This window comes from Pseudomonas sp. SWRI18 (assembly GCF_014268345.1).
Taxonomy (GTDB): Bacteria; Pseudomonadota; Gammaproteobacteria; order Pseudomonadales; family Pseudomonadaceae; genus Aquipseudomonas; species Aquipseudomonas cedrina.
Genome location: NZ_JACCQQ010000001.1, coordinates 341392 through 562779 on the forward strand (window position 1 = coordinate 341392; position 221388 = coordinate 562779).

The 221388-nt window shown below is 61.5% G+C and carries 213 protein-coding genes, 1 other RNA gene, 1 pseudogene and 1 riboswitch (2 of these 216 cut by a window edge); of the genes and pseudogenes, 127 read left to right on the forward strand and 88 right to left on the reverse strand.

Annotated features, from left to right (window positions below):
• From H0Z09_RS01530 to H0Z09_RS01545, 4 genes are all read left to right on the forward strand, one after another.
• A protein-coding gene (locus tag H0Z09_RS01530) for a uroporphyrinogen-III C-methyltransferase (protein ID WP_186686451.1) crosses the window boundary here: on the forward strand, positions 1-46 show its 3' portion. Its footprint begins 1076 nt before the window's first position; the window shows 46 of its 1122 coding nt (coding positions 1077-1122); the start codon falls outside the window, past its left edge; the stop codon is at positions 44-46.
• A gap of 5 nt (positions 47-51) precedes the next feature.
• A complete protein-coding gene (locus H0Z09_RS01535; protein WP_186686453.1) occupies positions 52-1293 on the forward strand; it encodes a heme biosynthesis protein HemY in 1242 nt (413 codons plus the stop codon).
• A gap of 237 nt (positions 1294-1530) precedes the next feature.
• The gene (locus H0Z09_RS01540; protein ID WP_186686455.1) at positions 1531-2052 is read left to right on the forward strand and encodes a disulfide bond formation protein B; all 522 of its coding nucleotides are present in this window, start codon (positions 1531-1533) and stop codon (positions 2050-2052) included.
• 209 nt (positions 2053-2261) lie between these two features.
• A complete protein-coding gene (locus H0Z09_RS01545) occupies positions 2262-2720 on the forward strand; it encodes an Rsd/AlgQ family anti-sigma factor (protein ID WP_076951995.1) in 459 nt (152 codons plus the stop codon).
• Between the two features lie 52 nt (positions 2721-2772).
• On the opposite strand, the gene H0Z09_RS01550 is transcribed toward H0Z09_RS01545, so the two are convergent.
• Positions 2773-3450: an FKBP-type peptidyl-prolyl cis-trans isomerase gene (locus H0Z09_RS01550; RefSeq protein ID WP_186686459.1), complete on the reverse strand. Its 678-nt coding sequence runs from the start codon at positions 3448-3450 to the stop codon at positions 2773-2775.
• Positions 3451-3642: 192 nt separating this feature from the next.
• Here H0Z09_RS01550 and H0Z09_RS01555 point away from each other — a divergent pair, with 192 nt between their 5' ends.
• Positions 3643-4692, forward strand: a complete 1050-nt coding sequence (locus tag H0Z09_RS01555) for an AlgP family protein (protein WP_186686462.1) — start codon at positions 3643-3645, stop codon at positions 4690-4692.
• On the opposite strand, the gene H0Z09_RS01560 is transcribed toward H0Z09_RS01555, so the two are convergent.
• Positions 4689-5156 (reverse strand): TIGR02444 family protein, encoded by a 468-nt coding sequence (locus tag H0Z09_RS01560; RefSeq protein WP_186686465.1) that lies wholly within the window; start codon positions 5154-5156, stop codon positions 4689-4691. The two genes, H0Z09_RS01555 and H0Z09_RS01560, sit on opposite strands and share 4 nt — an antisense overlap.
• Positions 5157-5206: 50 nt before the next feature.
• Here H0Z09_RS01560 and H0Z09_RS01565 point away from each other — a divergent pair, with 50 nt between their 5' ends.
• The 3 genes from H0Z09_RS01565 (at position 5207) to H0Z09_RS01575 (ending at position 8410) form a co-directional block, all read left to right on the forward strand.
• A complete protein-coding gene (locus tag H0Z09_RS01565) occupies positions 5207-7117 on the forward strand; it encodes an ATP-binding cassette domain-containing protein (RefSeq protein ID WP_076951991.1) in 1911 nt (636 codons plus the stop codon).
• On the forward strand, positions 7117-7689 hold the full coding sequence (locus H0Z09_RS01570) for a mechanosensitive ion channel family protein (protein WP_076951990.1): 573 nt from the start codon (positions 7117-7119) through the stop codon (positions 7687-7689). The genes H0Z09_RS01565 and H0Z09_RS01570 overlap by 1 nt, the downstream gene beginning before the upstream one ends.
• Positions 7690-7777: 88 nt before the next feature.
• Complete coding sequence (locus H0Z09_RS01575) at positions 7778-8410, forward strand: LysE family transporter (RefSeq protein ID WP_076951989.1); 633 nt, start codon at positions 7778-7780, stop codon at positions 8408-8410.
• Positions 8411-8547: 137 nt separating this feature from the next.
• Here the strand turns inward: H0Z09_RS01575 and H0Z09_RS01580 are convergent, their stop codons facing one another.
• The 4 genes from H0Z09_RS01580 to H0Z09_RS01595 are packed head-to-tail and all read right to left on the reverse strand — an operon-like array spanning position 8548 to position 11691.
• On the reverse strand, positions 8548-9288 hold the full coding sequence (locus H0Z09_RS01580; protein ID WP_186686468.1) for a penicillin-binding protein activator LpoB: 741 nt from the start codon (positions 9286-9288) through the stop codon (positions 8548-8550).
• Positions 9289-9291: 3 nt separating this feature from the next.
• On the reverse strand, positions 9292-9879 hold the full coding sequence (gene lpoB / locus H0Z09_RS01585) for a penicillin-binding protein activator LpoB (RefSeq protein ID WP_076951987.1): 588 nt from the start codon (positions 9877-9879) through the stop codon (positions 9292-9294).
• A 35-nt stretch (positions 9880-9914) separates the two neighbouring features.
• On the reverse strand, positions 9915-10286 hold the full coding sequence (locus H0Z09_RS01590) for a YcfL family protein (RefSeq protein ID WP_008439304.1): 372 nt from the start codon (positions 10284-10286) through the stop codon (positions 9915-9917).
• Positions 10287-10296: 10 nt separating this feature from the next.
• Positions 10297-11691, reverse strand: coding sequence for a hypothetical protein (locus H0Z09_RS01595; protein WP_186686982.1), 1395 nt, complete (start codon positions 11689-11691; stop codon positions 10297-10299).
• Positions 11692-11944: 253 nt separating this feature from the next.
• On the opposite strand from H0Z09_RS01595, the gene H0Z09_RS01600 reads away from it, so the two are divergent.
• Together H0Z09_RS01600 and H0Z09_RS01605 are read left to right on the forward strand one after the other, a co-directional pair.
• Positions 11945-13840 carry an FTR1 family protein gene (locus tag H0Z09_RS01600; RefSeq protein WP_186686471.1) on the forward strand — a complete coding sequence of 632 codons (1896 nt, stop codon included), beginning with the start codon at positions 11945-11947 and terminating at the stop codon, positions 13838-13840.
• Between the two features lie 32 nt (positions 13841-13872).
• Complete coding sequence (locus H0Z09_RS01605; RefSeq protein WP_186686474.1) at positions 13873-14328, forward strand: YaiI/YqxD family protein; 456 nt, start codon at positions 13873-13875, stop codon at positions 14326-14328.
• A gap of 81 nt (positions 14329-14409) precedes the next feature.
• Here H0Z09_RS01605 and elbB read toward each other — a convergent pair whose 3' ends face one another.
• Positions 14410-15075, reverse strand: a complete 666-nt coding sequence (gene elbB / locus H0Z09_RS01610; RefSeq protein WP_186686477.1) for an isoprenoid biosynthesis glyoxalase ElbB — start codon at positions 15073-15075, stop codon at positions 14410-14412.
• A 218-nt stretch (positions 15076-15293) separates the two neighbouring features.
• Here elbB and H0Z09_RS27245 point away from each other — a divergent pair.
• Positions 15294-15656: pseudogene (locus H0Z09_RS27245) on the forward strand (hypothetical protein); the annotation flags it as partial.
• On the opposite strand, the gene H0Z09_RS01615 reads toward H0Z09_RS27245, so the two are convergent.
• On the reverse strand, positions 15556-16191 hold the full coding sequence (locus H0Z09_RS01615; RefSeq protein ID WP_076951983.1) for a DedA family protein: 636 nt from the start codon (positions 16189-16191) through the stop codon (positions 15556-15558). The pseudogene H0Z09_RS27245 and the gene H0Z09_RS01615 sit on opposite strands and share 101 nt — an antisense overlap.
• Positions 16192-16398: 207 nt before the next feature.
• Between H0Z09_RS01615 and hemB the strand changes: the two genes are divergently transcribed.
• Together hemB and ppk1 are read left to right on the forward strand one after the other, a co-directional pair.
• Positions 16399-17412, forward strand: a complete 1014-nt coding sequence (gene hemB, locus H0Z09_RS01620) for a porphobilinogen synthase (RefSeq protein WP_186686480.1) — start codon at positions 16399-16401, stop codon at positions 17410-17412.
• 18 nt (positions 17413-17430) lie between these two features.
• Positions 17431-19653: a polyphosphate kinase 1 gene (ppk1, locus tag H0Z09_RS01625; protein WP_186686493.1), complete on the forward strand. Its 2223-nt coding sequence runs from the start codon at positions 17431-17433 to the stop codon at positions 19651-19653.
• A 218-nt stretch (positions 19654-19871) separates the two neighbouring features.
• Here the strand turns inward: ppk1 and ppx are convergent, their stop codons facing one another.
• Positions 19872-21374 carry an exopolyphosphatase gene (ppx, locus tag H0Z09_RS01630; protein ID WP_076951980.1) on the reverse strand — a complete coding sequence of 501 codons (1503 nt, stop codon included), beginning with the start codon at positions 21372-21374 and terminating at the stop codon, positions 19872-19874.
• 486 nt (positions 21375-21860) lie between these two features.
• Here ppx and H0Z09_RS01635 point away from each other — a divergent pair, with 486 nt between their 5' ends.
• The 4 genes from H0Z09_RS01635 to H0Z09_RS01650 all read left to right on the forward strand — a co-directional run bounded on the left by H0Z09_RS01635 (position 21861) and on the right by H0Z09_RS01650 (position 26388).
• A complete protein-coding gene (locus H0Z09_RS01635; protein WP_238340179.1) occupies positions 21861-22502 on the forward strand; it encodes a DUF1120 domain-containing protein in 642 nt (213 codons plus the stop codon).
• A gap of 137 nt (positions 22503-22639) precedes the next feature.
• Positions 22640-23332, forward strand: a complete 693-nt coding sequence (locus H0Z09_RS01640; RefSeq protein WP_186686499.1) for a fimbria/pilus chaperone family protein — start codon at positions 22640-22642, stop codon at positions 23330-23332.
• 7 nt (positions 23333-23339) lie between these two features.
• A complete protein-coding gene (locus H0Z09_RS01645; RefSeq protein WP_238340180.1) occupies positions 23340-25850 on the forward strand; it encodes a fimbria/pilus outer membrane usher protein in 2511 nt (836 codons plus the stop codon).
• A 4-nt stretch (positions 25851-25854) separates the two neighbouring features.
• On the forward strand, positions 25855-26388 hold the full coding sequence (locus H0Z09_RS01650) for a hypothetical protein (RefSeq protein WP_186686995.1): 534 nt from the start codon (positions 25855-25857) through the stop codon (positions 26386-26388).
• On the opposite strand, the gene H0Z09_RS01655 is transcribed toward H0Z09_RS01650, so the two are convergent.
• From H0Z09_RS01655 to H0Z09_RS01670, 4 genes are read right to left on the reverse strand one after another with little or no spacing between them, the layout of a single operon-like run.
• Entirely contained in the window at positions 26369-27106 is a 738-nt protein-coding gene (locus tag H0Z09_RS01655) for an amino acid ABC transporter ATP-binding protein (RefSeq protein ID WP_076951978.1), read from the reverse strand. The genes H0Z09_RS01650 and H0Z09_RS01655 overlap by 20 nt on opposite strands.
• A complete protein-coding gene (locus H0Z09_RS01660; RefSeq protein ID WP_186686502.1) occupies positions 27093-27743 on the reverse strand; it encodes an amino acid ABC transporter permease in 651 nt (216 codons plus the stop codon). Before H0Z09_RS01660 ends, H0Z09_RS01655 begins: the two co-directional genes overlap by 14 nt.
• On the reverse strand, positions 27743-28408 hold the full coding sequence (locus tag H0Z09_RS01665; RefSeq protein ID WP_076951976.1) for an amino acid ABC transporter permease: 666 nt from the start codon (positions 28406-28408) through the stop codon (positions 27743-27745). The genes H0Z09_RS01660 and H0Z09_RS01665 overlap by 1 nt, the downstream gene beginning before the upstream one ends.
• 18 nt (positions 28409-28426) lie before the next feature.
• Positions 28427-29212 (reverse strand): transporter substrate-binding domain-containing protein, encoded by a 786-nt coding sequence (locus H0Z09_RS01670; protein ID WP_186686505.1) that lies wholly within the window; start codon positions 29210-29212, stop codon positions 28427-28429.
• A gap of 264 nt (positions 29213-29476) precedes the next feature.
• Between H0Z09_RS01670 and H0Z09_RS01675 the strand changes: the two genes are divergently transcribed.
• The 6 genes from H0Z09_RS01675 to H0Z09_RS01700 all read left to right on the forward strand — a co-directional run bounded on the left by H0Z09_RS01675 (position 29477) and on the right by H0Z09_RS01700 (position 35665).
• Positions 29477-30172 carry an FCD domain-containing protein gene (locus tag H0Z09_RS01675; protein WP_076951974.1) on the forward strand — a complete coding sequence of 232 codons (696 nt, stop codon included), beginning with the start codon at positions 29477-29479 and terminating at the stop codon, positions 30170-30172.
• A 121-nt stretch (positions 30173-30293) separates the two neighbouring features.
• Positions 30294-30623 carry a thioredoxin TrxA gene (trxA, locus tag H0Z09_RS01680; RefSeq protein ID WP_003213989.1) on the forward strand — a complete coding sequence of 110 codons (330 nt, stop codon included), beginning with the start codon at positions 30294-30296 and terminating at the stop codon, positions 30621-30623.
• 233 nt (positions 30624-30856) lie between these two features.
• Positions 30857-32116 (forward strand): transcription termination factor Rho, encoded by a 1260-nt coding sequence (gene rho / locus H0Z09_RS01685; protein ID WP_003176825.1) that lies wholly within the window; start codon positions 30857-30859, stop codon positions 32114-32116.
• A 157-nt stretch (positions 32117-32273) separates the two neighbouring features.
• On the forward strand, positions 32274-33740 hold the full coding sequence (gene ubiD / locus H0Z09_RS01690) for a 4-hydroxy-3-polyprenylbenzoate decarboxylase (protein WP_186686508.1): 1467 nt from the start codon (positions 32274-32276) through the stop codon (positions 33738-33740).
• Positions 33740-34708 (forward strand): CDP-6-deoxy-delta-3,4-glucoseen reductase, encoded by a 969-nt coding sequence (locus tag H0Z09_RS01695; protein WP_076951972.1) that lies wholly within the window; start codon positions 33740-33742, stop codon positions 34706-34708. Before ubiD ends, H0Z09_RS01695 begins: the two co-directional genes overlap by 1 nt.
• Positions 34709-34999: 291 nt before the next feature.
• A complete protein-coding gene (locus tag H0Z09_RS01700) occupies positions 35000-35665 on the forward strand; it encodes a gamma-glutamylcyclotransferase (protein ID WP_186686522.1) in 666 nt (221 codons plus the stop codon).
• Here the strand turns inward: H0Z09_RS01700 and glpT are convergent.
• Both glpT and H0Z09_RS01710 read right to left on the reverse strand, forming a co-directional pair.
• Entirely contained in the window at positions 35649-36986 is a 1338-nt protein-coding gene (gene glpT, locus H0Z09_RS01705) for a glycerol-3-phosphate transporter (RefSeq protein ID WP_186686524.1), read from the reverse strand. The two genes, H0Z09_RS01700 and glpT, sit on opposite strands and share 17 nt — an antisense overlap.
• Positions 36987-37276: 290 nt before the next feature.
• Complete coding sequence (locus H0Z09_RS01710; RefSeq protein WP_186686527.1) at positions 37277-38254, reverse strand: NADPH:quinone oxidoreductase family protein; 978 nt, start codon at positions 38252-38254, stop codon at positions 37277-37279.
• 150 nt (positions 38255-38404) lie between these two features.
• Between H0Z09_RS01710 and H0Z09_RS01715 the strand changes: the two genes are divergently transcribed.
• Entirely contained in the window at positions 38405-38812 is a 408-nt protein-coding gene (locus tag H0Z09_RS01715; RefSeq protein WP_076951968.1) for a flagellar basal body-associated protein FliL, read from the forward strand.
• A 4-nt stretch (positions 38813-38816) separates the two neighbouring features.
• On the opposite strand, the gene H0Z09_RS01720 is transcribed toward H0Z09_RS01715, so the two are convergent.
• On the reverse strand, positions 38817-39266 hold the full coding sequence (locus H0Z09_RS01720; protein WP_186686539.1) for an EVE domain-containing protein: 450 nt from the start codon (positions 39264-39266) through the stop codon (positions 38817-38819).
• 195 nt (positions 39267-39461) lie between these two features.
• On the opposite strand from H0Z09_RS01720, the gene H0Z09_RS01725 reads away from it, so the two are divergent.
• Positions 39462-39608, forward strand: coding sequence for a hypothetical protein (locus H0Z09_RS01725; RefSeq protein WP_005792392.1), 147 nt, complete (start codon positions 39462-39464; stop codon positions 39606-39608).
• Positions 39609-39615: 7 nt separating this feature from the next.
• On the opposite strand, the gene H0Z09_RS01730 is transcribed toward H0Z09_RS01725, so the two are convergent.
• From H0Z09_RS01730 to H0Z09_RS01745, 4 genes are all read right to left on the reverse strand, one after another.
• Entirely contained in the window at positions 39616-40245 is a 630-nt protein-coding gene (locus H0Z09_RS01730) for a 5-formyltetrahydrofolate cyclo-ligase (protein ID WP_186686542.1), read from the reverse strand.
• Between the two features lie 57 nt (positions 40246-40302).
• A non-coding RNA gene (gene ssrS / locus H0Z09_RS01735) (6S RNA) lies at positions 40303-40481 on the reverse strand.
• Between the two features lie 30 nt (positions 40482-40511).
• Positions 40512-40829, reverse strand: a complete 318-nt coding sequence (locus H0Z09_RS01740) for a cell division protein ZapA (protein WP_186686545.1) — start codon at positions 40827-40829, stop codon at positions 40512-40514.
• Complete coding sequence (locus tag H0Z09_RS01745) at positions 40826-41035, reverse strand: TIGR02449 family protein (RefSeq protein ID WP_007982902.1); 210 nt, start codon at positions 41033-41035, stop codon at positions 40826-40828. The genes H0Z09_RS01740 and H0Z09_RS01745 overlap by 4 nt, the downstream gene beginning before the upstream one ends.
• Before the next feature lie 138 nt (positions 41036-41173).
• Here H0Z09_RS01745 and H0Z09_RS01750 point away from each other — a divergent pair, with 138 nt between their 5' ends.
• The 9 genes from H0Z09_RS01750 (at position 41174) to gcvH (ending at position 50642) form a co-directional block, all read left to right on the forward strand.
• Positions 41174-41731, forward strand: coding sequence for a YecA family protein (locus tag H0Z09_RS01750; RefSeq protein ID WP_076951965.1), 558 nt, complete (start codon positions 41174-41176; stop codon positions 41729-41731).
• Between the two features lie 20 nt (positions 41732-41751).
• Positions 41752-43074 (forward strand): Xaa-Pro aminopeptidase, encoded by a 1323-nt coding sequence (gene pepP, locus H0Z09_RS01755; protein WP_186686548.1) that lies wholly within the window; start codon positions 41752-41754, stop codon positions 43072-43074.
• Positions 43071-44258: a 2-octaprenyl-6-methoxyphenyl hydroxylase gene (gene ubiH / locus H0Z09_RS01760; RefSeq protein ID WP_186686551.1), complete on the forward strand. Its 1188-nt coding sequence runs from the start codon at positions 43071-43073 to the stop codon at positions 44256-44258. Before pepP ends, ubiH begins: the two co-directional genes overlap by 4 nt.
• On the forward strand, positions 44251-44736 hold the full coding sequence (locus H0Z09_RS01765; RefSeq protein ID WP_186686555.1) for a DUF4442 domain-containing protein: 486 nt from the start codon (positions 44251-44253) through the stop codon (positions 44734-44736). The genes ubiH and H0Z09_RS01765 overlap by 8 nt, the downstream gene beginning before the upstream one ends.
• Before the next feature lie 10 nt (positions 44737-44746).
• A complete protein-coding gene (locus tag H0Z09_RS01770) occupies positions 44747-45964 on the forward strand; it encodes a 2-octaprenyl-3-methyl-6-methoxy-1,4-benzoquinol hydroxylase (protein WP_186686997.1) in 1218 nt (405 codons plus the stop codon).
• A 221-nt stretch (positions 45965-46185) separates the two neighbouring features.
• Positions 46186-47190, forward strand: a complete 1005-nt coding sequence (locus H0Z09_RS01775) for an extracellular solute-binding protein (protein WP_186686558.1) — start codon at positions 46186-46188, stop codon at positions 47188-47190.
• Between the two features lie 164 nt (positions 47191-47354).
• Positions 47355-48971 (forward strand): iron ABC transporter permease, encoded by a 1617-nt coding sequence (locus tag H0Z09_RS01780; protein WP_186686561.1) that lies wholly within the window; start codon positions 47355-47357, stop codon positions 48969-48971.
• Positions 48972-49125: 154 nt separating this feature from the next.
• A complete protein-coding gene (gene gcvT, locus H0Z09_RS01785) occupies positions 49126-50208 on the forward strand; it encodes a glycine cleavage system aminomethyltransferase GcvT (protein WP_186686564.1) in 1083 nt (360 codons plus the stop codon).
• A gap of 50 nt (positions 50209-50258) precedes the next feature.
• A complete protein-coding gene (gcvH, locus tag H0Z09_RS01790) occupies positions 50259-50642 on the forward strand; it encodes a glycine cleavage system protein GcvH (RefSeq protein WP_076951957.1) in 384 nt (127 codons plus the stop codon).
• A gap of 126 nt (positions 50643-50768) precedes the next feature.
• Here gcvH and H0Z09_RS01795 read toward each other — a convergent pair whose 3' ends face one another.
• The 7 genes from H0Z09_RS01795 to H0Z09_RS01825 all read right to left on the reverse strand — a co-directional run bounded on the left by H0Z09_RS01795 (position 50769) and on the right by H0Z09_RS01825 (position 57768).
• Positions 50769-51911: a DegT/DnrJ/EryC1/StrS aminotransferase family protein gene (locus H0Z09_RS01795; protein ID WP_186686999.1), complete on the reverse strand. Its 1143-nt coding sequence runs from the start codon at positions 51909-51911 to the stop codon at positions 50769-50771.
• A 136-nt stretch (positions 51912-52047) separates the two neighbouring features.
• Entirely contained in the window at positions 52048-52455 is a 408-nt protein-coding gene (locus H0Z09_RS01800; protein WP_238340181.1) for a hypothetical protein, read from the reverse strand.
• Between the two features lie 186 nt (positions 52456-52641).
• Positions 52642-52956 (reverse strand): DUF2388 domain-containing protein, encoded by a 315-nt coding sequence (locus tag H0Z09_RS01805; RefSeq protein WP_003176799.1) that lies wholly within the window; start codon positions 52954-52956, stop codon positions 52642-52644.
• Between the two features lie 69 nt (positions 52957-53025).
• Positions 53026-53472, reverse strand: coding sequence for an NfeD family protein (locus H0Z09_RS01810; protein ID WP_186686566.1), 447 nt, complete (start codon positions 53470-53472; stop codon positions 53026-53028).
• Positions 53473-53482: 10 nt separating this feature from the next.
• Positions 53483-54403: an SPFH domain-containing protein gene (locus H0Z09_RS01815; RefSeq protein WP_046381704.1), complete on the reverse strand. Its 921-nt coding sequence runs from the start codon at positions 54401-54403 to the stop codon at positions 53483-53485.
• A 77-nt stretch (positions 54404-54480) separates the two neighbouring features.
• On the reverse strand, positions 54481-56160 hold the full coding sequence (locus tag H0Z09_RS01820; RefSeq protein WP_186686568.1) for a GspE/PulE family protein: 1680 nt from the start codon (positions 56158-56160) through the stop codon (positions 54481-54483).
• Between the two features lie 240 nt (positions 56161-56400).
• Positions 56401-57768, reverse strand: a complete 1368-nt coding sequence (locus H0Z09_RS01825) for a CYTH domain-containing protein (RefSeq protein WP_186686569.1) — start codon at positions 57766-57768, stop codon at positions 56401-56403.
• Between the two features lie 158 nt (positions 57769-57926).
• Here H0Z09_RS01825 and argE point away from each other — a divergent pair, with 158 nt between their 5' ends.
• The 10 genes from argE (at position 57927) to H0Z09_RS01875 (ending at position 68496) form a co-directional block, all read left to right on the forward strand.
• Complete coding sequence (gene argE, locus H0Z09_RS01830) at positions 57927-59075, forward strand: acetylornithine deacetylase (RefSeq protein WP_186686570.1); 1149 nt, start codon at positions 57927-57929, stop codon at positions 59073-59075.
• Between the two features lie 135 nt (positions 59076-59210).
• Positions 59211-60509: an amino-acid N-acetyltransferase gene (gene argA / locus H0Z09_RS01835; protein ID WP_186686571.1), complete on the forward strand. Its 1299-nt coding sequence runs from the start codon at positions 59211-59213 to the stop codon at positions 60507-60509.
• Between the two features lie 667 nt (positions 60510-61176).
• Positions 61177-62583 (forward strand): OprD family porin, encoded by a 1407-nt coding sequence (locus H0Z09_RS01840; protein WP_186686572.1) that lies wholly within the window; start codon positions 61177-61179, stop codon positions 62581-62583.
• A gap of 288 nt (positions 62584-62871) precedes the next feature.
• On the forward strand, positions 62872-63510 hold the full coding sequence (locus H0Z09_RS01845; RefSeq protein ID WP_186686583.1) for a peroxiredoxin: 639 nt from the start codon (positions 62872-62874) through the stop codon (positions 63508-63510).
• A gap of 317 nt (positions 63511-63827) precedes the next feature.
• A complete protein-coding gene (gene ssuE, locus H0Z09_RS01850) occupies positions 63828-64421 on the forward strand; it encodes an NADPH-dependent FMN reductase (protein ID WP_186686586.1) in 594 nt (197 codons plus the stop codon).
• Positions 64422-64518: 97 nt separating this feature from the next.
• Complete coding sequence (locus H0Z09_RS01855) at positions 64519-65487, forward strand: sulfonate ABC transporter substrate-binding protein (protein ID WP_186686588.1); 969 nt, start codon at positions 64519-64521, stop codon at positions 65485-65487.
• A 25-nt stretch (positions 65488-65512) separates the two neighbouring features.
• Positions 65513-66661, forward strand: coding sequence for an FMNH2-dependent alkanesulfonate monooxygenase (gene ssuD / locus H0Z09_RS01860; RefSeq protein WP_076951945.1), 1149 nt, complete (start codon positions 65513-65515; stop codon positions 66659-66661).
• A gap of 9 nt (positions 66662-66670) precedes the next feature.
• Positions 66671-67459 carry an aliphatic sulfonate ABC transporter permease SsuC gene (gene ssuC, locus H0Z09_RS01865; RefSeq protein WP_186686590.1) on the forward strand — a complete coding sequence of 263 codons (789 nt, stop codon included), beginning with the start codon at positions 66671-66673 and terminating at the stop codon, positions 67457-67459.
• Complete coding sequence (gene ssuB, locus H0Z09_RS01870; protein WP_186686591.1) at positions 67456-68262, forward strand: aliphatic sulfonates ABC transporter ATP-binding protein; 807 nt, start codon at positions 67456-67458, stop codon at positions 68260-68262. The genes ssuC and ssuB overlap by 4 nt, the downstream gene beginning before the upstream one ends.
• A gap of 18 nt (positions 68263-68280) precedes the next feature.
• Entirely contained in the window at positions 68281-68496 is a 216-nt protein-coding gene (locus H0Z09_RS01875; RefSeq protein ID WP_003213899.1) for a TOBE domain-containing protein, read from the forward strand.
• 129 nt (positions 68497-68625) lie between these two features.
• Here H0Z09_RS01875 and H0Z09_RS01880 read toward each other — a convergent pair whose 3' ends face one another.
• Both H0Z09_RS01880 and H0Z09_RS01885 read right to left on the reverse strand, forming a co-directional pair.
• On the reverse strand, positions 68626-69252 hold the full coding sequence (locus H0Z09_RS01880; RefSeq protein ID WP_186686593.1) for a TetR/AcrR family transcriptional regulator: 627 nt from the start codon (positions 69250-69252) through the stop codon (positions 68626-68628).
• Between the two features lie 219 nt (positions 69253-69471).
• Positions 69472-70848, reverse strand: coding sequence for a glutamine synthetase family protein (locus H0Z09_RS01885; RefSeq protein ID WP_003176781.1), 1377 nt, complete (start codon positions 70846-70848; stop codon positions 69472-69474).
• Between the two features lie 597 nt (positions 70849-71445).
• On the opposite strand from H0Z09_RS01885, the gene H0Z09_RS01890 reads away from it, so the two are divergent.
• From H0Z09_RS01890 to H0Z09_RS01920, 7 genes are all read left to right on the forward strand, one after another.
• Positions 71446-72804, forward strand: a complete 1359-nt coding sequence (locus H0Z09_RS01890) for a glutamine synthetase family protein (protein ID WP_076951940.1) — start codon at positions 71446-71448, stop codon at positions 72802-72804.
• A 58-nt stretch (positions 72805-72862) separates the two neighbouring features.
• Positions 72863-74227, forward strand: a complete 1365-nt coding sequence (locus H0Z09_RS01895) for an aspartate aminotransferase family protein (protein WP_186686595.1) — start codon at positions 72863-72865, stop codon at positions 74225-74227.
• Positions 74228-74312: 85 nt separating this feature from the next.
• Positions 74313-75407, forward strand: coding sequence for a polyamine ABC transporter substrate-binding protein (locus tag H0Z09_RS01900; protein ID WP_186687000.1), 1095 nt, complete (start codon positions 74313-74315; stop codon positions 75405-75407).
• A gap of 242 nt (positions 75408-75649) precedes the next feature.
• Positions 75650-76744, forward strand: coding sequence for a polyamine ABC transporter substrate-binding protein (locus tag H0Z09_RS01905; RefSeq protein WP_186686597.1), 1095 nt, complete (start codon positions 75650-75652; stop codon positions 76742-76744).
• A gap of 62 nt (positions 76745-76806) precedes the next feature.
• Positions 76807-77949 carry a polyamine ABC transporter ATP-binding protein gene (potA, locus tag H0Z09_RS01910; RefSeq protein ID WP_003176776.1) on the forward strand — a complete coding sequence of 381 codons (1143 nt, stop codon included), beginning with the start codon at positions 76807-76809 and terminating at the stop codon, positions 77947-77949.
• Positions 77946-78866 carry an ABC transporter permease subunit gene (locus H0Z09_RS01915; protein ID WP_076951936.1) on the forward strand — a complete coding sequence of 307 codons (921 nt, stop codon included), beginning with the start codon at positions 77946-77948 and terminating at the stop codon, positions 78864-78866. Before potA ends, H0Z09_RS01915 begins: the two co-directional genes overlap by 4 nt.
• Entirely contained in the window at positions 78863-79747 is an 885-nt protein-coding gene (locus tag H0Z09_RS01920; protein WP_057723417.1) for an ABC transporter permease subunit, read from the forward strand. Before H0Z09_RS01915 ends, H0Z09_RS01920 begins: the two co-directional genes overlap by 4 nt.
• A gap of 132 nt (positions 79748-79879) precedes the next feature.
• Here the strand turns inward: H0Z09_RS01920 and H0Z09_RS01925 are convergent, their stop codons facing one another.
• The gene (locus H0Z09_RS01925; protein ID WP_186686600.1) at positions 79880-80521 is read right to left on the reverse strand and encodes an HD domain-containing protein; all 642 of its coding nucleotides are present in this window, start codon (positions 80519-80521) and stop codon (positions 79880-79882) included.
• Positions 80522-80767: 246 nt separating this feature from the next.
• On the opposite strand from H0Z09_RS01925, the gene H0Z09_RS01930 reads away from it, so the two are divergent.
• Positions 80768-81733, forward strand: a complete 966-nt coding sequence (locus H0Z09_RS01930; protein WP_186686603.1) for a GlxA family transcriptional regulator — start codon at positions 80768-80770, stop codon at positions 81731-81733.
• Here H0Z09_RS01930 and H0Z09_RS01935 read toward each other — a convergent pair.
• Positions 81711-82064 carry a carboxymuconolactone decarboxylase family protein gene (locus H0Z09_RS01935; protein ID WP_186686606.1) on the reverse strand — a complete coding sequence of 118 codons (354 nt, stop codon included), beginning with the start codon at positions 82062-82064 and terminating at the stop codon, positions 81711-81713. The two genes, H0Z09_RS01930 and H0Z09_RS01935, sit on opposite strands and share 23 nt — an antisense overlap.
• A gap of 101 nt (positions 82065-82165) precedes the next feature.
• On the opposite strand from H0Z09_RS01935, the gene H0Z09_RS01940 reads away from it, so the two are divergent.
• Entirely contained in the window at positions 82166-83068 is a 903-nt protein-coding gene (locus tag H0Z09_RS01940; RefSeq protein ID WP_186686609.1) for an AraC family transcriptional regulator, read from the forward strand.
• Between the two features lie 132 nt (positions 83069-83200).
• Here the strand turns inward: H0Z09_RS01940 and H0Z09_RS01945 are convergent, their stop codons facing one another.
• Positions 83201-85555: a penicillin acylase family protein gene (locus H0Z09_RS01945; RefSeq protein ID WP_186686612.1), complete on the reverse strand. Its 2355-nt coding sequence runs from the start codon at positions 85553-85555 to the stop codon at positions 83201-83203.
• A 30-nt stretch (positions 85556-85585) separates the two neighbouring features.
• On the reverse strand, positions 85586-86161 hold the full coding sequence (locus H0Z09_RS01950) for a DUF6436 domain-containing protein (protein WP_186686614.1): 576 nt from the start codon (positions 86159-86161) through the stop codon (positions 85586-85588).
• Positions 86162-86260: 99 nt separating this feature from the next.
• On the opposite strand from H0Z09_RS01950, the gene H0Z09_RS01955 reads away from it, so the two are divergent.
• Entirely contained in the window at positions 86261-87202 is a 942-nt protein-coding gene (locus tag H0Z09_RS01955) for an alpha/beta hydrolase (RefSeq protein ID WP_186686616.1), read from the forward strand.
• Positions 87203-87287: 85 nt separating this feature from the next.
• Here the strand turns inward: H0Z09_RS01955 and H0Z09_RS01960 are convergent, their stop codons facing one another.
• The gene (locus H0Z09_RS01960; protein ID WP_186686618.1) at positions 87288-88040 is read right to left on the reverse strand and encodes a DUF2059 domain-containing protein; all 753 of its coding nucleotides are present in this window, start codon (positions 88038-88040) and stop codon (positions 87288-87290) included.
• A 131-nt stretch (positions 88041-88171) separates the two neighbouring features.
• On the opposite strand from H0Z09_RS01960, the gene H0Z09_RS01965 reads away from it, so the two are divergent.
• Positions 88172-88804, forward strand: a complete 633-nt coding sequence (locus tag H0Z09_RS01965) for a 2OG-Fe(II) oxygenase (protein ID WP_186687001.1) — start codon at positions 88172-88174, stop codon at positions 88802-88804.
• Between the two features lie 41 nt (positions 88805-88845).
• On the opposite strand, the gene H0Z09_RS01970 is transcribed toward H0Z09_RS01965, so the two are convergent.
• The gene (locus H0Z09_RS01970; protein ID WP_186686620.1) at positions 88846-89340 is read right to left on the reverse strand and encodes a transporter substrate-binding domain-containing protein; all 495 of its coding nucleotides are present in this window, start codon (positions 89338-89340) and stop codon (positions 88846-88848) included.
• A 134-nt stretch (positions 89341-89474) separates the two neighbouring features.
• On the opposite strand from H0Z09_RS01970, the gene H0Z09_RS01975 reads away from it, so the two are divergent.
• Positions 89475-89915, forward strand: coding sequence for a DUF4399 domain-containing protein (locus H0Z09_RS01975; protein WP_186686622.1), 441 nt, complete (start codon positions 89475-89477; stop codon positions 89913-89915).
• A 68-nt stretch (positions 89916-89983) separates the two neighbouring features.
• Here the strand turns inward: H0Z09_RS01975 and serA are convergent, their stop codons facing one another.
• Positions 89984-91213, reverse strand: coding sequence for a phosphoglycerate dehydrogenase (gene serA, locus H0Z09_RS01980; RefSeq protein WP_076951925.1), 1230 nt, complete (start codon positions 91211-91213; stop codon positions 89984-89986).
• 205 nt (positions 91214-91418) lie between these two features.
• Between serA and H0Z09_RS01985 the strand changes: the two genes are divergently transcribed.
• The 4 genes from H0Z09_RS01985 (at position 91419) to H0Z09_RS02000 (ending at position 95687) form a co-directional block, all read left to right on the forward strand.
• Positions 91419-92813, forward strand: coding sequence for an FAD-binding oxidoreductase (locus H0Z09_RS01985; protein WP_186686624.1), 1395 nt, complete (start codon positions 91419-91421; stop codon positions 92811-92813).
• A gap of 22 nt (positions 92814-92835) precedes the next feature.
• On the forward strand, positions 92836-93507 hold the full coding sequence (locus H0Z09_RS01990) for a fumarylacetoacetate hydrolase family protein (RefSeq protein WP_186686627.1): 672 nt from the start codon (positions 92836-92838) through the stop codon (positions 93505-93507).
• 218 nt (positions 93508-93725) lie between these two features.
• The gene (locus H0Z09_RS01995; RefSeq protein ID WP_186686630.1) at positions 93726-94652 is read left to right on the forward strand and encodes an SdiA-regulated domain-containing protein; all 927 of its coding nucleotides are present in this window, start codon (positions 93726-93728) and stop codon (positions 94650-94652) included.
• A 120-nt stretch (positions 94653-94772) separates the two neighbouring features.
• Positions 94773-95687, forward strand: a complete 915-nt coding sequence (locus tag H0Z09_RS02000; RefSeq protein ID WP_186686633.1) for an SdiA-regulated domain-containing protein — start codon at positions 94773-94775, stop codon at positions 95685-95687.
• 123 nt (positions 95688-95810) lie between these two features.
• Here H0Z09_RS02000 and rpiA read toward each other — a convergent pair whose 3' ends face one another.
• Complete coding sequence (rpiA, locus tag H0Z09_RS02005) at positions 95811-96482, reverse strand: ribose-5-phosphate isomerase RpiA (RefSeq protein WP_186686648.1); 672 nt, start codon at positions 96480-96482, stop codon at positions 95811-95813.
• Between the two features lie 138 nt (positions 96483-96620).
• On the opposite strand from rpiA, the gene ilvA reads away from it, so the two are divergent.
• The 4 genes from ilvA to H0Z09_RS02025 are packed head-to-tail and all read left to right on the forward strand — an operon-like array spanning position 96621 to position 100314.
• On the forward strand, positions 96621-98135 hold the full coding sequence (gene ilvA, locus H0Z09_RS02010) for a threonine ammonia-lyase, biosynthetic (protein WP_186686651.1): 1515 nt from the start codon (positions 96621-96623) through the stop codon (positions 98133-98135).
• Positions 98136-98176: 41 nt separating this feature from the next.
• Positions 98177-98590 (forward strand): DUF2269 family protein, encoded by a 414-nt coding sequence (locus H0Z09_RS02015; RefSeq protein ID WP_186686654.1) that lies wholly within the window; start codon positions 98177-98179, stop codon positions 98588-98590.
• A 9-nt stretch (positions 98591-98599) separates the two neighbouring features.
• Positions 98600-99850: an SDR family oxidoreductase gene (locus H0Z09_RS02020; RefSeq protein ID WP_186686657.1), complete on the forward strand. Its 1251-nt coding sequence runs from the start codon at positions 98600-98602 to the stop codon at positions 99848-99850.
• Positions 99847-100314 carry a DUF2269 domain-containing protein gene (locus tag H0Z09_RS02025; protein ID WP_076951916.1) on the forward strand — a complete coding sequence of 156 codons (468 nt, stop codon included), beginning with the start codon at positions 99847-99849 and terminating at the stop codon, positions 100312-100314. Before H0Z09_RS02020 ends, H0Z09_RS02025 begins: the two co-directional genes overlap by 4 nt.
• Before the next feature lie 112 nt (positions 100315-100426).
• Here H0Z09_RS02025 and H0Z09_RS02030 read toward each other — a convergent pair whose 3' ends face one another.
• A complete protein-coding gene (locus H0Z09_RS02030) occupies positions 100427-101083 on the reverse strand; it encodes an HAD family hydrolase (protein WP_186686660.1) in 657 nt (218 codons plus the stop codon).
• Between the two features lie 143 nt (positions 101084-101226).
• On the opposite strand from H0Z09_RS02030, the gene H0Z09_RS02035 reads away from it, so the two are divergent.
• Positions 101227-101706 (forward strand): RNA pyrophosphohydrolase, encoded by a 480-nt coding sequence (locus tag H0Z09_RS02035; RefSeq protein ID WP_003176750.1) that lies wholly within the window; start codon positions 101227-101229, stop codon positions 101704-101706.
• 22 nt (positions 101707-101728) lie between these two features.
• Positions 101729-104008: a phosphoenolpyruvate--protein phosphotransferase gene (gene ptsP / locus H0Z09_RS02040; RefSeq protein ID WP_076951914.1), complete on the forward strand. Its 2280-nt coding sequence runs from the start codon at positions 101729-101731 to the stop codon at positions 104006-104008.
• A 147-nt stretch (positions 104009-104155) separates the two neighbouring features.
• Here ptsP and H0Z09_RS02045 read toward each other — a convergent pair whose 3' ends face one another.
• A complete protein-coding gene (locus H0Z09_RS02045; protein ID WP_186686670.1) occupies positions 104156-104902 on the reverse strand; it encodes an NRDE family protein in 747 nt (248 codons plus the stop codon).
• A 120-nt stretch (positions 104903-105022) separates the two neighbouring features.
• On the opposite strand from H0Z09_RS02045, the gene H0Z09_RS02050 reads away from it, so the two are divergent.
• From H0Z09_RS02050 to H0Z09_RS02060, 3 genes are all read left to right on the forward strand, one after another.
• A complete protein-coding gene (locus H0Z09_RS02050) occupies positions 105023-105805 on the forward strand; it encodes a sulfite exporter TauE/SafE family protein (RefSeq protein ID WP_186686671.1) in 783 nt (260 codons plus the stop codon).
• 77 nt (positions 105806-105882) lie between these two features.
• The gene (gene lgt / locus H0Z09_RS02055) at positions 105883-106695 is read left to right on the forward strand and encodes a prolipoprotein diacylglyceryl transferase (RefSeq protein ID WP_186686673.1); all 813 of its coding nucleotides are present in this window, start codon (positions 105883-105885) and stop codon (positions 106693-106695) included.
• 57 nt (positions 106696-106752) lie between these two features.
• The gene (locus H0Z09_RS02060; RefSeq protein ID WP_015886389.1) at positions 106753-107586 is read left to right on the forward strand and encodes a thymidylate synthase; all 834 of its coding nucleotides are present in this window, start codon (positions 106753-106755) and stop codon (positions 107584-107586) included.
• Positions 107587-107740: 154 nt separating this feature from the next.
• Here the strand turns inward: H0Z09_RS02060 and cadR are convergent, their stop codons facing one another.
• The gene (gene cadR / locus H0Z09_RS02065; protein WP_186686677.1) at positions 107741-108181 is read right to left on the reverse strand and encodes a Cd(II)/Pb(II)-responsive transcriptional regulator; all 441 of its coding nucleotides are present in this window, start codon (positions 108179-108181) and stop codon (positions 107741-107743) included.
• Positions 108182-108266: 85 nt separating this feature from the next.
• Here cadR and H0Z09_RS02070 point away from each other — a divergent pair, with 85 nt between their 5' ends.
• From H0Z09_RS02070 to H0Z09_RS02100, 7 genes are all read left to right on the forward strand, one after another.
• Positions 108267-110507, forward strand: coding sequence for a heavy metal translocating P-type ATPase (locus tag H0Z09_RS02070; RefSeq protein WP_186686680.1), 2241 nt, complete (start codon positions 108267-108269; stop codon positions 110505-110507).
• A gap of 16 nt (positions 110508-110523) precedes the next feature.
• The gene (locus H0Z09_RS02075; RefSeq protein WP_076951906.1) at positions 110524-111387 is read left to right on the forward strand and encodes a LysR family transcriptional regulator; all 864 of its coding nucleotides are present in this window, start codon (positions 110524-110526) and stop codon (positions 111385-111387) included.
• A gap of 245 nt (positions 111388-111632) precedes the next feature.
• The gene (locus H0Z09_RS02080) at positions 111633-112697 is read left to right on the forward strand and encodes a putative 2-aminoethylphosphonate ABC transporter ATP-binding protein (protein WP_186686681.1); all 1065 of its coding nucleotides are present in this window, start codon (positions 111633-111635) and stop codon (positions 112695-112697) included.
• 1 nt (position 112698) lies between these two features.
• The gene (locus H0Z09_RS02085) at positions 112699-114411 is read left to right on the forward strand and encodes a putative 2-aminoethylphosphonate ABC transporter permease subunit (RefSeq protein WP_186686682.1); all 1713 of its coding nucleotides are present in this window, start codon (positions 112699-112701) and stop codon (positions 114409-114411) included.
• Positions 114412-114432: 21 nt separating this feature from the next.
• Positions 114433-115455: a putative 2-aminoethylphosphonate ABC transporter substrate-binding protein gene (locus H0Z09_RS02090; RefSeq protein WP_186686683.1), complete on the forward strand. Its 1023-nt coding sequence runs from the start codon at positions 114433-114435 to the stop codon at positions 115453-115455.
• 119 nt (positions 115456-115574) lie between these two features.
• Positions 115575-116708, forward strand: a complete 1134-nt coding sequence (locus H0Z09_RS02095) for a TIGR03364 family FAD-dependent oxidoreductase (RefSeq protein ID WP_186686684.1) — start codon at positions 115575-115577, stop codon at positions 116706-116708.
• Entirely contained in the window at positions 116708-117262 is a 555-nt protein-coding gene (locus tag H0Z09_RS02100; RefSeq protein ID WP_186687002.1) for a phosphonate degradation HD-domain oxygenase, read from the forward strand. Before H0Z09_RS02095 ends, H0Z09_RS02100 begins: the two co-directional genes overlap by 1 nt.
• On the opposite strand, the gene H0Z09_RS02105 is transcribed toward H0Z09_RS02100, so the two are convergent.
• A complete protein-coding gene (locus tag H0Z09_RS02105; protein WP_186686685.1) occupies positions 117259-118626 on the reverse strand; it encodes a GTPase/DUF3482 domain-containing protein in 1368 nt (455 codons plus the stop codon). The two genes, H0Z09_RS02100 and H0Z09_RS02105, sit on opposite strands and share 4 nt — an antisense overlap.
• On the reverse strand, positions 118619-119998 hold the full coding sequence (locus tag H0Z09_RS02110; protein ID WP_186686686.1) for a DUF2868 domain-containing protein: 1380 nt from the start codon (positions 119996-119998) through the stop codon (positions 118619-118621). The genes H0Z09_RS02105 and H0Z09_RS02110 overlap by 8 nt, the downstream gene beginning before the upstream one ends.
• Positions 119999-120067: 69 nt before the next feature.
• On the opposite strand from H0Z09_RS02110, the gene H0Z09_RS02115 reads away from it, so the two are divergent.
• Entirely contained in the window at positions 120068-120580 is a 513-nt protein-coding gene (locus H0Z09_RS02115; protein WP_186686689.1) for a dihydrofolate reductase, read from the forward strand.
• Between the two features lie 147 nt (positions 120581-120727).
• On the opposite strand, the gene H0Z09_RS02120 is transcribed toward H0Z09_RS02115, so the two are convergent.
• Positions 120728-122119, reverse strand: a complete 1392-nt coding sequence (locus H0Z09_RS02120) for an L-cystine transporter (RefSeq protein WP_186686692.1) — start codon at positions 122117-122119, stop codon at positions 120728-120730.
• Positions 122120-122360: 241 nt separating this feature from the next.
• On the opposite strand from H0Z09_RS02120, the gene H0Z09_RS02125 reads away from it, so the two are divergent.
• From H0Z09_RS02125 to H0Z09_RS02140, 4 genes are all read left to right on the forward strand, one after another.
• Positions 122361-123419, forward strand: a complete 1059-nt coding sequence (locus H0Z09_RS02125) for a haloacid dehalogenase-like hydrolase (RefSeq protein WP_238340183.1) — start codon at positions 122361-122363, stop codon at positions 123417-123419.
• Positions 123420-123623: 204 nt separating this feature from the next.
• On the forward strand, positions 123624-124157 hold the full coding sequence (locus H0Z09_RS02130; RefSeq protein WP_186686695.1) for a sigma-70 family RNA polymerase sigma factor: 534 nt from the start codon (positions 123624-123626) through the stop codon (positions 124155-124157).
• Positions 124154-125101 carry a FecR family protein gene (locus H0Z09_RS02135; RefSeq protein ID WP_186686698.1) on the forward strand — a complete coding sequence of 316 codons (948 nt, stop codon included), beginning with the start codon at positions 124154-124156 and terminating at the stop codon, positions 125099-125101. Before H0Z09_RS02130 ends, H0Z09_RS02135 begins: the two co-directional genes overlap by 4 nt.
• Before the next feature lie 132 nt (positions 125102-125233).
• Positions 125234-127681 (forward strand): TonB-dependent receptor, encoded by a 2448-nt coding sequence (locus H0Z09_RS02140; RefSeq protein WP_186686700.1) that lies wholly within the window; start codon positions 125234-125236, stop codon positions 127679-127681.
• Between the two features lie 181 nt (positions 127682-127862).
• On the opposite strand, the gene ilvD is transcribed toward H0Z09_RS02140, so the two are convergent.
• The 3 genes from ilvD to H0Z09_RS02155 form a co-directional block, all read right to left on the reverse strand.
• Positions 127863-129704, reverse strand: coding sequence for a dihydroxy-acid dehydratase (gene ilvD, locus H0Z09_RS02145; RefSeq protein WP_057723488.1), 1842 nt, complete (start codon positions 129702-129704; stop codon positions 127863-127865).
• Between the two features lie 226 nt (positions 129705-129930).
• Positions 129931-131121, reverse strand: a complete 1191-nt coding sequence (locus tag H0Z09_RS02150; RefSeq protein WP_124434379.1) for an MFS transporter — start codon at positions 131119-131121, stop codon at positions 129931-129933.
• 125 nt (positions 131122-131246) lie between these two features.
• Positions 131247-132443, reverse strand: coding sequence for a class I SAM-dependent rRNA methyltransferase (locus H0Z09_RS02155; protein WP_015886370.1), 1197 nt, complete (start codon positions 132441-132443; stop codon positions 131247-131249).
• 295 nt (positions 132444-132738) lie between these two features.
• Between H0Z09_RS02155 and H0Z09_RS02160 the strand changes: the two genes are divergently transcribed.
• Together H0Z09_RS02160 and mutM are read left to right on the forward strand one after the other, a co-directional pair.
• The gene (locus H0Z09_RS02160; RefSeq protein WP_186687005.1) at positions 132739-133551 is read left to right on the forward strand and encodes an HDOD domain-containing protein; all 813 of its coding nucleotides are present in this window, start codon (positions 132739-132741) and stop codon (positions 133549-133551) included.
• Between the two features lie 22 nt (positions 133552-133573).
• Positions 133574-134386, forward strand: coding sequence for a bifunctional DNA-formamidopyrimidine glycosylase/DNA-(apurinic or apyrimidinic site) lyase (mutM, locus tag H0Z09_RS02165; protein ID WP_169376099.1), 813 nt, complete (start codon positions 133574-133576; stop codon positions 134384-134386).
• Between the two features lie 134 nt (positions 134387-134520).
• Here the strand turns inward: mutM and H0Z09_RS02170 are convergent, their stop codons facing one another.
• The 5 genes from H0Z09_RS02170 to H0Z09_RS02190 form a co-directional block, all read right to left on the reverse strand.
• Positions 134521-134772 carry a YfhL family 4Fe-4S dicluster ferredoxin gene (locus tag H0Z09_RS02170; RefSeq protein WP_057723493.1) on the reverse strand — a complete coding sequence of 84 codons (252 nt, stop codon included), beginning with the start codon at positions 134770-134772 and terminating at the stop codon, positions 134521-134523.
• A gap of 102 nt (positions 134773-134874) precedes the next feature.
• The gene (coaD, locus tag H0Z09_RS02175) at positions 134875-135354 is read right to left on the reverse strand and encodes a pantetheine-phosphate adenylyltransferase (RefSeq protein WP_049711086.1); all 480 of its coding nucleotides are present in this window, start codon (positions 135352-135354) and stop codon (positions 134875-134877) included.
• A gap of 103 nt (positions 135355-135457) precedes the next feature.
• Positions 135458-137053 (reverse strand): GMC family oxidoreductase, encoded by a 1596-nt coding sequence (locus H0Z09_RS02180; protein WP_186686702.1) that lies wholly within the window; start codon positions 137051-137053, stop codon positions 135458-135460.
• Positions 137054-137112: 59 nt separating this feature from the next.
• Positions 137113-137658, reverse strand: coding sequence for a twin-arginine translocation pathway signal protein (locus H0Z09_RS02185; RefSeq protein WP_186686704.1), 546 nt, complete (start codon positions 137656-137658; stop codon positions 137113-137115).
• Between the two features lie 27 nt (positions 137659-137685).
• Positions 137686-139113: a coniferyl aldehyde dehydrogenase gene (locus H0Z09_RS02190; protein ID WP_186686706.1), complete on the reverse strand. Its 1428-nt coding sequence runs from the start codon at positions 139111-139113 to the stop codon at positions 137686-137688.
• Between the two features lie 146 nt (positions 139114-139259).
• On the opposite strand from H0Z09_RS02190, the gene H0Z09_RS02195 reads away from it, so the two are divergent.
• Both H0Z09_RS02195 and H0Z09_RS02200 read left to right on the forward strand, forming a co-directional pair.
• Positions 139260-139931, forward strand: coding sequence for a TetR/AcrR family transcriptional regulator (locus H0Z09_RS02195; RefSeq protein WP_186686710.1), 672 nt, complete (start codon positions 139260-139262; stop codon positions 139929-139931).
• 33 nt (positions 139932-139964) lie between these two features.
• Complete coding sequence (locus H0Z09_RS02200) at positions 139965-140819, forward strand: sulfurtransferase (RefSeq protein ID WP_186686713.1); 855 nt, start codon at positions 139965-139967, stop codon at positions 140817-140819.
• Between the two features lie 117 nt (positions 140820-140936).
• On the opposite strand, the gene H0Z09_RS02205 is transcribed toward H0Z09_RS02200, so the two are convergent.
• The 4 genes from H0Z09_RS02205 to H0Z09_RS02220 all read right to left on the reverse strand — a co-directional run bounded on the left by H0Z09_RS02205 (position 140937) and on the right by H0Z09_RS02220 (position 145573).
• The gene (locus H0Z09_RS02205) at positions 140937-141932 is read right to left on the reverse strand and encodes a hydrolase (RefSeq protein WP_186686716.1); all 996 of its coding nucleotides are present in this window, start codon (positions 141930-141932) and stop codon (positions 140937-140939) included.
• A gap of 194 nt (positions 141933-142126) precedes the next feature.
• Positions 142127-142735 carry a 16S rRNA (guanine(966)-N(2))-methyltransferase RsmD gene (gene rsmD / locus H0Z09_RS02210; RefSeq protein ID WP_076953130.1) on the reverse strand — a complete coding sequence of 203 codons (609 nt, stop codon included), beginning with the start codon at positions 142733-142735 and terminating at the stop codon, positions 142127-142129.
• On the reverse strand, positions 142735-144225 hold the full coding sequence (locus H0Z09_RS02215) for a pitrilysin family protein (RefSeq protein ID WP_186686719.1): 1491 nt from the start codon (positions 144223-144225) through the stop codon (positions 142735-142737). Before H0Z09_RS02215 ends, rsmD begins: the two co-directional genes overlap by 1 nt.
• Positions 144218-145573 (reverse strand): pitrilysin family protein, encoded by a 1356-nt coding sequence (locus H0Z09_RS02220; protein ID WP_186686722.1) that lies wholly within the window; start codon positions 145571-145573, stop codon positions 144218-144220. Before H0Z09_RS02220 ends, H0Z09_RS02215 begins: the two co-directional genes overlap by 8 nt.
• A gap of 231 nt (positions 145574-145804) precedes the next feature.
• On the opposite strand from H0Z09_RS02220, the gene ftsY reads away from it, so the two are divergent.
• The 4 genes from ftsY to rpoH all read left to right on the forward strand — a co-directional run bounded on the left by ftsY (position 145805) and on the right by rpoH (position 149849).
• Positions 145805-147175, forward strand: coding sequence for a signal recognition particle-docking protein FtsY (ftsY, locus tag H0Z09_RS02225; protein WP_186686736.1), 1371 nt, complete (start codon positions 145805-145807; stop codon positions 147173-147175).
• Entirely contained in the window at positions 147172-147843 is a 672-nt protein-coding gene (gene ftsE, locus H0Z09_RS02230; RefSeq protein ID WP_003213784.1) for a cell division ATP-binding protein FtsE, read from the forward strand. Before ftsY ends, ftsE begins: the two co-directional genes overlap by 4 nt.
• Positions 147840-148865 (forward strand): permease-like cell division protein FtsX, encoded by a 1026-nt coding sequence (gene ftsX / locus H0Z09_RS02235; protein WP_186686742.1) that lies wholly within the window; start codon positions 147840-147842, stop codon positions 148863-148865. Before ftsE ends, ftsX begins: the two co-directional genes overlap by 4 nt.
• 129 nt (positions 148866-148994) lie before the next feature.
• Complete coding sequence (rpoH, locus tag H0Z09_RS02240; protein WP_003176698.1) at positions 148995-149849, forward strand: RNA polymerase sigma factor RpoH; 855 nt, start codon at positions 148995-148997, stop codon at positions 149847-149849.
• A 109-nt stretch (positions 149850-149958) separates the two neighbouring features.
• On the opposite strand, the gene mtgA is transcribed toward rpoH, so the two are convergent.
• Entirely contained in the window at positions 149959-150681 is a 723-nt protein-coding gene (gene mtgA, locus H0Z09_RS02245) for a monofunctional biosynthetic peptidoglycan transglycosylase (RefSeq protein ID WP_186686744.1), read from the reverse strand.
• 74 nt (positions 150682-150755) lie between these two features.
• Between mtgA and H0Z09_RS02250 the strand changes: the two genes are divergently transcribed.
• The 4 genes from H0Z09_RS02250 to trmB all read left to right on the forward strand — a co-directional run bounded on the left by H0Z09_RS02250 (position 150756) and on the right by trmB (position 152983).
• Complete coding sequence (locus H0Z09_RS02250; protein ID WP_186686746.1) at positions 150756-151133, forward strand: DUF423 domain-containing protein; 378 nt, start codon at positions 150756-150758, stop codon at positions 151131-151133.
• 71 nt (positions 151134-151204) lie between these two features.
• Positions 151205-151405: a sulfur carrier protein ThiS gene (gene thiS, locus H0Z09_RS02255; RefSeq protein WP_104505352.1), complete on the forward strand. Its 201-nt coding sequence runs from the start codon at positions 151205-151207 to the stop codon at positions 151403-151405.
• Between the two features lie 48 nt (positions 151406-151453).
• Positions 151454-152248 carry a thiazole synthase gene (locus H0Z09_RS02260; RefSeq protein ID WP_003234615.1) on the forward strand — a complete coding sequence of 265 codons (795 nt, stop codon included), beginning with the start codon at positions 151454-151456 and terminating at the stop codon, positions 152246-152248.
• Positions 152249-152257: 9 nt separating this feature from the next.
• Complete coding sequence (gene trmB / locus H0Z09_RS02265) at positions 152258-152983, forward strand: tRNA (guanosine(46)-N7)-methyltransferase TrmB (protein WP_186686749.1); 726 nt, start codon at positions 152258-152260, stop codon at positions 152981-152983.
• 144 nt (positions 152984-153127) lie between these two features.
• Here trmB and H0Z09_RS02270 read toward each other — a convergent pair whose 3' ends face one another.
• From H0Z09_RS02270 to H0Z09_RS02310, 9 genes are all read right to left on the reverse strand, one after another.
• Positions 153128-153451: a DUF3392 domain-containing protein gene (locus H0Z09_RS02270; RefSeq protein ID WP_003176691.1), complete on the reverse strand. Its 324-nt coding sequence runs from the start codon at positions 153449-153451 to the stop codon at positions 153128-153130.
• Positions 153452-153470: 19 nt separating this feature from the next.
• A complete protein-coding gene (gene hemW, locus H0Z09_RS02275; protein WP_238340184.1) occupies positions 153471-154673 on the reverse strand; it encodes a radical SAM family heme chaperone HemW in 1203 nt (400 codons plus the stop codon).
• On the reverse strand, positions 154670-155263 hold the full coding sequence (rdgB, locus tag H0Z09_RS02280; protein WP_186686766.1) for an RdgB/HAM1 family non-canonical purine NTP pyrophosphatase: 594 nt from the start codon (positions 155261-155263) through the stop codon (positions 154670-154672). The genes hemW and rdgB overlap by 4 nt, the downstream gene beginning before the upstream one ends.
• Positions 155260-155697 carry a DUF4426 domain-containing protein gene (locus tag H0Z09_RS02285; protein WP_076953141.1) on the reverse strand — a complete coding sequence of 146 codons (438 nt, stop codon included), beginning with the start codon at positions 155695-155697 and terminating at the stop codon, positions 155260-155262. The genes rdgB and H0Z09_RS02285 overlap by 4 nt, the downstream gene beginning before the upstream one ends.
• A gap of 21 nt (positions 155698-155718) precedes the next feature.
• Positions 155719-156339 carry a methionine biosynthesis protein MetW gene (metW, locus tag H0Z09_RS02290; protein WP_017735309.1) on the reverse strand — a complete coding sequence of 207 codons (621 nt, stop codon included), beginning with the start codon at positions 156337-156339 and terminating at the stop codon, positions 155719-155721.
• 7 nt (positions 156340-156346) lie between these two features.
• A complete protein-coding gene (locus H0Z09_RS02295; protein WP_076953143.1) occupies positions 156347-157486 on the reverse strand; it encodes a homoserine O-acetyltransferase in 1140 nt (379 codons plus the stop codon).
• 201 nt (positions 157487-157687) lie between these two features.
• Complete coding sequence (locus H0Z09_RS02300; RefSeq protein WP_186686769.1) at positions 157688-158278, reverse strand: YggT family protein; 591 nt, start codon at positions 158276-158278, stop codon at positions 157688-157690.
• Positions 158279-158287: 9 nt separating this feature from the next.
• Complete coding sequence (gene proC / locus H0Z09_RS02305; RefSeq protein WP_186686772.1) at positions 158288-159106, reverse strand: pyrroline-5-carboxylate reductase; 819 nt, start codon at positions 159104-159106, stop codon at positions 158288-158290.
• Between the two features lie 34 nt (positions 159107-159140).
• The gene (locus tag H0Z09_RS02310; protein WP_186686774.1) at positions 159141-159827 is read right to left on the reverse strand and encodes a YggS family pyridoxal phosphate-dependent enzyme; all 687 of its coding nucleotides are present in this window, start codon (positions 159825-159827) and stop codon (positions 159141-159143) included.
• Between the two features lie 57 nt (positions 159828-159884).
• Between H0Z09_RS02310 and H0Z09_RS02315 the strand changes: the two genes are divergently transcribed.
• Positions 159885-160919 carry a type IV pilus twitching motility protein PilT gene (locus tag H0Z09_RS02315; RefSeq protein ID WP_186686776.1) on the forward strand — a complete coding sequence of 345 codons (1035 nt, stop codon included), beginning with the start codon at positions 159885-159887 and terminating at the stop codon, positions 160917-160919.
• A 144-nt stretch (positions 160920-161063) separates the two neighbouring features.
• On the opposite strand, the gene H0Z09_RS02320 is transcribed toward H0Z09_RS02315, so the two are convergent.
• Entirely contained in the window at positions 161064-161702 is a 639-nt protein-coding gene (locus tag H0Z09_RS02320) for a C40 family peptidase (RefSeq protein ID WP_186686778.1), read from the reverse strand.
• A gap of 268 nt (positions 161703-161970) precedes the next feature.
• Here H0Z09_RS02320 and H0Z09_RS02325 point away from each other — a divergent pair, with 268 nt between their 5' ends.
• Positions 161971-162381 (forward strand): TM2 domain-containing protein, encoded by a 411-nt coding sequence (locus tag H0Z09_RS02325; protein WP_186687016.1) that lies wholly within the window; start codon positions 161971-161973, stop codon positions 162379-162381.
• A 143-nt stretch (positions 162382-162524) separates the two neighbouring features.
• Here the strand turns inward: H0Z09_RS02325 and H0Z09_RS02330 are convergent, their stop codons facing one another.
• From H0Z09_RS02330 to gshB, 7 genes are all read right to left on the reverse strand, one after another.
• Positions 162525-163796, reverse strand: a complete 1272-nt coding sequence (locus H0Z09_RS02330; RefSeq protein WP_186686780.1) for a dihydroorotase — start codon at positions 163794-163796, stop codon at positions 162525-162527.
• Positions 163793-164797, reverse strand: coding sequence for an aspartate carbamoyltransferase catalytic subunit (locus H0Z09_RS02335; RefSeq protein WP_186686783.1), 1005 nt, complete (start codon positions 164795-164797; stop codon positions 163793-163795). The genes H0Z09_RS02330 and H0Z09_RS02335 overlap by 4 nt, the downstream gene beginning before the upstream one ends.
• A gap of 24 nt (positions 164798-164821) precedes the next feature.
• Positions 164822-165328, reverse strand: coding sequence for a bifunctional pyr operon transcriptional regulator/uracil phosphoribosyltransferase PyrR (gene pyrR / locus H0Z09_RS02340; protein ID WP_186686784.1), 507 nt, complete (start codon positions 165326-165328; stop codon positions 164822-164824).
• A gap of 130 nt (positions 165329-165458) precedes the next feature.
• Entirely contained in the window at positions 165459-165896 is a 438-nt protein-coding gene (gene ruvX, locus H0Z09_RS02345; RefSeq protein WP_003176676.1) for a Holliday junction resolvase RuvX, read from the reverse strand.
• Positions 165896-166465 carry a YqgE/AlgH family protein gene (locus tag H0Z09_RS02350; RefSeq protein ID WP_076953153.1) on the reverse strand — a complete coding sequence of 190 codons (570 nt, stop codon included), beginning with the start codon at positions 166463-166465 and terminating at the stop codon, positions 165896-165898. Before H0Z09_RS02350 ends, ruvX begins: the two co-directional genes overlap by 1 nt.
• A 67-nt stretch (positions 166466-166532) precedes the next feature.
• Positions 166533-167438 (reverse strand): energy transducer TonB, encoded by a 906-nt coding sequence (locus H0Z09_RS02355; protein WP_186686786.1) that lies wholly within the window; start codon positions 167436-167438, stop codon positions 166533-166535.
• A gap of 77 nt (positions 167439-167515) precedes the next feature.
• A complete protein-coding gene (gene gshB / locus H0Z09_RS02360; protein WP_186686787.1) occupies positions 167516-168469 on the reverse strand; it encodes a glutathione synthase in 954 nt (317 codons plus the stop codon).
• A gap of 241 nt (positions 168470-168710) precedes the next feature.
• Here gshB and pilG point away from each other — a divergent pair, with 241 nt between their 5' ends.
• From pilG to madM, 17 genes are all read left to right on the forward strand, one after another.
• Complete coding sequence (gene pilG, locus H0Z09_RS02365; protein ID WP_010564379.1) at positions 168711-169118, forward strand: twitching motility response regulator PilG; 408 nt, start codon at positions 168711-168713, stop codon at positions 169116-169118.
• A gap of 45 nt (positions 169119-169163) precedes the next feature.
• A complete protein-coding gene (gene pilH, locus H0Z09_RS02370; RefSeq protein ID WP_076953156.1) occupies positions 169164-169529 on the forward strand; it encodes a twitching motility response regulator PilH in 366 nt (121 codons plus the stop codon).
• A gap of 12 nt (positions 169530-169541) precedes the next feature.
• Positions 169542-170066, forward strand: coding sequence for a chemotaxis protein CheW (locus H0Z09_RS02375; RefSeq protein WP_186686790.1), 525 nt, complete (start codon positions 169542-169544; stop codon positions 170064-170066).
• The gene (locus H0Z09_RS02380) at positions 170063-172114 is read left to right on the forward strand and encodes a methyl-accepting chemotaxis protein (protein ID WP_186686793.1); all 2052 of its coding nucleotides are present in this window, start codon (positions 170063-170065) and stop codon (positions 172112-172114) included. Before H0Z09_RS02375 ends, H0Z09_RS02380 begins: the two co-directional genes overlap by 4 nt.
• A gap of 177 nt (positions 172115-172291) precedes the next feature.
• On the forward strand, positions 172292-178111 hold the full coding sequence (locus H0Z09_RS02385; protein WP_186686805.1) for an Hpt domain-containing protein: 5820 nt from the start codon (positions 172292-172294) through the stop codon (positions 178109-178111).
• The gene (locus H0Z09_RS02390) at positions 178104-178559 is read left to right on the forward strand and encodes a chemotaxis protein CheW (RefSeq protein WP_186686807.1); all 456 of its coding nucleotides are present in this window, start codon (positions 178104-178106) and stop codon (positions 178557-178559) included. Before H0Z09_RS02385 ends, H0Z09_RS02390 begins: the two co-directional genes overlap by 8 nt.
• Before the next feature lie 867 nt (positions 178560-179426).
• Positions 179427-179681 carry a DUF6124 family protein gene (locus H0Z09_RS02395; protein ID WP_186686809.1) on the forward strand — a complete coding sequence of 85 codons (255 nt, stop codon included), beginning with the start codon at positions 179427-179429 and terminating at the stop codon, positions 179679-179681.
• Positions 179682-180017: 336 nt separating this feature from the next.
• The gene (locus H0Z09_RS02400) at positions 180018-180740 is read left to right on the forward strand and encodes a hypothetical protein (RefSeq protein WP_186686812.1); all 723 of its coding nucleotides are present in this window, start codon (positions 180018-180020) and stop codon (positions 180738-180740) included.
• Positions 180741-180862: 122 nt separating this feature from the next.
• Positions 180863-182533: a malonate decarboxylase subunit alpha gene (gene mdcA / locus H0Z09_RS02405; RefSeq protein WP_186686815.1), complete on the forward strand. Its 1671-nt coding sequence runs from the start codon at positions 180863-180865 to the stop codon at positions 182531-182533.
• Positions 182534-183367: a triphosphoribosyl-dephospho-CoA synthase gene (locus tag H0Z09_RS02410; RefSeq protein WP_186686818.1), complete on the forward strand. Its 834-nt coding sequence runs from the start codon at positions 182534-182536 to the stop codon at positions 183365-183367.
• The gene (locus tag H0Z09_RS02415) at positions 183367-183666 is read left to right on the forward strand and encodes a malonate decarboxylase subunit delta (protein ID WP_076953165.1); all 300 of its coding nucleotides are present in this window, start codon (positions 183367-183369) and stop codon (positions 183664-183666) included. The genes H0Z09_RS02410 and H0Z09_RS02415 overlap by 1 nt, the downstream gene beginning before the upstream one ends.
• Positions 183659-184501, forward strand: coding sequence for a biotin-independent malonate decarboxylase subunit beta (locus tag H0Z09_RS02420; RefSeq protein ID WP_186686829.1), 843 nt, complete (start codon positions 183659-183661; stop codon positions 184499-184501). Before H0Z09_RS02415 ends, H0Z09_RS02420 begins: the two co-directional genes overlap by 8 nt.
• Positions 184498-185268: a biotin-independent malonate decarboxylase subunit gamma gene (gene mdcE / locus H0Z09_RS02425; protein WP_186686846.1), complete on the forward strand. Its 771-nt coding sequence runs from the start codon at positions 184498-184500 to the stop codon at positions 185266-185268. Before H0Z09_RS02420 ends, mdcE begins: the two co-directional genes overlap by 4 nt.
• Complete coding sequence (locus tag H0Z09_RS02430; protein ID WP_186686849.1) at positions 185262-185849, forward strand: malonate decarboxylase holo-ACP synthase; 588 nt, start codon at positions 185262-185264, stop codon at positions 185847-185849. Before mdcE ends, H0Z09_RS02430 begins: the two co-directional genes overlap by 7 nt.
• A complete protein-coding gene (mdcH, locus tag H0Z09_RS02435) occupies positions 185846-186745 on the forward strand; it encodes a malonate decarboxylase subunit epsilon (protein ID WP_186686851.1) in 900 nt (299 codons plus the stop codon). Before H0Z09_RS02430 ends, mdcH begins: the two co-directional genes overlap by 4 nt.
• Positions 186746-186812: 67 nt before the next feature.
• Positions 186813-187205, forward strand: a complete 393-nt coding sequence (madL, locus tag H0Z09_RS02440) for a malonate transporter subunit MadL (RefSeq protein ID WP_186686853.1) — start codon at positions 186813-186815, stop codon at positions 187203-187205.
• Positions 187206-187210: 5 nt separating this feature from the next.
• Positions 187211-187975 carry a malonate transporter subunit MadM gene (madM, locus tag H0Z09_RS02445; RefSeq protein ID WP_186686854.1) on the forward strand — a complete coding sequence of 255 codons (765 nt, stop codon included), beginning with the start codon at positions 187211-187213 and terminating at the stop codon, positions 187973-187975.
• Positions 187976-188020: 45 nt separating this feature from the next.
• Here madM and H0Z09_RS02450 read toward each other — a convergent pair whose 3' ends face one another.
• The gene (locus tag H0Z09_RS02450; protein WP_186686860.1) at positions 188021-188941 is read right to left on the reverse strand and encodes a LysR substrate-binding domain-containing protein; all 921 of its coding nucleotides are present in this window, start codon (positions 188939-188941) and stop codon (positions 188021-188023) included.
• Positions 188942-189086: 145 nt separating this feature from the next.
• On the opposite strand from H0Z09_RS02450, the gene H0Z09_RS02455 reads away from it, so the two are divergent.
• Positions 189087-189704 carry a hemolysin III family protein gene (locus H0Z09_RS02455; RefSeq protein ID WP_186686863.1) on the forward strand — a complete coding sequence of 206 codons (618 nt, stop codon included), beginning with the start codon at positions 189087-189089 and terminating at the stop codon, positions 189702-189704.
• Here the strand turns inward: H0Z09_RS02455 and H0Z09_RS02460 are convergent.
• Positions 189692-190615, reverse strand: a complete 924-nt coding sequence (locus tag H0Z09_RS02460; protein ID WP_186686877.1) for a LysR family transcriptional regulator — start codon at positions 190613-190615, stop codon at positions 189692-189694. The two genes, H0Z09_RS02455 and H0Z09_RS02460, sit on opposite strands and share 13 nt — an antisense overlap.
• Positions 190616-190718: 103 nt before the next feature.
• On the opposite strand from H0Z09_RS02460, the gene H0Z09_RS02465 reads away from it, so the two are divergent.
• From H0Z09_RS02465 to H0Z09_RS02480, 4 genes are all read left to right on the forward strand, one after another.
• Positions 190719-191957: a D-amino acid dehydrogenase gene (locus H0Z09_RS02465; protein WP_186687019.1), complete on the forward strand. Its 1239-nt coding sequence runs from the start codon at positions 190719-190721 to the stop codon at positions 191955-191957.
• Positions 191958-192088: 131 nt separating this feature from the next.
• Entirely contained in the window at positions 192089-193327 is a 1239-nt protein-coding gene (locus tag H0Z09_RS02470) for a D-amino acid dehydrogenase (RefSeq protein ID WP_186686879.1), read from the forward strand.
• 9 nt (positions 193328-193336) lie between these two features.
• Positions 193337-193687: a RidA family protein gene (locus H0Z09_RS02475; protein WP_186686881.1), complete on the forward strand. Its 351-nt coding sequence runs from the start codon at positions 193337-193339 to the stop codon at positions 193685-193687.
• 24 nt (positions 193688-193711) lie between these two features.
• On the forward strand, positions 193712-194614 hold the full coding sequence (locus H0Z09_RS02480) for a transporter substrate-binding domain-containing protein (protein WP_186686883.1): 903 nt from the start codon (positions 193712-193714) through the stop codon (positions 194612-194614).
• Positions 194615-194744: 130 nt separating this feature from the next.
• Here H0Z09_RS02480 and H0Z09_RS02485 read toward each other — a convergent pair whose 3' ends face one another.
• Both H0Z09_RS02485 and H0Z09_RS02490 read right to left on the reverse strand, forming a co-directional pair.
• On the reverse strand, positions 194745-195464 hold the full coding sequence (locus tag H0Z09_RS02485) for a 16S rRNA (uracil(1498)-N(3))-methyltransferase (RefSeq protein ID WP_186686885.1): 720 nt from the start codon (positions 195462-195464) through the stop codon (positions 194745-194747).
• Positions 195465-195614: 150 nt separating this feature from the next.
• A complete protein-coding gene (locus H0Z09_RS02490) occupies positions 195615-197021 on the reverse strand; it encodes an adenosylmethionine--8-amino-7-oxononanoate transaminase (RefSeq protein ID WP_186686888.1) in 1407 nt (468 codons plus the stop codon).
• Between the two features lie 274 nt (positions 197022-197295).
• Between H0Z09_RS02490 and H0Z09_RS02495 the strand changes: the two genes are divergently transcribed.
• Entirely contained in the window at positions 197296-197847 is a 552-nt protein-coding gene (locus H0Z09_RS02495) for a cytochrome b (RefSeq protein ID WP_186686893.1), read from the forward strand.
• Positions 197848-197879: 32 nt separating this feature from the next.
• The gene (locus H0Z09_RS02500; RefSeq protein ID WP_169377472.1) at positions 197880-198458 is read left to right on the forward strand and encodes a YceI family protein; all 579 of its coding nucleotides are present in this window, start codon (positions 197880-197882) and stop codon (positions 198456-198458) included.
• A 117-nt stretch (positions 198459-198575) separates the two neighbouring features.
• Here the strand turns inward: H0Z09_RS02500 and H0Z09_RS02505 are convergent, their stop codons facing one another.
• The 5 genes from H0Z09_RS02505 to ahcY form a co-directional block, all read right to left on the reverse strand.
• Positions 198576-200456, reverse strand: coding sequence for a DEAD/DEAH box helicase (locus tag H0Z09_RS02505; protein WP_076953181.1), 1881 nt, complete (start codon positions 200454-200456; stop codon positions 198576-198578).
• Between the two features lie 221 nt (positions 200457-200677).
• Positions 200678-201469, reverse strand: coding sequence for a transporter substrate-binding domain-containing protein (locus H0Z09_RS02510; protein WP_186686894.1), 792 nt, complete (start codon positions 201467-201469; stop codon positions 200678-200680).
• 63 nt (positions 201470-201532) lie between these two features.
• Positions 201533-202615 carry a hypothetical protein gene (locus H0Z09_RS02515; protein WP_186686896.1) on the reverse strand — a complete coding sequence of 361 codons (1083 nt, stop codon included), beginning with the start codon at positions 202613-202615 and terminating at the stop codon, positions 201533-201535.
• 80 nt (positions 202616-202695) lie between these two features.
• A complete protein-coding gene (gene metF, locus H0Z09_RS02520) occupies positions 202696-203541 on the reverse strand; it encodes a methylenetetrahydrofolate reductase [NAD(P)H] (protein ID WP_186686908.1) in 846 nt (281 codons plus the stop codon).
• Between the two features lie 176 nt (positions 203542-203717).
• The gene (gene ahcY, locus H0Z09_RS02525) at positions 203718-205127 is read right to left on the reverse strand and encodes an adenosylhomocysteinase (protein ID WP_076953185.1); all 1410 of its coding nucleotides are present in this window, start codon (positions 205125-205127) and stop codon (positions 203718-203720) included.
• A gap of 21 nt (positions 205128-205148) precedes the next feature.
• Positions 205149-205256, reverse strand: a riboswitch (S-adenosyl-L-homocysteine riboswitch).
• 198 nt (positions 205257-205454) lie between these two features.
• On the opposite strand from ahcY, the gene H0Z09_RS02530 reads away from it, so the two are divergent.
• The 3 genes from H0Z09_RS02530 (at position 205455) to H0Z09_RS02540 (ending at position 208849) form a co-directional block, all read left to right on the forward strand.
• The gene (locus H0Z09_RS02530; protein ID WP_025857673.1) at positions 205455-205859 is read left to right on the forward strand and encodes a hotdog domain-containing protein; all 405 of its coding nucleotides are present in this window, start codon (positions 205455-205457) and stop codon (positions 205857-205859) included.
• A gap of 99 nt (positions 205860-205958) precedes the next feature.
• Complete coding sequence (locus H0Z09_RS02535; RefSeq protein WP_186686921.1) at positions 205959-207890, forward strand: patatin-like phospholipase family protein; 1932 nt, start codon at positions 205959-205961, stop codon at positions 207888-207890.
• A gap of 71 nt (positions 207891-207961) precedes the next feature.
• On the forward strand, positions 207962-208849 hold the full coding sequence (locus H0Z09_RS02540) for a formate/nitrite transporter family protein (RefSeq protein WP_076953364.1): 888 nt from the start codon (positions 207962-207964) through the stop codon (positions 208847-208849).
• On the opposite strand, the gene H0Z09_RS02545 is transcribed toward H0Z09_RS02540, so the two are convergent.
• The gene (locus H0Z09_RS02545; protein ID WP_186686923.1) at positions 208843-210102 is read right to left on the reverse strand and encodes a sodium:proton antiporter; all 1260 of its coding nucleotides are present in this window, start codon (positions 210100-210102) and stop codon (positions 208843-208845) included. The two genes, H0Z09_RS02540 and H0Z09_RS02545, sit on opposite strands and share 7 nt — an antisense overlap.
• Positions 210103-210296: 194 nt before the next feature.
• Here H0Z09_RS02545 and H0Z09_RS02550 point away from each other — a divergent pair, with 194 nt between their 5' ends.
• On the forward strand, positions 210297-210683 hold the full coding sequence (locus tag H0Z09_RS02550) for an MAPEG family protein (RefSeq protein ID WP_186686925.1): 387 nt from the start codon (positions 210297-210299) through the stop codon (positions 210681-210683).
• Positions 210684-211012: 329 nt separating this feature from the next.
• Here the strand turns inward: H0Z09_RS02550 and H0Z09_RS02555 are convergent, their stop codons facing one another.
• Positions 211013-212197 (reverse strand): MltA domain-containing protein, encoded by a 1185-nt coding sequence (locus H0Z09_RS02555; protein ID WP_186686928.1) that lies wholly within the window; start codon positions 212195-212197, stop codon positions 211013-211015.
• Between the two features lie 128 nt (positions 212198-212325).
• Here H0Z09_RS02555 and H0Z09_RS02560 point away from each other — a divergent pair, with 128 nt between their 5' ends.
• The gene (locus tag H0Z09_RS02560; RefSeq protein WP_186686930.1) at positions 212326-212775 is read left to right on the forward strand and encodes a cytochrome c; all 450 of its coding nucleotides are present in this window, start codon (positions 212326-212328) and stop codon (positions 212773-212775) included.
• 6 nt (positions 212776-212781) lie between these two features.
• On the opposite strand, the gene H0Z09_RS02565 is transcribed toward H0Z09_RS02560, so the two are convergent.
• From H0Z09_RS02565 to H0Z09_RS02580, 4 genes are all read right to left on the reverse strand, one after another.
• Positions 212782-213177 carry a DUF1090 domain-containing protein gene (locus tag H0Z09_RS02565; RefSeq protein ID WP_186686933.1) on the reverse strand — a complete coding sequence of 132 codons (396 nt, stop codon included), beginning with the start codon at positions 213175-213177 and terminating at the stop codon, positions 212782-212784.
• A gap of 39 nt (positions 213178-213216) precedes the next feature.
• Positions 213217-214881, reverse strand: a complete 1665-nt coding sequence (gene ligB, locus H0Z09_RS02570; protein WP_186686936.1) for an NAD-dependent DNA ligase LigB — start codon at positions 214879-214881, stop codon at positions 213217-213219.
• Between the two features lie 100 nt (positions 214882-214981).
• Complete coding sequence (gene metK / locus H0Z09_RS02575; RefSeq protein WP_076953194.1) at positions 214982-216172, reverse strand: methionine adenosyltransferase; 1191 nt, start codon at positions 216170-216172, stop codon at positions 214982-214984.
• 18 nt (positions 216173-216190) lie between these two features.
• Complete coding sequence (locus H0Z09_RS02580; protein WP_186686947.1) at positions 216191-217186, reverse strand: metalloregulator ArsR/SmtB family transcription factor; 996 nt, start codon at positions 217184-217186, stop codon at positions 216191-216193.
• Positions 217187-217444: 258 nt separating this feature from the next.
• Between H0Z09_RS02580 and tkt the strand changes: the two genes are divergently transcribed.
• The 3 genes from tkt to H0Z09_RS02595 form a co-directional block, all read left to right on the forward strand.
• Positions 217445-219442, forward strand: a complete 1998-nt coding sequence (tkt, locus tag H0Z09_RS02585; protein ID WP_186686949.1) for a transketolase — start codon at positions 217445-217447, stop codon at positions 219440-219442.
• Positions 219443-219615: 173 nt separating this feature from the next.
• Positions 219616-220671: an erythrose-4-phosphate dehydrogenase gene (gene epd, locus H0Z09_RS02590; protein ID WP_186686951.1), complete on the forward strand. Its 1056-nt coding sequence runs from the start codon at positions 219616-219618 to the stop codon at positions 220669-220671.
• 17 nt (positions 220672-220688) lie between these two features.
• Positions 220689-221388: the 5' portion of a phosphoglycerate kinase gene (locus tag H0Z09_RS02595; protein WP_186686954.1), read on the forward strand. It continues 464 nt past the right edge of the window; only the first 700 of its 1164 coding nucleotides appear in the window; its start codon is at positions 220689-220691; its stop codon lies beyond the right edge, outside the window.

Consider the following 221388-nt stretch of genomic DNA (forward strand, 5'->3'; position numbering starts at 1 on the left):
CAAGGCGGCAGCGACGCCGGCGGCTCCATCGGCGAAGCAGGAGTAGAGCCGATGAAACGTTTCTATGTGATCCTGGTGCTGGCGATTGCCATCGCGCTGGCGCTGGCGGTGGGCATTTCGAAACACACCGGCTACGTGCTGATTACCTACCCTCATGTGCTGCATTACGAGTCGAGCCTGTGGGCGACCTTGGTGGCGGTGGTTGCCATTGGTTTGGCGATCTACCTGCTCCGCGTGCTGTTGAGCCTGGTCACCACCTCCGGTGGCGTGGTCAACCCCTGGTCGCGGCGCAACCGCAGCCGCCGCGTGCAGATCGCCATTGAGCAAGGCCAGATGGACCTCGCCGAGGGCCGTTGGGCCAGCGCTGAACGTCACCTGCACCGCGCCGCCGAAGCCGAGCGCCAGCCTTTGCTGTACTACCTCGGCGCGGCCCGTGCCGCAAATGAACAAGGGCGTTACGAAGAGTCCGACGGTTTGCTGGAGCGCGCGCTTGAGCGTCAGCCTCAGGCCGAGCTCGCGGTTGCCTTGAGCCATGCGCAGCTGCAACTGGACCGTGGCGACACGGACGGTGCGTTGACCACGCTGCAGGCGATGCACGAACGTCATCCCCATAACGCCCAGCTCTTGCGTCAATTGCAGCGCCTGCATCAGCAGCGGGGCGATTGGTCGTCGGTGATCCGCCTGTTGCCCGAACTGCGCAAGGACAAAGTGCTGCCAGCCAGTGAATTGGCCGAGCTTGAGCGCCGCGCCTGGGGTGAGAACCTGAGTCTGGCGGCCCGGCGCGAAGAGGAGGGTGAGGCCGGTTTGCAGTCCCTTGAGCGGGCCTGGCAGCAACTGACTTCCGCCCAGCGCCAGGAGCCGCAACTGGTTCTGGCGTACGCCGAGCAATTGCGCCAACTGGGTGCCGATGCGAAGGCCGAGGAAGCGCTGCGTGGCGCCATCAAGCGCGGCTACGACAGCCACCTGATCCGGCTGTACGGCCTTTTGCGCGGCAGTGACCCGGCCCGGCAATTGAAGTTTGCCGAAGGCTGGCTCAAGGACCATCCAAGTGATGCCAGCCTGCTGCTGACGCTGGGCCGCCTGTGCCTGCAAAACAGCCTGTGGGGCAAGGCGCGCGACTACCTGGAAAGCAGCCTTCAAGTACAACGCAATCCCGAGGCCTGTGCCGAGCTGGCGCGTTTGTTGGCCCAGCTGGGTGACACCGAACGCAGTAACCAGTTGTTCCAGGAAGGCCTGGGATTGCTGGATAACCGACTGCTGGCGTCGCCGTTGCCGGTACCGGCTCGAGCCTGATGTAGGCAAGTTGGCGAGGGTCGGTTCAGATATATCTGGCAGCCGACCCCGCATTAGGCCCTCAAAGCCGGGAGTTGAGCGATTGTAGGCAAAGTCTGACGCTCAGTTTTCCAAGGTCTTCCATCTTCTGGCGGAAAGTCCGTACCTTCTCGCGGAATTGTCTGCTCTGGCACGTATTGAAAGGGGTCAGGCCTTTCCTCTACCGTAGCGACCTATCTTTCGCGATGCGGATAAAGCATGTCTTTGGCCCCTTCACGCTCCTTGTTTTTCCTTGCGTTCCTGGCGGGTGCGCTGACATTGGGCGCGTCCTTTTACCTCGAGTTCGGCGTGTCGTTGCGGCCGTGTTTCCTTTGCCAGATGCAGCGGGGGTTCCTGGCCGCTGTCACCTTGATCAATCTGGTTGCCGCCCTCCATGATCCCAAGCGTGTGGCTCTGCACTTATACGGGCTGGCCAGCATCGGCTTCGCATTGCTCGGCGCCCTGACAGCCGTGCGCCAGGTGCTGCTACAAAATGCCGCGCCGGACCAGGCCGCCGATTGCTGGCCCAGCCTGCATTACATGATTGAAAACTTGTCGTTCTGGCAGGCCCTGCAATTGACCGTCAAAGGCACTGTCGATTGCGTGGAAACCAACTGGACGCTGTTTGACCTGAGCCCTCCCGAGTGGAGCCTGTTGTTCTTCGTCGGGATGTTGATAGTGGGCGTGATGCAGTTTTCACCGCTGTTTCTGCGCCAGCCTTCGCGCCCCGCGAGGCAGTGAACCCCGTGTTCAGTTTGCAGGGCGGGATTAAACACTTGTATGAACTTTGTGTCCTGCGTACCTTGAAGCCATAGGCATGCGGGCATAATCTGGCCCGCATGCGTTATTGAAACCATTTGTCAGATGCGGCCCTGTCCGGCTGCGGCTTTACCTTGAAGTGTTGCGCGGGCACCAGGCGGCAGCGCCCCCTATAGGGAAGAGAGATCATCATGCTGGAAAGTTGTCAGAATGCTCAGGAACGCTGGGGTGGGGTGCACAAGCTGATCGATAGCTGGCTGAAGGCGCGTCACGAACTGGTTCGGGCCTTTGATGCTCTCGGCGCCAAGCCAGAGGCACTGGCTGAGAATCGTGAGTCGTTACAGGATTTCTGCGGCGTATTGGTTGACTACGTGTCCGCCGGTCATTTTGGCGTCTACGAGCAACTGACCAAAGAGGCACAGGCCTTCGACGATCAGCGTGGCTTGGAATTGGCCGAGACGATTTACCCGCGTATCGACGTTATCACCGAGAAGCTGTTGGCGTTCACCGACCTGTGTGATGCCGGGAAATGTGTTGCAGAAAAATTCAAAGAGTTGGGCGCATTGCTGCACGAGCGTTTCGAACTGGAAGACTGCTTGATCGAAGTGCTGCACAACGCTCACAAGGAAGAGTCCGCGACCCAGGCTTGATCCTAGGTGACGTCACAAAAAAACGGTGCGCATGGCGCGCCGTTTTTTATGGTCAGTGGCGGATGCCGAGCAATTCGATCTCAAATACCAACGGTGTGTAGGGCGGGATCAACTCGCCGGCACCGTCGGTGCCATAAGCCTGGGCCGATGGAATCACCAGGCGCCATTTTGCACCGACCGGCATCTGTAGCAGCGCACTGCTCCAACCGCTGATCACGCTGTCCAGACGAAACCATTGGGGCTGCGCGCTCTGGTCAAATACCGTCCCATCGGGCAGCCGGCCCACATATTTCACTTGAACCTGGTCGCTGGCCTTCGGTTTTTCACCGGTGCCGGGAGTGAGTTCGGTGAGCAGAATCCCGTCCGCCAGTTCACGTACGCCCTTCGCGGCTTTTTCCTTGCTCAGGAACAGTTGTTCGGCCGCCAGCGCTTTTTCGCTTTGGGGGGCCTGTGTGTCGGCTTCGTTTCGTGCTTCATGCTGGGCAAGAATCTGCTCGATGCGTGCATTGTCCAAGGCCAGCGGTTTGCCCTGATAGGCTTGCTTGAGGCCGTCGATCAAGGCCTGGATCTGCAAGTCGGGCACTTCCTGGCGCAGGCGTTCACCGAGGCTGGCACCCAGGCTGTAGGCTAGGTCGTGCTGGTTCTGATCAACGTTTTTTGCAGACGATCCATCACTTGCATCGGCTATCGAAATCGCCAAGCCAAGTACAAGAAAAACGTAACGCGACATGGGTTTGCTCCCGCCGAAAGTGGGACGGATTATGCCAGTGTGAAAGGCTAAAAAGTGCCGCGTATTTTCGTTATATCCATAAGAATTTTCGCCGGCTGCAACGCAAGCCAAACGATACTGTCAACATGCCCTAGCGGCGGTAAGAGCAGAGGGCTAGTATGAGCCGCACCCACGTCAGCCAGGAGGTAAACCATGTCGGCCAAACAGAAGCCTGTTAATACCCCGTTGCACTTACTCCAACAACTTTCGGGCAGCCTGCTCGAACATCTGGAAAGCGCTTGTTCCCAAGCCTTGGCCGATGCAGAAAAACTGCTCGCCAAGCTGGAAAAACAACGCGGTAAAGCGCAAGAAAAGCTGCACAAATCGCGCACCAAACTGCAAGACGCCGCCACTGCCGGCAAGGCCAAGGCTCAAGCCAAAGCCAAGGACGCTGTCAAAGAACTCGAAGACCTGCTGGACGCCCTCAAGGATCGCCAGGCTGAAACCCGCGCCTACATTTCCCAACTCAAGAAAGACGCCCAGGAAAGCCTGAAATTGGCCCAGGGCATTGGCCGCGTTAAGGAAGCCGTAGCTAAGGCGCTGAGCACTCGTACGCCTGCCAAGGTTGTTGCAGAGAAGGCGCCTGCCAAAGCGGCCGCAAAACCTGTGGCCAAGCCAGTCGCTAAATCCCCTGCCGCGAAACTGGCTGCCAAGCCAGCGGTTAAAACTGCTGCCGCGAAGCCAGCCGCCAAGCCAGTTGCCAAAACCGCTGCTGCGAAACCGGCCGCCAAGTCAGTTGCTAAAACTGCTGCCGCGAAACCAGCCGCCAAGCCAGTTGCTAAAACTGCTGCCGCGAAACCAGCCATCAAGCCAGCGGCTAAAACTGCTGCCGCGAAACCGGCCGCCAAGCCAGCTGCTAAAACTGTTGCCGCGAAACCGGCCGCCAAGCCAGCTGCCAAAACCGCTGCTGCGAAACCGGCTGCCAAGCCAGCCGCTAAAACTCCTGCCGCGAAACCAGCCGCTAAGCCAGTTGCCAAACCTGCTGCCGCGAAACCAGCCGCCAAGCCAGCTGCCAAACCTGCTGCCGCGAAACCGGCCGCCAAGCCAGTTGCCAAACCTGCTGCTGCGAAGCCAACCGCCAAACCAGCCGCAGCCAAGCCGACGCCTGCTGTCGCTCCGGTAGCGTCCACCGCTCCAACTACACCGGCCAGCAGCACGCCTGCACCGGCAGCGCCAAGCGCCACCCCAACCAGCGCTTCCTAAGCGCTGGTGGCCGCGACGCGCAGCGCTTGCAGCGCGTCGTGGTCAAGGTTGGCGGCATCCTCAGCCGCCAGTCCTTCCAGCCACCGTTGCTGAGCCATTGCATCACCCGTCGGCCATAAGTGCGCCAGTGCTTCCAGGCGCGTCAGCAGCTGCCGTTCGGCATCCAGCTCCAGGGTCTTGACCCGCTCGCGTAATCCCGCCAGATTTTCATCGTGCTGCGCCGTTTCGCGCCACTGCCTGCGCACCTGTCGTAATGGCTCGATTACCTGCGCTTGCCAAGGTCCGGCGGTCTGTTTCAGCGCCTGTATACGCTCGGCGGTCACGGCAACAGCGCGTTGCTCCAACCACGCGCCGCAGAGCAACAGGCACACATCCGCACCTTGCTCCTGCAAACGCAGGCACGCCGCTTCGACGCCCGGGTGGGCGTAAGTCGAGAGGGAAAAGCTCCACAGGTCAGCGCACATATTCACACCCAAGCCAGCGGGCAACGAAGCTGGTAGACTCCGCCGCCATTATGATCCGACTTCAAAGCCTAACATTACAGCGTGGCCCGCAACGTCTTCTCGAAGACGCCGAGCTGACCCTGCACGCCGGTCACAAAGCCGGCCTGATCGGTGCCAATGGCGCCGGCAAATCCACATTGTTCGCCCTGTTGCTCGGTGAGCTGACCCCGGACTCTGGGGACTGCCTGCTGCCGGCCGACTGGCGCATCGCCCATATGCGCCAGGAGATCGACACCCTGGACCGCATTGCGATCGACTACGTGCTCGATGGCGACCTGCGCCTGCGCCAGGTGCAACACGACCTGGCCGAAGCCGAGAAAGCCCAGGACGGCGCCGCCCAGGCGCGCCTGCATTCGGAACTCGACAGCGCCGACGGCTACACCGCCGATGCCCGCGCCCGCAAGATGCTGGCCGGTCTTGGCTTTACCAACGAACAGATGGATCGCCCGGTCGCCGACTTCTCCGGTGGCTGGCGCATGCGCCTGAACCTGGCCCAGGCGCTGATGTGCCCGTCGGACCTGCTGCTGCTCGACGAACCAACCAACCACTTGGACCTCGATGCGATCCTGTGGCTGGAGGACTTCCTCAAGAACTACCAGGGTACCTTGCTGCTGATTTCCCACGACCGGGACTTCCTCGACGCCGTGGTCGACAACATCGCCCACGTCGAACAGAAGAAAATCACCCTCTACCGGGGCGGCTACACCGCGTTCGAACGCGCCCGTGCCGAGCGCCTGGCCCAGCAACAGCAGGCGTTCGAGAAGCAACAGGCGCAGCGTGCGCACATGGAAAGCTACATTGCCCGGTTCAAGGCCCAGGCCACCAAGGCCCGTCAGGCGCAGAGCCGAATCAAGGCCTTGGAGCGCATGGAAGAACTCTCGGCGGCCCACGTCGATTCGCCGTTCGACTTTGTTTTTCGCGAGTCGGTGAAGATCTCCAGCCCGTTGCTGGATCTCTCTGACGCACGCCTGGGTTATGGCGATAAAACCATCCTCGAAAAAGTGAAGCTGCAGCTCACGCCGGGCGCGCGCATCGGTTTGCTCGGGCCTAACGGCGCGGGCAAATCGACGCTGATCAAAAACCTGTCGGGTGAGCTGCAACCGTTGGCCGGCCGCCTGACGCGCGGCGAGAACCTGGTGGTGGGCTACTTCGCCCAGCATCAGTTGGACTCGCTCGACGCCAAGGCCAGCCCGTTGCTGCACCTGCAGCGCCTGGCACCGACCGAGCGCGAGCAGCCCCTGCGCGACTTTCTTGGAGGTTTCGACTTCCGTGGCGCGCGTATCGATGAGCCGGTGCTGAACTTCTCCGGCGGCGAAAAAGCCCGCCTGGCGTTGGCGTTGATCGCCTGGGACCGCCCGAACCTGCTGCTGCTCGATGAACCGACCAACCACCTGGACCTGGAAATGCGCCTGGCGCTGACCATGGCCCTGCAGGAGTTCAGCGGTGCGGTGCTGGTGGTGTCTCACGATCGTCACTTGCTCAAGAGCACCACCGATAATTTCCTGCTGGTGGCGGACGGCAAAGTCGAAGAGTTCGACGGCGATCTGGACGATTACGCACGCTGGCTGACGGATTACCGCCTACGCAACGCGCCGGCCAGCAACACCCCGGTCAACCCGGACAAAACCGACAAGAAAGCCCAGCGTCAGGCCGCCGCTGCACTGCGTCAGCAGTTGGCGCCGCACAAGCGTGAAGCGGACAAATTGGAAGCCGAGCTGGGCAAGGTGCATGAGCGCCTGGCCAGTATCGAAGCCAGCCTGGGCGACAGCGCCGTCTACGAAGCCGCCCGCAAGGACGAATTGCGCGACTTGCTGGCTGAGCAAGCCAGGCTCAAGGTGCGTGAGGGGCAATTGGAGGAAACCTGGATGGAAGCCCTCGAACTGCTCGAATCCTTGCAAGCGGAGCTGGAGGCGCTGTCTTGATGGAAGCGTTGCAGTTGGCGTTACCGGCACAGTGGGTCGAACCCGTATGGATCGGCGTGCAAATTCTGTTGATCCTGCTGGCCGGTTACCTCGCCCAGCGTTTTGTCGGCAAAGGCCTGACTCGCCTGGGTGAGCGCTATCCGTTCCCTCCGCAGCTGCTGATGCCGCTGCGCGGTGGCTTGCGCTGGTTGATCATGGGCAGTGCGCTGATCTTCGTCTTGGGCCGGCTGGGCGTTTCCGCGACGGTGTTGTGGACGGCATTGTCGGGGTTCGTGGCGGTCGCCGCCGTGGCGTTTTTCGCCATGTGGTCGGTGCTGTCGAACCTGTTGTGCGCAATCCTGATCTTTACGGTCGGGCCGTTTCGCCTCGGTGACATCGTCGAGCTGGTGGATACTGTCGATAAGCCAGGTGTGAAGGGGCGGGTCGTGGCGATCAACCTGCTCTACACCACGCTGGTCGAAGTGGCGGAAGCCGGCACCGACAGTGCGATGGTGCAAGTGCCCAACAGCCTGTTCTTTCAGCGCTCGGTGCGACGTTGGCCCGGCACCCACGTGTTCCCGGGTGACCGCTAGTATTCACATCTTGTAAAAAACTATAGCCAGTATTTGGTCGGCGGAGTTAGCTTAAGGCACAACAGCAAACTCCCGATTGAGGTGTGTAATGGCACTCGACACGTGGCTGGCCTTTTTCCTGGCCAGTTGGATCATCTCCCTTTCCCCCGGCGCCGGCGCCATCGCCTCGATGTCCAGCGGCCTGCAATACGGTTTCCTGCGCGGTTACTGGAACGCCATTGGCCTGCAGCTGGGCCTGGCGATGCAGATTGCGGTCGTTGCTTTCGGCTTGGGTGCAATCCTGGCGACGTCGTCCACTGCCTTCTATGCGATCAAATGGTTTGGCGTGGCGTACCTGGTTTACCTGGCCATCAAGCAGTGGCGCGCCTTGCCCATGGACATGACCGACGACGCTGCCGTGCGCCCGATTGGCAAGCCGATCGCCATGATGTTCCGGGGCTTTTTGGTCAACGCCAGCAACCCCAAGGCGCTGGTGTTCATGCTGGCGGTGTTGCCGCAGTTCGTGAACCCGCAGGCGCCGTTGCTGAGCCAGTACCTGATCATCGGTGCGACGATGATCAGCGTCGATATGGTGGTGATGGCGGGGTATACGGGGCTGGCGTCGAAGGTATTGCGCCTGCTGCGTACGCCTAAACAGCAGAAACGCATGAACCGTACGTTTGCCGGGTTGTTCGTGGGGGCGGCGGGGTTTCTTGCCAGCTTGCATCGCGCAACGGCATAACTGACAAAACCGCATCAAAGTGTGGGAGCTGGCTTGCCTGCGATGCAGGCACCTCGGTGTTTCTGAAACACCGTGGTGCCTGCATCGCAGGCAAGCCAGCTCCCACATTTGTTTTGTGGTGCTTGTGCAATAGCGGTTCAGCGCAAGATTTTCGGCGCTTCATCCCTTGGCAGGTTATTGCGCAACGGCGGCTGGCCCGGGTCTTGATACTCGCCGCCCAACTGCTCGGCCAACTGCCGCGCCACATCCTCACCCAGGGCTTTCGACACTTCCTTCACCACACGCGGCCGGTTCAGGCTCACGCGCACGTCACGGCTGTTCACCAGCTTGGTGTCCTGGCCTTCACCCATGGCGGTAAACGCCGAGGTGATCTCATAGGTGCGCGTATTGATCAGGCTGAAATCCGCCACCAGCGTCAGGCCCAGCACTGCCGAGTAGCTGTTGGTGTGGTCCAGGGCGTTGATGTCCTGGGTAAAGTCGATGTCTGACAGCGTGCCGAACAGCACATAGTCCGCCCCCTTGAAGTTGCCGGCCTTGATGCGCTTGATGACGTCGTAGACATCACCTTTGGCATCGGCGGTATAGGGCGTGCCTTGCACCAGCTGGAACTGGCGGGACTTGAGGATCTCGCCCTTGATATCACCGCTGAATTTACGCAGCTCGGTCTGTTCGATGTAGCTGTTACGGCTTTCGTACTCGCTGTAGGTCGACGCGCCGCTGGCGTGGTAGCCGCTTGCCTGGAAGTTATTGCTGGCCGAAACCTGGTGGATGTATTCCTCGACCCGTGCCTCGTAGGCCAGGTCGGTCACCGCGATCTTCGGGGCGGCCGAGGCGCCGAAGGCGCACAGCAGGCCGATCATGCCGATCCATGCACGCATTGTTCAGCGCTCCGTGGTCTTGCGGATTTCTTTTTCGTCCATCCATTCCGCCAGGCCGCTCTCGACGTCGATCAACTGCAGGCTGAATTTGTAGAACACGTCCTTGTAGTCCGAGCTGCGCTTGACGATGGAGCTGATGGAGCCTTCCAGGCGGTACTTGGCGGCGACCATGTTGCCGGTCTTGCTGACAGTGGACTTCTTGTAGAGCCCGCTCTGGTTCTGCAACTTGAGTTGGTCGACCTGGCTCTGCATGTCGGTGTTATCACTGGCGAAGCGTGCGGTACCCGTTTTCATAAGCTGGGTCTTGATCGATGTAGTGATCTCGCGGGTATCGATGTACTCGCTGGTCTTGTTCTTCACGTCATACACCTGCACCACCGGGCGGCCTTGCAGGATGCCGGACTGGGCCAGGGAGCGGGTCATGCTTTCGGCGATCATTTGCAGGTCGGTGGAGCCGAACTCGTTGGTGACCAGTTCCACAGCCTTGGTATCGCCGTAGCTGATGTTCTTGCCACCCAGGACCGGGGAGGTATTGGCGCAGCCGCTGGCCAGGACGACCACGGCGGCAAGGATCGTGAAGCGTGCAAACATGGGGAATTCTCTCAGCAGCAATAAGGAGGGACGGTTCAAGGGGTTTTCACTTCAAGACGGAAGTCGGCTGCCTGCGGCAGATTGGCAATCGCCGGCAGGAAGGTCGCCTGGTTGGCGTACAGGTTCAGCACTTTCCAGGTTTCTTCGTCGCCCACCGGAAAGCCGTCGGCACCCAGCCACGCAAAGCGGTAATACATCATCTGGTTGCTGCTGGTGATATTGCTCAACTGCACTTTGGCGGTCAGAAAGCCGTTTTCGCGCGCAACGCGGATGGCACCGACGGCGATGCCCTTGAACTTGCCCATCACCACGATTTTGCTCGCGGCGCTGCCGGGCTCCGGCGGCGGCGGGGTGGCGCAGCCGGCGAGCAGGACCAGCGCCAGGGCGCCGAGGATGAAATGACGCATAGCGTGCTCCTTAAGGTTGTTTGAGGGCGATGGCCTGGGTGGTTGTGCTCGGCACCACATGGGCGGCCAGGCCACCGGCGAATACCTGGTTGCCGACCACGCGCAGTGTAATGACTTGGTAGCGCTGGTCCGCCTTGACCGTGACCAGCGTGCCGCCGAAGGCGTTGGGCAGGCTGACCTGATGCTCGCCGTGCTTGAGGCGCAGGCGGGCCACTTGGGTCATGTCCGGCAGGGTGCGCCAGGTGCGGGTGTCGGCGCCTTCGGTGACGGCCGACGCGATACCCAGCACCAGGCCTGCCATGGGGTTGGTCTTGTTCAGGTTGTTCTGCGCCACGCCACGGGTAACCGCACGCACGGTCGTGCGCAGGATGATGCCCGGCATGTCATCGCGCAGGGCGCGGCGGGACATGGCCGTGGTGCTGTTGAGTGCGGTGAGGTTCTGTTGCTGGCCGTCGACACCGATCTGGGCAAAGGTCGCGGTAGAGGTATCGGCCTTGATCACCGGGAACGACAGCGGGGTAATTACCAGGTTGCCGTTGATCGGGATCGGCAGCGGCAGGCGAATCGAGTCGCGGGCTGGAGCCAGGCCGCTCTGCACTACGATCAGCACGTCGGTTTCGTCGGCACCGACCTTGGATTTGTCCAGGTTCAGCAGGGCCTGTTCCAGCAACGGGGTGTTGGGGCGCAACTCGGCAGCCTTGCGGTAGCCGGGTGCCGCAAGGTCTTTTTCGCCCAGGGCTTCGTAGACGAAACCGGCCAGGTAATGGCTGAACGCACTCTGGTAGCTGTTTTTCAGGCCGACCACTTCCGGCGCGTCCAGCGCTTGCACCGGGTAGCCGCGCAGGTCTTTCAGCTGGGTGGTCACGCCTTCGCGCTGGGCTTCATCTTCGCGCTTGAGGTATTCCTTGTCCCGCAGGTCGGCGATCACGGCTTCGCGCTCATGGGTCTTCTTGATTTCGGTGCGTGCGCCGTCGAAGTCGTTCAGGGCGAGCAGGTTGAGGGCCATCTGCGTGGTCAGCATGACTTTTTCGTAGTCGTAACCTTCGTAGCGGCGCACTTTGTCGTTGGTCAGGAAGCTGCCGAACTGGGCCAGGTACCTGGCGCTGTCGAACTTGACCGACTCTTCCCACTTGTAGACTTGCAGGTCAGCGCTGCGCCAGGCGGTCTGGCTGCCGGTCAAATCGCCCTTGGCACGCAGCAACTCGCCCTTTTCGAAAAAATAAAGCAGGTCCTTGTCGTCGCCGGTGTTGTTCTTTTCCAGTAGCGTCAGTGCGGCGTCGACATTGCCGGTGGCCAATTGCTGGTTGGTCGCCTGCAGTTCGGTGTCATAGCTGCGAAACATCGAACAGCCGGATAACAAGGTAATCGCCACAAGCGCAAGCGAAGGTAGGGCGCGAAATGCCATGCAGATGTCTTCCCTGAAAGTATCAATCATCGGAATTCCTTATAAAAACCAGGAATCTAATTCCCTTTTGCACTAACAGGGCGCGGCATTATAAGCACCATTAATGGCAAAACAGTGGCTTTTTGCAGCTTGAATTTACAAAGATGCCACCATCCCGCTCTTGAAAGTGCCTGCCTCAAATCACTTACGCCTTGAGTCAAACCCCTTAAGGTTTGACAATGTGTTACTTCGTATTTCCATTTGAGATTCGTTCATGATCGCCCCTTTCCGTTTTCTCGCCGGGCTGCTGCTGCCGGCGTTGATGTCGTGCAGCTTCAACCTGTCCGCCGCGACTGCCGAGGGCGCCCAACAAGCCTTGCATCTGCTGGATTACATTGGCGCTGACTATCCACAGACGGTGGAGGCGGGCAAGGTTATCGACGAATCCGAATACCGCGAACAGCTAGAGTTTCTCGGAGTGTTGCAGGGGCTGGTGGCAGAACTGCCACAGCGCCCGGAGCGCGCGGCCTTGACCAAAGGCGTCGATGAACTGTCAGCAGCTGTAACTGCGCATCAGAACGGCGCGGCGGTCGCTCGCCAAGCCCGTCAACTGGGTGCCCAACTGGCAGTGGCCTATGAGGTTAGCCAGGCCCCGGCGATCACGCCTGATCCAACGCGCGGCGCACCGCTCTACGCCCAGCACTGCTCGGTTTGCCACGGAGCATCGGGCGCGGGTGACGGCCCGGCCAGCGTTGGCATGACGCCAGCACCCGCCAACCTGCGCGACGCCGGGCGCCTGGACCGTCTGAGCCTCTACGCGATCTACAACACCCTTGGCCTGGGCGTCGAAGGCACCGATATGCCGTCCTTCGCCGACCAGCTCGACGACCGCCAACGCTGGGACCTGGCCACCTACATCGCCGGCTTCACCGCCGACCCGGCCGCCGCCCACAGCGAGCAGCCGTTCAATCTGGCCGAGCTGGCCCGCCAGACGCCTGATGAAGTGCTGGCCGCAAATGGCCCGGCTGCCGCGGCGACGTTCCGCGCCCAGCGCGCGCAACCGCCGCAGGTCAAGCGTGGCCCGGCGCAGTTGCTCGACTACACCGCCACCACACTGGACAAGAGCCTGGCCGCGTTCGAGAAGGGTGATCACGAACAGGCCTACGACCTGTCGGTGGCTGCCTACCTGGAAGGCTTCGAACTGGTGGAAAGCTCACTGGATAACGTCGACGCCAACGTGCGCAAGGACACTGAGAAGGCGCTGATGGCTTATCGACAGTCGTTGCAGGACGGTTTGCCGGTCGAGCAGGTGCAGCAACGCCTGGACGTGGCCAAGGGCAAGCTCAGCGAGTCCGCCGGCTTGCTGGGCAGCGACGGCCTGAGCTGGTCGTTGAGCTACATCTCCGGGTTGTTGATCCTGCTGCGTGAAGGTCTGGAAGCGATTCTTGTGTTGGCCGCGATCCTCGCGTTCCTACGCAACACCGGCCAGCAATCGGCGGTACGCAGCGTCAACGTGGGGTGGGGCCTGGCGCTGTTGGCCGGCCTGGCGACCTGGGCGTTGGCCGCGTATGTGATTGACGTAAGCGGCGCCCAGCGTGAGTTGCTTGAAGGCTGCACGGCACTGTTCGCCAGCGTGATGGTGCTGTGGCTTGGCGTATGGATGCACGACCGACGCCACGCAGCCGCCTGGCAGGATTACATCAAGAGCAGCCTGGTGGGCGGCGGCGGGCGTTTCGGCTTTGCGATGCTGGCGTTCTTCTCGGTCTATCGCGAGCTGTTTGAGGTGATCCTGTTCTACGAAACCCTGTGGCTGCAAGCCGGCCCGGCCGGGCACAACGCGGTACTGGCGGGTGGCGCCACGGCGCTGGTGCTGCTGGTGGGCCTGGCGTGGGTGATCCTGCGCGGTTCGGCGAAGCTGCCGTTGGCGCTGTTTTTCGGGATCAACGCGGCACTGCTGTGTGCGCTGTCAGTGGTATTTGCCGGGCATGGCGTGAAGGCATTGCAGGAAGCGGGCATCTTCGGCACGCGGCCGGTGGCCTTCTTTGACTTCGACTGGCTGGGCATCCACGCCGATGCGTACTCCTTGAGTGCGCAAGCGGTGGCGATCCTGGCGATTGTGGTGCTGTATGGCCGTAGTCGGTTGGCCGAGAAACGCCGCGCTGTTGCCTGAGCGTGTGGGAGCGGGCTTATGGAGAGCTGAAAATGCGCGTGTGGATCGATGCAGACGCCTGCCCGCGGGCGGCCAAGGACCAGGTGGTGAAGTTTGCCCTCAAGCGCCAGTTCGAAGTGGTGCTGGTGGCCGGGCAAAGCCAGATCAAGCCGAGTTTTTCGTGTGTGAAGCTGATCGTGGTGCCGAGCGGCCCGGATGCGGCGGATGATTACCTGGTGGAGCACGCAGTGCCCGGCGAGCTGGTGATCTGCAGCGATGTGCCCCTGGCCGACCGTTTGGTGAAAAAGGGCGTCACGGCGCTTGACCCGCGCGGCAAAGAGTTCAGCCCGGCGAACATGAGTGAACGGCTGGCGGTGCGTAACCTGTTTACTGACCTGCGTGAGCAAGGCCAGATGGGCGGCGGGCCACCGCCCCATGGTGAGAAGGACAAGCAGGCGTTTGCCAACGCGTTGGACCGCATTCTCACTCGATTGATACGCCAGGGCTGAACGGGGGCGGCTTCGCCACCCAACGCGGGCGGTGCGACGATTCGACAAGCCCGCTCGCCACAACAAGCCCGTTCATCACGATCAGTCGTTTTCGTGGGTCAGCTCCAACACGCGGTCCACCAGCTTGTTGATCCCCGAGGCGACCTCGCTGATGTTCTTGCCGAGCATGTAGGCCGGTGTGCTCACCAGTTTGCGTGCCTTGTCTTCGACGATATCTTCCACCGTGCATTCCTGATGGGTCGCGCCCATCTTGTCCAGCGCGGCCGCGGTGTCGGCACAGTTGCCGATGGTGCAGGTCACGCCCGGGCCATAGATCTTCGCCGCCAGGGCCGGTGAGATGCAGATCAGCCCCACGGGCTTGCCCGCTTCGGCAAAGGCCTCGGCCAGCGCCAAAACCTGTGGGTTGACGCTGCAGCCGGCGCCCTCCACGGCAAAGGTCGACAGGTTCTTGGCCGCGCCAAACCCGCCTGGCACGATCAGCGCATCGAATTGCATGACGTCGGCCTCAGCGATGTCCTGCACCGCGCCTCGGGCGATCCGCGCCGACTCCACCAGTACATTGCGCGACTCGGGCATTTCTTCGCCGGTGAGGTGGTTGATCACGTGCAGTTGCGCGATGTCCGGGGCAAAGCATTGAACCTGAGCGCCGCGCTGGTCCAGGCGCAGCAGGGTGATCACGCTTTCGTGGATCTCTGCGCCGTCGTACACGCCACAGCCGGAAAGGATCACTGCAATCTTTTTGCTCATGGGCATTTCTCCTGGAGTCTTGGCGTTAAATGTCTACTAATTTGTCATCTGTTGCCAATGGGAACTCGCGTCACTGCACCTACTCTTGATGTAACAAAAATAGACCGGACCAGACCCTGGACTTTGTGCCTTACGCGGTCATCGCCTTGATCATGGTGGAACCGCTTGCCGACCGCTGTGGCGGCGAGCGCAACTGCCGGGGGGCCGATACCATCCACCTCTACATGGATCGCAACTACGGCGGGGTGTTCATTCTTTGGGGCCGGTGGTCAGGCACCTACCAGGAGGGGGACGACAGCTAGCCGGTGATTTTCGGCACAGGTCTACGTCGCCTTGCAGTTCGCGGCGTATGTGGCTTTGGCAGTTATTTGATGAATGTTGGCGAAGGTCTGCCCACGGCAGCGATGGTCCTGGGCTGGCCAGGCTTGCTGACGTGCAGTCTGCTCAGCGTGATCGGCCTCTACGGCTGCAGTGGCCGATTTACTCGACTGGCGTCTTGGGTGCTTCGATCCGGGCGGGCTCGGCGGCAAGCCGGGCCTTTTCATCAGCACAGGCCTGGCGAGCGATACGAGCGTTCTTGAAGCGACGGCGCAGCCAGAGGCCAAGGCCCAGCAGCAGCAACGCGCCCAATACCCATAGCTCATATTTCTTCACGCTACCCAGCATGCCCTCCAGCACCGCGCCAAAGTGATAGGCCGCTGCGCCCAACGCCGCCGCCCAGATTGCGGCACCAATACCGTTAAGGATCAGGTAGCGCAACGGTGGGTAACCGGAAAGACCAATCGCCACCGGCATGACCGTGCGCAGCCCGTAGACGAAGCGGAAGCTCAGCACCCAGATATCCGGGTGCTTGCGGATGTGCTCCAGCGCCTTGTCGCCCATCAACTGCCAGCGCGGCTTGCGCGCCAACAGTTTGCGGCCGTGCTTGCGGCCCATGTAATACCAAAGCTGATCGCCGGCGTAGCTGCCGAAAAAGGCAACGACCACCACCAGGTTGATATCCATGTATCCACGGAACGCCAGGAAGCCTGCGAGGACCAGAATGGTCTCGCCTTCAAAGAAGGTGCCCAGGAAGAGGGCAAAGTAGCCGAAGTCATGCAGAAATTGTTGAAGCATGGTCTGGGTGCTGGCGAAATGAACGCGCAGCCTACGCCTTCACGAAGATTCATGAAAGTATCGAGATGTGTCACGAAGTGAACAATTCCTACGTAGAAGGCGAATGCGACTACAGGTCGCATCCTTAAGCACAACTGTCATACCTTCGTCATAATGGCCGCTTATAACTGCAACGCTCGCCCGTATGCCCGGGCTCAGGAGTCTGTCGTGAGCTTTACCCCTGCCAACCGGCTGTACCCCGCTACTCGCCTGCGTCGCAACCGTCGTGATGATTTTTCTCGCCGCCTGGTGCGTGAAAATGTACTGACGGTGAACGATCTGATCCTGCCGGTCTTTGTGCTGGACGGTGAGAACCGTCGGGAAGCGGTGGCTTCGATGCCGGGTGTGGAGCGCTTGAGCATTGATCTGCTGCTTGAAGAAGCAGCCGGTTGGGTTGAATTGGGGATTCCGGCATTGGCGCTGTTTCCGGTCACGCCGCCTGAACTCAAGTCCCTGGACGCTGCGCAGGCCTGGAACCCGGAAGGGATCGCCCAGCGCGCCACGCGTGCGCTGCGCGAGCGGTTTCCACAGTTGGGCGTGATCACGGACGTGGCGTTGGACCCGTTCACCACCCACGGCCAGGATGGCATTCTGGACGAGGGCGGCTATGTTCAAAATGACATCACCGTCGATGCGTTGGTCAAGCAAGCCCTGTCCCACGCGGAGGCCGGCGCCCAGGTGGTTGCACCTTCGGACATGATGGACGGCCGCATCCAGGCGATCCGCGAGGCCCTGGAGCTGGCCGGCCACGTCAATGTGCGGATCATGGCCTATTCGGCCAAGTACGCCAGCGCGTATTACGGCCCGTTCCGCGATGCGGTGGGCTCGGCCCTCAACCTGGGCAAGGCCGACAAGGCTTCGTACCAGATGGACCCGGCCAATAGCCATGAAGCCCTGCACGAAGTGGCGGCCGACCTGGCCGAAGGCGCCGACATGGTCATGGTCAAGCCGGGAATGCCGTACCTGGACATCCTTTATCGGGTCAAAGAAACATTCAAAGTGCCAACATTCGTCTATCAGGTCAGTGGCGAATACGCGATGCACATGGCTGCAATACAGAACGGATGGCTGAGTGAAGGGGTGATCCTTGAATCCCTGACAGCCTTTAAACGCGCCGGGGCTGATGGCATCCTGACCTATTTCGCCGCCCGCGCCGCCCAATTGCTTAGAGAGCAACCATAGCCCTCACAGGAACATTCCATGAATACCGAAGGACTCACAGACATTGCCGTAAAAGACGCTCACCCGGTGGTTGAACAAGCCACCGAGACGCCGCCGGAGCATGAGCCCGCCGCGCCTGCCGTGCTGGTCGAGCCGCCCGTGCCGGCCCCGGTGGTCACCGTGACCAACCTGGATGACAGCAGCCTGTACATCCACCGCGAGCTGTCACAACTGCAATTCAACATCCGCGTGCTCGAGCAGGCGCTGGATGAGTCCTATCCGTTGCTGGAGCGGCTGAAATTCCTGCTGATCTTCTCCAGCAACCTGGACGAGTTCTTCGAGATCCGCGTCGCCGGCCTCAAGAAGCAAATCACCTTCGCCCGCGAACAAGCCGGCGCCGACGGCCTGCAGCCGCACCAGGCCCTGGCGCGCATCAGCGAGTTGGTGCACGGCCATGTGGACCGCCAATACGCGATCCTCAACGACATCCTGTTGCCGGAACTTGAGAAACATCAGGTCCGCTTCATTCGTCGCCGCCACTGGACCACCAAGATCAAAACCTGGGTGCGTCGCTATTTCCGTGACGAGATTTCACCGATCATCACCCCGATCGGCCTCGACCCGACGCACCCGTTCCCGTTGCTGGTGAACAAGAGCCTCAACTTCATCGTCGAGCTGGAAGGTATCGACGCCTTTGGCCGCGACTCTGGCCTGGCGATCATCCCGGCGCCGCGCCTGTTGCCACGGATCATCAAGGTACCGGAAGAGGTAGGGGGCGCTGGCGATAACTATGTATTCCTGTCGTCGATGATCCACGCGCACGCCGATGACCTGTTCCAGGGCATGAAGGTAAAAGGCTGCTACCAGTTCCGCCTGACCCGTAACGCTGACCTGGCGCTGGATTCCGAAGACGTCGAAGACTTGGCCCGAGCCCTGCGCGGCGAGCTGTTCTCGCGGCGCTACGGTGATGCGGTGCGCCTGGAGGTCGCCGACACCTGTCCGAAACACCTGTCGGACTACCTGCTCAAGCAGTTCAACCTGGCCGAATCCGAGCTTTATCAGGTCAACGGTCCGGTGAACCTGACGCGCCTGTTCAGCATCACCGGCCTGGACAGCCACCCGGAGCTGCAATACACGCCGTTCACCCCGCAGATCCCGAAACTGCTGCAAAACAGCGAGAACATTTTCAGTGTGGTGAGCAAGCAGGACATCCTGCTGCTGCACCCGTTCGAGTCCTTCACCCCGGTGGTCGACTTGCTGCGCCAGGCCGCCAAGGACCCGCATGTACTGGCCGTGCGCCAGACCCTGTACCGTTCCGGCGCCAACTCGGAAATTGTTGATGCGCTGGTGGACGCCGCGCGCAACGGCAAGGAAGTCACCGCGGTGATCGAATTGCGTGCGCGGTTCGACGAAGAGTCCAACCTGCAACTGGCCAGCCGCCTGCAAGCGGCCGGTGCGGTGGTGATCTACGGCGTGGTCGGCTTCAAGACCCACGCCAAGATGATGCTGATCCTGCGCCGTGAAGCCGGTGAGATCGTGCGTTACGCGCACTTGGGCACCGGCAACTACCACGCCGGCAACGCCAAGCTCTACACCGACTACAGCCTGCTGACCTCCGACGACGCGCTGTGCGAAGACGTCGGCAAGTTGTTCAGCCAGTTGATCGGCATGGGCAAGACCTTGCGCATGAAAAAACTGCTGCACGCGCCGTTCACGCTCAAGAAGGGCATGCTCGACATGATTGCCCGCGAGACCCAGTTCGCGCTTGAAGGCAAACCGGCGCACATCATCGCCAAGTTCAACTCGCTGACCGATCCGAAGATCATCCGCGCGCTGTACAAGGCCAGCCAGTCCGGCGTGCGGATCGACCTGGTGGTACGCGGCATGTGCTGCCTGCGTCCGGGCATTGTCGGAGTGTCGCACAACATTCATGTGCGCTCGATCATCGGTCGCTTCCTGGAACACACGCGAGTGTTCTACTTCCTCAACGGCGGCGAGGAGCAGATGTTCCTTTCCAGTGCCGACTGGATGGAGCGTAACCTCGATAAGCGCGTCGAAACGTGCTTCCCGGTAGAAGGCAAGAAGCTGATCATGCGGGTCAAGAAGGAGCTGGAAAGCTACCTCACCGACAACACCCACAGCTGGAGCCTGCAATCGGACGGCCGCTATATTCGCAACACGCCGACCGGCAACCAGAACCCGCGCAGTGCGCAGGCGACGTTGTTGGAGAAATTGGGCAGCCCGATTCTGACGGTGAATTGAGGCTGAAACCGGCGCAAAAAAACGGCCCTCTCAAGGGCCGTTTTTATTTGTTTGGGGGCGAAATCGTTTCTGTAGGAGCGAGCTTGCTCGCGAAGAACTCACAGGTACCGCGTTTATCCAGGATGTACGGGTTATTGTTGACGTTTTTCGCGAGCAAGCTCGCTCCTACAGGAGGCAGCATTAAGGCAAGCCCCCCACATTTGTTTTTCGGTGTTCTCCTAGTGCAGGTTCAGGCTGAACCCTACCCGCGTCAGCCATTCCGCTTCCTGGGCAAAGTCCGCCTGGGTCAGTTGGTTCTCATCCAGCCACCCGTTCGGGAACACCACGTCCAGGCTGTCGCCGTCGGCACGCAGGGCCACCTGAGGCATTTCCTGCGTGCCACGGATATGGTGGAACAGGATTGCAAAGCGCAGCAGCACGCACAGGCGAATCAGCTTGATGCCGTCGTCGCCGAACTCGGCGAATTTGTCCTTGGGGATGTTACGACGATGGCCACGCACCAGCAGGGCGAGCATTTGCTGGTCTTCCCGGGAGAAGCCCGCCAGGTCCGAGTGCTCGATCAGGTACGCGCCGTGCTTGTGGTAATGGTAGTGAGCGATGTCCAGGCCCACTTCATGCACCTTGGCGGCCCAGCCCAGCAGTTCGCGCCATACGCCGTCTTGCAGGTCCCAGTCTTCGGCCACTTGGTCGAAGGCATGCAGGGCTTTGCGCTCCACGCGAGCGGCTTGTTCCTGGTCGACGTGATAGCGCTCCATCAGCGAGGTCAGCGTGCGCTCGCGCACATCTTCGTGATGATGACGGCCCAGCAGGTCGTAGAGCACGCCTTCGCGTAGCGCGCCGTCACAGTGGTCCATGCGCTGCAGTTCGAGGGCGTCGAAGATCGCTTCGAGAATCGCCAGGCCGGCCGGGAAGATGGTGCGACGGTCGGGCTTGATGCCGTCGAAGTCGATTTTCTCGGCATCCCCCAGCTTGAACAGCTTGCGCTTGAGCCACGCCAAGCCTTCGGCATTCACCTCGCCGGTGCCGTGGCCGCCGGCTTTCAAGGCCAGGCCGATGGCACGGATGGTGCCGGACGAGCCGATGGCTTCATCCCAGGTCAGGCGGTGCAGGGCGTGCTCGATGCTCATGATCTCCAGCCGCGCTGCCGTGTAGGCCTGGGCGTAGCGCGCCGGGGTGATCTTGCCATCCTTGAAATAGCGTTGGGTGTAGCTGACGCAACCCATCTGCAGGCTTTCGCGCAGCAGCGGTTCGAAGCGCTGGCCAATGATGAATTCGGTACTGCCGCCGCCGATGTCGGCGACCAGGCGCTTGCCGGGGGTATCGGCCAGGGTATGGGACACGCCGAGGTAGATCAGCCGAGCTTCTTCACGGCCGGAGATGACTTCTACCGGGTGCCCAAGGATCTCTTCGGCGCGGCGGATGAATTCGCCACGGTTACGGGCCTCACGCAACGCATTGGTGCCGACGATTCGCACGGCGCCCAAGGGCATGCCGTTGATCAACTGGGCAAACCGCTTGAGGCAATCGAGGCCGCGCTGCATGGACTCTTCGTTGAGTTTGCGCTCGTCGTCGATGCCGGCGGCCAGTTGTACTTTTTCGCCGAGCCGCTCAAGGATGCGGATTTCGCCGTTCTGGGCCTTGGCCACGACCATGTGAAAGCTGTTGGAGCCCAGGTCGATGGCGGCGATCAGGGACAGATTCTTGGCTTGGGATTGCGGCATGGTAAGGGGGTCTCGGTCGATAACCCAGCCATCGTGCCACGATCGACCTGTGGTGCCAACGCGTACTGCTTGGGTAATTTGCCCATGGGGGGCTGTGAGTAATTCTTGTGGGAAATGTAAGGGGTCGCTCCAAGCTTTCTGCGAACGAGGTTTTGTAGTTGTAGGCGCTATTAACCTCTTACTGTAATTATGCCGCTTGTGACTTTGCCTACAAGGACGCGGGTAATAACTTGTTGGCTTCATACTTGGGCCTACCCAATGAGGAGGCTTGGCTCACTTATAATTTTTACGGCTCCCACAATTCCTATCGTGTTCTCTGATTCTTTAATCAGGTACCAAAGCGACAGACTGTCACTCGGCAATTTTGCCGTGGTGTTATTTATTTATGGTCGATTGTTACAAGGAAGAATAATTGATGGGTGATGGAGGCCCGGCCATCGTAAAAACACCTCCATTCCAGATGACAGGTTAAACATGAAGAAAAATATGCTTGGTTTGACAATAGGTACTTTTTGTCTGGTAGCGAGTATCGGTGCTCATGCAACAACGGCCGCCGAGCTGATTGTACGCGGGACTATCAAGCCGCTGGCTTGCAACCTGAGCCTCGCCGGTGGTGGCATCGTCGATTACCAGGTCATTCCCTCCGGTAGTTTGTCTGCAACGCAGTTCAATCCTCTCGCGCCGAAATCCGTGAGCCTGTCCGTCAGTTGCGGCCAAACACCCGCGAAGTTCGGCCTGGCGCTGACTGATCTGCAATCGGGCAGCAAGGTTCCGGGGATTCTCGGTGCCGGGTTCACCGAAGCGCAGAACTACGGGCTGGGCGCTGTCAGCGGCAAGCGTACCGGCGGCTACTCGGTTACCCTCAAGGATCTGCGCTCATCCACCGGGAACCTTAGCCCGCTCATGCGTGTGGGCACCACCGGCTCCTGGCAGTCCAGCGACGGCAAGGTCGCTCAAAAGCCTAGCCAGTACTCGTGGCGCAACGGAGCCAGCCTGGTCCCCGCGTCCATCACCCAACTCAATGGCACGCTTGAAGTGAAAGCCGTTATCAACCGCACTCAGGACCTGGACCTGACCCGCGATGTAACGCTGGATGGTCGCGCCACGCTGGAATTGACTTACATCTAAATACGTCATCAACAGCCGACATTAATGCAAAGGCAGCTTCACGTCTCTGTTTGGTGCCGGCTGTTTTACGTGGGTGTTTTTTAATTGTGGGCTTTATAGCTGTGGGTAAACTCGTGAATGGTCTATCAACAAGAGTGATGTCGTTGCTGCGATTCATAAGTTTGTGTTTTTGCTTGTGTGGTATCGCAGTAGCCGACGGCATGCAGCCTGAAACAACAGTCGTGATTCTGAATGAAGAAGACGGCGAGGCAACGCTTAATATTAAAAATACCGACCCTGGGCCGGCGTTGCTTCATTCGGTCATAGAAAACATACCGGAGGACCAGGAACCCTTATTGATCGTCACGCCGCCTATTACCCGGGTCGAAGCGGGCGACACCCAACTTGTGCGTTTCATCAGCACGCTGAAGGCCCCGCTCAAGACCCAGCGCCTGAAGCGGGTCTCCTTTGAAGGCATCCCCCAGGCGCGCACGCCCGGCGGTGCGACCATTGGTATCACCCTGCGGCAGAACCTGCCGTTGATCCTGCATCCCAAAGGGTTGCCCAGGCACGACGCGCCCTGGCAGTTGCTGACATGGACGCGTGAAGGGGGGCAATTAAAGGTTCACAACGGAAGCGCCTACGTCGTGCGCATGTCGCTGGAAGTGCAACTGCATCCGCAGGCACAGGCGGGGACGTTGCCGCGCACCTACATCCTGCCGGGCGAAGTGCTGACGGTCGCGTCGGCCGGCTCAACGGCGGGCGTGGTTGCGGTGGAGTTCCAACCGGCCACGGTCTATGGGTTCACGGTGGACAGCTACCGCGCGCCTGTTGTGGCTGGCGTGGATTGACTGACCTATGAAAAAGATCAGGCATCCAAATCGCGCGGCCAGTAATGGCTTGCAGGCGCGCTCCAAGGTCCTGCTGGGTCTCGCGACGCTGTGTGGCTTGCCAGGTTCCAGCGCGGCTGTGGGCCTGGGGGAAGGCTTTGACCTGGCCGCGTTGACATCGCTGGGCATTGATCCCCAGGTGTCCGAGTACTTTCGCAGCGCGGCACGCTTTCGCGAAGGCGTGCATGTGGTCGGGCTACGCGTCAATGGCACACCGCTGGGGTTGGTTGACGCACGCTTCGATTACCAGGGCCAGCTGTGCTTCACCCCGGCATTGCTGGCCAAGGCCGGTCTGGTCACGCCGTCCAAGGTGCTGCGCGAAGGCATCAACCCCGACCAGACCTGCCATGATTTCGTTGGGCAATACCCGGCGACCATGGTGCGCCTGCGCCCCAGCAGTGATGAGGTGACCCTGGTGGTGCCAACCCAGTCGCTGCGTACGCCGGAGTGGGAGGCCGGGAATTTTTCCCAGGGCGGCGCGGCGGCTATTTTCAATTACACCGTGTTGGGTTACGACACCCATTCGCGAAGTGGGCCGAGTCGCTTTGTATCGGCCTATACCGAGGCTGGGTTCAACCTGGGTAACTGGATTGTCCGCAGCCGTCAGTTCTATGTTTCCGACAATGGCCGGGCGCGGACCGAGCAGGTGGATGCCTACGCCCAGCGTGATATTGCAGCGTTACAGTCGACCTTCCAAGCGGGGCAGATTTCCAGTAACAACCCGATATTTGGTGGCGTACAGCTGACCGGCTTGCAGTTCTTCCCGGATGGCCAGCAGCGCGGGGGAGCGGGCAGCAGTGAGGTGGTGGTTGAAGGCCTGGCCCAAAGCCAGTCACGGGTCGAAGTGCGCCAGTCGGGCGCGTTGATCCATTCCACGCTGGTACCCGAAGGGCCGTTCAGGCTGACCGGTCTGCCGTTGCTCAACAGCACCAGTGACCTGGATGTGAGCGTGATTGACGTGCGGGGCGCCAAGCGCAGCTTCGTCGTGCCCGCTGCGTCTTTTCGCGGCGGGGTCCCCGTAACGCCGGGCTACTACTTCTCTCTCGGTAAGGTGCGCGAAACGTCCATCGACAGCCGGGAACCGGACTCGCCCGTGGTCGCGATGGGCAGTGGAACCTGGGGGCTGGGACAGCGCTCATCGGTGGGTTTCGGTTTGCTCAGTACCGACGAGTACCAATCGGCAGGCGGTACCCTGAGCAGCGTGTTTTTTCATCAGGTAACGGTGGACTTACGCCATAACCTGTCCCGTGATGGGCTCGACGGAGTAGAGGGCGCGCGCAGCACGCTGTCTCTGGGCAGCCCGTTGTTCGCCAACCTCGACATGAACCTGAGTGCCTCGACACAGAACAAAGGCTATCGGGAAGTGCTGGACGCAGGCCAGGCCTCACGGGGATACGACCTCGATGCGCGTTTCAAGCGCCAGTACACGGCGGGGCTGAATTGGGCGGATCCGTTCATGGGGGGCTTTTCCCTCAGTTTCACCCGTAGTTCGCAATTTGACGGGCGATCCACCGATCACCTCTTTGCGTCATGGAACAAATCGTTCAATGGCGTTGACGTGGCGTTGATCGCAGACGCACAGGTCGGTGGGTCCAGGCCTCGACGCCTGGACCGAACAGCGGGAGGGCGCCGCGATGAAAGGCTGGACGAAGACACCTCCGTCAGGCTGCAGGTCACCCTGCCCCTGGGCGGTGATCGCCGCGTGAGCAGCTACGTCAGTCGCCGAGGCGATCGCCTGGATGCCGGCACGGCCCTCAGCGAGCGGGTCAACGACTATGTGGACTATGAAGTCGGCGTTGATCGAGACGTGAACGAGCGCGAACAGCGCGTGCGCGGCCGCGTAGACCTGTTGCCGCTGTATACCCGCGTCAGCCTGGGCGTCAGCCGTGATCCCTCGAACACCCACTATTCCGGTCAGTTGCAAGGCGGCATCGTGGCCCATGAGCATGGGGTGACGTTCTCGCCGTACGCGGTGCAGGACACCTTCGGCATTGTCTCGGTGGGCGATATCGGCGGGGCGAAGGTTTCGACGCCTCAAGGGCCGGTATGGACCGACTTCAGCGGCCAGGCGGTCATTCCCGGACTGCAGGCCTACGGCAACAACCATTTGCAAGTACAGACCCAGTCGCTGCCCAAACGCGTCGACCTGAAGAACGGCACCCAGGTGCTCGCAGCCGGCCGTGGTTCAGTCAACATCCTGGACTTTGATGTGGTGAAAGTTCGGCGCCTGTTGCTTGAAGCCCAGGACGAACAGGGCCGTCCCTTGCCTCAAGGGGCCGCGGTGTTTGGCCAGGACAACAACTTTGTGACCAGCGTGGTAGGCGAAGGCATGATTTTCCTCAGCAACATCGATGGGCAGCAAACCCTGAGGGTTTCATTGCCGGACTCGGCGTCCTGCCTGCTGCACATCAACCCTGAGCAAGAGCCTGACGATGATCAACTTTACGAAACCGCACCGGTGGTATGCCATGCTCGCTGAGCGGATGAGCGGCCCGCTTGTCTGCGGCCTGTGCCTGGTGTGGGTTGCCCTCATGGCAAGCCAGGTGCGTGCCGATGACTGCCGGATGACCCTGAGCGAGCCGAGGGTCGACTACGGGGTGATTCGTCCCACGCAAGCGTCAGCCGGAAGGGATGCCGTGCGACTCGATACGCAGCGTACGCTGCACTTGAGTGTGCTTTGCGCAAACCCCGCCGCGATGGCGCTGCGCTTCAGCGGTGCAGCGGCCGATGCGCAAGGCTTTCAATTCGGGCGTCAAGGGCGTTTCACCTTGAGCCTGAAGCAGGCTCAGGTGGATGGCCGGCCGGTCACCTGGCAGCCCGACGAAGCTGCCGGCGGGCGGCTGCTCCCCGGTCGTGCGTTGTATGCGAGCGTAGCCGGTGTCCCCGTCACGGGCCTTCGGTTGACCGCCCAGGTGGAGATCGACGTTCAACTGCCGGCCGACGCCCTTGCGGTGCGCCGAGAGACGCTGCTGGAAGGGCACGGCCGGTTTGAGCTGGTCAGTCCGGCTGTTCCGTAGAACCAATGAAATTGGCCAGTTCGGCGGTTTGCGGGTGCGCGAACAGGCGTTTCGGGTCGCCCACTTCATGCACCTTGCCCTGGTGCATGAACACCAGTTTATCGCCGACTTCCCTGGCAAAGCGCATCTCGTGGGTCACCATGATCAGGGTCATACCGTCCCGGGCCAGCTGGCGCACCACGCTGAGCACTTCATTGACCAGTTCCGGGTCGAGGGCCGAGGTGATTTCATCGCACAGCAGCACCTTGGGTGACATCGCCAGGGCCCGGGCAATCGCCACACGTTGCTGTTGGCCGCCGGATAAGCGATCGGGAAAGGCGTCGAACTTTTCCCCCAGCCCGACGCGCTCCAGCATTTGTCTGGCCAATTGGGCGGCCTTGGCCTTGGGCACTTTCTGTACCACCTGCGGCGCGAGCATGACGTTTTCACCCACGGTCAAGTGGGGGAACAGGTTGAATTGCTGGAACACCATGCCGACTTTCTGTCGCAGGCTGCGCAGGTCGGCGCGGGCGGCGTCGAGGTACTCGCCATCGACTTCGATCACGCCGTCGTTGATGGATTCCAAGCCGTTTAGGGTCCGCAGCAACGTGGATTTGCCCGAGCCGCTGCGGCCAATGATCGCCACCACCTGGCCTTCTTCAACCGTCAGGTCGATGCCCTTGAGCACGTGGTGATCGCCGTAATACTTATGCAGGGCGGAAATTCTAAGCAGAGGCATGCAGTCTCCTTTCCAGGTAGCGCGCGCTGAGGGACAGGGGGTAGCAGAGCAAAAAGTAACCAAGCGCCACCAGGCCGTAGACCATGAAGGGTTCGAACGTCGCGTTGGCGAGCATGCCGCCGGTCTTGGTCAGTTCGGTAAAGCCGATGATCGAAGTCACGGCGGTGCCTTTGACTACTTGCACCGAGAACCCCACAGTCGGCGCCACGGCTATTCGCAGGGCCTGGGGCAGGATCACGTAGCGCAGTTGTTCAAGGGGGTTCAGCGCCAGGCTGGCGGAGGCTTCCCATTGCCCATGGGCGATGGAGTCAACGCAGCCGCGCCAGATTTCAGCGAGGTAGGCGCTGGTAAACAGGGTCAGGGCGATCGCCGCTGCCAGCCACGGCGAGATATCCACACCCAGCAGGGCAACGCCGAAGAACACCAGGAACAGCTGCATCAGTAGCGGCGTGCCCTGGAACAGTTCGATATAAGTACGCGCAACGTTGCGTGGGAAGGTCTTGCTACTGATGCGCAGGACCATCACCAGCAAACCGATCAGGCCCCCGCCGACAAACGCCACCAGCGACAGCAGCAGCGTCCATTGCAGGCCCGTGAGCAGGTTGCGCACGATGTCCCAGAAAGAGAAATCACTCATCAGCTGTTCCTCATCACAAACCGCCGACCGATCCAATTGAGCAATTGGCGAATCATCAGCGCCATGCACAGGTACACCAGGGTGGTCAGGGCGTAGGTCTCGAATGCGCGGAAGTTGCGCGACTGAATGAAGTTGGCGGCAAAGCTCAGCTCTTCGGTGGCGATCTGCGAACACACCGCCGAACCGAGCATCACGATGATGATCTGGCTGCTCAGCGCCGGCCATACCTTGCCCAGTGCTGGCAGCAGCACCACGTGCCGGAACGCTTCGAAGCGCGTCATCGCCAGCGCGGCGGCGGCTTCCAATTGCCCTTTGGGGATAGCCTGGATGCCGGCGCGGATGATCTCGGTGGAATAGGCACCCAGGTTGATCACCATCGCCAGTACGGCGGCTTGCCACTCGGTGATCTTCAGCCCCAGGGACGGCAGGCCGAAAAAGATGAAAAACAACTGCACCAGGAACGGCGTGTTGCGGATCAACTCGACATACACACCGAAGAACCAGGCGAACGGCTGGATCTTCCACGCCCGCACCACGGCGCCGACGGTACCCAGGGCCACGCCGAGGATGGCGCCGATGGCCGTCAGCTCAAGGGTGAACAGCGCGCCGCGCAACAGCAGGTCGGTATTGGCCAGCACCGGCACAAAGTCAAATTGATACGCCATGAGTCAGGCTCCGTCGCTTCAGAGGTCTGCGGGCAGCGGCTCTTTGAGCCATTGCATAGCGTTCTTTTCCAGGCTGCCGTCGGCCTTGGCCGCGACCAGGATCTGGTTGACCTTTTCCAGCAGTGCCGGCTCGTTCTTGTTCACGCCCACGTACACCGGCGAGTCCTTGAGCTTCACTTTCAGTGCCGGCACGCGCTTGGGGTTGCGTTCGCTGATCGCCACCATCACCACGTTGCCGCTGGCGATGAGGTCGACCTGGCCGGCCAGGTAGGCGGCGATGGTCGAGTTGTTGTCTTCGAAGCGTTTGATTGTGGCTTCCTTGGGCGCCACGGCGGTCAGCTCGATGTCTTCGATGGCGCCACGGGTCACGCTGATGGTCTTGCCCTTGAGGTCGTCGAGGGTGGCGATGGCGGCATCAGGCGGGCCGAAAACGGCCAGGTAGAACGGCGCATAAGCCTTGGAGAAGTCGATGACCTTTTCCCGCTCTGGGTTCTTGCCCAGGCTGGAGATCACCAGGTCGACCTTGCCGGTGGTGAGGAACGGGATGCGGTTGGTGCTGTTGACCGGGGTCAGTTCCAACTTGACCTTGAGCTGGTCGGCCAGCAGCTTGGCGGTGTCGATGTCCAGGCCGCGCGGCTTCATGTCGGGGCCGACCGAGCCGAACGGCGGAAAATCCTGAGGCACGGCGACCTTGAGGGTGCCACGCGCGACGATGTCATCCAGACCGTTGGCCTGGGTGGGTGCCTGGCTCAGCATCAGGCTGGCAAACAAGGCTGTGAGCAGGGCGCTGTAGCGCTTGGTCATGGCAACTCTCCGAAAAGGGCGAAGGAATTTTCTGAATGGGGTTATTGCCGTGATTGCACAGCCCATGCCATCACTCCTGGGAACGTCTGCAGGCCAGGCATTCAGTGGGTCGTGGTGGTCTTACTGGTCTGAACAGTAGCGATTCTTTTCGCACCCTTTTCGAGCACCCTGAAAACCACGCGAGCCCCTTTGGGGCGTGGCTTGCCGCGGGCCGAGAATAGCTTTACAACTAGCCGTTCAGTTGACTGCAACCTTGAGTTTTTTATGAATTCCATCGCCCAAGCCGTACCGGAAGCGGCCTTGCAGGCCATCCGTAAACTGATCAAGCAGCAAGGCTTCGGGCCGGGCGATGCGTTGCCGTCCCAGCGCGATCTGGCGGTGCAGTTAGGCGTGAGCCGGGCGTCGTTGCGCGAAGCGTTGTCGTCCCTGAGTGCGCTGGGCGTGGTCAGTGTGCAGCCGGGCAAGGGCGTGTTCGTGCAGGCCGCCGAGGAATCGCCGGGATTTGTCTGGCCCTTCGCGGCGCAGGCCACGCCGCTGGATATCTTCCAGTTGCGTTATGCCCTCGAGGGGTTTGCCGCGGGGTTGGCGGCGGTGACGCTGAGCATCGATGAGCTGGACCGCCTGGAAGATAACGTCGAGGCCATGCGCAAAATGCTCAAGGCCGGCGACTTCGAAGCGGCGGCGCGGCTGGACTTCGAATTCCACCAGCGCATCCTCCTGGCCAGCGGCAACCAGGCGATGGTCAGTATTCTGAGCGCGAGTGCCGAGGTATTCCTGGAGAGCCAGAAACTACCGTTCATCCGGCCGGAGCGGGCCATGGAAACCTGGCAGGAGCATCGCAGAATCCTGCGCGCCCTGGCCCGGCGCGCGAGTGCGACGGCGCAGAAAACCATGCAGGAACATGTACGTAATGCAGCATTGCGTACCGGTATCGCGTTTGTGACTCCCGTGTCGCCCTGAGTCGGGCCATACCCTGACTCATGCACCGCCATAGCAAGACTCAATCAGAGGCGGCTTCCTGAACGGGGGAAGGGCGGCTATGATGGGTCACGTTTTTTTTGCTTACAATCCGGAGACATCCATGAGCAACGATCTTATCAAGCACGTCACCGACGCGACCTTTGAGGCCGAAGTACTCAAGGCTCAAGGCCCGGTGCTGGTTGACTACTGGGCTGAATGGTGCGGCCCTTGCAAAATGATCGCTCCAGTCCTGGACGACATTGCAACCACCTACGAAGGCAAGCTGACCATTGCCAAGCTGAACATCGACGACAACCAGGAAACCCCTGCCAAACACGGCGTGCGTGGTATTCCAACGCTGATGCTGTTCAAGAACGGCAACGTCGAAGCCACTAAAGTGGGCGCGCTGTCGAAGTCTCAGTTGCAAGCTTTCCTCGACGCCAACATCTAAGCGTCGTGAAAAAGGCCCCGCAAATCGCGGGGCTTTTTCGTTAAACAGGGCTAGACGCTCCGAAACTCAGGTGGTACATTCGGCCCCGCACTGGTTTCTCCATTGCCCCCTGCAAGCCGTCGCCGACGCATTCCTTTTCGATAGTACGCGATCCTGTCGCCTTCTCTGCGGCGCGGCCTCATTAAGCCAAAAGCTTAATTTCCCCCCTCCATAAATGATTACGTCATTCCTATATGAATCTGACTGAACTCAAGCAAAAGCCGATTACCGACCTGCTCCAGCTGGCCGAAGAAATGGGCATAGAAAATATGGCCCGTTCGCGCAAGCAGGACGTGATTTTCTCCCTGCTCAAGAAGCACGCGAAAAGCGGCGAGGAAATCTCCGGTGATGGCGTGCTGGAGATTCTCCAGGACGGCTTCGGCTTCCTCCGCTCCGCAGACGCCTCCTATCTTGCCGGCCCAGACGATATCTATGTCTCGCCGAGCCAGATCCGTCGCTTCAACTTGCGCACCGGTGACACTATCGTTGGCAAGATCCGTCCACCGAAGGAAGGCGAGCGTTATTTCGCCCTGCTCAAGGTCGATACGATCAACTTCGATCGTCCCGAGAACGCGAAAAACAAGATTCTCTTCGAGAACCTGACGCCGCTGTTCCCGACCGTGCGCATGAAGATGGAAGCCGGCAACGGTTCCACCGAAGACTTGACCGGTCGTGTGATCGACCTGTGCGCTCCGATCGGCAAGGGCCAGCGTGGCCTGATCGTCGCACCGCCGAAAGCCGGTAAAACGATCATGCTGCAGAACATTGCAGCCAACATCGCGCGTAACAATCCTGAAGTTCACCTGATCGTGCTGCTGATCGACGAGCGTCCGGAAGAAGTGACCGAAATGCAGCGCACCGTGCGCGGCGAAGTGGTTGCCTCGACGTTCGATGAGCCGCCAACCCGCCACGTGCAGGTTGCCGAAATGGTGATCGAGAAGGCCAAGCGCCTGGTCGAACACAAGAAGGACGTGGTGATCCTGCTCGACTCCATCACCCGTCTGGCGCGTGCCTACAACACCGTGATCCCGAGCTCCGGCAAGGTATTGACCGGTGGTGTCGATGCCCACGCCCTGGAGAAGCCGAAGCGTTTCTTCGGCGCCGCGCGCAACATCGAAGAAGGCGGCTCGCTGACCATCATCGCCACCGCGCTGGTTGAAACCGGCTCGAAGATGGACGAAGTGATCTACGAAGAGTTCAAGGGTACCGGCAACATGGAACTGCCCCTGGACCGTCGCATCGCGGAAAAACGCGTGTTCCCGGCGATCAACATCAACCGTTCCGGCACCCGCCGCGAAGAGTTGCTGACCGCCGACGACGAACTGCAGCGCATGTGGATCCTGCGCAAGCTGCTGCACCCGATGGATGAAGTCGCTGCCATCGAGTTCCTGATCGACAAGCTGAAAACCACCAAGACCAACGACGAGTTCTTCTTGTCGATGAAACGTAAGTAATACGACGTTTCAGGTCCGAAAGAATGGCGCCCCCAGGGGCGCCATTTTTTTTGCGTCGGTTTTTTAAGCGTTCTGCGTACCCAAATGCATCGCGACAGGCTGCCAGTCGCGGTCATAGCAGGTAGGATGTACGTCTATTTTACGGGTGGCATGGTTAATGAAATTCAAGGATCTTCGGGATTTCGTGCAGCAACTTGAGCAGCGCGGAGAGTTGAAACGTATCCAGATGCCGATCTCGCCGGTGCTGGAAATGACTGAGATTTGCGACCGCACCCTGCGCAACAAGGGCCCGGCGCTGCTGTTCGAAAACCCGACCGGCTATGACATTCCGGTGCTCGGTAACCTGTTCGGCACCCCCGATCGGGTCGCCTTTGGCATGGGCGCCGAGTCGGTCAGCGAGCTGCGCGAGATCGGCAAGCTGCTGGCCTTCCTCAAGGAGCCCGAGCCGCCCAAGGGGCTCAAGGATGCCTGGTCGAAGCTGCCGATCTTCCGCAAGATCATTGCCATGGCCCCCAAAGTGGTCAAGGATGCGGCGTGCCAGGAAGTGGTCATCGAAGGCGATGACGTCGACCTGGCCATGCTGCCGGTGCAGACCTGCTGGCCCGGCGACGTCGGCCCGCTGATCACCTGGGGCCTGACGGTCACCAAGGGTCCGAACAAGGACCGCCAGAACCTCGGTATCTACCGCCAGCAAGTGATCGGCCGCAACAAGGTGATCATGCGCTGGCTGAGCCACCGTGGCGGCGCGCTGGACTACCGTGAGTGGTGCGAAAAACACCCCGGCAAGCCGTTCCCGGTTTCCGTGGCCCTGGGCGCCGACCCGGCCACCATCCTCGGCGCTGTCACGCCGGTGCCGGACAGCTTGTCCGAATACGCCTTCGCCGGGCTGCTGCGCGGTAACCGCACCGAGCTGGTGAAGTGCCGTGGCAACGAACTGCAGGTGCCGGCCACCGCCGAAATCATCCTTGAAGGAGTGATTCATCCCGGCGAAATGGCTGATGAAGGCCCGTACGGTGACCACACCGGTTACTACAACGAAGTCGACAGCTTCCCGGTGTTCACCGTCGAGCGCATCACCCACCGGATCAAGCCGATTTATCACAGCACTTACACCGGCCGGCCGCCGGATGAGCCCGCCATTCTCGGCGTGGCGCTCAACGAAGTGTTCGTGCCGATCCTGCAGAAGCAATTCCCGGAGATCACCGACTTCTACCTGCCGCCGGAAGGCTGTTCGTACCGCATGGCCATCGTCACCATGAAGAAGTCGTACCCAGGCCACGCCAAGCGGGTAATGCTCGGCGTGTGGTCGTTTTTGCGACAGTTCATGTACACCAAATTCGTTATTGTCACCGACGATGACATCAATGCCCGCGACTGGAACGACGTGATCTGGGCCATCACCACGCGCATGGACCCCAAGCGCGACACGGTGATGATCGATAACACGCCGATCGACTACCTCGACTTCGCCTCGCCGGTGTCGGGCCTGGGTTCGAAGATGGGCCTGGACGCCACACACAAATGGCCGGGTGAAACCACCCGTGAATGGGGCCGGGTGATCGTCAAGGATGAAGCCGTCACCGCCCGTGTCGATGCGATCTGGAAAGAATTGGGAATAGATTGATGCGTGTAACCCTGCAACCTTCCGGCGCCGTGCTGGAGCTGGTCCCCGGCGAGCGAATCCTCGAAGGCGCGCGTCGCCTTGGCTACGAATGCCCCCAGGCCTGTCGCAACGGCGTGTGCCACGTATGCGCCGCGCTGCTGGTGGAAGGGCGGGTGCGGCAAGGCGGTGAAGTGCGTGATCATGGCGAGTTCTACACCTGTATCGCCGAGCCGCTGGAAGACTGCATTGTGTTGTGGGATGGCGTGCTGGCGCCGGGAGAATTGCCGTTGCGCAAGCTGGCGTGCCAATTGAGTGAATGCGTGGAAGTGGGTGGCGATGTGTGGCGCGTGCGCCTGCTGGCGCCAGCGGGCAAGGCGGTGCGTTACCACGCCGGGCAATACCTGATGATCGAGCGGGAGAATGGCGAGAAATCGGCATTCTCCCTGGCGTCGGCGCCTCACGCCGGGCGCGAGTTGGAGCTGCACGTGCTGGTGCGCGAAGACAGTGCGCGCACTTTGCTGGAGCAACTGCAACGCAACCGGATGGCCCGCGTCGAGCTGCCGTTCGGCGACACCCACCTGGCCGAATTGCCGGATGGGCCGTTGGTGCTGATCGCCGCCGGTACGGGCATGGCGCAGATGCACAGCCTGATCGAGCATTGCCGTGCCAGCGGCTTCAAACACCCCGTGCACTTGTACTGGGGCGTGCGTCGCCCGGATGATTTCTACCAGATCGAACACTGGGACCAGTGGCTGCAATTGCCCAACCTGTTTCTGCACAAAGTCGTCAGCGATGTGTGTGGCTGGGAAGGGCGCTGCGGGTTGCTGCATGAAGCGGTGTGCGAAGACATCGCCGACCTCAAGTCGGTGCATGTCTATGCCAGCGGTTCGCCGGCAATGATCTACGGCACCCTGGACGCCCTGGTCGACGCCGGCATGGATGCGCACCAGATGCGTGCGGATGTGTTCGCCTACGCCCCCAGACCCTGACTCGACCGCATAAATAACGGGTCTACGCCGATCAAACTGTGGGAGCGGGCTTGCTCGCGAAAGCGGTGTATCAGTACCAGATATACTGACTGACCCACCGCTTTCGCGAGCAAGCCCGCTCCCACATTGGGATCTGCGCCTGGCTTATATCCGGCCTTATTCGCTTACGGTATTTAGCCCTTCAGCCAAATGTCCTTAAGCTATATCTGAAATGGCCAGCTTATTGCTGCTGGTTTGACGACGATAAAGTTGCTGACAGTTGGTAACACAGGAGGCGCACCGTTTTTTGCCATGACCGCCATTGAAACCGATCTTCTGCAATTGGCTTACCCTCCGCGCCTCGATCTGGGGCCGCAACTCACGCACGAACAATTGATGAGCTCGATGCAGGCCACCATGGCTCGGCATAAGGGTGGTCCGGTCTGGCTATTTGCGTATGGTTCACTGATCTGGCGCCCCGAATGTTCGTCAGCCGAGCGGGTGCGGGCGCGGGTTCATGGCTATCACCGGGGGCTTTACCTGTGGTCCCATGAACATCGGGGCACGCCGGAAATTCCGGGTCTGGTTTTCGGCCTGGATCGCGGCGGCTCTTGCAGCGGGTTTGCCTACCGGTTGCCTGAAGACCAGTTGGAAGCGTCGCTTTACGCGTTGTGGCAGCGTGAGATGCCGTATCCGTCCTACCGGCCGCACTGGCTCAGTTGCCGTCTGGAAGATGGCACTACGGTGCAGGCGTTGGGGTTTGTATTGGAGCGGCACCTGCCCAGCTACGCCGGTAACTTGCCCGACATCGTGCTCAACCACGTGTTGCAAAGTGCTTGCGGGCGTTACGGCACTACCCGCGATTATGTCGAGCAGACCGTCAACGCCCTGCGTAGCCACGCCATGCCAGATAAAAACCTGGAGGCGCGGCTCAAGCGTTGTGCAAAGGGTTGCGCAGGGGTTAACGCGCTGAGCTGACGCTGTTGGTGTGCCACAGCGTTGGGATCAGGAAAGCGATTGCCAGTACGCACGCACCAATCAGCAGCACAAAACCGCCGTCCCAGCCGAAATGGTCCACGGTGTAGCCCATGGCCGCGCTGGCTGCCACAGAGCCACCCAGATAACCGAACAGACCGGTGAAGCCCGCAGCAGTGCCGGCGGCTTTCTTCGGTGCCAATTCCAGCGCCTGCAGGCCAATCAGCATCACCGGGCCGTAGATCAGGAAACCGATGGAAACCAGCGCGATCATGTCGACCATCGGGTTGCCCGGCGGATTGAGCCAGTACACCAGCGTCGCCACGGTCACCAGGGCCATGAACACGATGCCTGTGAGGCCACGGTTGCCACGGAAGATCTTGTCCGACATCCAGCCGCACAGCAGCGTGCCCGGGATACCTGCCCATTCATAAAAGAAGTAAGCCCAGGACGACTTGTCGACCGTGAAATGCTTGGCTTCTTTCAAGTAGGTCGGTGCCCAGTCCAGCACGCCGTAGCGCAGCAGGTAGACGAACACGTTGGCGAAAGCGATGTACCACAGCATTTTGTTGTGCAGCACGTATTTGACGAAGATTTCCTTGGCGCTGAATTCGTCTTCGTGGCTGGCGTCGTAGCCTTCGGGGTAATCGTTCTTGTACTTCTCGATCGGCGGCAGGCCGACCGATTGCGGGGTATCGCGCATGGTGATGAAGGCAAACGCCGCCACTGCCAACGCCACCGTGGCCGGCACGTAGAACGCTGCATGCCAGTCGTTGAACCAGGCCATGCCCAGCAGGAATAGCGGGCCGATCAGGCCGCCGCCGACGTTGTGCGCCACGTTCCACACCGACACCACGCCGCCGCGTTCTTTCTGCGACCACCAGTGCACCATGGTCCGCCCGCTCGGCGGCCAGCCCATGCCTTGGGCCCAGCCGTTGATGAACAGCAAAATGAACATCATGGTCACGCTGGACGTCGCCCAAGGTGCGAAACCGAAAATGAACATCACCCCGGCGGACACCAGCAGGCCGAAGGGCAGGAAGTAGCGTGGGTTGGAGCGGTCGGACACCAGGCCCATGAGGAACTTGGACAGGCCGTAGGCAATCGCGATGGCCGACATCGCCAGACCCAGTTGGCCGCGGGTGTACCCCTCGTCGATCAGGTAAGGCATGGCCAGGGAAAAGTTCTTGCGCAGCAGGTAGTACCCGGCGTAACCGAAGAAGATACCGGCGAAGATCTGCCAGCGCAGGCGTCGGTAGGTGCTGTCTATTTTTTCTTCAGGCAGGGGCGCCTGGTGGGCGGCAGGACGAAAGAAAGCAAACATTCAAGAGCTCCAGATTTCTTGTTTTGACTGCGGATGCGAATGTTACAGTTTCGTTACCGAAAATAGCATCGCCTCTTATCTGCAAACACAGGAAATGAGCGCAATTGCATGTTCTTTAATGAACATGTCGCGGATAGATAGGTGCTGGTCGTTATTAAGTTTCTCAGGATGCTGGAGATCCAAATGTGGGAGCGGGCTTGCTCGCGAATGCGGAGTGTCAGCCAATACATAGGTAACTGATCCACCGCTTTCGCGAGCAAGCCCGCTCCCACAGGTGATTGCATTCCAAGTCAGCGGATTTGGACGACAACCTTACCGACAGCCTTGCGCTGGCCGAGGTCATTGATCGCCTGGGCGGCCTGTTCCAGCGGATACACCTGAGACACCAGCGGCTTGAGCCTGCCGTCACCGTACCAGGTGAATAACTGCTGAAAATTCGCCGCATTGTCCTGCGGCTGCCGCTGGGCAAACGATCCCCAGAATACCCCAACCACCGCCGCGCCCTTGAGCAGCGCCAGGTTCACCGGCAGCTCGGGAATGCGCCCGCTGGCGAACCCCACCACCAGCAGGCGTCCGTTCCAGGCGATGGCGCGCACGGCCTGGTCAAACAGGTCGCCGCCCACCGGGTCATAGATTACATCGGCACCGTTGCCGTCGGTGAGGCGCTTGATCTCGTCTTTCAGGTTGGCTTCGCTGTAGTTAATCAGCTCATCCGCGCCGGCGGCCTTGGCCACTGCAAGCTTGTCGGCACTGCTGGCGGCGGCAATCACCCGCGCGCCCATGGCTTTGCCGATTTCCACCGCGGCCAGGCCCACGCCACCGGAGGCGCCGAGTACCAGCAGGGTTTCGCCGGGCTGCAGGTTGGCTCGCTGTCTCAGCGCGTGCATGGACGTGCCGTAGGTCATGCTGAATGCGGCAGCGGTATTGAAGTCCATGCTCGGCGGGATCGGCAGCACGTTGTAGCCCGGCACCGCCACCTGCTCGGCAAAGCTGCCCCAACCGGTCAGTGCCATGACCCGGTCACCGACTTTCAGGTGGCTGACCTTCTCACCCACTTCACTGACCACGCCTGCCGCTTCGCCACCCGGTGAAAACGGGAAGGGCGGCTTGAACTGATACTTGCCCTCGATAATCAAGGTGTCCGGGAAGTTGACGCCGGCGGCATGCACGTCCAGCAGGATCTCGTTCTTCTTGATCGTAGGGCTCGCGATCTCTTCCAGCACCAGGGTTTCGGCGGGGCCGAAGGCTTTGCACAGCACAGCTTTCATCGGACTATTCCTTTTGGCGTCGTGGCCGATAAGTGTAGGAGGGTCCGCTCGTGGGTCAACGAGCATGCCCAGGCCTGATAAGCCGCCATAAGCTTGTACTCAGCCTTGCTAGCGTTATGCTACCTGGCAACCGAATGTGAGGAATGAACTGTGAAAGCGTGGATCCTGTTGATGCTGGCCCTGACCTTGCCGATGGCGGCCCAGGCCGAAGAAGCCAAAGAGGGCGAGGCGCCGAAGGTCAGCTATATCAGCCTGAGCCCGCCGTTCGTGGGTAACTATGGCCTCGATGGCACGGCAAAACTAAAGGTATTCAAGGCCGACATCGCCCTGCGCGTGACCGGCACCGAAGCGGCCGCCGCGGTCAAGGCCAACGACGCGTTGATCCGTAACCAGTTGGTTGCGCTGTTCACCCAGCAGACCAGCGAGGCGATGAGCACTGTGGAAGGCAAAGAGAAACTGCGCCAGGAAGCACTTAAGCAGACTCAGCAAGTGATGAATGATGAGACTGGCAAGCCGGTGGTGGAAGATTTGTTGTTCAACAACCTGATCATTCAGTAGCAATTCAGCGTAGCGCCATCACCGCAGCCCATTGCTCGGCGGTGACCGGCATAACCGACAGCCGGCTGCCTTTTTGCACCAGAGGCATCTCGGCGAGCGCGGTTTGCTGCTTCAGGTAGCCCAGGTCCAGCACCTTGGGAAAGGTCTGGACATGCGCGACGTTGATCGCGCTCCACGGATTCTTTTCCGGCGTGGCCTTGGCATCGAAGTAATGGCTGTGCGGTTCCAGGGCGGTGGGATCCGGATAGGCCGCCTCGATGATTTTGCCGATGCCGGCAATACCTGGCTCGGGGCAACTGGAGTGGTAGAAGAAAAATTCGTCCCCCACCGCCATGGTCCGTAGGAAATTGCGCGCCTGATAGTTGCGCACCCCGTCCCAGCGGGCTTCGCCGAGCTTTTCCAGGTCGTTGATCGAGAGCTCGTCGGGCTCGGATTTCATCAGCCAGTAGGCCATTTTCGGGCTCCTGAAAAAGGCAGTGGGCAAGTTGTCGGGCAATATGATGACAAACCGACAGTCGGTTGGCGCCAAGGTTTGCGTGTTGGTTCACGTTACCGCAGAATGCCGGCTTTTAAAGCTTGACGCAGCTGCAACGGACTACATTGGAACGTTGTTGTCATCGTGTACGAGGTGCCTGAAGGGGGGCAGTCGATGCAACGTAAACCGGATTTACTATGGATTTTGGTTATTTTGTTTGGTCTGGGCGTCGTGACCACCGGGTATGCGCAAAGCTTGTGGTCCAATAAGGCCGATGCGCCTGTAGAACTGTCACCCGTGCAACAGCAATTCAAGCGCTGACACGGCTTCAAGGCGCCGCTGATTCCAGCGGCGTTTCTGCGATATACCACTGCTTATCCGTGACGGTGCCAGCCAGCGGCACATCCCAACTTGCCTGCACCAGTCGCTCGACCTTCTGGCATTCATGGGCCAGGCCCAGCAGCGTCGGCTTGCGCCAGCTCCGGCGGCGCGCCAGGTAAGCCAGGCTGCGATCGTAAAACCCGCCACCCATGCCCAGCCGTCCACCGGCATCGTCGAACCCCACCAATGGCAGCAGCACCAGGTCCAGCGCCCACACCTTGCGTTGGCGGCTGATATTCACCCGAGGTTCCAGAATGCGAAAGCGGTTGGGCAGCAGCTTTTCCCCAGGCCTTACGCGTTGGAACACCATCTTGGTCCGTGGCCAGGCGCTGAGTACCGGCAGGTAGGTGGCCTTGCCACGACGCTGGGCGGCGCGCAGCAGCAGGCGCGGATCGATTTCACCGTCCGTCGGCAGATACAAGGAAATATGTTTGGCCCGGCGAAACAGCGGGTGCTGTGCCAGTTGCCGATACAGGCCTTGGGCGGCCTTGCGTTGCTCGCTCGGCGTGAGGGCGCGGCGGGCGTTGCGCAACATGCGTCGAAGTTGCGGACGAGAAAGCGGCGCAGGTTCGGTCATGGTTTTCGGCTCATAAAACAATGCCAGTCCGAGGACTGGCATTGAGTTTGGGAATTCAGGCTCCCCGACAGAACCGCTGTCGACTTAGCCCTTGAACCCGAAAGTTCAAGGTGGAAGAAGCAGTAGGCTTTAAGGCTTTCCGTCTAGCGGACATGCACACCAGCCCAACGTGCAACTTCCAGGGTAGTGCGAATCGGCTCCGGGACATCGCCGACTGGCAAGCACGCCAGGGAGTGAGGCGAGTATACCTTAAACAGTCGCGGCAATCAGCCCTTGGGTGCGTCCGAATCGCTGGAAAGCACCAGATCAACCCGCTCGAGCAGGTCACGCACTTGCTCACGCGTCGAGCCGCTGGCCTGCGCGTCAGGGCGTTCCTGCTTATGCAGAAGGTCGTGGGTAATATTCAGTGCGGCCATCACGGCGATGCGGTCGGCGCCGATTACTTTGCCGCTGCTGCGGATTTCACGCATCTTGCCATCCAGGTAGCGGGCGGCGCTCACCAGGTTGCTGCGCTCCTCCTGGGGGCAGATGATCGAATATTCTTTATCGAGGATCTGCACGGTGACGCTATTGCTTGAACTCATGAGTCTTGCTCCAGGGCCTTCAGGCGCGAAATCATCGATTCGACCTTACGCCGGGCGATTTCGTTTTTTTCAATGAGGTGAGCGCGTTCCTCGCGCCAGGTCTTTTCCTGAGCTAATAGGAGTCCGTTTTGACTCTTTAGTTGCTCGACGCGGGTAATTAGCAATTCGAGTCTGGCCATCAGCGCTTGCAGGTCGGTGTCTTCCATTGGGTTCCACTGGATTTGTCTGATGAATGGCAACTGCAGGATAAACGATCTGACGCCCTTGATAGTCTTGGTACGTCTGCCGGTGCTAGGATACAGCGCTCCATTCTAGACATTGCGCCGTCTGGCGCCTAGCTCACCATGCCTATTCAGAACTCCCCGTACGACGCTTTTTCCAAACTGCTGAGCACCAGCGGCCACCCCTGCTCGCCTGCCGAACTGCACGGCGTGTTGCTGGGCCGCAGCTGCACCGGCGTTGGCTTTGATGCCGACAATTGGCTGGCCGACGTGGCCGAGCTGCTGGAGACCGAACCTACCGAAAACGTGCGTAATGCGCTGATCGGCCTGCAGGAAATGGTCAAAGGCGAGCTCACAGGTGATGACGTCACCGTGGTCCTGCTGCTGCCCACCGACGACGCCCCGCTCACCGAGCGTGCCGCGGCCCTGGGCCAATGGTGCCAAGGCTTCCTCCACGGTTTTGGCGTCAACGCCGGCGGCCTGGAACTGAGCACCGACGCCAAGGAAGTGTTGCAGGACTTGGCTGCCATCTCTCAGGTGCAGGATGCCCTGGAGGAGTCCGAAGACGGCGAAGGCGACTACATGGAAGTGATGGAATACCTGCGCGTCGCGCCGTTGCTGCTGTTCACCGAGACCCGCAAGTCCGCTGAACCTGCCGCGCCCAAGCCGTCGCTGCACTGAAAAAGGAAGCCCGTCTGCCCATGATCCACATCCCCAGAGCGGAATACACGCGGCGCCGCAAGGCGCTGATGGCGCAGATGGAACCCAACAGCATCGCGATCCTGCCGGCCGCCGCCGTGGCGATCCGCAACCGTGACGTCGAGCATGTGTACCGCCAGGACAGCGATTTCCAGTACCTGAGCGGTTTCCCCGAGCCCTCGGCGGTGATCGTGCTGATGCCCGGTCGCCAGCATGGCGAGTACGTGCTGTTCTGTCGCGAGCGCAATGCCGAACGCGAATTGTGGGACGGCCTGCGCGCCGGCACCGAAGGCGCAGTGCGTGATTTTGGCGCCGACGATGCCTTCCCCATCACCGATATCGACGACATCCTGCCCGGCCTGATCGAAGGCCGCGACCGGGTGTATTCGGCCATGGGCAGCAACGCGGAGTTCGATCGGCACCTGATGGAATGGATCAACGTGATCCGCTCCAAGGCGCACCTGGGTGCGCAGCCGCCCAACGAATTCGTTGCCCTGGATCATCTGCTTCACGACATGCGCCTGTATAAATCGGCGGCGGAGCTGAAGGTAATGCGCGAGGCCGCGCGGATCTCCTGCGCTGCCCATGTACGGGCGATGCAGGCCAGCCGCGTCGGTTTGCACGAGTTCAGCCTGGAGGCCGAGCTGGATTACGAGTTCCGTAAAGGCGGCGCTAAAATGCCGGCCTATGGCTCCATCGTCGCGGCCGGGCGCAACAGCTGCATCCTGCATTACCAGCGCAATGACGCGCTGCTCAAGGACGGAGACCTGGTGCTGATCGACGCCGGTTGCGAAATCGACTGTTACGCCAGCGACATCACTCGCACCTGGCCGGTGAATGGCAAATTTTCACCCGAACAGAAGGCGATCTATGAAATCGTGCTGGCTTCCCAGGAAGCCGCCTTTGCCCAGATCGGCCCCGGCAAGCACTGGAACCAGGCCCATGAAGCGACCGTGCAAGTCATCACCGCCGGGTTGGTGAGACTTGGGCTGCTGCAAGGTGACGTCGATGAGCTGGTCGCCAGCGAAGCCTATAAAACCTTCTATATGCACCGCGCCGGTCACTGGCTGGGCATGGACGTGCATGATGTGGGCGATTACAAAGTGGGCGGTGAATGGCGTGTGCTGGAAGTCGGCATGGCGTTGACCGTGGAGCCGGGCATCTACATCTCGCCGGACAACCTGAACGTGGCAAAGAAATGGCGTGGCATTGGCGTACGCATCGAGGACGACGTGGTGGTGACCAAGCAAGGCTGTGAAATCCTGACCGGCGGCGTGCCCAAGACCGTCGACGAGATCGAAGCTCTCATGGCGGCTGCCCGATGAGCCGGGTCAACCTGGCGATCATCGGTGGCGGCCTGGTGGGCGCCAGCCTGGCGCTGGCGTTGCAGGCAGGGGCCAAGGCACGGGGCTGGAAGATCATGCTGATCGAACCCTTTGCACCGGGCGACAGCTACCAGCCGAGCTACGATGCGCGCTCTTCGGCGCTGTCCTTTGGTGCCCGGCAGATCTATCAGCGCCTGGGCCTGTGGCAGGATATTTCCCGCCGCGCCGAGCCGATCAAGCAAATCCACGTGTCCGACCGTGGGCGTTTCTCCACCGCGCGTCTGTCTGCCATGGAAGAGGGCGTGCCGGCCCTCGGTTATGTGGTGGAAAACGCCTGGCTGGGCCAATGCCTGTGGCAAGGCCTGGATAAGGATGTGGTCAGTTGGCGCTGCCCGGCGGAAGTCACGCGCATGGAGCCGCTGCCGGATGGCTACCGCCTCACGCTCAACGATGAAACCGTGCTGGACTGCGACCTCGCGGTGCTGGCCGACGGCGGCCGCTCCGGCCTGCGCGAACAACTGGGCATTGGCGTGAAGACCCGCCCGTATAACCAGAGCGCGTTGATCGCCAACATCACCCCGAGCGAAGCCCATAACGGCGAAGCGTTCGAGCGTTTCACCGATGAGGGCCCGATGGCCTTGCTGCCGCTGCCGGACAACCGCTGCGCGCTGGTGTGGACGCGCATCGGCATGGACGCCCAGCGCCTGGCCAGCCTGGATGAACGTAGCTTCTTGAAGGAATTGCAGGACGTGTTCGGTTACCGCCTGGGCACCCTGAAGCAAGTCGGCGCCCGTCACTTGTATCCGCTGACCTTGGTGGAAGCCGAGGAGCAAGTGCGCTCGCACCTGGCGATTCTGGGCAATGCGGCCCACAGCCTGCACCCGATTGCCGGGCAGGGCTTCAATTTGTCCCTGCGCGATGCGAATGCCTTGGCCGAAGCCTTGCTGGCCGGGCCGACGGTGCCCGGCGACCTGGCGACTTTGCAGGCCTATCGGGAGCGCCAGCGCATGGACCAAAAGCTGACCGTGGGGTTTTCCGACCAGGTCACGCGCTTGTTCGGCAGTGCGCAACCGTTGGTCGCGATGGGCCGCAACATGGGCCTGCTGGGCCTGGACCTGCTGCCGCCGGCCAAACGCTGGTTCGCTCGTCAGGCCATGGGCCTGGGCACGCGTCCCGATGCGTAAGTGGCTGATCGAGCGCCTGGGCAAGGCGCGGTTGTTGCGTTGGGTCATGACCCTGTACCCGCCGTACCTGGGCGCGGGGGTCAGCGTGCAGCACATGAGCGCCGACTTTCGCCACGTCAAGGTGCGCATGGGCCTGGGCTGGTACAACCGCAATTATGTCGGCACGCAGTTCGGCGGCAGCCTGTATTCAATGGTCGACCCGTTCTACATGCTGATGCTGATGGAGAACCTGGGCCGCGACTACATCGTGTGGGACAAGGCGGCGAGTATCGACTTCATCTCGCCGGGCAAGGGCCCGGTGTTCGCCGAATTTTCCATCGACGAGGCCTTGCTCGATGAGGTGCGTCGGCAGACCGAAGGGGGCGAGAAATATTTGCCTCATCTCAAGGTCCAGATCCATGACGGCTCCGGCACCCTGGTGGCGCGGGTCGACAAAACCCTTTACGTGCGGCGCAAGCCGCCAGTGAGACAGGCTTAAAAGCATGGACATGCGCGCAGATGTGCTGATTGTCGGGGCCGGAATGGTCGGAAGCGCCCTGGCGCTGGCGTTGCAGGGCAGTGGCTTGCAGGTGCTGCTGCTCGACGGAAGCCCGCTGAGTGTCGCGCCGTACGACCGCGATGGCGCCTTCGAACCACGGGTGAGCGCCTTGTCGGCCGCCAGCCAGCGCATCCTCGAACGCCTGGGCGTGTGGGACGGCATCGTGGCGCGCCGCGCCAGCCCTTACGGCCAGATGCAGGTGTGGGACGGCAGCGGCACTGGGCAGATCCACTTTTCGGCGGCCAGCGTGCATGCCGAGGTGCTGGGGCATATCGTCGAGAATCGCGTGGTTCAGGACGCCCTGCTTGAGCGCTTGCACGATTGCGATCTTGGCCTTCTGGCCAACGCACGCCTGGAGCAGATGCGCCGTTCCGGCGATGAATGGCTGCTGACCCTGGCCGATGGCCGCAAGTTACGCGCACCGTTGGTAGTGGCTGCCGATGGCGCCAACTCCGCCGTGCGCCGACTGACCGGCACCGCGACCCGCGAATGGGATTACCTGCATAACGCCATTGTCACCAGCGTACGCACTAGCCAGCCGCACCAGCGCACGGCATGGCAACGTTTTACCGACACCGGCCCACTGGCCTTTCTGCCGCTGGTGCGGGACGGGCAGGAAGATTGGTGCTCGATTGTCTGGTCGACCACCCCCGCCGAGTCCGAACGTCTGATGGCACTGGAGGACGAAAACTTCTGCCGTGAACTGGAGCGCGCCTTCGAAGGGCGGCTCGGTACGGTGCTGAGCGCCGACCCACGCGTCTGTGTACCGTTGCGCCAGCGTCACGCCAAACGCTACGTGGCCGAAGGCCTGGCGTTGATCGGCGACGCGGCTCACGTCATCCATCCCTTGGCGGGGCAGGGTGTGAACCTGGGGTTCCTCGACGCTGCGGTGCTGGCCGAAGTGCTGCTGGCCGCGACCGAGCGCGGTGAGCGCCTGGCGGATGTGAAAGTGCTGAGCCGCTACGAGCGCCGACGCATGCCGCACAACCTGGCGCTGATGGCGGCGATGGAAGGTTTCGAGCGGCTGTTCCAGGCCGACCCATTGCCGCTGCGCTGGTTGCGCAATGCCGGCCTGAAGCTGGTCGACCAGATGCCCGAAGCCAAGGCGGTGTTCGTGCGCCAGGCGCTGGGCCTGACCGGCGACCTCCCGGAACTCGCCAAACCCTGAATTGAAATATGGTTCCCTGTGGGAGCGGGCTTGCTCGCGAAAGCGGTTTATCAGTCGAAGATGTATCGACTGACACGACGCTTTCGCGAGCAAGCCCGCTCCCACATGGGAAATTGTCGCCTGTCCAATTGTCGTGCAACATCTGGTAACGCCTCCACCAAGCTTTACCAAATGTGAGTCCCTATCATTTGCGCTCACTTTGCAAATGAGAGACCGCACCCATGTTGGCACCCAAGCGCCTCCTGACTGCCCTGGCACTTACCCTGATCGGCAGCACCACCGTGCAGGCCGCCGACGAAGTGGTGGTCTACTCCTTACGCATCGACGAACTGATCAAACCGGTATTCGACGCCTACACCCAGAAGACCGGCGTGCAGGTGAAGTTCATCACCGACAAGGAAGCCCCGCTGATGCAGCGCATCAAGGCCGAGGGCGAAAACGCCACCGCCGACCTGCTGCTCACCGTTGACGCCGGTAACCTCTGGCAGGCCGAGCAAATGGGCATCCTGCAGCCGTTCACCTCCGCAGTCATCGACAAGAACATCCCCCTGCAATATCGCTCCTCAAAGCATGCCTGGACCGGCTTGAGCCTGCGCGCGCGGACCATCGCCTATTCCACCGAGCGGGTAAAGCCGGGCGACCTCACGACTTACGAAGCCTTGGCCGACAAGCAGTGGGAAGGCCGCCTGTGCCTGCGCACGGCGAAGAAGGTCTACAACCAGTCGCTGACCGCGACCCTGATCGAAACCCATGGCGCGGCCAAGACCGAAGAAATCGTCAAGGGTTGGGTCAACAACCTGTCCACCGAGGTGTTCTCGGATGACGTGGCCGTGCTTGAAGCCATCAACGCCGGCCAGTGCGACGTGGGCATCGTCAACACCTACTACTACGGACGCCTGCACAAGCAGAAGCCGGACCTGGCGGTGAAGCTGTTCTGGCCGAACCAGGGCGACCGTGGCGTGCATGTGAACCTGTCGGGCATCGGCCTGACCAAGCATGCGCCGCATCCGGAAGCGGCCAAGGCGCTGGTGGAATGGATGACCACGCCTGAGGCACAGAAAATCTTTGCCGATGTGAACCAGGAATTCCCGGCCAACCCGGCCGTAGCGCCATCGGCCGAAGTGGCGAGCTGGGGCAAGTTCGTGGCGGACACCTTGCCGGTGGAAGTGGCGGGCAAGCGCCAGGCTGAGGCGATTCGCTTGATGGATCGTGCGGGCTGGAACTAAGCTCGGTCTCAACAGCACAGCAGATCAAATGTGGGAGCTGGCTTGCCTGCGATACAGGCACCTCGGTGTATCAGTGATACCCAGGTGATGCTATCGCAGGCAAGCCAGCTCCCACATTGGGTAGCGACGGCTTCAAAATCCTTATTTTTTCTGAGAGCTTTTCCTTGGCCCACCCCGCCCAACGCCGCTGGTACCTGCCGGTCTTCACCGTCGCTGCCTTGGTGCTGCTGCCGCTGAGCGTGCTGTTGCTGTCCTGGCAAACCATCGACGTGCAAATCTGGTCCCACCTGTGGGAAACCCAGATGCCGCGCCTGCTGGGCAATACCCTGATCCTGATGTTGGGCGTCGGTGCCGGTGTGACCTTATTGGGCGTCAGCCTGGCCTGGCTGACCAGCCTCTGCGAATTTCCCGGCCGGCGCTGGCTGGATTGGGCGTTGATGTTGCCGTTCGCGATTCCAGCCTACGTGCTGGCGTTTGTGTTTGTCGGCCTGCTGGACTTCGCAGGGCCCGTACAGACCTTGTTGCGTGAATGGTTCGGCACCGGCTTGAGGCTGCCCCGGGTGCGTTCCACCAGCGGCGTGATCATCGTGTTAGTGCTGGTGTTCTATCCCTATGTTTATCTATTGGCGCGCACGGCGTTCCTGGCCCAGGGCAAAGGCTTGATGGAAGCGGCACGGGTGCTGGGACAATCGCCATGGCGGGCGTTCTGGCACGTGGCCCTGCCCATGGCGCGGCCGGCGATTGGTGCCGGGGTGGCCTTGGCATTGATGGAGACCTTGGCGGATTTCGGTGCGGTCTCGGTGTTCAACTTCGATACCTTTACCACCGCCATTTACAAGACCTGGTACGGCTTCTTCAGTCTGTCCAGCGCAGCCCAGTTGGCCAGCTTGCTGCTGCTGGTGGTGATGCTGGTGTTGTATGGCGAGCGACGCGCCCGGGGCGCCAGCCGACCGAGCAACGAGCGGCCGCGTGGCACAGCGCTGTATCACCTGCGCGGGCTCAAGGCGGCAGCGGCCAGCAGTTGGTGTGGGTTGGTATTCGCCTGTGCCTTCGTCATTCCGGTGCTGCAACTGGTTGTCTGGTTCTGGCAGCGCGGCCGCTTCGACCTGGATGAGCGTTATTGCGGCCTGATCATCCACACCCTGTACCTCGGCGGCATCGCAGCCTTGATCACCGTCAGCGTCGCGCTGGTACTGGCCTTCGCCCACCGCCTGGCGCCGACACGGGCGATCCGCTCCGGCATCAGTCTGGCCAACGTGGGTTACGCCTTGCCGGGCTCGGTGCTCGCCGTGTCAATCATGCTGGCGTTCAGCTACCTGGACCGTGAACTGGTCGTGCCGCTGTCCGGCTGGCTCGGCGGTGCGGGCAAGCCCTTGCTGCTGGGCAGCCTGTCGGCGTTGGTGCTGGCGTACCTGGTGCGTTTCCTGGCGGTGGCCTATGGGCCATTGGAAAACAGCCTGGCGCGCATTCGTCCGTCCTTGCCGGAAGCTGCGCGCAGTCTGGGCGTGAGCGGTCCGCGACTGTTTTGCAAAGTGTATCTGCCGTTGCTGCTACCTGGGACCTTGAGCGCAGCACTGCTGGTGTTTGTCGATGTGCTCAAGGAAATGCCGGCCACCTTGCTGATGCGCCCGTTCGGGTGGGACACGCTGGCGGTGCGGATCTTTGAAATGACCAGCGAAGGCGAGTGGGCACGGGCTTCTTTGCCGGCGTTGACCCTGGTGTTGGTGGGCCTGTTGCCGGTGGTCGGGCTGATCCGACGCTCCGCCAGGCCAATCGGTTAGGTGCCAGTCCTACGGCTTGCGGCTACAATGCGCGGCATTCGGTGCGGTCCGTCGTTCGGATCGAGTCGCTGGGCGTAGCTGCGGGCCTTGTTATTCAGGCGTTTGGCACGAACGGCATGCTGCGCACCTTCGCCACGCCCGGAAGGAGAAACCCATGGGACAGCGTACGCCTTTGTATGACCTGCATCTCGCCCTCGGCGCGAAAATGGTCGATTTTGGCGGTTGGGATATGCCTCTGCACTACGGCTCGCAAGTTGAAGAGCACCATCAGGTGCGACGCGACTGCGGGGTGTTTGATGTATCCCATATGACCGTGATCGATGTCACCGGCCCCCAGGCCAAGGAATGGCTACAGCGCCTGCTGGCCAATGATGTCGAGCGCCTGCAAGACTGCGGCCGTGCGCTGTACAGCGCAATGCTCAATGAAAAGGGCGGCGTAGTGGACGACATGATCGTCTACCGCACCGAGGCCGCCTATCGCCTGGTGGTCAATGCCGCCACCCGCGACCAGGACATGGCCTGGATGCATGCGCAATTGGGCGCCTACCAGGTGCAACTGCAGGAACGGTCCGAGTTGGCCATGTTGGCCATTCAAGGTCCCCATGCCCGGCAGAAGATCGCCGAGCTGGTCACCCAGTCCCGAGGCACGCTGATTCATCAGCTCAAACCCTTCGAAGGCCAGGCCGATGGCGATTGGTTTATCGCGCGCACGGGTTACACCGGCGAAGATGGCCTGGAGATTGTCTTGCCGGCCGACCAGGCGCCGGGGTTTTTCAACGACCTGGTGGGCGCCGGTATTTCCCCCATCGGCCTCGGCGCCCGCGATACCTTGCGCCTGGAAGCGGGTATGAACCTGTACGGCCAGGATATCCACCAGGAGGTTTCGCCCTTGGCTTCAAACATGGCCTGGAGCATCGCCTGGGAGCCTGCCGAACGTGATTTCATTGGACGCGCTGCGCTGGAAGCGGAAAAAACGGCGGGCGTGCAATTCAAACTGGTCGGGCTGGTGCTGGAAGAACGCGGGGTTTTACGCGCTCACCAAGTGGTTCGTATCGCCAATATTGGCGAAGGGGAGATCACCAGTGGTAGTTTCTCTCCTACGCTGAGCAAATCCATTGCCCTGGCGCGTGTACCGACGGCAACCGCCGATCGGGCCGAAGTGGAAATCCGCGGCAAGTGGTACCCGGTTCGAGTGGTCAAACCGACCTTCGTGCGCCATGGAAAAACCTTGATCTAACCTTCCGGCAGGCCGATGGCCGCTGACACTTTTTCTTGAGGACACAGACTATGAGCGATATCCCTGCCGACCTGCGTTTCGCCGAAAGCCACGAATGGGCCCGCCTGGAAGCTGACGGCACCGTGACCGTCGGGATCTCCGACCATGCCCAGGAAGCCTTGGGTGATGTGGTATTTGTTGAGCTGGCCGAAGTCGGCGCCACGTTCGAGGCTCAAGGCCAGGCTGGCGTGGTCGAGTCGGTGAAAGCGGCTTCGGATATCTACGCGCCGGTTGCAGGCGAAGTGATTGCCGTCAACGAGGAGCTCAGTGGTAGCCCTGAGTTGCTGAATTCCGATCCTTACGGTGCGTGGATCTTCAAGCTCAAGCCAAGCAACGCGGCTGACTTGGACAAACTGCTGGATGCCGCGGGCTACAAAGCTGCCATCGGCGAATAAACGCAAGACCTCATGTGGGAGCGGGCTTGCTCGCGAAAGCGGTGTATCAGAAGCACATTCAGTGACTGACACTCCGCTTTCGCGAGCAAGCCCGCTCTCACATGGGATTGTGTAAGCTGTGAGTGCTTAGTTCGCCTTCAGTACCGCTTTTACTGCAGCCACCGACCGTTCCACATCCGCCTCTGTCATCGCCGTAAACATCGGCAACGACACGATCAAACGCCCGACCTTCTCCGCGATTGGGAACATACCTTCCTTGAACCCCTGCGCCCGATAAAGGCTCAGCAAGTGGATCGGCGGGTAGTGATAGCCAATGCCGACGCCATGAGCCTGCATTTGCTCCATGAACGTAGCACGAGCCGGCAGACCGTCCTGACGCTCCGGCAGCACCAGTTGGAACAAGTGCCAGTTGCTGTTTTCGAAGTCGGCCGGCGGCAGCTGTGCACCGTACTTTTCTTCAAAATCATGGCCAAAGCATTTGAAATAATGCTGCGCCAGGTTCCGGCGGTGAGCGGTGATCTTCTCGATATGGGCGAATTGCCCCAGGCCGATGGCTGCGGCGATGTCGGTCATGTTGAACTTGCCACCCAGCACATCCACGTCCAGACCGTCGAAGCCTGTGCGGGTAACCCCCTGCAAGCGGTACTTTTCTGCCAGCCGGGCTTCTTCGGCATTGTTCAATACCAGGCAACCGCCCTCGGAAGAGGTGATGTTCTTGTTGGCCTGGAAGCTGAACGACACAAAATCCCCAGTGGCGCCGATCCGCTCGCCATCCCAGCTGGAGCCCAGCGCCTGGGCGGCGTCCTCGATGATGCGCAGGTTGTACTTGTTGGCCAGCGCATACAGCATCGGCATATCCACGGGCAGGCCGGCCAGGTACACCGGGATGATCGCCTTGGTGCGCGGCGTAATCGCCGCTTCCAGCTGGGCCAGGTCGATATTGCGGGTGATCGGGTCAATATCGGCAAACACCGGCGTGGCGCCCACCTCCAAGATCACATTGGCCGTGGCAACCCAGGAGATCGGCGTGGTGATGACCTCATCACCCGGCCCGATGCCGGCAATGCGCAAGGCAATCTCCATGGTGCAGGTGCCCGAATTGAACGTGCGCACCGGCCGACCGCCAAAGTATTGCGACAACTGTGCCTCGAAGGCCTGCACTTTCGGCCCGCTGGTGATCCAGCCCGAGCGCAACACATCGCCAACCGCCGAGATGGTCGCTTCATCGATGGTGGGTTTGGAAAACGGCAGGAAGGGCTGTTGGCTCATGACGACGGAAGCATCCATTTCGGGTGGGCGATAAGTGAACGAGGTATCACTGCCGGCATGGTTGCACGGCGTGACTGAATATAGCCTGTCGCCTGTGAATGAATCGTCACCGTTCGGGCAAAAATAGCCTTCGGCTTCAATGCGTGCGCCGCCCAGGCCGGTCATACCATGGACCGACAACGATGGGTTGATCGGGATGCCCTTTGTAGCCATTGAGCATCAAACGTTGGCTCTGCGCTTGCAGGCTGTTGACGTTAGTATCGAAGGGGGGCGAGTAGAACTTGAAGGTCGAGTTGTTCGGCATCGTGTATTTCCCTTCCTGACGCCAGCCGTTGTCAAAAGCATAGACTGCCGCGAAAGGGGCGACGAATGACTTGGCGTTGTCCGGGGCGTCCACCCATGCGGTCGCTTGGGGGCTGGTCAGCAGCGAACTGGAGAGGTCTTGGCGAGCGTTTTTGAATTTGGCTGAGTCGTACCAGTTTTCTGCCTGGGTATAGGGAGACGCGAATGCAGAGAGCACCAACGCGTAGGCAATTTTTTGCATAAACAATGATTCGCTTTATGTGAAAGGAACCCTAGCTTGTTGCCTGGCAAGATTAGGATCGATAGGATCTCTCGGCATTCATTTGGGAAAGTTTAAGGGCTTAGATAGTACCTCGCGACGAAGATTGTACGAATTTAAGACAAAAAAATGCCGCTTGAAAAAGCGGCATTTTTCGTGGACCCAGTGTTATTCAGTGACTGCGTTTTTCGCCAGGATGGCGTTGGCCAGTTCCATGTCCGTGGCCTGCAGGCCAGGGTTGTCGGCGCGGACTTTCTGCATGGCAGCTTCAAGGTATGGGCCACGGATGCCGCCGTCGCTGGCGACAAAGCTGCCGGCGTCGTCTTGTGCGGCGACCACCAGCTTGTGGTCCTTGAAGGTCAGGTACGTCGAGCCGGTGGTGGCGCCCGACGAGATGACATTGCGCCAGAAACTGTCGGCCATGGCTGAGCCGACAGGGAGGGAAAGCACAGCGAGGGTTGCGACAGCATATTTGAGACGCATGATGGGTGACTCCGGGTGGGTTATCTGTACTTTATGATTGTAGATAGCCCAGGCGAGTTCCATCACTGACTAAACAGTTTCAACCTTTAACAGCACGCCTTCCTGGCTAACCACCCGTACTTGAGCCCCTACAGGGCTGTCCGGGCCGGCCACCATCCATACGCCATCGCCGACCTTTACCTTGCCCCGGCCGTCAACGATCGCCTGATGCACCACGAACGTGCGGCCGATAAGCTCCGAGCCACGCTCGTTCAGCCCCGGCTGGTCACTGGCCTTGGCGCTGCTGCGCTGGCGCCTCCACCAGTACACCGCCGTGACAATCGACAACACGGCAAACAACAGCAGTTGCCACTCCAGCCCCAGAGGCGGCACCAGAAACTTGATCACCCCCACGGCCGCCGCTGCGATACCCATCCACAACAGGTACCCACCGGCGCCGAACACTTCCAGTATCAGCAGTACCGTGCCCAGCGCGAGCCAATCCCAAAACGACAGATGCTGCAGGAAATCCCACATGGCGCTGGCCTCAGCCTTTCTTGTTGTCGAACGTAGCCTTGACGATCTCGCCGATACCGCCGACCGCACCGATCACCTGGCTGGCCTCCAGCGGCATCAGGATGACCTTACTGTTGTTGGCCGATGCCAGCTTGCCCAGGGCGTCGATGTATTTTTGCGCGACGAAGTAGTTGATGGCCTGCACGTTGCCGGTGGCGATCGCTTCGGAAACGACTTGGGTCGCTCGAGCCTCGGCTTCAGCCTGACGCTCGCGGGCTTCAGACTCCAGGAACGCCGCTTGGCGCCCACCTTCGGCCTCGAGAATCTGTGCTTGCTTCTTGCCTTCAGCGGTCAGGATCGCCGACGCCCGCAGGCCCTCGGCCTCCAGGATCTGGGCACGCTTGATCCGCTCGGCTTTCATCTGGCCCGACATGGCGGCCATCAGGTCGGCGGGCGGGCTGATGTCCTTGATTTCGATACGGGTGATCTTGATCCCCCAAGGTGCGGTGGCTTCGTCCACGGTCCTCAGCAGCTTTTCGTTGATACCGTCACGTTGGCTGAGCATGGCGTCCAGTTCCATGGAGCCGAGCACGGTACGGATATTGGTTTGCAGCAGGTTGCGGATGGCGTGCTCGAGGTTGTTGACCTCGTAGGCGGCCTGGGCGGTATTGACCACCTGGAAGAAGCACACGGCATCGATTTGCACGGTGGCGTTGTCGGCGGTGATGACTTCCTGGGGCGGGATATCCAACACGCTTTCCATCACGTTGATCTTGCGACCGATGCGGTCCATGACCGGAATGATGATGTTCAGGCCAGGCTTTAGAGTGTTGGTGTAGCGACCGAAGCGCTCGACCGTCCACTGGTAACCCTGTGGGACGACCTTGAAACCCATGAAGAGAATGGCGATGGCCAAACCCACGAAAAGAAGCAGTACGGTTCCGATCTGCATAGCGATTCCCTATCTGGAGATGTCAGTAAAACGACGTTCGGCCGATTGTAACGGCGTTGCCACCGATAAGAACGTTTTCACCGTGTAACAAACAAAGGATTTGTTACTGAATCCCCAGGGGTCACCCGCAGCACTTCCGCCATCGTGGTCAGCCCCGCTTCGACTTTTTGCAGGCCGGCCATGCGCAGGCTGCACATGCCTTGGGCCACCGCGGCCTGGCGCAGGGCCTGCACGTCGGCGCCGGGCGTGATCAGCACTTTGAGTGCTTCGTTCAATACCATGATTTCGTAAACGCCGGCCCGTCCCCGATAACCACTGTTTCGACATTCAACGCACCCGACAGCCTCGTGGGCCTCACCCCGTGCGCGCTTGCAGTGCGGGCACAGCACCCGCACCAACCGTTGCGCCATGACGCCCAGTAACGTGGCCTTGATCAAATAATGAGCAATGCCCAGCTCCTGCAGGCGGCTGATGGCGCTGGGGGCATCGTTGGTGTGCAGGGTCGACAGCACCAGGTGCCCGGTCAATGCGGCCTGGATCGCCATTTCGGCGGTCTCCTGGTCGCGGATCTCGCCGATCATGATGATGTCCGGATCCTGGCGCAGCAGGGCGCGGATGCCGCTGGCAAAGGTCAGGTCGATGTTGTGCTGCACCTGCATCTGGTTGAATGCCGGCTCGACCATCTCGATCGGGTCTTCCACCGTGCACAGGTTGACCTCCCGGGTCGCCAGTTGCCTGAGCGTGGTGTAGAGCGTGCTGGTCTTGCCGGAGCCGGTCGGGCCGGTGACCAGGATGATGCCGTTGGCCTGGCCCGTCATGGCGTGCCAGCGGTGTTGGTCATCAACGGACAGGCCCAACTGATCAAAGCCCTTGAGCAGCACCTGTGGATCGAAAATCCGCATCACCAGTTTTTCGCCAAATGCGGTGGGCAGGGTGCAAAGGCGCAGCTCGACTTCCACCCCTGCCGGGCTTTTGGTCTTGACCCGGCCATCCTGGGGCCTGCGCTTCTCCGCGACATTCATGCGGCCCAGGCTTTTCAGGCGGCTCACCACAGCCATCGTGACCTGGGGTGGAAACTGATAGACGTCATGCAGCAGCCCATCGATGCGAAAGCGCACACGGCCCTGTTCTCGGCACGGCTCAATGTGGATGTCACTGGCGCGCTGGGCGAAGGCGTATTGCAACAGCCAGTCGACGATATTGACGATATGCGCGTCGTTGGCATCCGGCTCCTGGTCGCTGGCGCCGAGGTTGAGCAATTCGAAATTGCCAGGCGTCGCAACCTTTTGATCTGCACCGCTGACGGATTTGGCCAGTCGGTAAAACTCGCCGATACAGCGTGTTATGTCCTGGGGGTTGGCGACCACGCGCTTGATCGAACGCTTGAGCACCTGCGCCAACCCGGCCTCCCAACAGGTGATGTAAGGCTGGGCGCTGGCGACGGTGACGGTCTGCGCATCCACCGCCACCGCCAGGATGGCGTGGCGTTGGGCGAATGCGTGGGACATCAACGGCACCACCGTCGCGACGTCGATCCTCAATGGGTCGATACGCAGGTAGGCTTGCCCGGCATGCCGGGCAAGCCATTCGGTCAGGGTTTCCAAGTCGGGCCCAAGGGCGGCGATGCGTTCCAGGGGGTGCTGGGTATTGCTGGTCGGCAGCGCCGACAAGCGCTGCGCGAGCTCGGGGGTGATGAGTTTCCCGTCGACCAGGGCCGGTAGCAGTTGATGCAGTTCCAAGCGTTGATCAGCGGGCATTTAAGGTGTTCCTGGGTGGCAGTGGGCGTAAATCCCAGACTAGCCAACCCGTGAATATCCTCCTCCCAGCGTGTATTGCAGGTTTTTACCGAACGATTGCCACCACTGTTTGCCAGTATTGCGCGGACCCTGTGTGCGGGCTTGCTCGCGAAAGCGGTCTATCCGTCACAGATGTCCCGACTGACACGGTGCTTTCGTGAGCAAGCCCGCTCCCACACTTTGATCGAGGTGCCCTTTGGATTACAGACGCAGCAAGGTCTTCCAGGCACGATTCTGATACACCGCAATCGCCTGGTGCATCCGCGCATCCAGGCTCTCATCGGTGATCGGCTGGTTGGCCAGGAGCGCCAACTTGTTCAACTCGCCGTAGAGGCGGTCCAATTCCGGAATGTCGACGACGTGACGCGCATGGTGCAACCAGGCCTGGATGCGTTCGATGCGCGGCAGTTGCTCGGCCAGGTCTTCGGGCTGTTGCTGGTAGCGCGGCAGTTGCAGGGCGACAGCATCGTCGGCCAACAGGCGCGGCAGCCAGTTGGTGATTTGTGCAGCGCCCTGGCGGTTGCCGCGCACGTTGCGGTCGGCGGTCCAGGTACGTGCCAGCAGCCAGCGCGACGCGGTCAGTGAGAACAGGCCCCAGCGCACGTCTTCCAGCTCTTCGGCGAACTGTTCCGGCGCTGCTTTGCGAATGTCTTCGTCATCGTCACCGGCTTGTACCAGTGGGCGCCAGTCTTCCAGCAGGGCATCGAGGGCGCTGCGCAGTTCGCTGGTGGATTGGCGCGGTGCCGCTTGGCCGAGGCTGCCGATCAGGGCGCGCAGTTCGCCGAGGGTGTCGACCCAGTCTTGCAGCAGGCGCCAGTGACCATTGAAACGATATTGCTCGGCCAGGCGCTGGCTGCTGCCCAGCAAGTGCCACATGATCGCAGCGAAGGCGTCGTCCAACGGCATTTCGGCGTGGATCTGCGGCGCCGGCAGGCTCAGCGAGTAGCTGTCGGCGTCGTACAGGCGATAGCCGCGCTCGGCCTTGCTGATGTCGCATGGCATCAGGGCCAGGGTCGCGGCCAGTTCGGCGGCCAGTTCCAGCAGGGCAGCCGGTTCGCCTTCGCGCAGTTCCAGTTCCAGCTCGCAGATTTCTTCCTTCTGCTTGCCGATCACCACGTGGCCCAGGTCCAGGGCGGCTTCGATCACGACTTTGGCCTTGCCACGGCCCCAGGCGATTTCGGCGCGTTCACGCACAAAGTCGGTGGTGAAGATCGGCTTGAGGGTCTTTTTGTCCAGTTCGGCCAGTTGCTCGGGCCAGCATTCGCCGTCGAGTTTCTTCACATCGAGCTTGGCTTTGGGCAGTTCCCAGTTGTATTCGTTACGTTCCGACAAACCGGCAACGCTCTGGCCGCGGGTCTTGAGGGTCTGGATGATATCGTCACCGTCCTTGCGCAGGCGCAGGGCGACTTTGGCCTGGGCCAGGTCGCGCTCGGGGGTGTCGAAATATTGGTTCATCAACTCACGGCGTTCCCAGCCACTTTTGTTGCGTTTTTTCAGTAGCGGGTGCTCACGCAGCGCGGCAAGTGTTTCGCGGCTGACGCGCAGCTTTATTTCGGTTTCTTTATGCATGGCCGGAAAATCCAGGATCGGGAGCGCAGCCGGGGAAAAGTGTGGCTGCCAAGGTCGTGCAGTGTACAGGACTGAGCCCGGCAACGCGCCGCAACGGTTTATTGTGGCGTGCAGATGGTTCTATAGTGGGCTTCATCCGGGAACCAGGGAGACCGCGCATGCCGTTACCGTCTATGCAAGAGCAGTTCGCCGCACTGATTGCCGCGCCGTCGGTCAGTTGCACCCAAGCGTCTCTCGACCAGAGTAACCGCCCCGTCATCGACTTGCTCGCCGGTTGGTTGGGGGACTTGGGGTTCGCCATCGACATACAGCAGGTCAGCCCCGGCAAGTTCAACCTGCTCGCCAGTTTCGGCAGCGGGCCGGGTGGGCTGGTGCTGGCCGGCCATAGCGATACCGTCCCCTACGACGCCGCACTGTGGAAGACCGACCCGCTCAAGCTGACGGAAGTCGACGGCCGCTGGGTAGGACTGGGCAGCTGCGACATGAAGGGTTTTTTCGCATTGATCATTGAAGCCGTGCTGCCGCTGCTGGACCAGCCATTCAAGCAGCCACTGCTGATTCTCGCGACCTGCGATGAAGAAAGCTCCATGGCCGGCGCCCGCGCGTTGGCCGACGCTGGGCGCCCGTTGGGCCGCGCTGCCGTGATTGGCGAGCCGACCGGGCTCAAGCCGATTCGCCTGCATAAAGGCGTGATGATGGAGCGCATCGACATCCTCGGCCAGAGTGGCCATTCGTCGGATCCGCGCCTGGGTCACAGCGCCCTTGAAGCCATGCACGACGCCATTGGCGAACTGCGTGGCCTGCGCCTGGCCTGGCAGCGCGAGTACCGCAACCCGCAATTCAGCGTGCCGCAGCCGACCCTGAATTTGGGCTGCATCCATGGTGGTGACAATCCCAACCGCATCTGTGGCCAGTGCTCCCTGGAGTTCGACCTGCGCCCCCTGCCGGGCATGGACCCCGAGGTGTTGCGCGCGGCCATCCGGCAGAAGCTCGTGCCCTTGGCCGAGCGCCATCAGGTCAAGATTGACTACGCGCCGTTGTTCCCCGAAGTGCCGCCGTTCGAGCAGGCTGAAGATGCCGAGCTGGTGCGGGTGGCGGAACGTTTGACCGGCCATCGTGCCGAAGCAGTAGCGTTCGGCACCGAAGCGCCTTATCTTCAGCGCCTTGGGTGTGAAACCCTGGTACTCGGCCCTGGCGACATCGCCTGCGCGCACCAGCCGGGCGAGTACCTCGAAATGTCACGCTTGACGCCTACAGTGCGTCTATTGCGGGAACTGATCGAACATTACTGCCTGAAACCCGCATAAATTAACCCCTGCCTGTTCGTACATAAAAGGAGAGTGAGCGTGTCGCCAAGCCTGTTCCGACGATAACCATCAGCCCGCCGTGCGCTTTCACGATTCATCCTTTTTCGGCTGCTTTTTATTACAGGCCCAGGTTCTATGCCCGACTACGTTAATTGGCTTCGTCACGCTTCCCCTTACATCAATGCCCACCGCGACTGCACCTTTGTCGTCATGCTGCCCGGCGACGGTGTGGAACACCCCAACTTCGGCAATATCGTCCACGACCTGGTGCTGCTCCACAGCCTTGGCGTGCGGCTGGTGCTGGTGCACGGTTCGCGCCCGCAAATCGAAGTGCGCCTCGAGGCGCGCGGCCTCACTCCGACTTACCACGAAGGTATGCGCATCACCGATGCGGCGACGCTGGAGTGTGTGATCGACGCGGTCGGCCACCTGCGTATCGCCATTGAGGCGCGCCTGTCGATGGACATGGCCTCGTCGCCGATGCAGGGTTCGCGCCTGCGCGTGACCAGCGGCAACTTCGTGACCGCACGGCCCATCGGCGTACTGGACGGAGTGGACTACCACCACACCGGCGAAGTGCGCCGGGTAGACCGTAAGGGCATCAACCGCCTGCTGGACGAGCGTTCCATCGTTTTGCTGTCACCGCTGGGCTACTCGCCCACGGGTGAGATCTTCAACCTGGCCTGCGAAGACGTCGCCACGCGCGCCGCCATCGACCTGGGCGCCGACAAATTGCTGCTGTTCGGCGCTGATCTTGGCCTGATCGACGAAAACGGGCGCCTGGTGCGCGAACTGCGCCCGCAACAAGTACCGGCCCACCTGCAACGTTTGGGCAGCAACTACCAGGCTGAATTGCTCGACGCCGCCGCGCAGGCTTGTCGCGGTGGAGTAGGGCGCAGTCATATCGTCAGCTACGCCGAAGACGGCGCCTTGCTCACCGAGCTGTTTACCCGTGACGGCGGCGGCACGCTGGTGGCCCAGGAACAGTTCGAATTGGTGCGCGAAGCGGCGATCGAGGACGTGGGCGGCTTGCTCGACCTGATCAGCCCGCTGGAAGAGCAGGGCATCCTGGTGCGCCGCTCGCGAGAGGTGCTGGAGCGCGAGATCGAGCAATTCAGCGTGGTGGAGCGCGAAGGCATGATCATCGCGTGTGCGGCGCTGTATCAGATCGCCGATTCGGACGCGGGTGAGCTGGCGTGCCTGGCGGTGAATCCGGAGTACCGGCACGGCGCCCGTGGTGATGTGTTGCTCGAACGTATCCAGACCCGTGCCCGGGCGCAGGGTTTGAAGACCTTGTTCGTGCTTACCACCCGCACTGCCCACTGGTTCCGTGAGCGCGGGTTTGAGCCGAGCAGTGTGGATCGCCTGCCATCGGCGCGGGCGTCGCTGTACAACTACCAGCGTAACTCGAAGATTTTCGAAAAGGCCCTCTAAGGGCCCAGGCCTGGCCTGTGTGGGGAGCTGGCTTGCCTGCGATAGCGTCACCTCGGTCGAACTGAAAAACCGAGGCGTCTGCATCGCAGGCAAGCCAGCTCCCACAGGGAATCGCATTTATTCCGCGATTTTCGGCCCAAGGCTTCCCACCCATGCTTCAGAACTATTGATCCAGGCCGATACGATGGGCAGGGCGAGAGGGGATTCGGCTGGCCGCTGCTGAACTGGACGGCTTTGACACCAAAAGAAACTATTAGTGACATAAAAACTGTAACAAATTGACGGGAGGATATGTGTTTCGCGATGATGCGTCGCCTTCCGGACCTTGGGTGATGTACGCAGCATCGCCACACTGGGCGACTCAAAAAATAAAAAATACCTTTTAGGAATTAGCTTTTGGCGTGGTTCGTCTAGGCTGACTGACTTGCGTCATAAAAATACTTATTCCTAAAGGGTATGAAAAAGAAAGAAACAATTCTTTTTGGGTGTATGAAAAACTCATTACCCTGCAGGGACCAAATCAACTGCAGTTAGACGAAGGTAGTAGACACACAAGGTTACGATTGACTTGGTGGTCACTATCCGGTGCTAATCGCGCATCTGTGGATCGAGGGCGTCAGACCCGAGACCGAAGAAATACAAAAATTAGAAACGAGAGGAGCGGTACATGAATAAGTCCACCTTGGCTTTGGCTGTAGCTTTGGGCGCAATCGCCCAGCAAGCAGGCGCTGCCGGTTTTATCGAAGACAGCAAGGCGACACTGGGGCTGCGTAACTTCTACATCAACACGGATAACCGTGACGACGCTACCAAAGCGGCCGGCGCGCAGAACAAGCAAGAAGAATGGGGCCAAGCCTTCGACCTGCGTTTCATCTCGGGTTACACCCAAGGTACTGTGGGCTTCGGTATTGACGCTATCGGTCTGCTGGGCGTGCGTCTGGATTCGGGCGGCGGCACCAACGGCGCTAGCGGCAAGACTGCTACCAACTACGGTTCTTACGGTGGCACGGTTTTCCCGAGCAAATCCAACGGCGAAGCTGTTGATAACTACTCCAGCCTGGGCCTGACCGCCAAAGCCAAGATTTCCCAGACCGAACTGAAATTGGGCACGTTGCAACCTAAGTTGCCCGTTATCGTGACTAACGACGGCCGTCTCCTGCCGCAGACTTTCCAAGGTGGCCAGATCACTTCGGGCGACATCAAGGACCTGACGCTGGTTGCCGGTCAGATCGAAAAGGCCAAGGGTCGTAACTCCAGCAACGTTGAAAACCTGTCCATCGCGGGTGCCAACGGGCGTACTGCCTCTGGTCGCGACAGCAACAAGTTCTACTATGCTGGCGGTGACTACAAAATCACCAAAGACCTGACTGCCCAGTATTACTACGGCAATCTGGATCAGTTCTACAAGCAACACTTCCTGGGCCTGCTGCACAACTGGGCCATCGGTCCTGGCGTGTTGAAAACCGACTTGCGTTACTTCAACAGCCGCTCTGATGGTAACAACAGTAACGATGCTAACTACTTCACCAGCGGTGACTACGGCACTAACGCCGCGGGTAACAACATCACCAAAGGTAAAGTCGACAACAACCTGTACAGCGGCCTGTTCCTGTATTCGGTGGCAGGTCACACTTTCGGTGGTGGTTACCAGGTCAGCAATGGCGACAGTGACTTCCCGTTCTTGAACCAGGGCGATGGGGCGTCGGCTTACCTGACCACTGACTCGCAGATCTCCAAGTTTGCCCGTGCTGGTGAACGTACCTGGCAGGCTCGCTACGCCTACGACTTCGCCAAGATTGGCGTACCCGGCCTGACCGCTGGCGTCGTTTACCTGCGTGGCGACAACGTCGATACCCGCGGTGCCGTCGGTGCTACCACACCACAACGGACTGTGAACTCCAATGGCGCGAACGAGTGGGAACGTGACATCACTGTTGCCTACGTCGTACCAGAAGGTCCACTGAAGAACGTTGGTGTTGCTTGGAAAAACGCAATGTGGCGCAACGACATTGCCGGCCAGCGCAATCAGGACGAAAACCGTCTGATCGTCAGCTACTCGCTGCCACTGTTCTAGTAGCGTAAAGCGGTTGTAACTGTATAAAACCTTGCCCGGTGCAACACCGGGCAAGGTGTCTTGCCTTCAAGTCGGGCTAAACCCCCGCAAGCCCTTCCTGACCCCTCTGTACAACGTATCAAGGCCTTCTCAAACCTTGAAACCGATCGTGCTCTTCGTCTTTGCCTGCGTCCAATGAACAGATTTTTAATATTCCTTTATCGTCTAGATAAATCGATATTTATTCTTTTTAAATAATCCCCGTTGCATGCACAGTGGGCTCCATAAGCACTCACCAGGAGCCACACCATGAGCCTAAGACTGGGCGATATCGCCCCCGACTTCGAACAGGATTCCAGCGCCGGCAAAATTCGTTTCCACGAATGGCTGGGCGATAGCTGGGGTGTGCTGTTTTCCCACCCAGCAGACTTCACCCCGGTGTGCACCACTGAGCTTGGCTTCACCGCCAAGCTCAAGGACGAGTTCGCCAGGCGTGGCGTCAAGGCCATCGCGCTGTCAGTCGACCCGGTGGACTCGCACCACAAGTGGATCGAAGACATCAATGAAACCCAGCATACCGTGGTCAACTTCCCGATCCTGGCGGATGCCGACCGCAAGGTGTCCGACCTGTACGACCTCATCCACCCGAACGCCAGTGACACCCTCACCGTACGCTCCCTGTTCGTGATCGACCCGAACAAGAAGATCCGCCTGACCATCACCTATCCGGCCAGCACGGGCCGCAACTTCCACGAGATCCTGCGGGTGATCGACTCGTTGCAGCTGACCGACAACCACAAGGTCGCCACCCCCGCCAACTGGCAGGACGGCGATGAAGTGGTGATCGTGCCGTCGCTCAAGGACGAGGAAGAGATCAAGCGACGCTTTCCGAAGGGGTATCGCGCCGTGAAGCCTTACTTGCGTCTCACCCCGCAACCTAATCGTTGACACAGAACCCCTGTGGGAGCGGGCTTGCTCGCGAATGCGGTGGGTCAGTCGATACAGGTGTGACTGACCCACCGCATTCGCGAGCAAGCCCGCTCCCACAGGTTTGACCGCATTTCAATTCTCACATAGCAGGGGTTTTCAGGCCGTTTCGACGGCCTTTTTTTTCGCCCGATGATTCACGGAACTAATATGCATTTAAAGAATAACCAAATGAAAAAATAAGATTTATAGATATATAAATCTGCTGATATGGTCTGTTCCATCTTGGCGCCATCGCCACACAGCGAACCGCCGACACCCGCTCAAGGAATTCCTGCATGTTGGTCGTAACACTTGGAGGCAGTCCCAGTCAGCGTTCCCGCTCCGGGGTGCTGCTGGAAAAAACCCGTCAGTGGTTGCAAGACAAAGGCGTAGAGGTGGTGAGTTACCAGATACGCGACTTTCCGGCGCAAGACCTGCTGCACGCGCGCTTCGACAGCCCCAAGGTCGTCGACCTGCTGCAACAGGTGGCGAACGCCGACGGCCTGGTGATCGCCACGCCGGTGTACAAGGCTTCGTTTTCCGGCGCACTGAAGACCGTGCTCGACCTGCTGCCCGAACGCGCCCTGGCCCACAAGATCGTGTTGCCGATGGCGACCGGCGGCAGCATCGCCCACATGCTGGCGGTGGACTACGCCTTGAAGCCGGTTCTGTCGGCGCTGAAAGCCCAGGAATTGCTCCACGGTATTTTTGCCGAAGACAGCCAGATCGCCTATGGCGAAGGCAGCGTCCAGGCGCAGTTGGTTCCGGTGCTCGAGCAGCGTTTGCACGAGGCATTGGAAACGCTCTACAGCGCCATGGCCCGCCGCCCGCAACCGCTGGACCCGAATGCGTTGAATGACCGTTTATTGACTGCTCGCTGGAGCATTTAAGCCTTACCCGAAACCTGGAAAAACCCTCACCTTACTCAGCCGCCAACGGCCAAGCAGGTGCAGCCAAAACCCTCATCGCATTTTTGGAGAGAGCGCCATGCGCACTGTCATCTTGCGTCGTGGTCTGGTCGCACTGTTTGCTGCGGCTGTGTCCTTCGGCGTCATTGTTCAAGCTCAAGCGGCCGAGACCTTGCGTATCGGTTATCAAAAGTACGGCACGCTGGTGTTGCTCAAGGCCAAGGGCACCCTGGAAAAACGCCTGGCCGCCCAGGGCGTGAACGTGCAATGGACCGAGTTTCCTGGCGGCCCGCAATTGCTCGAAGGCCTGAACGTCGGCTCCATCGACTTTGGCGTGACCGGCGAAACGCCGCCGGTCTTCGCCCAGGCGGCCGGTGCCGACCTGCTCTACGTCGCCTACGAGCCGCCGGCGCCGACCAGTGAAGCGATCCTGGTGCCCAAAGACTCGCCGATCAAATCCGTGGCCGAGCTCAAGGGCAAGAAAGTCGTGCTCAACAAAGGCTCCAACGTGCACTACCTGCTGGTGCGTGCCCTGGAAGACGCCGGCCTCAAATACACCGACGTGCACACCGTGTTCCTGCCGCCCGCCGATGCGCGTGCCGCGTTCGAGCGTGGCAGTGTCGACGCCTGGGTCATCTGGGACCCGTACCAGGCTGCCGCCGAGAAACAGCTGCAAGCGCGCACCCTGCGCGATGGCACCGGCATCGCCGACAACCATCAGTTCTACCTGGCAACCAAGCCCTATGCAGAGCAGCACCCTGAAATCGTCGCGGCGCTGGTGGAAGAAGTGCGCGCCGTGGGCGAATGGGCCAAGGCCAACCCCGAACAAGTCACCGCGCAGGTAGCGCCGCTGCTGGGGCTGCCCGCCGATGTCACCTTGACCTCAATGAAGCGCCAAGGCTTCGGTGCGGTGTTCCTGACCCCGGCAGTGGTCGCCGCCCAGCAGAAAATTGCCGACACCTTCTACCAGCTCAAATTGATCCCCAAGCCCTTGAGCATCAAGGACGTGATCTGGACACCGCCCGCCGCCGTGGCTAAAGCGCCGTAATCCGACTTTTTCAGGAGACAACTCCATGAGCCTCAATATTTTCTGGTTCCTGCCTACTCACGGCGACGGCCATTACCTCGGCACCGCCGAAGGCGCTCGCGCCGTCGATCACGGTTACCTGCAGCAAGTGGCCCAGGCCGCCGACCGCCTGGGTTTCGGCGGGGTGCTGATCCCTACCGGGCGCTCCTGCGAAGACTCCTGGCTGGTGGCTGCGTCGCTGATCCCGGTGACCCAGCGTTTGAAATTCCTCGTCGCGCTGCGCCCCGGGATCATTTCCCCGACGGTGGCCGCGCGCCAGGCCGCGACCCTGGACCGGTTGTCCGGCGGCCGCGCGCTGTTCAATCTGGTCACTGGCGGCGACCCGGAAGAGCTGGCCGGCGACGGTTTGTTCCTCAACCATGAAGAACGCTACCAGGCCTCGGTGGAGTTCACCCGCATCTGGCGCCGTGTGCTCGAAGGCGAAACCGTGGACTACGACGGCGAGCACATCAGCGTCAAAGGCGCCAAGCTGCTCTACCCGCCGATCCAGCAGCCCCGTCCGCCGCTGTACTTTGGCGGTTCCTCCGAAGCGGCCCAGGACTTGGCCGCCGAACAGGTTGAGATGGTGCTGACCTGGGGCGAGCCACCGGCCGCCGTCGCGGAAAAAATCGCCCAGGTGCGAGCCAAGGCCGCGAAGCTTGGGCGCACCGTGCGCTTCGGTATTCGTTTGCATGTGATCGTGCGCGAAACCAACGCCGAAGCCTGGCAAGCCGCCGACAAACTGATCTCCCATGTGGACGATGAGACTATCGCCCGCGCCCAGGCGTCGTTGTCGCGCTTTGACTCGGTGGGCCAGCAACGCATGGCCGCCCTGCATGGCGGCAGCCGCGACAACCTGGAAGTCAGCCCCAACCTGTGGGCCGGTGTCGGCCTGGTACGCGGCGGTGCCGGTACCGCGCTGGTAGGCGATGGCCCAACCGTAGCGGCACGGGTCAATGAGTACGCGGCGCTGGGCATCGACACGTTTATTTTCTCCGGTTATCCACACCTGGAAGAGTCGTATCGGGTCGCCGAGCTGCTATTCCCACACCTGGACGTCGAACGTCCCGAGCTGCCAAAGGGCGCCGGGTATGTGAGCCCGTTCGGCGAGATGGTGGCCAACGATATCCTTCCCAAAGCTGCGTCGCAGAGCTGAGGCAGCGCCATGAATGTTGAAAAACTAAGCCATCGTGTGGCGCCCTGGATCTTGCCGATTCTGCTGCTGGCGGTGTGGCAGCTGTCGGTGTCGGCGGGCTGGTTGTCGACACGCATCCTGCCGGCACCCAGTGCGGTGATTGAAGCGGGCGCCAACCTGATAGCCAGCGGTGAGATCTGGACGCACCTGGCCATCAGCGGCTGGCGCGCGGGCCTGGGTTTTGTGATCGGCGGCAGCATCGGCCTGGCCTTGGGTTTCATCACCGGCCTGTCGACGTGGGGTGAACGCCTGTTGGACAGCTCGGTGCAGATGATCCGCAACGTGCCGCACCTGGCGCTGATTCCCTTGGTGATCCTGTGGTTCGGCATCGACGAGACGGCGAAGATTTTCCTGGTCGCGCTCGGCACGCTGTTCCCGATTTACCTGAATACCTACCACGGCATCCGCAACGTCGACCCGGCGCTGGTGGAAATGTCGCGCAGTTATGGCTTGTCCGGCTTCAGCCTGTTCTGGCAAGTGATCCTGCCGGGCGCGCTACCGTCGATCCTGGTGGGCGTGCGGTTTGCCCTGGGCTTCATGTGGCTGACGCTGATCGTTGCGGAAACCATCTCCGCCAGCTCGGGCATCGGTTACCTGGCGATGAACGCGCGTGAATTCCTGCAAACCGACGTGGTGGTGCTGGCCATCGTGATGTACGCCATCCTCGGCAAGCTCGCCGACCTGGCGGCGCGCGGCCTGGAACGTGTGTGGCTGCGCTGGCATCCGGCTTATCAAGGCAACAAAGGAGGTGCGGCATGACAGCTCAACAACCCCCGCGCCTGCTCAAGGGCATTCCCTTGGCGGTACGCAAACTGCGCAAGGCCTTTGGCGCGCGCGAAGTGCTCAAGGACATCGACCTGCACATCCCTGCCGGCCAGTTCGTGGCGGTGGTCGGGCGCAGCGGTTGCGGCAAAAGTACCTTGCTGCGCCTGCTGGCAGGCCTGGACAAAGCCAGCGGCGGTGAGCTGCTGGCCGGTTCCGCGCCGCTGGCCGAGGCAATCGCCGACACGCGGTTGATGTTCCAGGAGGCGCGCCTGCTGCCGTGGAAAAAAATCATCGACAACGTCGGCCTGGGTCTTAAAGGCAACTGGCGGCCTAAAGCCCTGGACGCCCTGGAAGCGGTCGGCCTGGCCGAGCGGGCCAATGAGTGGCCGGCGGCGCTGTCCGGTGGGCAGAAGCAACGCGTGGCCCTGGCCCGCGCCTTGATCCACCAACCGCGCCTGCTGTTGCTCGATGAGCCGTTGGGCGCGCTGGATGCCCTGACCCGTATCGAGATGCAGCAACTGATCGAAAACCTCTGGCAGAAACACGGTTTTACCGTGTTGCTGGTGACCCACGACGTCAGCGAAGCGGTGGCGATTGCCGACCGCGTAATCCTGATCGAAGACGGCGAAATCGGCCTCGACCTGATCGTCGACCTGCCACGCCCACGGGCCCGCGGCTCGCACCGCCTGGCCGCGCTGGAAGCCGAAGTGCTCAACCGTGTGCTGTCTCTGCCCGGCACGCCGCCGGAACCTGAACCTGTTTCACCGCTGCCGACGCAATTGCGTTGGGCTCAATAACTCACACAGGAAAACACCATGACTATCAAAGCCATCAACGTACGCAACCAGTTCAAGGGCACCATCAAGGAAATCGTCGAAGGCGACGTGCTGTCGGAAATCGATGTGCAGACTGCGTCCGGCATCGTCACGTCCGTGATCACTACCCGCTCGGTCAAGGAGCTGGAGCTGGTGATTGGCAGTGAGGTGATTGCCTTTGTGAAATCCACTGAGGTGTCGATTGCCAAGTTGTGATTGGCGTTGCCCTTGAGGCCCACATCGCGGGCAAGCCCGGCTCCCACATTGACCGCATTTCAAAGGTGAAACTCGGTCAATGTGGGAGCTGGCTTGCCTGCGAAGAGGCCAGTCCGGCCAGTACAAAACTCAGCGCTTAGGCAAATACGCCGGCAAATAAAGCCCCACATACGCATCAAACACCCGCATCCCTTCCTCCGCCATGCGCGGCGTGATCAGCCCATGCTGATGCATCGAGCGCGCATAGACGCGGTCGCTCAACTCCAGCGCCAGGGCAAACACATCCACATCGCTCGGTAGCGTTGGCACTTCGAAGTGACGGTTGAACACCTCCAGCATCAAGTCCCCCAACTCCAGGTCATGCTGACGGTCGGCCTGGGTGACCTCGGTGAGCCCGTGCTGCGCCAGGATCAACTGGCGTGCGGCGGCGTCCTGGTCGTAGATGACGAGCATGCGCTGCTCGACGATGCAGGACACATCGCGCCAGTGCTTGAGTGAATCATGCTCGATGGGCGCCTGGATCGCGGCGCGGAAAGCGGCGTGCACATCGGCGGTCAATGCTTCCAGGAGCGCCGGAACGCTGGCGAAAAAATGATACACCGACGACGGCGGAATCTGCGCCCGCTCGGCCACGCTGTAGATCGACAAACTCGCCACGCCTTCGGTGGCCAGCAAGGTGCGGGCCGCGTCGAGGATCGCGTCGATCCGCGCCTGGCTGCGGGCACGGGGTTTGCGAGGGGCGGGGCGGGTGGTCATGGAAGTCTCCTACAAGGCAGCGGGCATTGTATGAGCAGGAATCTGTGTTGTCTGCCAGGACGCCATCGCAGGCAAGCCAGCTCCCACACTTGAATGCATTCACAAATCAAATGTGGGAGCTGGCTTGCCTGCGATGAAGCCACTGCGGTCTACCGGAAGAAACCCATAAAAAAACGCCGCTGACCCAAGTCAGCGGCGTTCCTCTACTGCTGCAACCGCTTACACGGTATGCAGGTACCAGTTGTACTCAAGGTCGGAGATGGAGTGTTCGAACTCCTCCAGCTCACTTTCCTTACAGGCCACAAAGATATCGATGTATTTAGGATCGATGTACTTGGCCATCACTTCGCTGTCGTCCAATTCGCGCAGTGCATCACGCAGGTTGTTCGGCAGGCTTTGTTCGTTCTGCTCGTAGCTGTTGCCTTCCACCGGTGCGCCAGGTTCGATCTTGTTGGTCAGACCGTGGTGCACGCCTGCCAGGACCGAGGCCATCAGCAGGTAGGGGTTGGCATCGGCGCCGGCCACGCGGTGTTCGATACGTACGGCATCGGACGAGCCGGTCGGTACGCGAATCGCCACGGTACGGTTATCCAGGCCCCAGCACGGCGAGTTCGGCACGTAGAACTGTGCGCCGAAACGACGGTAGGAGTTCACGTTAGGGCACAGGAACGCCATCTGGGCGGGCAGGGTCTCGAGCACACCGCCGATCGCGTGACGTAATGCGGCGTTCTGCTCGGGATCCTCGCTGGCAAAGATATTCTTGCCGTCCTTGTCCAGAATGGAGATGTGTACGTGCAAACCGTTGCCTGCCTGGCCCGGGTAAGGCTTGGCCATGAAGGTGGTGTCCATCTCATGGTCGTAGGCGATGTTCTTGATCAGGCGCTTGAGCAGTACGGCGTAGTCGCAGGCCTTGATCGGGTCGGCCACGTGGTGCAGGTTCACTTCGAACTGCGCCGGGGCACTTTCCTTGACGATGGCGTCGGCCGGGATGCCTTGTTCCTTGGCGCCTTCCAGAATGTCCTGGAGGCAGTCGACGTATTCGTCGAGGTCGTCGATCAGGTAGACCTGTGTCGAGTGCGGGCGTTTGCCCGAGATCGGCGAGCGCGGCGGTTGAGGGCGGCCGTTCACGTTCTCCTGGTCGATCAGGTAGAACTCGAGCTCGAAGGCAGCGCAGATGGTCAGGCCCATGTCGTCGAACTTGCTGACGACTTGGCGGAGCACTTCGCGCGGATCGGCGAAGAAGGGTTCACCTTCCAGTTCGTGCATGGTCATCAGCAGTTGCGCGGTAGGGCGCTTTTGCCAGGGCTCATTGCACAGGGTGTCGGGGATTGGATAACAGATTCGGTCAGCATCACCGATGTCCAGGCCCAGGCCGGTGCTTTCCACCGTAGAGCCGTTGATATCCAGGGCAAATAAAGAGGCAGGCAGGTTAATGCCCTTCTCGTAAACCTTGTGGAGGCTGGTGCGTTCGATGCGCTTGCCGCGCACCACACCATTCATATCCGCAATTAGAAGGTCTACGTACAGAACCTCAGGATGATCCTTAAGGAACGCGTTCGCTTCGTTAAGCTGAACGGCACGCGGGGGTACCGACATGATGCAACACCTTTGTTGTTAAAAATATCAATCATTGATCTTTTCTGGTTTCAGTCAACCCGAACGGCATGCCGAAGTCAAGCGAGGGCTTTTTTGCCCTAAAAAAGCGCCACGAAGGCTTTTTTGGGGCTTTTTGGGGCGGTTTTTTGGGTTTGAAGGTCTTGGGACTCGCAGGCTTGAGCGGCCCGTGTTGTATTTTTTACGGGGGTGTTGTGTAAAAAAATGAACAAGGCTAAGCTCGATTCAAACCCATAACAGCAATAATACCGGGGTGCTTCATGTTTCTCCTGCCGCCGCCTGGCGTCTTGGCCTGCTCCAGACAGGCTGTGTCACCCGTTCATCCTTCCCGCGTAAATGCCCGCGAACCGGCCAATATTCTTGACGCCCGGGCCGACCTCTTTTTTACCTCCTCATTCTGCGCCGAACCGCCTGAGCCCACTACGCTGCTCAAAATTACGCACAACGTTGGCGTGAGGAATGCAACGTTGCAGCAAATGGCAGGTAAGCTCCTACCCTGAATGAAAAAACGACGCGGATGCTGCGTCAACCAACGCCTGGCCTTTAATGGATGCCAGGAAACCCAGCCCAGAGGCATTTATGAGTAACAACCTCGACCAGCTCACCGATTGGTTGAAAGACCACAAGATCACAGAAGTCGAATGCATGATTGGCGACCTCACCGGCATCACCCGGGGCAAGATCTCGCCGACCAACAAGTTCATCGCCGAAAAAGGCATGCGCCTGCCCGAGAGCGTTCTGTTGCAGACCGTGACCGGGGACTATGTCGAAGACGACATCTATTACGAATTGCTCGACCCGGCGGACATCGACATGATCTGCCGCCCCGACCAGAACGCGGTGTTCCTGGTGCCCTGGGCCATCGAGCCGACCGCCCAAGTGATCCACGACACCTACGACAAGCAAGGCAACCCGATCGAGCTGTCGCCGCGCAACGTGCTCAAGAAAGTCCTCAAGCTCTACGCTGATCGCGGCTGGCAGCCCATCGTCGCGCCGGAGATGGAGTTCTACCTGACCAAGCGCTGCGAAGACCCGGACTTCCCGCTGCAACCGCCAATTGGCCGTTCCGGTCGCCCGGAGACCGGTCGCCAATCCTTCTCTATAGAAGCGGCCAACGAATTCGACCCTTTGTTCGAAGACGTCTACGACTGGTGCGAACTGCAGGAGCTGGACCTCGACACCCTGATTCATGAAGACGGCACCGCGCAGATGGAAATTAACTTCCGTCACGGCGATGCCCTGTCCCTGGCCGACCAGATCCTGGTGTTCAAGCGCACCATGCGTGAAGCCGCGCTCAAGCACAACGTGGCCGCCACCTTCATGGCCAAGCCCATGACCGGCGAGCCTGGCAGCGCGATGCACTTGCACCAGAGCATCATCGACATCACCACCGGCAAGAACGTCTTCTCCAACGAAGACGGGAGCATGAGCCAGCTGTTCCTCAACCACATTGGCGGCCTGCAGAAATTCATTCCCGAATTGCTGCCGTTGTTCGCCCCCAACGTGAACTCATTCCGCCGCTTCCTGCCTGACACCTCGGCGCCGGTGAACGTGGAGTGGGGCGAAGAAAACCGCACTGTCGGCCTGCGCGTACCGGATGCCGGCCCGCAGAACCGGCGGGTGGAAAACCGCCTGCCGGGCGCCGACGCCAACCCGTACTTGGCGATTGCCGCCAGCCTGCTGTGCGGCTACATCGGCATGGTTGAAGGCCATAACCCGAGCGCGCCGGTGGTGGGCCGTGGTTACGAGCGCCGCAACCTGCGCCTGCCGTTGACCATCGAAGACGCTCTGGAGCGCATGGAAAACAGCAAGACCATCGAGAAATACCTGGGTCAGAAGTTCATCACAGGCTACGTCGCGGTCAAGCGGGCCGAGCATGAAAACTTCAAGCGCGTGATCAGTTCGTGGGAGCGGGAATTCCTGCTCTTCGCCGTCTGATGCGCCGGGCGCGCTGTGGGAACAGTGCGCCCTTCACTGAAAAGTCTAGGAGAGTGGTATGTCCAGCAACAACCCGCAAACCCGTGAATGGCAAGCCTTGAGCAGCGATCACCACCTGGCGCCGTTCAGCGACTTCAAGCAATTGAAGGAGAAAGGCCCACGCATCATTACCAAAGCCCACGGCGTTTACCTGTGGGACAGCGAAGGCAACAAGATCCTCGACGGCATGGCCGGCCTGTGGTGCGTGGCGATCGGTTACGGTCGCGATGAACTGGCTGACGCCGCCGCCAATCAGATGAAAGAACTGCCGTATTACAACCTGTTCTTCCAGACCGCTCACCCGCCGGTGCTGGAACTGGCCAAGGCCATTTCCGATATCGCGCCTGCCGGCATGAACCACGTGTTCTTCACCGGTTCCGGCTCCGAAGGCAACGACACCATGTTGCGCATGGTCCGCCACCACTGGGCGATCAAGGGCCAGCCCAACAAGAAAACCATCATCAGCCGCAAGAACGGCTACCACGGCTCCACCGTGGCCGGCGCCAGCCTGGGCGGTATGACCTACATGCATGAGCAGGGCGACCTGCCGATCCCTGGCATCACCCACATCGCCCAGCCGTACTGGTTTGGCGAAGGCGGTGACATGAGCCCTGAGGAATTCGGCATCTGGGCGGCCAACCAGCTGGAAGAGAAAATCCTCGAACTGGGCGTGGACAGCGTCGGTGCCTTTATTGCCGAGCCGATCCAGGGCGCCGGTGGCGTGATCGTTCCGCCTGCTAGCTACTGGCCGCGCATCAAGGAAATCCTCACCAAATACGACATTCTGTTTGTCGCCGATGAAGTGATCTGCGGTTTCGGCCGCACCGGTGAGTGGTTCGGTAGCGATTTCTACGACCTCAAGCCCCACATGATGACCATCGCCAAGGGCCTGACCTCGGGTTACATCCCCATGGGTGGCCTGATCGTGCGCGATGAAGTGGTGGCCGTACTGAACGAAGGCGGTGATTTCAACCACGGCTTCACCTACTCCGGCCACCCGGTGGCCGCTGCGGTGGCGCTGGAAAACATCCGCATCATGCGCGATGAAAAGATCGTCAGCCGCGTTCACGACGAAACGGCACCGTATTTGCAGAAGCGTCTGAGGGAATTGGCGGATCATCCGCTGGTGGGCGAAGTGCGCGGTGTGGGCATGCTCGGTGCGATCGAGCTGGTGCAGGACAAGGCCACGCGCAAGCGTTATGAAGGCAAAGGCGTGGGTATGATTTGCCGCAATTTCTGCTTCAATAACGGCCTGATCATGCGCGCGGTGGGCGACACCATGATCATTTCGCCGCCACTGGTGATCAGCAAGACCGAAATCGACGAGTTGGTGACCAAGGCGCGTACATGCCTGGACCTGACCTTGGCGGCATTGCAGGGCTAAGTGCTAGTCTGCGCCTGCGGCAAATAACGCAGGCTGTGGCTAATAAAGAAAAAAATTGGAGCATCACCAAATGAAGGCATCAGGTTTGAAGAACGCCGGCAAGACCCTCCTCGCCTTGTCCCTGATGGGCGCAATGGCGGGCGCGGTGCAGGCAGACGATAAAGTGCTGCATGTGTACAACTGGTCCGACTACATCGCACCGGACACCATCGCCAACTTTGAAAAAGAGTCGGGCATCAAGGTGGTGTATGACGTTTTCGACAGCAACGAAACCCTGGAAGCCAAGCTGCTGGCAGGCAAGTCCGGCTACGACATCGTCGTGCCGTCGAACAACTTCCTGGCCAAGCAGATCAAGGCCGGCGTCTACCAGGAGCTGGACAAGTCCAAGCTGTCCAACTACGACAACCTGAACAAGTCTCTGCTTAAAGCCGTGTCGGTCAGCGACCCGGACAACAAGCATGCCTTCCCGTACATGTGGGGTTCGATCGGCATCGGCTACAACCCGGAGAAGGTCAAGGCTGCGCTGGGCGTGGACAAGATCGATTCGTGGGACGTGCTGCTCAAGCCTGAGAACATCGCCAAGCTCAAGAGCTGCGGCGTGAGCTTCCTCGATTCGCCCACCGAAATGCTGCCGATCGCCTTGCATTACCTCGGCCTGCCCACCGACAGCCAGAAAAAAGACGACTTGAAGCAAGCCGAGGCGTTGTTCCTCAAGATCCGTCCTTCGATCGGTTACTTCCACTCGTCCAAGTACATCTCCGACCTGGCCAACGGCAACATCTGCGTAGCCGTGGGCTACTCGGGTGACATCCAGCAGGCCAAGTCCCGCGCGGCTGAAGCCGGCGGCAAGGTGAAAGTGGCCTACGACATTCCGAAAGAAGGCGCCGGTAGCTTCTTCGACATGGTCGCCATCCCTAAAGATGCCGAAAACGTCGACGCCGCCTACACGTTCATGAACTACTTGCTCAAGCCAGAAGTGATGGCTTCGATCACCGACAGCGTGCGTTTCCCGAACGGTAACGAGAAAGCCACCGCATTGGTCGACAAAGACATCACCAGCGACCCGGGCATCTACCCGCCAGCGGATGTGCAGGCCAAGCTCTACGCCATTGCTGATTTGCCGGCTGCAACCCAGCGTGAAATGACACGCAGCTGGACCAAGATCAAATCCGGCAAGTAACGCAAAAAACCTGCAGGAGCGAGCTTGTGTGGGAGCGGGCTTGCTCGCGAAGGCGGTGTGTCAGCCAGCCTATGTATCGACTGATACGCCACCTTCGCGAGCAAGCCCGCTCCCACATAAACCAGCTCCTGCAAATTAAGTGATAGAAAGTTTTGCCGGATCGGTTTATCGAGGGTAAGTTGCGCGCCGGTTTTGTTGCCGGGCAACAACTTTAAGGCCCAACTATTTTAGAGGACCTCCACTTGCCAATTTCTTTATTTCGCAAAGCCTTGCTGGTGGGTGCAGGTATCACGCTGGCTGTCAGCGTGCAGGCCGCACCCACGGTGCATATTTATAACTGGTCGGACTACATCGGTACCGACACCCTGGCCAACTTCGAAAAAGCCAGCGGCATCAAGCCCGTGTATGACGTCTTCGACTCCAACGAAACCCTGGAGGGCAAGCTGCTGGCCGGGCGTACCGGCTACGACGTGGTCGTGCCGTCCAACCACTTTCTCGGCAAGCAGATCAAGGCCGGGGCGTTCCAGAAGCTCGACAAGTCATTGCTGACGAACTACGCCAACCTCGACCCGGCGTTGCTCAAACGCCTGGAAAAGAACGACCCGGGCAACCAGTACGCCGTGCCGTACCTGTGGGGCACCAACGGCATCGGCTACAACGTCGATAAAGTGAAGGAAGTGCTGGGCGTCGACCATATCGATTCCTGGGCCGTGCTGTTCGAGCCGGAAAACATGAAGAAGCTGGCCTCGTGCGGCGTATCGTTCATGGACTCGGCGGATGAAATGCTGCCGGCGGTGCTCAACTACATGGGCCTGGATCCCAACAGCAGCGACCCGGAAGACTACAAGAAGGCCGAAGCCAAGCTGCTCAAAGTGCGTCCTTACGTGACCTACTTCCATTCTTCCAAGTACATCTCGGACCTGGCCAACGGCAACATTTGCGTAGCGGCAGGTTTCTCCGGCGACGTGTTCCAGGCCAAGGCCCGCGCGGCCGAGGCGGGCAAAGGCGTGAACATTGCCTACGTGATTCCCAAGGAAGGCGGCAACCTGTGGTTTGACGTGCTGGCCATCCCCAAGGATGCGACCAACGTCAAGGAGGCCCACGCGTTCATCAACTATTTACTGCAACCTGAGGTGATCGCCCAGGTCAGTGATTATGTCGGTTACGCCAACCCCAACCCTGGGGCGGACAAACTGATGGAGCAATCGATACGCACCGACGAAGCGGTTTACCCACCGCAGGCGGTGCTCGACAGGACATTCGTCAACTTCGAGTTGCCCCCCAAGGTGCAGCGTTTAATGACCCGCAGCTGGACCAAGGTCAAGACGGGCAAGTAAGGCTCAAACTATCCAAGTTCGCTCACCTGGGGCGGACTGCAAATTTGTTGGGAGTTTCGTAAATGGCAGTTGCCTCCGGCGCCTATAAGAAAGCCCTCGAGGGCGACCAGACACCGAAAAAGGTGCTGGTCAAAATCGACCGGGTCACGAAGAAGTTCGACGAGACGATTGCCGTGGACGATGTGTCCCTGGAAATCAAGAAAGGCGAAATCTTCGCCTTGCTCGGCGGTTCGGGTTCGGGCAAGTCCACCTTGCTGCGTATGCTCGCGGGCTTCGAGCGCCCGACCGAAGGCCGCATCTACCTCGACGGGGTGGACATCACCGATATGCCGCCCTACGAGCGGCCGATCAACATGATGTTCCAGTCCTACGCTTTGTTCCCGCACATGACCGTGGCGCAGAACATCGCCTTCGGCCTGCAACAGGACAAGATTCCCAAGGCCGAGGTCGACGCCCGTGTGGCCGAGATGCTCAAGCTGGTGCAGATGAGCCAGTATGCCAAGCGCAAGCCGCACCAGTTGTCCGGCGGCCAGCGCCAGCGTGTGGCCTTGGCCCGCTCTTTGGCCAAGCGCCCGAAACTGTTGCTGCTCGATGAGCCGATGGGCGCGCTCGACAAAAAACTGCGTTCGCAGATGCAGCTTGAGCTGGTGGAGATCATTGAGCGCGTCGGCGTGACCTGCGTGATGGTGACCCACGACCAGGAAGAGGCCATGACCATGGCCGAGCGCATCGCGATCATGCACCTGGGCTGGATCGCGCAGATCGGCAGCCCGATCGACATCTACGAAACGCCTACCAGCCGCCTGGTGTGCGAGTTCATCGGCAACGTCAATATCTTCGACACCCAAGTGGTGGATGACGCCGAGGGCCACGCGGTGCTCAAGTGCCCGGACCTGGACCGTGACATCTACGTCGGCTACGGCATCGCCACCGCGGTGGAAGACAAGTCGGTGACCTACGCCATCCGCCCGGAAAAGCTGCTGGTCACCACCGAAATGCCGACCTGCGAGCACAACTGGTCCAGCGGCAAGGTGCATGACATCGCCTACCTGGGCGGCCACTCGGTGTTCTACGTGGAGCTGCCGAGCGGCAAGCTGGTGCAGTCCTTCGTGGCCAACGCCGAGCGCCGTGGCCAGCGTCCGACCTGGGGTGACCAGGTCTACGTGTGGTGGGAAGACGACAGCGGCGTGGTACTTCGCTCATGAACATGAAGAAGTTCAAGCGGCGCTTGGATCGCATCGTCCCCACCGGCAAGCAGGTGGTCATCGGGATTCCGTTCCTGTGGCTGTTCCTGTTTTTCGCACTGCCGTTTTTCATCGTGCTGAAAATCAGCTTTGCCGAAGCCGACGTGGCGATTCCGCCCTACACCGAGATCTACACCTACGTTGAGCAAAAGCTGCAGCTGGTGCTGAACCTGGCCAACTACCAACTGCTGGCCGGCGACGACCTGTACATCTCCGCGTACCTGGGCTCGCTGAAGATGGCGTTCTTCAGCACGCTGTTGTGCCTGCTGATCGGCTACCCGATGGCCTACGCCATTGCCACTGCGCGCAAAGAGATGCAGACCGTGCTGGTGCTGCTGATCATGATGCCGACCTGGACCGCGATCCTGATCCGCGTGTATGCGTGGATGGGCATTCTGAGCAACAACGGTCTGCTCAATGGCTTCCTGATGTCCATGGGGCTGATCAACGAGCCGCTGCAGATCCTCAACACCAATATCGCGGTGTATATCGGCGTGGTCTATTCCTACCTGCCGTTCATGATCCTGCCGCTGTACGCCAACCTGGTGAAGCACGACCAGAGCCTGCTGGAGGCCGCGTCCGACCTGGGATCGAGCACTTTCAACAGCTTCTGGAAGATCACCGTGCCGCTGTCCAAGAACGGCATCATTGCCGGCTGCATGCTGGTCTTTATCCCGGTAGTGGGCGAGTTCGTGATCCCGGAACTGCTCGGCGGTCCGGAAACCCTGATGATCGGTAAAGTGCTGTGGCAGGAATTCTTCAACAACCGTGACTGGCCGGTGGCGTCCGCCCTGGCGGTGGTGATGCTGGCGATCCTGATCGTGCCGATCATCCTGTTCAACCGCAGCCAGGCCAAAGAGCTGGAGGGCAAGATATGAAACGCTTTCGTTTCTCCAGCTTCATGCTGGTCGTAGGCTTGTTGTTCATCTACTTGCCGATGCTGATCCTGGTGATCTACTCGTTCAACGAGTCCAAGCTGGTAACGGTGTGGGGCGGCTGGTCGATCAAGTGGTACGTGGGCCTGCTGGACAACACCCAATTGATGGGCTCGGTGGCGCGTTCGCTGGAAATCGCCTGCTACACGGCGGTGGCTGCGGTCGCCCTGGGTACGCTGGCGGCATTCGTGTTGACGCGCATCAGCCAGTTCAAGGGCCGCACGCTGTTCGGTGGCCTGGTGACGGCGCCGCTGGTGATGCCGGAAGTGATCACCGGTCTGTCGCTGTTGCTGCTGTTCGTGGCCATGGCGCAGATGATCGGTTGGCCCCAGGAGCGTGGCATCGTCACCATCTGGATCGCCCACACCACGTTCTGTGCGGCCTATGTGGCGGTGGTGGTGTCGGCGCGCCTGCGTGAGCTGGACCTGTCGATCGAAGAAGCGGCGATGGACCTGGGCGCGCGGCCGTGGAAGGTGTTCTTCCTGATCACCATTCCGATGATCGCGCCGTCGTTGGCGGCAGGCGGCATGATGTCGTTCGCGTTGTCCCTGGATGACTTGGTATTGGCCAGCTTCGTGTCGGGACCGGGTTCGACGACATTGCCGATGGAAGTGTTCTCGGCGGTGCGCCTTGGGGTCAAACCCGAGATCAACGCCGTGGCCAGCCTGATCCTGCTGGCGGTGTCGTTGGTGACCTTCCTGGTGTGGTTCTTCAGCCGCCGTGCCGAGGAACACCGCAAGAAGGCCATCCAGCAAGCGATCGAAGAAGCGGCTGCCGATGGTTGGCAGCAGCCGGACAAGCGCCGCGCGCCTGCACCGGTCTAACTGACGGAACGCGGTAAAAAATGTGGGAGCTGGCTTGCCTGCGATGAGGCCGTGCCAGTCGACTCATCTGTCGACTGATACACCGCTATCGCAGGCAAGCCAGCTCCCACAGTTGATTGCATTTCAGGTCAACTAAGCCACCCACGGCGACTTACGAATCACCTCCACAAAGTTCATCGGCTTGAACCCCGGCTCCTGATCCACCAGCACATCGGTCTTCACGTTGCCAAACGTGGTCTGCGGGCGATGGCGCAAGCCGTCGGCGAAGGCGCAGATGATGCACTCCTTGAACCCTTCACCGCGTGGATGCGCATGCACCACGGCTTCGCGCTGCACAGTGCTGAACGCGGCATAGTCCATGCCCAGCACATCCATTTCCACCCCGGCAGTCACCAGCGCCACGGTCGGCCGCAAATGCTGCGGCACGCCTGGCGTGGTGTGCAGTGCAATGGACAGCCACACTTGCTCGATATCGTCATCGCTCAGCCCGTAAGGCTTGAGAAAGGCAGCGGCTGCGTTGGCGCCGTCCACTTCGAAGCGTTCATTGTCGCTGCGGTGGCCTTCGACCAGGCCCAGGTCATGGAACATCGCGCCGACATACAGCAGCTCTGGGTTGTAGGCCAACTGTTTGCGCTCGCCGCTCAGCGCGCCGAACAGGAACACCCGGCGGGAATGGTGATAGAGCAGATCGGATTCGACGTCACGGATGTATTCGGTGGTGGCCCTGGCCAGGGCGCTATCGGGGATCTGGATGCCGGCGATGGTGGTGCGCATGGTGGTTCTCCTCTGGAAAGGGTTCCAGTCTGGTCGCGTGTCCGTGAGGCAGCTACCTTGGCGGGGGAGCGATGTCGGCCAATGTGCCTTCACATCGCGCCAAGGGTGTACCCGATCAAATGTGGGAGCTGGCTTGCCTGCGATAGCATCTACTCGGTATACCTGATGGACCGGGGCGTCTGCATCGCAGGCAAGCCAGCTCCCACAGGGATTTGTGTTTATCCAGTTAGATAAGGTGTGTCGTGCATGGGCAAAACCGTCGCCATCCTGATCTTCCCCGGCGTCCAGTCATTGGACGTGACCGGCCCCATGGACGTGTTCTGCGAGGCCAACCGGTTTCTGCCACCGCAGGAGCACTATCAGTTGGAGGTCATCGGTTTCGGCCACGGCAATATGGCGGCTTCCAACGGCCTGTCGTTGCAGGCCCACCGGCATTACAGCGAAGCCCTGCAGGCCTACGACCTGCTGCTGGTCGCTGGCGGCCCGCAGTTGCCCTTTGAAGACTTTGGCGCCGAGTTCGATGACTGGCTGCGTGGCGCGACCGCGCGTGCGCAGCGCTTCGGTTCGATCTGCAACGGCGCTTTCATGCTGGCCCGTGCCGGGTTGCTGGACGGCAAAACCGTCACCACCCATTGGAACGATGCCGCCGAGCTGGCGCGCCTGTGCCCCACGGCCCAGGTCGAAGCCGACCGCCTCTATGTTCAGGACGATAACCTCTACACCTCGGCCGGGGTGACGGCGGGTATCGATTTGTCGTTGTATTTGCTGGCCCAGGACCACGGCCCGGAAGTCGCGCTGAGCGTGGCCAAGCGGCTGGTGGTGTTCACCCAGCGTGCGGGCGGGCAGTCGCAATTCAGCCCGTTCCTCACGCCGCACGCTGAAACAACGTCAGCGGTAGCGCAGGTGCAGCTTTACGTATTGGCGAACCTGACGGGGGATTTGGCCATCGCCGACCTGGCCAGGGCGGCCAATATGAGCGCGCGCAATTTCTCCCGGGTGTTTGCCCGTGAGGCGCGGATAACGCCCGCGGAGTTTGTCGAGCGCGCGCGGGTGGACGCGGCGCGGGTGATGCTCGAAAGCAGCCCCGTGCCGCTCAAGACCGTGGCCTATCGATGCGGGTTCCGTGATGCCCAGCACATGCGCAGTGTGTTCAACCGCCGGCTGGGCGTGACGCCGCAACAGTTCCGGCTTAACTTTGCGGCGCCGGTTTGAGCGTGTCGTAGGCTTCCAGCGCGCGCAGCGAGTAGATGTACGCCGCGCCGGCATTCAGCGAGATCGCCGTGGCCAGCGTGGCGGCGACTTCCTCGCGGGTGGCGCCGGCCTTGATCGCAGCGTCGGCATGCACGCCGATGCAACCGTCGCAGCGTGTGGTGATGGCCACGGCGATGGAAATCAGCTCGCGGGTCTTGGCGTCGAGTACATTGTTTTCCTCGGACGCTTCGCCCAGCGCCATGTACGCTTTGACCATCTTCGGATTGCTCTTGCCCAGCGCGCCAAAGGCTTTCTTCACGGTAGGCAGCAAGTCGGACCAGTTATTGAACATTGCGGTAACTCCTGAACGGGTGGGTGGTGTAAAGCTAGTCTGTACCGTTCGGACGCGGCGTTATTGTTCAATCCGTTCATCTTTTTGACCGATGCTCGCAAATGAATTCGATCGACACCCTCATCGCACTGGCCAACCTGCGCGGCAGCCTGGATTTGCGCTGCCAGTTCCAAGGCGAGTGGGCCCTGGACCACGCCCCGGAAAACCTGGGCGTAGCGCCTTATCACATCGTGCTCGGCGGCACCTGCCGTGCCGAGTTGTCGGGTGGGCAGCACGTGACCTTGGAGGAGGGCGATGTCCTATTGATGCCTGGCGGCGCCACTCACCTGTTGCGCAGCCAGGGCGCGCGGATCAAGCCTATGCAGCCCAAGGTGATCGAAGGCGGTGTGCTCAGGGTGCACCGATTGGGCGGCGACCGGCCGGACCTGGACATGCTCTGCGGCAGTTTTCATTACAACCGCCAATCACTGTTGTTCGGCGCGTTGCCGGAATACCTGGTGGTGTCCAGCCGGCAATGGCAGGCCGATGGGCAGCTTGCGGCCTTGATCGCCTTGTTGCGCAGTGAAGCGGACGGCCAGCAGGTGGGCGCGCGCGCCTTTATCGACGCGTTGTCGTCAGCCCTGTTTACCCTGATTCTGCGCGCCTGGCTGACCCTGCAGGCGCCGGCTGCCGGCACCTTTGCCCTGCTCACCGACAAGCGCTTGAGCAAGGCATGGCAGGCGATGCTGAGCGATCCTGGGCATGCGTGGACCATTGACAGCCTGGCCGCTGCCGCAACGATGTCGCGCGCCACGTTCATGCGTGCATTCGTCAAAGTGGCGGGCGTGTCGCCTTGGGTGTTGCTGACCCAGTTGCGCATGGAACGGGCATTCAACCTGCTGCGTCAGTCGCGCCTGAGCCTGCTGGATATCGCCGCCCAGGTGGGCTACCAGTCCCAGGCGGCGTTCAGCAAGAAATTCAAGGAGGCCTACGGCGAGGCGCCGGGGCGGTTGCGGGCAAAATAACAGCCTCGGTTTAGCTTCAATGTGGGAGTGGCTTGTGTGGGAGCTGGCTTGCCTGCGATAGCATCACGTCGGTTTAACTGGAAAACCGAGGCGTTTGCATCGCAGGCAAGCCAGCTGCCACATTGATTGCGGTCATCTGGCAGGTAGCAGCTTGAGCGTACCGCGCGTATTCGCCGTTACTTCCTCATCGCTAAAGTGCGCCTGTTCGTAGCCGCCTTCGATGTAGGTTTGCGCCTGGTCGCCGTAGTGCCGGTCAAATGGCGCACCGCTTTGCCCCACGGGGTTGATGGTCAGTGCGTGGGCCGCGTCGGCGAAGTCGATCAGGCGGCGGGTGGATGGCCCATAGGTGACGGGCCAAGGCGCGGGGCCGATGTTGGCCGACTGGTTGTTCGGCACTTCGTGGCTGCCCGGTGCCGGGAACGGGCCGACATTGAAGATCAGGTCCAGTGGCTTCTGCGAGCCCAGCGGGTGGCCGTGGGTCAGGGTGTGTGCCTTGCCCCATTGCCATTGGCTCGGGTCATCGCCGAAGGTGGCCTTCAGATGCGCAAGGCTGTTGTCCCAGGCGAGCTTGACGGTGTCGGCGCGCTTGCCGTCCCACCACGGCGAATCCTGCGTGGCGGCCAGGCGGGGCAGGGCGGCGTCGATCACGCGGGTGCTGAGCAGGGTCTTGAACATGGCGTCGCCGAGCTTCGGGCGCAAGGCCGCGTCAGCCAGGTTGAACAGGAACTGGTTGAATAACGTGGCGCTGGTGGAATCGAGCGGGTAGTCGCCTTTCCAGGCGGCCAGTTGCTCCACCTGTTTCAACTGCGCCGGGTCCTTGACCACGTCGCGCAGCACCGGCAACAGCGGCGCCAGCAGGCGCGGACCGAAGGCCGTGGTGGTGCCCAACTGCAAGGCCTGGCTGTTGTCGACATCCCACTTCACACGGTTATCGCTCAGTTGCAGGTTCAATTGCTGGCCACGGTCGGCCAAATTGTAATAGCCGAGGATCTCCATGCCGGTCGGTGAAACCGGCTGGGCATTGGCCGAGACCAGATAACCGCGCGCCGGGTTCTCTTCCTGCGGGTTGGCGCTGAACGGGTAGAAGCCCAGCTTGTCAGCCTGGGCGGTGCTGCCGTCGAGGATAAAACCAGGTTGGGTTCCGGCCGGGCGAATCGGCAACTGCGCCGCCGCCCACCAGCCGATATCGCCCTTGGAATTGGCCCACACGATATTCAGGCCCGGCGCGGACACCTTCGACGCCGCCGCGCGTGCCTTGGCCAGGGTGTCGGCGCGGTTGAGCTGGTAGAAACCTTCGAGGATCGGGTTCTGGGTGTCCAGGAATGCCCACCACATGGCGATCGGGGTCTTGCCTGCGCTCTCGCCGAGCACGTCATTGATGATCGGCCCGTGAGGGGATTGGCGCAGGGTCAAGGTCACCGGCGCCTGGCCTTTCACCGCAATCTGCTGCTCTGTGCGGGTCATGTCCACCCATTGGTCGTGGTACCAGACCTGGTTGGGGTTGTCCGGGTTGAGCTTCTCGGCGATCAAGTCGAGGTCATCGTTCTGGAACATCGTCAGGCTCCAGCCGAAATCCAGGTTATGCCCCAGGAAGGCCACCGGCACCAGTGCGTTGTGATAACCGTACAACTCGAAACCCGGCGCCGACAGATGCGCCTCGTACCATACCGACGGCACCGAAAAACGAATGTGCGGATCACCGGCCAGCAACGGCTTGCCGCTCTTGGTGCGGTTACCGCTGACGGCCCAGGCGTTGCTGCCTTCGAACTGCGGCAAGCCGTTGTCGGCCAGGGCCTGTTCGCTCAGGGCGGCGATGGCGCCCAGGGTTTGCCAGTCACTGGCGGCGAGGTTGAGGGCGCCTTGGGGCTGCCAGTCCAGGTCGAAGATTTTCAGGTAATCGCTGCCCAATTGATCGCGTACGTAAGTCAGCAGGGGCTCGGTGCGAAACGCAGCAGCAAAGCTGTAGGCCATATACCCGGCAACGCTGATGCTGTCTTCGGCGGTAAACGGTCGCTTGGGGATGCCCAGTACGTCGAACTCCATCGGCCGCGCGTGGCTGTCCTGATACTGGTTGATCCCGTCCAGGTAGGCTTGCAAGGCGTTCCAGTGGGCCGACGTATGATCGAGCTGCGCCACATAGGTGTCGGCGCGCTCTCGGATGCGCAGGCTGCGAAACAGCTTGTCGGTCTCCAGCACCTTGGGCCCCAGCACCTCGGCCAGCTCGCCACGGGCCAGGCGCCGCATGATTTCCATCTGGAACAGCCGGTCCTGGGCGTGCACATAACCCAGGGCGCGATACAGGTCGGTTTCGTTCCGGGCACGAATGTGCGGCACGCCGCGGTCGTCGTAACGCACGGTGACCGGGCCCTGCAGGTTGGCCAGCGTCACTGTGCCCTGGCGCGTGGGCTGCTTGCTGTATACGTACCAGCCGGCGCCGAGGGCGATCAGTACCGCAAGCACCGCGAGGGTCCTCATGACGCGCTTCATGGACATTCCTTACCAAGAGTTGGGTGGCAGCTATGAGCCTTTTGGCCACGAACAATAGCAGCCCACCGCCAGGGTGTGCGTGGCATTCACCGGTCGCCCCGCTTCAAGGGCCTTCAAGATCGGTTCGATAAAGCTGTTGCTGGCATTGCACGTAAGGCCTTCGCTGTAGGGGCCGAAATAGGCGAGCTTGCCGCTGCGATCCCAGATGCCCACGGCTGGGCTGGCCGGCACTTGATCAGCGCCGGGCAGGGCATCGAGGATTTTCATCCGGCGCAGGTTCTCGGGCAGTTGGCCATGGCTGCCGGGTTTTTGCAGGGCGTAGAACTCGACGCCTTTGGGCGCGTATTGCTCGATCAACTCGCCCAAGTGCTGTTGGTTGCCGACGTTGCAGGGGCAGGCCGGGTCCCAGAAGTGCACCAGGCGGATCGGGCCCGGGCCCGCAAGCTCGGCCGGCAGCCTCAGCGGGTCACCGGAGAAGACCGCCGTGTGTTCGCTGAAGGCGCGCAGGTAGCGGCCCTGGAACCAGTCATAGGCCACCCACAGCACCCCGGCGCAGATAACCAGGATCAGGCTGGCGAACAAGGCGGTGCGGTGGGGTTGTCGCATTCAGATGTATCCTCGAAGGTCGCGTAGCTTGCCATGCTTGTCCTGACAGATGAATATCGCACCTTGAAATTCATCTCTGCCGTCAGTCTGGAACCCTTTATGCCTGTGACCTTTGACCCCGATCATCTGCGCGAAAGCCTGCGGCCCCTGGTGGATGCGCAACCGCTTTCGGCCGAGGCGCGGGTCTACCAGCGTTTCTATGGGCTGGATCTGGCTGCACGCACCGTCCCGGTGGTGAGCCGGCTGGGGCGTTTCGAGGTGGATGGCTTTGAGGTGGTCGCCCAGGTGTGGTGGCCGCCAGTGCCGGTGGCGACGATGTTCCTGTTCCACGGCTTTTATGACCACATGGGGTTGTACCGCCATGTGGTGGACTGGGCGCTGGACCAGGGTTTCGTGGTGATCGCCTGCGACCTGCCTGGCCATGGTTTATCGAGCGGCCCGCGCGCCAGCATCGATGAATTTTCGGTGTATCAGGACGTGGTGCAGGCCCTGTTCAGCCAGGCCGAGGCATTGCAATTGCCGCAGCCCTGGCACTTGTTCGGGCAAAGCACCGGCGGGGCGGTGGTGGTGGATCACCTGCTCAACCATGGCGCCGGCAGCCCGGCCCAGGGCAAGACCTTCCTGCTATCGCCGTTGGTGCGGCCACGTGCCTGGGGCTGGTCGCAACTCAGCTACTACCTGCTGCGGCCGTTCGTCAACGGCATCGCGCGGCGGTTCAGCGAGAACACCCACGATCCCGCGTTCAAACCTTTCCTTGAGGCCGACCCGCTGCAGCCGCGCCAACTGCCGACCGCCTGGGTGGGCGCATTGGCGCGCTGGATCAAACGCATCGAAGCCGCGCCGCGCAGCCCGAGGCGGCCAGTGATTGTGCAGGGCGAGGAGGACATGACGGTGGACTGGCAGCACAACCTGCAGGTGCTGCGCAGCAAGTTCGAGCAGCCCGAGGTGTTGATGCTGCCGAGGGGCAGACATCATTTGGCGAATGAGATTGAGGAGATTCGCGAAGAGTATTTCCGCTATTTGACGGATCATCTGAAGTAACACGGCCCAACTGTGGGAGCTGGCTTGCCTGCGATAGCGGTGTGTCAGCCACCACCGCTATCGCAGGCAAGCCAGCTCCCACAGGTTACTGCGCCAGGCTGGAGGTACTTTGGCCGACTGCAAGGCCGGCGCGTATGGCCGCCAGCGCCGCCTGGTAATACGCCTTGCCCTCCGGCGATTCGGCAAAGGTCGCGAATTCTTCCAGCTCCGGGTCAGACAAATCCCGATAGACATACAACAGGGTGTTGTTCAGGTCCTTGTCGATCTGCTGCATCAACCGCTCACGCTGGCCATTCAACATGCCCTGTGCCTGACCGCCGCCCAACAGGCCGGGGATCATCTGGCTAAGGCTGTCGGCCGCCACACCGGCAATCGCCAGGCTGACTTCGGCGCCGGCTTCACGGGCCGGCAGCGCCTGGGCCAGGTGGCCGATGATCAGACTGCGGGTGGCATCGGCCTCGATTTTCGGCAAGCCCTGAGCGTTTTTCGCCAGTTGGTCGCGGCGTGTGGCCTGCAACTCGGCGGCCACAATCTTGCGGCCCAAGGGCGATTGAAAAAACGCCAGGGCGGGTTTGGGGTCCGCCAGGTGCTTGCGCAATTGCGCTTCGGCACGCTGGTCCATGGCCTGGGCGGCAAAACGCTTGTTGCTGTTGTCCACCAGCGCCTGGTACACCGCCGGCGGCAGGCTGTTGCGGTAGCGCTGCTGGGCGGCACTGAGGGCGTCATTGAAATGCGCACGTTGTTCGGCCCAGCCGGCGACCTTGTACAACTGGTCATGGCCGTCTGCCCAAGCGGGCAAAACGCAGAACATCAACAAGGAAAAAAACAAACGACGCATATGGACTCCTGTCAGTCGGCCACTATTGTCCGTGTCGGGCGTAGGATTTGTCGAGAAGTCCTATCAGTCACCTGACTAAAGTGTATTCAGACGCTCGGCGGCTCTGTCGGATTCACAGGCGTATGGATACTATGCGCGCCATGCAAATACCCCTCGATCACCCCTTGCTGCAACGCATTGTCGACGACCTGGCCGAAAAGGGCTGGTCCCGGCAGGACGGCTTCCTGCCCCAGGCTCTGACCCTGGAACTGGCGGCTGAGTGCCGTAAACGTGCGGCCGAGGGTGAACTGGCCCCGGCGGCGGTTGGGCGCGGCCCGGCCCAGGAAATCCGCGAGGGCATTCGCGGTGACCATATCCAGTGGCTGGAAGAGGGCGATGCGCCAGTCTGCGAGAGTTATATGGCGATCATGGACAGCCTGCGCCTGGCGATGAACCGCGGCCTGTTCCTCGGCCTGGAAGATTTCGAAAGCCACTTTGCGATGTACCCGCCGGGAGCGTTCTACCTCAAGCACCTGGACCGTTTCCGCGACGATGACCGGCGCATGGTCTCGGCGGTCATCTACTTGAACGACGCCTGGCTGCCCGAGCATGGCGGCCAGTTGCGCATGTACCTCAAGGACGGCGTCGAATACGACGTGGTGCCCAGCGGCGGTTGCCTGGTGGTGTTCCTCTCGGGCGAAGTGCCTCACGAAGTCATGCCCGCCACGCGCGAACGCCTGTCCCTCACCGGCTGGTTTCGCCGGCGGGGCAACGAGCCGTTTTGAGCCTGCCCAGCTCTGTGAAGCTATAGGTCAAATCCAAAGCGTCACTGCGTCTTGATGATTGGTGTTTCGCCTTCCAACCACTTCTGCGCCAGTGCCTTCAATCGCCCGTCGTCCTTCACCCGCTTCAGCGCCCCATCCAAACTTACCTTGAACGCCGGATTACCCTTCTGAAACGGTATCGCCAGCTCAGGCTTCTCGTTGTAAGGCACACTGAAATCGAAACGATCCTGCAGCGCGGCAGTCATAGCGATATGGTTGATGGCCACGTCGTACTTGCCGGTTTCCACCCCCGGCAGCAGGTCGGTGTCATCGGTGGTGATAAACGAGGGGCGCACGTCCATCTCTTGGGCCAATTGCTCACCCAGCTCCACTTCGAAACCCGTGAGTTTGTCGCCTTGCTTGAAGTTGAACGGCGGTGTGTTGGCTTCAACGGCGATGCGCAGTTCGCCACGGTCATTGACGTCGTCGATTAATTCGGCATGAGCCAATGGGCTCAGAAGAGGAAGCAGCAGTAACAGGCCAGGCGAAAAGCGCATGGTCACTCCTAGAAAATTCAGATGTGCGAGGCGCCGTTCAGCATCGCTTTGCTATGGTGTCGAGTGCCTTGGACAGCAATTTGTCACGAAGTTGTCATCCCCCTACAGATTTCACAGAAAAACTGGAGAAGCGAATGAAAGCCCTTTTGTCACGTGCAACCCTGGCCTCCCTGATGTTGGGTGCTTCGATGCTGGCCACCGCCGCCGACGGCATTCCGCGCAGTGCGCCGCCTGAAGGCGCCAAAGTGTTCATCGTGTCGCCAAAGGATGGCGCCACCGTCGACAAAACCTTCACCGTCAAATTCGGCATGGAAGGCCTCAAGTTGGCCCCGGCCACCGACCAAACCGCTGGCACCGGCCATCACCACTTGCTGATCGACCAGAAAGAACTGCCGGACGCCAAGTTGCCAATCCCGGCCACCGACACCGTGATCCATTACGGCAAGGCCCAGACCGAAACCGAACTGACCCTCGCCCCTGGCAAGCACACCTTGCAACTGGTGGCCGGCGACAAGCTGCACATGCAGTTCAACCCGACTGTCGCCTCGACAGTCATCACGGTTAACGTCAAGTAAGCGTTGTTCAGACAAAAAAATGGGAGACCCCTGCGGGGCCTCCCATTTTTTATGCGGCGTTTGAAACGTTAGAACAACACGCGGCTACGAATCGTGCCGGTGATGTGCTGCAGCTTCTCTTGCGCCAGGTCCGAGTACTCGGCATCGACGTCGATCACCACATAGCCGACCTTCTCGTTGGTCTGCAGGAACTGACCGGAGATGTTGATGCCGTTTTCCGCGAAGACCTTGTTGATCTCCATCATCACGCCAGGAATGTTCTGGTGGATGTGCAGCAGGCGGTGCTTGCCAGGGTGAGCCGGCAGGGCCACTTCCGGGAAGTTGACGGACGATACCGAGGTACCGTTGTCGCTGTACTTGACCAGCTTTTCCGAGACTTCCAGGCCGATGTTGGCTTGGGCTTCAGCGGTTGAGCCGCCGATGTGCGGGGTCAGGATCACGTTGTCCAGGCCACGCAGCGGGCTTTCGAAGATGTCGTCGTTGGAGCGTGGCTCCACCGGGAACACGTCGATGGCGGCGCCGATCAGGTGCTTGTCCTTGATCGCGTCGGCCAGGGCGTCCAGCTCGACCACGGTGCCGCGCGCGGCATTGATCAGGATCCCGCCTTTCTTGATGGCGCGGATTTCCTTCTCGCCGATCATCCACTGGGTCTCGGCGGTTTCCGGAACGTGCAGGGTGACGATGTCGGACATGCCCAACAGCTCGGTCAGGCTCGACACTTGCGTGGCGTTACCCAACGGCAGCTTGGTCAGGGTGTCGTAGAAGAACACCTGCATGCCTAAGCCTTCAGCCAGTACCGACAGCTGCGTGCCGATCGAGCCGTAACCGACGATGCCCAGCTTCTTGCCGCGGATTTCGAAGGAATTGGCCGCGCTCTTGATCCAGCCGCCACGGTGGCAGGAAGCGTTCTTCTCGGGGATACCGCGCAACAGCAGGATGGCCTCGGCCAGCACCAGCTCCGCCACGGAACGGGTGTTGGAGTACGGTGCGTTGAACACCGCGATGCCACGCTCGCGCGCTGCGTTGAGGTCGACCTGGTTGGTGCCGATGCAGAAACAGCCAACCGCCACGAGCTTCTTGGCGTGGTCGAAGATCTCTTCGGTCAGCTGAGTGCGTGAGCGAATGCCGATAAAGTGCGCGTCGGCGATCTTTTCCTTGAGCTGGGCTTCCGGCAGAGAACTGGTGATGTACTCAATGCTGGTGTACCCGGCGGCTTTCAGAACGTCGACAGCCGATGGGTGGACGCCTTCCAGAAGAAGGAACTTGATCTTGCTCTTATCGAGAGAAGTCTTGCTCATCTGCGTAAACCTGTATCCCGGAGAAAAATGGCAGGGAATCGGATCGCTTAAGCTGACCCGGACGGCAGGAAAGCCGTCACCGCAGAAACGCCCTTGGGCTCTGTCCTGCGGGGGCGGTATGCTAGCATACGCGCCCCGCTAAACACCTATTCCTGCGACGTGAAGCGTTCTCAGGATGACCATGAATTGTTCGAGAGTTCTGTCGATGACCCATCCTGCCCTGATTGATGAGCTGAAGACCCTGGTTGAGCCCGGCAAAGTGCTGACCGACGCCGACTCCCTGGAGGCTTACGGCAAGGATTGGACCAAGCACTTCGCACCCGCGCCGACTGCCATTGTCTTTCCCAAGACCACCGAGCAGGTACAGGCCATCGTGCGTTGGGCCAATACGCACAAGGTGGCGCTGGTGCCTTCCGGCGGGCGTACCGGCCTGTCGGCAGCCGCCGTGGCGGCGAATGGCGAAGTGGTGGTGTCGTTCGACTACATGAACCAGATCCTCGACGTGAACCTCACCGACCGCACCGCCGTGTGCCAGCCGGGCGTGGTCACCAAGCAATTGCAGAACGTCGCTGAAGAAAACGGCCTGTATTACCCGGTGGATTTCGCATCGTCCGGCTCCAGCCAGATTGGCGGCAACATCGGCACCAATGCCGGCGGCATCAAAGTGATTCGCTACGGCATGACCCGCAACTGGGTGGCCGGCATGAAGGTTGTCACCGGCAAGGGCGATGTGCTGGAACTGAACCGCGACCTGATCAAGAATGCCACCGGCTATGACATGCGCCAGCTGTTCATCGGCGCGGAAGGCACATTGGGCTTTGTGGTCGAAGCCACCATGCGCCTGGACCGTGCACCGAAAAACCTTACCGCGATGGTGCTGGGGACCACCGACTTCGACTCGATCATGCCGGTATTGCACGCGTTCCAGAGCAAGCTCGACCTGACCGCCTTTGAGTTCTTTTCGGACAAGGCCTTGGCCAAAGTCCTCGGCCGTGGCGACGTGCCAGCGCCGTTCGAAACCGAGTGCCCGTTCTACGCGCTGCTGGAATTCGAAGCCACCACTGAAGAAGTCGCCAACCATGCCCTGGAAACCTTTGAGCACTGCGTCGAGCAGGGCTGGGTGCTGGACGGCGTGATGAGCCAGAGCGAAACCCAGCTGCACAACCTGTGGAAGCTGCGCGAGTACATCTCCGAGACCATTTCCCACTGGACACCGTACAAGAACGACATTTCGGTCACCGTCTCCAAAGTGCCGGCGTTCTTGCAGGAGATCGATGCGATTGTCGGTGAACACTACCCGGACTTCGAAATCGTCTGGTTCGGCCACATCGGCGACGGCAACTTGCACCTGAACATCCTCAAGCCGGAAAACCTGAGCAAGGATGAGTTCTTCGCCAAGTGCGCCACCGTGAACAAGTGGGTATTTGAAACAGTTGCGAAGTACAACGGTTCGATCTCCGCCGAGCATGGCGTGGGCATGACCAAGCGCGATTACCTGACCTACAGCCGTTCGCCGGTTGAAATCGAATACATGAAAGCAGTGAAAGCCGTGTTCGACCCCAACGGGATCATGAACCCTGGCAAGATCTTCGCTGTTTAACCGCCCCTGAAGGAGTCGTTTCATGAGCTACCAGCACAAGTACGTCGACGGCACCAACATCCACTTTCCGGTGGGCAAAGTCGTGTGTATCGGGCGTAACTACGCCGAACATGCCAAGGAACTGGACAACCCGGTACCCACCGAGCCGTTGTTGTTCATCAAGCCGGGCAGTTGCGTGGTGCCGTTGGAAGGCGGTTTCAGCATCCCGACCGAGCGCGGTTCGGTGCATTACGAGGCGGAGATTGCGGTACTGATCGGCAAGCCGTTGTCGAACAAGCCCAGTCGTGAAGAAGTGTTGGACGCCATCTCCGGCTTCGCTCCGGCCCTGGACCTGACCTTGCGCGACAAGCAGGCCGAGCTCAAGGCCAAGGGCCTGCCATGGGAAATCGCCAAGTCCTTCGACGGCGCGGCGGTGATTGCACCGTTTGTGGTCAGCAGTACCTTTGCCGACGTGACCGACATCGGCATTCGCCTGAGCATCAATGGCCAAGTGCGTCAGAACGGCAACAGCTCGCAAATGCTCAACCCGATCATCCCGATGATCCAGCACATGGCCGGCTGCTTCTCGCTGCAGGCGGGCGACGTGATCCTCACCGGCACCCCGGCTGGCGTGGGTCCGCTGAATGTGGGCGATGAGCTGGTGTTGGAGTTGTCGGGTGTGAATCGCTTCGAAAGCTCAGTTCGTTCAGCCTGAAGAAATGCGATCGAAATGTGGGAGCGGGCTTGCTCGCGAATGCAGTGTGTCAGTCGCATAAGTATTGACTGAGCCACCGCATTCGCGAGCAAGCCCGCTCCCACAGGGTTCGTGTGCAGCCGCAAACTCCAAGGTTTTGCATTTTTTTCACACGCCATCCGGATAATCCTTGGCCTTGTGCTTCCCCCCCAATGCTGACTTTCCGGAAAAAGCGCCCAATGGCCGTGCCTCTGCCCTCCGCCACACCCAAGCCGCGTTCTCGTTTTGCCCTGCGCTGGTACTCCTGGCTGCTGCTGACCGGCGTTATCGTGTATGGCGTTGCCTGGATCATGCACTGGGATGATCGCGGTGTGCTGTGGGTGCTTGAAGGCTTCGAAACTTCCGCCGAGCGCCAGGAAAGCGTATGGCTGCCGGACTACCATGCAGTCATCGATGGCAAGCTTTTGCCCGGTATGGAGAAGGATGAAGCATCCGACATCGCCTACAACCCTCAGACCAAAACCCTGTTTGCAGTGATGGGCAAGAACCCGTTCCTCGTCGAGTTGAGCCTGCAAGGCGAGGTGCTGCGCAAGATGCCGCTCAACGGCTGGGATAACCCGGAAGGCGTGGCGGTGATGGAAAATGGCCTGATCGCCGTGGTCGACGAGCGCCAGCACAGCCTGTCCATCGTCAAGGTCGACGCCGCCACCCAGCAATTGAACAAGACTGACTTCCCAACGTATGACCTGGGCCCGTCCAAGGATCAGAACAAAGCGTTTGAAGCCGTTACTTGGGACAAGCGCAACCAACAGCTGATATTGGGCGAAGAGCGCCCGCCGGCGCTGTTTACCTGGAAAAGTGACGGCGGCCAGACGTTGGCCGGCGACAAGCAAAAGCGGGCCAGCACCGAACTGGACATGCGTAACCTCTCTGCCCTGGCCGTCGACCCGCGCACGGGCCATCTGCTGATGTTGTCGGCCGACTCCCATCTGTTGCTGGAGTTGGACGGGAAGGGCGAACAGGTCAGCTTCATGACCTTGCTCGGCGGGTTCAACGGCCTCAAAAACACCATTCCACGGGCGGAAGGGGTGACCATGGACGAGGACGGCACGCTGTACATGGTCAGTGAGCCAAATCTGTTCTATCGCTTCGAAAAGCAGAGATAGCAGATAAATCACGTCGGATATTTCTCTAAAAGCGGCATTGGCCAGACACCGTGGTGCGTTTAAGTTTAAATTCAGACAGGCGTGATATTCATTCGCCACTTTTGATTTTGAGCCCGCCCAATGCGACGACTAGCCCGCCCCAAACCCATTTTCTTTCTTCTTGCGCTGATCGCCCTGGTCAGCGCCGGGGTCGTTGCGCAGCACTTTCGCCTGTTCGAGCGCGCCTGGTTCAACTGGCAAGCGTGGCGCCAGCCGGCCAATGAGCGTTCCATTGGCCTGGCGGATTACCGTGTGGCCATCGAGGCCCAGGTAATCGAAGGGCTCAATGACGATGTTTCGGCCCTGACCTACGACCCGGTGCGCAAAAGCCTGTTTACCGTCACCAATAAAAATGCCGAGCTGATCGAGCTGTCCCTGGAGGGCAAGATTCTGCGACGCATTCCCTTGGTGGGGTTTGGCGATGCCGAAGCAGTGGAATTTATCAGCGACAACATCTATGTCATCAGCGATGAACGCCAGCAGCGCCTGATCAAGGTGCATGTGGATGACGACACGCAGTTTCTCGATGCCGCCGATGCGGAGCAAATGACCCTGGGCCTGCACGTTGGCGGCAATAAAGGCTTTGAAGGCCTGGCCTATGACTCGGTGGGCAAGCGCTTGTTCGTGGCCAAGGAGCGCGACCCGATGTTGATCTACGAGGTCCACGGTTTCCCCCATTTCAAGCCGGAAAAAACCTACTCGGTGCATGTGATCAACAACCCCAAGCGTGACGCCGGGTTGTTTGTGCGCGACCTGTCGAGCCTGCAATACGATGAACGCAGCGGCCATTTGTTGGCGCTGTCGGATGAGTCGTTCCTGGTATTGGAGCTGGATATCGACGGTCGCCCGCTAAGCAGTCTGTCACTGCTGAACGGGCGCCATGGCCTGAAAAAGCGCGTGCCCCAGGCGGAAGGGATCGCGATGGATGATGACGGTAACTTGTACCTGACCAGCGAGCCGAACTTGTTTTACGTGTTCAAAAAACCGGATTCCTGAGCACACTGCTGAACCCCTGTGGGAGCTGGCTTGCCTGCGATGGCATCGCCCCGGTTAGACTGACAGACCGAGGTGACTGCATCGCAGGCAAGCCAGCTCCCACAAAAGCACAGCCGATTTGCATCAGGCCTTGAGGGTTTTGACGCCTTCAGATGTGCCGAGCAGCAGGACGTCGGCAGGGCGCGCGGCAAACAGGCCGTTGGTGACCACGCCGACGATCGCGTTGATCTGCGTCTCCAGCTTCACCGGATCGGTGATCTGCATGTTGAACACGTCGAGGATGATGTTGCCGTTGTCGGTCAACACGCCTTCGCGGTACACCGGGTCCCCCCCCAATTTCACCAGCTCGCGGGCCACGTGACTGCGGGCCATCGGGATCACTTCCACCGGCAGCGGGAACGCGCCGAGTACCGGCACCAGCTTGCTGGCGTCGGCGATGCAGATAAAGGTCTTGGCCACGGCCGCGACGATCTTCTCGCGGGTCAGGGCCGCGCCGCCGCCCTTGATCAGGTTCAGGTGTTCGTCGCTTTCATCGGCGCCGTCGACGTAGAACTCCAGGTCGCTCACGGTGTTGAGCTCGTACACCGGAATGCCATGCCCTTTGAGGCGCGCGGCGGTGGCTTCGGAGCTGGCCACGGCGCCGTCGAACGCGCCTTTGTGTTTGGCCAGCGCATCGATGAAGCAGTTGGCGGTGGAGCCGGTGCCGACGCCGACGACGCTCTTGTCGTCGAGTTTGGGAAGGATTAAATCGACAGCGGCCTGGGCCACTGCCTGTTTGAGTTGATCCTGGGTCATGCGGGCTCCGGAACGGGCGGGAACTAAAGGGGGGCGCGAGTATAACCCAACAAAACCTCGGGATTCGTGTGGTCGCCCGGCCAAACGCTGGGTTAGACTCCCTGGCCCTGTCCAACCCGCCCAAGTGAACCTGCGCCGATGCTTGAACACTACGTCAAAAAGATCCTCACCTCGCGCGTTTACGACGTTGCCGTAGAAACCCCTTTGCAGACCGCCCGCCAGCTTTCCGAGCGGCTGGGCAACAAGGTCTGGCTCAAGCGTGAAGACTTGCAGCCGGTGTTCTCGTTCAAGATTCGCGGCGCCTACAACAAGCTGACCCAACTGACCGGTGAAGAGCGTGCGCGCGGCGTAGTCACGGCTTCGGCGGGCAACCACGCCCAGGGCCTGGCCCTGGCGGCCAAAGTGCTGGGGGTCAAGGCCACCATCGTGATGCCCAAGACCACGCCGGAGATCAAGGTCGAAGGCGTGCGCTCCCGTGGCGGCAAAGTGGTGCTGCATGGCGATTCCTTCCCGGAAGCCTTGGCCTATTCGCTGAAGCTGGTCGACGAAAAAGGCTACGTCTACATTCACCCCTACGATGATCCGCACACCATTGCCGGGCAGGGCACCGTGGCGATGGAAATCCTGCGCCAGCACCCAGGGCCGCTGGACGCGATCTTCGTGCCGGTGGGCGGCGGCGGGCTGATCGCCGGTATCGCGGCGTATGTGAAATACCTGCGCCCGGAGATCAAGATCATCGGCGTCGAACCGGACGATTCCAACTGCCTGCAGCTCGCCATGGCGGCGGGCGAGCGCGTGGTGCTGCCGACCGTGGGCCTGTTTGCGGATGGTGTGGCGGTGGCGCAGATCGGCCATTACACCTTTGAAATCTGCAAAGACTATGTCGATGAAGTGATCACCGTGAGCACCGATGAAATCTGTGCGGCGATCAAGGACATCTATGACGATACCCGTTCCATCACTGAGCCGGCAGGGGCATTGGGTGTGGCCGGTATCAAGAAGTACGTCGAGACCCGCGGCGTTACGGGGCAGACGCTGGTGGCCATCGACTCCGGTGCCAACGTCAACTTCGATCGCCTGCGCCATGTGGCCGAGCGCGCCGAGCTGGGTGAAGGGCGCGAAGCTATCATCGCCGTCACCATCCCCGAGAAACCCGGCAGCTTCAAGGCCTTCTGCGAGGCCGTGGGCAAGCGCCAGATCACCGAATTCAACTACCGCTACCACACCGGCAGCGAGGCGCACATTTTCGTCGGCGTGCAGACGCACCCGGAAAACGACCCACGCAGCGCGCTGATCGCCAGCCTTACCAGCCAGGGTTTCCCGGTGCTGGACCTGACTGAAAATGAACTGGCCAAGTTGCACATCCGTCATATGGTCGGCGGGCACGCGGCCAAGGTCAGTGATGAAGTGGTGTTTCGCTTCGAATTCCCGGAGCGCCCGGGTGCCTTGTTCAACTTTCTTAACAAATTGGGCGGGCGCTGGAACATCTCGATGTTCCACTATCGCAACCACGGCGCAGCCGATGGCCGTGTGGTCGCCGGCCTGCAAGTGCCGGCGCACGAGCGTCACCTGGTACCGGCCGCGCTGGAAGCGATTGGCTACCCTTACTGGGATGAAAGCGATAACCCGGCCTACACCCTGTTCCTCGGCTGAGCGACTACGCTGGTGGGGACGGCCTTTAAGGAAAGTGACACATGGAAACCCTGACCACCCTGAAAGTTATCCACATCGCGGCCACCGTGTTGTTGTTGCTCAGTGGCCTTGGCCTGGCGTTGCTGGCCTGGCGCAAACGCAGCGCCGGCGCGGCGGTGATGGTGCAGCGGCCGTGGGCCTTCATCTGGTTATTGATGGGCGTTTGCCTGGTCAGCATGCCGTTCACCGGCTGGTGGCTGGTGCACCTTGTTGGCTGGCCGTTGGGGCAGACCTGGATCCTGGGGTCCAGCATCCTTTACACCGTAGCGGCGCTGGCGTGGTTCTGGCTGGTGGCGCGGCTCAATCGGCTGCGCAAGGGCGAGGGCGGCAGCCTGAATTTCACCCTCGTGCTGGCGGTGGTCAGCCTGGTGGGTTTTGTGGCGATTGCCGGGTTGATGGGTGCCAAACCGGTCTAAAGGAGTGTCATGAACATTCTTCTGGTGGGCGCCACCGGGTTTGTCGGAGGCCACCTGCTGCGGGCCTTGCAGCAAGCGGGGCACCGCGTGATTGCAACCTGTCGCGAGCCTCGAGGCCAGGATTGGCCTGGGGTGCAGTGGCGCTCGCTGGATCTGGGCCTGCTGGCTACTGACCCCGAAGCTTTCAACTTTCCCGAGTCCGTTGATGTATTGATCAATGCAGCCGGTCTGCTGAGCGTGGATGCGGCCGAATTAAGTCGGGTGCAGGATCGGGGCACTTGCGCGTTGTTTGATCTGGCGGCGCGGCGTGGCGTTCGGGTCCTGCAGATATCGGCCTTGGGCGCCTCAACGCAGGCCGACGTGCCTTTTCTTGCCAGTAAAGGCGTAGCTGACGATTACCTGCTCGGCCTGAACATCCATTCAGTGGTGCTGCGCCCCTCATTGGTGGTGGGTGAGGGCGGCGCCAGCAGCGCCTGGCTCGCCGCGCTTTCGCCCTGGCCGCTGATCCCGCTGCTGGACCTCAAGGCCCACCTGCAACCGGTGCATATCGATGACGTGGTCGGTGCCGTGCTGGCGCTGCTGCGCCGCTGGCCTGCCGAATCGATGGTATTGCCCTTGGTGGGGCCTGAACCGATGCGGCTGAGCCAGGTCATCGATCATTTGCGCGCCGCCCAAGGCTGGGGGCCGGGTCGATACGTGCAAGCCCCGTTGCTGAAATTGGGCGGCTGGATGGGCGACCGCCTGGGTTGGCGCGCGCTCAACAGACAAAGTATCACCCTGGCGCAACAGGACAACGTGGCCGACCCCGAGGTGCTGGCTTCGGTCTGCGGCTATTCGGCGGCGCCGTTGTCCTCGCGTTTGCAGGGCTGGCCGACAGCGGCCGTGAGCAGCCAGCTCACGATCCGGCCCCTGATGCTGGCGGTGCTGGTGCTGATCTGGCTGGGCACCGCAGCCGTGTGCCTGGGGCCGGGATACGACTGGGGCTTGCGCATCATGGCGCAAGCCGGCGTGCACGGTGCCTGGGCGATGCTGGCCGTGATCGGCGGTGCGCTGTGCGATGCTCTGCTGGGCCTGGGGCTGCTGGTCCGGCGCTGGCGGCGCACAGCCCTGATGTTGCAACTGCTGCTGATGACCGGTTACACCCTATGCATCAGCTTGATTTTGCCCCAGTACTGGTTCGACCCCTATGCCGCCGTCGCCAAGAACCTGGTGTTGATGGTGGCCACTTTATGGCTATTTTGGACTGAGCCCCGTCGATGAGCGCTTACCTGCTGTTGAAAACCCTGCATATCCTGTCATCCACCGTCCTGTTCGGCCTGGGCGCGGGCTCGGCCTACTACGCGCTGCGCGCCTGGCGCAGCGGCAAGGTGGAAGTCATCGCCGTGACCTTCAAGCACCTGGTGTTCGCCGACTGGGCGTTTACCGCGACCACGGCGGTGTTCCAGCCGTTGAGCGGTATCGGCTTGATGCACCTGGCGGGGTGGTCGTTGCAGCAGAGTTGGCTGCAATGGACGTTCGGGTTGTACGTGCTGGCGGGGATCTGCTGGCTGCCGGTGGTGTGGTTGCAGATTCGTGTGCACAAAATGGCGGAGCAGGCGCTGAGGGAAGGCACGGCGATGCCGCTCAAGGCGGCGACTTATATGCGCTGGTGGTTTGGCCTGGGGTGGCCGGCGTTCCTGGCATTCATGGTGATTTTCTATTTGATGGTGGCCAAGCCCATGTAAGGCATTGGACCGAGTCGACTTCATTCGCGAGCAAGCCCGCTCCCACATTCGAGCCGATTTCTTCAGGGAGACTCGGTCGAATGTGGGAGCGGGCTTGCTCGCGAAGGCATTATCAGCCGCGCAGCGTAATCACGGGCCAGCCGCGCTTCTGCGCCTCAGCCCGCAGACTCGGATCCGGATCCACCGCCACCGGATGAGTTACCTGCTCCAGCAGCGGCAGGTCATTCATCGAGTCGCTGTAGAAATAGCTGTCTTCCAGACTGAAGCCGGTTTCTTCCAGCCAGCGGTTCAGCCGCGTCACCTTGCCCTCACGAAAGCATGGCACATCAGTGCTGCGCCCGGTATAGCGGCCGTTTTCCATCTCGCACTCGGTGGCGATCAGGGTGTCCACGCCCAGGCGTGCGGCAATTGGCGCGGTGACGAAACGGTTGGTGGCGGTGATGATCACCAGCTTGTCACCGGCGGCGCGGTGCTTGGCCAGCAGTTCCACAGCCCGCGGCAACATGATCGGTTCGATGCAGTCGCGCATATAGTCGTTGTGCCACTCATCGAGCTGGGCCATCTCGGTGCGGCCGAGGATTTCCAGGCAAAAGTTCAGGTAGGCGGCGTTATCCAGCTTGCCGGCGAGGTAATCCTGGTAGAACTCATCGTTGCGGGCTTTATAGGCCACCGGGTCGAGAATCCCGCGTTCGCACAGGTAATCGCCCCAGGCGTGGTCACTGTCACCGCCCAGAAGGGTATTGTCCAAGTCGAATAAAGCCAGGCGCATTGCAGTTACTCGCTGAAAAGTCTGTAAAAAGGCGTCCAGAATACGGTCTTTTCACAAGAGTGCACATAAGGTAAGAAGCCTCGTTGCTGCTGGAACAACCTTTGTGGAACAATGCGGCGACATGCGTTTGCGAGGTTGTTGCCGTGATCGACCCCGATGGTTTCCGTCCTAATGTCGGGATTATTCTTACGAATGATGCCGGACAGGTGCTATGGGCTCGCCGAATCAACCAAGATGCCTGGCAGTTTCCTCAAGGCGGAATCAACCCCGACGAAACCCCTGAAGACGCCTTGTACCGTGAGTTGAATGAAGAAGTCGGCCTTGAGCGTGAAGATGTGCAAATTCTGGCCTGTACCCGTGGCTGGTTGCGGTATCGTTTGCCGCAACGCCTGGTGCGTACCCACAGCCAACCGCTGTGCATCGGCCAGAAGCAGAAATGGTTTCTCCTGCGCCTGATCTCCAACGAGCAGCGGGTGCGGATGGATTTGACCGGTAAACCGGAGTTCGATGGCTGGCGCTGGGTCAGTTATTGGTATCCGTTAGGCCAGGTGGTGACATTCAAGCGCGAGGTTTATCGTCGCGCGCTCAAAGAGCTTGCCCCGCGCCTTTTAGCGCGCGACTGACGACGGAGTTCGACCCCGAGCCATGCTCAATACGCTGCGCAAGATCGTCCAGGAAGTTAACTCCGCCAAGGATCTCAAGGCGGCGTTGGGGATTATTGTGTTGCGCGTCAAGGAAGCCATGGGCAGCCAGGTCTGCTCGGTTTACCTGCTGGACCCCGAGACCAACCGTTTTGTGCTGATGGCCACCGAGGGCCTGAACAAACGCTCTATCGGCAAGGTCAGCATGGCGCCCAACGAGGGTCTGGTGGGCCTGGTGGGGACGCGTGAAGAACCCCTGAACCTTGAACACGCGGCCGATCACCCGCGTTACCGCTACTTTGCCGAAACCGGCGAAGAGCGCTACGCCTCGTTTCTCGGCGCACCGATCATTCACCACCGTCGCGTTGTCGGCGTGTTGGTCATCCAGCAAAAAGAGCGACGCCAGTTCGACGAAGGTGAAGAAGCCTTCCTGGTCACCATGAGCGCGCAATTGGCCGGGGTTATCGCCCACGCCGAAGCGACGGGCTCGATCCGTGGCCTGGGCCGCGAGGGCAAGGGCATCCAGGAGGCCAAATTCGTGGGCGTGCCGGGTTCGCCGGGCGCTGCGGTCGGTACGGCGGTGGTCATGTTGCCGCCGGCGGACCTGGACGTAGTGCCGGACAAGACCGTCAAAGACATCGACGCCGAAATCAAACTGTTCAAGACCGCCCTGGAAGGCGTGCGCGCCGACATGCGCAACCTGTCGACCAAGCTGGCGACCCAGTTGCGTCCTGAAGAGCGCGCGCTGTTCGACGTGTATCAGATGATGCTCGACGACGCGTCGCTGGGTAACGAAGTCAAGACCGTGATCAAGACCGGCCAGTGGGCCCAGGGCGCGCTGCGCCAGGTGGTGACCGATCACGTCAACCGTTTCGAATTGATGGACGACGCCTACCTGCGCGAGCGCGCCTCGGACGTGCGCGACCTCGGCCGCCGTCTGCTGGCCTATCTGCAGGAAGACCGCACCACCAACCTGGTCTACCCCGACAACACCATCCTGATCAGTGAAGAGCTGACGGCCACCATGCTCGGTGAAGTGCCGGAAGGCAAACTGGTGGGCCTGGTGTCGGTACTCGGCTCGGGCAACTCCCACGTCGCGATCCTGGCCCGGGCCATGGGCATCCCGACGGTGATGGGCCTGGTGGACCTGCCGTACTCCAAGGTCGATGGCATCGACATGATCGTCGATGGCCACCGTGGCGAAGTCTTCACCAACCCCAGCGAGCTGCTGCGCAAGCAGTACGCCGAAGTGGTTGAAGAAGAGAAACAGCTGGCGCTGGGCCTGGACTCATTGCGCGAGCTGCCGTGCGTGACCACCGATGGCCACCGTGTGCCGCTGCTGGTCAACACCGGCCTGCTCGCCGATGTGGCCCGCGCGCAACAGCGCGGAGCCGAAGGGGTGGGCCTGTACCGCACCGAAGTGCCGTTCATGATCAACCAGCGTTTCCCGAGCGAGAAGGAGCAGCTGGCGATTTATCGCGAGCAATTGCAAGCCTTCCACCCGTTGCCGGTGACCATGCGCAGCCTGGACATCGGCGGCGACAAGTCACTGTCATATTTCCCGATCAAGGAAGACAACCCCTTCCTCGGCTGGCGCGGCATTCGTGTGACCCTCGACCACCCTGAAATCTTCCTCGTGCAGACCCGCGCCATGCTCAAGGCCAGCGAAGGCCTGAACAACCTGCGCATCCTGCTGCCGATGATCTCCGGCACCCATGAGCTGGAAGAGGCGCTGCACCTGATTCACCGTGCCTGGGGCGAAGTGCGCGACGAAGGCGCCGACGTACCGATGCCACCGATTGGCGTGATGATCGAAATCCCGGCGGCGGTATACCAGGCCAAGGAGCTGGCGCGGCAGGTGGACTTCCTGTCGGTGGGCTCCAACGACCTGACCCAATACCTGCTGGCCGTGGACCGCAACAACCCACGGGTGGCCGATCTTTACGACTACTTGCACCCGGCAGTGCTGCAAGCCTTGCAACACGTAGTGCGCGACGCCCATGCCGAAGGCAAGCCGGTGAGCATCTGCGGTGAAATGGCCGGCGACCCGGCGGCGGCGGTGCTGTTGATGGCGATGGGCTTTGACAGTCTGTCGATGAACGCCACCAATTTGCCAAAGGTGAAGTGGATGTTGCGCCAGGTTGAATTGAGCATGGCCAAGGACCTGCTGGCGGAGCTGATGACCATCGACAACCCGCAAGTTATCCACAGCTCGTTGCAACTGGCCCTGAAGAACCTCGGGCTGACGCGCATGATCAACCCGGCCTCGGCGAAAACCCTCTGACTTCAGATGGTGGGCTTTTGTAGTGAGCGGGCTTGCCCCGCGCTGGGCTGCGAAGCAGCCCTAATACAATCACCGCATGCTTTCAGATAGAGCCGGTTAGCTGGTTTTGGGGCGGCTTCGCCACCCAGCGCGGGGCAAGCCCGCTCACTACAAGCTGAGTTCTACCTCGCCAAGTCGCCCACCCTGCGGCCCAAAACTGCGTTCCACCATTTGCCGCGTCCCGTCGGCATTCACAATCAACACCGTACTTGCCCGCGTCCCGTAACTCGGGCTGGCGATAAACACGCTCGACAACAGGCTTTCCGTCGCCAAGCCCACGCCGGTATCCGGCAGCTCGGCAAACGCTGCCGTCTGCGGATCACTCAATATCGCCAGCAACGCCTCAGGTTGTGGATCTTCCAGTACTTCGCTCAACGCCGCCTTGGCCTTGAGCAGCTTGGGCCATGGCGTGTCCAGCCCGGCATTGGACAGCCCATACACCCCGGCTTCCAAGCGCGTGGGTTCGGTCTGATTGGCGTTGTAGTGCCACAACTCATCCCGCGTGCCCACCAGCAGGTTAAACCCGGCATATTCGATCGAACGGCCGTTAACATCGGCCAAATAATCCTCGATCGGCAGCGAACCACTGAGAAACCGCGCCACCAACTCACCGCGTGATTTACGTGCCAGCGGCTGGTGCGGGTCGCGGATGTTGGTCAAGGCGGCGAAGCGTCCGTCGGCACTCATCCCCAGCCAGGTGCCGCCCGCTTCCTGGTCGCGGCCGGCATACACGTGCGGCGCATCCGGCCACTGGGCCAGCGGCAGGCTGGGGCGGGCGTAGAACTCATCGCGGTTGGCCGCAACGATCAGCGGCTGGGCGTGGCCCGGCCGCCAGGCGAATACAATCAGGCACATCAGGCGATTTCCCTTTGTGTTTTTGCCACTTTACCCACTCAGGCACAGGCGTTCCATCGTCTCCAGTTGGGTTGCGCGCCTTCCATCCGTTAACATGCCGGACTTGGTTCGGGGGCTCCCATGGAATTGCTGCTGTATTTGCTGCTCGGCGCCTGTGCGGGTGTGCTTGCCGGACTGTTTGGCGTGGGCGGCGGGATCATCATCGTGCCGGTGCTGGTGTTCAGCTTCACCTTGCAGGGCTTCGACCCGCAGGTGCTGACCCACCTGGCCGTCGGCACTTCGCTTGCAACGATCATCTTTACCTCGGTGAATGCCGTGCGTGAGCATCACCGGCGTGGCGCGGTGCGTTGGCCGATATTTGTGTGGATGACCGTGGGTATCCTGATCGGCGCAGGCTTTGGCGCGCTGACCGCCGAGGCGATTTCCGGCCCTCACCTGCAAAAGATCATCGGTGTGTTTGCCTTGCTGGTGGCCGTGCAGCTTGCGCTGGAGGTCAAGCCCAGCCCCAGCCGAACGGTGCCGGGCAAGGCCGGCCTGACCCTGGCGGGTACGTTTATAGGCTGGGCCTCGGCGATCTTCGGCATCGGCGGCGGCTCGCTGACCGTGCCGTTCCTGACCTGGCGCAGCGTGCCGATGCAGCAGGCCGTGGCCACTTCATCCGCCTGTGGCCTGCCGATCGCGCTGGCCAGCGCATTGAGTTTCATGATTCTGGGCTGGCATGACCCGTTGTTGCCCGCTCATAGTCTAGGGTTCGTGTATTTGCCGGCGCTGTTGGGCATTGCCCTGACCAGCATGGTGTTTGCCCGCTTCGGCGCACGTCTGGCGCATCGGTTGTCACCGCGCTTGCTCAAGCGGTTGTTCGCCGGGCTGCTGTTCTGTGTCGGCATCAATTTTTTGCTTTAAACAACCTGAGTAATGCAGGCTTAATCGCGCCCGGGCATGGTCCGGTCGCTATAACGAATGATTAACGAGGAGTCGCAATGCTGCCTTACCCGCAGATCGACCCGGTGGCCCTGGCCATCGGTCCGCTGAAAATCCACTGGTACGGGCTGATGTACCTGGTCGGCATCGGCGGTGCCTGGTTTCTGGCCTCCCGACGCCTGAACCGTTTCGATCCGACCTGGACCAAGGAGAAACTCTCCGACCTGATTTTCTGGCTGTCGATGGGCGTGATTGTCGGCGGGCGCCTGGGGTATGTGCTGTTTTACGATCTTTCCGCCTACATCGCCAACCCGACGCTGATCTTCGAAGTGTGGAAGGGCGGCATGGCGTTCCACGGCGGCTTTATCGGCGTGATGATCGCCGCCTGGTGGTTCGGCCGACGCAATGGCAAGTCGTTCTTCCAACTGATGGACTTTATCGCACCGATGGTGCCGATCGGCCTGGGCGCCGGGCGTATCGGCAACTTCATCAATGCCGAATTGTGGGGCAAGCCGACCGACGTGCCATGGGCCATGGTCTTCCCGCCGTTCAGCGACCCGGCGCAACTGCCGCGCCATCCGTCGCAGCTCTACCAGTTCGCGTTGGAAGGCGTGGCCCTGTTCCTTATCCTGTATCTCTTTTCGCGCAAGCCACGGCCCACCATGGCGGTGTCGGGCATGTTCGCGTTGTTCTACGGGATCTTCCGCTTTGTCGTCGAGTTCGTGCGTGTGCCGGATGCGCAGTTGGGCTACCTGGCGTTCGGTTGGGTGACCATGGGCCAGATCCTCAGCCTGCCGATGATCCTCGGCGGCCTGGGCCTGCTGTGGTGGGCGTACAATCGCCCGCAAGCGATCAAGAACACCGCGCTTTAAATTCGAATGCCGAGGCTTTTGCTCCAGAGCCTCGGCTTCAACGATACGGGTACACACATGAAGCAATATCTCGAACTCCTGAACGACGTCGTGACCAACGGACTGACCAAGGGCGATCGCACCGGCACCGGCACCAAGGCCGTGTTCGCCCGTCAGTACCGGCATAACCTGGCCGACGGCTTCCCCCTGCTAACCACCAAGAAGCTTCATTTCAAAAGCATCGCCAACGAGCTGATCTGGATGTTGAGTGGCAATACCAACATCAAGTGGCTCAACGAAAACGGCGTAAAAATCTGGGACGAATGGGCCACCGAAGACGGCGACCTGGGCCCGGTGTACGGCGAGCAGTGGACCGCCTGGCCGACCAAGGACGGCGGCACGATCAACCAGATCGATTACATGGTGCACACGCTCAAGACCAACCCCAACAGCCGCCGCATCCTGTTCCACGGCTGGAACGTCGAGTACCTGCCGGACGAAACCAAAAGCCCGCAGGAAAACGCACGCAACGGCAAGCAGGCCTTGCCGCCGTGCCACCTGCTGTACCAGGCGTTCGTGCATGACGGTCACCTGTCGATGCAGCTGTACATCCGCAGCTCCGATGTGTTCCTCGGCTTGCCGTACAACACGGCCGCGCTGGCACTGCTCACCCACATGCTGGCCCAGCAATGCGACCTGATCCCCCACGAGATCATCGTCACCACCGGCGACACCCACGCCTACAGCAACCATATGGAACAGATCCGCACCCAACTGGCGCGTACGCCGAAGAAGCTGCCGGAACTGGTGATCAAGCGTAAGCCTGCGTCGATCTATGACTATAAGTTCGAAGACTTCGAGATCGTGGGCTACGACGCCGATCCAAGCATCAAGGCTGACGTGGCGATCTAAAGCCTAGCTCGGTTAAAACTGTGGGAGCTGGCTTGTGTGGGAGCGGGCTTGCTCGCGAATGCGGTGGGTCAGTCACCGAAGATGTCGACTGATCCACCGCATTCGCGAGCAAGCCCGCTCCCACATTTGAATTGGGTTTTCACCCCATTATTAGTCAGTGGCCGTGGCTTCTGCCCACGTGTGACGGCTCAGCTTCACTGGCCTGCACACTCCCGCTGACCTCCAGCCGCTGCAAAATCCCGCACTCCGGCCCGCCACCACAGCGCTGGCGCAGGTCCAGCAATTGTTCCTGCAACGCCAGCAGTCCGTCGATCCGCGCTTTCACATGGTGGATATGCTCATCGATCAACGCATTCACGCTTTCGCACTGGTCCTGGGGGCTGTCGCGTAGCCCGAGCAGGCTGCGGATTTCTTCCAGGGTCATGTCCAGGCTGCGGCAGTTGCGGATGAAGATCAGCCGTTCGGTGTGTGCCTGGGTGTATACGCGGTAGTTGGCGTCGGTGCGCGCCGGCGGCGGCAGCAGGGCTTCCTTCTCGTAGTAACGGATGGTTTCCACCGGGCAGTCGGTGAGTTTGGCCAGTTCGCCGATCTTCATCGCAGCAATCTCCAAATGGGTGCTTGACCCTATAGTGGCTACAGGGTCTTTACTTGGCAACAGGCACCTTTACGGACGCGACCTGATGAGCGATTCGATCCACACCCCGCACAAACACGACCACGACGAGAATAAGCTGACGCCTGTGCATAACCACGGCCACGGCGGCTCGTGCTGCTCCAGCACCCCGGCTCCTGCGGTGGTGCAACTGAGCGAAGCGCCCACCGCCGGCGCGCGCCTGAGCACGTTCCGCATCGAAGCCATGGACTGCCCCACCGAGCAGACGCTGATCCAGAACAAACTGGGCAAGCTCGCCGGCGTGCAGCAACTGGAATTCAACCTGATCAACCGCATCCTCGGCGTCACTCATGACTTGCCGAGCACCGCGCCGATCATCGACGCCATCAAATCCCTGGGCATGCAAGCCGATCCGCTTGAAGAGGGCGCGCCCGCCGCCATGCCTGTCGCCAAGAAACATTGGTGGCCGCTGGCGTTGTCCGGCGTCGGCGCACTCGGCGCTGAAGTGCTGCACTTCACCAACGCCGCGCCCACCTGGGGGATCGCAGTCGTAGCGCTGGTGTCGATCCTCAGCGGCGGCCTCACCACCTATAAAAAGGGCTGGATTGCCCTGAAAAACCTCAACCTGAACATCAATGCCCTGATGAGCATCGCCGTGACCGGCGCAATCCTGATCGGCCAGTGGCCGGAAGCGGCCATGGTGATGTTCCTGTTCACCGTGGCCGAATTGATCGAAGCCAAGTCCCTGGACCGTGCGCGCAACGCCATCAGTGGTTTGATGCAGATGACGCCGGAACAGGCCACCGTGCAACAGGCGGACGGTTCTTGGGTTGAAAAAGAGGTCAAAGGCATTGATCTCGGCGCGATTGTGCGGGTAAGGCCCGGCGAACGCATCGGCCTGGACGGCGAGGTCACCGCCGGCCAGTCCACCATCGACCAGGCGCCGATCACCGGTGAAAGCCTGCCGATTGAAAAGAGCGTGGGCGATAAAGTCTTCGCCGGTACCATCAACCAGGCCGGCGCCCTGGAATATAAAGTCATCGCGGCCGCCAACAACTCCACCCTGGCGCGCATCATTCACGCGGTGGAACAGGCCCAAGGCGCGCGGGCGCCGACCCAGCGTTTCGTCGACAGTTTCTCGAGAATCTATACCCCGGCCGTGTTCCTGTTCGCATTGGGCGTGGCGTTGATTCCACCCCTGTTCATGGCGGGCGCCTGGTTCGACTGGATCTACCGCGCCCTGGTGCTGCTGGTGGTCGCATGCCCCTGCGCCCTGGTGATTTCCACCCCGGTGACCATCGTCAGCGGCCTGGCGGCGGCGGCGCGCAAAGGCATCCTGATCAAGGGCGGCGTGTACCTGGAGGGCGGTTACAAGCTCGACTACCTGGCCCTGGACAAGACCGGCACCCTCACCCACGGCAAGCCGGTGCAAACCGATTACCTGGCGCTTTTCCCGAATGTGCAAGACAGCGCGCCCGCCCTGGCCGCCAGCCTGGCCGGGCGCTCCGACCATCCGGTGTCCCTGGCCATCGCCAATGCGGCTGTGGATAAAAACCTGCCGAGCCACGTTGTGGATAACTTCGAAGCCCTGCCCGGACGCGGCGTGCGCGGCGATATCAACGGTGAAACCTATCACTTGGGCAACCACCGCCTGGTGGAAGACCTGGGCCTGTGCTCGCCAGCGCTGGAAGAAAAGCTCTTTGCCCTGGAAAAACAAGGCAAGTCCGTGGTGCTGCTGCTCGACAAGTCCGGCCCGCTGGCGCTGTTCGCCGTGGCCGACACGGTCAAGGACAGCAGCCGTGAAGCCATCCGGCAACTGCACGAACTGGGCATCAAGACCCTGATGCTCACCGGCGACAACACCCACACCGCCCAAGCCATTGCGGCTCAGGTCGGCATCGACCAGGCCCAGGGCGACTTGTTGCCCACCGACAAGCTGCACGCCATCGAAGCCCTTTACAGCCAAGGCCGCCGCGTAGGCATGGTCGGCGACGGCATCAACGACGCCCCGGCGCTGGCTCGCGCCGAGATCGGCTTTGCCATGGCCGCCGCCGGTACCGACACCGCCATCGAGACCGCCGACGTCGCGCTGATGGACGATGATTTGCGCAAGATCCCGGCTTTCATTCGGCTCTCCCGGCAAACGTCGAGTATCCTCAAGCAGAACATCGCCCTGGCGTTGGTGATCAAGGCGGTTTTCCTGGTGGTCACCTTCCTTGGCATGGCGACCATGTGGATGGCGGTGTTCGCCGACATGGGCGTGGCCCTGCTGGTGGTGTTCAATGGCCTGCGCCTGTTGCGCAAATGACCGATGAGAGGGTGGTGTGCTGAGTGCTGAGCTGAAGGCGTTTTTCATGGTCGCCCGCCTGGGCAGCATTACCCAGGCGGCGAAGAAACTCGGCTTGAGCCAGCCCACGGTCACCACCCAGATCCGCAACCTGGAAAGCCAGTACGGCGTCGAGCTGTTCTACCGAGGCGGCCGCCGCCTCACCGTCAGCGACGACGGTGCGCGCCTGCTGCCGATGGTCAAGGCGCTGCTGCAGCAGGAAGCGGATATCGAGTTCTTCCTGCGCAACAATGGCCAGGTTCAGGGGGCATTGCGCATTGCCGCGACGGCGCCGTATTACATCCTTGACCTGGTCAAAGCCTTCCGCGAACGCCTGCCGCAAGTGGAGGTGTCGGTAGAGATCGGCAACTCTCAACAGGTGCTTGAAGCGTTGGACGATTACCGCGTCGATGTCGCCGCCTCGTCGCAACTGCTGGAAGACCCGCGCCTGGTTCGCCGCGTGTTGGGCACCGACCCGCTGGTGCTGGCGGTGCATCGCAACCATCCCCTGGCCAAGCTCGATCATGTGCCGCTGAGCGCGCTCGCCGGGCATACGTTGTTGATGCGCGAAGTGGGGTCCACCACGCGACGCCTGACTGAAGACATGTTGAAAGATGCCGGTGTGAGCTTCGGCCCGTTGTTGGAAATCGGCAGTCGAGAGTCGATCCGCGAGGCAGTATTGCGCAACATTGGCATCAGCATCATTGCGCGGCAGGAAGTGCCGCATGATCCGCAGTTGCGGGTGTTGACCCTGGAGAACGCGCCGCAGATTCCGGAGTATTTGTACTGCCTCAAGGAAAGAAAAAGTGCGCGGCTGCCGGCGGCTTTCCTCGGCCTGGCGCAAGAGATGTCGCCGCTCTGATTTTTTGGCTGGCATTGAGGGCCTCTTCGCGAGCAAGCCCGCTCCCACAGTTGACCGAGTTTACCTGAAGAAACCGGATCAAATGTGGGAGCGGGCTTGCTCGCGAAAACGGTAGACCAGACAACCAGTCTCTATAAGTCCTACACAAATCCACCAATACCACTATCACCCCCTTTTGCCTTCCTGCCACACCAGCGACGCATTGCCTGCCTAGCATGGCCCTCATCCGTTTGATGAGGTGCCCCATGAACACAGCCCTGACCCAACCCGGCGCGCCCATGAAGGTGCGCAGTATCCAGAAACGCTTCGGCGCGTTCACCGCGCTGGATAACGTCTCCCTGGACATCGCCGCCGGCGAGCTGGTGTGCCTGCTGGGGCCGTCCGGTTGCGGCAAGACCACCTTGCTGCGCTGCATCGCCGGCCTGGAGCGCCAGGACAGCGGTGAACTTTACCTGGGCAGCCGCGACATATCCCTGCTGCCGCCACAGGCGCGGGACTACGGCATTCTGTTCCAGTCCTACGCGTTGTTTCCCAACCTCACGGTCGAAGCAAACATCGCCTATGGCCTCACCGGCAGCGGCCGCGACGAAATGCGCAAGCGCGTCGGGCAGATGCTTGAACTGGTTGGCCTGCTCGGCAGCGAAAAGAAATACCCCGGCCAGCTGTCCGGCGGCCAGCAGCAACGCGTGGCGCTTGCCCGCGCGCTGGCGCCGGCGCCCTCATTGCTGTTGCTGGATGAGCCGATGTCGGCCCTCGACGCCCGCGTGCGCGAACATCTATGCACCGAGCTTCGCCAGCTGCAACGGCGTCTGGGCGTCACCACGCTGATGGTTACCCACAACCAGGACGAAGCCATGCTGATGGCCGACCGTATTGCCGTGATGAACAACGGCAGGGTCGAGCAATACGCTACGCCCCAGGAGATCTACGACCGCCCGGCCACGCCGTTCGTGGCGGAGTTTGTCGGCCAGGGCAACTGGCTGCCGTTCAGCCGCAGCAGCGCCAGCCATGCCCAGGTCGGCGGAATGAACATGCGCCTGGCCAATGATGCCGGCGTGGCCACGTCCGGCCGTCTGTTCTGCCGCCCCGAGGCCATCAACGTCAACCCGCCGGTGCATGAAGAAAACCTGTTCCCGGCCAAGGTCCGTGAGATCACCTTTCTCGGCAACCGCTGCCGCATGAGCTTTGAGCTGGAGCAATTGCCCGGCCATCCATTGCTGGCCGAGGTGGCGCCGCACGCTTTGCCGCGCCTGGGCGCCCAGGACATCTGGGTCGCTTTGCCGCCGAGCAGCCTGCAGGTGTTTGCCTGAGATGGCCGCTGTCATGACGTTGCCCGTGCCACGGCAGATGTCCCGTGCCGAGCTGGGTGATCGTATTTTCGTGGTCGGCGGCAAATGGCTGTGGCTGTGCCTGTTGGCGGTGGCGGTGTTGCTGCCATTGCTGGCAATCTTCTGGCGTGGTTTCAGTAGCGAAGCCGGGCAGGGCGGTGGCCTGGTCGCTGCGCAGGCATTGATTGCCAGCGCCAACTTCCACTGGCTGTTGGGCAATAGTCTGAAAGTTTCCCTCAGCGTGGCGGCTATTGTCGTACCGCTGGCTTACCTGTTTGCCTACGCCCTGCAACGCACCTTGATTCCCGGCAAGGCGATCTGGCGCGGTCTGTCATTGCTGCCGCTGATGGCGCCGTCGATGCTGCCGGGCATTGCGCTGGTCTATCTGTTCGGCAACCAGGGCCTGTTGCGCGGGTTGCTCTCGGAGAATATCTACGGCTTCTGGGGCATTGTGCTGGGTGAGGTGATCTACACCTTCCCACATGCCTTGATGATTCTGCTGTCGGCGCTGTCCCTGGCGGATGCGCGCCTGTTTGACGCTGCCTCAAGCATGGGCGCCAGCCCGGCCCGGGCGTTTCGCAGCATCACTTGGCCGGCTACGCGCCAGGCGGTGTTCGCCGCGTTTTGCCTGGTGTTCACCCTGACCATCACTGACTTCGGCGTGCCTGTGGTGGTGGGTGGCGATTATCAGGTGCTGGCGCTGGAAGCCTACAAGGCGGTGGTCGGCCAGCAGCAGTTCGGTCGCGGCGCCCTGATCGGCATGGTGTTGCTGCTGCCGGCGCTGTTCAGCTTTGGTGTGGATGCCTGGCTGCGCCGTCGTCAGGGCGATTCCATGAGTGGCCGCGCCCAGGTGTTCCAACCGGCACCATCCAGGGTGCGAGACGGTTGCTACCTGGCGATCGTGCTGCTGGTCTGCGCCGTGTTGCTGCTGGTGTTCGGCATGGCGGTGTATTCCTCGCTGGTGAAGTTCTGGCCGTACAACCTGTCGCTGTCGCTCAAGCATTACCAGTTCGAGGACACGGCGGGCGGCGGCTGGTTGGCCTATCGCAACAGCCTGACCCTGGCGGTGTGCACGGCGTTGATCGGCAGTGTGCTGATTTTCACCGGCGCGTACCTGATGGAAAAAACCAAGGGCCAGAAGGGTCTGAACCTGGCGCTGCGCCTGCTCACTTTTGTGCCGATGGCAGTGCCGGGGCTGGTGCTGGGCCTGGGCTACGTGTTCTTTTTCAACCTCAGCGGCAACCCGCTGCATGTGTTCTACGGGACCATGACCCTGCTGGTGGTGTGCACCATTGCGCACTATTTGACCACCGCGCAGATGACCGCGACCACCGCGTTGCGCCAGCTGGACGCCGAGTTCGAAGCCGCCGCGTTGTCCTTGAAAGCGCCACTGTACCGCCACTATTTGCGCGTCACCGTGCCGATCTGTCTGCCGGCGCTGCTGGATATCCTGCGTTACCTGTTTGTGTCGGCGATGACCACCGTGTCCGCCGCGATTTTTCTCTACAGCCCCGACACCATTCTCGCGGCCGTCGCCGTGTTGAACATGGACGACGCCGGCAATGTGGGCGGCGCGGCGGCCATGTCCACCCTGATCCTGTTCACCTCAGCCAGCGTTTCGCTGCTGCTGGCGTGGGCCTCACGTGGCGCGCTGCGTCGCTCCCAAGCCTGGCGCCAGACGGCGCCCGGTCAATAAACATCCCGAAGGAGGTGCTCCATGTTCAAGCCCCTGGCGCTGGTCGCTGCCGTACTCACCGCATTCAGCCTGAATGCCTTCGCCAAGACCGAACTCACCGTGTACACGGCCCTTGAAGCCGAGCAACTGAAGACCTACAAAAAGACCTTCGAACAGGCCAACCCGGATATCGAGATCAAGTGGGTGCGCGACTCCACCGGCATCATTACCGCCAAGCTGCTGGCCGAAAAAGACCGCCCCCAGGCCGACGTGGTGTGGGGCCTGGCCGCCTCCAGCCTGGCGATCCTCGACCAGCAGGGCATGCTCGATAGCTACGCACCGAAGGACCTGGACAAGATCGGCAAAAACTACCGCGACGCCGCCAACCCGCCGGCCTGGGTCGGCATGGACGTGTGGGCCGCGACCATCTGCTTCAACACCGTCGAAGCCGAAAAGCAGGGCCTGACCAAGCCCGTGAGCTGGCAAGACCTGACCAAGCCTGAGTACAAGGGCAAGATCGTCATGCCCAACCCGGCCTCGTCCGGCACCGGTTTCCTGGACGTCAGCGCCTGGCTGCAGACCTTTGGCGAAAAGCAGGGCTGGCAGTACATGGATGACCTGCACCAGAACATCGGCCAGTACGTTCACTCCGGCTCCAAACCGTGCAAGCTGGCGGCGTCGGGCGAGTTCCCGATCGGCATATCCTTCGAGTACCCGGCCGTGCAGTTGAAACGCCAGGGCGCGCCACTGGACATCATCCTGCCCAAGGAAGGCCTGGGTTGGGACATCGAAGCCACCGCCGTGATCAAGGGCACTGCCCACGCCGATGCCGCGAAAAAACTCGCCGACTTCTCCGCCAGCCCCGCCGCGATGGACCTTTACAAGGACAACTTTGCCGTCCTCGCCCAGCCGGGTATCGCCAAGCCGCAGACCGAATTGCCGGCTGACTACGAACAGCGTTTGATCAAGAACGACTTTGCCTGGGCGTCGAAGAACCGCGACAGCATCCTCACCGAATGGCGCAAGCGCTATGACGGTAAGTCGGAGAAGGTCGCCGGTCAGTAAATGCTCGGTTTGGGCTGATGGCCTCATCGCGGGCAAGCCCGGCTCCCACAGGGGAATGCATTCCAAAGGTGGGAGCTGGCTTGCCTGCGATGGCGGCCTCGAATTCAGGACACCACTTCATGACACACCACAGCGACTTGCTGATCATCGGCGCCGGTATCCTCGGGCTTTCCCACGCCTTCGCCGCCGCCAAACGCGGCCTCAAGGTCAAAGTCTTCGAACGCAGCGCCACACCGCTCGGCGCCTCGGTACGCAACTTCGGTCAGGCACTGGTGACCGGCCAACCACCGGGGCCGATGCTGGACCTGGCACGAGAAAGCCGCGGCATCTGGGGCCACTGGGCCCAGGCCGCGGGCCTGCAGCTCAAGCACAACGGTTCGTACCTGTTTGCCCGCACCGAAGCCGAAGAGCACTTACTGGAAGCTTTTTGCAGCGGGCGTGCGAAAGAACACGGCTACAACGTCGAACTGCTGCAAGGTCCAGCAATGAAGGCCCTGTACGGCGGCCAGTTCCGCCATCACCGCGCCGCGCTGCATGGCAAAGATGATCAGCAGCTGTATTCGCGCGAAGCGATCCCGGCGTTGATCAATTACCTGCGCACTGAGTTGAACGTCGAATTTCACTTCTCCACCTTGGTGCGCGGCGTCGAACCGGGCCAGGCGCACAGCACGGCGGGAAGTTTTCGCGGCGAGCAGATCATCGTCTGCTCCGGCCACGACTATCAGACCCTGCTGGCCGAAGCGCTCGCCGAGCTCAACCCGAGTGTCTGCCGCCTGCAAATGCTGCGCGCGCGGCCGGCGGTGAACCTGAACCTGCAACACGCCTTGCTCACCGGCTTGAGTTGCGTGCATTACGGCGCTTTTGCCGACCTGCCGGAAGCGGCGCCGGTACAGGCGCAGATCCTGCGTGAGACACCGCACCTGCAGGAACACGGCATTCACTTGTTGATCAGCCCGACGCCCCATGGCGAGCTGATCATCGGCGACTCCCATGATTACGGCCGCGATGCGTCGCCCTTCAACGCCGAGCAGGTCGATGACTGGATGATCGAACTGGCCGAGCAGACCCTCGGCTGCGCGGTTCAGGTGGTGGAGCGGTGGCAGGGTGTTTACGGCTCGCGCGGGCCGGGGCCGTTTTCGTTCCTGCGGGCAGCGCCCGGCGTGAGCGCGGCATTGATGCACACCGGTGTGGGCATGAGCGTAGGGCCGGCGCTGGCCGAGCGAAATATCCGCGCTTTGTGGGGCACTGCATGATGCACCCGGAACAGGCGATTGCCGACGTCTTCGGTTTGTACGAGCGGCACGGCGCGGCGGATTACATCGGCGAGCCGGTGTCGCAGATCGAGCACATGTCCCAGGCGGCGCAGTTGGCCATGGCCGAGGGCGTTGATGACGAAGTGATACTGGCGGCGTTTTTTCACGACATCGGGCATTTATGCGGGCAGGGCGGCGAAAACATGGGCGGTTACGGCGTGGTCAGCCATGAGCGCTTGGGCGCGGATTATTTGCGTCATGCAGGGTTCAGCGAACGCCTGGCCAGACTGGTGGAGTACCACGTGCAGGCCAAGCGTTATCTCACCTTCAGCCAGCCGGACTACTACGCTCGCCTGAGCGAAGCCAGCCGCCGCACCCTGGCTTATCAAGGCGCAGTGATGAGCGCCGAAGAGGCCCGAGCCTTCGAACAGGACCCGCTCTATGCGGTGAGCTTGCGCCTGCGCCATTGGGACGAGCAGGCGAAGGAGATGCACGTGCCTGTGCTCGACCTTGAACTGCTCAAGGCCAAGGCTAGGCAGGTGCTGGCGGCTTAGGTTTCGTCCAGGCGCCGGGCCAGGGCTTCGACCTGTTCCTGACGCTCGGCCTGGCTCAGCTTGGCGTGAGGGTTGAGGGACGACCATTGCGGATGGGCGCGAGCTTTGTGCAAAGCGTCGGGCAATTTGCCTTCGCGCCAGGTCTTGTCCTGGGGCGTGTCGACCTTGATGCTGTGCATCGCCGCATGCCCGCGCAGATTCAGGGCCTTGAGCAACTGGCGTTGGCGCAGGGCGAGCAGGCGCAAAACGCTGTCGTCGACGGTCAGTTCGCGCTGGCCCTTGATCTTGCCCAGCAGGCGCCCGCCGTAGCTGCGCGCGGTTTGCAGCGCGCCACCGGCAATCGCGCCGGCCAGGGCAGCGGCGCCCAGGGTCAGCCCGCCGACCAGTAAATCCACGCCGGCACCCGCCGCCGCGCCAGCGGCGATTCCGCCACCGACGCGCACGCCGAGCTGCTTGAGGGTTTCGGGGTTGAACAGGTCATCGCCCCAGCGCCCGTCCAACAGCGGCAAGTCGCTGGCGGCGGCGTCCTGGGGGCGGAAGCCGAACAGCTTGAGCAGCGCTTCGACACACTTTTGTTCACGTTGGCGCACGGCTTTGCGCAGGTCGCCGATGGCTTGCGGTTCATCTTCGGTGACCACGCTGCGTCGGCAGGCGGCGCAGTCGATCAGCAGTTCCGCGATGAGCCGTGCAGCGCTTTGCTGACGGGCCTGGCGTTGCGCTTGCTGGTCAAGAATCAAGCGCTCCAATTGCGGCCGCGCGGTTTCCAGCAGCAGGGCCAGGCTTTCATACAGCCGCCGCTCGCCGTCTTCCGGCGGCGCCACGCTGTCGAAGCGCACCAGCGCATGCAGGCCCAGGCGGGCCAGGGCTTCGCGCCAGTCGGGCTCGCGGTGGTCGTTGCTGCTGACGAAGTTGAGCACCGGCAGCAACGGCTTGCCGCAGCTGGCCAGCACTTGCAGCTCATCGCGGTACTTGGCCAGCACTGGTTCGCGGGCGTCGATCACATACAGCCCCGCATCGGACGCCAGCAGTTGGCGCAGCACCTTGGCTTCCTGTTCGAAACGCTGGCGTGCTTCGCTGCCCTCGAGGAAGCGCGCCAGGCGAGCCGGGCCGTCGAGGCGTTCGCCGGGGCGGTCCAGGCGCTCCAGATAGTCGAGCAGGGCGATGGCGTCTTCCAGGCCGGGCGTGTCGTACAGCTCCAATAAGGCTTCACCCTCCACCGACAACCGCGCACCTTCGACATGCCGGGTGGTGCTGGGGCGATGGGACACCTCGCCGAAGCCGACATCACGGGTCAGCGTGCGCAGCAGGGATGTCTTGCCCACATTGGTGTGGCCGACCACGGCGAGTTTCAGCGGTTTAGTCATGACCGGTCTCCAGCCAATTCAGCGGCGCGCAGTCGGCGAAGGGCAGTTCCAGTTGTTGCAGCGCGGCGTGCCAATCGCCGAGCCTCTCGGCGTCCAGCGCCTGGCCCGGCGGCGCTTGCAGCAGCCATACGCGGGTCGCGGTGGCGCTGCGCGCGAGTTCGGCGATCAGCGCCAGGCTGCCGCGATCCGGCGAGCGGCGCGGGTCGCAGGCGATGGCCAGGCGTGCGGGCGGAAAGCGCGTCAGTTGGTCCAGCAGTGTGTGGCGCGATTCGCGGCTGTCTAGGATGCCGGCGTTTTTTACGCCGGCTGGCAGTTTGGGTGGCCAGGTGTGCTGGTCGTCCAGTTCGATGGCGACCACCAGGGCGCCTTCGCTTTCCAGTTCGTTGACGCCACCGCTGACCTGATGCAGTTGTTGCGGCGCGGCATCGTTGACGCCCAGGCGTTCACTGCTCGGCATCAGGCGTTCGCGCAGTTGGCTGTAGCCGGGCAGGTTCAAGTCCAGGCGCAGGGCGGCGCGCCCGCGTTTCCAGCGCCACAGGCACAGCAGGGCGAGGATCAGGCGCGGCAGCAGGCCATACACCAGCAGCACGCCGACCAACCAGGCGGCCCAGGCCTGGCGCGCGCTCTCGATGTTCAGCGCGGAATCGCCGCTGGCGCGGATCATGTCGACGGTCGGCACGTTAAAGCCCAGCAACGCCGGCAGGGTGCCGAGCGCCTGGGTCACGGCGACGAAGGTGTCGGCGCCAAGAATGGTGGTTTCCCACACGAAGCCGTAGCGGCGGGTGGCAAGCAGCGTAAGAAGAATCAGCATGGCGCTGAGCAACGCCAGCAACCACAGGCTGTTGACCAGCACGCCCACGGCCCAGCGGTTGAGCTTCTGGCGCTGCAACAGCAGTAACAACGCCGGAGCCAGTTGCGCGGCCTTGGCGTCACGCGCAAGTTTTTCGCTGAGCCACAGCCACAGGCGCCCGAGGCTGGCGCTGTGCTCGCCGGCAAACAGCAGGCCCAGGGCCCAACTGATCAGCAGGAGCAGATTCAAACCGAGCAGGCTGCCCAAGGCCCAGAACACGTTCACTGGCGTCAGGCCATTGCCCATCGCGGCAAAGGCCAGTCCGGCGCCGCTGATCACCGCGACGATCGCCAGCAGCACCAGCGCCAGGCGCGCGCCTTGCAGCCAGCGGGTGAGGGCGCCTGTCAGGCCGTCGCGCTCGGCCAGGTGCAGGGCGCGGTGCTGGATGCGCGTGGGCAAGTCACCGCCGGCCGTGCGGGCCAGGCGGTTGGCTTCCAGGTCTTCAAGGGGCCCGGCGTGCTCTTCACGCAGGCGCACGGTTTCTGTCAGCCAGAGTGTGTGCAAGGGAGTCAGTGCAGTCACGCGCCTTCCTGTTGAGTCAATGAGGTTGGAGCATAACCGCTGGGTCGTGGCTCTGGTATTCTCGTCGGCATGAAAAAAACTCTCCCTCTCAGCCTGATCGCAGCCCTCGGTGAAAACCGCGTGATCGGCGTCGACAACAGCATGCCCTGGCATTTGCCGGGGGATTTCAAATATTTCAAGGCCACCACCTTGGGCAAGCCGATCATCATGGGGCGCAAGACCTGGGATTCCCTGGGCCGACCGTTGCCGGGGCGCTTGAACCTGGTGGTCAGCCGTCAGACCGGCCTGGTGCTGGAAGGTGCGCAAGTGTTTCCGTCACTGGAGGCCGCAGTGCAACGCGCCGAGGCCTGGGCGCTGGAGCAGGGCGTGGACGAGCTGATGCTGATCGGCGGTGCGCAGCTATATGCGCAGGGGTTGGAACACGCGGATCGCTTGTATTTGACGCGGGTCGCGTTGAGCCCGGAAGGGGATGCGTGGTTTCCGGAGTTTGATCGGAGCCAGTGGAAGCTGGTTTCAAATCTGGAGAACCCAGCTGAAGGCGATAAGCCAGCGTACAACTTTGAAGTCTGGGAAAAAATCTAACTTGTAGTGAGCGGGCTTGCCCCGCGCTGGGTGGCGAAGCCGCCCCAAACCCGGGCACCTCAGTTTTATCTGGAAAAACTCAGCGTCTGAGATGGGGCGGCTTCGCCACCCAGCGCGGGGCAAGCCCGCTCACTACTGTTATTGGCTTCAGGCCTGCGCTAACTCAGCATGCTCATCCGCATTCAACAGTTCCTTATCCGTCTGCCCCATGACCTGGCTGGTAATCGCCCCAGCCGTCATCGAACCGTTGACGTTCAACGCCGTGCGGCCCATGTCGATCAGCGGCTCCACGGAAATCAGCAGCGCCACCAGCGACACCGGCAGGCCCATGGCCGGCAGTACGATCAGCGCGGCGAATGTCGCTCCGCCGCCCACCCCGGCAACGCCGGCCGAACTCAGGGTCACTATCGCCACCAGGGTCGCGATCCACAGCGGGTCCAGCGGGTTGATGCCCACCGTCGGGGCGACCATCACTGCCAACATCGCAGGGTAAAGACCGGCGCAGCCGTTCTGGCCAATCGTCGCGCCAAACGAGGCGGCAAACCCGGCGATGGATTGCGGGATGCCCAGGCGGCGGGTCTGCGCTTCGATGCTCAGCGGGATCGCCGCCGCGCTGGAGCGGCTGGTGAAGGCAAAGGTCAGCACCGGCCATACCTTGCGGAAAAAGCGCAGCGGGTTGATCCCGGCCAGGGACAGTAGCAGGCCGTGCACCACGAACATCAGGCCCAGGGCCAGGTAAGACACCACCACAAAACTGCCGAGCTTGATGATGTCCTGCAGGTTGGAACCGGCGACCACTTTGGTCATCAGCGCCAGCACACCGTAGGGCGTGAGCTTCATCACCAGGCGCACCAGACGCATCACCCAGGCTTGCAGGGTGTCGATGGCGTTGAGCACTTTCTGGCCTTTTTCCACGTCATCCTTGAGCAGTTGCAGCGCGGCAACTCCCAGGAAGGCGGCGAAAATCACCACGCTGATGATCGAGGTCGGCTTCGCCCGCGCCAGGTCGGCGAACGGGTTGGCCGGCACGAACGACAGCAGCAGTTGCGGGACATTCAGGTTGGCCACCTTGCCGGCGTAATCGCTCTGGATCACTTGCAGGCGCGCCATTTCCTGGGTGCCGGCCACCAGGCCTTCGGCCGTAAGGCCGAACAGGTTGGTCAGGGCGATACCGATCAGCGCCGCGATGGCGGTGGTGAACAGCAACGTGCCTATGGTCAGGAAGCTGATCTTGCCCAGTGACGAGGCGTTATGCAGGCGCGCCACGGCGCTGAGGATCGAGGCGAACACCAGCGGGATCACGATCATCTGCAGCAATTGGACGTAGCCGTTACCCACCAGGTCGAACCAGCCGATGGAGGCTTTGAGCACCGGATGGCCGTCGCCGTAGATCGTGTGCAGAACCGCACCGAACACCACGCCAAGGACGAGGGCGAATAGCACCTTCTTGGCCAGGCTCCAGTTCGTGCGACGGGTTTGTGCCAGGCCCAGCAACAGGGCCACGAACACCAATAAGTTGAGAATCAGGGGCAGATTCATTGAAGCTCCGTTGAAAGGGCAGCCAATCGCGTGAGCCTGCGATTGCGAGCCGGGCAGCCTAACACTTTGAAATATATTGATTTAATATCAATGTGGAATGATGACTGTCGTTTTTGGAATAAGCATTTGGCGCTCAGGCACATGCCGCTGGCGCGATCACGATGCAAGCGGTCGCGCTCGGGCGGTAACTGTCACAGGGATTTGTTAGCGTCGATGTCTTTCACTCAGGGAGACAACGCCTATGAAGCTCGTGCCGAAACTACTAGCCGCCGCACTTTGCCTGGGACTCGCCAGCCAGGCGTTCGCCGCCACCGAGTTGAAACATTGGCCCGCGCCTGCCGCCAAGCAACTGAACGAAATGATCGCCGCCAACGCCAACAAGGGTAACTTTGCGGTGTTCGACATGGACAACACCAGCTACCGCTATGACCTCGAAGAGTCGCTGTTGCCCTACATGGAAAACAAAGGCCTGATCACCCGCGACAGCCTTGACCCGTCGCTCAAGCTGATGCCGTTCAAAGACACCGCCGACCATAAGGAGAGCCTGTTCAGTTACTACTATCGCCTCTGCGAAGTGGACGACATGGTCTGCTACCCTTGGGTCGCCCAAGTGTTTTCGGGGTTCACGCTCAAGGAGCTCAAGGTGCAGGTCGATGAGCTGATGGCCTCCGGCAAGCCCGTGCCGGTCAGCTACTTCGAAGGCGACGTGGTGAAAAAGTCTGAGGTGCAACCGCCAAAAGTCTTCACCGGCCAGGCCGAGCTGTACAACAAGCTGATGGAAAACGGCATCGAGGTGTACGTGATGACCGCCGCTTCGGAAGAGTTGGTGCGCATGGTCGCCGCTGATCCGAAGTACGGCTACAACGTCAAGCCCCAGAACGTGATCGGCGTGACCACCTTGCTCAAGGACCGCAAGACCGGTGAGCTGACCACTGCGCGTAAACAGATCACCGCCGGCAAATATGACGAGCAGGCCAACCTCGGCCTGGAACTCACGCCCTACCTGTGGACCCCGGCCACCTGGATGGCCGGCAAGCACGCGGCGATCCTGACCTACATCGACGAATGGAAAAAACCGGTACTGGTCGGTGGCGATACCCCGACCAGCGATGGTTATATGCTGTTTCACGATGTGGACGTGGCCAAGGGCGGCATCCACCTGTGGATCAACCGCAAGGACAAATACATGACGCAGCTTAACGGCATGATCGCCAAGCACGCGGCGGCTCAGGCCAAGGAAGGGTTGCAGGTGACGGCGGATAAGAACTGGGTGATCGTCAAGCCTGAGGAGATTCAGTAAGACCGAGTTGCCTGCTTCGCGAGCAAGCCCGCTCCCACATTCGACCGCATTCTCATGCTGGAACTCGGTCAACTGTGGGAGCGGGCTTGCCCGCGAAGGCGGCCGCAAGCGCACCACAAATCCCCAGTTAAAATAGATATCAATTGCGAACTAATCTCATCCTCTGCTAGCGTGCGCACTTCCTGACCTTCTCAAGGTAGTGCTGTGCTCTCCTGGAATTCGCAGATCGCGCGCCTGTTCGCGGAGCAGAAGAAAGCCCTCGAAGCTTTCGTCACCCGCCGCACCGGCAGCGCCCAGGTGGCCGCCGACCTGACCCAGGAATCCTTTCTGCGCCTGGCGCGCCTGGACTCCGGGGAGAAGATCGACAACCTCCCGGCCTTCCTCTTTACCATCGCCAGCAACCTGGTGCGCGATCATCAGCGCCAGGCTATCCGCCGCGAGCGCCTGGATGCAGGCGAGCCGAGTGAAGAACTGCCGTGCGGCAACCCCGGTGCCGACGAACAACTGGCTGCCTATCAGCAGGAACAGCTGATGCAGGATGCGATCCTGGCGTTGCCCGAAGCGACTCGGCAGATCTTCCTGCTCTATCATGTCGACGAACTTTCCTACCGCGAAATTGGTGAACGCCTGTCGATCACCCCGCGTAGCGTGGAATACCAACTGCGTCGCGCCTTGATTGAATGCCGCGCCTACATCAAGACGCGGCTCGCCTGCGGCACCCAAGGACGTCGGTCATGACCGCCACCCCCACTGCCGACGCGTTGTTCGAAGAAGCGTCCGGCTGGTATTTCCGTCTGCAAGCCGAGGACGTGACCTGCGCCGAGATGGACGCCTTCGCCCTCTGGCTCGGCCAAGGGCAGGGCCAGGACGATGCCTGGCAGGAAGTGCAGGCGATGCTCGGCGGTTTGCGGGAGCCAGCCCGGGTGATCCGCCGCGCCGAGCAGGCTGCCTGGCGCAAACCCGTCCGGCGCTGGGCGTGTGCCGCCGCCGTGTTGCTCGCGCTGGGGCTGACCGTGCAGAACACGCCTTGGCTCGACCGTCTGCGCGCGGACTACACCACCGGCACGGGCGAATCGCGCACGGTCCAATTGGCCGACGGCTCCCAGTTGCAGCTCAATACCGACAGCGCCATTCAAGTCCGCATAAACGGTGGTGAACGTCAGGTTCGCCTGTTGCGCGGCGAAGGTTTTTTCAGCGTGACTCAAGACCCGACGCGACCTTTCGTGGTTCAGTCCGGCGAGGGCTGGGTGAAGGTGGTGGGCACCCGGTTCAGTGTGGCGCGGCGTGACGGACAGACACGGGTGCAGGTGGCGCAGGGCAAGGTGCAGGTCAGTGCCGGCAGCGGTGAGCCGGTGTATCTGGAGCCGGGCCGCGCCGTTGAGTATCAGGGTCAGCGACTTAGTGATGCTCACGGATTCGATCCGGCCAGTGGCTTTGCCTGGCGTCAGCGGCAGTTGGTATTTCGTCAACAACCCCTGTCGGAGGTGGTCAGCGAATTGAACCGCTATTGGCCCGGTAAGACCCTGGTGCTGGGCGAAGCACTGCGCAATCGTGTGGTATCGGGTGTGTTTGAAATTGACAAACCCGACGCCGTGATTCAGGCGTTGGAATACACCCTCAACCTGCACGCCGAGCACTACACCCCGTATTTACTGGTGTTGCGCGAAGGCAACGCGTCCTGACGAAATTTTTTTGAAAATAGTTTCAGGGTTTTCCCGCAAGTCATCGTCCTTGATCACTGAGGCGTAAATAGTAAGCACTCTCAAGTAGTGCGGCGCCGATCACAGACTGTTTTGCACCGGGGAGCACCATCCATGGCACACCGATTCGCCGCACAGCCCTTGCTGGCGCTGGCCATTTCCATGGCCTGCGGCACCGCGCCGCTGTACTTGCAGGCCGCCGAGACCACACAGGCCCAGACCTACCGCTTCGATATTCCAGGACAGAACCTGGATGGTGCTCTGGCGGCATTTTCGGCGGTGACGCGGGTGCAGGTGCTGGTGTCAGGTGAGTTGACACAGGGGGTGATGTCACCGGGAGTGAAGGGTAGCCTTGGGCAGCGCGAAGCCTTGGGCAAACTGTTGAGTGGCACTGAACTGAGCGCGGCGTTTATCAATGCGGACACCGTCACCCTGGAAAAACGTGTGGACGCAGGCGGCGCCCTTGAAGTCGGCGCCACCACCATCAGCGCCGATCAGTTGGGCGTCACCACCGAGGGCAGCGGTTCCTATACCACTGGTGCGGTGACCCTGGGCCGGGGTGAGCAGAAACTCAAAGACATCCCGCAATCGGTCAGCGTCATGACCCGCAAACAGATGGATGATCAGAACACCACCAAACTCTCTGAAGTGGTCAAGCGCACCCCCGGCCTGACCGCGACCAAATCCCCTGGCCCGGGCATGTTCATTTTTTCCCGAGGCTTCGAGATCGGCACCCTGCAATACGACGGGGTGCCCATTCCACGTAACACCTACGCGTTGGGCAGCTACCTTACCGAGAACATGGCGATCTACGATCGTGTCGAAACCCTGCGCGGCCCTGCCGCCTTGCTGCAAGGCGCCAACAGCCCAGGCGGTACCATGAACCTGGTGCGCAAGCGCGGCCAGCATGCGCCGGCCGTGACCATCACCGCCAAGGCCGGCTCCTGGGACCATTACGGCACCCAGGTTGATGCCGGTGGCCCGCTGAATGCCGAAGGCACCTTACGCGGTCGCTTTGTGGCGGATTACGACACCACCAACTCGTTCGTCGACTATGCCGGCGGCTGGAATCAAACGGTTTATGCCGCCGTTGACTATGACTTCACGCCAGACACCACTGTGGGTGTTGGCATCAGCAACCAGAAGGGCCACTCGCGGCCCAACTTCATGTCGCTGCCCCGTTACGCCAATGGCAACGACATAGGCCTGCCGCGCTCGACGTTCGTGGGCGCCAGTTGGAACCGTGCGGTCAATAACCAGACCCAGGTGTTTGCCGACCTGGAGCATCGTTTCAACGATGACTGGAAAATTAAGGCCGCGCTGGTCGCCATGGATGAACACAACGACGCGACCTATCAGGCGACGTGGGACGCGATCCCCAGCCCAGGCACCACCGGCAACGTGCGTTACGTCGACTGGGTCACCGATTTCAATACCAAGAGCCGCGGCGCGGATGTGTATCTGAACGGCAAGTTCGAGGGCCTGGGTTTCCGGCAGGAAATAGTGCTGGGCGCTAACTATTCCAAGCTCACCACCGACGATCAGTGGGCGCGGGCGGCAACCGCCGGCGCGGATATTTTCAACATCGACCACAACCGGCCGCAGCGCGACAAATACCAGTTGTTCGCCCAGGGCAACGCATCGAAGAGCTGGTACGATATCCGCCAGAAAGGTGTCTACGGCACCTGGCGCGTGAAGTTGCTGGACCCACTGACTCTGATCGTCGGTGCCCGCGCCAGTGATTATGAATACGCCTACATTGGCCAGGACGGATCTCGCGGTGTGTACAACGCCCCTGAGAAAAGTACCACGCAAACCTCTGGCAAAGTCACGCCTTACGCTGGCCTGGTCTATGCCCTGAATGACCAATGGTCGGCCTATGCCAGCTACGCCGATGCCTTCGAGCCTCAGACCAACCTGACTACCTCCGGCTCGCTGCTCAAGCCTATCGAGGGCAAGAACTACGAGCTGGGCATCAAGGGTGAACTGGCCGACGGTCGACTCAACACCTCGTTTGCTATCTTCCGCTACGACCAGGAAAACCGAGGTGTCCAGGACCTGCAAGGGCCGATGAACTGCAATGGCTGGTACTGCTCGGTCGCCTCCGGCAAAGTCCGCAGCCAGGGTTTCGAAGCCACCTTGAGCGGTGAAGTGCTGCCAGGCCTGCAACTGGTCTCCAGCTACACCTACAACACCACCCAATTCCTCAAGGACAACACCTACGAAGGCAAGATTTTCAGCACCTGGACACCCAGGCATCAGCTCAAGGTCTGGGGTGATTACCAACTGCCGGGGGACTGGAACAACGTCAGCGTTGGCGCCGGCGTGACCGCGCAAAGCAGCACCGTCGCCTACGACCGCAATTTCAGCGTGCCGGGCAACGCGCTGTGGGATTCGCGAGTGGCCTACAGGATCAACCAGGAATTCGCCGTCGCGGCGAACCTGAACAATGTGTTCGACAAGAAGTACTACATCCCTGCGTACAACGCGACGTGGGGCAGTAACTACTACGGCGATCCGCGCAATGTGATGTTTACCCTCACATACACCCCGCAGTTCTAAGGCTAACGCCGACCATGTGGGAGCTGGCTTGCCTGCGATGCAGGCACCGCGGTGTGCCTGATACACCGAGTCGATCCCATCGCAGGCAAGCCAGCTCCCACATTTGATCTCCACTGTTTTGGGAGTTTTCTCCAGGCAAAAAAATGCCCCGCAGTTGGCGGGGCATTTTTATGGGCGACGTTTACAGACCGTCAAGCATCGCCTTGTTACGCACAGCACCCTTGTCGGCACTGGTCGCCAACAGCGCATAAGCCTTCAGCGCGGTCGTCACTTTACGCGGACGTTTTTCAACCGGCTTCCAACCCTTCTTATCCTGCTCGACCCGGCGTGCCGCCAGTTCTTCATCGCTGATCAACAGGTTGATCGAGCGGTTCGGAATGTCGATCAGCACCTTGTCGCCATCCTGCACCAGGCCAATCGCGCCGCCGGCAGCGGCTTCCGGCGAAGCGTGGCCGATGGACAGGCCCGAAGTACCGCCGGAGAAACGGCCATCGGTCAGCAGCGCGCAGGCTTTGCCCAAGCCTTTGGACTTCAGGTAAGACGTCGGGTAGAGCATCTCCTGCATGCCCGGGCCGCCTTTGGGGCCTTCGTAGCGGATGATCACGATGTCGCCTTCTTTGACTTCGTCGGCGAGGATGCCGCGTACCGAGCTGTCCTGGCTTTCGTAGATCTTGGCGCGACCTTCGAAGACATGGATGGATTCATCCACACCGGCGGTTTTGACCACGCAGCCGTCCAGGGCGATGTTGCCGTACAGCACGGCCAGGCCGCCTTCCTGGGAGTAGGCGTGCTCGACACTGCGGATGCAGCCGTTTTCACGGTCGTCGTCCAGGGTGTCCCAACGGGTCGACTGGCTGAATGCCGTCTGGGTCGGGATGCCGGCCGGGCCTGCCTTGAAGAAGGTGTGCACGGCTTCGTCGTCAGTCTGGGTGATATCCCACTTGGCGATGCCTTCGGCGAGGGACGTGCTGTGTACGGTCGGCAGGTCGGTGTGCAACAGGCCACCACGGGCCAGCGAGCCGAGGATCGAGAAGATCCCTCCGGCGCGGTGCACGTCTTCCATGTGGTACTTCTGGATGTTCGGCGCGACCTTGCACAACTGCGGCACATGACGGGACAGGCGGTCGATGTCGCGCAGGTCGAAATCTATCTCGGCTTCCTGGGCTGCGGCCAGCAAGTGCAGGATGGTGTTGGTGGAACCGCCCATGGCGATGTCCAGGGTCATGGCGTTTTCGAACGCCTTGAAGTTGGCGATGTTGCGCGGCAATACCGACTCATCGTTCTCGGTGTAGTAACGCTTGCACAACTCGACGATGGTGCGGCCGGCCTGCAGGAACAGCTGCTCGCGGTCGCTATGGGTGGCCAGTGTGGAACCGTTGCCCGGCAAGGCCAGGCCCAGGGCTTCCACCAGGCAGTTCATCGAGTTGGCGGTGAACATGCCGGAGCACGAACCGCAGGTCGGGCACGCGCTGCGCTCGTACTCCGCGACTTTCTCGTCGGAAGCGCTGGAGTCGGCGGCGATGACCATGGCGTCGACCAGGTCGAGGCCGTGGGAGGCGAGCTTGGTCTTGCCGGCTTCCATCGGGCCGCCGGAGACGAAGATCACCGGGATGTTCAGGCGCAGGGCGGCCATCAGCATGCCGGGGGTGATCTTGTCGCAGTTGGAGATGCACACGATGGCATCGGCGCAGTGGGCGTTGACCATGTACTCCACGGAGTCGGCGATGATCTCGCGGCTCGGCAGGGAATACAGCATGCCGTCATGGCCCATGGCGATGCCGTCGTCCACGGCGATGGTGTTGAATTCCTTGGCCACGCCGCCGGCGCGTTCGATCTCGCGGGCGACCAGTTGGCCCAGGTCCTTGAGGTGGACGTGGCCCGGTACGAACTGAGTGAACGAGTTGGCAATCGCGATGATCGGCTTCTTGAAGTCGTCATCCTTCATCCCCGTGGCACGCCACAATGCGCGCGCGCCGGCCATGTTGCGGCCGTGGGTGGATGTTTTCGAGCGGTAATCTGGCATGGAGCACTCCGGGCGGCTAATCGGTATCAAAAGGGAGTGAGCTTCTATTGACGTCTGGAACACTCAGAAAATGGCCGTGTGTCCGGAAGTTGCCGCTCGCGTCGCGGGATCGCCGCTTGCTTGGGCCTCGAGCTCATAAACCCGCCGGGGGATGACTGGCGATGAATAGGGCCGATTCTACACCGCTGGCGGCTGGAGGGAATGGGCGCATCCTCGAAGATAGCGGCTACGGGACGTGCGGGTGGCGCCGTGCCCATGAGTTCAACGCCAGGGCTGCAAGGCTCAGGATCAGAAAACACAGGCCCAGTGCAGTGCTCAACTGGTGAGTAAAGGTGCTGATAAACGCACTGATACAGCCGCCAGCAATAAACAGCACCGCCGCAACCGCGGACGCCGCCGTCCCCGCTTTGTCTGGAAACAGGCTCATGGCCCTGGAGTTCGAAATGGGCCGGGTGATGGTAGTGCCCGCCGTGCAGAGCAGCATGGGCAACAGCACGGTCTGGATTGATAAACCGAGCAGGTAGGCCAACAGCAGCATGACCACGCCAGAGATAGCGATCAGCACCAGACCGACTGCCATTTGGGTCGCCGCCTGCAGCCGTTTGTGCAGGAAACCTGCGCAGACGCCACCTACTACGTAGGCGCCGCCGTAGAGGAGCAAGGTCAATGAGTACTCATGTGGCGACAGCTTCAATTGATCCATGAAAATGAGCGGTGAAACGACGATGAATGAGAAATGGCACGCGAAAGTGATCGCGGAGATCGTGGCGTAGCTGGCGAAATGTCTATTGGCGAAGACCTTGGCGTAGGCCTTCAAAATACCCTGCTGGCTTGGCGCGGTTGGAGGCAAGCCGCCATGCAGTAACCTGTGAGCCATGATCAACGTTGCTGCACAGAGGGCGATAAATACGTAGAAGCTCGCTCGCCATCCCCAGTGCAGTTGCAACCACGCGCCCAGCAACGGGGAAATCGAAATGAAGATACCCCCTGCGGTGGCCATTGCGATGCGCAACCGTTCCTGTTCCCTGCCGAAAAAAAGATCCTGCACCAGCGCTTGGGACAGTATGAAACCGCCGCAGCCCATGGCCTGGATGACGCGGAAGAACAGGAATTGCGGCGTGTTCATGGCGGCCAGGCACCCGGCCGCACCAATGATTGCCACGGCCATGCTGGTCAGCAGCAGTTTTTTGCGGCCGATCCTGTCGGACAGCGGGCCGATCAGCAGCATCGAGCAGGAAAAGCCAATGGCGAACAGGCTGACGGATCGAGCGATATGGGAGGTCGAGGTGTGGAAGTGTTCAGCCAGTGCGGGAAAGGAAGGCAGTACTACGTCAAGCGGGAAGACACCCAGCAGGGTCATGGTCATCAGCCAGAAAACCATGAACGGTTTTTCAGCGAGTGTGGTTGCCTTCGACATGAGCCAGCCTCGGTTCCGTGAGGGGGTCGAGGATCGAGTCTGCAAAGCGGAAAGTCAAAGCTTGGGGCGGTATGACATTTCCTGAAAGCCTGTAGGAACCCGGAAGCCCCTACAGGGCGACAGCATCAGCTATTGGGCAACAACCGGCACGTAATGCTCTTGATATAGCGCGTCTCCACAATCGCCGGATGCACCGGATGATCCGGACCCTGGCCGCCACGCTCGAGCATCTGGATATTGCGGTCCAAATGGCGGGCGCTGGTCAGCAGGATGTTTTGCAGGTCATCTTCCGGCAAGTGCATCGAGCACGAAGCGCTGACCAGGATGCCGTCCTTGCTGAGCAGGCGCATGGCTTGTTCGTTGAGACGGCGGTAGGCGCCTTCGCCGTTTTTCATGTCTTTTTTGCGTTTGATGAAGGCCGGTGGGTCGGCGACGATCACGTCGAAGCGCTCTTCGCTGGCTTTCAGTTCTTTCAACGCTTCAAACACGTCGCCTTCGATGCAGGTCATCTTCTCGGCCACGCCGTTCAGCGCGGCGTTGCGCTCCACGCCGTCAAGGGCGAAGGCGGAGGCGTCGACGCAGAAGACTTCACTGGCGCCGAAAGCGGCGGCTTGCACGCCCCAGCCGCCGATGTAGCTGTACAGGTCAAGCACGCGCTTGCCCTTGGCATACGGGGCCAGGCGGGCGCGGTTCATGCGGTGGTCGTAGAACCAGCCGGTTTTCTGGCCCTGGATCACCGGGGCTTCGAACTTCACGCCGTTTTCTTCCAGCGCGACCCACTCCGGCACCAGGCCGAATACGGTTTCGACGTAGCGGTTGAGGCCTTCGGCGTCGCGCGCGGCGGAGTCGTTCTTGAACAGGATGCCGCTGGGCTTGAGCACTTGGGTCAGCGCGGCGATCACGTCTTCCTTGTGGGCTTCCATGGTCGCCGAGGCGATCTGCACCACCAGGATGTCACCGAAACGGTCGACCACCAGGCCTGGCAACAGGTCGGAGTCGCCGTAGACCAGACGGTAGAACGGCTTGTCGAACAGGCGGTCACGCAGGGACAGGGCAACGTTGAGGCGGTGCACCAGCAGCGACTTGTCCAGCGGCAACTTGATGTCGCGCGACAGCAGGCGGGCGCAGATCAGGTTGTTCGGGCTCATGGCCACGATGCCCAGGGTCTTGCCGCCGGCCGCTTCCAGGATAGCCTGGTCGCCCGCCTGGAAGCCGTGAAGCGGGGTGGCCGCCACGTCGATTTCGTTGCTGTAGACCCACAGGTGGCCGTTGCGCAAACGACGATCGGCATTGGCTTTGAGGCGCAGGCTTGGCAGGGACATGACGTCGCTCCGGAAAAAAGAGCGGGATTATAGCGCGTTGTGTAGGAATTGGCGGCGCCGCCGGACATGTGGGAGCGGGCTTGCTCGCGAAAGCGGTGTATCAGCGACTTATGTATCGACTGACACTCTGCATTCGCGAGCAAGCCCGCTCCCACATGGGGTCGCGTTTCAATCAGGTATTTGGATGCCAACCCAGTCGTCATACGAGGTAGAATCCCCACCTAGCCCAGAGTATCTAACTATGTCCCCAGAGCTTTCAGCCGAACAGATCCAACAGGCCCTGCAAGGCATCAGCGTGCCGCCCCAACCGCAAATCATGGTGGATTTGCAGATGGAGCAATACATGCCAGACCCGGACCTGGAAGTCATCGCGCGGTTGATCTCCCAGGATCCCGGCCTTTCCGGCGCACTGCTGAAGATCGTCAACTCGTCCTATTACGGGCTGAGCAACAAGATCGCCTCGATCCAGCGGGCGGTGAACCTGCTGGGCAGCCGGTCGGTCATCAACCTGATCAACGCGCTGTCGATCAAAGGCGAGATGAGCGACGACACAATCGTCACCCTCAATCGCTTCTGGGACACCGCCCAGGATGTGGCCATGACCTGCCTCACGCTCGCCAAGCGCACCGGCGCCCAGGCGGTGGACGAGGCCTACGCGTTGGGCTTGTTCCACGATTGCGGCGTGCCGCTCATGCTCAAGCGTTTTCCCAACTACATGGCAGTGCTCGAACAGGCTTATGCCAATGCCGGCCCCGACTGCCGCGTGGTGGACACCGAGAACAATGCGTTCAACACCAACCATGCTGTGGTGGGCTACTACACCGCCAAATCCTGGCGCCTGCCGGAGCATGTGACCGACGCCATCGCCAACCACCACAACGCCGTGGCGATTTTCAGCGATGAGTCGTCGCGCAATTCCCAGCTTAAAAACCTGCTGGCGATCCTGAAAATGGCCGAGCACATCTGTTCGTCCTGCCGCGTGCTGGGCAACCAGTCCGTCGATCATGAGTGGAATGCCGTTGGCCATCTGGTGCTGGATTACGTAGGCCTGTCGGACTACGACTTCGAGAGCCTGAAGTTGTCGATCCGCGAGCTGGGCGCGCGCTGACCCTTCCCTTCACGAGGTACACATGCCCGAGTTACCTGAAGTCGAAACCACCCGGCGCGGCATCGCACCGCACCTGGAAGGCCAACGCGTCAGCCGCGTGGTGGTGCGTGAGCGACGCCTGCGCTGGCCGATCCCGGACGACCTGGATGTGCGCCTGTCCGGGCAGCGCATCGTGCTGGTGGAACGGCGGGCCAAATATCTGCTGATCAATGCCGAAGTGGGCACTCTGATCAGCCACTTGGGCATGTCGGGCAACCTGCGCCTGGTTGAGGTCGGCATGCCGGCGGCCAAACATGAACATGTGGATATCGAACTCGAGTCCGGCCTGGCGCTGCGTTACACCGACCCTCGGCGTTTCGGCGCAATGCTGTGGAGCCAAGACCCGCACAACCACGCCCTGCTGATCCGCCTGGGGCCGGAGCCGTTGACTGACCTGTTTGACGGCGAGCGCTTGTTCCAGCTATCCCGTGGGCGGTCAATGGCGGTGAAGCCTTTCGTCATGGACAACGCGGTGGTGGTGGGCGTGGGCAATATCTATGCGACCGAGGCGTTGTTCGCAGCGGGGATTGACCCGCGTCGCGAGGCCGGCGGGATTTCGCGGGCGCGTTACTTGAAGCTGGCGATCGAGATCAAGCGCATCCTGGCCGCTGCCATCGAGCGCGGTGGCACCACGTTGCGTGACTTTATCGGTGGCGACGGGCAGCCGGGGTATTTCCAGCAGGAACTGTTCGTCTATGGTCGGGCGGGTGAGGCGTGCAAGGTCTGCGGGACCGAGTTGCGCAATGTGGTGCTGGGGCAGCGGGCGAGTGTGTTTTGCCCCAAGTGTCAGCGCTGACTACTGTGTGAGGGCTGATATCGCTTTCGCGAGCAAGCCCGCTCCCACATGTTGACCGCATTCTCATGTTGGAACTCGGTCAACTGTGGGAGCGGGCTTGCTCGCGAAGAGGCCCTTGCAGGCGCTGAAGAACCTCAGGCCTTACCGGTAATCTTGCGGTACTTCTCCATCAACTGCTCTTCGGTCTCCGGACGGGCTTCGTCCAACGGAATGCAATCCACCGGGCACACCTGCTGGCACTGGGGCTCGTCATAGTGGCCGACACACTGGGTGCACAGGTTGGGGTCGATCACGTAGATCTCTTCGCCTTGTGAAATCGCGGCGTTCGGGCACTCGGGTTCGCAGACGTCGCAATTGATGCAATCGTCGGTGATGATCAGGGACATGGAAACTCCTGCCAGGGCAGTCAGCCAAGGCATCTGAAAACTAATGCGCGCAATTGTGCCGCATTGGCGCCCGCAGTGCGAGCAGGCGCCGATCGAGCGGTCTTACTTCTTGAAGCGCAAGGTCAGCGCGTCCGCCACGGCCGGGTGCACGAACTTGGTGATATCTCCGCCCAAAGCGGCAATTTCGCGGACCAACGTCGAGGAAATGAACGAATAGCGCTCCGACGGCGTAAGGAACAGGCTTTCGACGTCCGGCGCCAGTTGGCGGTTCATATTGGCCAACTGGAATTCGTATTCGAAGTCCGACACCGCGCGCAGGCCGCGCAGGAACACATTGGCGTTCTGCTCTTTGGCGAAATGCGCCAGCAGCGTGGCAAAACCCACCACTTCCACGTTGGGCAGGTGTTTGGTGACCTCACGCGCCAGCTCCACGCGCTGTTCCAGGGGAAACAGCGGGTTTTTCTTGGGGCTGGCCGCGACCGCGATGATCACATGGTCGAACAAGCGAGAAGCACGTTCGACCAGATCGCCATGGCCTTTGGTAATCGGGTCGAAGGTTCCTGGGTACAACACTCGGTTCATCGCGTCGTCCTGGCGGAGTCCGTTGGGGAACCGGATGGTATCGCAGCCACCCCGGTCGGCCAAGTCGACTTATGTAGATACTTAAGCCGAATCATGGTTTTTTTCATGCCGTTTTCAGACGTTCGGCCAATGCTGTCGCCAGTTGGGCGCACATTCCATACACCGATAATTGGGGGTTGGCCCCAATGCTGGTGGGAAAGAGCGAGCCGTCGTGGATCGACAGGTTGCGCAACTGGTGATGGCGACCGAGGCTGTCGGCCACTGCGTTTTTCGGGTCTTCGCCCATGGCGCAACCGCCCATCACATGGGCGCTGCCCAGGCAGGTGCGGTGCAGTTCCAGGTTCAGGCCGTCGATCAGGCTGCGCGCTTCGGCCAGGGTTTTCACATAGCGCGCATCATGGTGCAGCGGCTTGACCGACTTGGCGCCCGCCGCGAACTGGATCTCGGCCATGCTCTGGAATGCACGGCGCAGTCCATCCCAGGCATAGTCCGACACTCGGTAGTCGAGCACCGGCGTGCCGTCGCCGCGCAGCTCCACGCTGCCGCCCGGGCTATCGGGGTGAAAGCCGTCGCGCAGCAGCGCCAGCATGGCGTGGGTATTGGGCAGTTGGCTCATATCCAGGGCATTCTGGTCGCCGTAGCCACCGAGCAAGGTACTGGCCAGCGCAGGGTGCAAGGGCGGGGCTTCCAGTTTGTATGACATTTTCCCGGTGGTGCCGTCTTGCCACTGGAAATGGTCGGAATAGATCGATTGTGGCGCGCCGTAGAACGGGTTGATGACCTCATCGAACAACCCGGCAGAGAAATTCACCAAGTGCAGGAAGGTGCGCATGCCCAGCCGCGAGTGCGGGTCCGGCGCGTTCGAGCGCATCAGCAGCGCGGGGCTGTTGATACCGCCGCCCGAGAGCACGTAGTGCTTGGCGGTGACCGTGATCTTGCGCCCGGTCGGCGCCACGCACAGGTTGTCCATGGCCACGCATTCCAGTCGGCTGATGGTGTCGCCGCTGTAGACGAGGCGTTCGGCGCGCGCCAGGTAGAGCAGCTCACCGCCGTTTTCCAGAGTGGACGGGATGGTGGTCACCAGCATCGATTGCTTGGCGTTGACCGGGCAGCCCATGCCGCAATAACCCAGGTTGAAACAGCCGCGCACATTGCGCGGGATCACATGCCAGCTGTAACCGAGCTTTTCGCAGCCTTTGCGGATCACATCGTTATTGGCGTTGGGCGGCAGGGCCCAGGGCGCGATGCCCAGGCGCTGCTCCATTTTTTCGAACCAGGGCGCCATTTCCGTGCTGCTGTGCCCCTTTACCGCGTATTCGCTGGCCCAGTGGGCGAGGGTAGCGTCGGGGGTGCGAAAGCTCGACGTCCAGTTGATCAACGTAGTGCCGCCCACCGCCCGGCCCTGCAGGATGGTAATCGCGCCGTCCTTGCTCATGCGGCCGATACCTTCCTGATACAGGCTGGTGTAGGCCTCGTCTTCGAGCAGCTTGAAATCGCTGCTGGTCTTGAGCGGGCCTTCTTCGATCAGCAGCACTTTATAGCCCGCTGCACTGAGGATTTCAGCGGTGGTGCCGCCGCCCGCGCCGCTGCCGATAATGACCACATCGGCTTCCAGGGTCAGGTCGTTGTCGAGGGCGGCGCCATTGTGGGTTTTCCAGCCACGGGCCATGCCGTCGCGGAACAGATCGGGTACGGGCATAGGAGTGCACTCTTATTTTTGTACGAAGTTGCAATCAATGTGGGAGCTGGTTATCAAGGCTAGATTTTCGGCGGCCCGGGGTAGCCGCAATGGGCCCACGCCGCCGGCTGGAAATACCAGGCCATGATCACCAGCTTGAGCAACGAGCCCTGGCCCATGCGCAGCAGGTTCAGGTAGCTGTTTTCCCAGCGGTGCAGGAAGTGGCGGATTTGCTCGCTGCTGGCGTTTTCCCAACTGCCCCAGATCCCGGTCAGCGGCCCACGGGTGATGCCCATGCCGAGCACATCGAACAACTGCTGGGTGAGCTTGAACATCTCCGGGGACAGGCGTTGCAGGCTGAAGTCGAGCTTTTTAAGCGTGTCTTCAATCCCGCTGGCGACGTCCTGGGCGCTGGCCACGCCTTCGAGCAATACCGGGATCACCGCGCGCAGGAACGGCAGGTCGCTGCTGCGCAACAAGGCAAAGCCGCTCGCCGGGGTGCTGCTGGAGCAGCCGCTGAGGCTGGCGCCAAGCCCGGCGGTGACCAGGAAGGCGCTGGCGCACAGGCCGATTTTCAAGACGCCGCGGCGCGACAGTGTGGGTGTTTCAGTCAGGCTTGGGTTCATTGTTATTGTTATCCCGTGGTGGCGGTTTCAGCGCACGAACAGTTTCTGGATCAGCTTCTGTATGGATGTGCCGTAGGGCGGGTAGATCAGTTTCGCCGCGTTCAGGCGTTGTTTCACCAGCACGCCCTTGGCTTTGCTGAAGGTCAGGAAACCTTCATGGCCGTGGTAGTGGCCCATGCCCGACGGGCCGATGCCGCCGAATGGCATATCGTCCTGAGCCACGTGCAGCAAGGTGTCGTTCAGGCACACGCCACCGGAATGGGTTTCGTGGAGCACGCGGTTTTGCTCGCCCTTGTCGTAGCCGAAGTAATACAGGGCCAGCGGGCGCGGTCGTTGGTTGATGTAGGCAAAAGCCTGGTCGATGCCGCGATAGGGCACGATCGGCAGCACCGGGCCGAAGATTTCGTCCTGCATCACGGTCATGTCGTCGCTGACATTCAGCAACAGGCTGTGAGCCATGCGCCGTGCCTGGCCCTGCTCGTACAGTGGAATCAAGGTGGCGCCTTTGTCGGTGGCGTCCTTGATGTAGGCATTGAGCCGAGCAAGCTGGCGTTCGTTGATGATGGCGGTGTAGTCCGGATTGTCGGCCAGGGTCGGATAAAACCCGCGAACAGCCTTGGCGTAGGCCTCGACAAAACCATCGACGCGCTCTTGCGGCACCAGCACGTAGTCCGGTGCCACGCAGGTCTGGCCAGCGTTCAAGGCTTTACCAAAGGCGATGCGCTCGGCGGCGTCCTTGAGCGGAACATCGGCGGACACGATGGCGGGCGACTTGCCGCCCAATTCCAGGGTGACCGGCGTGAGGTGTTCGGCCGCGGCACGCATCACCTGCTTGCCAATGCTGGTGGCGCCGGTAAACAGCAGGTGGTCGAAGGGCAACCTGGAAAAGGCCATGCCGACTTCGGCTTCACCGAGCACCACGCACACCAGGTCTTGGGGGAAGATCTTCGCCAACAGCGCCTTGAGCAGCTCGCCGGTGGCGGGGGTGGATTCGCTGAGCTTGAGCATCACCCGGTTGCCCGCCGCCAGCGCGCCGACCAGCGGGCCAATGGCCAGGTACAGCGGATAATTCCAGGGCACGATCACGCCAACCACGCCCAAGGGCTGGTAGATGACTTTGGCCGAAGCGGGTTGGAAGGCGATGCCTACCGCTCGCCGGGAAGGTTTCATCCAGCCCTTGAGGTGTTTGCCGGCATAGTGAATGCCATGCAGGCTGGGCATGAGTTCAGCGAACAGGGTTTCATCGGCGCTGCGATGGCTGAAGTCCTGGCTGATCGCATTGATCAGCGCCTGGCGCTCGTCGCTGAGCAAATCGCGCAGGGCCTTGAGCCATTGCTGGCGCTGAGCGGCCGACGGCATCGGGTTAGCGGCGTAGGCGCGACGTTGGGTGTCGAACAGGTCCTGGAGGTGATCCAGCGCCTGGGCATCTTGCAGGTAGGCAACGTTGGCAGACATGGCGGCGTTCCCGATTGTTATAGGTCTGCCTGGGTTTTTAGAGTCATTACTCTAATTTGTCAAATGTCATTACATCTGCCTGTGGATTTATCCCTACAAGAATAGGCCGTAAGATGTTCCATCACGTGTACAGAAGCTGATCCCCTATGGCACCACGAGTAAAGACCAGCGAGCGCATTGTGCAAACCAGCCTGGAGCTGTTTAACCAGCAGGGCGAGCGCAGCGTGAGCACCAACCACATTGCCGCCCACATGGAAATTTCGCCGGGCAACCTGTACTACCACTTCCCCAACAAGCAGGCGATCATCGCCGTGCTGTTTCGCGAATACGAAGCCCTGGTGGACACGTTCCTGCGCCCGCCCCAAGGCCGCGCGGTCACCGTCGAAGACAAGCGCTTCTACCTGCAAGCCTTGCTGGCCGGCATGTGGCGCTACCGCTTCCTGCACCGCGACCTTGAACATCTGCTGGAAAGCGACCCGGAGCTGGCCACCGGCTATCGGCGCTTTTCCCAGCGCTGCCTGACCCAGGGTGGCGCGATCTACCAAGGGTTTGTGGATGCGGGCATCCTCGACATGGACCCGGTGCAAACCGAGGCCCTGACCCTCAATGCCTGGATTATCCTTACCTCCTGGGTACGGTTCTTGTGCACCACCAATGAAAACTCCACGCATTTGAGCGCCGAGGCGATCAAGCGCGGGGTCTACCAAGTGCTTGTGCTGGAGGCCGGGTTTGTCACGCCCCAGGCCAAAGAAGCGGTGGACGCATTGTTCAAAGAATTTTACGTGCCGTTGAATCAGGCATTGGAAGAAGTGAAGTAGGACCTTTCCCGAATCTATTCATAGGAGTCCGTCATGCCGCTTGCCCAACTGATCAGTCCCCAGCAACTGGCCGAGCGCCAGAAGGCGGGCGGGGTGGTGATCCTGGATTGCCGTTTTGCCCTGGAAGACCCGGATTATGGGCGCTGCAGCTATGCCGAAGGGCATATCGAGGGCGCGCAGTACGCTGACCTTGAGCGCCACCTCAGTGGGCCGGTGATCAAGGGCGTGACCGGTCGCCATCCGTTGCCAGCGGCGGATACGTTGGTTGGGCAGTTGCGGGCCTGGGGCATCAGCGCCGACACCGAGGTGGTGCTGTATGACGACGGCCCTGGCGCTTATGCCGCCAGGGCCTGGTGGTTGCTGGCCTGGCTGGGCAAGCGTGATGGCGTGTTTATTCTCGATGGTGGGCTCAAGGCCTGGCATGCCGCGGGCTTCCCCCTGAGCCTGGATGCGCCGGTCGTTGAGCCTGGGACCTTCGCCGGTACGCCGGACAATGGCCTGCTTCTGGATGCCGAACACCTGCAAAAACGCCTGGGTCAGCCGGGACTGACGCTGATCGATGCACGCGCCCAGCCGCGTTTTCGTGGCGAAGTGGAGCCCATTGACCCGATTGCCGGGCATATCCCCGGTGCGCAATGTGCGGCGTTCAATGAAAACCTGGGCAGTGACGGCCGCTTTCTGCCGGCAGAGCAGCTCAAGCAGCGCTTTGCCGCCCAACTGCAGGACCGCTCGGCGGAGGAATTGGTGGCCTACTGCGGCTCGGGGGTGACGGCATGCCACAACTTGTTCGCCCTGAGTTTGGCGGGGTATCCGTTGGGCAAGTTGTATGCGGGGTCGTGGAGTGAGTGGATTAATGATCCACATCGGGCAATCGCGACTGGCGACTGAATATCGGACTGAAAACCCAATCAAATGTGGGAGCGGGCTTGCTCGCGAATGCGGAGGATCAGTCAATGAAGTGTTGGCTGACCCACCGCATTCGCGAGCAAGCCCGCTCCCACATGTTTAACCGTGTTGTGCCAGTAACCACTGGGGGATGCGGCGCTCAAGGTAGTAACTCGGGCGCTTGATTGACCCGTCGACAAAGCCCACATGCCCACCCTTGGCCAGCAATTCAAACTCAGTGCATTCCGACAGTTCACTCGCCTCGGGCAGGCTATGAGCAAACACAAACGGATCATCAGCCGCGTGGATGACCAGCGTCGGCGTGCGGATACCACCCAGGTAATAGCGGCTCGACGCGCGGCGGTAGTAGTCCTCGGCACTCAAGAAACCATGCAGTGGCGCGGTAACCCGGCCATCAAAATCCCAGAACGTACGCATCTTCTCCAGAGAGCCCAAGGCTTCCAGGGTTTTAAGCCCGTCTGCCTGGCCATTCTGTAGAAACCGGCTTTGCTTGACCCGGATGTACGCCAGCATTTCACGCATGAAGTGTTTCTGATAAACCCGCGAGAAACCCAGGTCAATGCGGTCCGCGCACTGGTCCAGGCGAAACGGCACCGACACCGCCGCCGCGCCTTGCAGCCCCGAGGTCTCGCCGGTTTCGCCCAAATGCTTGAGCAGCACATTGCCGCCCAGCGAATAGCCCACCGCATACAGCGGCGCCAACGGTCGCTTGGCCCGCAGATGGGCAATCGCAGCCGCCAGGTCTTCACTGGCGCCGGAGTGATAACTGCGAGCCAGCAGGTTCGGCTCCCCCGAACACCCGCGCCAGTTGAGCGCCGCGCTCGCCCAGCCTTGAGTGGCGAGGGCTTTTTGCAGGCCTGCTACATAGGGCGAGTTGGATGAGCCGGTCAGCCCGTGCAGTACCAGCACCAAAGGCGCATGCGCGTCGTGGGGGCCGTGCCAATCGAGGTCGAGGAAGTCGCCGTCGTCCAGCCACAGGCGTTCGCGTAGGCGTTCGATATGCGTGGTGGGGCGCCACAGCGGCCCCCACAGGGTTTGCAGGTGGGGGTTGCCGAGGCCGAAGGCGGGGGTGAACAGGTCGACGGAAGGCTTCATGAGACTCTCTGCGGCAGGCGCATTTAACTGTGGCGAGCGGGCTTGCCCCGCGTTGGGCTGCGCAGCAGCCCCAAAACCGGCAAAGGTGTTCTAACTGATTAAACGCGGTGTTCTTGATGGGGCTGCTGCGCAGCCCAACGCGGGGCAAGCCCGCTCGCCACAACACGCCCGCTCACCGACAACACGCAAAGAGGTCAGGCGATGTTGCGATGCCACAGTGCGTAATACACCCGCCCGGACTTCTGCTCCCGGTGCAGGCGCCATGCGCCCGGCAAGCCCAGCGTAGACGGTGCCGTCTCGCTTTCAGTGTAGATCCATGCATCCGGCGCCAGCCATTGGCGCTCTTCGAGCAGCGTGCAAACGGCGGGCAGCAGGTTCTGGTTGAACGGCGGGTCAAGGAACACCACGTCGTACTCGCTGGCCGCCTGGGTTTCCAGGTAGCGCAGCGCGTCGGCGGTTTGCACCTGGCCGTTGGTGCAACGCAAAGTGCCCAGGTGTTCCTTGAGGCTCGAGACGGCGACATTGCTCGCATCCAGCGCCTGGGCCTGGGATGCGCCACGGGACAGCGCTTCCAGGAACAAAGCGCCGCTGCCGGCGAACGGGTCCAGCACCTTGGCGCCGGCGATGTACGGCGCGAGCCAGTTGAACAGGGTTTCGCGCACGCGGTCCGGCGTCGGGCGCAGGCCTACGACGTCGGGGAAGCTCAGCTTGCGGCTGCCCCATTCGCCGCCAATGATGCGCAGTTGGCCCACACCGTTATGCACGTTGTGGACAGGTTTTTTCGGGCGAGATGAACTGGCCATTAATGCTCCGGAACCCCGAGCGGCTGCTCGGCGGGTTTATCTGTGGGGGGCGGTAGTGGCTTTTGCGCAATCGTCGGGCCGGCGGTCACGATGACCATCTTGTCGGCGCTCAAGTGTTTGTTCATTGCCGCCTTGACCTGCTCTACGGTCAGGGCCTGGGATTGTTTCATGAAATCTTCCAGATAGCTCAGCGGCAGATTATAGAAACCCATCGCGCCCAGCTGCCCGACGATATCGGCGTTGCTCGCGGTAGACAGCGGGAAGCTGCCGGCCAGCTCGCGCTTGGCGTCATCCAGCTCCTTCTGCGTCGGGCCGGTCTTGAGGTAGTCGGCCACGACCTCCTCGACCAGGCGCAGGGTGCCGCCGCTCATTTCGGCGCGGGTCTGCAGATTGATCATGAACGGGCCGCGCACCTGCATCGGTGAAAACCCGGAGTACACGCCGTAGGTCAGGCCGCGTTTTTCGCGCACTTCGCTCATCAGGCGGGTGCCGAAACCGCCGCCGCCGAGGATCTGGTTGCCCAGGGACAAGGCTGCGTAGTCCGGGTCGGCGCGGTCGATACCCAGTTGTGCGAACAACAGATGCGTCTGCTTGGACGGGAACTCGATATGGCTCAGGCCAGCCTTGGGCTCCGTCGGCGGTGCGATCTTCGCCAGGGCCGGGCCTTTGGGCAGCGAGGCAGAGACCTTGGCGGTCATGGCCTCGGCCTCGGCGCGGGTCAGGTCGCCCACTACGGCAATCACCGCGTTGCCCGCGGCATAAGCCTTGGCGTGGAAGGCCTGCAGCTGTGCCAGGGTAATCTTCGGAACGCTCTGCGGCGTGCCTTCGCTCGGGTGCGCGTAAGGATGATCACCGTACAGGCGCTTGAACAGCTCAAGGCTCGCCAGCTTGGCGGGGTTCTGCTTCTGGTACTCGAAACCGGCCAGGATCTGATTCTTGATTCGTGCCAGGGAGTCGGCGGGGAAGGTCGGCTTGCCGATCACCTGATCAAACAGCTTCAGGGCGGCGTCGCGTTTATCGCTGTCGCTGAGGCTGCGCAGGGAAACCAGCGCCATGTCGCGGTAGGCACCGTTGCCGAAGTCCGCGCCCAGGCCCTCGAAGTCACGGGCGATCTGGCTGACGTCCTTGCCCGGCACGCCTTCGTTGAGCATGGCGTTGGTCATCAACGCCAGGCCCGGTACGTTGCCGTCCTGGCTGCTGCCGGCGGCGAACAGGATGCGCACGTCAAACATCGGCAACTCATGGGCTTCGACGAACAGCACCTTGGCGCCTTCGGCGGTGGTCCAGGTTTGTACGTCGAGCTTGCGGTTGGTCGGCGCCTTGCCGTCCAGCTCCGCCAGGGACTGCAACGTCTTGCTCGACTCGGCTTTTTCCAGCGCCGTACTGGCCACTGATTCGCTCGGGCGCAGCAAATACACGGCACTGGCAGCGATCAAGGTGACAACGATCAGGCCGGGAAAGATCAGGCGGCTGCTTTTGCGATCACTCATGAGCGGTCTCCTGAGGCAATACATGGGCGACGCTGAGACGTTCGCGGGTGAAATAGGTGCGTGCGGCTTTCTGGATATCTTCCGGCGTCACGCTTTGCAGGTCAGCCAGCTCGGTGTCCATCAGTTTCCAGGACAGGCCGACGGTTTCCAGCGAGCCGATGGCCGTGGCCTGGCTGGTGATGGAATCACGCTGGTAGACCAGGCCGGCAATGACCTGGGCGCGGATGCGTTCCAGTTCTTCGGCGGTCGGCGGCTTGGCTTTCAACTCATCCAGCAGGCGCCACAGGCCGGCTTCGGCTTGGGCAACGGTTTTCTTCTTTTGCTGGTTGGGGGTGGCGGTGAGCATGAACAGCGTATCGCCACGGGTGTAGGCGTCGTAGTTGGTCGAAGCGGCGGAGACCAGCTCTTCACCGCGCTCCAGTTGCTCGGAGATACGCGCGCTGTAGCCGCCGTCCAACAAGGCCGAGATCAGGCGCAGGGCCTGCACCGAGCGTTTGTCTTCGACGGTGGCCAGGCCCGGTACGTTAAAGCCCAGGATCACGCTCGGCAGTTGGGTCTGCACATGCATCGTCAGCTGGCGCTGGCCGGGTTCGGCCAGCTCCATCGGGATCTTGGCCGGCGGTACGTCACGCTTGGGGATCGGGCCAAAGTAGCGCTGGGCCAGGTTTTTCACCTCGTCCGGGGTGACGTCGCCGACCACCACCAGGGTGGCGTTGTTCGGCACGTACCAGGATTGGTACCAGTGGCGCAGCTCTTCGACTTTCATGCGGTCCAGGTCGGCCATCCAGCCGATGGTCGGCGTGTGATAACCGCTGGCCGGAAAGGCCATGGCCTTGAAGCGCTCATAGGCCTTGGACATCGGGTTGTCGTCGGTGCGCAGGCGGCGCTCTTCCTTGATCACCTCGATCTCGCGGCTGAACTCGTCTGCCGGCAGACGCAGGCTGGCCATGCGGTCGGCTTCCAGCTCGAAGGCCACGCCCAGGCGGTCGCGGGCCAGCACCTGATAATAGGCGGTGTAGTCGTCGCTGGTGAATGCGTTCTCTTCGGCGCCCAGATCGCGCAGGATCAACGAGGCTTCGCCTGGGCCAACCTTGGCGCTGCCCTTGAACATCATGTGTTCCAGAGCGTGGGATAAACCGGTCTGGCCCGGGGTTTCGTAGCTCGAACCGACCTTGTACCAGACCTGGGACACCACCACCGGCGCGCGATGGTCTTCGCGCACGACCACCTTGAGGCCGTTGTCGAGGGTGAATTCATGGGTGGGTTGTGGGTCGGCAGCCAAAGCTGAAAGGGGCAGACAAACTGTGCTGAGCAGCAGGCCTGCGGCGCGGCGGGCTAGAGCATTCATTCGTTTTTTAACCTGTTGGGCTGCCCGCTTGGTCTTAGCGTCGGCGGGCGAGGAGGTGCTAGGATACTGGTCCGACTTAAGGACGGCCACTGCGGCGGTCTTGTTGAGGCCCTATTTTGGCCTTCAAAATGTTGCGCATGAACGAGCGGGCTTTAAAACAGTCTGTTACGCATCGAATTTTATTTACCGAAGCGCCCCTCGGCGCGTCGCTACCTTGAGATAGCCGTCTCCATGTTTGGTTCCAACGACGACAAGAAGACCCCAGCTGCGGCTGGCGAGAAAAAAGGCCTGTTCGGATGGCTGCGCAAAAAGCCGCAGGAAACCGTCGACGAACAGCCGCACGTTCAGCCCGAGCCGCCTGTTGAACAGGTTGCGGCAGAGCCCGTAATCGAAGCCGAACCGGTTGCCGAAACCCCGGCGCCGGTGGTGTTGCCAATGGCCGAACCGGTATTGCAGCCGCTCGTCGAGGCAGCTCCCGAGCCGGAGCCGGAGCACCAGCCGTGGCCGGACCTTCCGGTGGCTGAAGAGCCTGTCGCCTTCGTTGAGGACCTGCAGACAGAACAGGTGGCGCCGCCGATTCCCGCAGTGGTCGAGCCGGTCGATGTTGTTGTCGATCCAGCCGCTCCCGCCGTCATCGAGCCCGAACCTGTCGCCGCGGCTGCTGAAACCAGCAAAACCGGCTTCTTCGCCCGCCTCAAGCAAGGCCTGAGCAAGACCAGCGCCAGTATCGGCGAAGGCATGGCCAGCCTGTTCCTGGGCAAGAAAGTCATCGATGACGAACTGCTGGAAGACATCGAAACCCGCCTGCTCACCGCCGACGTGGGCGTCGAAGCCACCGCCGTGATCATCCAGAGCCTCACCCAGAAGGTTGCGCGCAAGCAACTGACCGACGCCGACGCCCTGTACAAATCCCTGCAGGCCGAGCTGGCCGCCATGCTCAAGCCGGTCGAAGCGCCGCTGGTGATCACCCCGAACAAGCCATTCGTGATCCTGGTGGTCGGCGTCAACGGCGCCGGCAAGACCACCACCATCGGCAAGCTGGCCAAGAAGCTGCAGTCCGAAGGCAAGAAAGTCATGCTGGCCGCCGGCGACACCTTCCGGGCCGCAGCGGTCGAGCAGTTGCAGGTCTGGGGCGAGCGCAACAAGATTCCGGTCATCGCCCAGCACACCGGCGCGGATTCCGCCTCGGTGATCTTCGATGCCGTGCAAGCTGCCAAGGCGCGCAATATCGATGTGCTGATCGCCGATACCGCCGGTCGCCTGCACACCAAAGACAACCTGATGGAAGAGCTGAAAAAAGTGCGTCGCGTGATCGGCAAGCTCGACGCCGATGCCCCGCACGAAGTGCTGCTGGTGCTGGATGCCGGCACCGGTCAGAACGCCATCAGCCAGGCCAAGCAATTCAACCAGACGGTACAACTCACCGGCCTGGCCTTGACCAAGCTCGACGGCACGGCCAAGGGCGGTGTGATCTTCGCCCTGGCCAAACAGTTCGGGTTGCCGATTCGTTATATCGGTGTCGGCGAAGGCATCGACGACCTGCGCACCTTTGAAGCCGAACCCTTTGTACAGGCACTGTTTGCCGAGCGGGAGCGTTCATGATTCGATTCGAACAGGTCGGTAAACGCTACGCCAACGGGCATGTGGGCTTGCATGAGCTGAGCTTTCGAGTGCGTCGCGGCGAATTTTTGTTTGTCACCGGTCACTCCGGCGCCGGCAAAAGCACCCTGTTGCGCCTGCTGCTGGCCATGGAACGCCCGACCACCGGCAAGTTGCTGCTGGCGGGCCAGGACTTGGCCACGATCAGCAATGCGCAGATTCCGTTCCTGCGCCGGCAGATCGGCGTGGTGTTCCAGAATCACCAGTTGCTGTTCGATCGCACGGTGTTCAACAACATTGCGTTGCCATTGCAGATTCTCGGGTTGTCCAAGGCCGAGATCGTCAAGCGCGTGGACTCGGCCTTGGAGCGCGTGGCGCTGTCGGACAAGACCGACCTCTACCCCGGCGACCTCTCCACCGGCCAGCAACAGCGCGTCGGCATTGCCCGCGCCATTGTCCACCGCCCGGCGCTGCTGCTGGCGGACGAGCCCACCGGCAACCTCGACCCGCGCCTGGCCGCCGAGATCATGGGCGTGTTCGAAGACATCAACCGCTTGGGCACCAGCGTGCTGATCGCCAGTCACGACCTGGCGCTGATCGCGCGCATGCGCCATCGCATGCTGACCCTGCAACGCGGCCGCCTGATCGGTGACGGGGAGGCCGGCGTATGAGTGCCACTCGCAGCCCTAAAGTCTCCGAGCGCGTGGCGCCGAAACCGGCCGATCCGCAACCGAAGAAGAAAAAACACGATCACGATGACGACGGCCCGGATTTCAGCACCTTGCTGCGCGCCTGGATCGAAAGCCATCGCGCCAGCCTGCTCGACAGCCTGCGCCGCCTGGGCAAGCAACCGATCGGCAGCTTTTTCACTTGCCTGGTGATGGCGGTGGCCTTGAGCCTGCCGATGGGCTTGTCGCTGTTGCTCAATAATGTCGAGCGCCTGGGCGGTTCCTGGCAGCGCGCGGCGCAGATCTCGCTGTACCTGAACCTGGATGCCAGCACCCAGCAAGGCGAAGCGCTGCGCGACGAGATCAAGAACATGCCGGGCGTGGCGGATGCCGAGTACGTCAGTCGCGACCAGGCCCTTGAGGAGTTCCAGCAGCAGTCCGGCCTGGGCGAGGCACTTAAAGAGCTGCCGCAGAACCCGCTGCCGGGCGTGGTGCTGGTGACGCCGAACGAAGTCGACAAGACCGCCCTGGAAGCCCTGCGACAAAAACTCGCAGCGCTGCCCAAGGTGCAACAAGCGCAACTTGATCTAATCTGGGTAGAGCGCCTGGCGGCGATCCTCAAGCTGGGCGACCGCTTTGTGTTCGGTTTGACGGTGCTGTTGGTGTCTGCATTACTTTTGGTGATAGGTAATACCATTCGTCTTCATATTGAAAACCGTCGCACCGAGATAGAAGTGATTAAACTGGTCGGCGGCACAGACAGCTATGTGCGTCGTCCTTTTCTGTACATGGGCGCGCTTTATGGCTTCGGTGCCGGGATTTTGTCCTGGGGCGTGCTGGCGTTTGGCCTTGATTGGCTGAACGACGCGGTGGTCGGGCTTGCCGGGCTCTACGGCAGCGATTTCGCGCTGGCCGGCGTGCCGGTTGGCGATGGTTTGAGCCTCTTGCTTGGCGCGGTATTGTTGGGGTATATCGGTGCCTGGATTGCGGTCGCACGGCATTTGCGTGAGCTGGCGCCGAAGTAATTAATGTCAGATTAATCCTGTTTTGTTTGTATTGGCCGTATTGGTGGTATAGGGAACTTGTCCTACGGTTCCCGGTCAATTTTCGCAGTGCTGAACTGCACGAGTTATGTGAGTCGGAGGTTTTTTCGTATGACCACTTCTTTGCAACCTGCTTATGCCCTGGTGCCGGGTGCGAACCTGGAAGCCTATGTGCACACGGTCAACAGCATTCCATTGCTGACGCCCGAGCAGGAGCGTGAACTGGCCGAGAGTCTCTACTATGAGCAGGATTTGGGGGCGGCTCGGCAGATGGTGCTCGCCCACCTGCGTTTTGTCGTACATATCGCCCGTAGCTATAGCGGCTACGGCCTGGCCCAGGCTGACCTGATCCAGGAAGGCAACGTCGGCCTGATGAAGGCTGTGAAACGTTTCAACCCTGAGATGGGTGTGCGCTTGGTGTCGTTTGCCGTGCACTGGATCAAGGCGGAAATCCACGAGTTCATCCTGCGCAACTGGCGCATCGTGAAAGTGGCGACCACCAAGGCCCAGCGCAAGTTGTTCTTCAACCTGCGCAGCCAGAAGAAACGCCTGGCGTGGCTGAATAACGAGGAAGTCCACCGCGTGGCCGAAAGCCTCGGCGTGGAGCCTCGTGAAGTGCGCGAGATGGAAAGCCGCCTGACCGGCCATGACATGGCCTTCGACCCGGCCGCTGAAGCGGACGACGACAGCGCCTTCCAATCGCCGGCCAACTACCTGGAAGACCACCGGTACGACCCGGCGCGTCAACTGGAAGACGCCGACTGGAGCGACAACTCCAATCACAACCTGCACGAAGCGCTGGAAGTGCTGGACGACCGCAGCCGTGACATCCTCTACCAGCGCTGGCTGGCGGAAGAAAAAGCCACGCTGCACGACCTGGCTCAGAAGTACAACGTGTCGGCCGAGCGAATTCGTCAGCTTGAGAAAAGCGCGATGAACAAGTTGAAACTCTCTATCGCCGCGTAACCATGTGGGAGCGGGCTTGCTCGCGAATGCGGAGTGTCAGTCACCTAAAATATTGACTGATGCTCCGCATTCGCGAGCAAGCCCGCTCCCACATTTGTTTTGCGGTGTGTCAGTCGGACCAAGGCGCTTTTCTGGAATTGTTCAGCTCCAGCAGGTAGCCATCGCCGCCGAGCTGGCTCATCTGCTGGCGAATCCACGCAGCTCGCCTTGCCACATAGGCCGTCGGATGGCTGGCACTCCACACCCTTGGGTTGGGCAACACGGCGGCCAGATAACTGGCCTGCTGCCGCGACAGCCCCTTGGCACTCACCCCAAAGTGATGCCGCGCCGCGGCCTCTGCGCCAAACACCCCGTCATCCCATTCGACGCTGTTGAGGTACACCTCAAGAATTCGCTGCTTGGGCCACAACACCTCGATCAACCCGGTGAACCAGGCCTCGAGGCCCTTGCGCAGATAACTGCGGCCGGCCCACAGGAACAGGTTCTTCGACACCTGCTGGCTCAACGTACTGGCGCCGCGAATCGAACCGCCGCGCTCGTTGTGCAGTATCGCCGCCTGGATCGCGCCGAAATCAAAGCCCCAGTGCTGCGGGAAGCGCTGGTCTTCACCGGCCATCACCGCCAGTTTGAGGTCATCGGAAATCTCGTCCCAGGACACCCAGTCGCGCTGCAGGTCAATGGGCTCGCCGTCGAACCAGGACTCGACCTTGCGCTCCACCATCAGCGCGGTGAAAGGCGGCGGGACGACGCGAAACAGCAACACCAGCAGCACACTGCCGATGGCAAACCATTTCACGACATTGAGAAAGCGTTTGAAGAGGAGACGCAGCATAGAGATGGCTTGGCCGAACCCGTTGAGCGGGCCATTATACAGACCCTGTCCCATGAGTCTGACCGGAGTTCCTCATGCTGCGTAGCTTTCTGATGCTGGCTGCCTTTTTTGGCTTTACCGGTGTCGCCCTTGGCGCCTTCGCCGCCCACGGCCTGAAAAACCGCCTGAGCGCCGAGTACCTGGCGATCTTCCACACCGGCGTGACTTACCAACTGGTGCATACCCTGGCGCTGTTTGGCGTGGCGTTGCTGGCGGCGCATATTCCCGGTCGCCTGGTGACCTGGGCAGGTCTATCGTTTGCGGTCGGTATCCTGTTGTTCTCCGGCAGCCTGTACGTGTTGACCATGACCGGGATCAGCAAGCTCGGGATCATCACGCCGTTTGGCGGGCTGGCGTTCCTGCTCGGCTGGTTCTTCCTCGGCCTGGCGGCATGGCGCCTGCAGGCGGCCTGACCAAGGGGCTTGGGTCATCAACCGTGATCAAGCTAGAATGCGGGCCCCTAAAAACGATGGCGGCCCGTGGCATGCGCATTCAGTTGAACGGCGAACCCCTTGAACTGCCCGACGGTGAAACCGTTGCGGCCCTGCTGACCCGCCTGGATTTGACCGGGCGTCGTGTCGCAGTGGAACTCAACCTGGATATCGTCCCGCGCAGCCAGCACGCAGGCACCGCGCTCAGCGAGGGTGACCAGGTCGAAGTGGTCCACGCCATTGGCGGCGGCTAGTCGCCTGCCCGAATTCTGCAGAACCTCACCCCAATTCGAGGATTTCCCATGAGCATCGTTCGTAGCGACAAGCCCTTCGTCCTGGCCGGTCGTACCTACCAGTCCCGTCTGCTGGTCGGCACCGGCAAATACCGCGACATGGAAGAAACCCGCCTGGCCATCGAGGCCTCGGGTGCCGAGATCGTCACCTTCGCCGTACGCCGCACCAACCTCGGCCAGATCGAGGGCGAGCCCAACCTGCTCGAAGTCCTGTCGCCGGACCGCTACACCTTCCTGCCGAATACCGCCGGTTGCTACGACGCCATCGAAGCCGTGCGCACCTGCCGCCTGGCCCGTGAGCTGCTCGACGGCCACAACCTGGTAAAGCTGGAAGTGCTGGCCGACCAGAAAACCCTGTTCCCCAACGTGATCGAAACCCTCAAGGCCGCCGAGACCCTGGTCAAGGAAGGCTTTGACGTGATGGTCTATACCAGCGATGACCCGATCATCGCGCGCCAACTGGCAGAAATCGGCTGCATCGCGGTGATGCCGTTGGCCGGCCTGATCGGTTCCGGCCTGGGCATCTGCAATCCGTACAACCTGCAGATCATCCTCGAAGAAGCCAAGATCCCGGTGCTGGTGGATGCGGGCGTAGGCACTGCCTCCGACGCCACAATCGCCATGGAACTGGGCTGCGACGCGGTGCTGATGAACTCGGCCATCGCTCATGCCCAGCAACCGATCATGATGGCCGAAGCCATGCAACACGCCATCGTCGCGGGCCGCCTGGCCTACCTCGCCGGGCGCATGCCGAAAAAACTCTACGCCAGCGCCTCTTCGCCGCTGGATGGTCTGATCAAGTAAGAGCCATTGATGACTGAATCAAACGAAACGCCGAACACCCTGGCAGCAGGCGACGAGTCCAAGCACCGCCGCATCAAGAGCTTTGTGATGCGCGCCGGTCGCATGACCGAGGGCCAGCAAAAGGGCCTGGAGCAAGGCACGCCGCTGTTCGTGCTGCCCCTGGCCGACGCGCCGGTGGACTACGATCAGGTCTTCGGCCGTTCGGCCCCGCGTTCCCTGGAAATCGGTTTCGGCATGGGCCACTCCTTGCTGGAGATGGCCGCCGCCGCGCCGGACCAGGACTTCATCGGTGTGGAAGTGCACCGCCCCGGCGTCGGCGCGCTGCTCAATGGCGTGCTGACCCAGGGCCTGACCAACCTGCGGGTTTACGACTGCGACGCGATCGAAGTGCTCAACCGCTGCATCGCCGATAACAGCCTCGACCGCCTGATGCTGTTCTTCCCCGATCCCTGGCACAAGGCCCGCCACCACAAGCGCCGCATCGTCCAGGCCTCCTTTGCCGAACTGGTGCGCAGCAAGCTCAAGGTGGGTGGCATCCTGCACATGGCCACCGACTGGGAACCGTATGCCGACTACATGCTGGAAGTGATGAACGTCGCCCCCGGCTACCGCAACCTGGCCGAAGACGGCAAATGCGTGCCGCGCCCGGCCGAGCGCCCGATCACCAAGTTCGAACGCCGCGGCGAGCGGTTGGGGCATGGGGTTTGGGATTTGAAGTTCGAGAAGGTTGACTGACAAGTCGGCAGGTTGGAATACGGTCAAAAATGTGGGAGCGGGCTTGCTCGCGAAAGCGGTGGATCAGTCGACATCTTAAGTGACTGACACTCCGCATTCGCGAGCAAGCCCGCTCCCACATTTGTATCCCTGCTGAATCCTAAATCAGCGGCGGTCCGCAACCACGCCAATCAACACCAGCACCACCACCAAAACCGGCGCCAAACTGTAGTTATTAAACTGGCTCAACCCCCGCACAATCCACGGCGTGGCGTAGATCAGCGCCGCGCCGCTGCCGATCATGCACAGCAGTGCCATCAACGGTACGCGCAAGGCGCCGGCGATACTGCCCAGGCGCGCTTCGACCCAGCCCTTGATGTCGGCACCGAACAGCACCAGCAAGCAGCCGACGAGGGCCAGGGAGATTTCCGACAGGTTGCTGCGGCTCCAGCGGGATACGGTGGCGAGCAGGTCGAGTACCAAATCCATTCGATTTCCTTAAAGAGCGTCAGCTCAAAAACGTCTGCAGCAGGTCATTGAGAAAGAGTTGCCCGCGGTCGGTCGCCGCCAGGCGTGAGGGTTCGACCTGCATCAGGCCACTTTGTTCTGCCTCGCGACGGCCTTCGTCAAGGGTCGACAGATCGAGACCCGTACGCTCGGCGTAGAGCCTGGCTTCGACGCCTTCGGTCAGGCGCAAAGCGTTCATCAGGAACTCGAACGGCAGCTCTTCGTTGGTCAGTTCTTTCGCGCCGGCCTGGAAGTTTTTAGCCGGGTTGAGGTAGTCCTTTGGCGCCCGCGTTTTCCAGGTGCGTACGATGCGTCCGTCGGGGTGGCTGAGCTTGCCATGGGCGCCGGCACCGATGCCGATGAAGTCGCCGAAACTCCAGTAGTTCAGGTTATGCCGCGCCGTACGACCCGGTTGGGCGTAGGCCGACACCTCGTATTGCGCGTAACCGTGTTCGGCGAGCAGCGCCTGGCCGGCTTCCTGGATATCCCACAGGGTGTCGTCTTCCGGCAGCGTTGGCGGCTGGTTCCAGAACACCGTATTGGGTTCCAGGGTCAACTGGTACCAGGACAAGTGCGTCGGCTTCAGCGCGATAGCCTGGCGCAGGTCGTCCAGCGCGTCGTCCAGGGACTGATCGGGCAAACCGTGCATCAAGTCCAGGTTGAAGTTGTCGAACCCGGCCTGGCGCGCCATGCCGGCGGCGCGTACGGCTTCATCGCCATTGTGGATGCGGCCCAGGGCTTGGAGTTTTTCCTGCTGGAAGCTCTGGATGCCGATCGACAGCCGGTTGATTCCCAACGCGCGATACGCCACGAACTTTTCCTGCTCGAACGTCCCGGGGTTGGCCTCCAGGGTGATCTCGATATCGCTGGCGAACGGGATACGCGACTCCACGCCCTTGAGCAGACGGCCCAGCGCCGCAGCGCTGAACAGGCTGGGCGTGCCGCCGCCGAAGAAGATCGAACTCAGCTCACGGCCGTAGACGGCGTGCAGGTCTTGATCGAGGTCTGCCAGCAGGGCGTCCACATACTCTTCTTCCGGCAGCACTTTGCTGGCGGTGTGAGAGTTGAAGTCGCAATACGGGCATTTGCGCACGCACCACGGGATGTGGATATACAGCGCCAGAGGCGGCAGCAGGGGCAACGCCGCCCGAGGTGTTTGCGCGCCACCGTGGATCAGCGGCTGCGCAGAGGTGTTCTGGATCATTTCAGGCTCAGGCGTTGGCGCAGCAAATCCATTGCGCGGGCGCGGTGGCTGATCCGGTTCTTGTCGGCCGGGCTCAGTTCGGCGCTCGAGACATTGCGCTCCGGCACCCAGAACAGCGGGTCATAGCCAAACCCATGCTCCCCGCTGGCGGCATGCAGGATGCGCCCGTGCCACAGGCCTTCGCACAGGATCGGCAACGGGTCATCGGCATGCCGCACCAGGGCCAGCACACACACGAACTGCGCGCCACGCAACGCGTCCGGCACGTCCTTGAGGGCGTCGAGCAGCTTGGCATTGTTGGCCGCATCGCCCTTGCCGTCGGCGTAGCGCGCCGAGTAAATGCCAGGCGCGCCGCCGAGAAAGTCCACGGCCAGGCCCGAGTCATCCGCCAGTGCCGGCAGGCCGGAGATGCGCGCGGCATTGCGTGCCTTGAGAATGGCGTTCTCGACGAACGACAGGCCGGTCTCTTCCGGTTCGACCTGGCTGAACTCGCCAATCGAGCGCAGGTGTACGGCTTCGCCGAGCATGGCCTGGAGTTCTTTGAGCTTGCCGGCGTTATGGCTGGCCAGTACGAGTTGGGTGAGGTTCATCGGTCGGCCGGAAACAGTTCTTGGTTGAATTGGAAACCGTGGGCTTTACCGCCGGTTTCAACATTGATGGTAAACGTCTTGTATTCGCGCTGCGTCACGGAGTAGGGCGCGAGGTAACTGATGCCGCCTTTCTCTTCGATTTGCTTGAACGTCAGAATCTCGCTCTTGCCGCCCAAGTCCTTGATGGTGCCGGTCACTTGGGCCGCGACCGGGGTGACGCCCTTGATCACCGTCACGTTGATCAAGCCCTTCTCCTTGCTGCGCACCACGCCGACTTTCTGGGCGGTTTCCGGCGGCAGGAAGCTTGAGGTGAAGGTGTTGTAGTGCACGGTGATATCACCGAAGTCTTTCTTGCGATTAGCGTCAATAGTGTCCGCCGCCATGGCGCTGGCGCCCAGGCACGCGGTCAGTAGAAAAATAGCCAAGCGACTCATGAACGTCCCTCTTGAAAATGATTAGACGGCAATTTTGTGGTCGGTCAGGCCAGGACTGCTGACCCGGTAGATACCGATTTCGCCCAACAGGTTGGGCCATAGCTTACTCGCCCAGCCGTGGCGGTGCTGTTGATCGACGGCAAGGCGGTTGATCACCTTGGCTTCACGCTCGCCACACAGGGCTTCGAAGTCTTCGAAGGTGCAAAAGTGAATGTTCGGCGTGTTGTACCAGGTGTAGGGCAGGAAGTCCGAGACCGGCATGCGGCCCTTGGTGGCCAGGTACCAGCGGCAACGCCAATGCCCGAAGTTGGGGAAGGTGATGATGCACTGACGGCCCACGCGCAGCATTTCGTCGAGTATGCGGTCCGGGTAGTGCACCGCTTGCAGGGCCTGGGTCATCACTACGATGTCGAAGCTGTTGCTGGCAAAATTGCCCAGGCCCTTGTCCAGGTCCTGCTCGATCACGTTGATGCCCTTGGCCACGCACTGGGCGATATTGTCCGGGTCGTTTTCCAGGCCGTAGCCGGTGACCTGCTTGTTGTCGCGCAGCCAGCTCAGCAGCTCGCCATCGCCGCAGCCCAGGTCGAGCACGCGGCTGCCGGCGGGGATCCAGTCTTGGATGATGTCCAGGTCGGCTCTCATGGCGTTCTCACACTGCTATTCGGTTCATGTAATTGCTGAAGGCCTGCAAGTAACGCGGGATCGGGATCAAGAAGGCGTCGTGGCCTTGCGGAGCATCGATTTCCAGGTAGCAGACGTCTTTTTTCGCCGCCATCAGGGCGTCCACCAGCTCGCGGGAGCGCGCCGGCGAAAAGCGCCAGTCGGTGGTGAAGGACATCACGCAGAACTTGGCCGTGGCGTGTTCGAAGGTTTTCGCCAGGTCGTCGTCGTGGTTCGCCGCCGGGTCGAAATAGTCCAGGGCCTTGGTCATCAGCAGGTAGGTGTTGGCGTCGAAACGCCCGGAGAACTCCTCGCCTTGATAACGCAGGTAGCTTTCCACCTGGAATTCGACGCTGTGGAAGTCGTAATTGAGCTTCTCGCTCTTGAGGCCACGGCCGAATTTTTCGCCCATGGAATCGTCGGACAGGTAGGTGATATGCCCGACCATCCGCGCCAGCATCAGGCCACGCTTGGGAATGACCCCGGCTTCCTGGAACGAGCCGCCGTGGAATTCAGGGTCGGTGAGGATGGCCTGGCGCGCCACTTCGTTGAAGGCAATGTTCTGCGCCGACAACTTGGGGGCCGAGGCGATGGCCAGGCAATGGCGCACGCGGTCCGGGTAAGTGATGGTCCATTGCAGCGCCTGCATGCCGCCCAGGCTGCCGCCGATCACCGCCGCCCACTGGTTGATGCCGAGCAGGTCGGCGAGACGCGCCTGGCTGTGTACCCAGTCTTCCACGGTCAGCACCGGGAAGTCGGCGCCGAACGGCTTGCCGGTTTCCGGGTTGAGGCTGCTGGGACCGGTGGAACCGTTGCAGCCGCCGAGGTTGTTCAGGCTGACCACAAAGAACCTGTTGGTGTCGATCGGCTTGCCGGGACCGATGCAGCTGTCCCACCAGCCGGGCTTGCGCTCGTCGACCGAGTGGAAACCGGCGGCGTGATGATGGCCGGACAGGGCGTGGCAGATCAGCACGGCGTTGCTCGCCGTGGCGTTCAGTTGGCCGTAGGTTTCATAGATCAGGTCGTAGGCGGGCAGCGAACGCCCGCAGGCCAGGGCCAGCGGTTCGCTGAAGTGCGCCACTTGGGGCACGACCAGTCCAACAGAATCGGGGGGAAAGGCAGTTGGCATCGACCCTGCTCTCGTTTAAATGAGGCGTAAGTCTAAAGAGCGGGGACCCCAGCGGCAAGCAAAGGCCTGCGGGGATTGTATTCAACACACAGAAACAAAATGTGGGAGCGGGCTTGCTCGCGAAGGCGGTGGGTCAGCCGACCTATTTATTGGCTGATAGTCCGCTTTCGCGAGCAAGCCCGCTCCCACATTTGATCCGCGTTAGATGAGCAAACGCAGGATTTCCGGCATCCCGGTCATCGCCGCCAGGTTGTTGATCACCAGCATGTCCAGCAACTTGAGCACCATGAACGCCAGGATCGGCGAGATGTCCAGGCCACCCAGGTTCGGCAGCAGGCGGCGGAACGGCGCCAGGGCCGGTTCGCAGATCTGGTTCACCAGCTCGGCGCCAGGGTTGTGGCTGCCCGGCGCGACCCAGGAAAGGATCACGCTGATGATCATGGCGAAGAAGAAGATCTTCAGGAACAGCGCGGTCACGCCGATGATCGCCCAGACCAGCAATTGGAGGAAGTTGCCGGTGGTGCCGTAGGTCAGCAGCAGAGTCAGGGCCATCAAGGCCAACTGCACCAGGATCGCCAGGACCAGCGACGACATGTCCAGGCCAAACAGGCTGGGGATGATCCGACGCAACGGCTTGAGCAGCGGCTGGGTGGCCTTGACGATGAACTGGCAGAGCGGGTTGTAGAAGTTGGCGCGTACCAGTTGCAGCACAAAGCGCAACAGCACGACCAGCAGGTACAGGCTGCCGAGGGTTTGCAGCACGTAGACGGCTGCGGTGTTCAAACCAATCATGTTGGCTCCTTATTTGCCCAGTTGTTCGGCGAGTTCGGCCGAGCGGTGCGCGGCGGCGGTCAGTGCTGTTTCGACCAGGGCTTCAAAGCCCCCGGCCTGGAACGATTCGATGGCCGCTTGTGTGGTGCCGCCGGGGGAGGTCACGCGGCGGCGCAGCTCGGCGGCGTCCACGTCGCTGGCGACCGCCATATGCGCGGCGCCCAGGGCAGTCTGTTCAGCCAGTTGCTCGGCAACGTCCTTGGGCAGGCCCAGTTTCACGCCGGCGGCGGTCATGGCCTCGATCAGCAGGAAGAAATAGGCCGGGCCGCTGCCGGATACGGCGGTGACCGCGTCCAGTTGCTGTTCCTGTTCCAGCCACAGGGCGATGCCCACGGCGCTCAGCAGCTCTTGCGCCTGGCCACGTTGTTCGGCGCTCACTTCGGCGGTGGCGTATAACCCGCTCACGCCTTGGCTGACCAGTGCCGGTGTATTAGGCATGCAGCGCACGATTGGCTGTGTACCCAGCCAGTTATTCAGGCTGGCGCAGGTGATGCCGGCAGCGATGGACACCACCAGTTGGTGCGGCTGCAGGCTCGGGCGCAGGCTTTCGCACACGGCCTTCATGGCCTGCGGTTTCACCGCCAGCACGATCACATCAACGCCCTGGATAGCCTCGGCATTGTCGGCGAAGGTTTCGATGCCGTGCTCGGCGCTGATGCGCGCGCGGGTGTCGGCGCCGGGGTCGCTGGCGCGGATCTGCGCCGCATCCAGGCCCTTGGCCCGTAGGCCACCGATCAGGCTGGCCGCCATGTTGCCGGCGCCGATAAAGGCAATACGCGTGTCGCTCATGACAGGTCCTTATTCAAATGGAAGTCAGCCATGTTCATGGCTGGCCGTAGTCGCGGGCGCCAAACAGGGCGGTACCGATCCGCACCCAGTTGGCGCCTTGGGCGATGGCCGACTCGAGATCGTGGCTCATGCCCATGGAAAGTGTGTCCAGCGCCAGATTCAAATCGGCCTGCAGCTCGCGTACGCGGGCGAACGCCGCATCTTGCGCGGCGCGATCCTCAGTCGGCTCGGGAATCGCCATCAGGCCGCGCAGCTTCAAGCGCGGCAGGGCGCTGATCGCCTTGGCCAAGGCCGGCAGGTCGGCGGGTGTGCAGCCGGACTTGCTGGCTTCGCCACTGACGTTGACCTGAATGCAGATATTCAGCGGCGGCAGGTCGGCCGGGCGTTGTTCGGACAGGCGTTCAGCGATTTTCAAGCGGTCCACGGAATGCACCCAGGCGAAATTCTCGGCGATAGCGCGCGTCTTGTTCGATTGAATGGGGCCGATGAAGTGCCAACTCAAGGGCAGGTCGGTTAATTCGGCTTGTTTGCCCAGGGCTTCCTGCAGGTAGTTCTCACCAAAGTCGCAGACGCCGGCGGCGTAGGCTTCGCGCACGGCCTGGGCGGGTTTGGTCTTGCTCACGGCCAGCAGGTGGATGCTGTTTGCGTCACGTTGCACGGCGTCGGCTGCGGCGCGGATGCGCTGGCTAACCAGGCCGATATTGTCTGCTATCGTCGACATTCAAGATGCGCCCGTGGATATGGAGTCCGCGGCATTCTACTGGAAATGGAAAGCCCTATGGATATCACTGAATTACTTACGGCCAGCGTGCGCCGTGGCGCCTCCGACCTGCATTTGTCGGCTGGCCTGGCGCCGATGCTGCGGGTCGATGGCGAGGTCTGGCCGCTGGAATGGCCGGCGCTCTCGCCCCCGCAAATTGCGGACTTGTTGAGCCCGTTACTCAATCGGCATCAACAAAAGGATTTCGAAACATCTCTTGATACGGATTTTGCCTTCGAGCTGCCCGGCGTGGCGCGGTTCCGGGTGAACGTGTTCCGGCAGGAGCGGGGGATGGGCGCGGTCTTTCGTACCATCCCCTCTGAGGTGCAGAGCCTGGAAAGCCTCGGCCTTGGCGAAGTATTCCAGCGCATCGCCCAGTTGCCCGGCGGGCTGGTATTGGTGACCGGGCCCACCGGTTCAGGCAAATCCACCACCCTGGCGGCCATGATCGATTTTCTCAATCAGCATCGGCGCCAGCACATCCTTACCCTCGAAGACCCCATCGAATTCATCCACACGCCCAAAACAGCGTTGATCAACCAACGCCAGGTACACCGCGACACCCATAGTTTTTCCAGCGCACTGCGCTCGGCGCTGCGAGAAGACCCGGATGTGATACTGATAGGCGAGCTGCGCGACCTGGAAACCATCCGCCTGGCGCTGACCGCCGCGGAGACCGGGCACCTGGTATTCGGCACTTTGCACACCCGCTCCGCGGCAAAGACCGTGGACCGGCTGGTGGACGTATTCCCGGCCGGGGAAAAGGCCATGGTCCGCTCGATGCTGGCGGAGTCGCTGCAGGCGGTGGTGTCCCAGGTGCTGGTGAAGAAAATCGGCGGCGGGCGGGTGGCGGCCCACGAAATCATGCTGGGCACGCCGGCCGTTCGCAATTTGATCCGTGAGGACAAGGTGGCGCAGCTGGTCTCGGCGATCCAGACCGGCGGCGCGTTGGGAATGAAGACGTTGGATATGAGCTTGAAGGCGCTGGTCGGGGAGGGCGTGATCAGTCGGGAAGAGGCGCGGGAGAAGGCGAGGGTGCCTGCCGATATTTAAAGCACACCGTGATCAGTGTGGGAGCTGGCTTGCCTGCGATGACGGTGTGTCAGCTTGCACAATATTGCCTGGCAGTCCGCTATCGCAGGCAAGCCAGCTCCCACATTGGACAGCATTCCAGATGGGGAGCCAGGTGCATTCAGATCAGCGCTGTACAACCCGCAGGTTGTTGTTCTGCTCTTTAGGCAGTACCCGCTTGGCAATCACGTAGTTCTTGTCCCAGAACGGCTTCTTCAGCGTATCGATGCTGACCGATTTGCCACGGCGCGGTGCGTGGATGAAACGGTCGTTGCCCAAGTAAATGGCAACGTGGTTGACCTGGCGGCTCTTCAACTTGAAGAACAGCAAGTCACCCGGCTTCAGGTCCTTGCGGTCAACTTTTTGCCCGTGGCCGGCGGCCATGGCGTTGGAAGTACGCGGCAAATCCACGGCAGCGACGTCGTTGAACGCATATTTCACCAGGCCACTGCAGTCGAACCCTTTACTTGGGCTGCTGCCGCCCCAACGATAAGGAGTACCGAGCACGTTGACGGCGCGGCTGAGGACGGTGCTGCTCTGCTTGGTGTTGACGGCCATCAGGGCTGGCGTTGCTTTACCGTGGGCCTTGCTCAGTTGAGTCGGGCGGTTCACGGTGGGCTTTACCGATTTGGCGGTGCCGGGGGTGCTGTGGACTTTAGGGGTGAAACCGTTAACGTTAGGAAGTCGTTGCTCACGATTGGTGGCGTGGGCGGCCAGTGGCATTAATAGGCAAATGGTTAGCCATGTCTTGAAAAATGGTCGCATTAGGCGTGGCTCATATAGGTTTGCGCGCAACTTTATAACAGCTTTTTGTGTCGTTCTCAGGCCGTTTGTCGACTGAACCTTGACGTTAAAATCAGGAAAAACGCGACAATCCGCCGCAATTGTCCTACACAAGTCAGGTGGCATAAGGCTTTCAGGGCAGGGACGATACCATTTGCCGTACGTCGGGCGCTCGTAAAAAAGTCACAAAGAAAGTGAAAAAATTTATCTATCGAGGCAAAAGAGGTACGCGATGAACACCTATCAGCAGATTGGTTCGCAGCAAGACACCCACAGCAAGGTGATCGGTTACCTGTTGTGGATTTTCGGTTTTACCGGCGCGCATCGCTTTTACTACGGCAAACCCGTCACCGGTACGATCTGGTTTTTTACCTTGGGCCTGTTGGGCATCGGCTGGCTGATCGACTTCTTCCTGATCCCGGCCATGGACCGTGAAGCGGACCTGCGTTTCACCGCCGGACCCATCGAGTACAACGTGGCCTGGATCCTGTTGGCGTTTCTGGGAGTGTTCGGCGTGCACCGCATGTACCAGGGCAAATGGATCACTGGCCTGATCTACCTGCTGACCGGTGGTTTGTTCCTGGTGGGGGTGCTGTATGACTTCTGGACGTTGAATACGCAGATTTCGATCCGCAATGCCGAGCGTAACGGCGGGCGCTGAATGTCTTAGGTCTGGTGAAGATCAAAATGTGGGAGCGGGCTTGCTCGCGAAAGCGGTGTATCAGGCAATGATGAATTAACTGACACTCCGCCTTCGCGAGCAAGCCCGCTCCCACATTTTACTGTGCCCACTTCAGACCGGCGTTAAGCCTGGTAGCTGACCCGTCCGTCGACGATGGTGTAGCGCACCGTCGCCGGCAGGCTATGCCCGATGAACGGGCAGTTTTCGCCCTTGGACAGCCAATGCTCCCCGGCAACGGTGGAGGCGGCCGGGTCGAACAACACCAGATCCGCCGCCGAACCCACCGCCAACTTGCCCGCCGGCAGGCGCAAGGCCTCGGCCGGGCCTGTGCTCAGGCGCGCCAGCAGTGTTGGCAAGTCCAGCAAGCCTTCTTCAACCAATGTCATCGCCAGCGGCAGCAGCAGTTCGACGCTGCTGATACCCGGCTCTGTCGCACCGAACGGCGCCAACTTGGCATCCCGCTCATGGGGCTGGTGATGGCTGGAAATCGCCGAGACCACGCCGGATTTGACCGCCGCGCGCAAACCTTCGCGGTCGGCACGGGTACGCAGCGGGGGCTGCACGTGGTACAGGCTGGAAAAGTCGATCAGCGCTTCATCCGTCAGGATCAACTGGTACAGGGCGACGTCCGCCGTCACCGGCAAGCCACGGGCCTGGGCCTGGGCGATCAGGGCAACGCCGCGAGCGCTGGTCAGTTGGCTGAAGTGCGCGCGCACCCCGCTTTGTTCCACCAGCAGCAGGTCACGGGCCAGGGCCACGGTTTCGGCGGTTTCCGGAATGCCCGGCAGGCCGAGGAAGCTGGCCACGGCGCCTTCATGGGCCAGGCCACCTTCGGCCAGATCGCGGTCCTGGGAATGGAAGATCACCGTCAGGTCGAAGGTGGCCGCGTATTCCAGGGCGCGGCACAAGGTCCGGGTGCTGCGAAAGCTCTCCAGGCCATTGCCGAACGCTACGCAACCGGCGTCGCGCAAGGCGATCAGTTCGGCCAGTTGTTCGCCTTCCAAACCTTTGCTCAGGGCGCCGATGGGGAACACTTTGCAATTGCCGGCTTCACGGGCGCGGTCGAGGATCAGCTCGGTCACGGCCGAGGTGTCCAGCACCGGCTTGGTATTCGGTGGGCAGCACAGGCTGGTCACGCCACCGGCGGCGGCGGCGCGGGTTTCGCTGATGATATTGCCCTTGCGGCTGTAACCCGGCTCGCGCAGGGCGACGTTCAGGTCCACCAGCCCAGGCGCGGCCACCAGGCCTTTGGCGTCGAGGGTCTCGCTGGGGCTGAAGCCTGCGGGCGCGGCGCCGATGGCGATGAGCTTGCCGGCTTCCAGGTGCAGATCGATAACTTGATCCAGGCCGCTGGCCGGATCGATGACGCGGGCGCCGAGGATGCTGAGCTTCACTGGGCGTTCTCCTGCTCGAATTGACGTTGCGCGGTCTGCCCGCTCATGGCCATGGACAACACCGCCATGCGCACGGCGATGCCGTAGGTCACCTGGTTGAGGATCACCGACTGGTTACCGTCGGCCACCGCCGACTCAATCTCCACGCCGCGGTTGATCGGGCCCGGGTGCATCACGATCGCGTCCGGCTTGGCGCCGGCCAGGCGTGCGGTGGTCAGGCCGAACAGGCGGTAGAACTCGCCTTCGCTCGGCAACAGGCCGCCGGCCATGCGTTCGCGTTGCAGGCGCAGCATGATCACTACGTCCACGTCCTTGAGGCCTGCGGTCATGTCGGTGTAGACCTTCACGCCGTACTGTTCGATACCGATCGGCAGCAGGGTCTTCGGTGCGATCACGCGGATGTCCGGGCAGCCCAGGGTTTTCAGGGCCAGCATGTTCGAGCGCGCCACCCGCGAATGCAGGATGTCGCCGACGATGGCCACCGAGAGGTTTTCAAAGCTGCCCTTGTGCCGACGGATGGTGAGCATGTCGAGCATGCCCTGGGTCGGGTGGGCGTGGCGGCCGTCGCCACCGTTGATGATCGCCACCTGCGGGCACACGTGCTCGGCGATGAAGTGCGCGGCGCCGGAATCGCCGTGGCGTACCACGAACATGTCGGCGGCCATGGCTTCCAGGTTGCGCAGGGTGTCGAGCAGGGTTTCGCCCTTGCTCGCCGACGAGGTGGACACGTTCAACGTGATCACGTCGGCCGACAAACGCTGGGCGGCCAGCTCAAAGGTGGTGCGGGTGCGGGTGGAGTTCTCGAAGAACACATTGCAGATGGTCTTGCCGCGCAGCAGCGGGACCTTCTTCACCGCGCGTCCACCGACCTCGAGGAACGAGTCGGCGGTGTCGAGGATCTCGGTGAGCAGCTCGCGGGGCAGGCCGTCGAGGGACAAGAAATGTTGCAACTGGCCCTGAGCATTGAGCTGCAGCGGGCGCTTGGCATCTAGAGGCGTCATCGCGGGGACTCTGTACAAGGCGGTTTAAGGGGCAAGGTCTTGCAGTTCGAGTTCGAGCGGCGTGGGACCGGACAATTTTACCCGCTGGTGGGCGGCAAGCGACAGAGTGGCGCCGACCACATCCGGGCTGATCGGCAATTCGCCGGCGTCCAGGTCCAGCAGGCACACCAGGGTCACACTGGCCGGGCGGCCGTAGTCGAACAGCTCGTTCAGGGCGGCGCGGATGGTGCGGCCGCTCATCAGCACGTCGTCGATCAGCACCAAGTGCTGGCCTTCGATCTCGAACGGCAGGGCCGAAGGGCGCACTTGCGGGTGCAGGCCGTTCTGGCTGAAGTCGTCGCGGTAGAAGGATACGTCGAGCGTGCCCAGCGGCGAATCACTGCCCAGTTCTTGCAGCAACGCCTGGGCGACCCACACACCGCCGGTACGAATGCCGATGAAACGTGGCTCGCTGATGGCGCGGTGTTGCAGATGGGCCCTGAGGCGCGTGGCCATCTGGCTGATCAGTTCGGCGGGGTTCGGCAAGCTCATGGTGGCTCCTTGTTAAGTGTGTAGGCACATGCTTGCTCACGAAAACTCATGGGTATCGTTCATCCAATATCCACGCGGTATCGTTAACGTTTTTCGCGGGCAAGCCCGCTCCCACAGGGTTGCGGCAAAGTCAGGATTCAAATAAAGCGGTGTTTTCGTCCAGCCAACCCTGCAACAACAGAGCGGCCGCGATGGCGTCCACGGGGTTGTCGCGGTAGCTGCCTTTCTGTCCGCCACGGTCGCGCCGCTCGCCCTTGGCTTCAAAGGTGGTGAGGCGTTCATCGTGGGTATAGAAGGGAATGTTGTAGCGGCCGTTGAGGCGGCGTGCGAATTTTTCAGCGCGCAGGCACATATCGCTGGGCGTGCCGTCCATGTTCAGCGGCAGGCCAACCACGACCGCGTCGGGTTTCCATTCTTTAATGAGGGCTTCAACCTGGTTCCAGTCCGGTATGCCGTTCTGGGCTTTCAAGGTACACAGCTCGCGGGCCTGGCCGGTGATCACCTGGCCGACCGCTACGCCGATCTGTTTGGTGCCGTAGTCAAAACCGAGGATCAGGCGTAAAGCCATCAGGCGTGCCCCGCCTGGCTGGTCAACAGGTTGAGGTTGACCCGCAGCGTGGCCGCCGCCGCTTCCAGGCGCAGCTCGCTGGAGGTGTTGAACAGGATATCGGCGTCAAACGGGCAGGTCAGCCACGCATTACTCGCCAGTTCGGCTTCCAACTGGCCCGCTTCCCAGCCGGCGTAGCCGAGGGTGATCACGCTCTGCTCGGGGCCCACGCCGTCGGCGATGGCGAACAACACGTCCTGGGAAGTGGACAGCGACACGCCTTCCAGATCAACCGTCGCCTGGAATTTCGGCCCGCTGGGGTGCAGCACAAAGCCACGATCGGTCTGCACCGGCCCGCCGAAGTAGATCGGCACGTGCTGGCAACTGGCCGGCGGATCGATTTCCGGACGCAATTGCTCAAGGATATCCGCCAGGCTCAGCTCCTGTGGACGGTTCACCACCAGCCCCATGGCACCATTGGCCGTGTGCTCGACGATGTAGGTCAAGGTCTGCGCAAAGTTCGGGTCGGCCATATGGGGCATGGCGATCAGGAATTGGTGCTTGAGGTAGGTCGGGCTGACATTTTTCATGTCCGCTAGTGTGGCGTTGGAGGGGCGAACTGACAAGTGTAGTGAGCGCGCACCACAAAGGGAGCGGTCAGTTGCTCGACAGCCGATCACCCTTGGCAAATTTCCAGGTGCGGATGATTTCCAGGCGGTCCACGTCGTTCAAATCGCCGGTAAACGGGGCAAACGGCGCGGCCAGGCGCACGATACGCTGGGCGGCCTGGTCCAGCAGAGGCTGGCCGGAAGATTCCAGCACCTGCACTTCATATAGCGTGCCGTCGCGGTTGATCGACACCAGCAGGCGCAGATTGCCGTAGATCTGTTGGCGCCGCGCTTCTTCGGGGTAGTTGAGGTTGCCGATGCGCTCGACCTTCTTGCGCCATTCATCCTTATACCAGGCGCCTTTGTCACGCATGGTCGAAGCAGCGTTCAGCCGGTAGATGCGCGGACGCTTGGCGTACAGTTGCTGTTCGTGGGCCAACTCGGCTTCCAGGCTGGAAATCTCGTCGGTCAGCGTCGAGCTGTCGAAGGTCGGAGCCGGCTTGACGGGCTCGGGTTTCGGTTCGGTCTTGGCCTTTTCGCGCTGGGTCGGGGCTTTTTGCGGCTTGGGTGCGACGGTGGTGACGGCGGCTTTGGGCGTGGCCTGCTTGACCTCCGGCTTGGGCGCCGGCGGCGGCGTGACTTTATTCACCTTGTTGTCCTGGAACGGCGCCACTTCGGTGGTCTTGGGCACGGCTTTTTTATCCAGCGTGCCGCTGCCCTGCTGATTGTCCTGGGCAAGAAAGTCAGCCTTTTCGGGCTTTTTTTCGCTTTTGAACGTGGCGAGGGTGATTTCCAGGGTTTTACTGATTTGCTTGGGCTCGACCATGGAGAACCCCACGCCGAGGATCAGGGCCAAGTGGATCAGTGCTGCCAGAAACAGGGTAAATCCGAGCCGATCAGCCGGGCGCACGCCGCGGTGGGAGAGTTCTGGGGGCAGATCGGACGGGAGTGTCATGACAAAAAAACCAACATCGCACGTTTCACAGGTGGCGCATGATAACGCAATGTTGGCGTGTGTCCGGCTGTTCTATGTCACTTGGCTTGCAGCTTGCGCTCAATGGCAGCCATCAACATTTCGCCGATGTTCGTGCCAAATGCATTGTCGATCTCGCGAATACAGGTCGGGCTGGTAACGTTGATTTCAGTCAGGTGCTCACCGATCACGTCCAGGCCGACAAACAGCAAGCCCTTTTCACGCAGGGTCGGGCCGACCTGGGAAGCGATCCAGCGATCCTTGTCCGACAATGGCCGCGCTTCACCACGGCCACCGGCCGCCAGGTTGCCGCGCGTCTCGCCGGCTGCCGGGATACGCGCCAGGCAGTAATCCACCGGTTCGCCGTCGATCATCAGGATGCGCTTGTCGCCGTCCTTGATCGCCGGCAGGTAGGCCTGGCCCATGATCTGCTGGGTGCCCAGGGCTGTGAGGGTTTCCAGGATTACTGATAGGTTCGGGTCGCCGGCGCGGTGCCGGAAAATCGAGGTGCCGCCCATGCCGTCCAGCGGCTTGAGGATCACATCACCGTGCTTGGCGGCGAACTCACGCAGCACGTCGGCGCGGCGGCTGACCACGGTCGGCGGCGTGCATTGCGGAAACAGCGTGGCGAACAGTTTTTCATTGCAGTCGCGCAGGCTCTGCGGCTTGTTGACGATCAGCACGCCGGCGCGCTCAGCCTGCTCCAGCAGGTAGGTGGAGTAGACGAATTCCATGTCGAACGGCGGGTCCTTGCGCATCAGGACCACGTCCAGGTCGCTCAGGGGGCTGTCGATTTCATCCGCAAGCTCGAACCACTTTTCAGGGTTGGCAAACACCTGCAGCGGGCGCATACGTGCACGGGCCTCGCCGTCACCCTGGTAAAGATCGCGCTGCTCCATATAGAACAACGTCCAGCCGCGAGCCTGGGCGGCCAGGAGCATGGCCAGCGAGCTGTCCTTTTTATAGGAGATGCTGGCGATAGGGTCCATGACAATGCCGACGCGAACGCTCATGGGGGATTTCCTCTAGCAAATGGGTGCGCATAAAAGTGGCGTCAGAGTGGCGCTGTGGCTGTTGTGGGTCAAGGAAAAACCACCTGGCCGGTTGCTCGATAGATTGCGCCCAAAGACTGTGCTAAAAAGACTGCCACGGCGCAGCAGCGCCTTGAATTCCAAGGCTTGCGGCGCTCATCCCGGGCAACATCAGGCAGTACACACGAAAAAACCGATTCGCTGTGGCGATGGCAGAGCAGATATGGAACAGCATTCCAACGCCTTGAGGGTGATGGTGATCGACGACTCGAAGACGATCCGCCGCACCGCTGAAACCCTGTTGAAAAACGTAGGGTGCGATGTCATCACGGCCATCGACGGTTTCGATGCCCTGGCCCGGATTGTCGACCATCACCCGCACATTATTTTTGTCGACATCATGATGCCGCGCCTGGATGGCTATCAGACCTGCGCATTGGTGAAGAACAACCCGGCGTTCAAATCGATCCCGGTGATCATGTTGTCTTCCAAGGACGGCCTGTTCGACAAGGCCAAGGGGCGTATCGTGGGTGTCGATCAGTTTTTGACCAAGCCGTTCAGCAAGGAAGAACTGCTGGGCGCGATCAAGGCCTATGTGCCAGGGTTCGCCGCAGTAGAACAAGCACACTGACGCCGCCCCACAAGGGCGGCGTCCACCTATGTAGTGGGGAAAACCATGGCACGTGTTCTGATCGTCGACGATTCGCCGACCGAAATGTACAAACTGACCGGTATGCTGGAAAAGCATGGCCACCAGGTCCTCAAGGCCGAAAACGGCGCGGATGGCGTGGCCCTTGCCCGTCTGGAAAAGCCCGACGCCGTGCTGATGGACATCGTGATGCCGGGTCTCAACGGCTTCCAGGCTACGCGCCAATTGTCCAAGGAGCCGGAAACCAACGGTATCCCGATCATCATCATCACCACCAAGGACCAGGAAACCGACAAGATCTGGGGCGCGCGCCAGGGCGCCAAGGATTACCTGACCAAACCTGTGGATGAAGAAACCCTGATCGCCACCCTGAATAAGGTGTTGGCTGGTTGACTGTTCGCCATCATGACCGAGTCGCACACCGCCTTCGAACTGCTGCTGGACATTGACCGCCGCTGCCGCCTGCTGGCCGCCGACCTGCCATCCCAGGAAGCTCGCCTGCAGCGTTGGAGCGGCATCGGCTTTCGTTTGGGCGAGCATTGGTATGTCGCGCCCATGGGTGAAGTGGCCGAAGTCCTGCATGAACCGCGTTGCACTTTGATGCCCGGAGTCAAGGCCTGGGTCAAGGGTGTGGCCAACCTGCGTGGGCGCTTGTTACCGGTGATGGACCTGGGCGGTTTCCTCGGCCTGGAGCTGTCCAAGGTGCGCAAACAACGGCGGGTATTGGTGGTGGAATATAACGATCTGTTTGTCGGGCTGCTGGTGGACGAGGTGGCGGGGATGCAACATTTTGCACAAGACGCGTTGCTGGCGAACGCCGCTCCCGGTGCGCCGTTCATTCAGGGCCGATTCGATGGCGACCCGCAGTGGCAGGTCTTCAGCCCCTTCGCCCTGGCCAAGGCCGCGGGTTTCATGGACGTTGCCGCATGACCACCGCGACCACCCCCAGGCCTCAGGCCGGCTCGCGCAGCCGCTCGCAGATCATCGTGCTGTTTATTGCACTGATCGTGTTCATCATGTTGCTGTTCGCCAACTTTGCGTACCTCAACACGCAGTCCACTTACGACAAACAGTACATCGGCCACGCCGGTGAGCTGCGCGTGCTGTCCCAGCGCATTGCCAAGAACGCCACCGAGGCCGCTACGGGCAAGGCCGCTGCGTTCAAGCTGTTGGCGGATGCGCGTAACGACTTCGCCCAGCGCTGGGGCTACCTGAAAAAAGGCGACCCGCAAACCGGCCTGCCCGCCGCGCCCGGCGCCGTGCGCGCCGAAATGCGCGCGGTGCAGACCGACTGGGAAGCGCTGCTGAAAAACACCGATGCGATCCTCGCCAGCGAACAGACGGTGCTGTCTTTGCATCAGGTGGCCGCGACGCTCGCCGAAACCGTGCCGCAATTGCAGATGGAATCGGAGAAGGTCGTCGACATCCTCCTGCAACGCGGCGCCCCGGCCAGCCAGGTGGCCCTGGCCCAGCGCCAATCGTTGTTGGCTGAACGTATCCTCGGCGCGGTGAACACCGTGCTCGCCGGCGACGAAACCGCCGTACAGGCCGCCGACGCGTTCGGCCGCGACGCCAACCGCTTCGGCGTGGTGCTCAACGGCATGCTCAACGGCAATCCAGGGCTGCGCATCACCCAAGTCGAAGACCGAGATGCCCGCGCGCGGCTGGGGGAAATCGCCGAGCTGTTCGAGTTTGTCTCCGGCTCCGTGGATGAAATCCTCGAAACCTCGCCGCAACTGTTCCAGGTGCGCGCCTCCGCGAGCAATATTTTCAACCTGTCGCAAACCCTACTCGATGAGGCCTCGCACCTGGCCACCGGGTTTGAAAACCTGGCCAGCGGGCGCAGCTTCGACACCATCGGCGGCTATGTGCTGGGCCTGCTGGCGTTGACCTCGATCATCCTGATCGGCCTGGTCATGGTGCGCGAAACCAACCGTCAGTTGCATGAAACCGCCGAAAAAAACGAGCGCAACCAGAACGCGATCATGCGTCTGCTGGACGAAATCGAAGACCTGGCCGACGGCGACCTCACGGTGACTGCCTCGGTGACCGAAGATTTCACCGGTACCATCGCCGACTCCATCAACTATTCCGTGGACCAACTGCGTGACCTGGTCGCCACCATCAACCTCACCGCCGGGCAAGTCGCCGGCGCGGTGCAGGATACCCAGGCCACCGCCATGCACCTGGCCCAGGCCTCGGAACACCAGGCCCAGCAGATCGCCGAAGCCTCCACCGCGATCAACCAGATGGCCCAGTCCATCGACCAGGTGTCGGCCAACGCCGCAGAATCCTCGGCGGTCGCGGAGCGCTCGGTGGAGATCGCCAACAAGGGCAATGAGGTGGTGCACAACACTATCCACGGCATGGACAACATTCGCGAGCAGATCCAGGACACCGCCAAGCGCATCAAGCGCCTGGGCGAGTCGTCCCAGGAGATTGGCGACATCGTCAGCCTGATCGATGACATTGCCGACCAGACCAACATCCTCGCCCTGAACGCCGCGATCCAGGCCAGCATGGCCGGCGATGCCGGGCGTGGCTTTGCGGTGGTTGCCGATGAAGTGCAGCGCCTGGCCGAGCGCTCATCGGCCGCAACCCGGCAGATCGAAACCCTGGTGCGGGCGATCCAGGCCGACACCAACGAAGCGGTAATCTCCATGGAGCAGACCACCACCGAAGTGGTGCGCGGCGCACGCCTGGCGCAGGATGCCGGGGTGGCGCTGGAAGAGATCGAAGGCGTGTCGAAAACCCTGGCGGCGCTGATCCAGAGTATCTCCAATGCGGCGCAGCAACAGACGTCTTCGGCGGGGCAGATTTCCCTGACCATGAATGTGATCCAGCAGATCACTACGCAGACGTCGTCGGGCTCTACGGCCACCGCTGAGAGCATCGGCAACCTGGCGAAGATGGCCAGCGAGTTGCGTAGGTCGGTGTCGGGTTTCACCCTCCCGCCGCCACAACGGGTCGATGATTGAAATGCGACCCAAAGAACACCACAGTCCAAATGTGGGAGCTGGCTTGCCTGCGATAGCGGTGGGTCAGCTACCTATATATCAACTGACAGACCGCCATCGCGGGCAAGCCAGCTCCCACATTAGATCTCCATTATTCCTGGCAGCATCTGCAACTCAAAAATTCTCACCGGAGTGAATATGGTTGATCGGCACGACTACGTGGCCCTCGAATGGATCAAGGACGACATTGCCGAAACCCTGAAACAGGCCCGGTCGGCGCTGGACGCGTATGCCCAAACCCCGGACGGCGACGCCATCGACGAGTGCCTGGCGTGCGTCCATCAAGTGCATGGCGCCTTGCAGATGGTCGAGTTCTACGGCGCGGCGCTGCTAGCCGAAGAAATTGAAGCACTCGCCGTGGCCCTGCAGGCCGAGCGCGTCGGCCAGCGCGACGAGAGCATCCGCCTGCTGCAACAAGCCCTCAACCAGCTGCCGCTGTATCTGGACCGCGTGCACAGTGCCCGCCGCGACTTGCCGCTGGTGGTGTTGCCGCTGCTCAACGACCTGCGCAGCGCGCGCGGCGAAAGCCTGCTGTCGGAGACCAGCCTGTTCAGCCCGCAATTGCTGACGATAGCCCCGCTGCCCGATGAAGCCCTGGCCCAACGCGCGGTGCCCGACCTGAAAGAGCAATTGCGCCAGTGGCACCACCTGTTGCAACAGGCGTTGGCGGGGCTGCTGCGAGAGGACCACGGCCCGAGCAACCTGGAAGACATGGCGCGGGTGTTCGCACGCCTTGAAGCCTTGTGCCAGGGCGCGCCGTTGTTGCCGCTGTGGCAAGTCGCCTCGGCACTGGTCGAAGGCATGCTCACCGGCGTGATCGCCAACAGCCCGGCGTTGCGCAGCCTGCTCAAGGCCAGCGACAAACAACTCAAGCGCCTGCTCGCCCAGGGTATCGACGGGGTCAACCAGCCGGCGCCGGATGAGTTGCTCAAGAGCTTGTTGTTCTACGTCGCCAAGGTCACCCGGCCGACACCGCGCATGCAAAGCCTCAAGGAACGCTACGGCCTGGACGAGGCCTTGCCCGACAGTGCCGTGGTAGACGCCGAACGCGCCCGCCTGGCTGGAGCCGATCGCAACGCCATGGGCTCAGTGCTGGGGGCTTTGTGTGAAGGACTGGTGCGGGTCAAAGAACGCCTCGACTTATTTGTACGCAGTGACCGCCAGCACACCGGCGACCTTGATGCGTTGCTGGCACCGTTGCGGCAGATCGCCGACACCCTGGCGGTGCTGGGCTTCGGCCAGCCGCGCAAAGTCATCATCGACCAGCTCGCGGTGGTGCTGAGCCTGGCCCAGGGCCAGCGCGAACCCAACGACGCCGTGTTGATGGACGTGGCGGGCGCGTTACTCTATGTCGAAGCCACGCTGGCGGGCATGGTCGGCACCGTCGAGCCGCAAAGCCGCGAAGAAAGCCGCCTGCCGACCACCGACCTGACCCAGATCCACCAATTGGTGATCCGCGAATCCTGCCAGTGCCTCAAGCAAGCCAAGGAGCTGGTGATCGACTGTGTCGAAGCGGACTGGGACCGCCAGCGCCTGGAATCCTTGCCGGAGCTGCTGAGCCAGGTGCGCGGCGCGCTTGCGATGATCCCGTTACCCCGCGCGGCGAGCCTGATGCGCGGTTGCACCGACTATGTCGACGAACAATTGATAGGCAACGACGCTGCGCCTTCGCAGCAGCACCTGGCGCATTTCGCCGATGTGATCAGCGGTTTGGAGTACTACCTCGAGCGCATGCTCCAAGACCCGGACGCTACCGGCGAACGGGTGCTGGAGCTGGCCACCCAAGGCCTGGCTGCGTTGGGCTACCTGCCCGCCGAAAAACCCTGGCGCCAGGCATTGGCTGCACCGGATGGCGTGCTTTCGGCCGAGGTCACGCCGAGCCAATCCCAGTTCGATGCGCTGGCCAGCCCGACGTCGCGCCTGAACCCGCCGGCCCTGCAACGCCCCGGTAGTTTGCTGCCGCCACCGGCTGATGAGGCGCCTATCGACGATGAACTGCGCGAAGTCTTTCTTGAAGAAACCGACGAAGTCCTTGAGGTGCTGCACCGCCACCTGCCCAACAGTGCCGACAAGACGGCTCAGGGTGAAATGCGCCGAGCGTTCCACACGCTCAAAGGCAGCGGCCGCATGGTGCGCGCCCTGGTATTGGCCGAGCTGGCCTGGGCCGTGGAAAACCTGCTCAACCGCGTGCTGGAACGCAGCGTGGTTCTCGGCGCCGAGGTGCAGCAGGTGCTGGATGAAGCGGTGGCCCTGCTGCCCGAACTGATCGCCGACTTTGCCGCCGACGCTCAACGCCAGCGCGACGAAGTCGACGCCCTGGCCGCCCGCGCCCATGCGCTGGCCAGCGGTACCCAAGCGCCGGCCGCCGAACCCCATGACCCGCTGTTGCTGGAGATCTTTCGCAACGAAGCCCAGAGCCACCTGGGCAGCCTTAACCACTTCCTGCAACAGGCCGCCGAGCATATGCCGCTGCAAGTCAGCGACGAACTGCAACGCGCCCTGCACACTCTCAAGGGCAGCGCCTACATGGCCGGTGTGCTGCCGATTGCCGAACTGGCGCGCCCGCTGGATCACCTGACCCGCGAGTACAAGGCCCATCGCCTGCCGCTGGACCTGGATGAAGTGGAGTTGCTGCTGGAAGCCGAAGGTCTGTTCCAGCGCGGGCTGCGTGACCTGGACGGTGACCCTCTGGCGCCGATCAAAGGTGCGCAAGACCTGATCAACCGCACCCAAGGCTTGCTCGATCACCAGCTTGAAGCACTGCTCGACGCACCGAACACCGGCCTGCGCATCAAGCGCGACCCGCACCTGATCGCCAACTTCCTGGCCCAGGGCATGGACATCCTGCTCGACGCCGAAAACCTGCTGCGCCGCTGGCAACAGCACCCCGGCGAGCGCCAGGAGCTCACCGCGCTGCTGGACGAGTTGACCACCCTGGGCGAGGGTGCGCATGCCGCGGACCTGCACGCGATCGACGCACTCTGCGAAGCCCTGCTCGACCTCTATGGCGCCGTGGAAGAGAGCAGCCTGGCCGTGAGCGAGCGGTTTTTCCACGAAGCCGAACAGGCCCATGAAGCGTTGATCAGCATGCTCGACCAACTGGCCGCCGGCCAGGAAGTTAGCCCGGCGCCGGCCCGTGTCGACGCCCTGCGCGAGCTGCTGGACGAAGCCCTCGATCCGTCGGCCACCGGCCTGATCAAAAGCGACGGCAACCGCGCGCTGAGCATTGCCGAGCTGGGCGCCGCCACACAGCAGTTGGCACGCGAAACGACGATTGACGACGAGATCGTCGAGATATTCCTCGAAGAAGCCGTGGACCTCCTCGACAGCGCTGGGCAGTCGCTCAAGCGCTGGTTATTGGAACCGGACAACGCCGCGCCGCTGTCGTCCTTGCAGCGCGACTTGCACACTCTCAAGGGTGGCGCGCGCATGGCCGAAATCGGGCCGGTCGGCGACCTGGCCCATGAGCTCGAATGCCTGTACGAAGGGCTGGTGGACCGGCGCTACAGTTACTGTGCCGAACTGTCCCTGTTGCTGATGGCGAGCCATGAGCGGCTGGCCTCGCAGCTTGATGACCTGCAACAGCATCAGCCCCTGGGCGATGCCGTCGAATTGATTGCCCAGCTGCGCGAATTTCGCCAGAGCAGCACACCCGCAGCGCCGGTCGAGGCCCCGCAGACGTCTGGCGCCGATCCTGAGCTGCTGGATATTTTCCTCGAGGAAGCCGCCGACATTCTCGACAGCTCGGGCAGCGCCTTGCTGCGCTGGCAGGCCGAGCCCGGCAACCGCCAGGAAGTCGAAACCCTGCTGCGCGACCTGCACACCCTCAAGGGCGGCGCGCGCATGGTCGAGATTGCGCCCATCGGCGACCTGGCCCATGAGCTGGAGTTTCTCTACGAGGGCCTGTCGGCCGGTTTGCTCGCACCGTCCGCCGAGCTGTTTGCGCTGCTGCAAGGCTGCCACGACCGCCTGGCGCAGATGATCGATGCCGTGGCGGACGGCCTGCCGGTCGGCTCGGTGGACACACTCATCGAGCGCATCAGAAGCCTGGTGCACCCAAGCGAAGAGCCGGTAACCCCGGTGGCGCTGCCGGCGGGCAAGGCGGAAACCGCCGTGGACCCGGCTGCCGATATGGTGAAGATCTCCGCCGAGCTGCTTGACGACCTGGTCAACCTGGCCGGCGAAACCTCGATCTTCCGCGGCCGTATCGAGCAGCAAGTCAACGATGCGCGTATTGCCTTGAGCGAAGTGGAAACCACCATCGAACGCATGCGCGACCAACTGCGCCGTCTCGACAGCGAAACCCAGGGCCGTCTCCTCAGTCGCCAGCAGGCCGAGGCCGAACGCCTGGGCTACGAAGAATTCGACCCGCTGGAAATGGACCGCCACTCGCAGTTGCAGCAGCTGTCCCGCGCGCTGTCGGAGTCGGCCTCCGACCTGCTCGACCTCAAGGACACCCTCGAACGTCGCAACGAAGATGCCCACGACCTGCTGCAGCAGCAGGCGCGCATCAACACCGCGTTGCAGGAAGGCCTGATGCGCACGCGCATGGTGCCGTTCGAACGCATGCTGCCGCGCCTCAAGCGCATCGTGCGACAGGTGGCGGGCGAGCTGGGCAAGGACGTGGAATTCATCGTCGGCAATGCCGAGGGCGAGATGGACCGCAACGTGCTGGAACGCATGGCGGCGCCGCTGGAGCACATGCTGCGTAATGCCGTCGACCATGGCCTGGAATCTCGCGATGTGCGTTTGGCGGCGGGTAAACCGGAGAAAGGCCGCATCACCCTGGACCTGACCCACGAAGGCGGCGATATCGTCTTCGACATGCGCGACGACGGTGCCGGGGTTCCGCTGGAAGCAGTGCGGCGCAAGGCGATCAAGCGCGGCCTGCTGGCCCCTCATCAAGAGATGAGCGACCGCGACGTGTTGCAGTTCATCCTGCAGCCGGGGTTCTCCACGGCAGAGAAGATCACCCAGATTTCCGGGCGCGGCGTGGGCATGGACGTGGTGCATGAAGAGGTGCGCCAGCTCGGTGGCTCAATGGTCATCGATTCGACGCCCGGCGCAGGCGTGCATTTTCGCATCCGCCTGCCGTTTACCGTGTCGGTCAACCGCGCGCTGATGGTGCAATGCGCGGAGGATCAATATGCGATCCCGCTCAACACCATCGAAGGCCTGGTTCGGGTACTGCCCCATGAGTTGGCCGGGCATTACCAGCAAGACCCGCCGCATTATGAATACGCTGGTCAGCGCTATGAGCTGTTCTATTTCGGCGACCTGCTGCACACCGTCAGCCGTCCGAAACTGCTGGGCCAGTACCAGCCGGTGCCGGTGCTGCTGGTGCAGTGCAATGAGCGGCGCGTGGCCATCCATGTGGATGCCATGGCCGGCACGCGGGAGATCGTGGTCAAGGGCCTGGGCCCGCAGTTTGCCGGCGTGCAGGGTTTGTCCGGCGCAACCATTTTGGGCGATGGCCGCGTGGTGCTGATCATCGATTTGCTGGCGCATATCCGCGCACGCCCGCCGGCCTTGCCCGCCCAGCTGATCGACGCGCCACTGGTCCTCAACGACCCGCTGAAAAAACGCCCGCTGCTGGTGCTGGTGGTGGACGATTCGGTCACCGTGCGCAAAGTCACCAGCCGCCTGCTGGAGCGCAATGGCATGAACGTGCTCACCGCCAAGGACGGCATCGACGCGCTCGCCGTGCTGGAAGAACACACGCCGGACCTGATGCTGCTCGACATCGAAATGCCGCGCATGGACGGCTTCGAAGTGGCCACCCAAGTGCGCAACGACCCGCGCCTGATGCGCCTGCCGATCATCATGATCACCTCACGCACCGGCCAGAAACACCGCGACCGCGCGATGGCCATTGGCGTGAACGACTACCTCGGCAAGCCGTATCAGGAATCGGTGCTGCTCGAAAGCATTGCCTACTGGAGCAAGTCCCATGCTTGACTACCGCGCCAGCCAACTCACCGGCCTGCTGCTGCCGTTGGCCGATCGGCACCTGATCCTGCCCAACGTCGCCATCGCCGAGCTGATCGACTTCCAGCGCGGCGAACCGGCCAGCGATGCGCCGCCATGGTATTTGCGGCAAGTGACCTGGCGTGATCGGCAGATCCCGCTGATCAGCTTCGAAGCGGTGTGTGGCGAAGCCAGCGTGACCGGCACCCGTTCACGGATCGTGGTGTTGAATGCGTTGGGTGGGCGGTCGACGTTGAAGTTTATTGCGCTGGTGATCCAGGGGATTCCGCGTTCGTACAAGCTCGACAGCGAGTTGAGTTATGTGGACGTGCCGCTGTGCCCGCTGGAACTGGCGGCGGTGCAGGTGGGGGAGCATGTGGCGAAGGTGCCGGACCTCATGGGGTTGGAAGCCTTGCTGGTCGAATCCGGATTGGCCTGAACACTCTTCTCAAATTCAGTGAGACCTACTGGGGGAGCTGGCTTGCCTGCGATAGCCATAGGTATCTACACATCTTTGTAGTGAGCGGGCTTGTCCCGCGCTGGGTGGCGAAGCCGCCCCAATAAATACGCCGCCGAGTTCCAGATAAATCCAAGTCGCCTGGTTTGGGGCCGCTTCGCAGCCCAGCGCGGGACAAGCCCGCTCACTACAGATGCTCGCATGCATTAAAAATAGATGTGTAGATACCTATGCTGCGATAGCGGTGGGTCAGTCACACATTAGCCAGCTGACCCACCGCCATCGCAGGCAAGCCAGCTCCCACACTGAATTGCGCTCGGCTCCAGCCCTCAATCAATCCGCGCAAACCGCTCAATCACCGGCTGCTCCCGATGCTCGGCCTGCCACAAGTCGTCGATCGTTCCCACGCTCTGCGTGGTAATGCATCCCGTGACGCTCCGCGTCACCCTTACGCGGGGCTCTGGTCGGGACGCGGAGCGTCCCAGGCGGCATTACCACGCAGAGCGTGGGAACGATCAAGGTGAGCGGGGGCTTCGGATTTTTCCTGCAAGATGTTGGGCAATGCATGAACTTGTTGCATTGAGTCAGCGCGCCTAGTCTTCGTCCCGTCATCGCAAAAAACGGTGACACGGACGTGCAAGTCCGACGAAACTGTTTAGGCGTACAAACGCCCAGCCAACCACGGGCGTTTTTTGTGCTCGCTGCTTTATGGCGGCTGCGCGCAGGAGGTCTTCGGACCTGCTGGGTGTCCTAAACAGGCCCGGTCTTGCACACCTGCGCACGGTCGCCACCCTCATTCGCGTGCAAGCGAACGGTGGCGCTCCTTACTTACTGTTTAGGAGCTTCATCATGGTCAAACCTACCCCCAATCCACCGCTTTTCACCGTCAACCCGCACCAAACCACCGAAACCTTGCTGGTCAACGCCAGCGAAACCCTGTCCTCCCTCAACGCACTCACCTGCAACCTGGCCTTCGACCTGGACGCTTCCCAGCGTGCAATCATGCTGGGGATTCAGCAAATGGCTGAGTTCGGACAATTGTTGGTCGACAGGGCGTTGGAGCAAGTCAGCCCGTCGCCGGAGGTGGTCCCAAAAAGGGACTGATCGGTCCCTTAATGGGACTGCTATCTAACAAACAACACAGGGCAAATGTGGGAGCGGGCTTGCTCGCGAATGCGGTGGGTCAGTAATAGTTGCATGGCCTGACACCCTGCCTTCGCGAGCAAGCCCGCTCCCACATTTTGATTGACGGCGGCACCACCTTGCCGGGAAATGCGGAGGACCTGTTGGCTAGCTATCAGTGGGGGTGACTGGGTCAACGTGCGGGGAGGGCGTCTTGGGCAATTGCGACGAGCCACGGAACACTTGCTCCCCCCATCGTAAAGATCCCCGCTCCACTGCCGATAGCGAGGGGAATTTTTCGACAGAAGTATCGACGCAATGTGGCTTTTGGATGGGTTTGCCTGGCTGTACAACCTCAACCGTTTTACCGGCACGCTCCTGATGTGGTTTGGGGTGCTGGTGCTCACGGCGGCTGTGACCATGAACGTGCAGTCCAACCGGGGGAAGCTGTGGGGCTTCATGATTGCCACCGCGGGCGCGGTGTTTATTCTGGTGTACCTCGAGAGCCTCAAGCTGATCGGTGCCGATAAGGCAATCAAAGGCGTTGTGAGCAATTTCGTGGTCATGACCCTGGGCGGTCTCGGGTCGGGTCTGCTGGCGGTGGCGATTTCCCAAGGACCCACACCGGAAGAGGATAAACAGGCTCGTGGGTTTATCCGTGATCGTCTGCTGGATGCGCTTGAGTACGCTTTTGTTTATGTCGCGATCTGCTCGTTCACCCTGTTCGCGGTCTGCCTGCCGCTCAACCTGCTGGGGTGGCCTCCGGTCGGCGAGCATGACCTGCTGAGCCTGCTGATTGTGTGTCTGGGTGCATTGTTGGGTTACGCGATAGCGTCCCGCCCCACTCGCTTGAGAAACTGGGAGCAAGTGGGTGCTGGCGCGCTGGTGGCGTTGCTCGTGCTGCTGTTACCGGTTTACGCGCAGGCGCTGTCAGGGCTGTGGGATTGGAGTTGGGCGGCCGTGTCGGGGTTGCACTTTTTTGCGGCGTTGGCGTTTTTCAGGACCCTATGGTTCCATCGCAGCGAATGGCGCAGGGTCTGAACGCCCCGTGTTAATTGAGTCATCATTAACCCAGGCGTAACAGTCCAACGTCCAGCTTGATTGATGGCCCCCTCAATCACTCCTAAGGTAAGCCCCACGACAGCAAACCCCGTGGAGCGACCATGACAATAACAATCACCCCCGACTCGCGCTGGACGAGGCGGCGCGACGAGAAACAGCGGCGGCTGGGGCTGGTCAGGCAGTTTGCAGACGGAGCGGTGCTGCCCAATGACAGAATCGTCGAGGCCCTTGAAGCGCTGATCCTCCCCGGCGACCGCGTGGTGCTGGAGGGCAACAACCAGAAGCAAGCCGACTTCCTTTCCCGCTCACTGGCCAAGGCCGACCCGGCCAAGCTCCACGATTTGCACATGATCATGCCCAGTGTCGGCCGCTCCGAACACCTGGACCTGTTTGAAAAGGGCATCGCACGCAAACTCGACTTCTCCTTCGCCGGCACCCAGTCCCTGCGCATCAGCCAATTGCTGGAAGACGGCCTGCTGGAAATCGGCGCGATCCACACCTACATCGAACTCTACGCGCGGTTGGTGGTGGACCTGATCCCCAACGTGGTGCTGTCCGCCGGTTTCATGGCCGACCGCGCCGGCAACATCTACACCGGCGCCAGTACCGAAGACACCCCGGCCCTGATCGAACCTGCCGCCTTCAGCGACGGCATCGTCATCGTGCAGGTCAACCAGTTGGTGGACGACGTGACGGACTTGCCCCGCGTCGATATTCCGGCGAGCTGGGTGGACTTTGTGGTGGTGGCCGACAAGCCGTTCTACATCGAGCCGCTGTTCACCCGCGACCCGCGCCACATCAAGCCGGTGCATGTGCTGATGGCGATGATGGCGATCCGTGGCATCTACGAAAAACACAAAGTGCAGTCGCTCAATCACGGCATCGGCTTCAACACGGCCGCCATCGAACTGATCCTGCCCACCTACGGCGAATCCCTGGGCCTGAAGGGCAAAATCTGCCGCAACTGGACCCTCAACCCGCACCCCACGCTGATCCCCGCCATTGAAAGCGGCTGGGTCGAAAGCGTGCATTGCTTCGGCACTGAGCTGGGCATGGAGAACTACATCGCCGCCCGCCCGGATGTGTTCTTCACCGGCCGCGATGGCTCGATGCGTTCCAACCGGATGTTCAGCCAACTCGCTGGCCAATACGCGGTGGACCTGTTTATCGGCGCCACCCTGCAAGTCGACGGCGACGGGCATTCCTCCACGGTAACCCGTGGTCGACTGGCCGGGTTCGGCGGTGCGCCGAACATGGGCCACGACCCACGCGGTCGGCGCCACGGTACGCCGGCCTGGCTGGATATGCGTCACGGCGACGCGCCCGAAGCGTTGTTGGAACGCGGCAAAAAACTCGTGGTGCAAATGGTTGAGACCTTCCAAGAAGGCGGAAAACCCACGTTCGTCGACACCCTCGACGCAGTGGAAGTGGCGCGCAAGAGTGGCATGCCCCTGGCGCCGATCATGATCTACGGCGACGACGTGACCCATCTGCTCACCGAAGAAGGCATCGCCTACCTGTACAAGGCGCGTTCGCTGGAGGAGCGCCAGGCGATGATCGCCGCTGTCGCCGGGGTGACCGCCATCGGCCTGCGCCACAACCCCAAGGACACCGCGCGCATGCGCCGTGAAGGCCTGATCGCCCTGCCCGAAGACTTGGGTATTCGCCGCACCGACGCCACCCGCGAGCTGTTGGCCGCCAAGAGCGTGGCCGATCTGGTGGAGTGGTCCGGTGGCCTGTACAACCCGCCCGCCAAATTCAGGAGCTGGTAAATGCGCGCACTTAAACTGCATGAACTCACCCTCGCGGATCGCCTGGCCGATCTAGCCGTTGATGCGCTGATCGATGAAGCGGACCTGTCGCCCAAACCTGCGCTGGTCGACCGGCGTGGCAACGGCGCCCATGACGATTTGCATTTGGGCCTGATGCACGCTTCGGCATTGTCGCTGTGGCCGATGTTCAAGCAAATGGCCGAGGCGGCGCTGGAATTCGGCGAAGTCGGCTTGCCCCTGCGCGAAGCCCTCGGCCGTCTCGGGCGCGAAGGTGAGCAGGCCATGCTCGCCACCACCGGCGGCGTAAACACCCATCGCGGCGCCATCTGGGCCCTCGGCTTGCTCACCGCTGCCGCCGCCCTGGACTCACGCAACGTCACGCTGAACGCAGCCCGGCTGGCCCTGCTCAATGACCGTTTTGCGCCACGGCCGATGAGCCACGGCGCTCAGGTCGCCCGACGCTATGGCGCACGCGGTGCCCGTGAAGAAGCTCAGCTTGGCTTCCCGTCGGTCATCCAGCGCGGCTTGCCGCAACTGCGCAAAAGCCGCCTGCAAAATGCTGGCGAACAGAACGCGCGCCTGGATGCCTTGCTCGCGATCATGACCGAGTTGGCCGACACCTGCGTGCTTTACCGCGCAGGCCCTGAAGGCTTACGGACGATGCAGCGCGGCGCCCAGGCGGTGCTGAATGCCGGCGGCAGTGCGACCCTTGCCGGTCGCCGCCACTTGCACGCACTCGACACCCAATTGCTGGCCCTGAATGCCTCCCCTGGCGGCGCCGCCGACCTGTTGGCCGCCTGCCTGTTTATCGACCGCCTCGACGGAGCGTTGTGATGGAAACCCTATCCTTTGAATTCCCCGCCGGGCAGCCGCCAAAAGGCCGTGCGCTGGTAGGTTGCGTCGGTTCAGGCGACCTGGAAGTGCTGCTGGAGCCGGGCACGCCAGGCACGCTGACGATCCAGGTGCAAACCTCGGTCAATGGCGCCGAACAGCGCTGGCAGCATCTGTTTCAACGCATCTTCCAGGAACAGACGCCACCGGCCTTGAACATTGATATCCACGATTTCGGTGCCACGCCCGGCGTGGTGCGCCTGCGCCTGGAGCAGGGTTTCGAGGAGATCGGCCATGACTGACTTGCTCGCCAAACACAGCTTCGTAGAACTCGGCGCGCGGCAACGGGCCAAGGCCTTGCTGGATGCCGGCTCCTACCGCGAATTGATCGACCCGTTCCAGCGCGTCATGTCGCCGTGGCTCAGCCGCCAGGGCGTAGTACCGCAGGCCGATGACGGCGTGGTGATTGCCAAGGGCAGCATCGACGGAAAACCTGCCGTCGTTGCCGCCATCGAAGGCAACTTCCAGGGTGGCAGCCTCGGCGAAGTGGGCGGCGCGAAAATCGCCGGCGCGTTGGAGCTGGCAGCCGAAGACAACCGCAAGGGCATCCCGACTCGCGCCGTGCTGCTGCTGGAAACCGGCGGCGTGCGCCTGCAGGAAGCCAACCTCGGCCTGGCCGCCATCGCGGATATCCACGCCGCGATTGTCGACTTGCGCCAGTACCAGCCGGTGATCGGCGTGGTGGCCGGCAGCGTCGGCTGCTTTGGCGGCATGTCCATCGCAGCGGGGTTGTGCAGTTACCTTGTGGTCACCCGCGAAGCACGCCTGGGCCTGAATGGCCCGCAAGTGATCGAGCAGGAAGCAGGACTGGAAGAATACGATTCGCGCGACCGGCCGTTCATCTGGAGCCTTACCGGTGGTGAGCAGCGCTTCAACAGCGGCCTGGCCGATCGTTATGTGGCGGACGATGTGGCCGAGATTCAGCAGACCGTCAGCGCGCTGTTGCAACAAGGCGTGCCCGCCGAGCAACGCAGCCGCCGAGCTGATTATTACCTGGCGCGCCTGGCCGAACTGGACGCTGCGCCACAGATCGACCCAGCGACGGTGCGCGCGTTGTATCAAGGAGAACGCCCATGAGAGGTTTGCACTGGTTCAACGCCTTGAGCGCCGGCGCGACGCCCGTTGCGGGCTTGCCGCACTCATTGAAAGTGGCCGATGGCGTGCTGGGCGAACACGCCGTGCGCTTTATCGCCGTGGTGACCGACGAGCACAACCGCTTCCCCCGGGCCCGCAACGGCGAGGTCGGCTTGCTGGAAGGCTGGGGCCTGGCCAAGGCCGTCGATGAAGCCATCGCACGAGGCGACAAACGCCCGATCATTGCCATCGTCGACGTGCCCAGCCAAGCCTACGGCCGTCGCGAAGAAGCCCTCGGTATTCACCAGGCCCTGGCCGCCGCCGCCGACAGCTACGCGCGCGCCCGACTGGCCGGGCACCCGGTGATCGCGCTGCTGGTGGGCAAGGCGATGTCCGGGGCGTTTCTCGCCCATGGCTACCAGGCCAATCGCCTGATTGCCCTGCGTGACCCCGGCGTGATGGTGCACGCGATGGGCAAGGCGTCGGCGGCGCGGGTGACCCTGCGCAGCGTCGAAGAGCTGGAGAACCTGGCCGCCAGCGTGCCGCCAATGGCCTATGACATCGACAGCTATGCCAGCCTTGGCTTGTTGTGGGAAACGCTGTCGGTCAGCCAGATCGAACAACCCACGCCGCAGGATCTGGCGCGCGTCAGCGATTGCCTGGTGAGCGCGATCAAGGACATCGACACGCCCGATTTGAGCGGCCGCCTCGGCGCAACCCATCGCGCCGCCTCCAGCCATGTGCGCCAACTGCTGCGGGAACAATGGTGAACGCCCACGACCTGCTCTGGGGCATGACCCCAGCGCACTTGCCCGCTGATGCGCCGGGGTGGGCACTGGGTGCGATTGGCACGGTGGTGGTGCGTCGCGCCGTGGTCGCGCCGGGTTTGGTCGCGGTGGGAGTGCGCGGGCGTTTGCGTGAGCAGCGCTTTGCGGCCGTGATGCCGATTGACGCCGTGCAGCGGCGAGTCGCACCGGAAGCGTTGTGCGACGTTGTCTCAACACGGGATCTACCGGCACTGCACGCCCTCGATCAGCTGCGACCCGTGTTGGCGCCGTTGAGCTGGGGTGTCACGGGTAGCGCGGGTTTTGAATTGGCCACGGGCATTGAAGCGCTGCATGCCCAAAGCGATCTGGATTTGATTCTTCGCATGCCCAAGCCGCTTGAGCGCAGTGATGCCCGCGACCTCCTGGCCACCCTGGACAAGGTCGTGTGCGTGGTGGATATGCAACTGCAAACACCGTTGGGCGCCGTTGCCTTGCGTGAATGGGCTGGTCCATCGCGCCGGGTGCTGTTGAAAACCGCCAGCGGTGCCCACCTGGTACTTGACCCTTGGCAGGCGGTGGCATGAGCAGCCTTTTGGTGTTCCCAGGGCAGGGCGCGCAACGGCCGGGCATGCTCAAGGGCTTGCCCGCCGAGGTGTTGGAGCAGGCCAGTGAGGCGCTGGGTGAAGACGTTCGCGCATTGGATTCAGCTGAAGCGCTCGCGAGCACCCGTGCGGTCCAACTCTGCCTGTTGATCGTCGGCGTGGCCCACGCGCGCCTGCTGCAACACACCCCGGATTACGTCGCGGGCCTGTCCATCGGGGCTTACCCGGCGGCGGTGATCGCCGGTGCGCTGGAGTTCACTGATGCGCTCAGGCTGGTCAGCCTGCGCGGCGAGCTGATGCAGCACGCTTATCCACACGGCTATGGCATGACCGCCCTGATCGGCCCGGCGTTATCCACCGTCGAAACGCTGCTGGCCGAAATCCACAGCCCCGAAACCCCGGTGTACCTGGCCAATATCAACGCCGATAACCAGACCGTCATCGCCGGCAGCGATGAAGCCATGCAGCGCGTCGCCAGCCGAGTGAAAGGCAACGGCGTTGCCAAGCGCCTGGCCGTCAGCGTGCCGTCCCATTGCGCGCTGCTGGAGCAACCGGCCCAGGCGCTGGCGCAGGCCTTCGTGCCGCTCAAGGCGCCACGTATCACCTACCTGAGCAGCACCCGCGCGCGGCCGATCCACAACCCCGAGCAACTGCGCGACGACCTGGCCTTCAACATGTGCCGCGTCGTCGATTGGCGCGGCACCGTGCAAAGCGCCGTTGAACGCGGCGTGCGCCTGCAAATCGAACTGCCCCCGGGCGCCGTGCTCACCGGCCTGTCACGGTGCGTGTTTGAACAAGGCACGGTGATCGCCTGCGAAGGCGCGCGCCTGGACACCTTGCAGGCCCTGCTGCAAGAGGAGGAGCGCCGCCACCGATAAAGCACCACCCAAGGCTTTCGAAGCACAAAAACAACAATTTCGATCGAGCACTTTGAGGACAACGACAATGATTATTTACGGTGTGGCGTTTCTGGCGTTCTGTACCTTGGCCGGCTTGTTTGTCGGCGAATTGCTGGGCAGGTGGATGGGCATCCCGGCCAACGTCGGCGGGGTGGGCATTGCCATGTTGCTGTTGATCGGCCTGGGCAGCTACCTCAGCAAGCGCGGGTGGTTTACCCGCAAGTCGGAGCCGGGTGTGAGTTTCTGGGCGGCGATTTATATCCCGATCGTGGTGGCGATGGCGGCGCAGCAAAACGTGTACGGCGCTATCAGTGGCGGCCCGATGGCGATTCTCGCGGGCACCTTGGCAGTGGTCCTGGGCTTTGCCCTGGTGCCGGTGCTGGTGCGCATCGGCAACCCTGAGCCTGACGCTGTTGTTCCCACCAAAGAAGCCGGGTGATCGCCATGTATGAATCGATGATGAAAGTGATCACCGGCTACGGCCTGATCAGTGGCTTTGCTGTGATCGGCCTGACCATGTGGGTCTCCTACTGGATCTCCGACACCTTCACTAAAGGCCGCTTGCACGGCTCGGCCATCGCCATCTTGCTGGGCCTGGCGCTGTCTTACGTCGGCGGTGCATTTACCGGTGGCTCAAAGGGTGTGGTGGATATTCCATTGTTGTCGGGCATCGGCCTGCTGGGTGGGGCGATGCTACGCGACTTTGCCATTGTGGCCACGGCGTTTGGCGTGAGTGTCGATGAGCTGAAACGGGCAGGGTACGTCGGCGTATTGGCCTTGTTTGTGGGCGTGGGCTCATCGTTCATCGCGGGCGTGGGGGTCGCCATGGCGTTCGGCTACACCGATGCCGTGAGCTTGACCACCATCGGCGCCGGCGCGGTGACTTACATCGTCGGCCCGGTGACCGGTGCGGCCATTGGTGCCAGTTCCGAAGTGATGGCGCTGTCCATTGCCGCGGGGTTGATCAAGGCTATTCTGGTGATGGTGATGACGCCGTTCGTGGCGCCGCTGATCGGCCTGAATAATCCGCGCAGTGCGGTGATTTTCGGTGGGCTCATGGGCACATCCAGTGGTGTGGCGGGAGGGCTGGCGGCGACTGATCCAAAGCTGGTGCCTTATGGGTGCCTGACGGCGGCGTTCTATACCGCGCTGGGGTGTTTGTTGGGGCCGTCGTTGTTGTTTCTGATCATGCGCGGGTTGGTGGGCTGATCTCAAATAAGCTAATGATCGTTCCCTCGCTCCGCGTGGGAGCGATCAGGATGGGCTGTGGCGATTGGCATACATCCGGCACTCCGCCAGCAACGCCAGCAAGTTCGGGTCGCGCTCCTTGGCCTTCAAGAACACCACGCCAATGTGCTGCTGCAACCGGTACCTGGGTTGCAGCGGTATCAGCTTCACGCGGTTCTCATACACCGCCGCAATCCGCCCCGGCAGCAGCGCATAACCCACGCCTGAACTGACCATGCTCAGCAGCGTGAAGATGTCGTTCACCTGCATCGCCACCTTGGGCTCAAAGCCCGCCTGATTGAACACCCGGTTGCCGTCCTGATGCGTGGCAAAGCCCTGGGTGAGGGTGATGAAGGTCGCGTCGCGCACGTCCGCCAGGTCGATTTGCTGTTCGCGGTCAAAGGGCGAGTTGGCCGGGGTGGCGAGGAAGATGTCATCGCTGAACAGCGCGATCTGTTCGCAGTCGGGGTCATTGGCGTGTTCATCCAGGGAGATGAGGATCGCGTCCACCTCCATGTTCTTGAGCTTGTAGAGCAGGTCGAAGTTGGAACCCAGGATCAGGTCGATGTTGAGTTCGCTGCGGCGGATTTTCAGGCCCATGATCAATTGAGGCACGGTCTTGACCGTCAGCGAGTACAGCGATCCGAGCTTGAAGCGTTCGGCGGAGAAGCCGGCGGCTTCGCGGGTGAGGCGCACGCTGTCGACCACGTCGGCCACCAGTTTCTGCGCGCGCTCTTCCAATACATAGGCGCTTTCCAGCGGCGTGAGGTTGCGCCCTTCGTGTTTGAACAGCGGGCAGCGCAGCGCATTTTCCAGGGAGTGGATGGCGCGGTGCACGCTGACGTTGCTGGTTTGCAGCTCAGCGGCGGCGCGCGCCAGGTTGCCGGTGCGCATGAACGCCAGGAAGATTTCCAGCTTCTTGAGGGTGAATTCTTCGTCGATCAGCATGGCCGTGGGCTCTTGTTCGAATGCGTTCGATTGTGCCCGTAAAACCTGCGGGCGTCCTCGGAACGTCATAAGCCGCTTGCACTCTTATGGCGAAGGCTGGAGGCTTGCCAGCCAACCCATATTGGTCACAGGAGGTCGGTTGCAGATGTACCACGGGGAACGATTCAACGCCTGGAGCCATTTGCTCGGTGCTGTCGCGGCGTGTATTGGCGTCGTGTGGATGTTGGTGGTGGCGAGCCTGGACGGCAGCCCCTGGAAAATCGTCAGCGTGGCGATCTATGGCGTTACGCTGATGGCGTTGTACAGCGCGTCGACCGTTTACCACAGCGTGCAGGGCCGGCGTAAAGCGATCATGCAGAAGGTCGATCATTTTTCGATCTACCTGCTGATTGCCGGCAGCTACACGCCGTTCTGCCTGGTGACACTGCGCGGGCCCTGGGGCTGGACGCTGTTCGGCATTGTGTGGGGGCTGGCGGTGATCGGCATCCTGCAAGAGATCAAGCCGCGCTCCGAGGCGCGCATCCTGTCGATCGTGATCTACGCGGTGATGGGCTGGATCGTGCTGGTGGCAATCAAGCCGCTGCTGGCCGCGCTGGGCACTGCGGGGTTTACCTGGCTGGCGGCGGGTGGGGTGTTGTACACCGTCGGCATCATCTTCTTTGCCCTGGAGGATCGCCTGCGGCATTCCCATGGGATCTGGCACTTGTTCGTGATCGGCGGCAGCCTACTGCATTTCGTGGCGATCATGCATTACGTGCTCTGACCCTGTGGGAGCAGGCGTTCCAGCCATTCACTGGCGCGGCTGCTGAAAATCTCCAGCAGATTAGCGAGCATATGCGGAGGTGGCTCGTTGGCGCGGGTCAGGGCATACAAGGTGATCGGCAGCGGTGGTGTGAGCGTGCGGATGCAGGTGGTCGCTGTCGATGCACCGAGCGCGGTGAAGGGGTCGATGACCGTCAGGCCGGCGCCGGACTCGACCATCGCGCGGGCCAGGGAATAGGTTTGCACCGAGATCGTGACCCGAGGCGGCGGAACAACGTTTTCCAGGTAGCTGTCGAGCTTGGCCGCCAGCGGGTCCGCGCTGGAAAGCCCAATCAACGGCGCGCCCGCCAACGCGGCCAATGGCAGCGGTGTGCTCACTTCGGTTTCTGGCCAATAACCCTTCGACGCCAACGCCACCAACACGCCATTGGCCAGCACTTGCGTGGTCAACCCCGGATGACCGGAAAAATTCAGCGTCAACGCCAGGTCGATCTCGCGCATCAACAGTTTTTGCACCAGCTCGCGGCTATGGTCGCTGGACAGCTCGCAGGTGATGTCCGGGTAGTCGCGCTTCCATTCCAGGATCGCCGGCGGCAGCAGCGACAGGGCCAACGCCGGGATCGCGCCGATGCGCACACTTTGCCCGGGGGCGCGGCGCAAGCTTTTGGCCAGGCGCCGCACACCTTGCAGGCTCTCGGTGACTTTCTCGACTTCTCTTTCCAGCGCCAGGGCTTCCGGGGTGGGCTGCAGCTTGCCACGTACGCGCAAAAACAGCGCAAAGCCCAGCTGCAATTCGGCATGCTGCAGCACCTTGGTCACTGCCGGTTGCGACACATGCAGCAATTGCGCCGCGGCGCTGACGGAGCCTGACTGGCGGATGGCCTGGAAGATCTCGATATGACGTAGGCGCATATATCCATAACCCTTGTTTATAGGTGGCTTACTTTTATTCATTATTCATGCGTTGTCACTTACCTCTAGTCTCGATTTGGTTTCATTAAATGTGAGAGACGTTGTGGCAAAGCATGTAAGTATCATTGGTGGCGGTGTCATTGGACTTGCAACCGCCTACGCGCTGGTGCGTGCAGGCATGGATGTCACGTTGGTCGAGGGGCAAGCCAGCCTGGGCAGTGCCAGCAGTTTCGCCAACGGCGGTCAGCTTTCCTACCGATATGTCACGCCGCTCGCTAATGCGGGCGTGCCACTGCAGACATTGGTCGGGCTGCTGCGGGGCGAGTCGCCGCTCAAGCTGAGACCGCGACTGGACCCCTCGCAGTGGCGTTGGCTGGCACAGTTCCTCGGCGCCTGTCGCACCTCGGTCAACCATGCGAACTCCGAACACCTTCTGCGCTTGGCGCTGCTGAGTCAGGAGACACTGCAAAGCTGGCGTCATGAGGACAGGCTGGAAGGGTTCGACTGGAAGCGCAACGGCAGGCTGCTGGCCTTTCGTTCTGCCGAGAGTTTTGAACAGGCTCGCCGCACAGTGCGCGACCCTTTGCAGCAACAGGTCGTGTCGGCCGAAGACTGTCGAAGGTTGGAGCCATCGCTGAATTCAGGCAATTTCATCGGGGGTATCTATAACCCTACCGAAGAGGTCGCCGATTGCCATGCGTTTTGCCAGCGCCTGGCGGAGCATCTCGAAGCTTCGGGAAAATGCCGGATGCTGCTTGGGCGCAAGGTCTTAAAGGTCCACGAGGCCTTTGGTACGGTGGTGGCTATTGAGCTTCAGGACGAAGTGCTGCCAGTCGAACATCTGATCCTGGCTGCGGGCCATAACAGTCAAAGCCTGTTGCCGACCATGCGTCTGCCGATCTACCCGCTCAAGGGCTATAGCCTGAGCGTACCGATCGAAGCGCAGCACACCGCACCGAGCATCAATATTACCGACTATGACCGCAAAGTCGTGTATGCACGCATTGGCGCACAACTGCGGATCGCCGCGATGGTCGACATTGTGGGTTACAACAGCGCACCGGAGCCCAAACGTCTGTCGGTAATAAAACGCTTGGCCCGACAGACTTTTCCTATGGCAGGCAACTATGACGCTGCCGTTGAATGGGCCGGCATGCGCCCGGCAACGCCCACCGGGTTGCCGCTGGTGGGACCTACGGCCTTTCGCAATCTCTGGCTTAACCTCGGCCATGGCGCACTGGGCTTTACCCTGGCGTGTGGCAGTGGGCAATTGCTGGCCGAAATGATCGACGCACAATCCACGTCCATCGACACTCGGGCGTTTTTGCCCAAAATTGCCTGACCTTCAGCGGAGCGGGGGCAGGGTTGTGGGTGTATAACCTTTTGTTATGGGTTGGCCTTCTTTAGTCATTATCGGTGGCCCGTCGCCTGCCTCTACGCTTGGACCTTCTTAATCGATGGCTGGGGGCTGGGATGGCCAGACAGGTTTGTATCATCGGCGGTGGGGTTGTCGGCCTGGCCAGTGCGTATGCGCTGGTGCGGGCTGGCCATGAGGTGGTGGTGATCGACGCACGCGAAACGCTGGGCAGTGAAACCAGTTTTGCCAATGGCGGGCAACTGTCGTATCGCTATGTCGCACCGCTGGCGGATGCCGGTGTGCCGCTGCAGGCCATTGGCTGGCTGCTGCGCGGTGACTCGCCGTTGAAGCTGCGTCCACGGCTCGACCCACGGCAATGGCGTTGGATGGCGGCCTTTATCGGCGCCTGCCGTGGCTCGGTGAACCAGCGCAATGCGGCCCACTTGCTGCGGCTGGCCTCTCTGAGCCAAGGCATCTTGCAGCAATGGCGCGAGGACGACTGCCTGGAGGGCTTCGACTGGCGGCGCAACGGCAAGCTGGTGACCTTTCGCAATGCCGACAGCTTTGAACGTGCGTGCAGCAAGGTCACCGCTGTGCGGCAACAGGTGCTGTCAGCCGCCGACTGCGCGCGGCTGGAGCCGACGCTGGCGGGCGCTGATTTTGTCGGCGGCATCTATACGCCCAACGAGGAAGTCGCGGATTGCCATGCCTTCTGCCAGCGGTTGGCGGCGCGGCTTGAAGCGTCCGGGCGCTGCCGCTTTGTGTTGGGGCGCAAAGTCACCGGTATTCGCCATGCAGAGGGGGCGGTGCAGGCTATCGAACTGGGCGGCGAAGTGATGCCGGTCGAGCACCTGGTATTGGCGGCGGGTCATCGCAGTGCCGAACTGGGGTTGCCGGGCCTGGCGCTGCCGCTTTACCCGCTCAAGGGCTATAGCTTGAGCGTGCCGATTGGCGCGCAGCACCAGGCGCCAAGCGTAAGCATCACCGACTACGACCGCAAGATTGTCTACGCACGGATCGGTGATCAGCTGCGGGTCGCGGCCATGGTAGATATTGTCGGCTTCGACGCTGGCCTTGAGCCCAAGCGCCTGGCTCTGATCAAACGCCAGGCTTTGGAGACTTTTCCTATGGCTGGCGATTATGACCGTGCGCTGGAATGGGCCGGTATGCGCCCGGCCACCCCGACCGGCGTGCCACTGATCGGCGCAAGCGCTTACCGCAACCTGTGGCTGAACCTCGGCCATGGCGCCTTGGGTTTTACCCTGGCCTGCGGCAGCGGCCAGTTGCTCGCCGAACTCATCGGCCAACGCAATCCTTCCATTGATCTGCAGGGCCTGACGCCCCGCTGCGCTTGAGCATCCACCATGACTATTACCCGCATCAGCAGCAATGAACGTCTCAGTGGGGCCGTGATTTTCAAGGACATGGTGTTCCTTTCGGGCCAGGTGCCGGGCGACGGCCGGGATGTGGCGACCCAGACCCGCGAAGTGCTGGCCAGGATCGACGCGCTGTTGGTCGAGGCGGGAAGCGACAAGGATCACCTGCTCAATGCGACCATTTACCTGAAGGACATCGGCAGCGGTTTCGCGCCGATGAACGACGTGTGGTCCGCGTGGCTGACGCCGGGGATGGCGCCAACACGCACCACCCTGCAAGCAGAGCTGGCGCGGCCCAGTGTACTGGTGGAAATCAGCGTGATTGCCGTACGTAAATAACTTCACAGACCTCGGAGAACAACCATGAAAACGCTCCTGTTGACCGGCTGCGCCCTTGGGCTTTTGTTGGGTGCCCAGGCCCAGGCGAATGAACCGGCGCTGGACGGCACGTTGAGCAAGATCGCCAACGCCAGGTCCATCACCCTGGGCTATCGTGATGCATCGGTGCCGTTTTCCTACGTGGGGGATCACAGCGGCAAACCCATGGGCTATTCGGTCGACTTGGCCAGCAGGATTGTCGAGCGTATCCAGCAGAAAACCGGGGTGGCGGACCTTGCGGTGAAATATAACCTGGTGACCTCCCAGACCCGTATTCCGTTGGTGCAGAACGGCACCGTCGACCTGGAATGCGGCTCCACCGGCGTGACCGCCGAGCGGCAGAAACAGGTGGCGTTTTCCTACGGGTTTATTTACGTGAAGGGGCAATTGCTGACGGCGAAGGACAGCGGCATCAAGGGCTTCGCCGACCTCAATGGCAAGAACGTGGTCACCACCGCCGGAACCACCAACGAACGATTTCTCAAAAGCTACAACGCCGAACACCAGGCCAATATGTTTGTCATCAGCGCCAAGGACCACGGCGAGGCATTCAAGATGCTCGAGACCGGCCGTGCGGTAGCGTTCTACATGGATGATGCGTTGCTCTACGGCGAGCGTGCCAAGGCCAGGGACCCGCATAATTGGGTAGTTGTGGGCGAGGAGCAGTCGCGGGAGATCTACAGCTGCATGGTGCGCAAGGGCGACCCGCAGTTCCTGGCAGTGGTCAACGAGACGCTCGGCGATCTGTACCGCAGTGGCGAGATCAACGGGATTTACCAGCGCTGGTTCGAACAGCCGATTCCGCCGAAGGGCTTGAACCTGGAATTCCCGATGACCAGCGAGTTGAAGGCGATTATTGCCAAACCGGTGAGCGATCCGGTGGAGTAATAACCACAATCCAAATGTGGGAGCGGGCTTGCTCGCGAATGCGGAGTGTCAGTCGATGCATATGTGACTGAACCACCGCATTCGCGAGCAAGCCCGCTCCCACATTTTTGATTGGGTTTGCAAGGCAAGGTTAGAAGTCGCCCCAGAGTTGTTGGGCGACCGCCAGCGCGACGACGGGCGCGGTTTCGGTACGCAATACTCTCGGGCCGAGGCGGGCGGCGTGGAAGCCGGCGCCTTGCGCGGTTTCAACTTCATTGTCCGTCAGCCCACCCTCAGGCCCGATCAGGAAGGCCAGGCTCGCGGGCTTGGCGTGGCTGACCATCGGCTCGGCCACCGGGTGCAGCACCAGTTTCAAATCCGCCTCGGTCTGCTTCAACCAGTCCGGCAGCAACAGCGGCGGATGAATCACCGGCACTGTCGAACGCCCGCATTGCTCGCACGCACTGATCGCCACCTGACGCCAGTGCTGCAGGCGTTTGTCGGCGCGCTCGTCCTTGAGGCGCACTTCGCAGCGCTCGCTGAAAATCGGCGTGATTGCGTTGACCCCCAGCTCCGTGGCTTTCTGGATCGCCCAATCCATGCGCTCGCCCCGCGACAAACCCTGCCCCAAGTGGATCTGCAGCGGTGATTCGGCCTGGCCTTTGAGGCTTTCCGTGAGTTGCACGGTGACGCGTTTTTTTCCGACCTCCAGCAATGCGCCACGAAACTCCTGGCCGGAGCCGTCGAACAATTGCACGGCGTCGCCTTCGGTCATGCGCAGCACGCGGCTGATGTAATGCGCCTGGGCTTCGGGCAACTCATGGTCGCCAAGGCTCAGCGGGGTGTCGGTGAAAAAGCGGGACAGTCTCATGTCTGTTCTCTGAAAATGTGCAGGGCGGACGCGGAGCGTCCAGGGCTGCATGCCCACGCAGAGCGTGGGAACGATCATACAAAACCTGTGGGAGCCGGGCTTGCCCGCGATAGCGGTGGGCCAGGCCCCCGATCAGTCGAATGAACCTGATCAGCCCGGATCGCGAAACCCTGGGTGAAAGTCCTTCGGTACCGCAACGCTGACGTTGCTGTTGGTCGCGATATCGATCCCCTCGCTGGCGACTTCGGCAAGAAAGTCGATCTGCTCCGGGGTAATCACGTACGGCGGCAGGAAGTACACCACGCTGCCCAACGGACGCAACAGCGCGCCGCGTTCCAGGGCGTGCTCGAACACCTTCAGGCCGCGCCGCTCCTGCCATGGGTAGGCGGTCTTGGTGGCTTTGTCCTGAACCATCTCGATGGCCAGGACCATGCCGGTCTGGCGCACTTCCGAGACGTGGGGGTGGTCCACCAGGTGCGCGGTGGCCGTGGCCATGCGTTGGGCCAGGGCCTTGTTGTTTTCGATGACGTTGTCTTCTTCGAAAATATCCAGGGTCGCCAGGGCCGCCGCGCACGCCAGCGGGTTGCCGGTGTAGCTGTGGGAATGCAGGAAGGCGCGCAGGGTCGGGTAGTCGTCGTAGAAGGCGTCGTACACGTCATCGGTGGTGACCACGGCTGCCAGCGGCAGATAACCGCCGGTAAGAGCTTTGGACAGGCACAGGAAGTCCGGGCGGATGCCGGCCTGTTCACAGGCGAACATGGTTCCGGTGCGGCCGAACCCCACGGCGATTTCATCGTGGATCAGGTGCACGCCATAGCGGTCGCAGGCCTCGCGCAGCAGCTTGAGGTACACCGGGTGGTACATGCGCATGCCGCCGGCGCCCTGGATCAGCGGCTCGACAATCACCGCGGCGACGCTGTCGTGGTGGTCCGCCAGGGTCTGCTCCATGGCCAGGAACATCGTGCGCGAGTGCTCTTCCCAGCTCATGCCCTCGGGGCGCAGGTAGCAATCCGGGCTGGGCACCTTGATGGTGTCGAGCAGCAGCGCCTTGTAGGTTTCGGTAAACAGCGGTACATCGCCTACCGACATCGCGGCGATGGTTTCGCCGTGGTAGCTGTTGGTCAGGGTGACGAAGCGCTTTTTGTTCGGCAGGCCGCGGTTGAGCCAATAGTGGAAGCTCATCTTCAGCGCGACTTCAATGCACGACGAACCATTGTCGGCATAGAAGCAGCGGGTCAGGCCTGCGGGCGTCATGGCCACCAGGCGCTCCGACAGCTCGATCACCGGCTGGTGGCTGAAACCGGCGAGAATCACGTGCTCCAACTGGTCGACCTGGTCCTTGATGCGCTGGTTGATACGCGGGTTTGCGTGGCCGAACACGTTGACCCACCAGGAACTGACGGCATCGAGGTAACGCTTGCCTTCGAAGTCTTCCAGCCATACGCCTTCACCGCGCTTGATCGGGATCAGCGGCAGTTGCTGGTGGTCTTTCATCTGGGTGCAGGGATGCCATAGCACCGCAAGGTCGCGTTGCATCCACTGGTCGTTCAAGCCCATCGGTGATCTCCTCGAAGCGGTCCTGCGGCCTGCGCAGGTAAAACAATCGCGCAAGCCTATGCAATGGACGCGTGTGTCACAAGCCATTACCTGTGAATTGGCGGTAAACACAGGACGGTCTGTCACGTTTCTCCTGGATAGTCCTTAATCCGATGTTAATTTACGCTTCATACCCTCAAGATCGTATTTCTCGATATTTCAAAGCGAAATTTTTCGCTTTAATTCGATAGGTAAATCGCTAGTCTTGGGCGCAGCTCTCACGGGATTTAAGTACATGCAGTTACGCAATTCACCGGCCCGCTATGGTTGGGTCAGTATTGTCTTGCACTGGGGTGTGGCCCTGGTGGTGTTTGGCTTGTTCGCCCTGGGCTTGTGGATGGTCGGTCTCGACTACTACAGCGCCTGGCGCAAGGAGGCACCGGACCTGCACAAGAGCATCGGCATTACGCTGTTCGCCGTCATGCTCGTGCGTATCGTCTGGCGCCTGCTCAGCCCGCCGCCTGCGCCGCTGGCCAGTTACAGCCGCATGACCCGCATTGGCGCTGCCTTTGGCCATGTGTTCCTGTATTTCGGGCTGTTTGCCGTGATGATCGCCGGTTACCTGATTTCCACCGCAGACGGTGTCGGTATCCCGGTGTTTGGCCTGTTTGAAATTCCTGCCCTGGTGTCCGGGCTACCGGACCAGGCAGACACCGCCGGCGTGGTGCACCTGTACCTCGCCTGGGTGTTGGTGGTCTTCGCCGGCTTGCACGGCGTGGCTGCGTTGAAACACCACTTTATCGATCGTGATGTGACCCTGACGCGAATGCTGGGGCGCAAAGCCTGATGTTCAACCTCGACTCACAAGGAATAGAAAGCATGTTGAAAAAGACCCTCGCTGCCCTGGCAATCGGTACCGCTCTGCTGTCGGCAGGCCAGGTAATGGCCGCCGACTACAAGATCGACAAAGAAGGCCAGCATGCCTTCATCGACTGGAAAATCAGCCACCTGGGCTACAGCTACATTCACGGTACCTTCAAGGATTGGGACGGCACCTTCAGTTGGGATTCGGCCAAGCCGGAAGCCAGCAAAATCGCAGTCGACGTGAAAACCGCCAGCCTGTGGTCCAACCACGCCGAACGTGACAAGCACATCGCCAGCAAAGACTTCATCGACGTGGCCAAGTTTGCCGACGCCAAGTTCGTGTCCACCGCGGTTAAATCCACCGGCGCCAAAACCGCTGACGTGACCGGCGACCTGACGTTCCACGGCGTGACCAAGCCTGTGACCTTCAAGGCTACCTTCAACGGTGAAGGCAAAGACCCATGGGGTGGCGAACGTGCCGGCTTCAACGCCAAGACCACGATCGACCTGAACGACTTCGGCGTGAAAGGCCCAGGCCCGACGTCGCAGACGGTTGACCTGGATATTTCGCTGGAAGGCGTGAAGCAGAAGTAATTTCTGCTGGTTGCTTGAAAAAACCAGCTCCCACAGAAAAGCTCATTTTATTTTGTGGAGTCAAAAAAAATGCCCCGTCTCGAAAGAGGCGGGGCATTCTTTATGGCGCTTTAAAACTCAGCGGTTACGTGTCAGCAACGCTGGTTTCTCACCCCGAGGACGGCCTGGCAGTTGATCCAGCTGCTCAGGTGTCGGGAAGCGATCAGCCTTCGACTCCTTGTGAATGATCTTCGGCGCCGGGCCACCGCGCGGGTTCTGCACGGCCGGCTCGGACAGCGGCTGGTCGTCGCGCGCCGGACGGCGGTTGTTGCTGCGCGAATCTTCGCGACGCGCCTGGCCGTCACGCGGTGCGCCGTTGCGCGGGCCGCTGCGTTTGGCAGGCGGGGTACCGGTGGTGCCGCCGCTGCTGTTGCGTGGACCGTTCTGGCGAGCGCCTTGTGGCTGACCGCCACGTGGAGCGGCTGCGCCTGTGCCTTGTGCCGGGGCACCTGGGCGACGGCCACGGCCTTGTGCCGGCTTGGCTTGTGGCACGTAGTCGACACGGTTACCGAAGTTGTCCACGTCGTCGTCAAGGAACTCGTCCGGGGCGCGGTCGGCTGAGGCGCGTGGCGGCTGGCTCGGCTGGCGCTGTTCGCGGGCCGGGGTGCCTTCACGTGGCTTTTGCTCGCGGGCCGGGCGTTCGCCACGGCTGCTGGTCGCGGTTTTTTCCTTGCCTTTGTCTTTACCCTTGTCGCGACGACCGCCGCCGCCACCGCCGCCGTTCGGGCCATCGCCCTTCGGACCGCGTGGGTTGCGCGGGTTACGCACGTCCGGACGCTCGCGCGCTTCAGGCTTCTCGGCCTCCACTGCGCTGGAATCGAAGCCCATCAGGTCGCCGTCGGCGATTTTCTGCTTGGTCATGCGCTCGATGCTTTTGAGCAGTTTTTCTTCGTCCGGTGCAACCAGGGAGATGGCTTCACCCGAACGACCGGCGCGGCCGGTACGGCCGATACGGTGCACGTAGTCTTCATCGACGTTCGGCAGCTCGAAGTTGACCACGTGTGGCAGTTGGTCGATATCCAGGCCGCGGGCGGCGATATCGGTGGCGACCAGGATGCGTACGGAACCGGCCTTGAAGTCGGCCAGGGCTTTGGTGCGCGCGTTCTGGCTCTTGTTGCCGTGGATGGCGACGGCGGTGAGGCCGTGCTTGTCCAGGTACTCGGCCAGGCGGTTGGCGCCGTGCTTGGTGCGGGTGAACACCAGCACCTGTTCCCAGGCACCGTGGGTGATCAAGTGCGCCAGCAGCGAGCGCTTGTGGCTGGCGGCCAGGCGGAACACGCGTTGCTCGATACGCTCGACCGTGGTGTTCGGCGGCGTGACTTCGATGCGTTCCGGGTTGTGCAACAGCTTGCCGGCCAGGGCGGTGATGTCCTGGGAGAACGTCGCCGAGAACAGCAGGTTCTGACGTTTGGCCGGCAGGCGGGCGAGGACCTTTTTCACGTCATGGACAAAGCCCATGTCGAGCATGCGGTCGGCTTCGTCCAGCACGAGGATTTCCACGTGGGACAAATCGACGCTGCCCTGGCCGCACAGGTCGAGCAAACGACCCGGGCACGCCACCAGCACGTCCACGCCTCGGGACATGGCCTGAACCTGTGGGTTCATGCCAACGCCGCCGAAGATGCAGGCACTGACGAACTTCAAGTCGCGGGCATACAGCTTGAAGCTGTCGTGCACTTGCGCGGCGAGTTCGCGGGTTGGGGTCAGGACCAGTACGCGCGGTTGGCGCGGGCCGTGACGCTGGGATTTGTCCGGATGACCGTTGGGGAACAACCGCTCCAGGATCGGAAGGGCGAAACCACCGGTTTTACCAGTACCTGTCTGCGCCGCGACCATCAGGTCGCGACCTTGCAACACGGCGGGAATGGCCCGCTGTTGCACCGGAGTAGGCTCGGTATAGCCCGCTGCCTCGATGGCGCGGACTAAAGCCTCGGAGAGACCGAGGGAAGCAAAGGACATGAGTAATCCTGTTTTAGTTAGGGCTTGGCCCAAAGGGATAATCTTGCCGGGCGTGAATGGCGCTTAGGGGAGCGCAATCCCGTCCGGTCCTGCTGCGTCTGGCGGGCACTCCACCGGCTCGCGCGGGCTGAAAGCTGCGCTGTAGCGGGGTTGGGTGCCTTTTTCAAGACCCGAGCGGCCGGGCGTGAGCCTGGCGGAAAGGCCGGAGTATAACAGAGCAATCACTGTGCGCTGCTTTCCTGCTGCTCAACGGTGTGTTCGAAGCCCCTGATTGCTTGGATTCCACCGTATTTGGCACTCAACGCGGTGTAGGCCGGCTCTTGTTTGAAGCGTTTAAGTTCGGCAGCGAAGCGTTGCACCAGCAAGTCCATGCCCGCGCCACGGCGTACGGCGAGGAACTGCTGCTGGCGGCTGAGCACTGCCGGCGCCTGGCTGACCTTGCCTTCCAGGCCCAATACCTTGATCACATGCTGGCCTACCCGGCGGTCGGTAATTACCAGATCGATGCGCGCGCGCATCATTTTTCCGAAGTTGGCTTCATGGCTGGGGGCCGCTTCGCGGTTGAACAGGCTTGAATCGCTGAATTGCGCACCGTACAGGTAGCCGGGCGACGTGCCGACAGTAAGACCGTGCAGATCTTCAAGGCCTTGCACGGGGTGGGGGCGATCATTGGCATAGAAGAGCACGAATTCCACCTCCGACAACGGTTCGCTGGGATATAGAAGCGTGGCGTCGCGCTCATGGCTGTGGAAAATATCCAGCGCCCCGTCGGCCTGGCCTTGCTCGAGCATCGCCAGGCAGCGCTTCCAGGGCAGGAATTGCCATTGCACCTCCACCCCCAGGCGCTGGAACACGATCACAGTGGTTTCGTAGTCCAGCCCTTGCATGGCGCCCTGTTCCTCATACACATAGGGCGCCCAGGGCTCGGTGACAATGCGCAATTTCTCGCCATGAGCGGCCAGGCTCAGGCAAGCAAAAAGGGCAGCGGTCGCAAGTTTCAGGATCACGGGCATGCCCTGAGGTTACGATGCCCCCGTGTTAAATAGAAGCTCTGGCACCGGCATTTGCGGGCAGCGCTATTTTGTTCCTGAGCTCATCAGGTGGTCGTAGATGGCGGTGCGGCGCTCGCCGAGGATCAGGCGCACCACTGGGTTGGCGAACCAGTGCTCCAATTGATGCGCGTCGACCGGGCATTTCTGGCGCTCTTCCTGGTTCTGCCGGGCTTTGTCCCACCAGACCGGGCCGCATGCCTGGTCAAACTCGTTTTCGTGTTCGTAGCAACCGTAGAGAATCTCACGGATAAATTGCTGCTGGCGCTTGGGCAGGGCCAGGGTGATCAGCTTGTACATCAGGCGCTGCGGGCGCGGTGGGCGCGGCAGGTGAGCGGACACCCTGCGGGTATCGGCCAATGCCTGGGCACTGACAGGGTCGCCGGCGTGCTTGGCGATCCACGCCTTGACCTTGGCACGGAACAGCTGTTTGCGGCTCCAGTAGTGATGAATCAGGTCCGGGCACTGGCGCACATTGACCTTGCGGTAGGCGGCGACCGACAGGCAGAACTCTTCCAGGGTGTAGGCACCGTTGGCCATCGGGAACAGTTCGTCCATCAGCTCGATCGATTGATCCAGCAGGTACGCGTCTTGGCGAGCCAGGCCCATGACGCCGGAGTTGAGCAACCACATGGTGTCGTCGGCCAAGCCCTTATCGGCCAGGTGCTTGGCCAGGGTCACATACAGCACGCTTTCGCGGTTATCGCCGTATTTGGCGTGGAAGGCGTTGCACAGCAGGGTGCCGGGGGCGACGCGTTCGAACAGCGCCATGGGCGAGTCGTGGAAAAACGTGTCGGTGTCGATCAGCAGCGCTTGTTCCGCCGTTTCGAGCACTTGGCGCAACAGCACGTGTTTGGTGCGGAAATGGTAACCGTGAGGCTCGCTCCAGCGTTGGCGCGTGGCTTGGTCCAGCGTATGGACCTGCACTGGCAAACCCTGGTAGGGCGCCGGGTTGTCGCTGAACACCTGGATGTCCAGCGGCAGGTCCTGTGCGCCGCCCAGGTGCGTCAGGGCGCTGGCAATGCTGAATACCGCTTCCTGATGGTAGGTCTCGGCGCCGAATACCAGGTAAACCAGCTGCGGGCGGGGAGTCGGGGGCGCTGTATTCATTTACTGCGGGCTTCCATTCCGGGAGGTTTGAATAAAAAAGCCCCCGTATGAACGAGGGCCTGGATGTTATTTGAACAACCTCAGCGCGGCAGCTTGAGATTGTTCCAGATGGCCAGGCTCGGTTCGGCCTGGTTCAGGGTATAGAAATGCAGGCCTGGCGCGCCACCTTGCAACAATTTTTCACACATCGTGCTGATGACCTGTTCGCCGAACGCCTGGATGCTCTTGACGTCGTCGCCATAGGCTTCCAATTGTTTGCGCACCCACCGCGGGATTTCGGCACCGCAGGCGTCGGAGAAACGCGCCAGCTTGCTGTAGTTGGTGATCGGCATGATGCCCGGCACGATCGGAATGTTCACACCCATGGCCTGTACACGCTCGACGAAATAGAAGTAGCTGTCGGCGTTGAAGAAGTATTGGGTGATGGCACTGTTGGCGCCGGCGTTGGCCTTGCGCACGAAGTTGCGCAGGTCGTCTTCGAAATTGCGCGCCTGGGGGTGCATCTCCGGGTAGGCCGCCACTTCGATATGGAAGTGATCGCCCGTCTCTTCGCGGATGAAGCTCACCAGGTCATTGGCGTAGCGCAGCTCACCGCTGGCCATGCCCATGCCGGACGGCAGGTCGCCACGCAGGGCAACGATGCGCTGGATGCCGGCGGCCTTGTATTGGGTGAGCAGGCCGCGCAGGTCGTCCTTGCTGTCGCCCACGCACGACAGGTGCGGAGCGGCGGGAACTTTGACTTGGCTTTCCAGCTGCAACACGGTGTTGATCGTGCGATCACGGGTCGAACCGCCGGCGCCGTAGGTGCAGGAAAAGAAGTCGGGGTTGTAGCTGGCCAACTGCGTGGCGGTCGCCATCAGTTTTTCATGCCCAGCATCGGTCTTGGTCGGGAAGAACTCGAAGCTGTAGCGACGGTCTTGGGACATGGTATTAACCCTATGAAACTCAGATACCGGAAACATGCTCCGATTTAATGTGGGAGCGGGCTTGCTCGCGAATGCGGTGTGTCAGTCATCGAATGCATTAACTGACACACCGCATTCGCGAGCAAGCCCGCTCCCACACAAGCCCGCCCCCACAAGGAGAACGGGCCGCAGGCAAATCAGTAGCGGTAAGCGTGCGGCTTGAACGGACCTTCAACGGTCACGCCGATGTAGTCGGCCTGGGTCTTGGTCAGTTGAGTCACGACGCCGCCGAAGCCGCGGACCATTTCCAGGGCCACTTCCTCGTCGAGTTTCTTGGGCAGTACTTCCACGGTCAGGCGCTCGGCTTTCTGGGCGGGCGACAGGTCGGCGTATTTCTGGCCGAACAGGAAAATCTGCGCCAGTACCTGGTTGGCGAACGAGCCGTCCATGATGCGGCTTGGGTGGCCGGTGGCGTTGCCCAGGTTAACCAGGCGGCCTTCGGCCAGCAGGATCAGGTAGTCGTCGTTCTGCGGATCAAAAGCGCCGCTACCGGTACGGTGAACCTTGTGTACCTGTGGCTTCACTTCTTCCCAGGCCCAGTTCTTGCGCATGAAAGCGGTGTCGATCTCGTTGTCGAAGTGGCCGATGTTGCAGACCACCGCGCGCTTCTTCAGGGCCTTGAGCATGTTCGCGTCGCAGACGTTCACGTTGCCGGTGGTGGTCACGATCAGGTCGATCTTGCCCAGCAGGGCCTTGTCGATGCTGCCTTCGGTGCCGTCGTTGATACCGTCGATGAACGGCGAAACCACTTCGAAACCGTCCATGCAGGCTTGCATGGCGCAGATCGGGTCAACTTCGGAGACCTTGACGATCATGCCTTCCTGGCGCAGGGACTGGGACGAGCCCTTGCCCACGTCACCGTAGCCGATCACCAGGGCTTGCTTGCCCGACAGCAGGTGGTCGGTACCACGCTTGATCGCATCGTTGAGGCTGTGACGGCAGCCGTACTTGTTGTCGTTCTTGCTCTTGGTCACCGAGTCGTTGACGTTGATGGCCGGGATTTTCAGCTCGCCCTTGGCCAGCATGTCCAGCAGGCGGTGTACGCCGGTGGTGGTTTCTTCGGTCACGCCGTGGACGCGGTCGAGGATCTGCGGGTACTTCTTGTGCAGCAACTCGGTCAGGTCACCGCCGTCGTCGAGGATCATGTTGGCGTCCCATGGTGCGCCATCCTTGAGGATGGTTTGCTCCAGGCACCACTCGTACTCTTCTTCGGTCTCGCCTTTCCAGGCGAATACCGGGATACCGGCGGCGGCGATGGCGGCAGCGGCCTGGTCTTGCGTCGAGAAAATGTTGCAGGACGACCAACGCACTTCGGCACCCAGGGCAACCAGGGTTTCGATCAGCACGGCCGTCTGGATGGTCATGTGGATGCAGCCCAGAATCTTCGCGCCCTTGAGCGGCTGTTCAGCGGCGTACTTGCGACGCAGGCCCATAAGGGCAGGCATTTCGGATTCGGCGATAAAGGTTTCGCGACGGCCCCAGGCGGCGAGGGACATGTCGGCGACTTTGTAGTCGTTGAATTCTGCAGGCGTAATTACAGCGCTCATGAAGAGCCTCCATTCGTAGTGTGCGAATGGGCGCCGTTGTGCGTTTAGTATCCAGGCCAGGGCAACCAGGCCGGACAACGCCCCATCCGAGCCTGACAGGCCAAGCCTGCTGCAGCGCCCCTCGGACAGGTGGCGGGAGAACGGTATCAATTGAAGATGACCGTTTTGAAACGGGGGCGATTATAGCCGTGTGCGCCAGACTTCCCAAGCCTTTCCGTCGGCCACATGAAGATCGCTCATGGCGTTGATAGGCAAAGGCTCATAGAGCTTGGCGCCGGGCTCTGCCATGATGTTGGCCATCATTTGGCAAGACGCTTTGGAGTGACCATGAACTTTCACACCCGTAAATGGGTAAAACCCGAAGACCTCAACCCCAACGGCACGCTGTTCGGTGGCAGCCTGCTGCGCTGGATCGACGAAGAAGCGGCCATCTACGCCATCGTCCAACTGGGCAACCAGCGCGTGGTGACCAAGTACATCTCCGAAATCAACTTTGTCAGCGCTTCGCGCCAGGGCGACATCATCGAGCTGGGCATCACCGCCACGGAGTTCGGCCGCACCTCCATCACCCTGACCTGTGAAGTGCGCAACAAAATCACCCGCAAAAGCATCCTCACTGTCGAGAAAATGGTGTTCGTCAACCTCGGCGAAGACGGTTTGCCGGCGCCCCACGGGCGTACCGAAATCAAGTACGTGAAAGACCAGTTCAAGGAAGACAGTCTTCCCGAGTAGTCATACAACGGTCCGATTTCTTTACCAAATCGTTCCGCATGGATCGTCGCGGGGTTCCCTCATCACTCAGGACCACACCCCTGTAGAGAGAACCCATGGATGAAAGTGTTTAATTCGTTCGCCAAGATTCAACCCCCCTTGAGCGAAGCTGCCCATTCCAAGGCCAATCCCGTTGTGAAGACGCCGTTGGTGGAGGGCGTGGGCGAGCGCAACCTGACGCTGTTGCGCGACAATCAGGGACGGGTGGAGGTGATCTTATCGGCCCCCCCCGTCAAGAGCCTGGTGCTCAGTGGGGGAGGGGCCAAGGGCATCGCTTTTTCGGGCGTGGTGCAGGCCCTTGAGGAGGCCGGAAAGCTGCAAGGCCTGCAATCGGCCTCAGGCTCATCTGCCGGGGCGATTTCGGCGGCGCTGATTGCCAGCGGGATGGGGGCTGCCGCGTTTGACCGGTTGTCGGACAGCATCGATCTGCCAAGCCTGCTCAATAGCAAGGACGCCGTAACGGCCTGGATGCAAGATGCCAGTACGGCACTTGGCAAACTCGCCGGCCACTTGCCCGGCCCCGTCGGCAATATTTCCCAGCTATTAATGACCTTACTGCCGCGCGTGCAGACTGAGGCCGCGCCCCTTGAAGACTTAATCCGCCAGGAGTCGCGCCAGTCGATTCTGGGTCATATCGCGCGCACCCTTCGAACGTCTCGGCCGCGCGAAGTCATGCGCATTGCCGACAAGCTGAGCGCCGGTGGCGCGCCGACGTTTGGGGATCTTGAGGTGTTGAGCCGGCATATTCCCCAAATCAAGCAACTCCATATCACCGGCACCGGGATGTTTGGCGGCCGCCCGCAGTTAGTGGTGTTCAACGCCAGCCTGACCCCGCAGATGGATATCGCCAGGGCCGCGCATATTTCCGGCGCGCTGCCGGTGGTGTTCAAGAGCCCGGTGGAGCAAGGTCATGGTTTCCAGGCGTCAGATGAAACCACCGCGTTCAAGGACGGTGGCTTGCTGCTCAATACGCCAGCCTCCGGCATGGTGGATCGGGCATTTCCCGATAGCCCCCTGAACAAATCCGAATCGTTGATCGTCAAGTTCGAGCCCCGCGCCACTGACGCGCCACCTCGCAGTGGGAGTTTCTTCAGTAGCGTGGCTGACCGGGCGACGGGTGTTGCGCACTCGGCCGCCGCGGCCTTGCAGGACAAAAAACTCGAAGCGTTCGCCGATCAGATTGTGACATTGCCCCTCAATACCGAAAAAGGCGACTTTCGTGGCCTGCTCACGGGCACGGTCAACTTCACGATGCAGGATGAACAGAAGCAGCTTTTGCAGGCGAAGGCGCGTCAGGCAGTAGAGACGCATTTGGAGCGGCGCACGACGGCACTTGAACATCACTCGTTCCGTTCACTGGATGACGCGGCTTTGGCCATGGATGATGAAATGCTCGCCAGTGTGCGCCCGACGTTGCAAAAAGACCCGGCGGCGGCGGATGTCCTGGCGTTTCGCGAAAACGCGCAGCAGGCGTTGGACACACTCAATGAGGCGATTGTCGCGGCCAACCAGTCACAGGACGCGCTGGCTTTCACGCCGAGCATTTTGTCGGCACTGCGTAATCTTGATGCCCTGGCCCGACGGCCTGAGCACATCGATTGGTTGGGGCGGCGCTTGAATCTCGCAGGTGAGCGCAACTTTCAGCAATTATTGCAAGCCGCGGCCCGACAGATCGCAGGCGGTGCACTGCCGATGTCCAAAGTTCTCGATGGCGCCGTCACCGAAATGAAGCTGCGTGATGTTGCAATGAAGGCTGAAAACTTCACGCGGGAGGTGATCTACCCCTCTTTGTTCCGAGCTGGCCAACCCCAGTCCAACGTTGAGTTGTTGCATCGTGCGGCTCAGGACCTGGCCTGGGCTGCGACACCCACCGAGTTCAACCGGGTACTCGATACCATCAGCGCCAATTACCGAGCGCGCAACAAACCGTGGGACAAGGCGTCCAGCGCCACCACCGTGGAAATGGCCAAGGCCTGGAAGCTGCAGGTTTAGTTGCCTGGCCACTGAACAGCCACTGTGGCGGCGTGTCGTAGCTACAGGCACCCCTTGGACTCTGGATGATCATGGCCACCGAAGAAGCAGGCAAAACCCCCAATCTGTCGCAGGAAGAGCAGCAGGACGTCGACAAGAACCAGCCGCCGCGCGCGGCTGTATTGCACGAAATCATCCGCACCCAGGGTGACCAGGAGCTGGAGCGCAGTGTCGCCGCCTTATGGTGGTCGGCATTGGCGGCCGGGCTGACCATGGGCCTGTCGCTGATGGCCATGGGGCTGCTCAACTCGCGCTTGCCGGACGCTGAAGGCTTCAAGGTGATTGCCAGCTTCGGTTACTGCGCGGGCTTTCTGGCGGTCATCCTTGCGCGCCAGCAACTGTTCACGGAAAACACGCTTACCGCGGTGCTGCCCGTGATGAGCAAGCCCACGCTGGGCAACGCCGGCCGGCTGTTGCGGTTATGGACAGTGGTGCTGGTGGGCAACCTGTGCGGTACCTTGCTGGTGGCTTATGTGATGTTGCACCTGCCGATCTTCGATACCAAGACCGACCTGGCCTTCCTCGAAATCGGGCGCAAGATCATGGAGAACGACAGCGGCCAGATGTTCGCCAAGGGCATTATTTCCGGCTGGATGATCGCCACCATGGTGTGGATGATCCCGTCCATGGAAAGCGCCAAGATGTTCATCATTATCCTGATCACCTACCTCATGGCGCTGGGAGACTTCACGCATATCGTGGTCGGCTCGGCGGAAGTGTCCTACCTGGTGTTTGCTGGCGAACTGCCATGGGAAGACTTCTGGCTGGTGTTTGCCGGGCCCACCCTGGCGGGCAATATCATCGGCGGCAGCTTTATCTTTGCGCTGATCAGCCATGCGCAGATTCGCAGCGAAAGCAGCCTGCCCGGCAAGAAGGCTGCGGACCCGAGGCATCCGCAGCCCATCAACAAGAATCAGTGAGCATCTGGCGCGGCCTGGGGCTCGTCCCGGGTCACGCGCTTGACCAGCTTGCCGATGCTCAACCCCTGCAACAGGATCGACGACAACACCACGATGTAGGTGATGCTCAACAGCAGGTCACGTTCCGGGCCCAGTGGCAAGGCCAGCGCCAAGGCCACCGACACGCCACCGCGCAAGCCACCCCAGGTCAGAATGCGGATGGTGCCGCGTGGCACCGTGCGCCAGCGACGCAGCAGCAGGATGGCCGGGGCGACCGTGAGCAGGCGCGACAGCAGGATCGCCACGGCCAGCAGGCTGGCGGCGAACACGTGCAGCCAGTTGAACGGCAACAGCAGCAGCTCCATGCCGATCAGCGCGAACAGCAGGGCGTTGAGCATGTCGTCGAGCAGTTCCCAGAAACCGTCGAGGTAGCGGCGGGTCATGTCGTTCATCGCCAGCTTGCGCCCCAGGTTGCCGATGATCAGGCCGGCCACCACCATCGCAATCGGCGCGGAGACGTGCAATTCAGTGGCCATCGCCGAGCCGCCGATCACCAGGGCGAGGGTCAGCATCACCTCGATCTGATGCTGTTCGATGCTTTTGATCATCAGGTACACCAGGTAGCCGATCAGGCCGCCGAATACCACGCCGCCAATGGCTTCATGGGCGAACAGCATGGCCGTGGCGCTCACGGTGGGGGTTTCACCCAGTTGCGCGATGCCCAGCAACACGGTGAACACCACCACGGCGGTGCCGTCGTTGAACAGCGATTCGCCGACGATGGTGGTTTTCAACGGCTTGGAGGCATTGGCGGTACGCAACACACCCAGCACCGCGATCGGGTCGGTGGGGGAAATCAGCGCGCCGAACAGCAGGCAGTAGAGGAAGCTGACGTGCCAGCCAAACAGGGCAAAGATGTAATACGCCAGGCTGCCGATGACCACGGTAGCGATCAATACGCCGAAGGTCGCCAGCAGGCCGATAGGCCAGCGGTAGCTGCGCAGGTCGTTCAGGTTGACGTGCAAGGCGCCGGCGAACAGCAGGAAGGAGAGCATCCAGTTCATCAGCAAATCGCCGAAGTCGATCTGGCCGATCAACTGCTGGATGCGTTCTTCCAGGCCTGGATAACCGAGAAAACTCAAGCCCTGCAGGATCAGGGAAAACACCAGGGCCGTCACCATCACGCCAATGGTGGGCGGCAGGCCGATAAAACGGAAGTTCACATAGGTGAGCAGGGTGGTGAGGCATATGAAGGCGGCGACAAGTTCAAGCATCCGGGGTCCTTGGGCGTTGGGTGGAGGAGTGTCAATGAGGGATGGAACGCAGGCGGCCCATGGGGTTGCCAGGCATTGGGCATTCGCGCGACAGAACCTTTGGGCTCGGTAAGGCTCCTGGCGGGTGGGTGCGGCCTGGCATTTTTAGTGCTAAAACTCAAATTGCTGTTTAAAAACCAAAAAAGGAATAAGTCATGACGGTTGCTTTCTGGTGCGTGTTGATCGCTATTTTTCTGCCTTACCTGTGCACAGGGGTCGCCAAGTTCAGCGGCGGTAAATTCCGCCCGCAACACAATCACGATCCACGGGCCTTCCTGGAGACACTCGAAGGGCTTGCCAAGCGAGCTCACAATGCCCAACTCAACAGCTTTGAAGTGACCCCGGCATTTGCAGCGGCTGTGATTATCGCGCATTTGGCAGGCACGGCCGAATTGGTCACCATCAATGTGCTGGCGGTGCTGTTTATCACCAGCCGCCTGCTGTACATCATCTGCTACCTGGCGGACTGGGCGATGCTGCGTTCAGCGGTGTGGTTCGTGGGAATGGCGCTGATTGCGAGTTTCTTCTTCGTGTCGATCTAGAGCCTGATGCATATCCCTGGTGGGAGCTGGCTTGCCTGCGATAGCCATAGGTGTTTACACATCTTTGTAGTGAGCGGGCTTGTCCCGCGCTGGGTGGCGAAGCCGCCCCAATAAATACGCCGCAGAGTTCCAGATAAATCCAAGTCGCCTGGTTTGGGGCGGCTTCGCCACCCAGCGCGGGACAAGCCCGCTCACTACAGGGAGATTTTTCAGGCTTTAAAAATTGTGTAGGTACCTATGCTGCGATAGCAGTGTGTCAGTCAGCATTGATGTTTGCTGACACTACGCGATCGCAGGCAAGCCAGCTCCCGCACTGATCTATATTGTTGTCAGGTTCCTGTCGGCGCATCCGGCACCTGCGGCAACGCCGCGCCTTTGGGCCACAGCATCCAGATTTGCCCTTGCTGCTTCATATTCCCCGCCAATTCGCCCGCTGCGGCACCGGTGCCCCAGAATAGATCCGCACGCACCTCACCCGTGATCGCACCACCGGTGTCCTGTGCCGCCACCGGTCGGGTGATCGGCGAACCGTCCGGCTTTGTGGTCGACAGCCACAACAGGCTGCCCAGCGGGATCACCTTGCGATCCACCGCCACGCTATAGCCGGCCGTCAGTGGCACGTTCAGTGAGCCGCGCGGCCCTTCGTTGCTATCGGGCCGCGCGCTGAAGAACACATAGCTGGGGTTGCTCGCCAGCAGTTCCGGAATACGCTGCGGATGCGCCTTGGCCCACGCGCTGATGGCGCCCATGGTCACGTCTTCCTTCTTCAACTCGCCTTGCTCCACCAGCCAGCGGCCAATCGGGCGGTAGGGGTAGCCGTTCTGGTCGCCATAACCGACGCGCAGTTGGCGCCCACCGGGCAGTTGAATGCGGCCAGAGCCTTGGATTTGCAGGAATTGCAGGTCCATCGGGTCGGTCAGCCAGGCAATCGGCTTGGCCGTGGAACCCTGGCCATTGATGGCGCTGGCATCGTCGTAGGGCTTGAGCACGCGACCTTCCAGGCGACCCCGCAGGCGCTTGCCCTTGAGCTCAGGGTAGATGCTTTCCAGGTTGACGATAATCAGGTCATCCGGCACGCCATACACCGGCACATTAGCTTTGGCGGTCTTGGTCAGGCTGCCGGGGTAGACCGGTTCGTAGTAACCGGTGATCAAGCCGTTCGGGGTGTTGTCGGCCGAGCGCAGGCCGAACACATCCAGGTGCTCCTTCAGGAACCCCCGCACGGCCACGGCATCACCAGGCACTGCGGCGGCGGCTGCGCAAGTTGTACCCCACACCGGGTCGGCCTTCAGGCGCTGGCAGGCGCTGCGCCAGGATTCGAAACCGGCCAGCAAGTCGCTGTCGGACACCGCCGGTAGGGCTTCCCATGGCGCGCTGACATAAGTGGCGACGGCGTGGGGCTTGGCGGTTTCATCTTTGGCTGTTTCTTTGCCCGCGTCACAGCCGGCCAGCAGCGCGATCATCGGCAGAGCCCACGCCAGGCGGCGGCTCCAGGGTTTCAAGGTGACATTCATACAAACATTTCCTGAAGCGATTGCCCGCGCCGCAGCGCTGTTGGGCAACCCTTATTAAAAATAGGGCTATTGGCCTTTAGAGGCAGGGCGGGGATACTGGCCGCCGTTTCCCGGACCTCGAAGCCACCATGACTTTTAAACGACTGACTGTTGTACTGCTGGCCTGCCTGGCACTGTCCGCCTGCGGCGGCGTTGACCCCAATTCGCCGCTGGGCCAGCGCAAGGCCATCTTCAAGCAGATGCTCAAGACCAATGAAGACCTGGGCGGCATGCTGCGTGGGCGTATCCCGTTCGACGGCGCCAGGTTCGCCGAAGGCGCGGTCAAGCTGGACGCGCTGTCCCATGAACCGTGGAAGCATTTCCCGAGCGTACGCGAAGACGATCACACCAGCGCCAAGGACGATGTGTGGCGCAAACAGGCGCAATTCCAGCAACTGGCGCGCGACCTGGAAGCGGCCACCGGTGAATTGGTGACCGCCAGCCGGATCCAGCCCTACAAGGCCAGCAACCTGGGCCCAGCGGTGCAGAAAGTCGAAGATGCCTGCAGCGCCTGCCATAAGCAATTCCGGGACCATTGACCGGCTTTACTGATCGAGCTCTTCCACCGCTTCCTGCAGCTCCTTGCGCGACTCGGCGAGCTTGTCCTTACGTTTGTTGATCTTTTCGGCGTCGCCTTTTTTCATGGCCTTGTCCAGGTCGGCCTGGCGGCGGCTGACTTCTTGCTTGGCGTCGAGCACCTTGTTTTCCCGTTCTTTCTTAAGGGACGCATCGGTGCAGTTGGCGGTGACTTCGCTCAGGGCTTTTTCCAGGCCGGCTTGTTGCGCGCTGTTGCCGTGAGCCTTGGCCTGTTCGATCTGGGTGCTGATGGCTTGGCGCTTGGCGGCGCAGCCGGTGAGTTGGGGCGCTTGCTCGGCAGCCAGCAGTGGCGTGGCTATGAAGCCTGCGAAGGTCAGCAAGGCAAAGGGGGCTAGAAATTTCATGTGGAGCTCCAAGGTCGCAATCTGATGGCCGGCTCGGGCTCAAAACCCGTCGATGCCGGCCACGCGTAATGTGTCTGCCAAGGCCTGTACCTGCGGGTCGCGGAAAAAGGCGCTCAATTGCGCTGCGCGGCCCGGGCCGATGCCATCGATGGCCAGCCAGGCTTGGGTGTCTCTGGCGACCAGCGTGTGCCAGTCACCTTCAAGGTTGTTGCGTGCCGCAGGCGGTACACCCAAGGCTTTGAGCCATTGGGCAAAGGGCCGTTGCCGCGCGCTTTGAAGGCTTTCGAGCACTCGCGCACGGCTGCGATCACCGAAGCCTTCAATGTTAGCAAGCTCTGCCGCATCCAGGGTCAACCAATCGAGAAAGCCTGCGATTAGACCGGCCTGGATCAAGACGTTCCAGGTCTCGCGGCCTATATGGGGTAACGCGAGGCCCTGGTTGCCGCTCAGCCAGGCGAGGCGCGCCAGCAATTGCTCTTCGCAGCCAGGGTCCAGTTGCCAGCAGCTCAAGGCATGAAAGTTTCGCGGGTCAGGTACCGGCAGATCTGCCCGGTGGGTATGTCGCAGGATGACCTCGTCCAGCCTGGGGATCACCTGACCCGCCAGGCTGATCGACACCTGGTCGCCAGGGCGGATATCCAGCGCTTGCCAGCGCTTCAATGAGCCGACGCTCACCCGGCTGATCGAGCGGTCATCCAACTTCACCGGCTCCAGCTCCAGCATGGGCGTGATGCGCCCGGTGCGGCCGACTTTGAATTGCACGTTGCGCACCAGTGCCAGTGCCTTGACCACCGGGTATTTCCAGGCGACCGCCCAGTAGGGCGCACTGACCTGCCAACGTTCGGCAGGCGCGTGTTGTGCCTGGTGCAGCACCACCCCATCGCTGGCGAAGGGCAGCGGGTGGTTGTACCAATAGGTGCGCCAATGCGCGGCTTCGGCGATGTCCCGAACGGGCTGGCTGTAGCGTTGGCTGTCGGTAAACCCCCAGCGTGCCAGGGTGGCCAGGCGCTCGGTAAACGACCCGGGCCCTTCAGGCCACGCCCAGACGAACAGGCCAATGCCGGCGGCGTCAGTGTCGCTCAGTCGCAGGCGGTTCATCAGCCCAGCCACTTTACTGCGGGCATTGAGCCCCCCACTGGCCGCTTGCACATGGTCGTCAAGGCGCCAATAGAGTTCGCCTTGCAGCACCAGGTCGATAGGTTCGGGCAACTGCTGGACAATCCCCGGAATATGGCGCGCGGAGGCCGACCAGTCGTGGCCCTTTACGCCGTCACCTCGGCTGATGACTTGGCGCAGGCGCCCCTTGCGATACACCAGGGTCACCGCAACACCGTCCACCTTGGGTTGGATCCAGACATCCTGGCGTGTACTTAACCAAGTGCCGACAGCCTGTTCGTCCAGCAATTTTTCCAGGCCAGTGTGGGCAACGGGGTGAGCCAAGGTGCCGCGTGAGCTCGCAAGCGGGCTGTCGGGCGTCGCAGAGGTTTCGGGAAAGCAATGGCGCCAGTGGGCCAAGCGCTGGCGGGCCTGGTCGTAGAGTTCATCGCCGATGGGGGACTGGCCAAGCCGGTGATAGCTGTCATCCCACTGGCGGATCTGCTCGGCGAGGGTGCCGAGTTGTGAGCGGGCTTCTTGCGGGCAATCTTCGGCCCATGCCCAGAGGGGCAACGCGCTGAGTAAAAGAGCAACCGGTAATCGCATCATGAGCATCCTTGCCCGGAAAGGGTGCCCAGCCTAAATGATTCACACGGCCACAAAAAAGCCCCGACAGCGCGGGGCTTTTTTGCCGGGTGTTTCAGAGCGATTACAGGCCTGCGGCAGTACGCAGGTCGTTGGCGCGGTCGGTTTTTTCCCAGGTAAACGTGGTGAAGGTGTCGTCGCCGACCGTCTTCTGTGCAGGGGTACGACCGAAGTGGCCGTAGGCTGCGGTTTCCTGATACATCGGGTGCAGCAGGTCGAGCATGGTGGTGATCGCGTAAGGACGCAGGTCGAAGATCTCACGCACCAGCTTCACGATCTTGTCATCGCTGATCTTGCCGGTGCCGAAGGTGTTCAGCGAGATCGACGTAGGCTGGGCCACACCGATAGCGTAGGAGACCTGGATCTCGCAGCGCTCGGCCAGGCCGGCGGCGACGATGTTCTTGGCCACGTAGCGACCGGCGTAGGCGGCGGAACGGTCAACCTTGGATGGGTCTTTGCCCGAGAACGCCCCACCGCCGTGACGGGCCATGCCGCCGTAGCTGTCGACGATGATCTTGCGACCGGTCAGGCCGCAGTCGCCCACCGGGCCGCCGATGATGAACTGGCCGGTCGGGTTAATATGGAACTGGGTGTCTTTGGTCAGCAGTTCGGCAGGCAGCACGTGCTTGACGATCAGCTCCATGACGCCTTCGCGCAGGTCGGCGTAGGACACGTCCGGGTTGTGCTGGGTCGACAGTACGACCGCGTCGATACCCACGACTTTGCCGCCGTCGTAACGGCAGGTCACCTGGGACTTGGCGTCCGGGCGCAGCCACGGCAACAGGCCGGATTTACGCGCTTCGGCCTGGCGTTGCACAAGCTGGTGCGAGAAGGTGATCGGCGCCGGCATCAGCACCTCGGTTTCGTTGCTGGCGTAGCCGAACATCAGGCCCTGGTCGCCGGCACCCTGGTCTTCCGGCTTGGCCCGGTCGACACCCTGGTTGATGTCGGGGGACTGCTTGCCGATGATGTTCATCACGCCGCAGGTCGCGCCGTCGAAGCCGACGTCGGAGCTGTTGTAGCCGATGTCGGTGATCACATCACGGACGATCTGCTCCAGGTCAACCCAGGCCGAAGTGGTGACTTCGCCGGCGATGATCGCTACACCGGTTTTCACCAGAGTCTCGCACGCCACGCGGGCGAACTTGTCCTGCGCAATGATGGCGTCCAGCACCGCGTCGGAAATCTGGTCGGCGATTTTGTCCGGATGCCCTTCAGACACGGACTCGGAGGTGAAAAGGGAGTATTCGCTCATCTCGATGTTTTCCTGATTTTACCGATGGTGAGTGTCGCCAGCCGGCCGCTGAAAATGGCGGACCTGGATCTGGAAACCATTACGTAAACCTACATAGAGGCTTTCCCCGGGAACGAGTCCCGCAGCGGTGGCCCAACGGGCCAGATCGTCCTGTTCAAAACCCAACCAGAGATCACCGCAGGCCTCCCTGGCCCAATTCTGGTTGTGGCTGCATAAATCCGTAACCAGCAGGCTACCGCCGGGGTGCAGCAGCCCGGCCATTTGCTTGAGGGCGTCGGCGGGTGCGGCGAAATGGTGCAAGACCATGTTCAGCACCACGCAGTGGGCCTTGATCGTGGTGCTGTCCAGCGCATCGGCCAACTGCAGGCTGACATTGCCCAGCGACTCGCGCTCACAGAGCTGGCGTGCCAGTTCGAGCATCGCCGGGCTGTTGTCCAGCGCAGTGACCTGATGGAAGCGCCGCGCCAGTTCCGGCAGGAATCCGCCATCGCCAGGGCCGACTTCCAGTGCCGTTGCCTCATCACTGAAGCTCAGCTTGTCCAGCAGCGCCAGTACACTGTCGCGGTATTGGGCAAGCCCGGCGATCAGGTCTTGTTGGGCACGAAACTTCTCGGCAACCCGTGCGAAAAAGTCTTGGCTGGCGGCGGCTCGCTGGCCGTGAACCTGGCCGATGCGCGCCTGTACCTCGCCCGGAAGGCTCAAGGCGTCCACTTCTTCGAGCAGGGCGGCGTGCAGCTTGCCGCCGAGCAGCTCGGTGTGGGGCAGGGCGCGACGGTAGAAAATCGCATTGCCTTCGCGGCGCGTGGCCACCAGGTCGGCCTGGGCCAACACCTTTAAGTGGTGACTCATGCCGGACTGGCCGATGGCGAAGATCTGCGCCAGCTCCAGTACACCGAAGGAATCGTTCGTCAGTGCGCGCAGTACGTTCAGACGCAACGGATCGCCGGCGGCCTTGCACAAGGCTGCCAGTTCATCGCCGTCGTCGGGGCGCAGTGAGGACATGGGTAGATTCATAAGGCCAGCAGTCTAGTGACGGGTGGATATCCCTGCAAGGGCAATATCAAAAAGTTTTGATATTGATCGATAAGTGGCGGTTATTAGCCGGCGCCATAACCTTTGGACGAACCGGCCAAAGGTTTCTGCAAGGGATTGGCGCCCAATGCACGGAAAAACCTCCACAAGTGACTATCTGTCATTGCCCGCAGGCGGTGGCTGAGGGAAAATGCCGGTCCTTTTTTCCGTTTCTTTTTAGCAAACCCCAGGAGATCAGCGATGCCCAGCCGTCGTGAGCGTGCCAACGCCATTCGTGCCCTCAGCATGGATGCCGTGCAAAAAGCCAACAGCGGCCATCCCGGTGCCCCGATGGGCATGGCGGATATCGCCGAGGTACTTTGGCGTGACTACCTGAAACACAACCCGAGCAATCCATCGTTCGCCGACCGTGACCGCTTCGTGCTGTCCAACGGCCACGGCTCGATGCTGATCTACTCGCTGCTGCACCTGACTGGCTACGACGTCACCATCGATGACCTCAAGAGCTTCCGCCAGCTGCACAGCCGCACTCCGGGCCACCCGGAATTCGGCTACACCCCAGGCGTCGAGACCACCACCGGTCCCCTGGGCCAAGGCCTGGCCAACGCGGTTGGCTTCGCACTGGCTGAAAAAGTCCTGGGCGCACAGTTCAACCGCCCCGGCCACGACATCGTCGACCACCACACCTACGTGTTCATGGGTGATGGCTGCATGATGGAAGGCATTTCTCACGAAGTCGCCTCCCTGGCCGGCACCCTGGGCCTGGGCAAGCTGATCGCCTTCTACGATGACAACGGCATCTCCATCGACGGCGAAGTCGAAGGCTGGTTCACCGATGACACGCCCAAGCGTTTCGAAGCCTACAACTGGCAGGTGATCCGCAACGTCGACGGCCACGATCCGGAAGAGATCAAGATCGCCATCGACACCGCGCGCAAGAGCGCGCAGCCGACCCTGATCTGCTGCAAGACCACCATCGGCTTCGGCTCGCCGAACAAACAAGGCAAGGAAGACTGCCACGGCGCCCCGCTGGGTGACGCGGAAATCGCCCTGACCCGTGAAGCGCTGAAGTGGAACCACGGCCCATTTGACATCCCGGCCGACATCTACGCCGAGTGGGATGCCAAGGAAAAAGGCCTGGCCGCCGAAGCCGAGTGGGACCAGCGTTTCGCTGCCTACTCCGCCGAATTCCCTGAGTTGGCCAACGAGCTGGTGCGTCGCCTGGCCGGTGACCTGCCTGCCGACTTCTCGGAAAAAGCCTCGGCCTACATCGCCGAAGTCGCGGCCAAGGGCGAGACCATCGCCAGCCGTAAAGCCAGCCAGAACACCCTGAACGCCTTTGGCCCGCTGCTGCCTGAGTTCCTCGGCGGTTCGGCCGACCTGGCCGGTTCCAACCTGACCCTGTGGAAAGGCTGCAAAGGCGTGACCGCTGAAGACGCCAGCGGCAACTACATGTACTACGGCGTGCGCGAGTTCGGCATGAGCGCCATCATGAACGGCGTGTCCCTGCACGGCGGCCTGGTGCCTTACGGCGCGACCTTCCTGATGTTCATGGAATACGCGCGCAACGCCGTGCGCATGGCCGCGCTGATGAAAAAACGCGTGATCCACGTGTACACCCACGACTCCATCGGCCTGGGCGAAGACGGCCCGACGCACCAGCCGGTCGAGCAATTGACCAGCCTGCGTACCACGCCGAACCTGGATTGCTGGCGTCCGGCCGACGCGGTGGAATCCGCCGTGGCCTGGAAGCACGCCATCGAGCGCAAGGACGGCCCTTCGGCGCTGATCTTCTCGCGCCAGAACCTGCAGCATCAGGTGCGCAGCGACGCGCAGATCGCCGACATCAGCCGTGGCGGCTACGTGCTCAAGGACTGCATCGGCGAGCCGGAACTGATCCTGATCTCCACCGGTTCCGAAGTGGGCCTGACCGTTCAGGCCTACGACAAGCTGACCGCCCAAGGCCGCAACGTACGCGTGGTGTCCATGCCATGCACCAGCGTGTTCGAAGCCCAGGATGCCGGCTACAAGCAATCGGTATTGCCGCTGCAGGTCAGCGCGCGTATCGCCATCGAAGCGGCGCACGCCGACTACTGGTACAAGTATGTGGGCCTGGAAGGTCGCGTGATCGGCATGACCACCTACGGTGAGTCGGCGCCGGCGCCAGCCTTGTTCGAAGAGTTCGGCTTTACCCTGGAAAACATTCTGGGTCAGGCTGAAGAACTGCTGGAAGACTAAGGCTGTAGATTGAGGTGGCTGTGCTGGCCTCTTCGCGAGCAAGCCCGCTCCCACATTTAACCGCGTACATCCATATGGAATGCGGTCGAATGTGGGAGCGGGCTTGCTCTGGGCGGCATTCCGACGAAGGCGGCGGCACATTCACCCCTTCACCCAAGTTGATCGAGAACCCCATGCCCCAACCGCGTCCCTACAAAGTTGCACTCAACGGCTACGGCCGCATTGGCCGTTGCGTCTTGCGTGCGCTGTTCGAGCGAGGGGCGGCGGCCGGGTTTGAAATTGTCGCGATCAACGACCTGGCCGACATGGCCAGCATCGAATACCTGACACGCTTTGACTCCACCCACGGCCGCTTCCCCGGCGAAGTGCGGGTCGAGGGCGATTGTCTGCACATTAATGGCAACTGCGTGCAGGTCTTGCGCAGTGCCGCCCCCGAAGGCATCGACTGGAAAGCACTGGGCGTCGACCTGGTGCTGGAGTGTTCCGGTGTCTACAACACCCGCGCCGATGGCCAGCGTTTTCTCGACGCAGGCGCACCGCGTGTGCTGTTTTCCCAGCCGATGGCCAGCGAGGCGGATGTCGACGCCACCATCGTCTACGGCATCAACCAGGATTGCCTGACCGGTGCTGAACTGCTGGTGTCCAACGCTTCGTGCACCACCAACTGCAGCGTGCCGTTGTTGCGCCTGCTGGACCAGGCGATCGGCATCGATTACGTGTCGATCACCACCATCCACTCGGCGATGAACGACCAGCCGGTAATCGACGCCTACCACCATGAAGACCTGCGCCGCACACGCTCGGCGTTCCAGTCGGTGATTCCAGTGTCCACCGGCCTGGCGCGCGGCATCGAACGACTGTTGCCGGAACTTGCCGGAAGAATCCAGGCCAAAGCCGTACGGGTACCGACGGTGAACGTGTCCTGCCTGGACATCACCTTGCAAACCGTGAGCGACACCGATGCGACCGAGGTCAACCGGATCCTGCGCGACGCCGCCACCCGCGGCCCGCTCAAAGGCTTGCTGGCCTACACCGAGTTGCCCCACGCCAGTTGCGATTTCAACCACGACCCGCATTCGGCGATTGTCGATGCCAGCCAGACCCGCGTTTCCGGCCCGAGGCTGGTGAACATCCTGGCCTGGTTCGACAACGAGTGGGGTTTTGCCAATCGAATGCTCGACGTTGCGGAACATTATCTGCATATCGCATCCAAACAACCTCAACAGTAATTCAGGAACTGCCACCCATGACCGTGTTGAAGATGACCGACCTCGATCTGCAAGGTAAGCGCGTACTGATTCGCGAAGACCTCAACGTCCCAGTCAAGGACGGTGTGGTGACCAGCGATGCGCGAATCCTGGCCTCGCTGCCGACCATCAAGCTGGCCCTGGAAAAAGGCGCGGCCGTGATGGTCTGCTCCCACTTGGGTCGCCCGACCGAAGGTGAGTTCAGCGCCGAAAACAGCCTCAAGCCTGTGGCCGACTACCTGAGCAAGGCCCTGGGCCGCGACGTGCCGCTGGTGGCCGATTACCTGGGCGGCGTCGACGTCAAGCCGGGCGATATCGTGCTGTTCGAAAACGTGCGCTTCAACAAGGGCGAGAAAAAGAACAGCGACGAACTGGCCCAACAATATGCTGCCCTGTGCGATGTGTTCGTGATGGACGCGTTCGGCACCGCCCACCGCGCCGAAGGCTCTACCCACGGCGTGGCCAAGTTCGCCAAGGTCGCCGCTGCAGGCCCACTGCTGGCCGCCGAACTGGACGCGCTGGGCAAGGCGCTGGGCGCACCGGCCCAACCGATGGCCGCCATCGTGGCCGGCTCAAAGGTCTCGACCAAGCTGGACGTACTCAACAGCCTGAGCCAGATCTGCAACCAACTGATCGTCGGCGGCGGCATCGCCAACACCTTCCTGGCCGCAGCCGGCCACCCGGTGGGCAAGTCCCTGT

What these genes read in the sequence shown, in the direction of transcription:
- H0Z09_RS01645 (WP_238340180.1), top strand. Translation starts at nt 23,340, where the DNA reads ATGAAAAAGATCAGGCATCCAAATCGCGCGGCCAGTAATGGCTTGCAG.
- H0Z09_RS01815 (WP_046381704.1), bottom strand. Translation starts at nt 54,403, where the DNA reads ATGCAGATCGGAACCGTACTGCTTCTTTTCGTGGGTTTGGCCATCGCC.
- H0Z09_RS01920 (WP_057723417.1), top strand. Translation starts at nt 78,863, where the DNA reads ATGAAACGCTTTCGTTTCTCCAGCTTCATGCTGGTCGTAGGCTTGTTG.
- H0Z09_RS02470 (WP_186686879.1), top strand. Translation starts at nt 192,089, where the DNA reads ATGGCCAGACAGGTTTGTATCATCGGCGGTGGGGTTGTCGGCCTGGCC.
- H0Z09_RS02200 (WP_186686713.1), top strand. Translation starts at nt 139,965, where the DNA reads ATGCCGCTTGCCCAACTGATCAGTCCCCAGCAACTGGCCGAGCGCCAG.
- H0Z09_RS02565 (WP_186686933.1), bottom strand. Translation starts at nt 213,177, where the DNA reads ATGAAATTTCTAGCCCCCTTTGCCTTGCTGACCTTCGCAGGCTTCATA.
- H0Z09_RS02100 (WP_186687002.1), top strand. Translation starts at nt 116,708, where the DNA reads ATGCACCCGGAACAGGCGATTGCCGACGTCTTCGGTTTGTACGAGCGG.
- H0Z09_RS01940 (WP_186686609.1), top strand. Translation starts at nt 82,166, where the DNA reads ATGAATTCGATCGACACCCTCATCGCACTGGCCAACCTGCGCGGCAGC.
- H0Z09_RS02295 (WP_076953143.1), bottom strand. Translation starts at nt 157,486, where the DNA reads ATGCCAACTGCCTTTCCCCCCGATTCTGTTGGACTGGTCGTGCCCCAA.
- ssuC (WP_186686590.1), top strand. Translation starts at nt 66,671, where the DNA reads ATGAATGTTGAAAAACTAAGCCATCGTGTGGCGCCCTGGATCTTGCCG.
- rdgB (WP_186686766.1), bottom strand. Translation starts at nt 155,263, where the DNA reads ATGAACCTCACCCAACTCGTACTGGCCAGCCATAACGCCGGCAAGCTC.
- H0Z09_RS02490 (WP_186686888.1), bottom strand. Translation starts at nt 197,021, where the DNA reads ATGGGCTTGAACGACCAGTGGATGCAACGCGACCTTGCGGTGCTATGG.
- madL (WP_186686853.1), top strand. Translation starts at nt 186,813, where the DNA reads ATGATTATTTACGGTGTGGCGTTTCTGGCGTTCTGTACCTTGGCCGGC.
- argE (WP_186686570.1), top strand. Translation starts at nt 57,927, where the DNA reads ATGCCGTTACCGTCTATGCAAGAGCAGTTCGCCGCACTGATTGCCGCG.
- H0Z09_RS02135 (WP_186686698.1), top strand. Translation starts at nt 124,154, where the DNA reads ATGACCGCCACCCCCACTGCCGACGCGTTGTTCGAAGAAGCGTCCGGC.
- H0Z09_RS02125 (WP_238340183.1), top strand. Translation starts at nt 122,361, where the DNA reads ATGAAGCTCGTGCCGAAACTACTAGCCGCCGCACTTTGCCTGGGACTC.
- ssuE (WP_186686586.1), top strand. Translation starts at nt 63,828, where the DNA reads ATGTTGGTCGTAACACTTGGAGGCAGTCCCAGTCAGCGTTCCCGCTCC.
- H0Z09_RS01930 (WP_186686603.1), top strand. Translation starts at nt 80,768, where the DNA reads ATGGGCAAAACCGTCGCCATCCTGATCTTCCCCGGCGTCCAGTCATTG.
- H0Z09_RS01710 (WP_186686527.1), bottom strand. Translation starts at nt 38,254, where the DNA reads ATGAAAGCTGTGCTGTGCAAAGCCTTCGGCCCCGCCGAAACCCTGGTG.
- ubiH (WP_186686551.1), top strand. Translation starts at nt 43,071, where the DNA reads ATGAGCCGGGTCAACCTGGCGATCATCGGTGGCGGCCTGGTGGGCGCC.
- H0Z09_RS02215 (WP_186686719.1), bottom strand. Translation starts at nt 144,225, where the DNA reads ATGAGTGATCGCAAAAGCAGCCGCCTGATCTTTCCCGGCCTGATCGTT.
- H0Z09_RS02320 (WP_186686778.1), bottom strand. Translation starts at nt 161,702, where the DNA reads ATGCGACCATTTTTCAAGACATGGCTAACCATTTGCCTATTAATGCCA.
- argA (WP_186686571.1), top strand. Translation starts at nt 59,211, where the DNA reads ATGCCCGACTACGTTAATTGGCTTCGTCACGCTTCCCCTTACATCAAT.
- H0Z09_RS01675 (WP_076951974.1), top strand. Translation starts at nt 29,477, where the DNA reads ATGAATTCCATCGCCCAAGCCGTACCGGAAGCGGCCTTGCAGGCCATC.
- H0Z09_RS02555 (WP_186686928.1), bottom strand. Translation starts at nt 212,197, where the DNA reads ATGAATGTCACCTTGAAACCCTGGAGCCGCCGCCTGGCGTGGGCTCTG.
- H0Z09_RS02495 (WP_186686893.1), top strand. Translation starts at nt 197,296, where the DNA reads ATGCAGTTACGCAATTCACCGGCCCGCTATGGTTGGGTCAGTATTGTC.
- H0Z09_RS01615 (WP_076951983.1), bottom strand. Translation starts at nt 16,191, where the DNA reads ATGCTTCAACAATTTCTGCATGACTTCGGCTACTTTGCCCTCTTCCTG.
- ilvA (WP_186686651.1), top strand. Translation starts at nt 96,621, where the DNA reads ATGCTTGAACACTACGTCAAAAAGATCCTCACCTCGCGCGTTTACGAC.
- mtgA (WP_186686744.1), bottom strand. Translation starts at nt 150,681, where the DNA reads ATGCTGCGTCTCCTCTTCAAACGCTTTCTCAATGTCGTGAAATGGTTT.
- H0Z09_RS01750 (WP_076951965.1), top strand. Translation starts at nt 41,174, where the DNA reads ATGCCTATTCAGAACTCCCCGTACGACGCTTTTTCCAAACTGCTGAGC.
- mdcA (WP_186686815.1), top strand. Translation starts at nt 180,863, where the DNA reads ATGACAATAACAATCACCCCCGACTCGCGCTGGACGAGGCGGCGCGAC.
- H0Z09_RS01535 (WP_186686453.1), top strand. Translation starts at nt 52, where the DNA reads ATGAAACGTTTCTATGTGATCCTGGTGCTGGCGATTGCCATCGCGCTG.
- H0Z09_RS02140 (WP_186686700.1), top strand. Translation starts at nt 125,234, where the DNA reads ATGGCACACCGATTCGCCGCACAGCCCTTGCTGGCGCTGGCCATTTCC.
- H0Z09_RS01765 (WP_186686555.1), top strand. Translation starts at nt 44,251, where the DNA reads ATGCGTAAGTGGCTGATCGAGCGCCTGGGCAAGGCGCGGTTGTTGCGT.
- H0Z09_RS01810 (WP_186686566.1), bottom strand. Translation starts at nt 53,472, where the DNA reads ATGTGGGATTTCCTGCAGCATCTGTCGTTTTGGGATTGGCTCGCGCTG.
- pilG (WP_010564379.1), top strand. Translation starts at nt 168,711, where the DNA reads ATGGAACAGCATTCCAACGCCTTGAGGGTGATGGTGATCGACGACTCG.
- H0Z09_RS01950 (WP_186686614.1), bottom strand. Translation starts at nt 86,161, where the DNA reads ATGCGACAACCCCACCGCACCGCCTTGTTCGCCAGCCTGATCCTGGTT.
- proC (WP_186686772.1), bottom strand. Translation starts at nt 159,106, where the DNA reads ATGAGCGACACGCGTATTGCCTTTATCGGCGCCGGCAACATGGCGGCC.
- H0Z09_RS01580 (WP_186686468.1), bottom strand. Translation starts at nt 9,288, where the DNA reads ATGCGTGCATGGATCGGCATGATCGGCCTGCTGTGCGCCTTCGGCGCC.
- H0Z09_RS01745 (WP_007982902.1), bottom strand. Translation starts at nt 41,035, where the DNA reads ATGGAAGACACCGACCTGCAAGCGCTGATGGCCAGACTCGAATTGCTA.
- coaD (WP_049711086.1), bottom strand. Translation starts at nt 135,354, where the DNA reads ATGAACCGAGTGTTGTACCCAGGAACCTTCGACCCGATTACCAAAGGC.
- H0Z09_RS01550 (WP_186686459.1), bottom strand. Translation starts at nt 3,450, where the DNA reads ATGTCGCGTTACGTTTTTCTTGTACTTGGCTTGGCGATTTCGATAGCC.
- H0Z09_RS01890 (WP_076951940.1), top strand. Translation starts at nt 71,446, where the DNA reads ATGAGTAACAACCTCGACCAGCTCACCGATTGGTTGAAAGACCACAAG.
- ssuD (WP_076951945.1), top strand. Translation starts at nt 65,513, where the DNA reads ATGAGCCTCAATATTTTCTGGTTCCTGCCTACTCACGGCGACGGCCAT.
- tkt (WP_186686949.1), top strand. Translation starts at nt 217,445, where the DNA reads ATGCCCAGCCGTCGTGAGCGTGCCAACGCCATTCGTGCCCTCAGCATG.
- ubiD (WP_186686508.1), top strand. Translation starts at nt 32,274, where the DNA reads ATGAAATTCAAGGATCTTCGGGATTTCGTGCAGCAACTTGAGCAGCGC.
- H0Z09_RS01935 (WP_186686606.1), bottom strand. Translation starts at nt 82,064, where the DNA reads ATGTTCAATAACTGGTCCGACTTGCTGCCTACCGTGAAGAAAGCCTTT.
- H0Z09_RS02060 (WP_015886389.1), top strand. Translation starts at nt 106,753, where the DNA reads ATGAAGCAATATCTCGAACTCCTGAACGACGTCGTGACCAACGGACTG.
- H0Z09_RS01885 (WP_003176781.1), bottom strand. Translation starts at nt 70,848, where the DNA reads ATGTCGGTACCCCCGCGTGCCGTTCAGCTTAACGAAGCGAACGCGTTC.
- H0Z09_RS01545 (WP_076951995.1), top strand. Translation starts at nt 2,262, where the DNA reads ATGCTGGAAAGTTGTCAGAATGCTCAGGAACGCTGGGGTGGGGTGCAC.
- H0Z09_RS02515 (WP_186686896.1), bottom strand. Translation starts at nt 202,615, where the DNA reads ATGAATACAGCGCCCCCGACTCCCCGCCCGCAGCTGGTTTACCTGGTA.
- H0Z09_RS01820 (WP_186686568.1), bottom strand. Translation starts at nt 56,160, where the DNA reads ATGCCCGCTGATCAACGCTTGGAACTGCATCAACTGCTACCGGCCCTG.
- H0Z09_RS02190 (WP_186686706.1), bottom strand. Translation starts at nt 139,113, where the DNA reads ATGTCTGCCAACGTTGCCTACCTGCAAGATGCCCAGGCGCTGGATCAC.
- H0Z09_RS02155 (WP_015886370.1), bottom strand. Translation starts at nt 132,443, where the DNA reads ATGTCCCTGCCAAGCCTGCGCCTCAAAGCCAATGCCGATCGTCGTTTG.
- H0Z09_RS02390 (WP_186686807.1), top strand. Translation starts at nt 178,104, where the DNA reads ATGCTTGACTACCGCGCCAGCCAACTCACCGGCCTGCTGCTGCCGTTG.
- ftsX (WP_186686742.1), top strand. Translation starts at nt 147,840, where the DNA reads ATGAGTGCCACTCGCAGCCCTAAAGTCTCCGAGCGCGTGGCGCCGAAA.
- H0Z09_RS02580 (WP_186686947.1), bottom strand. Translation starts at nt 217,186, where the DNA reads ATGAATCTACCCATGTCCTCACTGCGCCCCGACGACGGCGATGAACTG.
- H0Z09_RS02050 (WP_186686671.1), top strand. Translation starts at nt 105,023, where the DNA reads ATGGAATTGCTGCTGTATTTGCTGCTCGGCGCCTGTGCGGGTGTGCTT.
- gcvT (WP_186686564.1), top strand. Translation starts at nt 49,126, where the DNA reads ATGGGACAGCGTACGCCTTTGTATGACCTGCATCTCGCCCTCGGCGCG.
- H0Z09_RS02205 (WP_186686716.1), bottom strand. Translation starts at nt 141,932, where the DNA reads ATGAAGCCTTCCGTCGACCTGTTCACCCCCGCCTTCGGCCTCGGCAAC.
- H0Z09_RS02510 (WP_186686894.1), bottom strand. Translation starts at nt 201,469, where the DNA reads ATGCCCGTGATCCTGAAACTTGCGACCGCTGCCCTTTTTGCTTGCCTG.
- lpoB (WP_076951987.1), bottom strand. Translation starts at nt 9,879, where the DNA reads ATGTTTGCACGCTTCACGATCCTTGCCGCCGTGGTCGTCCTGGCCAGC.
- H0Z09_RS01635 (WP_238340179.1), top strand. Translation starts at nt 21,861, where the DNA reads ATGCTTGGTTTGACAATAGGTACTTTTTGTCTGGTAGCGAGTATCGGT.
- H0Z09_RS02300 (WP_186686769.1), bottom strand. Translation starts at nt 158,278, where the DNA reads ATGATTGGTTTGAACACCGCAGCCGTCTACGTGCTGCAAACCCTCGGC.
- H0Z09_RS02180 (WP_186686702.1), bottom strand. Translation starts at nt 137,053, where the DNA reads ATGCCCGTACCCGATCTGTTCCGCGACGGCATGGCCCGTGGCTGGAAA.
- H0Z09_RS02450 (WP_186686860.1), bottom strand. Translation starts at nt 188,941, where the DNA reads ATGCTGATCGACGAAGAATTCACCCTCAAGAAGCTGGAAATCTTCCTG.
- H0Z09_RS01555 (WP_186686462.1), top strand. Translation starts at nt 3,643, where the DNA reads ATGTCGGCCAAACAGAAGCCTGTTAATACCCCGTTGCACTTACTCCAA.
- ahcY (WP_076953185.1), bottom strand. Translation starts at nt 205,127, where the DNA reads ATGAGCGCTGTAATTACGCCTGCAGAATTCAACGACTACAAAGTCGCC.
- H0Z09_RS01855 (WP_186686588.1), top strand. Translation starts at nt 64,519, where the DNA reads ATGCGCACTGTCATCTTGCGTCGTGGTCTGGTCGCACTGTTTGCTGCG.
- H0Z09_RS02535 (WP_186686921.1), top strand. Translation starts at nt 205,959, where the DNA reads ATGAAAGTGTTTAATTCGTTCGCCAAGATTCAACCCCCCTTGAGCGAA.
- potA (WP_003176776.1), top strand. Translation starts at nt 76,807, where the DNA reads ATGGCAGTTGCCTCCGGCGCCTATAAGAAAGCCCTCGAGGGCGACCAG.
- H0Z09_RS02505 (WP_076953181.1), bottom strand. Translation starts at nt 200,456, where the DNA reads ATGTCCTTTGCTTCCCTCGGTCTCTCCGAGGCTTTAGTCCGCGCCATC.
- H0Z09_RS01595 (WP_186686982.1), bottom strand. Translation starts at nt 11,691, where the DNA reads ATGGCATTTCGCGCCCTACCTTCGCTTGCGCTTGTGGCGATTACCTTG.
- H0Z09_RS02560 (WP_186686930.1), top strand. Translation starts at nt 212,326, where the DNA reads ATGACTTTTAAACGACTGACTGTTGTACTGCTGGCCTGCCTGGCACTG.
- madM (WP_186686854.1), top strand. Translation starts at nt 187,211, where the DNA reads ATGTATGAATCGATGATGAAAGTGATCACCGGCTACGGCCTGATCAGT.
- H0Z09_RS01540 (WP_186686455.1), top strand. Translation starts at nt 1,531, where the DNA reads ATGTCTTTGGCCCCTTCACGCTCCTTGTTTTTCCTTGCGTTCCTGGCG.
- gcvH (WP_076951957.1), top strand. Translation starts at nt 50,259, where the DNA reads ATGAGCGATATCCCTGCCGACCTGCGTTTCGCCGAAAGCCACGAATGG.
- ptsP (WP_076951914.1), top strand. Translation starts at nt 101,729, where the DNA reads ATGCTCAATACGCTGCGCAAGATCGTCCAGGAAGTTAACTCCGCCAAG.
- H0Z09_RS02355 (WP_186686786.1), bottom strand. Translation starts at nt 167,438, where the DNA reads ATGACACTCCCGTCCGATCTGCCCCCAGAACTCTCCCACCGCGGCGTG.
- ftsE (WP_003213784.1), top strand. Translation starts at nt 147,172, where the DNA reads ATGATTCGATTCGAACAGGTCGGTAAACGCTACGCCAACGGGCATGTG.
- H0Z09_RS01560 (WP_186686465.1), bottom strand. Translation starts at nt 5,156, where the DNA reads ATGTGCGCTGACCTGTGGAGCTTTTCCCTCTCGACTTACGCCCACCCG.
- H0Z09_RS01975 (WP_186686622.1), top strand. Translation starts at nt 89,475, where the DNA reads ATGAAAGCCCTTTTGTCACGTGCAACCCTGGCCTCCCTGATGTTGGGT.
- H0Z09_RS02270 (WP_003176691.1), bottom strand. Translation starts at nt 153,451, where the DNA reads ATGGATTTGGTACTCGACCTGCTCGCCACCGTATCCCGCTGGAGCCGC.
- H0Z09_RS01795 (WP_186686999.1), bottom strand. Translation starts at nt 51,911, where the DNA reads ATGAGCCAACAGCCCTTCCTGCCGTTTTCCAAACCCACCATCGATGAA.
- H0Z09_RS02315 (WP_186686776.1), top strand. Translation starts at nt 159,885, where the DNA reads ATGGATATCACTGAATTACTTACGGCCAGCGTGCGCCGTGGCGCCTCC.
- H0Z09_RS02020 (WP_186686657.1), top strand. Translation starts at nt 98,600, where the DNA reads ATGAACATTCTTCTGGTGGGCGCCACCGGGTTTGTCGGAGGCCACCTG.
- thiS (WP_104505352.1), top strand. Translation starts at nt 151,205, where the DNA reads ATGCGCATTCAGTTGAACGGCGAACCCCTTGAACTGCCCGACGGTGAA.
- H0Z09_RS02045 (WP_186686670.1), bottom strand. Translation starts at nt 104,902, where the DNA reads ATGTGCCTGATTGTATTCGCCTGGCGGCCGGGCCACGCCCAGCCGCTG.
- H0Z09_RS02395 (WP_186686809.1), top strand. Translation starts at nt 179,427, where the DNA reads ATGGTCAAACCTACCCCCAATCCACCGCTTTTCACCGTCAACCCGCAC.
- H0Z09_RS02410 (WP_186686818.1), top strand. Translation starts at nt 182,534, where the DNA reads ATGCGCGCACTTAAACTGCATGAACTCACCCTCGCGGATCGCCTGGCC.
- H0Z09_RS01650 (WP_186686995.1), top strand. Translation starts at nt 25,855, where the DNA reads ATGAGCGGCCCGCTTGTCTGCGGCCTGTGCCTGGTGTGGGTTGCCCTC.
- metK (WP_076953194.1), bottom strand. Translation starts at nt 216,172, where the DNA reads ATGAGCGAATACTCCCTTTTCACCTCCGAGTCCGTGTCTGAAGGGCAT.
- H0Z09_RS02105 (WP_186686685.1), bottom strand. Translation starts at nt 118,626, where the DNA reads ATGACTAAACCGCTGAAACTCGCCGTGGTCGGCCACACCAATGTGGGC.
- H0Z09_RS01895 (WP_186686595.1), top strand. Translation starts at nt 72,863, where the DNA reads ATGTCCAGCAACAACCCGCAAACCCGTGAATGGCAAGCCTTGAGCAGC.
- mdcH (WP_186686851.1), top strand. Translation starts at nt 185,846, where the DNA reads ATGAGCAGCCTTTTGGTGTTCCCAGGGCAGGGCGCGCAACGGCCGGGC.
- H0Z09_RS01845 (WP_186686583.1), top strand. Translation starts at nt 62,872, where the DNA reads ATGAGCCTAAGACTGGGCGATATCGCCCCCGACTTCGAACAGGATTCC.
- cadR (WP_186686677.1), bottom strand. Translation starts at nt 108,181, where the DNA reads ATGAAGATCGGCGAACTGGCCAAACTCACCGACTGCCCGGTGGAAACC.
- mutM (WP_169376099.1), top strand. Translation starts at nt 133,574, where the DNA reads ATGCCCGAGTTACCTGAAGTCGAAACCACCCGGCGCGGCATCGCACCG.
- H0Z09_RS01665 (WP_076951976.1), bottom strand. Translation starts at nt 28,408, where the DNA reads ATGGCGTATCAATTTGACTTTGTGCCGGTGCTGGCCAATACCGACCTG.
- H0Z09_RS02475 (WP_186686881.1), top strand. Translation starts at nt 193,337, where the DNA reads ATGACTATTACCCGCATCAGCAGCAATGAACGTCTCAGTGGGGCCGTG.
- H0Z09_RS02480 (WP_186686883.1), top strand. Translation starts at nt 193,712, where the DNA reads ATGAAAACGCTCCTGTTGACCGGCTGCGCCCTTGGGCTTTTGTTGGGT.
- H0Z09_RS01660 (WP_186686502.1), bottom strand. Translation starts at nt 27,743, where the DNA reads ATGAGTGATTTCTCTTTCTGGGACATCGTGCGCAACCTGCTCACGGGC.
- H0Z09_RS01955 (WP_186686616.1), top strand. Translation starts at nt 86,261, where the DNA reads ATGCCTGTGACCTTTGACCCCGATCATCTGCGCGAAAGCCTGCGGCCC.
- H0Z09_RS02250 (WP_186686746.1), top strand. Translation starts at nt 150,756, where the DNA reads ATGCTGCGTAGCTTTCTGATGCTGGCTGCCTTTTTTGGCTTTACCGGT.
- H0Z09_RS02095 (WP_186686684.1), top strand. Translation starts at nt 115,575, where the DNA reads ATGACACACCACAGCGACTTGCTGATCATCGGCGCCGGTATCCTCGGG.
- H0Z09_RS02550 (WP_186686925.1), top strand. Translation starts at nt 210,297, where the DNA reads ATGACGGTTGCTTTCTGGTGCGTGTTGATCGCTATTTTTCTGCCTTAC.
- H0Z09_RS02430 (WP_186686849.1), top strand. Translation starts at nt 185,262, where the DNA reads ATGGTGAACGCCCACGACCTGCTCTGGGGCATGACCCCAGCGCACTTG.
- H0Z09_RS02120 (WP_186686692.1), bottom strand. Translation starts at nt 122,119, where the DNA reads ATGAATCTGCCCCTGATTCTCAACTTATTGGTGTTCGTGGCCCTGTTG.
- H0Z09_RS02420 (WP_186686829.1), top strand. Translation starts at nt 183,659, where the DNA reads ATGACTGACTTGCTCGCCAAACACAGCTTCGTAGAACTCGGCGCGCGG.
- H0Z09_RS01800 (WP_238340181.1), bottom strand. Translation starts at nt 52,455, where the DNA reads ATGCAAAAAATTGCCTACGCGTTGGTGCTCTCTGCATTCGCGTCTCCC.
- H0Z09_RS02085 (WP_186686682.1), top strand. Translation starts at nt 112,699, where the DNA reads ATGGCCGCTGTCATGACGTTGCCCGTGCCACGGCAGATGTCCCGTGCC.
- rpiA (WP_186686648.1), bottom strand. Translation starts at nt 96,482, where the DNA reads ATGACCCAGGATCAACTCAAACAGGCAGTGGCCCAGGCCGCTGTCGAT.
- H0Z09_RS02080 (WP_186686681.1), top strand. Translation starts at nt 111,633, where the DNA reads ATGAACACAGCCCTGACCCAACCCGGCGCGCCCATGAAGGTGCGCAGT.
- H0Z09_RS02260 (WP_003234615.1), top strand. Translation starts at nt 151,454, where the DNA reads ATGAGCATCGTTCGTAGCGACAAGCCCTTCGTCCTGGCCGGTCGTACC.
- H0Z09_RS02485 (WP_186686885.1), bottom strand. Translation starts at nt 195,464, where the DNA reads ATGAGACTGTCCCGCTTTTTCACCGACACCCCGCTGAGCCTTGGCGAC.
- pepP (WP_186686548.1), top strand. Translation starts at nt 41,752, where the DNA reads ATGATCCACATCCCCAGAGCGGAATACACGCGGCGCCGCAAGGCGCTG.
- ruvX (WP_003176676.1), bottom strand. Translation starts at nt 165,896, where the DNA reads ATGGCTTTACGCCTGATCCTCGGTTTTGACTACGGCACCAAACAGATC.
- H0Z09_RS01990 (WP_186686627.1), top strand. Translation starts at nt 92,836, where the DNA reads ATGAGCTACCAGCACAAGTACGTCGACGGCACCAACATCCACTTTCCG.
- rpoH (WP_003176698.1), top strand. Translation starts at nt 148,995, where the DNA reads ATGACCACTTCTTTGCAACCTGCTTATGCCCTGGTGCCGGGTGCGAAC.
- H0Z09_RS01695 (WP_076951972.1), top strand. Translation starts at nt 33,740, where the DNA reads ATGCGTGTAACCCTGCAACCTTCCGGCGCCGTGCTGGAGCTGGTCCCC.
- glpT (WP_186686524.1), bottom strand. Translation starts at nt 36,986, where the DNA reads ATGTTTGCTTTCTTTCGTCCTGCCGCCCACCAGGCGCCCCTGCCTGAA.
- mdcE (WP_186686846.1), top strand. Translation starts at nt 184,498, where the DNA reads ATGAGAGGTTTGCACTGGTTCAACGCCTTGAGCGCCGGCGCGACGCCC.
- H0Z09_RS02025 (WP_076951916.1), top strand. Translation starts at nt 99,847, where the DNA reads ATGAGCGCTTACCTGCTGTTGAAAACCCTGCATATCCTGTCATCCACC.
- H0Z09_RS01570 (WP_076951990.1), top strand. Translation starts at nt 7,117, where the DNA reads ATGGAAGCGTTGCAGTTGGCGTTACCGGCACAGTGGGTCGAACCCGTA.
- H0Z09_RS02530 (WP_025857673.1), top strand. Translation starts at nt 205,455, where the DNA reads ATGAACTTTCACACCCGTAAATGGGTAAAACCCGAAGACCTCAACCCC.
- H0Z09_RS02400 (WP_186686812.1), top strand. Translation starts at nt 180,018, where the DNA reads ATGTGGCTTTTGGATGGGTTTGCCTGGCTGTACAACCTCAACCGTTTT.
- rho (WP_003176825.1), top strand. Translation starts at nt 30,857, where the DNA reads ATGAATCTGACTGAACTCAAGCAAAAGCCGATTACCGACCTGCTCCAG.
- H0Z09_RS02185 (WP_186686704.1), bottom strand. Translation starts at nt 137,658, where the DNA reads ATGAACCCAAGCCTGACTGAAACACCCACACTGTCGCGCCGCGGCGTC.
- pyrR (WP_186686784.1), bottom strand. Translation starts at nt 165,328, where the DNA reads ATGAGCTTGCCGAACCCCGCCGAACTGATCAGCCAGATGGCCACGCGC.
- ssuB (WP_186686591.1), top strand. Translation starts at nt 67,456, where the DNA reads ATGACAGCTCAACAACCCCCGCGCCTGCTCAAGGGCATTCCCTTGGCG.
- ilvD (WP_057723488.1), bottom strand. Translation starts at nt 129,704, where the DNA reads ATGCCAGATTACCGCTCGAAAACATCCACCCACGGCCGCAACATGGCC.
- elbB (WP_186686477.1), bottom strand. Translation starts at nt 15,075, where the DNA reads ATGAGCAAAAAGATTGCAGTGATCCTTTCCGGCTGTGGCGTGTACGAC.
- H0Z09_RS02285 (WP_076953141.1), bottom strand. Translation starts at nt 155,697, where the DNA reads ATGAGTCGCTTGGCTATTTTTCTACTGACCGCGTGCCTGGGCGCCAGC.
- H0Z09_RS02380 (WP_186686793.1), top strand. Translation starts at nt 170,063, where the DNA reads ATGACCACCGCGACCACCCCCAGGCCTCAGGCCGGCTCGCGCAGCCGC.
- ppx (WP_076951980.1), bottom strand. Translation starts at nt 21,374, where the DNA reads ATGCCGCAATCCCAAGCCAAGAATCTGTCCCTGATCGCCGCCATCGAC.
- H0Z09_RS01725 (WP_005792392.1), top strand. Translation starts at nt 39,462, where the DNA reads ATGCAACGTAAACCGGATTTACTATGGATTTTGGTTATTTTGTTTGGT.
- H0Z09_RS01730 (WP_186686542.1), bottom strand. Translation starts at nt 40,245, where the DNA reads ATGACCGAACCTGCGCCGCTTTCTCGTCCGCAACTTCGACGCATGTTG.
- ftsY (WP_186686736.1), top strand. Translation starts at nt 145,805, where the DNA reads ATGTTTGGTTCCAACGACGACAAGAAGACCCCAGCTGCGGCTGGCGAG.
- hemW (WP_238340184.1), bottom strand. Translation starts at nt 154,673, where the DNA reads ATGATCCAGAACACCTCTGCGCAGCCGCTGATCCACGGTGGCGCGCAA.
- H0Z09_RS01995 (WP_186686630.1), top strand. Translation starts at nt 93,726, where the DNA reads ATGGCCGTGCCTCTGCCCTCCGCCACACCCAAGCCGCGTTCTCGTTTT.
- H0Z09_RS02350 (WP_076953153.1), bottom strand. Translation starts at nt 166,465, where the DNA reads ATGAAAAATGTCAGCCCGACCTACCTCAAGCACCAATTCCTGATCGCC.
- H0Z09_RS02220 (WP_186686722.1), bottom strand. Translation starts at nt 145,573, where the DNA reads ATGAATGCTCTAGCCCGCCGCGCCGCAGGCCTGCTGCTCAGCACAGTT.
- H0Z09_RS01960 (WP_186686618.1), bottom strand. Translation starts at nt 88,040, where the DNA reads ATGCGTCGTTTGTTTTTTTCCTTGTTGATGTTCTGCGTTTTGCCCGCT.
- H0Z09_RS02195 (WP_186686710.1), top strand. Translation starts at nt 139,260, where the DNA reads ATGGCACCACGAGTAAAGACCAGCGAGCGCATTGTGCAAACCAGCCTG.
- H0Z09_RS02375 (WP_186686790.1), top strand. Translation starts at nt 169,542, where the DNA reads ATGACCGAGTCGCACACCGCCTTCGAACTGCTGCTGGACATTGACCGC.
- H0Z09_RS02545 (WP_186686923.1), bottom strand. Translation starts at nt 210,102, where the DNA reads ATGCTTGAACTTGTCGCCGCCTTCATATGCCTCACCACCCTGCTCACC.
- H0Z09_RS01915 (WP_076951936.1), top strand. Translation starts at nt 77,946, where the DNA reads ATGAACATGAAGAAGTTCAAGCGGCGCTTGGATCGCATCGTCCCCACC.
- metW (WP_017735309.1), bottom strand. Translation starts at nt 156,339, where the DNA reads ATGAGAGCCGACCTGGACATCATCCAAGACTGGATCCCCGCCGGCAGC.
- trxA (WP_003213989.1), top strand. Translation starts at nt 30,294, where the DNA reads ATGAGCAACGATCTTATCAAGCACGTCACCGACGCGACCTTTGAGGCC.
- H0Z09_RS01775 (WP_186686558.1), top strand. Translation starts at nt 46,186, where the DNA reads ATGTTGGCACCCAAGCGCCTCCTGACTGCCCTGGCACTTACCCTGATC.
- H0Z09_RS01965 (WP_186687001.1), top strand. Translation starts at nt 88,172, where the DNA reads ATGCGCGCCATGCAAATACCCCTCGATCACCCCTTGCTGCAACGCATT.
- H0Z09_RS01565 (WP_076951991.1), top strand. Translation starts at nt 5,207, where the DNA reads ATGATCCGACTTCAAAGCCTAACATTACAGCGTGGCCCGCAACGTCTT.
- epd (WP_186686951.1), top strand. Translation starts at nt 219,616, where the DNA reads ATGCCCCAACCGCGTCCCTACAAAGTTGCACTCAACGGCTACGGCCGC.
- H0Z09_RS01640 (WP_186686499.1), top strand. Translation starts at nt 22,640, where the DNA reads ATGTCGTTGCTGCGATTCATAAGTTTGTGTTTTTGCTTGTGTGGTATC.
- H0Z09_RS02455 (WP_186686863.1), top strand. Translation starts at nt 189,087, where the DNA reads ATGTACCACGGGGAACGATTCAACGCCTGGAGCCATTTGCTCGGTGCT.
- H0Z09_RS01875 (WP_003213899.1), top strand. Translation starts at nt 68,281, where the DNA reads ATGACTATCAAAGCCATCAACGTACGCAACCAGTTCAAGGGCACCATC.
- trmB (WP_186686749.1), top strand. Translation starts at nt 152,258, where the DNA reads ATGACTGAATCAAACGAAACGCCGAACACCCTGGCAGCAGGCGACGAG.
- H0Z09_RS01770 (WP_186686997.1), top strand. Translation starts at nt 44,747, where the DNA reads ATGCGCGCAGATGTGCTGATTGTCGGGGCCGGAATGGTCGGAAGCGCC.
- ligB (WP_186686936.1), bottom strand. Translation starts at nt 214,881, where the DNA reads ATGATGCGATTACCGGTTGCTCTTTTACTCAGCGCGTTGCCCCTCTGG.
- H0Z09_RS02415 (WP_076953165.1), top strand. Translation starts at nt 183,367, where the DNA reads ATGGAAACCCTATCCTTTGAATTCCCCGCCGGGCAGCCGCCAAAAGGC.
- H0Z09_RS01590 (WP_008439304.1), bottom strand. Translation starts at nt 10,286, where the DNA reads ATGCGTCATTTCATCCTCGGCGCCCTGGCGCTGGTCCTGCTCGCCGGC.
- H0Z09_RS01605 (WP_186686474.1), top strand. Translation starts at nt 13,873, where the DNA reads ATGCGCGTGTGGATCGATGCAGACGCCTGCCCGCGGGCGGCCAAGGAC.
- H0Z09_RS01880 (WP_186686593.1), bottom strand. Translation starts at nt 69,252, where the DNA reads ATGACCACCCGCCCCGCCCCTCGCAAACCCCGTGCCCGCAGCCAGGCG.
- H0Z09_RS02335 (WP_186686783.1), bottom strand. Translation starts at nt 164,797, where the DNA reads ATGACGCCTCTAGATGCCAAGCGCCCGCTGCAGCTCAATGCTCAGGGC.
- H0Z09_RS01600 (WP_186686471.1), top strand. Translation starts at nt 11,945, where the DNA reads ATGATCGCCCCTTTCCGTTTTCTCGCCGGGCTGCTGCTGCCGGCGTTG.
- H0Z09_RS01970 (WP_186686620.1), bottom strand. Translation starts at nt 89,340, where the DNA reads ATGCGCTTTTCGCCTGGCCTGTTACTGCTGCTTCCTCTTCTGAGCCCA.
- H0Z09_RS01670 (WP_186686505.1), bottom strand. Translation starts at nt 29,212, where the DNA reads ATGACCAAGCGCTACAGCGCCCTGCTCACAGCCTTGTTTGCCAGCCTG.
- H0Z09_RS01655 (WP_076951978.1), bottom strand. Translation starts at nt 27,106, where the DNA reads ATGCCTCTGCTTAGAATTTCCGCCCTGCATAAGTATTACGGCGATCAC.
- H0Z09_RS02115 (WP_186686689.1), top strand. Translation starts at nt 120,068, where the DNA reads ATGAAAAAAACTCTCCCTCTCAGCCTGATCGCAGCCCTCGGTGAAAAC.
- H0Z09_RS01985 (WP_186686624.1), top strand. Translation starts at nt 91,419, where the DNA reads ATGACCCATCCTGCCCTGATTGATGAGCTGAAGACCCTGGTTGAGCCC.
- H0Z09_RS02500 (WP_169377472.1), top strand. Translation starts at nt 197,880, where the DNA reads ATGTTGAAAAAGACCCTCGCTGCCCTGGCAATCGGTACCGCTCTGCTG.
- H0Z09_RS01945 (WP_186686612.1), bottom strand. Translation starts at nt 85,555, where the DNA reads ATGAAGCGCGTCATGAGGACCCTCGCGGTGCTTGCGGTACTGATCGCC.
- H0Z09_RS02150 (WP_124434379.1), bottom strand. Translation starts at nt 131,121, where the DNA reads ATGTCGAAGGCAACCACACTCGCTGAAAAACCGTTCATGGTTTTCTGG.
- ppk1 (WP_186686493.1), top strand. Translation starts at nt 17,431, where the DNA reads ATGAATACCGAAGGACTCACAGACATTGCCGTAAAAGACGCTCACCCG.
- H0Z09_RS01575 (WP_076951989.1), top strand. Translation starts at nt 7,778, where the DNA reads ATGGCACTCGACACGTGGCTGGCCTTTTTCCTGGCCAGTTGGATCATC.
- H0Z09_RS02015 (WP_186686654.1), top strand. Translation starts at nt 98,177, where the DNA reads ATGGAAACCCTGACCACCCTGAAAGTTATCCACATCGCGGCCACCGTG.
- H0Z09_RS02460 (WP_186686877.1), bottom strand. Translation starts at nt 190,615, where the DNA reads ATGCGCCTACGTCATATCGAGATCTTCCAGGCCATCCGCCAGTCAGGC.
- H0Z09_RS01720 (WP_186686539.1), bottom strand. Translation starts at nt 39,266, where the DNA reads ATGGCCTACTGGCTGATGAAATCCGAGCCCGACGAGCTCTCGATCAAC.
- H0Z09_RS02170 (WP_057723493.1), bottom strand. Translation starts at nt 134,772, where the DNA reads ATGTCCCTGATCATCACCGACGATTGCATCAATTGCGACGTCTGCGAA.
- H0Z09_RS02310 (WP_186686774.1), bottom strand. Translation starts at nt 159,827, where the DNA reads ATGTCGACGATAGCAGACAATATCGGCCTGGTTAGCCAGCGCATCCGC.
- pilH (WP_076953156.1), top strand. Translation starts at nt 169,164, where the DNA reads ATGGCACGTGTTCTGATCGTCGACGATTCGCCGACCGAAATGTACAAA.
- H0Z09_RS01925 (WP_186686600.1), bottom strand. Translation starts at nt 80,521, where the DNA reads ATGCGCACCACCATCGCCGGCATCCAGATCCCCGATAGCGCCCTGGCC.
- H0Z09_RS02030 (WP_186686660.1), bottom strand. Translation starts at nt 101,083, where the DNA reads ATGCGCCTGGCTTTATTCGACTTGGACAATACCCTTCTGGGCGGTGAC.
- H0Z09_RS01700 (WP_186686522.1), top strand. Translation starts at nt 35,000, where the DNA reads ATGACCGCCATTGAAACCGATCTTCTGCAATTGGCTTACCCTCCGCGC.
- H0Z09_RS02540 (WP_076953364.1), top strand. Translation starts at nt 207,962, where the DNA reads ATGGCCACCGAAGAAGCAGGCAAAACCCCCAATCTGTCGCAGGAAGAG.
- H0Z09_RS01825 (WP_186686569.1), bottom strand. Translation starts at nt 57,768, where the DNA reads ATGCATAAAGAAACCGAAATAAAGCTGCGCGTCAGCCGCGAAACACTT.
- lgt (WP_186686673.1), top strand. Translation starts at nt 105,883, where the DNA reads ATGCTGCCTTACCCGCAGATCGACCCGGTGGCCCTGGCCATCGGTCCG.
- H0Z09_RS01740 (WP_186686545.1), bottom strand. Translation starts at nt 40,829, where the DNA reads ATGAGTTCAAGCAATAGCGTCACCGTGCAGATCCTCGATAAAGAATAT.
- serA (WP_076951925.1), bottom strand. Translation starts at nt 91,213, where the DNA reads ATGAGCAAGACTTCTCTCGATAAGAGCAAGATCAAGTTCCTTCTTCTG.
- H0Z09_RS02000 (WP_186686633.1), top strand. Translation starts at nt 94,773, where the DNA reads ATGCGACGACTAGCCCGCCCCAAACCCATTTTCTTTCTTCTTGCGCTG.
- metF (WP_186686908.1), bottom strand. Translation starts at nt 203,541, where the DNA reads ATGTCCCAAGACCGTCGCTACAGCTTCGAGTTCTTCCCGACCAAGACC.
- H0Z09_RS01840 (WP_186686572.1), top strand. Translation starts at nt 61,177, where the DNA reads ATGAATAAGTCCACCTTGGCTTTGGCTGTAGCTTTGGGCGCAATCGCC.
- H0Z09_RS02090 (WP_186686683.1), top strand. Translation starts at nt 114,433, where the DNA reads ATGTTCAAGCCCCTGGCGCTGGTCGCTGCCGTACTCACCGCATTCAGC.
- H0Z09_RS01805 (WP_003176799.1), bottom strand. Translation starts at nt 52,956, where the DNA reads ATGCGTCTCAAATATGCTGTCGCAACCCTCGCTGTGCTTTCCCTCCCT.
- gshB (WP_186686787.1), bottom strand. Translation starts at nt 168,469, where the DNA reads ATGAGCGTTCGCGTCGGCATTGTCATGGACCCTATCGCCAGCATCTCC.
- H0Z09_RS02385 (WP_186686805.1), top strand. Translation starts at nt 172,292, where the DNA reads ATGGTTGATCGGCACGACTACGTGGCCCTCGAATGGATCAAGGACGAC.
- H0Z09_RS02070 (WP_186686680.1), top strand. Translation starts at nt 108,267, where the DNA reads ATGAGCGATTCGATCCACACCCCGCACAAACACGACCACGACGAGAAT.
- rsmD (WP_076953130.1), bottom strand. Translation starts at nt 142,735, where the DNA reads ATGGCCAGTTCATCTCGCCCGAAAAAACCTGTCCACAACGTGCATAAC.